This window comes from Dietzia aurantiaca, assembly GCF_021033825.1.
In the GTDB taxonomy this organism is placed as follows: domain Bacteria; phylum Actinomycetota; class Actinomycetes; order Mycobacteriales; family Mycobacteriaceae; genus Dietzia; species Dietzia aurantiaca.
In genome coordinates this window covers 1-205,252 of the sequence record NZ_JAIFXZ010000005.1, presented here as the reverse complement: position 1 = coordinate 205,252, position 205,252 = coordinate 1, and the positions used below count along the sequence as shown (strand labels likewise).

Here is a 205,252-nt window from a genome sequence, read left to right as displayed (position 1 = left end):
CGAGGTCAGTCTCGCAGCGATCGCGATGTCCCGGGCGTGGACCGCGGACTATCGTCGAGCCATGTCCACCAGTGAGCCAGGAGGGTGGCAGCTCGGGGGAAGCGTAGGTCGTCAGATAGTGCTCAAGGGCTGAGCGGTGGACCAGCGTGTCCTCTCCTGAATCGGGGGATCCGCGAAGACGGTCGTCGCAGGTGGATCGAATGATCTGCAGGAGGCCAGCATGCCGGCCGCGGTGGTGAAAGTGTGCCGCATCCATGTACCAGTGCGGGTCGTTGTAGGTGTTAGACATGTGGTCGGTCATCGCTGCGCGGACAGCTACTTCGACTCGTTCGAGTGCATCCATGACCAATAACCGCAGCGCTCTGTCGAAGACGTAAAGATCGAGCACATCATCGAACGTCGTGCCCTCACTGAAGAGATGGTCTGGTCCGTCTTGCTGGAAGGGGATCGTATACGGCGACAACCGGTAGTAGCCGATGTGTTGTAGGTAGCGTTCTGCCCTGGCCGGCTCGGGGATGTGCAGCCCGCGGTCGGAAAGACGATTGACGAGTTCATCCAACTGCAGCGGTGGTTTGCCGTACGTCAGTAGGCCTCGTGGTCGTAGCGATCGAGGCATCGGCATTCCTCCCTGTCTGGGACAAAGAAAATCCCCCAAGTGCGCATCGTTGAGAGGCGTGGGGGATGTGGTGATTGCACCATAGCATCCGGCGGCGCTGCCTTGTAGGCGATGGCCAATGCACGATCGAATGGTCTGGTAGGTCCGAGAGTGCGAGGTGCGGCCAAGGCGGCCCCTCTGGGGTACACCCGTGCGGGACGCTTGGAGGAGCGGTATTCCTGCTGTGTCGCTGGGCGCGTTTGGGGTTTACTCGACAAGTGCCATTGGGTCCCTAGCGGGTGAAGCGCGTCCGCTGGCTGCCAGGGACTGTGCGACAAACACCAGAGCCCAGGTGCATTCAGGCTGCCCTGCCCGACAAGGTGCCGAGCCCAGCCTCTACACCGCAGTTGCGGCTGAAAGTGAGCATTTTCAGGCAATTCTCAGCAGTCCCAAGCATTTCCTTCAAAACGGCCCCAGAATCCCAGAATCCCCAGATTTCGTCCCAGAATCCCAACTTTCGCCTTGCGCGGCAGCTACAACCCCCGCGCCATGTCCACAAACCTCGAGTAGTGCAGCTGGTGCGCCACCGTGATCGTGGACGTGGGACCACCACGGTGCTTACCCAGAATCAGGTCGGCCTCGCCGGCCCGCGGGTCGTCGCGCTCGGTGGAGTCCGGGCGGTGCAGCAGCATGACGATGTCGGCGTCCTGCTCCAGCGAGCCGGACTCACGGAGGTCGGAGACCTGGGGCCGCTTGTCCGTACGCTGCTCGGGGCCACGGTTCAGCTGGGAGATGGCGATCAAGGGCACGTCGATCTCCTTGGCCAGCAGCTTGAGCTGACGCGAGAACTCCGAGACCTCCTGCTGCCGCGACTCGACCTTCTTGCCCGAGGACATCAGCTGCAGGTAGTCCACCACGATCAGCCGCAGGTCGTGCTTCTGCTTGAGCCGCCGCGCCTTGGCCCGGATCTCCATCATGGTGAGGTTGGGCGAGTCGTCGATGTACAGCGGCGCCTCGGAGATCTCGCCCATCCGCCGCGCCATCCGCGTCCAGTCCTCGTCGCTCATGGTGCCTGACTTCATATCGGACAACTTCACGCGGGCCTCCGCGCTCATGAGGCGCATGACGATCTCGGTCTTACTCATCTCCAGCGAGAACATGACCGAGGCCAGCCCGTTCTTGATGGAGCACGACCGCATGATGTCCAGACCGATGGTCGAGTTGTGCGTGGGGATCCCGGTGGGGCCGGCGAGGTACAGGTGGTCCGCCGCCGCCACCTCGATGCACCGGACCGGTACGCTCTCCGCGCTGCGTACATCGGTGATGACGCGGGTGCCGCGGCCCGAGTCGGGATGCTCGGGGATCACGATCCCGAAGTCGCACACCAGCATCAGGGTGTCGAGCGACTTGGTGGTGACCACCTGTTCGGTGCCGCCCATCTCGATACGCCACTCGTGCTCGGCATCGGCCACGATCTCCGCGCCGTCGCTGAAACGCACTGTGAAACAGGGGCGGTCCTGCCACACCTCAGTCACGCCGGTGACCTCGGTCGGCGTGCCGTCGACCCCCAGGACCCGATCGCCCACCGCGACGTCGCCCATCGTGGTCTCGCCGTCCGGCGTGGGTAGGACCGTGTCGAGAGCGAGCGCCTTACCGACGCCGGGTCGCGCGGCGATGATGATCATCTGCCCGCCGTGTAGACCGTTGGTGATGGAGTCCAGATCGGCGAAGCCGGTGGGCACGCCCTTGCTCAACCCGCCGGCGGTGTGGATCGCGTCGATCTCGTCCATCGTCGGCTGCAACAGCTCTTCGATGACAACGAAGTCCTCGGTGGTCCGACGCTCCGTCACGTCGAAGATCTCGGCCTGCGCCCGGTCCACGACCTCGGCCACGTCGGCCCCCTCGGAGCCGGAGTAGCCGTACTGCACGATCCGCGTGCCGGCATCGACGAGCCTGCGCAGCACCGCCTTCTCCGAGACGATCTGGGCGTAGTAGCCGGCATTGGCCGCCGTGGGCACCGTCGAGATGAGGGTGTGGAGGTAGGGCGCCCCGCCGGCTCGCCGTAGATCGCCGCGACGCTCCAGCTCCGCGGCCACCGTCACCGCGTCCGCGGGCTCGCCCCGCGCGTAGAGGTCCAGGATCACGTCGTAGACCGCCTGGTGCGCCGGCTTGTAGAAGTCGTTCGGCTGGATCTCCTCCACCACATCAGCGATGGCGTCCTTACTCAGCAGCATGCCGCCGAGCACCGACTGTTCGGCGGTCAGGTCCTGCGGCGGGGTCCGCCCGAACTCTCCGCCACCGCCACCGTCCTCGGGAGGCGGTGGCATATCGCCGGGATCGTCGTATCCCCCCTGCGCCATGACCGCTCCTCTCCGCTGTAGTGCTGATGTTGACGCCGTGCGTGGTCGTACCACCGCTGCCGTCCGGGACACCGGTGCGCCCTCGCGACTCCTCCACTGTAGGGCACCGCTACGACACGCCCGGCTCACATCCCACTAGGTTATCCACAGGCTTTTCCACAATCGCGAGTGTGGGGTTGTGGAGAACTGTGGATGGGCGTGAGTTATGCAGGAGCGATCTGGGGCTTGTTGTGGATAACCAGTGGAAATCGCAGGTCAATTGGCATAAACCTGCAGGTCACCGGTATCGCCGCAGGTAGAGCGCCCGGTGGATTACTTCCGATACCACGTCACGATTGGGGACACAATGGATAACGAAAGATGAACCCGGGCAATCGTCCAGCCGACAAATCCGTAGCTTTCCTACCGAGTTATCCACAGGACGTCCACAGCCCTTGCGCGCCTGTCAAAGTACGAGGGCCCCGGCCGTCGTGGTGACGGCCGGGGCCCTCGGGCCTGGTCAGATCGATCAGGCGGGGACGACCTCCACCGCGACGCGCGCGGTGGTCTCGTGACCCAGGTCGACGACGACACTGTGCGCGCCGGTCGACTTGATGTGCTCCTTGGGCATGTGCACCGAGCGCTTGTCGAGCGCGGGGCCGCCGGCGGCCTTCACGGCCGAGGCGACATCGCCCGCGGTGACCGAGCCGAACAGCTTGCCGGTGTCGGAGGTCTTGACAGCGACCTTCACGTCGGCAAGCGACTCGAGCTTCTGCTTGAGCTCGTTGGCGTGGTCCGAGTCGCGCACCTCACGGGCCTCCTGGGCCCGCTTGATGGACTCGATCTGGCGCTCGGCGCCCGGGGTGGCCACGATGGCCAGCCCGCGCGGGAGCAGGAAGTTACGACCGTATCCGCCCTTGACCTCGACGATGTCGCCCGGAGCACCGAGCTTGTCGACGTCGGCGGTGAGGATCAGCTTCATGATCCGTCTACCTTTCTTCCCTCCGACGATCCGACCCTGGCCGGGTTGTCGCGAGGTCATGTCTCATGCTTATGGGGTGGGGCGGGAAGTGCCCCTGGGAATCGACCCGATCTAAAACGGGGGCTCGTCTTCCATGCCGCCGAAGCCACCGGATCCGCCGGCCTGCGGGGCGCTGCCCCACGGGTCGTCGTTCTGCGGGCGTCCCTGGCCTCCGCCATAGCCGCCCTGCGACTGGCCTCCACCGAAACCACCCTGCGGCTGGCCTCCGCCCTGGAAGCTGCCACCCTGGCCGCCCCCACCCTGGAAACCGCCACCCTGGCCGCCTTCGCGGGGGGTGCGGGTCACCTTGGCGGTGGCGTACTTCAGCGACGGACCGACCTCGTCGACCTCAACCTCGTAGACGGTGCGCTTCTCGCCCTCACGCGTCTCGTACGACCGCTGCCGGAGCCGGCCGTTGACGATGACGCGCATGCCCTTCTGCAGCGACTCCGCGACGTTCTCCGCAGCCTGCCGCCAGACATTGCAGGTGAGGAACAGGCCTTCGCCGTCCTCCCACTGGTTGGTCTGTGAATTGAAACGACGCGGCGTCGAGGCGATCCGGAAGTTCGCGACCGCAGCACCCGACGGCGTGAACCGCAGCTCGGGGTCCGCGACGATGTTTCCTACGACCGTGATCGGGGTATCGCCCTGTGCCATGCGCTTCTCCTCCATGTAGAAGACCTGCGTGTGAAGTCCTGAGGTGGATGGTGGTCGAGGCCGACCGACCGCGCCCAGATTACCGGGCCGGTCGGACAGTCAGACTCACTTGTCGGCGCGCAGCACCTTGGTGCGGAGCACGTTCTCGTTCAGACCGAGCTGACGGTCGAGCTCCTTGACCGCGTCCGGGCTGGACTTGAGCTGCACGACGGCGTAGATGCCCTCGGACTGCTTGTTGATCTCGTAGGCGAAGCGGCGCTTGCCCCAGACATCGACCTTGTCGACCGAACCGCCCTCTTGCCGGATCACGTTCAGGAACGTATCCAGCGACGGCGCCACGGTGCGCTCGTCGAGACTCGGATCGAGGATGACCATTACTTCGTATTGACGCACGGGACCTCATCACCTCCTGTGGACTACAGATTCGGCCACGGTGTCTCCGTGGCAGGAGGGTCGTTGCGTCAGCAACCGTTCAAGGCTACCCCGTGCGGTACCGAGCGGCGAAATCACGTTACCGCTGGCAGCGCGGACGTGGGTGCGGGTGGGCGCCCGGGGAGGCTAGATGGCCATGGTCAGTGCCTGCGTCACCGGGATCACGGTGAGGAACAGGAACGCGGCGACGGTCCAGCCGATCCACACCGGCTGCCGCCAGCCCGCCCGGTAACCGCCGGCGGCGGTGACCATGCAGATGAATCCGATGAGGATGAAGGAGAACATCCAGATCATTTCGCTTGTGGTCATCGGTCGGCGTTCTCCTTCTGGGGCGTCTGCCCGGGGGTGATCGGGGCGGCCGGATCCGAGCCGGCCCCGGGTGGTGTCGCGACGGGGCGATCGGTCGGGTCCGCGAGCACTCCGGCCAGCGGATCCGTCCCGTCCGGGTCGTCCCGGTGGCTCCGCCGGACCACGTCGAGGTCCGGGCGGTAGATCTCGGTGATCACCACCGCGCAGACCGCCACCACGAGCAGGCCGCGCACCAGGACGAGCACGTGGAACAGCTCGGGATCGATCCCCCGGTTGGCCACCCCGTGGAAGTACGACATGTGGGCGACCCACAGCAGGGCGTCGAACGCCATCCACGGCAGCAACAGCTTCACGCGCGGCACGGCGAGCACCGCCAGCGGGATCAACCACAGCGAGTACTGCGGGCTCCACACCTTGTTGGTGAGCAGGAAGATCGCCACGATGAGGAACGCCAGCTGCGCGACGCGCGGCGTGGTGGCCGCGGTCAGTCCGATCACGAGTACCGCGACGCAGCCGAGCGCGAACAGCACCAGCGAGACGGTGTTCAGGGTCGCGGGCGCCTCGCCGACGGCGCGGCCCGCATCGAAGCCCGCCCAGCCGGTGAGCCCCTGGATCACGGCGTAGATGCTCTCGGGGTTCGCGGGCCGGTCCGAGTTGAGGCGGAAGAACTCTCGCCAGCCCTGCGGGAACGGGATCAGGATCGGCAGGTTGACCGCCAGCCAGGCGACCACCGCGGCGGCGAGCGCCTTGGCCAGCTCGACGAACCGTCGTCGCCGGATCGCCACCACGAGCAGGGCGCCGAACAGGAAGAGCGGATACAGCTTGGCCGCCACGCCCAGTCCCAGCACGACGCCGGCCCAGACGGGACGGCGGCGCGCCCACAGGAGCAGCGCGACGGAGGCCAGTGCGACGGCCATGATGTCGTAGTTGGTGAACGCCTGGAAGATCACGAGCGGGCTGGCCGCCATGAGCAGCGTGTCCCAGGGCCGGCGCCCGGCCGATCGGTAGGTCGCCCACACGGCGACCATCCACATGATGGCCAGCAGCACCGCGCCCAGGACGAAGTACTTCACCACCTCGATGGGCCCACCGGGGAAGACCGCCTGCCACGCCTGCGCGCCCTGCGCGGTGACGTACTGGAACAGCCCCGAGATCACGGGGTACTCCATGAAGCGGACCTCGCCGGAATCGGTCGTCCACGTGTACTTGTACGGGAACGCCCCCGCGCTCAGGCCCTCCGCGGAGTACAGCGGCAGCGGGTCGGCGTAGCAGGCCTTGTAGTACTGACGGCCGTCCCACATGAGCCCGGGCTGCGACCCGTCGGTGGGGTGGGAGGTCTCCAGGCAGGCGGCCTTCGAGAAGAAGCCGAATGCCAGGAAGATCACGGCGAAGAGCATGACCACGCGCAGCGGCGTCCAGAAGCGCTGGCGGCCGACCGCGGCGTGTCGGCCCACCGGCCCGCCCCACGCGTCGAGAACAGTGGCCGCCGGGCCGTCACCGGGGCGGACGCGCTCCTGCGGGGACAGCGAACGGAGGTCCTCGTCGAGCGGCAGCGGAGAGAGGCGACCGTTGCTCAGCACGGCCACACTCTAGTCCACGGCGCGGGCGTCAGGCCTCGCCGCCGCCCGCGGCACCGCCGCCTCCGCCGGCGTTGCCACCGCCGCCGGTGTCACCGCCGGTGTCCGCCCCGCCGCCGCCCGGAACCGGGGTGGCTCCGGGCTGCGCCGGGGCCGGCTGACCGCCACCGGCGCCGGGGATCACGATCTCGGGAAGACCCGGGACCTGGATCGTCAGCGGGGGCGCCGCGGGGGCGGGTGGCTGCGGGGTGGGCTCGTCCGGGATGACAGGCGCGGGCTGGGTCTGCGTGGCCGTGGCCCCGCCGCCACCGGCCGAGCTGGAGCCCGAGGACTCCCAGGAGGGTGCGCCCGCCTGGCCGCCGATCATGCCGGGTGTGGGGAACTGCTCCCAGTCGCTGCCCGACAGCGCGCCGTCCATCACGGACTTCCAGATGTCGGCGGGCAGCCCGGAGCCGTACATGGTGCCGCCGTAGGCGTTGAACAGCGGCTTGTTGTCGTCCGTACCCACCCAGACCGCCGTGGCGATGGAGGGGGTGTAACCGACGAACCAGGCGTCCTTGTTGTAGCCGGTGTCCCCCAGCTGCGTGGTTCCGGACTTGGCGGCCGAAGGCCGCCCGCCGGCCAGCGTGTGCCCGTTGGAGTAGGCGGCGATCGGCCCCATCGCGGAGGTCAGGTTGTTGGCCACGTCGGCGTCGATGACCTCCTCGCCCTCCGGTGAGGTGTTGTCGAGCAAGACCTCGCCCTCGGCGGTCTCGACCCGCTCGATGAAGTGGGCCGGCCGGTAGACGCCCTCGTCGGCGAAGGTGGCCAACGCGTTGGCCATGTCGCGGACGCGGATCGGGTACTGGCCCAGGATGATGCCGTCGTACGGGTCGCTGCCCTGCTCGGTCAGCGTCTCCCACTCCAGGCCGGGGATCTGTTTGGCGACACCGGCGCGGTGCGCGATCTCGCGGGTGTCGTTGGCGCCGTTGTCGAGCATCCGCTGGAGGCGGATGAACGAGGTGTTGAGCGACATCTTGAGGGCCTGCGCCACCGAGCACGAGCCACAGGACTGGCCGCCCACGTTGGTGACGGTGACGTTGCCGGTGGTGACGGGCGCCGAGGACACCGTGGTCCCCAGACCGATGCCCTGCTCGAGGGCGGCGGCCACGCCGAAGATCTTGAAGACCGAGCCGGTCTGGAGCGGGGCATTGGCGTAGTCCCAGCCCTCGGCCTCGTCGCCGCCGTAGTAACCGATCACGCCGCCGGTGCGGGGGTTGACCGAGACCACGGCGGTGCGGGTGTCCGAGTTCTCGCCCTGCATGTTGTTGCGGACGCCGTCGAGGACGGACTCCTGCGTCTGGCGATCGATCGTGGTGACGATCTTCAGACCGCGGGTGTTGAGCATCTGCTCGTCGATACCGGCCATCGCCAGCTCGGCCAGGACCTGCCGACGGATCGGGCCGTTGCTCGGGTCGCCGACGTTCTGCTCGATGGTCTGCGGATCCTGCACGACCTGCGGGAACACGGCGCCCGCGCGCTGCTGCGCGTCGATGGCGCCCATGTCGCGCATGCCGTCCATGACGTAGTTCCAGCGCCCCTCCGAGGCGGCGGCGTTGTTGAGCGGGTCCAGCGCGGACGGCGACTGGATGACGCCGGCCAGCAGGGCTCCCTCCTCGACTGTGAGGTTCTCGACGGGCTTGTTGAAGTAGGCGTTGGAGGCGGCGGCGATGCCGTAGGCGCCGCGGCCGAAGTAGATGGTGTTGAGGTAGGCCTCGAGGATCTGGTCCTTGGACCACTCCTGCGTCATCTTGGCCGCGATGATGATCTCTTTGGCCTTGCGCTCGTAGGTGACCTCGTCGCCGACCATCGTGTTCTTGACGTACTGCTGGGTGATGGTGGAGCCACCGCCCGCGGTGGACTCGCCGGTGACCTGCCCGATCACCGCGCGGCCGATGCCGGTGGGGTCGTAGCCCTCGTTGGTGTAGAAACTGCGGTCCTCGGCGGCGATCACCGCGTTGCGCACATGCACGGGGATCATGTCGATGTTGACTAGCGTGCGATTGCCCTCCGGCGGCACGATGCGGCCGATGAGCGTGGTGCCGTCGCTCTCGTAGATCTCGGAGATCTGATTGGTGGCGACGCTGCCGGGGCGCGGCACGTCGGTGCGGGAGTAGGCCACCCCCACGATCACCGCCGGGATGACCAGGACGACGACGACGAGGAGGATCAGAGTCGTCCAGACAGGGTGACGACGGGCCCAGCCGCGCCGCGCGGAATCGTCGTGATCCCCGTCAGCGCTGCGGTCCTTCTGATCACTTCGCGACATCATCTATCCTCCTGCGAGCAGGTCCGACCCGTCCGGGCGACCCCCGGTGGCGGTGCTCTGGCCTCCATTGTGTACGACAAACGGCTCATCGAAGAACCGTCGCACGTCACAGGACATTCCCGAGGGGTCGACGAAAGCTGTCACGCGGCGACTCGTCGAATCGGGACTCAGGGGCGGCGGCGCAACTCCCGGGCTGCCCGGCGGGTCCGCCTCCCCGTACCCTCCGGCAGGCCCACCTCGTACGAGAGCACCAGGTGATTCCACGAGCAACTACGGCACACCTCCACCACGTGGACGGTGAACTGGTCGTGGGTCAGGGCCAGTTGCTCGATCTCCTCGTCGCTGCGGGCCGATCCCGAGGAGGAGCCGAGGTCGTCGCCGAACACCCACGACACCTCCGTGAGGTTCTCCTTGCGGCACACCGGACAGACGGTCTCGGTGGTCTCGCCGTGGAATCCGGCCGCCCGCTGGAGGTACACGTCCGCGTCGCACACCTCGCGCAGCGACAGCCCGCCCGCCTGCAGTTCGGCCAGCACGCCCCGTCGGCGCAGCGCGAAGTCCACCACCCGTCGACGCCGGAGCGCCGCACGGCCGGCGGGATCCTCCGTCCCCGGCACGGGGCCGGGTCGCGGGTCGCGGAAGTCGGCCTGGTCCACGAGGTCAGCCTACGACCCCGGGCCCGGGCCCGGCACGGACCGGCCGAACGCCCCGCCCCGCCCCGGTCATCCGACACGTCGAGGCGATGCCGCCGCGGGCTATATCGGTCCGATACATCAGAGGGTGTAGCATCGACCGTCGTCGCAGGCGGACACCCGCAGGCGAGAACACGAAAGGAGGAGACGCGTGCTCGAACTCGCCATTCTGGGCCTGCTCGACGAGCGGCCGATGCACGGCTACGAGCTGCGCAAGCGACTGTCCGAGATGCTCGGCACGGTCCGCACCGTCTCCTTCGGTTCGTTGTATCCGACCCTGCGCCGCCTCCAGCAGCAGGGCGACATCGTCGAGGACGCCTCGGCCGCCACGGTCACCCGCCCACCCGCCACCGCGCGGCGCGGGCGCAAGACGTACCGCATCACCACGCGGGGCAAGGACTCGCTGGCAGCGCTACTCGACGAGCCCGGCACGGCGTCGTTCACCGACGACGGCTTCGGGGTGCACCTGGCCTTCTTCGACCGCACGCCCGGACCCGCCCGGGTGCGCCTGCTCGAGGGCCGGCGCCGGGTGTTGGAGGAACGCCGCGAGGGCCAGCGCGACGCCGCCGCACGCACCGGCCCCACCGAACTGCGCTACGCCCGGCAGCTCACCCTGCTCGGACTCGAGACCAGCGAACGCGAGCTGCGGTGGATCAACGAACTCATCCAGACAGAGAACCCATCACAAGGAGAACCCCAATGACCGACCAGAAGGTGCGCGTCGCGATCGTCGGCGTCGGCAACTGCGCGTCCTCGCTCGTGCAGGGCGTGGAGTACTACAAGGACGCGGCGGTCGACTCGACCGTCCCCGGCCTCATGCACGTCAAGTTCGGCGACTACCACGTCAACGACGTCGAGTTCGTCGCCGCGTTCGACGTGGACGGCAAGAAGGTCGGCATGGACCTCGCGGAGGCCATCCTCGCCTCCGAGAACAACACCATGAAGCTCTGCGACGTGCCGCCCACCGGCGTGTCCGTCCAGCGCGGCCCGACCCTCGACGGCCTGGGCAAGTACTACCGCGAGACCATCGAGGAGTCCCCCGCCGAGGCAGTCGACGTGGTGCAGGCGCTCAAGGACGCCCGCGTCGACGTGGTGGTGTCCTACCTGCCCGTGGGGTCCGAGGAGGCCGACAAGTTCTACGCGCAGTGCTGCATCGACGCCGATGTCGCCTTCGTCAACGCCCTGCCCGTGTTCATCGCCTCGGACCCCGAGTGGGCCGAGAAGTTCCGCGCCGCGGGCGTCCCGATCGTCGGTGACGACATCAAGTCGCAGGTCGGCGCCACCATCACCCATCGCGTGATGGCGAAGCTGTTCGAGGACCGCGGCGTCGCGCTGGACCGCACCTACCAGCTCAACGTCGGCGGCAACATGGACTTCAAGAACATGCTCGAGCGCGAGCGTCTCGAGTCCAAGAAGGTCTCCAAGACCCAGGCCGTGACCTCCAACCTCGAGGGATCCCTCAAGGGCAAGATCCACGACCGCAACGTGCACATCGGCCCGTCAGACCACGTCGAGTGGCTGGACGACCGCAAGTGGGCGTACGTTCGTCTCGAGGGACGCGCCTTCGGTGACGCTCCGCTCAACCTCGAGTACAAGCTCGAGGTGTGGGACTCCCCCAACTCGGCCGGCATCATCATCGACGCCGTCCGCGCGGCCAAGATCGCCAAGGACCGCGGCATCGGCGGGCCGATCCTGCCCGCCTCGGCCTACCTGATGAAGTCGCCGCCGGAGCAGATGCCGGACGACAAGGCCCGCGCCGAGCTCGAGGCCTTCATCATCGGGGCCTGACCCGCGAGAGAAATCGGAACACATGAACCACATCGCGACGAACCGCCAGCCCACCACCACGGGACGTCGCCGTGTCCCGGCCGTCATCGCACTCGCGGTGGCGGCCGGGCTCGCGCTCGCCGCCTGCTCCGCCGACCCTGTGGATGACCCGGACACCTCGCCGACGGGGTCGACGACGACGGTGTCGTCGTCGTCCTCCCCCACCACCTCGACCCCTGCGGCGACGGCCGATCCCGTCTCGGCGCCGGCCACCACCACGACCCCCGCGCCCGCCCCGGCCCCCGCGCCCGAGCTGCCCGCCAACGTCGTGAGCACCGGCGGGCCCTGCCACATGGTGGGCGAGGTCGCCCAGGCCGAGGACGGCTCGCCGCTGTTCTGCACCGAGGACCCCCTCGCCGGGCCGCTGTGGCAGCCCGCGGACGGAGCCGAGGCAGGCATCGGGCAGGCGAAGCCCGGCGGCCCGTGCTCGCAGGAGGGCATCGCGGTGGCCGGGCCCGAGGGCACCATCCTCACCTGCGCCCTCACCGGCGGCGGCGACGTGCCCGGCGGGCTGTACTGGCAGTAGGCGCCGAGACCCGTCGGCGCGTGCGCGGGCCCGTGCCGTCCGGTTGCGGCACCGCGGGGGTCGGGATTGACTCGTGGCCTCACCCGCGATCCGACCGGAGGCGAGATGGCCGCACCATTACGCAGCACCATTCCCCTGCAGGTGAACGACGGTGTCTATGCGCCGCAGGAGGACTCCTGGCTGCTGAGCGGCGTGCTCGAGGCCAGCGGACTGGCCGAGGGGCGGCGTGTCCTCGACATCTGCACCGGCAGCGGGGTACTCGCACTCGAGGCCGCCAGGCTGGGGGCCCGGGAGGTCCTCGCTTTTGACCTGTGTCCCGCCGCCGTGGAGTGCGCCTCCGGCAACGCGGCGGCCAGCGGGCTCCCCGTCGAGGTCCGGCTCGGCACGCTGCAGGACGCGGCGCAGCACGGGCCTTTCGACCTCGTGGTGACCAACCCGCCCTACGTGCCGTCGACGCTGCCGCCGGCCGGGACCGGACCCGACCGCGCGTGGGACGCCGGCGCCGACGGCCGGGTGGTGCTCGACGAACTCTGCGCCCTCGCGCCGCGGCTGATCGCCCCCGGGGGCGCCCTGATGCTCGTCCAGTCGGAGTTCTCCGCGCCCCGGCAGACCGTGCAGATGCTCACCGACTCGGGATTCATCGCCCACACCGCGGCCCGCCAGATGATCGACTTCGGCCCGGTGATGACCGCGCGGGCCGACGAGCTCGAGGCGTCCGGCCTGCTCGAGCCCGGACGACGGACGGAGGAGCTGGTGGTGATCCGTGCCCACCGCCTCTGACCGCGAGCCCCGGGTCGTCCGCGTGGTGCCGGGGGGGCCCGTCCTCGTGGAGGGCCCCGTGGAGATCGTCACCCCGGACGGCGAATGCGTGAGCTCGGACCGCTTCATGGTGGCGGTCTGCGCGTGCCGACGCAGCCGGAACTACCCGCTGTGCGACACCAGTCACCGCAAGAAGGTCCGGCCCACGGACGACGACTGAGCGTTGGTCAGGCGGCGGTCAGGGATCGGTCGGGCCACGGCCGGTCGGCGGTCGCGTTTTCACGGGCCGCGGTCAGGCGGCGGCTCGCGTCCAGCCTGGCTCAGGCCAGCAGCGACGATTCCCTGCGCCGCCACGCCGCGACCAACCGGTCACCCGCGAGGTCGTCGAGATACGCGAGTGACCGCATCCCGAACACCACGTCGGGAGCCAGCTCGGGCTCCCGACGGAGCAGGTCCCCGATCACGTCATGCCGCATGACCTGCTCGTGCACGGCGTCGGCCTCGACGTGCTCGGCGTAGAAGTGCACGCACTCCTCGGGCGCCTCCAGGCGCCGCAACCCCGCGACGAACCGGGCCGACCCGGGCGACGAGGTGATCTCGATGGCCGCGAAATGCCCGAGCGTCGCACCCCGCCTCGAGCGGTGCAGGCCGAGCAGCGACATGAGATTGACGGTCGCCAGCGTCTCGGCGGGCACCCGGTCGAGATACGCGAGATAGGTCGGATCCAGGTCCGCGGCCGTCATGAGGTCCGCCCACAGCTGCTGGTGCACGCGATCGCCGCGCCCACCGCCGTACTCGTCGAACTCCACGGCGACGAATGCCGCCTTGGCCTGACCCTGGATCCGCGGGATCGCCCAGGCGTGGGGATCGCCCTCCTTGAGGTGGTAGAGCGAACGGTGGGCGAAGTACTCCCGCATCTGGTCCCAGGTGCCCTCGTCCTTCAGGAACCAGGACGGCCCCGTCCCTGAGGTGGTCTCCACGGACAACGCGTCCATCTCGGCGACCGGATCGTCACCCGGTTCGACGTTGTCGCGGAGATTCGCGAGGAAGCGCGCCTCCAGCACGGCACGCAGCCGCAGCAGCTCCGGGTCCCACTCCAGCCCGGCGTCCACGCCGGCGAAACCCCGGTAGTGCAGTTCGTAGAGCGTCTGCAGGGCGAGTTGGAGATCCCGACCCATCGGGTCGACATCAGAGGACACCGTCGGCAGCGCGGAGGTGTCGCCGGAGGACAGCGCCGCGACGACGGCGTCGGACAGCTCGCCGCAGGCTGTCGGCAACGTCGGGGCGGAGACGGTCATGGTGGTCATGGCCCCTTGTCTACCCCCTCCGCCGGTCGTCCTCCACCGCGTCGCGACCGCCGTCGCGGCCCCGGCCGTCGTCGTCGCTCCCGCCGTCACCGTCGTCGTGTTCGCGCTCGATCCGCTCCTGCTCCTGCTGTTCGCGTCGGTCGGAGTCGCGCTTGGCGTAGTTGTCGAACATCTTGCGTCGCTCATGCCACCTCAGGCTGTAGGTGGCCTCGCGGACGGACTCCTCATTGTCGAAGTTCGAGCCGAGCGCGCCGGCGAACGCGCCGAGGCAACTGGAGAGCCAGGCGAGGTGGACGTAGTCCATCAGCCGCACGGGCCGGCCGAGCTGGTTCTGCAGGTAGTCGGCGTCCATCACCGCCAGCGCGAGCAGGAACATGGCCAACAACAGTCCGAGGTACATGATGCCCACGCCGGTCCCGACCGTGAGCACGGTGGCGGCGTTGTCCATCCGCCGGTTGCCCGGCGTGATCTCGTCGTCGGCCGAGTTCCACAGACCGTTGCGCAGGATGAGCCAGGTCATGAGTGTGAGAACACCCAACACGCTGATGAGGAGCAGGCGGAGCGGGTGCAGTTCCACCGCGAGAGAGGCGATGCTGCCGTAGAAGATGCCGAAGGCACCGGAGCCCGCACCGGCCACGACGACGCCGGACAGCGCCGTCATCATGCGCGCGGGCCTGTTGTTGAGCACCATCCCCCCGAGCAGGCGCACCTCGGAACCGAGGCCGCGCTGTTCGGAGGGCGGGAGGTCATCGGTGCCGGGCGCGCCCAGCCCGTCCCGGTGGATACCGGAACTCACCAGCCGCAGGGCGAGCTTCCGCAGCTTCGACCGCACCCGGAACGCGCCGAGCACCGGCATGCTCACCAGCGCCGCGGCGGTGGAGCCGCTGACGTCGTAGAGCAGGGGGATCCCCTGCGGTCGCGTGGGGAGATCGGTCAGGTACAGCACAAAGTCCCAGTTGTGTTCCTGCAGCAGCCGGGGCGCGTGCTCGGTGAGACGGATCTCGCCGTCCGGCCCGAGCGGGAGGGTCTCCTGGCTGGACTCCACCCGCCACTGGCCACCGAGCTCGCGGGTCAGGTCGTCGGCGAGGTCGTCCGCGATCGCCGCCGCCACCCTGCTGGGCATTCCCGGATCGGCCATGAGGCCGACGGTTGCGAAGCGCTCCTCCCCGCTGGCCCGCCCGCCCTTCGCCGCGGCGGCCGCCTGTTCGCCCAGGGACGGCGACCCGGCCATCTCCGCCCCGCCGGTCATCTCTTCCCCGTCAGTCGGTCTGTGATCGTCCACCCCCTCCATCATGCTGCGGATTTCCGACAACGGAACCGGTAGCGGGTGGATGATCGGCCGAACGGTTGCGGTGATCGGCGCGTCTGGCGTTACATGGGCGGTGGTCGATAAGTCCGGAGGTGTCAGTGTCGCCGCAAGAGCCCCACTCCCAGCCCCAGCCGGGGCGTCCGTCCCGGCCGACGCTGGCGCGGCGGGGCGCCCCGCAGAACTGGCCCGTCTGGCGCCAGCTCACCGGCGGCGACCTCCTCGGGCGCGGCGCGGCCACCCGGTCCCGACGCCACCTCGAGATCACTCCGCGTACCGCCACCGCCGACGCGGTGGTCAAGAGCGTGTGTCCGTTCTGTGCAGTCGGCTGCGCGCAGAACGTCTACGTCAAGGACGGGCGGGTCATCCAGATCGAGGGCGACGACGACAGCCCCGTCTCCCGCGGCCGCCTCTGCCCCAAGGGGTCGGCGAGCAAGCAGCTCGTGACCAATCCCGACCGGATCAGCTCCGTGCTGCACCGCAAGCCGTATGCCACCGAGTGGGAGGAACTCGACCTCGACACCGCGCTGGAGATGGTCGCGGACCGCGTGCTCGACTCCCGTGAGCGGTTCTGGGAGGAGACCGACGCGAACGGCGACACCGTCCGGCGGACCCGCGGTGTCGCCAGCCTCGGCGGGGCGACGCTGGACAACGAGGAAAACTACCTCATGAAGAAGCTCTACACGGCGCTCGGCGCCATCGAGGTGGAGAACCAGGCCCGCATTTGACACTCCTCCACCGTTCCCGGTCTGGGAACCTCATTCGGGCGTGGTGGTGCCACGAACTACCAGCAGGATCTCGCGAACTCCGACTGCATAGTCATCCAGGGTTCCAACATGGCCGAGGCCCATCCCGTCGGCTTCCAGTGGGTGATGGAGGCCCAGCGTCGGGGCGCCACGGTGATCCACGTCGACCCCCGGTTCACGCGGACCAGCGCCAAGGCCGACCTGCACGTCCCGATCCGCGCAGGCGCCGACATCGCGTTCCTCGGCGGGCTCATCAACTACGTCCTCACCCACGACGCGTGGTTCCACGAGTACGTGGTGGCGTACACGAACGCGCCGATGCTCATCGACGAGGAGTTCCTCGACACCGAGGACCTGGCCGGGGTGTTCTCCGGTTTCGATGACGAGGGCAACCAGTACGAGGTCGACTCGTGGCAGTACGAGGGCGCGCGCGACCAGCGACCGCACGAGAGCGGCGGCGCCGACGACGGGACCGAGCAGAATCCCACCGAGGTAGCGGGATCCGGTGGCGCCCGGGCGTCCTCGACCACCGCCGCCCCGCCGCGGGACGACACGTTGCAGGATCCCCGCTGCGTCTTCCAGATCCTCAAGCGGCACTTCAGTCGGTACACGCCGGAGATGGTGGAGCGCACCTGCGGTGTGTCCGCCGACGACTTCCTCCGTGTGGCCCGGGCGTTGGCGGAGAATTCCGGCCGCGACCGCACCTCGGCGTTCTGTTACGCGGTCGGCTGGACCCAGCACACGGTCGGCGTGCAGTACATCCGCACCGCGTCGATCCTCCAGCTACTCCTGGGCAATATCGGGCGGCCCGGGGGCGGGATCATGGCGCTGCGCGGGCACGCCAGCATCCAGGGCTCCACCGACATCCCGACCCTGTACGACCTGCTACCCGGCTATCTGCCGACTCCCAACGCCTCGCACCACCACGACCTCGACTCCTACGTGGGCACCGATGCGGAGGCCAAGGGCTTCTGGGGCAACATGCGGTCGTACACCGTGAGTCTGCTCAAGGCGTGGTGGGGCGACGCGGCGACGGCGGAGAACGACTACTGCTTCGGCCACCTGCCGCGCCTCACCGGCAAACACGACTCGACCTCGACGGTGCAGCGACAGATCGACGAGGGCGGTGGCGGCTACTTCCTCGTCGGCGAGAACCCGGCCGTGGGTACGGCCAACGGCCGGATGCAGCGCGCCGGCCTGGCGAATCTCGACTGGCTCGTGGTGCGAGACCTGGTGATGATCGAGAGCGCCGACTTCTGGAAGTCCGGCCCCGAGATCGAGACTGGCGAGATGCGCACCGAGGACATCGGTACCGAGGTCTTCTTCTTCCCCGCCGCCAACCACGTGGAGAAGAAGGGCTCGTTCACCAATACCCAGCGCATGCTGCAGTGGCGCCACCAGGCGGTCGAGCCGCCCGGGGACGCCCGCAGCGAGTTGTGGTTCTACTTCCACCTGGGCCGCATCCTCAAGGAGCGGCTGGCCGACTCCACCGACCCGCGTGACCGGGCCCTGCAGGACCTCACGTGGGACTACCCCATGGAGCACGGCACCGACGAGCCCGACGCCGAGTCGGTCCTGGCCGAGATCAACGGCCGCCGCGCCGACGGCGAGCCGCTGTCGACGTACACCCAGCTCGCCGACGACGGCTCCACCGCCTGCGGCTGCTGGATCTACTGCGGCGTGTACGCCGACGGCGTCAACCAGGCCGCGCGGCGCAAGCCGCGGCACGAACAGAACGAGTTGGCCCTGGAGTGGGGCTGGGCGTGGCCGGCCAACCGGCGGATCCTCTACAACCGTGCCTCCGCCGACCCCGAGGGTCGGCCGTGGAGCGAGCGCAAGGCGCTGCTGCGGTGGGACCCGGATGCCGGCGACGGCGCCGGCCGATGGGTCGGCGACGACGTGCCCGACTTCGAGGCGGGCAAGGCGCCCGACTACGAGCCGCCGGAAGGCGCGGTCGCGGAGGCTGCCATAGGCGGCGCCGAGCCGTTCATCATGCAGGACGACGGTCGCGGCTGGCTCTACGCACCCCGGGGCCTGGCGGACGGGCCGATGCCCGCGCACTACGAGCCGCCCGAGTCACCGACCCGCAACCCGATCTACCCCGAGCAGAACTCCAACCCCGCCGGGCATTCTCGGCCCGGCCCGTACAACATGACCCAACCGGGCCACGGCGAGCCGGGCAGCGAGGTGTTCCCCTACGTCTTCGGGACCTACCGCCTCACCGAACACCACACGGCCGGGGCGATGAGCCGAACGCTGCCGTACCTGTCCGAACTGCAGCCGGAGTTCTTCTGCGAGGTCAGCCCCGAGCTGGCCGCCGAGCGGGGCCTGGAGAACGGCGGCTGGGCCACCATCGTCACCTCACGCTCCGCGATCGAGGCGCGGGTGCTGGTGACGCGCCGGATGCGGCCACTCCTCATCGACGGCGCCACGCTCCACCAGATCGGCCTGCCCTACCACTGGGGCGGCAACGGCGTGAGCATCGGCGACCCGGCCAACGACCTACTGCCGCAGAACCTCGACCCCAACGTGTCGATCCCGGCGACCAAGGCCACGAGTTGTGACATCGTCGCGGGACGACGTCCGCGCGGCTCCGCGCTCCTCGAGTTCGTCGAGGGTTATCGTCGCCGAGCGGGAATCCGCACCGAACCGGGAACGGAGAGCTGATCCATGTCCGCCTTCCTGTCCGACCTCGGACGGTCCTTCTTCGGTGACGTCTACCCCGCCGTCGACGGCGGCTACGAGGACCCGCCGCCGCGCAAGGGCTTCTTCACCGACACCTCGGTGTGCATCGGCTGCAAGGCCTGCGAGGTGGCGTGCAAGGAGTGGAACCTCATCCCCGAGGACGGCCTCGAGCTCACCGGGAACTCGTACGACAACACCGGCTCACTCGGCTCGTCCACGTGGCGGCACGTGGCGTTCATCGAGCAGGAGGTGCCGGCCCGCCTGGCCGCGGCGAGCCCGGTTCCCGATACCGGGGTCGGCGCCGGGCTCGGGGCCGCGCCTCCGGTCGACCTGGGCCTGCCCACGTCGACCCTGCCCGGAGAGACGGAAGACGCTGGGGACGCCACCGACTTCCGGTGGCTCATGGAGTCGGACGTGTGCAAGCACTGCACGCACGCGGCGTGCCTCGACGTGTGTCCGACCGGCGCGCTCGCGCACACCGAGTTCGGCACCGTCGTGGTGCAGAACGACATCTGCAACGGCTGCGGCTACTGCGTCTCCGCCTGCCCGTACGGGGTCATCGAGCGACGCCCCGGCCCCGCGGGCGACCCCGCCGTGGGGATCGCCCAGAAGTGCACCCTCTGCTACGACCGGCTCACCGAGGGCATGACCCCCGCCTGCGCCAAGGCCTGCCCCACCGACTCTATCCAGTTCGGTGACCTCGACGAACTACGCGAGCGGGCCGTCGGGCGTCTGGACCAGCTCGTCGAGGCCGGGGAGCCCCGCGCCCAGCTGTACGGTCACGACGCCCGCAACGGCGTCGGCGGCACCGGGGCGTTCTTCCTGCTCCTCGACGACCCCGAGGTATACGGTCTGCCGCCGGATCCCGTGGTGACCACGCGTCACGCCCCGGCGATGTGGCGACAGGCCGCGCTCGCCGCCGCGACACTGCTCGGCGGCGCGGTGGTCGCCTTCGCCACCGGGGGACGACCCCGATGACCGACTCTGAACAGCGTTCGCGTACCCGCCGGCGTCGCCGCGGGGGGCGCGAGCAGCTCATGGTGCCGGAGGCGGAGTTCCAGTCCTACTACGGCAAGCCCATCGTCAAGGCCCCGCCGTGGGAGGCCGACATCCCCGCCTACCTGTTCCTCGGCGGCCTCGCGGCGGGGTCCTCGCTGCTCGCCGCGGGAGCGGATCTCGCCGGCCTCCCCGCGCAGCGGCGTTCCGCGCGGGTGGTGGCTCTGGGCGGCATCACGGCCAGCCTGTACTTTCTCGTCAACGACCTGGGACGCCCGGAGCGCTTCCACCACATGCTGCGGGTGTTCAAGCCGACCTCGCCGATGAGCGTGGGGACCTGGATCCTGTCCGCCTACGGGCCGTTCGTCGGCATCGCCCTCGGCCGCGAGGTCGTCCCCCTGCTCCCCCGACGTCTCGCCAGGGTGCTGCCGATCGGCCTCATCGACCGCGCGTCCAAGCCGGCCGGGATCGTCGCCGCCGCCATCGCACCGGCCGTCGCCTCCTACACGGCGGTCCTGCTCACCGACACCGCCGTGCCGAGCTGGCACGAGGCCCGCCACGAGCTGCCCTTCGTCTTTGTCGGCAGTGCCGCCGCCGCGTCCGGGGGCGTCGGCATACTCCTCAACCCGCTGCACGAGACCGGGCCCGCGCGCCGCCTCGCCGTCGGCGGTGCCGTGCTGGAGCTCGGCGCCGAGCAGTTCATGCAGCGCTCGATGGGGATCACCGCGGAGCCACTCCACCAGGGCCGGGCCGGCAGATACCACGCCGCCGCCCGCGCGCTCACCTTCGTCGGAGCGGTCGGCGCGGTCCTCGGCAGGCGCAGCCGCGTGGCCTCGGCCATCTCCGGTCTCGCACTGGCGGCCGGCTCCGCGTCCACCCGGTGGGCCGTGTTCCACGCCGGCATGGAGTCGACCAAGGACCCGAAGTACACCGTCGTGCCGCAGCGACAGCGCCGCGACGCCCGGGGCGGTGGCGAAGCGTTCGATGAGGTCTAGTCCACGACGTGCCCGTCGTCGCCGACCCGACGGCTGAGACCCTCCTCGGCGAGCTTCTCGAGTAGGGGCATCACGACGCGACGCGAGGTGCCCAGGTGTGTGCGGGCGGTGCTCGGCGTGAACGGCTGGGGCAGGCGCCGTAGCTCGGCGACCGCGGCCTCCGTGGCGTCCGGCCCCAGCCACACGCCCGGCCCGATCCGGCTGAGCAGGCCCGCACGCACGCACGCAGCCAGCTCCCGGGTGCCCAGGCCGAGTCCGGCGAGCTCGTCGGCGCTCGGGGCGTCGAACGGCCGCGCCCCGAACCGCTCGGTCAGCCCGGAGACCGCGGTCCGGACGCGCTCCGGCAGCCCCGGCCCGCAGCCAGGGGTGACGACGCGGCCGCCGTCCGCCCGCAGCCCGGACGCGGCAGGATGCGCGAGCACCACCGTCAGCAGCCGCGCGTCGGGAAGGTCGAGGGCACGGCGGGCCGCCTCGGTGGGCACCCCGGGGTCGAGCGGATCGCGGCGGTCGTGGTCCTCGACCGCGGCGACGAGTCGCTCCACCAGGCCGGGGAGCGCGTCGCGATCGAGGAGCCAGCCGCCGGTCTCGTCGGCCGCCGGCACGTCGGCGACGCCGAACGCCCGCAGGTCGTCGACATGTGCGACGCCGCGTCGCCGCAGCTCGGACCTCAGATCGGGTTCCTCGGGGGTGGCGGCGAGCACCTCCGCCCGGCGCCGGGCCGCTCCGCGTCGGCTCAGCTCCGGAGGCGCGGGATCGAGGACGACCGCACCCGCCGGGATTCGCTCGGCGCCGGGCTCGCGCAGGATCAGCCGGTCGCCCACCCGCAGCGGCAGCGGCTCGGCGAGCGCGAGTCGTGCGTGTCGCGCGTCCAGCGGGCGGACGTGCGCGGTCACGGCCGCGGAGCCGCAGTGCACCGTCACCTGCCCGGGCAGGTCGGCGGTGTCTGCGCCGGGGTCCACGCGCACGTCCGGGGTGGACGACGGACGCCACCGGCCGGGCGTGACCAGGACGGTCCCACGGGGCACGTCGTCAGCGGCCACGCCGCGTAGATTGACGGCCACCCGCGCCACCGCCGTGACCTCGTCGCGCGCCTCTCCCAGCGCCTGCAGGCCGCGCACCGCGACGCGCGGCCCCCCGGGCCCGACCTCCAGGGTGTCGCCGGTGTGCACCGTTCCGGCTGGCAGGGTGCCGGTGACGACGGTCCCGGAGCCTCCGATGGTGAACGACCGGTCCACCCACAGACGGACGTCCGCCTCCCGGTCGGGCTCGGGCAGTGCGGCGCCCAGGCGGACCAGTTCGGCACGCAACTCGTCGAGGCCGGCGCCCGCGACCGCGGAGACGCACACCGCCGGGATGTCGGCCAGCGGAGTGCCGGCCATCGCGGCGCGCGCCTCGGCCAGCGCGAGTTCGGGGTCCAGGAGGTCGCTGCGGGTGACGACGAGGACGCCGTGTCGTACCCCCAGCGCCACGAGAGCGTCGAGGTGCTCGGCGGACTGCGGCATCCAGCCGTCGTCGGCGGCCACCACGAAGAGCACCGCCGGCACCGGGCCGATCCCGGCGAGCATGTTCGGCATGAACCGGCGGTGGCCGGGGACGTCGACGAACGCGACGGTCCTCCCGTCGTCGAGCGTGGCGGAGACGTACCCGAGGTCGATGGTCAGCCCGCGCCGCCGCTCCTCCGCCCAGCGGTCCGGATTCTCACCGGTGAGGGCCCGCAGCAGGGTCGACTTGCCGTGGTCCACGTGGCCGGCGGTCGCCACCACGAACATCAGACGTGCTCCCGGGCCGCGATCACCAGTCGGAGCAGTTCGGGATCGTCCGAGGTGGGCAGCGCCCGGAGATCGAGCAGGCACCGGCCCTCGGTGACGCGCCCGAGTACGGCGGGTCGTCCCGCGCGCAGGGCGTCGGCGAAGCGTTCCGGCAGGGCCACCGCCGCGCTCGGCAGGTCGACGCCCGGCGCGCCCCCGCCCCCGACCGCCGCGACCGAGCGGACGGCCTCGGCCGGCACCCCGGCGGAGGTGAGGTCGTCGGCGAGGCGCCGTGCCCGCCCGAGCAGGTCGCCGGCGTCGGCCTCGAGCCCTTCGGTGACCGGCGGGCGGGGTCCGCGGAGCGTGGCCTCGAGCGCGGCGAGCGTGAGCTTGTCCACGCGCAGGGCCCGGGCGAGCGGATGACGGCGCAGCCGGTGCACGAGGTCGGCATCCCCGCCCAGGATCCCGGCCTGCGGTCCGCCGAGGAGCTTGTCGCCGCTGGAGGTCACCAGGTCGGCACCCGCGGCGAGCATCGTCGTCATATCGGGCTCGTCGGGGAGCACCGGGTGCGGGGCGAGCAGGCCGGAACCGATGTCCACCACCAGGGGCACGCCGCGGCCGGCGAGCTGCGCGGCCGGCACGACCGAGGTGAAGCCGCTGACCAGGAAGTTCGAGGGGTGCACCTTGAGCACGAAGGCCGTGGTCTCGTCGATCGCGGCGAGGTAGTCCTCGAGGCGGACGCGGTTGGTGGTGCCCACCTCCTGCAGCCGGGTGCCGGTGGACTCGAGCAGCTCGGGCAGGCGGAAGCCGTCGCCGATCTCGATCATCTCCCCGCGCGAGATCACCACCGTGCGCCCCGGGCCGCCCAGCGCGGTGACGGCGAGGGCGAGCGCCGCCGCACCATTGTTGACGACGTGGACGTCGCCCGCGGTCGGTACCGCGTCACGCAGGGCGTCCAGCGCACCCCGGCCCCGGCGACCCCGCCGTCCGGTGGCCAGGTCCAGCTCGACGTCGTTGGTGCCGGCGGCCTCGCCGAGCGCGCGTACCGCGGCCGCCGACAGGGGCGCCCGGCCGAGGTTGGTGTGCAGCAATACCCCGGTCGCGTTGAGGACGCGGGTGAGCGAGACCGGCGCCGTCGGCAGCGCTGCCAGCACGGCGTCGACGATCTCGTCCGCGGGCAGATCGCCGGCACGTGCCCGGCCCTGGGCGTCCCGGATCCGTGCCTTGACCATCTCGCGGCCCAGCCCGGCGAGAGAGTCGGCCAGGCGCGGGTCGCGGAGCACGGCATCGGTGGAGGGCACGCGCCGACGGGAATCGCCGGTCGTGGACTGCTCGGTGATGGCCCGCTCCTCTTCCCCGGCCCCGCCGACCGGGGCCGCCCACTCGAGGTGGCCGGGTCGGGGACGGGCGAGGACTGTTGGCGGAGGCGGACGGGAATCGAACCCGCCTGACCGAGATACTCGGCCACGTCGGTTTTGAAGACCGCGGGGACCACCAGGTACCCGGACGCCTCCCTCACGAACGAGTAAGCACCATGGCCGACACGTGAGTCAACCGCGCCACGCGCTGGCGGTGCATCCGGCGGCGCACCCCCGTCGCGGTCACTAGGGTCTGGCCCATGACCTCCTCCCCCGCCCCCGCCCGTCTCACCTCGTACGCCCACGGTGGCGGTTGCGCGTGCAAGATCCCGCCCGGCGCGCTCGAGTCGGTGGTGGCCGGGCTCGTCGGCGCGCCCGTCCGTGACCCGGCGGCCGAGCTCGTCGTGGGTCTGGACGACGGCGACGACGCGGCCGCCGTGCGGATCGCCGGCGGTCAGGCCGTGATCAGCACCGCCGACTTCTTCACGCCCGTCGTCGACGACCCCTACGACTGGGGGCGGATCGCGGCGGCCAACGCCCTGTCCGATGTGTACGCGATGGGCGGCACGCCGATCGTGGCGATCAACCTGCTGTGTTGGCCGATGGACGTGCTGCCGTACGAGATGGCCGGCGAGGTGCTGCGCGGGGCCCAGGACGTCGCCGGGAGCGCGGGCTGCCATGTGGCCGGCGGTCACAGCGTGGACGACCCCGAGCCCAAGTACGGCATGGCCGTCACAGGGATCGCCGACCCCGACCGTCTGCTGCGCAACGACGCCGGCCGAGCCGGTGTGCCGTTGTCGCTGACCAAACCGCTGGGGATCGGAGTGCTCAACAGCCGGCACAAGAACACCGGCGCGGTGAGCGAGGAGGCGATCGCGACCATGACCTGCCTCAACGACGTCGCCGCCCGCGACGCCCTGGCCGCCGGGATCGGCTGCGCGACCGACGTCACCGGCTTCGGGCTGCTCGGTCACCTGTTCAAGATGGCCCGCGCCAGCGGCGTCTCGGCCGTGATCGACTCGGCGGCGGTGCCGTATCTGGACGGAGCGCGGCAGGCGCTGGCCGACGGGTTCGTCAGCGGCGGGACGCGGCGCAACCTCGACTGGGTCCGCCCACATCTCGCCTCGGACGTCGGCGAGGACGAGCTGCTCCTGCTCGCCGACGCCCAGACCTCTGGGGGTCTGCTGGTGGCCGGAGAGGTCCCTGGCGCACCGGTGATCGGCGAGCTGGTGTCGGCCGCGGACGCGACCGTCACAGTGCGGTGAGCCAGGGCTAGGGCTAGTGCTAGGGATCGGACCCGGGATCGCTCGCCGCGTCCGCCATCCAGTGCCCGGTGTGGGTGTCGAGGTAGAACCGGGCCTGCGACAGTAGTTCCGCGAGCGGCGCGGCCCCGTCGAGCGAGATCCCCGCCTCGTCCGGCTCCAGTGGCTCGAGGGCCTCGAACTGCGACCGGACCAGCGACGCAGGGAAGAAGTGGTCGCGCCGCCCCGCGAGCCGCGCCCGCGCGAGCTCCTCGGTCACCACCAGGTGGATGAACGCCACCGCGGCGTCGGTACGGAGGACGTCCCGGTAGCTTCTCGCGAGGGCGGAGCAGGCGATCACCGTGGGGTCGGCGCGCTCCCGGATCACGGCGTTGAGCTTGCGCAGCCACGGCTCCCGGTCGGTCTCGTCGAGCCCGGCCCCGCCCCGCATCTTGGCGATCGATGCGGCGCTGTGGAAATCATCCCCGTCGAGGAAGAGTCCGCCGACCTCCTCCGCGAGCCGCCGCGCGAACGTCGTCTTGCCGCAGCCGCTCACCCCGAACACGACGATGGTCACGGCGGGCGCCCTCCCGTGCCGCGGACGAAGGCTCAGTCCTCGCCCGCGCCGCGGTCCAGGCGGGCGAAGGCGTCGAACAGCCGGGCGCCCGGCGCGAGCGCCGACTCGTCGAGCATGAAGCCCGGGTGGTGCAGGTCGGTTTCCGCCGACTTCCCGTCCCACACGCCGTACCGCAGATACACGCCGGGGATCTCCTCGGTGTACCAGGCGAAGTCCTCGCCACCACTGGACTGGTCGGCGGTGCCCACACCGTCCTCCCCGAGCACCCGGCGCACCGCCTCGGTGGCCAGGTCCGCGCAGTCGGCGTCGTTGACCACCGGCGGGACACCCTGCGTGTACTCGAGCTCGACGCGGATGCCGTAGGGCGCGGCGAGATCCTCGACGGCCTCCCGCACGAGGTCCTCGACCGTCGCCCACACGTCCCGGTCCGCGCTGCGCAGCGTGCCCAGCAGCTCGGCATGGTCGGGGATCACGTTCGGGGCGTCACCGCCGGCGTGCAGGGCGCCCCAGGTGAGCACGGTGCCCGAGCGCGGGTCGAGACGACGGTCGAGGACCGCGGTGAGCCCGGTGGCGAGCTCGGCGGTCGAGAAGACGGTGTCCTGGGTCTCGTGCGGCCGCGCCGTGTGACCACCGTCGGACTCGAGCCGGATCCGGACCTTGGCGTTGGAGGAGGTGATCGGCCCGGCCGTCACGCCCACCTCGCCCACCTTCCGGTGCGGATCGCAGTGCAGGGCGAGGATGCGGTCCACGCCCTTGACCACACCTTCCTCCACGCATTCCTTGGCGCCGCCCGGCATGGTCTCCTCTGCCGGCTGGAAGATCAGCCGCACGGGCCGGGGCGGCGGGTCGGCGACCAACAGTTCGGCCGCGCCGAGCAGCATCGCGGTGTGGGCGTCGTGGCCGCAGGTGTGCGCGACCCCCTCCGTACGTGAGGCGAAGTCCAGGCCGCTCTCCTCGTCCATGGGCAGCGCGTCGATGTCCGCGCGCAGCGCCACCACGTCCTTCGCGGTGGCGCCCTTCGCGGCGGGCACGTCGCACCACAGCCCGGTGCCGAGGTCGAACCGGCGGGGTTTCAGTCCCATCTTCTCGAGCTCGCCCGCGATGAAGTCGGTCGTACGCTCCTCCTCGTAGGACAGCTCGGGATGGGTGTGGATGTGACGCCGCCACTGCGCGAGCCGGTCCTGGAAACCGCCCTCAGCGTGCGGGTCGTTCTTCTCCGTCGACTTGCGCCCGAACATCGAACACCTCCTGGCAGAACTGGACCACCCGGTCGCCGAGCAACTGACGGTTGGCCAATTTCACGAACTCATGACCTTCGTCCTCGAACAACAACACGTCCACCGGTACGCCGCGCGAGCGCAGCTCCTCGACCGCCTGCTCGGTCTCGCTGACCGGCACATTCGTGTCGTGCGCACCGTGGACGAACAACATCGGAACGGTGATCCGGTAGTACCTGCGTAGCGGCGAGGCCTCGCGCAGCAATTCCCGTTCCTGGAGCGGGTTCCCGTACTTGGGATGGGCGGCCGCCGCAATCCACGGCTCGGTGTCGCGGTAGAAGGTCTGCAGGTCGCTCATCCCACAGGCGGCGATCCCCCCGCACCAACGACCCGCGTGCCTGACCAGGGTCGCGTTGACCAGGTAGCCGCCGTAGGACCGGCCCGAGACCACCACCCGGTCCGGGTCGGCGATCTCCTCGTCGACGAGGTGCAGCAACGCGTCCTCGACGTCGTCGATCCCCGCGAAGCGGCCGTACCGGTCGTCGGCGTGGCCGAACGACCGGCCGCCGCCGGTGGAGCCCCGGACGTTCGGCTTGAAGTAGTTGACGCCCTCGTCGAGCATCCGCCGGGCGATGTCGTCATATCCCGGACGGGACTGACCCTCCGGGCCACCGTGCAGGTGCACCACCGTCGGCGCGGGCCCGCTCTCCGGATCGGCCCGGTACAGCCACCCGCTCAGCTCGAGCCCGTCGCGTGCGGTGAACCGCAGCAGCTCCGGGCCGGGGTCGGGCTGCGCGGGCGACTCCCCGATCCAGCGACGACGACGCACGTCGTAGATCACCACGTGCGGTGGCTGGTCGAGACTCTCCACGGTGACGGCGAGCAGTCGGCCGTCCGCCGTGAGCGTGGGCGCCGAGGCCACCACCTCCGGTAGCTGGGGCCGGGCGATCACCCGGGGCCGGCGACGCGACAGGTCGAGGATCTCGATCTCGGACAGTCCCCCGTGGACATTCCACAGCAGTGCGGCCGTGCGCCGGTCGTAGCTCACCTCCACGCGGTCGAGGTCGGCGTCCGCGCGATAGGCGATCGGCCACGAGGTGGTCCCCGACTCATCGGCCCGCACCTCCAGCAACCCCACGCGATCGGACGAGTGGTCGCTACGGACGACCATGCGCATGGGCCGGTCGTCGCCGCCGGCGTCGAGCACCTCTCCGGCGTCGGTGGTGGACCCGGTGTCCGTGGGCAACAGGGGCCACCACCGGCCGTCCGGCATGATCCGCAGCAGCTCGCGATGCCCGCGGGCGCCCACCCGGAACAGGGCGGCGCCGTCCCGTGAGTGCTTGAGCGCCCCGCCCATCCGGCGGTCGATGACAGTGATCTCCCCGGTCTCCGGGTCCACGAGCCGGCCCTCGGCCTGGCCCTCGGCGTCGAAGGCCGTCACCGCCAGCAGACGTCCGTCCCAGCAGACGATCTGCTCGGTGGCGTCACCCGGGGCGTTCAAGGCGTACGCACTCTGGTCGTCCGGATCGGTGGTGACGAGCCAGATGCGCTCACGCTCACCACCGTCAGGGGCCACCTCGCACGCCAGCCACCGGCCGTCCGGCGAGTAGGCGACCCTGCGGACCGGCCCCTCCACGGGCAGCACCACGTCTCGTTCGGGCCCCGCGCCCTTGAGGCCGTCCGGGCCCAGCGGTCGCTGCACCGCCCGCGGATAGCCGGTGCGTTCGGTGACCACACAGGCCAGCAGCGACCCGTCCGGGGACAGACACGGGGAACTGGTGTGCCGGAGTTCGCCCGGCCCCCCGGCCGCGTCATCCGGCGGGCCCGCCTGCTCGCGGGAGCCCGTCTCCTCGGTGACCTCGGTGACGTCCGGGTTCTCGGTCGTGTCGACCGTGTCAGTCGTGTCGACGGTGTCGGTCGTATGGACGGTGTCGGTCATGTCGATGGTGTCGGGTTCAGGCACGGTGAATCCAGGTGTCCTTTCCACCGCCTCCACTCGAGGCGTTGACCACCATCGTGCCCGCCGGGGCCACTCGTGTCATGGCCACCGGAGGGGCCGACGCGTGGATCTCGCCGGTCGGCCCGTTGCGCAGCATGACGAACGCGCGCATGTCCACGTGCCGCCGCTGCAGGTCGCGCCCGTCGAACGTCGGCAGAGTCGACAGCGCCTGCACCTCCTGCGCCACGAACCGCTCGCCGTGGCGCCGCAATTCGGCCCGTCGCTCGTCCAACTCCCGCGGCGAGCACTCCGGGCCCACCGTGATGTCGGAGCCGCCGTAGCCGTCGATCGGTTTGACCACCAGCTCGTCCAGCCGGTCCAGAACCTGCTCCAACTGCGGCGGGTCCGCACACAGGAACGTGTCGACCTGGCCGATCAGCGGCTTCTCGCCCAGGTAGAAGTCGATGATCGACGGCACCAGCGCGTAGATCGCCTTGTCGTCCGCCGCCCCGTTGCCGGGGGCGTTGACCATCGCGACGGTGCCGTCCGAGATCGCGCCGAGCAGCCCGCGCCGCAGGACCGTCCCGTCCGCGCCCGAGGAGGAGAGAAGTGCCTCTTCGTCCATCCGGACGTAGAGGACGTCAACGCCGATGCGCTCGTCGTCGTTGTCGTCGTCGACCCTCCACAGTCGTCCGTCGTCACCGACCAGATCCCGCGGGGTCACCACCGCACCGCCCACGGCCTCGGCCGCGTGGATCAGGTCGTGCGCGATGAGCTCGTCGGGCGCCACCACCACGGCGATCGACGGGTCCCCCACACCCTCGGGCGCCGCGGCCTGGAGAGTCTCCCGCAGCATGCCCAGCCCCTCGGCCGGGTCGTGGATCTCCCCGCGCGCACCGAACTCCGGGTACGCCTCGAGGATGCGCTCACGCAGCGTCACCGCCATGGCCAACCCGCCCGGCATCCGCAGATTGTCCTCCAGGACCACCCACTCGCCCGAGCCCGTCGACACCAGGTCCACACCGCTCACCGCCGCACGCATCGTCCCCGCCGGCACGGCCCGGCCCGTCTTCCGGTAACCCGGGGCGCGATCCAGCGCGTCCTGCGGCACGATCCCGGCGCTGACGATCTCACCGTCGCCGTAGATGTCCCGCAGGAACATCTCCAGCGCCCGGCCGCGCTGCTCGATCCCCGCCGAGATCCGCCCCCACTGATCGGCCGGCACGATCCGCGGCACCGGGTCCAACGGGAACACCTGCGGCTCCGGCTCGCCGTACACCTTGAGCGTCACGCCGCGGTCCCGGAGCTCCTCGTCGACCTGCTTCTTGCGCTCGCGGACCGTCGCCGCGCCCAGGTCCGAGACGGCCTTGAGCACGTCCACGTACTGCGGCCGCGGGGCGCCGTCCTCGGTGATCGCCTCGTCGTGGACCTCCTCCGTCACCGCCTCGCCCAGCGGGGAGTACGCGTCGAGCATCGAGCGCATCCCGCCGTCGTCGGCCGTGGCGCGCGGCCTGATCCTGCCCACCGTCTCGGCGAGCAGCACCGCGACCACGTCGGCGCGGCGACCCCTGCGGCGGTGCGCCGCGCGCTGCCGGGCGGCCGACGAGCCCGCCCCCAGCACGCCGTCGACCAGGTCGTCGACGAGGCCGCGCTCGCCGGTCGCGTCGAGCTGGCCGGACAGCGACTCCACCAGCGCCACGCACACGTCCCCCGCTGGCAGCGGCTGACCCGTTCCCGGATCCACGAGGTCGCCCTCGAGCCCGGACCGGGCCGCGCGCCAGAACGCGGCCGCGAGCACGGCCGGGGTGGGGTCGACCCAGGCGTTCTCGGGCTCGGCGAGCACCCGGTCCACCAACGCCCGGAACAGGGCCGCCACCAGCACGATCGTGTCCACGGTGCTGCACGAGTCGCACAGCCGCAGCTCCACCCCGGATCCGTCGGCGGACGGACGGATATCCGCGTCGATCAGGCCGCGGTCGGCCACCACGCCCGTGGCGACCAGCGCGTCCTCCGACTCCAGCACGCCGCCCGCGGTGTCCGTGCGGAACGCCGACACGTGCGCGGGCGACCACCGGGCCTCGAACGACCGCACCGAGGCGTACCCCGAGTCGCTTCCGTCCGCCCGGAACGGCGATCCCGCGGCCAGCGCCAGCAACGCCGGCGCGTGCGGGACCACCCGGCGGGCCACGAACTGCGCCTCGTCGGCGTCCGCGACCTCGACCGTAACCACGAAGCGCGCCGAGGCGCGGGTGCGGAACTCGTGGCCGGGAGCGGTCCCCGGCTCATCGGGATCCGGGGCCAGCTCCACTCCCGGTGAGCCGAGCGCACCCGCGGCGACGATGCCCGTACGCAGGCCGTTCGCCACCTCCGCCAGCTGCGTCCGCCGCTCGCGGATCGCCGCACCGAGATCCTCGAGCGTGGCGTGCCCGCCGCAGTCGCTGGCCACCAACGCCCCGTGGCGGGCAGCGCGTACCCGATCATCACCGGCCTCGGCGATCACCTCCGCCGCACGCCGTGCCGGCAACTTCGTCCGCAGGTCGACCAGATGCAGCTCTTCCTCGACCATGATCCGTCGCGATCCGTCTGTCATGGCGCCGACGGTAGGACAGCATCCGCGGGTCCGCACCCGCACGGCCGGCGGGCAGGGGTTCGCGTGCCGGCGAGCGCGTTTCGACGGGCCTGGCGCGCGCGGTTCAGCGAGCCTGGCGGCCGGGGTCAGCTCATCGGCGGGGCCTGCGGGTCAGCGGGCCTTCCAGACCGGGGCCCGCTTCTCGGCGAACGCGCGCGGCCCCTCGGCGGCGTCCTCGGAGGTCATGACGTTGATCATCTCGGTGTCGCTGATGCGCCACTTCTCGACCTCGCCCGGCCGGGCACCGTCCCGGATCCCCAGCGCTACCCGCTTGCTCGCCTGCACGGCCAGCGGGGCGTTGGTGGCGATCACCTCGGCCAGCTCGAGTGCGGCATCGAGCAGCTGGTCGGCGGGGACGACGCGGTTGATCAGGTGCAACTCATGCGCCCGCGCGGCCGTGATCGGCTCACCGGTGAGCATCATCTCCATCGCCACGCGGTGCGGCAGCTGCTCCGGCAGCCGGAACGCGCCACCGGCCGCCGCGACGAGGCCACGCTTGACCTCGGGCAGCCCGAACTTCGCGCGATCGGCGGCCACGATCAGGTCACTGGCCAGCGCGATCTCGCAACCCCCGCCCAGGGCCGTGCCGTTGACGGCCGCGATGATCGGGACGGACACGTAGTGCTGCATCATCCCGGCGAACCCCCACTGGCGGTTCTCGGCGGGGAAGATGTCCTCGCCACGGGAGATCGCCTTGAGGTCCGCGCCCGCACAGAACGACTGCTCACCGGCGCCGGTCAGCACCACGACGCGGAGCTCGGGATCGGTGTCGGCCTCGTGCAGCGCGTTGCCCAGCAGAGTGCTCACCTCGCCGTTCACGGCGTTGCGGGCCTCGGGGCGGTCGATCGTGACGAGCAGGACGTTGCCGCGGCGCTCACTGCGGACGGCGGGGCGGGTCTCGGTATCGGTCATGCGCCCAGTCTGACCCGAGGCGGCTCCGGTCCGCAGGGGCTCGTGCGATTCCGCGGCATTGCCGGCTGTGGCCGGACGCAGCCGGAGGCAGCCGGACGCGTCAGCGGCGGCCGGACGCCGGGCGGTCTGCCAGCACAACCGACCCCGGATACGCTGCCTCGCTGACTTACGATGCCCCTTTGCTCACTTTCGACCCACTTGCGCTGCGAGAATGGTGCATTCCAGGCGCATAAGTCACAGACCCAGCGCATCTGCCGTGAGATGCACTGGCCCCCTGCCGGCCAGGCCTGCCAGCCAAGCCGAAGCCACAGCTCCAGCCGAGCCGAGCCGAGCCGAGCCGGGCCTGACCCCACCGAGCCGAGCCCCGTGACGATCACCCCCGACGGGGATTCTCGCGGCCGTTTCGGATATATTTGATTTCAACTATCGGCTTCGCGCCCTCGACGGTGCTTCTCTCCTGAAAAGAGGTGGCGGACTTGACCCCCACTCGACTCGCACAACGTCCCCAGCTCTCGGAGGAGGTCGCCGACCACGTCCGGACCCGGATCATGAGTGGCGAGGTGCGGCCGGGCGACTTCATCCGGCTCGACGAGACCGCCGCCGGCCTCGGCGTGAGCGTGACCCCTGTCCGCGAGGCGCTGCTCACCCTACGCGGCGAGGGCCTGGTGGACCTGGTCCCCCGCCGCGGCTACCTGGTTTCGCCCATGAGCCGGCAGGACATCGAGGACATCTTCTGGCTGCAGGCCGAGCTGTCGAAGCGCATCATCGATCGGGCGATTCTCCGCTACGAGGCCGAGACCCTCGAGCACCACTCCCATCTCATCGACGACTTCGAGGCCGCATCCGCCGCCGGGGACACCGACGGGGTCGTTCGCGCGCAGTACGCGATCCACCGCTCGATCAACCGGGTCTCCTGCTCGGACAAGCTCTCCCGTTTCCTCGGCAATGCCGCCCGCTACATGCCGTACCGCCTCTACGCCCAGGACCCGGAGTGGCGGGCCAACGCGCTCGAGGACAACCGCCGGATGCTCGAGGCGCTGCGCGCGGGAGACGTCGACGCGGCCCACGCCGTGGTGGATGACGAGTTCTCCGCCGGCGCCCAGCTCCTCGTCGAGCACCTCGACAGGGCCGGTGTCTGGGACGAAGCCCGCGAGCCGGAGGCCGCCGCGCAGGCCTGAGGCCGGGCCGCCCGAGCTGGTGGCGGACCCGAGGCGGGCGGGCGAACCTCGTCGTCGATCTCTCCACCTCGACCAGCCGCCGGCATCACACCAGGGATCGGCCCGTCCGCAGCCGCCACCGCAGGTCGAGGATGAGCAGCCGGTAGCTGATCGTCCGGATCGACTCCGGCAGCATGGAGTTGAGCCAGGCCGTCACGGCGAGGAACGTCTCGAACCGCCGCTGGTCCCGCGGGCTCCACGGAAGGCCGATCGCGTCGCGGAACTCGCGGTGCAGGAAGCCGGAGGTCACCCACTTGTTGATCCGCCCGAACAGGGCGTTGGCGGGCTGGGGCAGCATCCGCAGCTCCGACAGCCCGATCAGGTGCCTGCGGACCGGCTCGTCGAAACGGATCCGGTCCAGGCCCTCGCGCCAGTAGCCGTCGAACTCGGCGCGGGTGGCCGGCCACTGCTCCGGGCGCACCTGCAGGGTCGTGCCCAGGGTCTGGGCCGAGGCGTAGAAGTCCTCCCGGTCCGAGTCGTCCATCGGGCCGTGCAGCCATTCGAAGACGTCCTCGAACCCGATGTAGAGGCAGGCCGCGACCCACATCTGCAGCTTGGGGTCCATCGCGCTGTACCTGACCCGACTCTCGGGAGTGGAGTGCACGAGGCGGTGCACGCGGTCGACGGCCTCCCGGTACAGGCGCTTGTCCTCGTCGGTGCCGAGCGTGGCCACCGCCAGGTACTGGAACGTGGTCCGCGCCCGCTTGAAGGGCCGCTTGTACACGTTGCCGGTGTCCACACGGCTCTCGCGCACGCCCCAGCCCACCTCGGGCCAGGACAGCTGCATGATCACGTTGGCCACACCACTGGCGGCGCCGAGCGAATCGATCGCATCGGTGATCTGCGGCGGCCGCGCCCGGGTGACCGGCGGCGCGGGGTTGCGGTGCAGCTCGTCGAGCATGGGAGGTTCTCCTTCTGGGTCTGGCCCGCCCGTCCGGCGGGTGCGTGGATCGTGACGGCCCGCAGTGCCGCGGGTCAGGCGAGCTGGGCGTCCTCGAGCAGCCACCGGTCGCCGTCGCGGACGACGGTCACGACCATGCGACTGGAGTCGACCCGCCCGTCGGGGACGGTGACGTTGGTGACCTCCTGGTCGAGGAACACCAGGACGACGGCGGTGTCTCCGTCGAGGCTCTCCACCGCGGCGTGGGTGACGGTCCCTGTCGAGGTGCCCTCACCGCTGGCCAGCAGTTCGCGTAGCCCCTCGGAGACCTCGCGGTAGCGGTCCGCGAAGCCCGGGGTCGCCTCGGCCACGACCGCATCGAGGTTCTGGTCGACGTCGGTGTGGTCGTAGGTGGCCAGCTGGATCACCAGCCGTGTGGCGTCATCCGCGGCGGACTGACGCAGCGCGTCCTGCCGCTGGTCCTGCCAGAGCAGATAACCGAGCACACCGACCGCGACCAGCAGCACGACGATCACCAGTCCCGCGATCGCCCGACCCGCGCGGGGCTTCGTCCTCGTGTTCTCCGGGCCCGCGGCCTCGTTGTCAACCGCCATTGCTCTGCAGTCCTTCCATCATCGTCGCCCAGTACGCGGCGATCTCCTTGCCGGTGGGGATGATCGCCGGGTCCTCGGCCATGTCCGGTCCGATCCGGGTGCCGGGTTCGGTCGCCCCGGCCAGACCCTCGTCGTTCGGTCGGGGCGCCGCCCGCGACCCGCGCTGTTCGAGGTCCTCGGCGGGCGGGCAGTACAGCCGCAGGTTCGGCTCCCGCCATGACTCGTCGTGGATATCGCGCGGCTCATACGGGTAGACGCACACCGGCCCCTGGGTGGCGACCAGCTGGAAGTCGGCCCGGCCGTCGCGCACCGTGCCCGCGAGCGCCCGCAGGCCGCGCTCGCCCTGCGTCAGTCCGGCCTCCCAGGCCGGCCCGCGATCGCGGAACACCGGAGTCACAACCAGGGTGTTGGCCAGCAGGCCGGCAGCGTTCTCCCGATTGGCGTCCAGCAGTTGCTGCGCCCGCAGCATCGCCTCGGGCGAGCGGTCGAGAAGGTGGACGAGGGTGTCCTCGCGACGGGCCAGCTGCCCCGTCACGTCCCGGGCCACCGTCGCGGCCCCCGAGATCGGGGCGTCCCGCTCGGCGAGTGCACGCACGGTGACCAACCCGTCGTCGACGAGCCCCCGCAGGGTCGGGGCGGTGTCGGCGAGCATCGCGGTCAGGGTCGCGGTGTCCTCGATGATCGCCCCGAGTCGATCACCGTTGCCCTCGAGCGCCTCGGCATTGCTGTCACCGATCGTGGCCAGGGACTCCGGATCGAGCGCCAGCAGGGAGGTCTCGATGTCCGCGATGAGATTCTCCAGCTTCGCCGGCTGATCCTCCGGCCGGACAAGCAGCGTATCCCCGTCCTGCAGGTACGGCCCGGCGTCGTCGGCCGGGCGCACGTCGAGCCGGTTGTCACCGAGCGCGGTGCTCGTGACGACCCGCGCAGGCGAATCGACCGGGATCTGCGTCCCGTCGAGGATGCGCAGCCGGAGCTCGACCCCACCCGAACCGTCCAGGATCGCGTCCTGGATCACGCCCACGTCCACGCCGCGATACGTGACCCGCACGCCTGGCCCCATCCCGCGGGCATCCTCCATGTGCGCCACCACCCGGAAACCGCGAGAGACGTCCGCGTCCTCGGTGATGTAGCGGACGCCGAAGGCGATCGCGACGACGGAGATGATCGCGAAGAGCACCGCCTGCGCGGCGATATGGCGGTTCACGGGGTGCCTCCCATGCGGGCCTCGCCACCGGTGCCGAGTGAATCCAGCGAGCCGGGAAGGTCGAGGGCACCGTCGAACATCATGTGGTCGCCGCGAATCGCCTCGTCGAACAGGACGACGAAACGCTGCAGCGCGTCCAGCGTCGGGGCCACCTCCCCGCCGAAACCCTCCATGTCCTGCAGGAGGAGGTTCAGGGTGGACAGCGAGGGAGCGATCCGTCCGTCGGTACCCGTGGTGAACTCCTCGACCTGCACCGTCAGCGCGGCGGTGGTGTCCATGAGCGCGAGGATCGTCTCGCGGCTGGCCGCGGCCTCGGAGACGAGGTCAGCCGAGACCTGCATGCCGCGGTCGATGAGGTCCCGCCGGGCCGCCAGCGCGGAGTTGACCCGGTCGAGAGCGACGATCGTGCGATCGATGTCGTCGCGGTGTAGTTCGTAGAGTTCGAGCGCGCGGTCGCCCCGGTCGCGGATACGGGCGATCTCGTCGCCGCGCCCGTCGAGCGCGATCGTGAGCTCCTCCATCACCGTGCCCAGCTGGTCGATACCGCTGCCGTTGAGCAGCAGGCCGAGCGACGCCAGGCTCGACTCCAGGTCGGGCCCCACGCCGGTGCGGGCGAGCGGGAGGAGCCGGGTGTCCTCGAGGAGCTCCGTCGACCGGTCGCCCCGCGGCGGCGTGAGCGCGATGAACGGGCTACCCAGGGCGGTGGGCAGGCGGATCTCGGCGAACACATCTGCCGGCACGCCGGAGTCGCCCTCGAGCCGCACGCCGATCACGGCATCGGAGCCGTCGGCGTCGACGGAACGGACGCGCCCGACGAGGCTCTCCCCGTAGCGGACCTCGGCGCCGGGGGCGAGCCGGTCGGCCCGCTCGAAACGCATCTCTACGTCTGCAGAGTCGCTGCCGGTGTCCATGCCCAGTGGCCACGCCTGGAGCGAGAGCCGCGGCGAGTTGAGGGCGATCACCGTCGCCGCCACGAGCAGCAACACCCCCACGAGCACGACGACCCCGCGCACCAGGTGCGGTCCGGTCCTGGTCTCACGCATGCTCATCCACCCCCCGTGATCCGTTCGAATGCGCCGACCAGCCCGATCGGATCGCTCTGTTCCACGGGAAACATCAGCGGGTTGGTCAGCCCGGCGCCGGTGCAGAGCGGCAGCGGTTCGCGGGCACACAGCTCGCGGCCGCGCGCGAAGTGCGTGATGTTGGACGAGACGTTGAGCCGGATCCGGGCGCGACCGTCCGTCCCGACGCCCATCGCGAGGTTCTCCATCATGACCGGGTACAGGTCGAGGAACTCGGCGAAGTCCTCGCGGTGCTCGGCGTACATCGCGGTGACCTCACGGGTCGCGTCGGTGGTGGCGGTGATGTCCTCGCCGCGCTCGGCGACGATCGTGTCCAGCTGGTCGAGGATCACGCGCAGATCGTCGGCCGGGGCGGCCACGTCGATCTGGTCCTGCCGGATCTGTCGGCCGAGGTCGTCGAGTCCCAGGACGAGGTCCCGCATGGTCTGGTCGCGCCCCCCGGCGGCGTCCATGAGCACGGCGAGTTCGGTGATGATCGCGTCGAGGTCCTCGGCGCGGTCGCCGCCCACGGCCGAGACCGTGGACAGGTTCCGGATCGCCCGGTTCAGGGTGCGGCCGCGCCCGTCGAGCGCCTCGGCGCCCCGGTCGAGGCCCTCGGCCATCTCCTCGGCGCCGGGCGCGAACGCCGAACTCAGCGTGTCGAGGCTGGAGACGAACTCGTCGAAGTCGAGCGGGGCACGGGTGCGGTCCGCCGGGATGGTGCCGCCCTCCCCGAACGTGGGCCCGCCCTGGTACGCCGGGGTCAGCTCGACGAACCGGTCCGCGATGACCGCCGGGTTCATGACCAGCGCGCCGACGTCCTCGGGCAGCTCGGTGCCGGGGTCGAGCGTGAGGTGGACGCGCACGACGTCGCCCATCGGTTCGACCTTCTCGACCAGCCCCACCTCGACGCCGACGATGCGCACCTGGGAGCCGACGTAGACGCCGTCGGCCGAGGCGAAGTCCGCCGAGAGGCGGACGCGATCGTCGGTGCGCGCACCGGACAGGAGGTAGATGAGGACGACGACGGCGACGACGACGACCGTCAGCACGGTAAGGACTCGTGTACGTGTCAGTTGCATCCGTCCATCACCCCCAGTGCACAGAGCGCGGAGTCCGGGATCGGCCCGGTGGGCGTCGCGACGTCGGTCCACGGGCCGTTTCCGGACGCGTCGGTGACGGCGCGGAGGCCGGGCGGCATGCGAGTGAGGACCTCGTCCATCACCTCGATGTTGCGCTGATAGGTCTCACTGATCGAGCGCATGTTCACCAGCAGCTGGTTCACGTCGTCGGACTCCTCCTCGAGCAGTGCGCTGACCCGGACGGCCAGCTCCTCCAGCGAGGCGACCATCGCGCTGAGGGCCTCGCGGCGCTGGGTGAGCACGGTGACCAGCACGAGCGACTGGTCGGTGAGTGCGTTGATGCTCTGCTCCTGGGACACCAGCACCCCGGTGAGTTCGCGGGTCGTGGCGATCACCCGGGACATGCGGTCGTCGTCGCGAGCCATCAGGCCGAGCGCGGCGGAGATGTCGTCGATCGCCTCGCCGGTCGCCTCGGCGTCCTGGGGCAGGATGCTGTCCAGGTTGTCGATGAGTGCGCTCACCGCGTCGACGTCGATCCCGTCGGCGAGCTCGGTCACCGCGCCGCCCATGTCATCGATCATGTAGGGCGATGTGGTCCGGGCGACCCCGATGCGCCTGTCCGACCCCAGGTCGCCACCGCCGGCGGGGACCACCTCGAGGAAACGGTTGCCGAGAATCGACTTGAGGCCGACCGTCGCGGTGCTGGCCTCGCCGAGGTCCTGCCCGCGGTCGAGGCGGAACCCCACCACGGCCAGGCCGCCGTCGGTCGACAGCGAGTCCACCCGGCCGCTCGGCACCCCGGCCACCAGGACCGGGTCGCCGGCCCGGAGGCCACCGGCGTTGTGGAACTCGGCCGAGTAGTACTCGGTGCGCAATACGTACCAGAGACGGGGAAGCGCCATACTGGCCGCGAACAGGGCGATGACCAGCAGAATCGACGCGGCACCGACCAGCACGGTGTTCCCACGACGCTCGTGGCGCGGGTCGCGGAACAGATCCAGCAGGCTCTCCCGGACGAGGGTGAGGGGTCTCATCGGCAGGCCTCCGAGTTCCGGTAGCCGAACAGGCTGGCCTCCCAGTCGCCCTGCTTCACCGTGAAGTTGCACATGTAGAGCGAGAGGAACCCGCCCTTCTGACCGATGGTGTTGACCTCGCGGGCGAACACCGGGGCCTGCCGCAGCGCGGCATCGAACGCGGGGGAGTGGGGGATCCAGCCATCAGTGGTGTGGCGGGCCGCCTCGATGCTCGCCCGCAGGTCGGCGTCGGTCTCGTCCAGCATCGCGGCGAGCGTCGCCACGGAGCTGCCGCCGCGGTCGAGGAGTAGCGCCAGCTCCCGGCCGTCCCCGTCGGCGAGAGCGCCGGCGACCGTGTCGAGGCCGCGGATGAGGTCCTGCAGGTCCGCCCCTCGGTCGACGAGCGTGGAATTGAGCTCCTCGATGTTGTCGGCCAGACGGACGTACACGTCTTCGCGGCCCACGATGTCCCGGCTCAGCAGCGCGAGCCGCGCGAGTAGGACGTCCATCGCCCCGGGCTCGCCCTGGAACGCGGCCACGACTGTGGTCGACAGGGTGTTGACCTCCTCCGGGCTCACCGCCTCGAACAGCGGCTTGAACCCGTTGACCAGCGCGGTCAGATCCACCGGGTCAGTGGTCGCGGACAACGGGATCACGGAGTCCTCGGCGAGCTCGGCCGCGCCGCCCACCGCCGGCGCCCCGTCCGCGGTGGGGTCCAGCGACAGGTACCGGATCCCCAGCATGTCGCCGTAACGGACCGACGCCTGTGCACCGTCGGTGACCGGGTGCGAGCGCTCGACCTCGAAGTCGACCACCGCGATCACCTCGCCGTCCGGCCCGATCTCGCGCTTGACGCCCAGCACCTGACCCACGCGCACGCCGGCCACCGTGACCTCCGAGCCGTCGCCCAGGCCACCGACGTCGGTGAACTCAGCGCTGTAGGAGCGGGCGCCCCAGCCCACGGGAACGCGCAGCGTGTTGACCACGAGAATGGTGCACAGCACACCGATCAGGCAGTAGGCGAACAGTTTCAGGGCGGGCCACAGGCCCTTGCGTGAGGTCATCGGATCGCCACCTCGGCCCCCCGGACGAGAGGGCCCAGCATCGTCCACGCGGCGGCCGCCGGGTCCGCGGCCGGATCGGCGGGCGGCGGCACCGGCGTGCCGGGCTCCGTCGCCGCGGCTGCCTGGAGTTCGCGGAGGACCTCGCGCTCGCCGGCGGCGTTGACCGTGAGCCCGGGATCGTGCTCGGTCGTGGGCGCGCCGGTACACGTCGACCCGGCCAGGCCGGGGTGGCGAGGGCAGTCCTGCGGGCCGTAGGGCATCGGGTCGGCGAACGACGGCACGGCGGTGATGTTGAACCGCCCGGTGGAGAACGCGGCCGCGCCGGCCTCGCCCATCGGCCGCATCGCGTAGAGGGTGTTGATCACCCCGTGTGGATTGCGTGCGGTGTGGTCGAACACCACCCCGGTGTCGCTCACGAGCCGGATCGCACCGGGGACGGTCCGGTCCGCCATGACCGCGCCCGACCCGGCGGCCGCGAGCCCGGCGTCGAGTAGTCGGCGCAGCGAACCCGGCCGGTCGAGGACGATCTGCGACAACCGCGTGGCCTCCTGCAGTGTCTCGAGGATCTGCGGCGTCGCGCCGGCCAGGTCCTCGGCGAGTGCGGCCAGTGCGGGCGAGGCCGCGGCGGCGTTCTCCAGCGCCGGCGCCAGTTCGGCACCGGCACGGTCAGCGTCCTCGATTGTGCGACCCAGCATCTCGCCGCGGCCGTCCAGCGCGCGGGCGAGCGCGGTGAGCGTGATCTGCATCTTCTCCGGCTCGATCGCGACCAGCAGGTCGCTCGCGCGGGTGAACACGTCGTAGAGCAGCACCGCCTCATCGGAACCGTCGGCCGGGATCTGCTCGCCGTCGGTCACCGTGGCGCCGGTCGAGAAGGCTCGCGGGGTGGCGCCTTCCGGCACCGGAGGCGACACCAGATCCAGCCGGATGTCCCCGAACAGCGTCCGCGGCACGGCCCGCACCAGCACGTTCGAGGGAATGCGGTCGGCGAATTCGTCGCCGATGAGCATCTCGATGCGGGTGCCGGGCTCGGCGACGTCGTCGTCATAATTCTTGTCGTTGGCTGCAGCGCCTCCGCCGGCGGCCCGGCCGTCGACGAGGGCACCGCCCCTGGCCCCCTCCGACGCCCGGACGTCGCCCACCTTCACTCCCAGGTGGTAGACCGGCGCGTTCACCGCGATCCGGCCCGCGTCGGCCGGCAGCACCGACCACACTCTGGTCCCGGTGTCGAACATCCCCGCCCCGCGGCCCACGAGCAGGACCCCGACCACCACCGCCACGATCGTGAACACCACGCCGCGCAGGATCAACGTCCTCTGCGGGGTCGGCCCCGCCACACGCCGCCTCACGTGATCCCCAGCGCCGGCACCTCGGGCACCAGGCCCCAGAGCGCGAAGGTCAGGACGATGTCGAGGAAGCCGATCGCCAGGATGGACGTCCGCAGCGCCCGTCCCGCCGCGCGGCCGACCCCCTCCGGACCGCCGGTGGCGTAGTAGCCGTAGCTGCAGTGCACCAGCACGATCACCGCCGCGAACACCACCGCCTTGACGAGCGAATAGAGCACGTCCTCGGGGCCGAGCGTGATGCTGAAGAAGTGGTCGTACGTGCCGGCCGAGCCGCCGTTGACATAGACGACCACCACCCGGGTGGCGATGTAGGTGGCGACCAGGCCGATCGCGTACAGCGGCACGATGCAGATCATCGTGGCGATCAGGCGCGTGCCCGCCAGATACGGGATCGTGGGCACGGACATGGAGTCGAGCGCGTCGATCTCATCCGAGATCCGCATAGAGCCGAGTCTCGCGGTGAAGCCCGTGCCGACCTTCGCCGCGAGCGCGATCGAGGCCACCACCGGCGCGAGCTCGCGCGTGTTGGCCATCGCCGAGAGCATCCCCGACAGGGTGGTCATGCCGATCAGGTCGAGGCCGCGGTAGGTCTCGACGCCGACCATGATCGCCGCGACCGCCGACATCGCCAGCACGATCCCCACCGTGCCGCCGCCGGCGACCAGCGACTTGGAACCGAAGCCCACGTCCACGACCTCGCGGACGACCTGACCGCGGTAGCGTACGAGCGCCGTGGGCAGGGACACCAGGACCTTGCCCGCAAACGTCACATGCCGGCCGACCTCGGCCATCGCCGTGCCGACACGGCCCACGCGCCCGGCCACGCGCGTCGCGCGTGCACGCTGCCACGCCGTGGTCTGCGCTACCCCGAATCCCCCCATGGCCCCCGCGCCCCTCTAGTACTTTCCGACCGAGGGCACCACGAGACCGTAGACCGCGGAGAAGACCGTGTTGATGACGAAGACAGTGACGAACGCCAACACGACCGTCTCGTTGACCGCGTCCGCGACACCACTCGAGCCCCCGCTCGCGTGCAGCCCCTTGAACGTGGCGATGAGTGCGGAGACGATCGCGAAGGCGATCGACTTGACCATCGCCATCCACAGATCGGACGGTCGGCCATACGCGCTCAACGTCTGTAGGAACGCGCCGGCCGACTCCCCCTGGCCGTACACCTGGTAGATCAGGCAGGCGACCACGCCCATGGCGGTGACCAACGCACACATCACCACCGCCACCAGGATCGTGGCGATCACCCGCGGCACGACCAGCCGCTCCACCACGTCGAGTCCCATGACCTCCATCGCCTCGACCTCCTCGCGGATGGTCCGCGACCCCAGGTCCGCGCAGATCGCCGAACCCCCGACCCCGGCGAGCATGAGCGCACACACCAGAGCCGAGGCCTGGCCCACCACCACGAACGCCACCACGGCCCCCGCATAACCGGCCGCCCCCAGTCGGCCGGCCATCTCCCCCACCGACACCGCGACGAGCACGCCCACCGGCAGCATGAGCAGCAGTGCCGGGATCGAGCAGACGCGCGCGATGAACAGTGCCTGGTCACGGGTCTCGGTCAACGAGAGCCGTCCGCGCGCCACCGTCTTCACGCACTCCAGCAGCGTGAACACCGAGAACCCGACGAGCGAGCCGACCTGGCCTGACAGGTCGGTGACCGGGCCGCGGCCGGTGGGCAGGTGGAAGGTCATGGGTCTACGACCGGATCAGACGCCGACGGTGCCGTGATCGGACCGGAGCGTGCCCTTGACGACCTTGCCGCTGGCGTTGCGGGGCAGCTCGTCGATGACCACCAGGTGCTTGGGGAGCTTGAAGCCGGCGAGCTTGTCGCGCAGCCACTCGGTGAGCTCCTCCAGGCGCAGGTCCGGGCCCTCCGAGTCGTTGAGCGCGACCACCGCGACCGGGACCTCGCCCCACTTGTCGTCCTTGCGGCCGATCACGGCGACCTCACGGATGCGCTCGTGGCCGGCGATGACGTTCTCCACCTCGGCGCAGTAGATGTTCTCGCCGCCGGAGATCAGCATGTCCTTCTTGCGGTCCACCACGTAGACGAAGCCCTCGGGATCCATGCGGACCAGGTCGCCGGAGTGGAACCAGCCGCCGTCGAAGGCCTCGGCGGTCTCGGCCGGCTTGTTCCAGTAGCCGGACATGGTGGTGGGGCCGCGGTAGACGATCTCCCCGACCTCGCCGGGGGCGACGGGCTCACCGAAGCCGTCTACGACCCGGGCCTGGATCGTGGGGATGACCTTGCCGACGGAGCCGAGTTTGCGGATCGCGTCGTCGCCGTCGAGGGCGCAGGTGATGGGGCTCATCTCGGTCTGGCCGAAGACAGCGCAGTTGAGGGCGTCCGGGAACGTCTCCGACATCGCGCGCAGGATCGTGTCGGTCGACGGCGCGGCGCCCCAGGAGATGTTGCGCAGGACCAGGTTCCTCGGGCGGGCCTGCTGCTCGGCGCAGACGGCCTGCCACTGCACCGGCACCAGGAAGATGCTGGTGATCTGCTCCGCCTCGAGTGTGTCGAGGAGTGCGGCCGGGTCGAACGCCTGCAGCGGGTGGATCACGGTGGTCCCGCCGAGCTGGAGGCTCGGGGCGATCGAGCCGAGCGCCGCGATGTGGAACATCGGGGCGGCGCACAGCGCCCGCCCCTCCTCGTCGAAGAGGCGGAACACGCGGATGCAGGTGAGCGCCTGGGCCGTCATGTTCTCGTAGGAGAGCATCGCGCCCTTGGGTCGGCCCGTGGTGCCGGAGGTGTACATGATCAGCGAGGTCGCGTCCTCGGGGACGTCGACCGGCTCGTGGGGCGCGCCCTCCTCGGCGATCGCGTCCGCGTAGGTGGTCTGGGCGTCCACACCGCGCTCGCCCCCGATCACGATGTGCTCACCCGGCTCCTCGCCCTGGGCGCGGATGGCGCCGACCAGCGGGGCGAGCATGGCGTCGGTGACGACGACCTTCGGCGTGCAGTCGCTGACCAGGTAGGCGAGCTCGCCCGGGGTGAGCCGGAAGTTCACCGGCACCGCGATGGCGCCGAGTTCGTTGATGCCCAGAACCGCCTCGATGAACTCGGGGTTGTTGAGCGTGATGAGCATGACCCGGTCGCCCTTGCCGACCCCGCGTCGCGCGAGCGCGTCGGCGAAGCGACCGCTGCGCTCGTCCAGCTGCTTCCACGTGGTGGTCTGGCCCATGAACCGCAGGGCCTCCCCGTCGGGGTTCATCTCGGCGTGGGTGCCCACCCACGTGTTCCAGGTGTTGCGCCGGGCGGCGTGGAGGTCCGCGATGGGGTCCGTGGCGGTGGTCATGGTCTCGGCCTTTCGTCGGTGCGGTGGGAGGACGGAACGGTCGTGCGGTCAGGAGAAGTCGGGGCGTCGTTTCTCGAGGATCGAGGAGACGCCCTCGGCGAAGTCGGCGGACACCAGCAGCTCGCACTGGCCCTCGTGCTCGCGGGCCAGTGCGGCGTCGAGTTCGGCCAGGGTCGCGCCGGTAACGGAGCGCTTGGTCAGCTCCAGGGCGCGGCGCGGGCCGCGGGCCAGGCGGCGGGCGACCTTGGTGGCCGCGGCGCGCAGGTCCGCGGCGGGCAGCACCTCGACGGCCAGCCCGACGTCTTTCGCCTCCGCCGCCGACACGGCGTCGCCGCGCAGGAGCATCCGGGAGGCGACCGCCCGGCCGACCGCCGCCGGCAGGAGCACGCTCGCACCGCCGTCGGGCATGAGGCCGATGTTGGTGAACGCCAGTAGCAGGTAGGCGTCGTCCGCCATGAGCATCAGGTCCGAGGCCAACGCGAGTGAGACCCCGACGCCGGCCGCCGGGCCGTTGACCGCCGCGATCACCGGCACCGGCGCGGTCAGCACCGCCCGCACGAGTGCGGCGGCACTGTCCATGGTCACCTCGGGCGTGGGGGCGTCGGCGCCGGCCTCCTTGATGGCCTGCAGATCGGCGCCGGTGGTGAAGGCGGCGCCCTCGCCGGCCAGCAGGAGGACCCGGGTGCCCGGGTCGGTGCCGTGCCGGGCGACGAGTTCGGTCAGCGCACACACGGTGGGATGGTCGAGGGCGTTCATGCGGTCGGGCCGATTGATGCTGATGGTGACCACGCCCAGGTCGTCCCGCTCGACCTTGACGGCGTCGTGTCCGGTGACGGTCATCGCGCTGCCTCCGTGGCCTCGACCATCCCGGCCAGGCGGGAGGTGATGATCTCCTCGGCCTCGCACATCATGCGGTCGACGAGTTCGGCCGCGGTGGGGATGTCGTCGATCAGGCCCTGGCATTGGCCGGCGGTCCAGATACCGGCGTCGAGATCGCCGTCCTCGAAGACCTTGCGGCCGCGGGCGCCGGCCACCAGGTGCTGGATGTCGGCGAACTCCGCCCCCTCGGCCTCCTTGGCCACGACCTCCGCGGAGATCGCGTTGGCCGCCACTCGTGCGGTGTTGCGCAGCGTGCGGAAGATGAGTTTGGTGTCGAGCTCGGTGTTGGCGACGATCTGTTGTTTGACCGCCTCGTCGACCGGGGACTCGGCGGTGCACATGAACCGGGTGCCCATGTTGGCGCCGTCCGCGCCCAGGGCCAGCGCCGCGACCATCCCCCGGGCGTCGGCGATACCGCCGGAGGCCAGGATCGGGATGGTCAGCTTGGCCGCGGCGGCCGGGATGAGGACCAGGCCCGGCACGTCGTCCTCGCCGGGGTGGCCGGCGCACTCGAAACCGTCGATCGACACCACGTCCACGCCGAGCTGCTCGGCCTTGACCGCGTGCCGCACCGAGGTGCACTTGTGGATCACCTTGATGCCGGCCTCGTGGAACACCGGCAGGTGGTCCTTCGGATTGGATCCGGCGGTCTCGACGATCTTCACGCCCGATTCCACGATCGCCTGCCGGTACTCGGCGTAGGGCGGCGGAGTGATCGCGGGCAGGATCGTCAGGTTCACGCCGAACGGCTGGTCGGTCATCTCCCGGCACCGGTCGATCTCGCGAACCAGGTCCTCCGGGGTGGGTTGCGTGAGGCCGGTGATGATGCCCAGCGCGCCGGCGTTGGACACCGCGGCCGCGAGCTCGGCGCGGCCGACCCACATCATCCCGCCCTGGACAATCGGATGACGGACCCCGAACTCCTCGGTGAAGCGGGTGCGGATCACGGCTGGACCTCCTCGTACGTGCCGCCGGAGGCGGCTGTGGAGCGCAGCGAGGCGGGCGGGGTGAACCGCTCGCCGTACTTCGCGGTGAGTTCCTCGGCGCGGGCCACGAATCCGGTCAGGCCACCGGGGTACTGGTCCATGTAGCGGGCGACGCCACCGGTCCAGCCGGGGAAGCCGATGCCGAGGATCGAGCCGACGTTGGCGTCGGTCGTGGTCTCGAGCACGCCCTCGTCCAGGCACTTGACGGTCTCGATCGCCTCGGCGAACAGCATGCGGTCGATCGCGTCCTGCAGCGGGATCTCGACGTCGCCGCCGAACGCCTCGGCCAGACCTGGCCACAGTCCGGCGCGCTTGCCGTCGGAGTACTCGTAGAACCCGGCGCCAGACGAGCGGCCCTTGCGGTCGTACTCGTCGATCATCCGGTCGAGCACCTGGTCGGCCGGGTGGGCCGGAAGCGGGGTGCCCTCGGCCTCGGCGGCCTGCCGGGTCTCGTCCCGGATCTTGCGGGGCAGGGTCAGGGTGAGCTCGTCCATCAGGGCCAGGACGGGTGCCGGGTAGCCGGCCTGCGAGGAGGCCTGCTCGATGGTCGAGGCGGGAACACCCTCGGCCAGCAGCGCCATGCCCTCGTTGGTGAAGGTACCGATCACGCGGGAGGTGAAGAAGCCACGCGAGTCGTTGACGACGATCGGGGTCTTGGAGATCGCGGCGACCAGGGCCAGGGCCCGCCCGAGGGTGTCCTCGGAAGTCTCGGCGCCCTTGATGATCTCGACCAGCGGCATCTTGTCGACGGGTGAGAAGAAGTGCAGTCCGATGAAGTCGGCCGGCCGGTCCACGCCCTTCGCGAGCAGGGTGATGGGCAGGGTCGAGGTGTTCGAGCACAGGAGTGCGTCCGGTGCGATGTGCGGTGCGATCTCCGCGAACACCTGCTCCTTGACCTTCGGGTCCTCGAACACGGCCTCGATCACGGCCTGGGCACCGGCAGCGTCCGCGGGATCGATCGTGGGCGTGATGCGGGCCAGCAGGGCGTCGCCCTTGGCCTGCGCGTTCTCCCGGGCCTGGCCCTCGGCGGCGCGGGAGACCGTCTTGGCCACGAGCTTCTCGGAGTAGCCCCTACCGCGCTCGGCGGCGGACTGGTCGATGTCCTTGAGGACCACCTCCATACCGGCCTTGGCGCAGACGTAGGCGATCGCCGCGCCCATCATGCCCGCGCCCAACACCACGACCTTGTCGATGGGAGCACGGTCGGCGGAGCCGTATTTCTTGGCCAGGCCGCCTGCCTTCTGCAGGTCGAAGAAGAACGCCCGGATCATGTTCTTGGCCGTCTGCCCGGTGGCCAGCTCGGCGAAGTAGCGGGCCTCGACCGTGGATGCGGTGTCGAAATCCAGCCCGGCACCCTCGACGGCCGCCGACATGATGGCCACCGGCGCGGGGTACGGCGCGCCCTTCAGTTGCTTGCGCAGCATCGCGGGGAAGGCGGGCAGGTTGGCCGCGAGCGCCGGGCTGGACGGGGTGCCGCCGGGCATGCGGTAACCCTTGCGGTCCCAGGGCTGGGTTGCGGCCTCCGCATTGTCTGCGTTGGCGGCGATCCACGCCTTGGCTGCCGGCACCAGATCCGCGGGGCCCGCGACGAGCTCGTCGACCAGGCCCATCTCCAGGGCCTGGCCGGGCCGCATGCGCTTGCCCTCCAGCAGCACCCCCATGAGCGCATTGGCCACGCCCAACATGCGGACAGTGCGGACGATCCCGCCGCCGCCGCCGGGCAGCAGGCCCAGGCCCACCTCGGGCAGGCCGAGCTGCACGGCCGGGGAGTCCACGACGATGCGTCGGTGCGCGGCCAGCGCGATCTCCAGGCCCCCGCCCAACGCGGCGCCGTTGATGGCGGCCACGACCGGCTTGCCCAGGGTCTCCAGGCGCCGCAGGGGGGCCTTGGCCCGCCCGACGGTTTCGATCGCCGCGTCCGCGCCGCCTGAGGGGATGGACAGGATGTCGCCGAGGTCGCCCCCGGCGAAGAAGGTCTTCTTGGCCGAGGTCAGCACGACCCCGGTGATGTCGTCGGACTCGGACTCGAGCCGGTCGACGGCGGCCTCCATGGAGGCCAGGTAGTCGGCGTTCATGGTGTTGGCGCTCTGGCCCGGGTCGTCCATGGTCAGGACGACGACGCCATCGGCGTCGCGCTCATACTGGATGGTGTTGGTGAAATCGCTGCTCATGAGAGGGTTTCTCGTCCTTGTCAGGTATGCGGCCGGCGCGGGATCTAGAGACGTTCGATGACGGTGGCGATGCCCATACCGGCGCCCACACACAGCGTGGCCAGGGCGTAACGGGCATCGCGGCGTTCGAGCTCGTCCAGCGCGGTGCCCAGGATCATCGCGCCGGTGGCGCCGAGCGGGTGGCCCATGGCGATCGCCCCGCCGTTGACGTTGATCTTCTCCATCGGCACATCGAGGTCCTTGGCGAACTTCATCGGGACCGCCGCGAACGCCTCGTTGACCTCGAACAGGTCGATGTCGCCGATCGTCAGACCCGCCTTGGCCAGCGCCTTGCGCGCGGCCGGCGTCGGTCCGGTCAGCATGATGGTCGGCTCCGAGCCGATCACGGCCGCCGAGACGATACGGGCGCGCGGGGTCAGGCCGTTGCGCTCACCGGCGGCGGCGTTGCCTATCAGCATCGCCGTGGCGCCGTCGACGATTCCCGACGAGTTACCTGCGTGGTGGACGTGGTCGATCCTCTCGACCGCGTGGTACTTCTGCAGCGCCACGGCGTCGAACCCCGCCTGCTCACCGAGCGCGGCGAACGAGGGCTTCAGGGACGCCAGGTCGTCCGCGGTGGTGCCGCGGCGGATGTGCTCGTCATGATCGAGCATGACCTGACCGGCCAGGTCCACCACGGGGACCACCGAGCGGGCGAAGCGGCCGTCGTCCCAGGCCGCGGAGGCGAGCTCCTGCGAGCGGGCGGCGAACTCGTCCACGTCACGGCGACCGAAGCCCTCGATCGTGGCGATCAGGTCGGCGCCGATGCCCTGCGGCACGAACGACGTGGAGTAGTTGACGCGCGGGTTCTGCGCCCACGCGCCACCGTCCGAGCCCATCGGTACGCGCGACATCGACTCGACGCCGCCGGCGATGACCAGGTCCTCCCAACCGGCGCGGACCTTCTGCGCGGCCAGGTTGACCGCCTCAAGCCCGGACGCGCAGAAGCGGTTCTCCTGGACGCCGGCGACGGTCTCCGGCAGCCCGGCGGCGATCGCCGCGATCCGCGGCAGCACCGCTCCCTGCTCGCCGACCGGGCCGACGATGCCCATGACCACGTCCTCGATCTGCGCGGGATCAAGGCTGGAGTTGCGCTCCACCACCGACTGCAGCACGCCGACCGCGAGATCGATCGGCGCGACACTGTGGAGCGAACCGCTGGACTTGCCCCGTCCGCGGGGCGTGCGCACCGCGTCGTAGATGAAGGCCTCGGGCACTGACATGGGTGGGAGTTCCCTTCCGCGTTTGCTTGTGGAATTCGCCGTCGCCGGAGTGACGGCTACGTAGATTCGATCACATATATCTGTGAATTGGGGTTTACTATGGCCACTGTAGCCGCTGTTGTCAAGATCACACCCCGCTTCCGACCAACCCGAGAGCCGAGCCTTCGTGACCTCCTCGCCCACGCATCCCGAGACGCCGATCGCGTCGCTCTGCGCGCCCGAAGTGGGCTCCCGACGTGCGGATATAGCGCTGGTGGCCGCCGACGAGTTCACCCGTCGCGGGTATCACTCCACGCGGGTCGAGCACATCGCCGAGCGCCTCGCGGTCACTCCCGGCGCGCTCTACCGACACGTGCCGGGGAAGTACGAGATGTTCCGCGATGCCGTCGCCACCCTGGCCCTGGCGCTCGAGGCGGCCTCCGAGTCCACGGTCGCCGCAGCCGTATCCGGCCACGACACGCCACCGACCCTCGAGGAGATGGTCGCGTCCATCACGCGCACCACGCTGGGCCACCGGTCGCGGGCGGCGCTGTATCGCTGGCAGGGGCGCTACCTCACGCCCGGGGATCGCGCCGCGGTGCTCGAGGTCGACGCCCGCGTCCGGTGCCGGCTCGCCGACGCCGTTCGGGGACGACGACGAGACGGCCACCCGGCCGGCGCGAACTCGGCAGCTGCGGCGATCCTCTCGTGTATCGCCTCGCTCGGCCACCATCGAATCGAGTTGACCGACGCCGACTCGGTCGCGCTCATGACCTCGATCGCCGATGACCTCGCGACGGTTGCCCCGCCTCGCCGCCCCGGCGGCGCCACCGGCACCGAGACCGCCGGCAGCAGCGGGAGCAGCGGCAGCAGCGGCAGCAGCGGCAGCAGCGGCAGCAGCGGCAGCAGCGGTCTGCGCTCCGGCAACGACGTCAGCAGCAGCGGCGGGAGCAGCGGTCTGCGCTCCGGCGGCGGTGGTGTTCCTCGTCTTCGCGGGGGCGCGGCGACCCGCGAAGGTGCCATCACCGCCGCGATCGCCAGGTTCCATTCGTCGGGCTACGACAGTGTGTCGATGGAGTCGATCGGCGCCGATGTCGGCGTCGCCGCGTCCGCGCTCTACCGACATTTCCCCGGTAAGTCGGCGCTGTTGACCGCTGCCGTGGACCGGACCGCCACGCTGGTGGAGGGGCTGTTGGACAGTCACGCCGCGATGAACAGTGCCGAGACCGGCCCCGCCGACGCCCTCACCGACATGCTGGACGCGTACGTGTCGATCGCGTTCTCCCACGGGCCCGACCTGATGCTCTACCACTCGGAACTGGGGGCGATCGACGCCGAGGACCGCCATCGACTGCGCCGCTCCCAACGTCGGCAGCTCGACCGGTGGGCGCGGCTCGTCCGCGACGCGGGGACGCCCGGTAGCAGCGACCCGGCGGATGCGAGTGACGACGCGACGGCCCGCGTGCGGGTCCACGCCGCCCTCGCGGTGGTTCTCGACGGCGGCCAGGGAACCGGTTTCGACCCGGCTGCCGCACCACGATTCGGTCAACTCGCCGGAACCGTGCTCCTCCCCCGTTGATCACCCACGCCGAACTCCTGACCGTCGCAACGAGAAGAGGGTTCCGCACACCATTCTCTCGGAAGTCGTGTGCGGAACGCTCTTGTCGATGTGACCGCCGGGCCGGCAGCCGGGGCGGCGGACGGGGCGGCTCCGGGCCACAGCCTGCTTCTCATCGGCAGCGGCGTGCCACGCCGGCCGACGGGCGGTCAGGCGAGGGGCGAGACGGCCCCGCGCGAGTAGCGGGTGATCTGCCGGCGGATCCGACGGTAGCCGCGACGCTCGAGGGCATTCCGCACCTTCGGCGACACCAGCGCGGCCCCGTGGGCGGCCAGGTTGGCCGGGATGAGCAGCGCCGGATACCACGGCACGGCCGGTCTCTGCCCCAGCTCACGCATCCCGGCGGGGCCGTTGAGGTAGGTCGCCGTGGCCCGGTGGCGGGCCACGTCCAGCCGCCGGCGAAGCGTCGGCAGATGCGGGAAGTCCGTGTGCCCGTACGAGTCCAGCAGTGCCCGGCCCAGGATCACCGAGTTCTGGTCGGGCGGCGGGGACGTGCGCAGGAAGTGGTACATGTCCCGCAGCGCGCGCCGGGGAGTGTCATGCAGGAAGTCCTCATCAACCCCCATCACCCACCCCATCCAGCGCCACAGGTGCATGACCGCGCGGGCGTCGGACGGCGTGTGCGGGATGCCCAGCACGAGCGTGCCCAACAGGAACGTGGCCGAGAACAGACCGTTGGTGGCCGCCATGTCGGCCTGGTTGATGGGCTGGCCCTTGGCCGCGACGTCCCATCCCTTGTCGAGCATCGCCCGGTTGACCCGCGCGTGCATGAGGCGCACATGCACGGTGGTCTCCCAGCCGGGACTGCCCGGCCGCCAGCCGTCGGGCGCGGCGACCGCGTGCCACCAGGCCATGGTCTCTGCGACCCGCTTCGCGGTGCCCTCCCCCGTGAGGCGCCCCGTCGAGGCGAGCACCTCGGTGGTCGCCGCCGGCCGGTAGCCGCCCAGCAGGGCCAGGTCGCCCAGCACGTACTGACCGGTCAGCCCGGCACGGAGGCAGACCCGGGCCCCCCGGTCGGCGAGCTCGGGGTCCAGCCAGTCGGGCAGCTCAGTGACCGCGCGCACGAAGACCGTGACCTCGTCCGGCTCCCCCGCCGGCGCCGCCTCGCCGGATACCGCCGCGTCCAGAGCCGCCCGCACCCGGGCCATCGTGGTGTCACCACGGGAGATCGACTCGAGCACCACATCGGCCACCGGGTCCCCTGAGCCCAGCGCCTCGGCGATCCGGGCCCGCTCGGCCGGCGTGGGCCCCGATCGCACGTCGGCGAACGGCCGGAGCAGCAGCGCCGCCCGGGCGCCCCACCGCTCGTCGGCGGCAAACCGGTCCGGAGCACCGACCGGCCGGGCCGGCGCCGCGTCCGTGGTCACGCCACCTCCCCCTCGGGCGCTCCTCCCCCGGATCCGCCGGCCGCGGCCACCCCGTGGGGGACCGGGCACCCGCCGCCCGCCATCCGATCCCGGGGCGTGATGGGGTGCGCCCCGAGGTCCGCGGGCCGGTATCCGGTCGGGTAACCGGGATAGGTCCGGTTCTCCGTGCCCTCCGTGCCGTACGCCTTACGACGGACCGGGAACCAGCGGATGATGCGCGACCGCAGGCGGATCGCCGAGTAGGCGGCTCCACGTACGCGCGGCGCCGGTGCCGGGAAGCCGAAGGCCCGCGCCATGTCGTCGTCGATGAGCGACTGCACGACCTTGCGGACCAGAGGCCGCATCGACTGCGGGTACCACGCGCACATGAGGTCGAGCGTGTAGTTGCCGATCTCGTTGTTGGTGTCCGCGTAGCGGAACACCCGGGCCTCGTAGGCGTCCCGCCAGCGCCGGAACTCGCCCATGTCCTCCGGGATGTCGGTGATGTTCATCCGCTGCCCCACCCCGCGGTAGAAGTGGAACGCGGCCAGCCGCTCGTTTGGGTGCAGCCGGCGCCAGCCGTTAGCGTCGATCCACTCGAGCGGCTCGTAGATGAACGTCGACAGTACGTACAGCATGTCGTCGTTCGTGATGTCGTACATCGCGTGCTGCCGGTTGATCACCCGCAGCGACTCCTTGCCGCGCGTCGAATCGACACCGTGCTCCACGAGTTCGGCCATGAGCAGCGCCGTGTCGTCGTACCGCTGCTGCGGAGCGTCCCGGAAGTTGCCCGCCCCGGCCAGCACCGCCGAGACCGACGGCACGCAGTACGTGCGGTACAGCGCCAGCTCGAGCGCCCGCTGGTAATCCCACGGGAACTCGTACGCGGCGGTGATGCGGTGGATCTCCGCCGCGTCCGTCACCGGGTCGAGCGACGCGATGAGATCGCGCCAGTACCAGCGGCCCGGCTTGAACGGCACGGTGGCCGTGAGCGGATGCGCCCTGTCCGCGTCGGGGACCATGTCCACCGGGATCGGACCGAACACCCCGGGGACCGTCTGCTGCCGGGTGTCGGACGACGACAGCGACGGCTTCGTCGTCGTCGACACATCCCCGGTCGTACCTGGCGTGGTCGCGGTCATGCCTGGATCACATCTTTCCCTGGACGTTGGTGAGCATCCACTTGACGATCTTGATGTCCCGCGGCTTGCGGGTCATCGTCATGAGATTGAGCGGGGCGGCGAACTTCTCGACCGTGATCGAGCGCGGGCGGGAGAACTCCCGCAACCCGTCGGCGCCGTGGATCCGGCCGAAGCCCGACTCGCCCGAGCCCCCGAACGGCAGGGCCGCGATGCCGGCGAACGCGAGGAACGAGTTGATCGAGACCATGCCGGCATCGACCTTCTCCGCGAGTGCGAGTCCACGCTTGCGGTCCTTGGTGAAGATCGCGCTGCCCAGTCCGTAGTTGACGGCGTTGGCCTTCTCGACGCCCTCCTCCAGGTCGCGCACCTTGTTGATGGTCACGGTCGGGCCGAAGGTCTCCTCGGTGATCGCGGTCGAATCCTCCGGCACGTCGACCAGCACGACCGGCTCGACGATCCGGTCGCCCACCGACTCCTCGCCACCGACCACGGCCCTGCCGCCGCGGGCGATCGCGTCCTTGACGTGGCGGCGGATGATGTCGACCTGCGAGGGCATGGTCATGGGACCGTAGCTCGAGCTGATCGAGGTGCCGGGCGACAGTGCGCGGACCTTCGCGGCGAACTTGTGGACGAACGCCTCGTGGACGTCCTCGTGCACGTAGATCCGCTCGACGCCGGCGCAGGTCTGGCCCGCGTTGCCCATGGCGCCGAAGACGGTCTGATCCACAGCGGCATCGAGATTCGCGTCCTTGTCGATGAGCACCGCGTCCTTGCCGCCGCCCTCGATGACGACCGGGGTGAGGGTCTCGGCGCACGCGGCCATGACCTTGCGGCCCGTCGCCGCGGAACCGGTGAAGGCCAGTTTGTCGACACCGGCCCTGCACAGCGCGGCGCCGGTCGAGCCGTCACCGGTGATGGTCTGGATGAGCGGCTGGGAGGCGCCGAGCGAATCCCAGACCTCGGCGAGCCACACCCCGACACCCGGTGTGAACTCGCTGGGCTTGAACACGACCGCGTTACCGGCGGCCATGGCGTAGGACAGCGTGCCCATCGGGGTGAAGACCGGGTAGTTCCACGGGCCGATCGCCCCCACCACCCCGAACGGCTGGTACTCGACGTACGCGGACTGGTTGCTCATGAGCAGGCCGGCCGAGACGGAGCGACGACGAAGGACCTTGTTGGCGTTCTTGGCGGCCCACTCCAGGTGGCCGACCGCGAGCAACACCTCGAGGGTCGCGTCCTCGTCCGGCTTACCGGTCTCGGCGGAGATCAGCGCCGCCAGCTCGGCCGCGCGGGAGGAGATCGCACGCTTGTACTCCAGCAACCATTCTCGCCGACCACGCGGCCCCTGCGTCGCCCACCACGCGGCGGCGGCGCGGGCTCGCTCCACGGCGAGGGCGACCTCCTCCGGGCCGGCGATCGGGTACTCCGCGAGGACCGTGCCGTCGCGGGGGTCCAGGCTGGCGAAGGTGGGGCCGGTCTTGCTCGGCTCGGTGGTGGTCATCGGAGGCCTCCCGTTTCAGATCACATATATTTGATGTAGCGTACGGTGATACCGGCCACAGTAGTCGACTGCGACCGTTCCCGACACCCCTACAGCAAGGAAAGAGGCTCGACGTGTTCGACATCCTCACCGAAGAGCAGCGTGACTTCGCCAAGTCGATCGACGACTTCTGTGCCCGCGAGGTCGGCAGCGTCGAGAAGCGTGCCGAGCTGACCATGGAGGGTGGCACCCACTCTCCCGAGATCTACGCCAAGATGGCCGAACTCGGCTGGCTCGGCCTGACCATCCCCGAGGAGTACGGCGGCTCCGCCGCCGGCGCGGTCGAACTCTGCCTCCTCCTCGAGCACTCGCTCAAGGGCCTGGCCCCCATCGGCGGCATCGGCCCCACCCTGATCACCGCCGCCGCCTACGAGAAGTTCGGCAACGAAGAACAGCGCAAGCGCGCCCTCGAGCTCACCGTGGGCGGCGGCACCCTGTCGATCTCGATGTCCGAGCCCGGCGCCGGCTCCGACGTGGCCGCGCTGCGCTGCAAGGCCGAGCGCGACGGCGACGAGTGGGTGATCAACGGCCAGAAGACCTGGTGCTCCAACGCCCACTTCGCCGACCGCATTCTGCTGGTCGCCCGCACCGACTCGTCGGGCAGGAAGCACGAGGGAATCACGATGTTCGACGTGCCGGCCGACATCGAGGGCCTGCAGATCACCGGCATCGACACCATGGGCGGCAAGGAGGTCAACGACCTATACTTCACCGACGTCCGCCTGCCCGCCGACGCGGTGGTCGGCGAGGTCGGCGGCGGCTGGCAGCAGCTCATGACCGGCCTCAACACCGAGCGCCTCATCCTGGCCGCCATGCAACTCGGCGTTGCCCAGCGCGCGTTCGACGACTGCCTGAACTTCATCAAGGAGCGCGAGCAGTTCGGCCGACCCGTCGGCTCCTTCCAGGTGATCCGCCACCGCATGGCCGACCTGGCCACCGAGATCGAGGCCACCCGCCTGCTCGTCTACGCGGTGGCCAGGAAGGTCGACGAGTCGGACCCCGACGCCCTCTTCCCGCGCGAGGCGTCCATGGTCAAGCTCAAGGCCACCGAGCTGAGCAAGCGGGTCACCCTCGAGTGCATGCAGTCGATGGGCGGCTACGGCTATGCCACCGAGTACGGCATGGAGCGTCTCGTCCGCCAGGCCGTGGTCTCGCCGATCTACGGCGGCACCAACGAGGTCCAGCGCGACATCATCGGAAAGACGTACGGACTGTGAGCGCGGCCGAGCTCACCGAGATCCGCTCCCTCGAGACCGTCCCGTCCGAGCGGGTCTCCGCCCTGTGGGACGCCCTCGAGCCGGCCCGCGTCGAGGACATCGCCGGTAGCCGCTGGCGCGGCACGGGCCTGGACACCGGGCACCAGATGTTCAGCATGCTCGGCCAGATGCGCTGGTGGGGAAAGGACTTCACCGACGCGCGCAAGGTCGACCCCATTCTCGTGACCGACGACTCCGGGGACGTCGTTCCCGATACGTCGGCGACGGGCGGCGGCGGGGCCTCTCTGTGGGAGGTCTCGTTCCGCGGACGGCCGACCGCCTCCATGGTGTACGACCGGCTGCCGGTGATCGACCACTTCGTCGTCGTCGACACCGACGCCTCCGGGCTACCCACCACCCTCCTGGCCGTGATGAACGGGCGCGGCACCGTCTCCGACGGGGAGCACTTCTGGTTTGTCCTCGACCGCGAGGGCTGAACCCGGGGCGCGTGGTGCGGAGCACGGATGCGCGCTCCGCCCACCGCCCGCACAATGGGCCCATGAGCGCCACCGCCGAACGCCCGGTCCGCATCGCCGTCCAGCTCCAGCCGCAGCACGCCCCCGACTATCGTCTGCTGCGCGACGCCGTCCGCAGGTCCGAGGACGCGGGCGTGGACGTGGTGTTCAACTGGGACCACTTCTACCCGCTGTACGGCGACCCCGACGGCGCCCACTTCGAGTGCTGGACCATGCTCGCCGCCTGGGCGGAGCAGACCGAGCGGGTCGAGATCGGCGCCCTGGTGACCTGCAACAGCTACCGCAATCCCGACCTGCTCGCCGACATGGCCCGCACCGTCGACCACATCTCGGGCGGGCGGCTCATCCTCGGGCTGGGCGGTGGATGGTTCGAACGCGACTACACCGAGTACGGGTACGAGTTCGGCACGAAGGGCTCGCGGCTGGACGCGCTCGGCGACTCGCTGGAGCGCATCGAGAACCGGCTGGCCAGGCTGACCCCCGCGCCCACACGCGACATCCCGGTCCTGCTCGGCGGCGGCGGGGAGCGCAAGACGCTCCGGCACGTCGCGCGGCACGCCGACATCTGGCACTCGTTCGTGGACGTGGAGACCTACCGCCACAAGTCCGCGGTGCTCGCCGCGCACTGCGCTGACGTGGACCGCGACCCGGCCGAGATCGAACGCTCGACCGAGATCGGCGGTGCCGAGTCGCCGGATGCGGCGCGGCGGGCGGCGGAGGCGCTGCATGCTGAGGGCATCACGTTGTTCACCGTGGGCGTCGACGGGCCCGACTACCCGCTCGAGCTGGTCGAGTCACTGGTGGCCTGGCGCGACGGGCGCTGAGGCGGACGCTGAAGAACGCTCCTGCGGGCTCGCCCCCCGGGGAGGGCGCCCGACGGCCAGGGCTCAGGTGCCCTTGACTGCGCGGTCCGCCCGACGCCACGCGCGGAAGTTGAGCCACGACAGGACGAGCATCAGCACGAGCACGAACGAGGCCGGAGCTGACGGCCTTCCGGTGACGATCAGCCCGACGGCGTTGACCACCGCCAGCACGGTGAAGAAGCCGACGAACCCGCCGAGCACCTCCAGCCGCTGACGGGTGCCCAGCGCGTCCGATCCGGAACGGGCCACCGCCGGGTCAGCTCTTCAGGCCGCCGGCGGTGAGACCGGAGACGATGCGCCGCTGGAAGATCAACACCATGATCACCAGCGGGACGGTCACCAGGGCGCCGGCCGCCATGATCGCCGCGTACGGCTGGGTGAACGGGTCGTTGCCCGCGAAGCGGGCGATCGCCACGGTCACCGGCTCGGTCGACTGGTTCGACAGCTGGCTCGACAGCATGAACTCGTTCCACGTCATGATGAACGCGAGGATCGCCGTGGTGAACAGGGCCGGCGCGGCCAGCGGCAGGATGATCTTGACGAACGCCTGCCCACGGGTGGCGCCGTCGACGCGCGCTGCCTCCTCGAGCTCCCACGGCAGGTCGTTGAAGAACGACGTGAGCGTGTAGATCGTGAGCGGGAGCGCGAACGAGATGTTGGGGATGATCATCGCCTGGTAGCTGCCGATCCAGCCGATATCGGTGAACAGCTGGAACAGCGGGGTCACCAGGGCGACGCCCGGGAACATCGACGCCGCGAGAATCACGCCGGTCACCATGAACTTGCCGCGGAAATCCACGCGGGCCAGCGCGTAGGCGGCGAACACGCCGAAGGTGATCGCCGCCGCCGTGGTGACGACACTGATGAAGACCGAGTTGCCGATCGCCGCCAGGAAATCGTTGCCACCGCTCGTGTCGAGCGCCTGCTTGAAGTTGTCGAGCGTCAGGTGCGTCGGCAGCGGGTTCTGCGAGAACGTGTGCACATTGTCCCGGAATGCGGTGACGACCATCCAATAGAACGGCGCGAGACCCCAGACCAGGATGAACAGGGCACCCAGGTAGGTGCGGACCTGCGGCCAGAGCGGTGGCCTGGGCGCTTTGAGAGCCGGGCGGGCGGAGTCGGGTCGACCGCCGGGTCGGGATCCCGGACCGGAACCGGCCGGGGCGGTGGGTGCGCTCACCGGATCTCCTCCTTCTTGCCGGTGCGGTCTTCGACCACGTTCGCCCCGAGCCACTTCACCATGACGAACGCCACCGCGAAGATGAGCAGGAATACCAACGTGGACAGCGCGGACGCACTGTTGAATGCGCCGGTTCTCATCTGGTTGACCACGAGCTGCGAGATGGTGGCGGTGGGCGAGCTCGAGTTGGCGCTGATGAGGATCACCGGCAGGTCGTACATGCGCAGCGCATCGAGGGTGCGGAACAGGACCGCCACCATGAGCGCCGGCCGGACCAGCGGCAGGGTGATCCTGGTGAACTGCTGCCACTTGGAGGCGCCGTCCACGCGGGCCGCCTCGTAGACGTCGCGGGGGATCATCTGCAGGCCGGCGAGGATGAGCAGCGCCATGAACGGCGTCGTCTTCCACACGTCGGCGACGATCACGGCGACCTTCGAGTAGAAGGGGTCGGTGGTCCAGGCGATGTCGCGGCCGAGAATCGAGTTGACGATCCCGTTGGGCGAGAAGATGAACGCCCACAGCTTGGCGGTGACCGCGGTGGGGATGGCCCAGGGCACCAGCACCGCGGCCCGCAACAGGGCGCGGCCCCAGATGTTGCGACCCATGACCACGGCCATCCAGAAGCCGAGCGCCGTCTCGATCGACACGGTCACCACGGTGAACATCGCCGTGTTGCGCATGGCGGGCCAGAAGTCGGTGGCGATGTTGCCGGGGGCACACGGGACGGAGTTGCCACTGTTGCTGGTGCACGTCTGGGTGAGCCAGTAGATGTAGTGCTGGAGGGTGCCGAACGTCCCCGCCTCGAACTTGCCGGTCGCGGGATTGAGACCGGCATCGCCGACGAACGACAGATAGACGGCCCGCACGATCGGGTAGCCGATGATGACGGCGAGGATGACCAGCGGCGGCCCGACCATCCACAGTGGGCGCCAGTCGAACTTCTTCTTGACGAGCGCCGGCGGCTCGGCCGCCTTCCGCTCAACGCCTGGCGGGGAGGCCGGGGCCGTCGGGGCCTCCGGTCGCTGGGCTGTCATCGGCCCTCCTGGATTCGGTGGTGCGAGGAGTGGTGCGGCACAAGGTGCGGCTGTGGCGCCTGGAACTCGGTGCGGGAGCCGACGCCCCGGACGACGAACCGGCCGGCACACGGGATCGTATACCCGCGCACCGGCCGGTCGACGGCGGTACGGCGATGAGTCCGGGAGTTCGAAGGTCTCCCGCTCACCTCAGCCGCGGATTCTCAGTTCCCGGCCTGTTGGATGGCCGCGGCCATATCGGTCGTTGCCTGGTCGACGGACTTCTCGTCCTTGAGTGCTGCGTGGGTGTTGTCCTGCACCGCCTTGGACACCGCCGGGTAGAACGGGGTCACGGGGCGGGGCTTGGCGTTCTCCAGCGCGACCTTCAGCGCAGTCATGTACGGGAACTCGGCCTGCAGGTCCGCATTGTCATAGATCGAGGCCAGGACCGGCGGGAACGAGGCCTGGGCGAAGCCCATCTGGACCTCTTCGCTGATGATGTACTGGACGAAGTCCACAGCGGTGGCCTTGTTCTCCGAGAAGACGCTGATGGCGTTGTTGTAGCCACCCAGGGTGGAGGCACCTGCGCCGTCCGGGCCCAGGATCGGCGCGACGTCGAAGTTCTCGGCGACCTCGGGCTGCCCCTCGGTCAGGGCCTTGTCGTACATGTACGGCCAGTTGTAGGAGTACATGGTCTCGCCGGCGAGGAAGCCGAGAGCGGTCTCCTCCTCGGAGAAGGAGTCGGTCTTCTTGGCGATCACGTCGGACTGGTAGCCGTCGACGAGGGCCTGGAGTCCGGCGCGCGACTGCTCGGACTCGACCTCGGGGGTCGCACCGTCCTCGCCCACGATGGCGCCACCCCAGCTGTTGATGAACTGGCTGGCGGCCACCGTGGTCTGCTCGCCGAGATTGAGCGGCATCTGGAGGCAGTCGACGTTGGCCTCGAACGCAGCGATGCACGAGTCGACCAGCGCCTGCCAGTTGGCCGGGGCCTCGGGCTGCATGTCGGTGCGGTAGTACAGCAGCTGCGCGTTGGTGTTCTGCGGGACCGCGTAGAGCGTGCCGTTGTAGGTGGCCGACTCGACGGCGGCCGGGAGGAGGCCGGAGGTGTCGACGGCGGTGTCGCCCTCGATCGGCTGGATCCAGTCGTTCGCCGCGAAGTGGGCGGTGTCGGTGATGTCCAGGGCGAACACGTCGTACTCGCCGCTCTTGGCCTGGAGGGACTGGACCAGCGTGTCACGCTGACCGTCCTGGTCACCGGGGAGCTCGTGGAGGGTGACCTCCTCGTCGGGGTGCTCGGCGTTCCACTGCTCGATGAACGGCTTCAGTGTCTCGACGTCGTTCTTACCCATCGCGAACTTGATGGGGCCGCGCGACTCGACACCGGCGGTGGTGTCCTCGCTCGCCGACGTGTCGCCGCCGTCGTCGCTCGAGCATGCGGTCACGGAGAGCGCGACGATCGAGGCGATCGCGGCACCCTTGAAAATCCTGCCGAATCCGGCCATGAATCCAACTCCTGTCATCGACCCGTGCGAGGACGACCAGTGGCCGCACTCACAATGTCTTCAGGAACCCTATCCCAGCACCGCCCGCGCCTCGCCCCGCTTGTCACACCCGCATCAGGTCGCTACCTAAACGTGACCTTCGGCGCAACGGCGAGCCGAGCGAGTTAGGTTAGGCTCACCATATGTCTACCAGAAGGATCAAGCCCGGCGCCGCCGTCACCGTCCCCGTCACCCTCACCGCCCGAGAACTGATCAGCCCGTCCTTCGTGCGGCTGACCGTGACCGGCGAGGCCCTGGCCGACTACCGCCCCATGGGCGCGGACCAGTGGTTCCGCCTGTTCCTGCCGACCGAGGGCGCCGGCGGGTCCGCCGAACCGAAGACGCTGCCGGACATGAGCATCCGCAGCATGGCCGCCTACACGCTCACCCCGCCCTCGCGTCGGCCGCTCATCCGCAACTACACGACCGCCGGGTACCGACCCGCCGACCCGGCAGCGGGACGGGCCACCGCCGAGCTCGACTTCGACGTGTATGTGGACGACTCCCACTCCGGCCCGGGCCTGACCTGGGCGCGCGATGCGGCGATCGGCTCCCCTGCCGCGATCCTCGACGAGGGACGCCTCTACGCACCGCCGGCCGGGTCCACGGCCGAACTACTGGTCGGCGACGAATCCGCCCTGCCCGCGATCGCCGGCATCCTGGACCAGGCCCCGCCGGCCCTGAGCGGGCTCGTCGTCGTCGAGGTCAGAGACCCCCGCGACATCCGCGACCTCCCCCGACCCGCGGGGGTCGAGGTCGTGTGGAAACAACGGGGCGACGACGACGAGCACGGCGCCCGCGCGACCGATGAGGTCCGGCGGCGCGGTGTCCCGGTCGACCTCACATATGCCTACCTCGCCGGCCCGTCGTCCATGGTGACCGGCCTCCGCCGGTTCCTGGTCAGGGAATGCGGCGTCGCCAAGGACATCGTGACGTTCACCGGCTACTGGCGGTGACACCGGAGAACGCCCTCAGCCCATCCGCGCGGTGAGACCCCTGCGCAGCTGATACTCAGCGCAGGCGGTCACCCGTCTCGGCGTCGAAGAACCGAACCTGCCCCTCGTGCGCGGCCAGGCGGATGTCCTCGCCCTTGCGCGGGTGGTCGGTCGACTCGGCGCGATAGACGAGCGGGTGCCCGTCGGGCGTCGAGCAGTGCAGGAAGCTGTCCGCGCCGAGCTCCTCGACCAGGTCGACGACGGCGTGCATTCCCTCCCCGCCCCGCGCGGCCAGGCGCAGATGCTCGGGCCGCACGCCGATGGTGACCTTGCCGACCGCGCCGGCCGGGGCGGGGACGCGCATGCCGTCGAGTTCGACGGTCCCGTCGACCACCGGCGCGTCGAAGAGGTTCATCGCCGGCGAACCGATGAAGCCGGCCACGAACGCGTTGATCGGATTTTCGTATAGCTCGCGGGGTGCGGCGACCTGTTGGAGACGCCCGTCGCGCAGGACCGCCACCCGGTCGCCCATCGTCATGGCCTCGACCTGGTCGTGGGTCACGTAGATCATCGTCGTGTGGAGTTCGCGTTGCAGCTTGGCGATCTGGGCACGCGTGGCCACACGCAGTTTGGCGTCGAGGTTGGACAGCGGCTCGTCCATGAGGAACACCTGCGGGCTCCGCACGATCGCCCGGCCCATCGCCACACGCTGACGCTGGCCGCCCGAGAGTTCCTTGGGCTTGCGGTTCAGGTAGGGCACCAGGTCGAGCATCTCCGCGGCCCTGTCGACCCGCTCGGTGATCTCGGCCTTGGACTTCTTGGCCAGCTTCAGGGCGAAGCCCATGTTCTCGCGGACCGTGTAGTGCGGGTAGAGGGCGTAGTTCTGGAACACCATCGCGATGTCCCGGTCCTTGGGCTCGAGTCCGGTGACGTCCTTGCCGCCGATGGTGATCGTGCCCTGCGTGACCGGCTCCAGGCCGGCGAGCGAACGCAGGATGGTGGACTTGCCGCACCCCGACGGGCCGACGAGGACTAGGAACTCGCCCTCCCCGATGTGCAGGTCCAGCTCGTCGACACTGGGGCGGGTCGCCCCGGGATAGACGATGGACACGTTCTCGAAACTGACTCCGGACACGTTGCGTCACTTTCCCTTCACCGGCAGGAACGTGCCGGACGATCCGAGATTGAGGGTGAACACAGGTGACTGTAGCGACCGAGCGGAGAGTTCACCCGCACTGCGCCCGTAGTTCATCCGGACGTGGCCGCCTCTCTCCCGGCTGGTCGTCCGCCCTTCCTACGGTCACAGGGTTCGCTCAGCCGCAAACGTCTTCAGGGAGAAATGATGTCGATCCGCCGCCTGCTGCCGCTCACCACCTCGGGAGGTGCTGCGCCCGGGATCTCGAACCGCCAGCACATCACCTGTGTCTACAAGTGTGGTGACCAGTGCGCCGCGCCGGTTCCCAACACCACGGGCAACCCGTACTTCGGGGACATCGCCACCGAGATCAGCCGCCGCGGCGCCCTGAAGGCCGCCGGCGTGGTGGCGCTCGCCGTGGGCGCCACGCAGGTGATGCCCGGCGTGGCGGCGGCCCAGGGTTCGGCCGCCGGCTCGCTCGGCGACACGGGATCGCTCGGCGGCAACGGCATCGACACCACCTTCACCCCGGTCTCCCCCAACACCGACGACGCCGTGACCGTCCCGGCGGGGTACTCGAGTGACGTGGTGATCCGCTGGGGCGACCCCGTGATCGCGGGCGCACCCGAGTTCGACTTCGAGAACCAGACCGCCGCCGCGCAGGCCCGGCAGTACGGCTTCAACTGCGATCTCGCCGTGATGTTCCCCATGGATGACCGCGACGAGCGCTTCCTGTTCACCGTGAACCACGAGTACACGACCGAACCCTCGATGTTCCGCGGCTACGACCCGGAGAATCCGACCCGCGAGCAGGTCGAGATCGCCTGGGCCGCGCACGGCATGTCCGTGGTGGAACTGGCCAGCCGCCCGGACGACGGCGGACTCGACCCCGTCCTGGGTTCCTACAACCGCCGCATCACCGCGCTGACCCCGTTCGAACTGCGCGGCCCCGCCGTCGGCCCGCTGACCCGGACCAACGCCGACCCTACCGGCACCCGCGTGCTGGGCACACTGAACAACTGCGCCGGCGGCCACACCCCGTGGGGCACCGTGCTGTCCGGCGAGGAGAACTTCAACCAGTACTTCGGCACCGCCGGCACCATCACCGACACCACGAGGCTCGAGCAGCTGCGTCGCTACGGTATCGCCGCCGAGACGTCCGGCCGGAAGTGGGAGAACTTCGACGACCGCTTCGATCTGGCCAAGGAGCCGAACGAGGTGAACCGCTTCGGCTACGTGGTCGAGGTCGACCCGTGGAACCCGACCTCGACCCCGGTCAAGCACTCCGCCATGGGCAGGTTCAAGCACGAGGGCGCCAGCATCCACGTGACCCCCGGCGGCACCGTGGTGGCCTACTCCGGCGACGACGAGCGGTTCGACTATCTCTACAAGTTCGTCTCGAGCCGCAAGATCACCCCGGGCCAGACCGCCACCGCGCGCGCCGAGAACATGAAGATCCTCGACGAGGGCACGCTCTACGTGGCCACCTTCTCCGGCAACTCCCCGGCCGCCGAGATCGACGGCACCGGCGCCCTGCCCGCCGACGGCCGGTTCGACGGCTCCGGCACCTGGATCCCGCTGATGACGGTCACCGCCGACGGCACGGCCGTCTCGCATGTGGACGGCATGACCCCCGAGCAGGTCGCGGTGCACACCCGCATGGCCGGCGACGCGGTGGGCGCCACCAAGATGGACCGTCCCGAGGACGTCGAGCCGAGCCCGACCACCGGCAAGGTCTACATGGCGCTGACCAACAACTCGCAGCGCGGCACCGCTGGCAAGGCCGCCGCCGACGAGGCCAACCCGCGGCACAACAACAAGCACGGCCAGGTCGTGGAGATCACCGACGACCACGCGGGCACCACCTTCGGCTGGAACCTGCTGCTCGTCTGCGGCGACCCGATGGAGGCCGACACCTACTTCGGCGGCTTCGACAAGTCCAAGGTCAGCCCGATCTCCTGCCCGGACAACGTGGCGTTCGGCCCGGACGGCGGCCTGTGGGTCTCCACCGACGGCAATGCACTCGGCTTCAACGACGGCCTCTACTCCGTCGCCACGTCAGGTCCGAACCGCGGCGAGACCAAGCTGTTCCTCACCGTGCCGATCGGCGCCGAGACGTGCGGCCCGCTGGTCTTCGAGAACCGCGCGATCGTCAACGTCCAGCACCCGGGCGAGAAGGACGGCTCCTCGATCGAGAACCCGGCCTCGCACTGGCCCGACGGCGGCGCCTCGCAGCCGCGGCCCTCGACCGTGGTGGCGTGGAAGAACGGCTTCGGCGGCGGAGCCGGGTCACTGGGCGGCCTGCTGCCGGCGGGCCTGCTGGGCTCCTGACCGACCCCGCGCCTCCCGCGCACGAAGTGACGCCCCGCTTCCTCCCGAGGAGGCGGGGCGTCGGTCATCTACCCGGCCCGGGCTTGCGCGCCCGGAATGCGCCCATACGCTGGGGTTACGCGTCCGGAATGAAGCAAAGCCGACGCGTAACCCCGCCGGTTATGAGCAAAGAGGACGCGCAGGCGCGGGTTACCGGGCGGGGGCGAGCTCGCGGTCGCGGGCCAGGCCGCGCTCGACAGTGGCCGCGATCGATGCGGCGACGCCCTCCGGATCGTCGGACATCGGCACGTGCCCGTCGGCGGACGTCTCGATCCGCGCCCGCGGGAACAGCCGCGCCGCGAGCCGCCGCTGCGCCGCGGGGAGCACGAGGTCGAGCCGGCCCCAGCGGATGGTCAACGGCACGTCCTCGTCGACGGGCGCGGTGAACACGAACGCGCGCCGGTCGGCCCGGTCGAGCACGGTGTTGGTGATGATCGCCTCGCCGTCGATCGCCGCTGCCTCGGCCGGGTAGCGCCACGGCCGCGCGCAGAAGGCACCCATCATCACCGCGCGCCCCGCCGCCCGCTGCGACACCGCGGGGATGTGTCGACCGAGCTTGGCGGCGACGCGCTGCAGGCTGTGGAACACAGTGATCGTGTAGCGCCAGTCGGCGTCAGATCTGAAGAATCCCGCAGGTGAGAGGGCCGTGGCGCTGTGCGCGTGCCCACGGGCCGCCATCTCCAGCGCGAGGAAGCCGCCGAGGGAGTTACCGGCGAAGTGCGCGCGCTCGCCGGGCGGGACGATGTCCTCCAGCAGGGTGGTGAGCTGGTCGACCATGTACTCCAGCGGGTCGCCCTCGGTCGGCAGGTCCGGGGAGAGGCCGTGGCTCGGCAGGTCCACCATCACGAGCCGGTACCGGTCCTCCAGCAGCGGGACGACGGGGTCCCAGGCGTGCCCACGGTGGCAGACCCCGTGGATGAGAACGACGGTCGGTCCCGTGCCCGTGACGCGGTGATACAGATCCATTCGTCAAGTATCACCCGGGAGGCCGGGGTGATGCCCCATGACGGCAAAAAATCATGTTTACATTCCGGTCGACGGGGCTTCGGGGGAAGCCGGTGTCGAGGGGGCTGGTGTAGATGGAGACGACGACGAGAGAGCCCGTAGCCACCACGGGCGGTGAGCCTCAGGCCTCCTCGGGAACCGCCGGGGCGGACGGGGAAACGTCGGCCGCGGACCCGGCGCCACAGGCCGCGCACGACGGCCCGGCACTCGAGCTGGCGACTCTGTTCCGGCCCATCATGCTGCGCCTGGACCTGCTGGTCCGGCGACAGAACACCCAGTACGAGTTGAGCCGGGCCCAGACCTCGATCCTGCACACGCTCGCCAATCACGGGCCGCTGCGCATGTCCTACCTGGCCCGCCTGGAGAACGTCCGCGTCCCCACCACCAGCAACTCGGTGAGCGTGATCGAGTCGATGGGCTACGTCACGCGGATCCCGGACGAGGCGGATCGTCGCGGCGTCAGCGTCGCGCTGACCGACCTGGGCCGGGACCGCATCAAGCAGGTCCTCATGGACCGGGACCGCGACTTCGCCGAACAGCTGTCCCGCCTGTCCCCGGAGCATCGCGCCGTGCTCGCCGACGCCGTCCCCGCCCTCACTTCCCTGCTCGACGCCTTCGACGCCGACTAGCCTCGGCGGCATGAGCACTGTCCTCGTCACCGGCGCCTCGCGCGGCATCGGGGCCGCCACCGCCCGCGCCCTGTCCGAATCGCACGACCTCGTCCTGGTGGGACGCGACACCGACGCTCTGAACGCGGTCGCCGACGACTGCCGGTCGGCCAGGGTCGTGACCGCCGACCTGACCTCCGCCGACGGACCCGCACTGGCCGCGGCCGGGATCGACACCCTCGACGGGCTCGTCCATTGCGCGGGCATCGCCGAGCTGGGCCGGATCGCCGACACCGAGGCCGACCAGTGGCGCCGCGCCTACGAGGTCAATGTGGTCGCGGTCCTCGAGCTGACGCGGGCCCTCCTCCCGTCGCTGAGTACGGCGCGGGGCCACGTCGTCGTCGTCAACTCCGGCGCGGGGTACACCGCCAAGGCCGGCTGGGGCTCCTACGCCGCCTCCAAGTTCGCCCTGCGCGCCTTCTCCGACGTGCTCCGTCACGAGGAACCGGACCTGCGCGTCACGTCCGTCCACCCCGGGCGCGTCGACACCGACATGCAGCGCGCGATCGTCGCCGACGAGGGCGGCACCTACGACCCGGGCGCGTTCCTCACCCCCGAGTCGGTGGCCGCGGCGATCCGGCACGCGTTGGAGGCGACACCCGACGCGCACCCCACCGAGGTCGTCCTGCGGCCCCGCCCGCACTGACCCGACGCTGACGCGACACCCATCCGCAACCGAGGCGGCGCCCACGGAAAGGTCCCCCGTTCCGGCTGCCGAAGTCCCGCGCGTGTCGTACCGTCATCACCATCATGACCAGCCCGGACAGCCCTCTGCGCGTCACCGTGATCGGTGCGGGGGTCGTCGGCTGCTACCTCGGCGGCCGGCTCGCCCGCCACGCCGACGTGACCCTCGTCGGGCGCGCGCACGTGCTCGATCCGATCCGCGCTGTGGGGCTGACGGTGGAGTCCGGCGACGGTCAAGGCGACCGTCTCCATCTGCCGCCCGACTCGCTCACGCTGACCGAGTCCCCCGAGGCGGTTCGGCGCTCCGACGTGATCCTGGTGACCACCAAGGCCGCGCAGACCGGGGAGGCCACCGCGGCGTTCCTGCCGTTCCTGCGGCCCGGTTCGCTGATCGTGGGGCTGCAGAACGGGCTGCACTCGGCCGACCGGATCCGTGACGACGTGGACGTGGTGCCCGTGATCGCGGGCACCGTGCCGTTCAACGTGGCGCGGACCGGGCCCACGACCTACCGGCGCACCTCGCGCGGGGAGATCCGGATCGCCGACCATGCGGCCGCGGCGCCGCTGCTGGAGGTGTTCGCCACCGCCGGCCTGCCCGCGCGCCCCACCGACGACATCCAGGCCGTCCTGCACGGCAAGGTGCTGCTCAACATGAACAACGCCGTGCAGGCCCTATCGGGGTTGCCGCTGCGCACCGAGCTTCTCAACCGGGAATTCCGACGATGCGTGGCGCTGTGCCAGGCGGAGGCCAGCCGGGTGTTCACCGCGGCCGGCGTGGTGCCGCGGGTTCCGCTCCCGGTCCCGGCCGGGATGCTGCCGACGATCATGCGGCTGCCGACGCCTGCGTTCCGCCGGCTGGCGCGCGCCGTGATCCGCATCGATCCCGACGGGACCTCGTCGATGCACTACGACCTCGAGCGGGGTCGGCCCACCGAGATCGGGATCCTGCAGGGCGAGGTGGTGCGGATGGGTCGGCGGCTCGGCGTGGAGGCGCCGGCCTGTGCCCGCATCGTCGAATTGGTGCACGAAGCCGAGAGGGCCGGCCCCGACAGGCGGCAGTGGACCGGCCGCCAGCTGCTGGCGGAACTGCAGGGCGCCCGTAGGCGCGCGCACCGCCTGTCGCGGGCCCGGGAGACCGGCGGCGGAATCTAGCCCCGCACGCTCCGCGTGCGCGTCGGCCGACCGGATCGAGCGGCCGGCGGGCAGCTCTCAGTCGTCGTAGCCGAGCGAGAACGCCGCCTCGAGATCGTGCTTGGACTGGGTCCGGAACGCGATGTGGGTCTCCGTGTCCAGCACGCCCGGGACCTTGTTGAGGCGGTCCGACACGACGTCCGCGATCTCCTCGTTGCGACGCGCGCGGACCAGCACGATCAGGTCGATGGTCCCGGTGACCGAGTAGACCTCGGACACACCGTCGATCTCGGCGATGGCGGAGGCCACCTCGGGGATCCGCGCCGTCTCGGCGTGGACGAAGACGATTGCGGTAATCATGCAGTCCAGGCTAGTCGAGCGGGCGGATCGCGCACGGGGGAGCCGTCAGCTCATGTTCTCCGGGGTCCAGTAGGCGCGCATGGACACGACCTTGCCCTGCTCGTCGTGGGTCATCAGGTCCCACACGTTGATGGTGGCCTTGGAGCCCTCGCCGAAGTGCGTGGTGATCTCGAAGTTGAACAGCAGGTCGTTGCCGCAGGCCCGGGCCTCGAGCACCCGGCCGTCGATCTTCAGTGCCACCACGGAGGCGTAGAACTCGCGGATCGCGGCGGCGCCCTCGTGGACGGTGCCGCCGCCGACCGGGTCCTCGACGGTGGCGTTCTCGGCGTAGAGCGCCATGACTGCCTCGAGGTCGCCGGCGGTGAGTGCGGCGATGTAGGAGTCGGCGGTGGCGCGGATCTGTTCGGGGGTGACGCTCACGGTGGGTGCCCTTTCGATGATGACGACGACGAAGTGCCCCTCAGCCTAGAACGTGTTCTCGTTACGTGGGTTCGTACAGCTCGGACGACAGCCGACCATCGTGTGACTTGCGACACTCCCGCCCCGTGCCTACCCTCCTCTCACCACCTGTAGCAGAGCCAGTCGGCGCGGCCCCGGTTCACCGGGCCGGGGAGCGGGGTACGCATGTCCACTCAGAACACCGCCGGGCCGCGGCCCGGTGAGGAGTCGTTCCACACCGGCCGGGTGGTGATCATCTCCCTGGTCGCGGCGCTGGGAGGCTTCCTGTTCGGCTTCGACACCGCGGTCATCAACGGCGCCGTCGACGCCGTGCAGGAGAGCTTCGGGATGGGGGCGGGGCTGACCGGGTTCGCCGTCTCCTCGGCGTTGCTCGGGTGTATCGCCGGCGCATTCCTCGCGGGCCGTCTCGCCGACCGGTGGGGACGCACCCGGGTGATGGTCCTGGCGTCGGTGCTGTTCACCGTGAGCGCGCTGGGGTCGGGCCTGGCCGTGAGCCCGTGGGACCTCATCGTCTGGCGGGTCATCGGCGGCCTGGGCGTCGGCGCGGCGTCGGTGATCGCGCCCGCGTACATCGCGGAGGTCGCCCCGCCGGCGATCCGCGGCCGGCTCGGTTCGCTGCAGCAGTTGGCGATCGTCTCCGGCATCTTCGTGGCCCTGCTCTCGGACGCGTGGCTGGCCGGGGTGGCCGGGGGCGCGATCGAGCAGCTGTGGCTCGGCGCGGCGGCGTGGCGGTGGATGTTCTGGGCCGAGCTCATCCCGGCGGTGGCGTACGGGGTGCTGGCGCTGACCATCCCGGAGTCGCCGCGCTATCTGGTGGGCCGGGGGCAGCTGGACCGCGCGAAGGCCGTGCTGCGTTCTCTCCAGGACGGCGGGGTCGACGACCGGATCCGGGAGATCCGCGGCACCCTGCGCGAGGATCGCAAGCGCACGTGGCGCGACCTCGTCACCCCGGGCGGGAGGAACCTGCTGCCCATCGTGTGGATCGGCATCGTGCTGTCGGTCTTCCAGCAGGCCGTGGGCATCAACGTGATCTTCTACTACTCCACGTCGCTGTGGCAGTCGGTCGGGTTCACGGAGGCGGATGCGCTCACGCAGACGGTCATCACGTCGGTCACGAACATCGTCGTGACGGTGGTGGCTATCGCGCTCATCGACCGGATCGGGCGGCGGCGACTGCTCATGATCGGCTCGGTGGGCATGACGGTGTCGCTGGCGTTGATGGCCGCGATGTTCAGTCAGGCCACCATGGCCCCGGGCGCGGACGGCGAGCTCGCCCCGCAGCTCGGCGACGTCCAGGGCCTGATCGCGCTGATCGCGGCCAACTGGTTCGTGGTGTTCTTCGGGATTTCGTGGGGCCCGGCGGTGTGGGTGCTGCTCGGCGAGATGTTCAACAATCGCATCCGCACCACCGCGTTGGGGCTGGCCGCGGCTGCGCAGTGGGCCGCGAACTTCGCCGTCTCGACGGCCTTCCCACCGATGGCCGAGCTCAGTCTCACGTTCACCTACGGCTTCTACGCGGTGGCGGCGCTGCTGTCGCTGCTGTTCGTGGCCAGGTTCATCCCGGAGACCAACGGCCGGTCGCTGGAGGACATCGAGTAGCCAGGCCTCGCACCCGCGCGCGTGCGGCGCGAGGTCACCGTGCTTGACGCCGCGCGGCAGACCGGTGCCGCTGAACGGCGTCGTGATTGCCACACCGGGCGCTGCAGTACGCCCGCCTGCCGTTGCGGCTGGTATCGACGAAAACTTCTGGGCATCCCGCGCGGGCGCAGGCCCCGAGACGCCCGCCCTCGGATTCGACGGTGAAGATCGCCAGGCCACCGGCGGTGATCGCGGTGACACGTGCCACCACGTCGTCGTGGTCAGACGCGAAGTGCAGGTGCGGCTTGTGCCCGTCGTGGGTACTCAGCGTCATCCGCTGAGTCGCGGCCTCGAGCAGGGCGTTGATCGCCTCGCACCTGCCCTTCACGTCCTCGGCTGCGAACGGCGCTCTCAACCGGGCCGCCCACTCGCCCAGTCGCCGGGATGCCTCGACGGAGAGGTCGGGCCTGCGCACGCCGTGCCCGCGCAGCACCGCGGCGGCGGACCCGTGGTCCCATCCCCGTCCGGCGAGTGAGGCGAGCTCCGCGGCGAGCGACGGGCCGACCATATTGCCATGGTTGAACTGCACTGACCCATTGCATCACAGTCGAGGAGCGAGGAGAACCGACCGCATACCCGCAAATCCTTCACGACAGAACGGAGCTCGCTGCCATGTACGCAGAGGGTCATCATCACGAATGGCACACCGATTCGGCCCACCCGACCAGCGAGGGGATGGTCGTGTACGAGTCCTGCCACTGCGGGGCACACCGGGTCCTCTGCGGAACCGTGCCTATCACGCAGGCGGGTCAGGCGGCGTCGTCGGGCGTCCGAACCACGCAGTACAGGTCGGTTCGCAGCTCCGCCGGGTCCATGTCGGGTGACGGCTCGGTCACGTAGGCCTCCCAGAACGGGATGCCCGGCGCCCATCCCATCGCCCCGAGCTCGCCCAGGAACTCACCCCAGGCCCGCCCGAGCCCGTCGAACCCGCCGAGGTGGCTGGTCACCGCGACGTCGGCGGCGGGCAGGACCGAGGCGACCACGCGGAGGCCGTCGACCTCCACGAGCTCGGAGTCGATCTGGGCGAGCAGCGGACCGTCCAGCGGGAACCCGATCTCCACGTCGGCCACGGCGTCGGCGCCGTCGGTCAGTCGTGTGTACAGCGCGAACGCCGGACCCGCCGGGGTGAGTCCGCGCGCGAACGCGGCGGGGAACGCCGTGCCGAACACCGCGTCGAACAGGCCGGCGATGGTGGCCATGGGCACGTCGGCGGCGCGCACGACGGCCGTCGGCACGGCCGGGGCGCGCAGGAGCCGGATGCCGTCGACGGGCTCGTCGCCCAACCGCGGGTAACCGTGGGGCGCGTCCTCGCGGGCGGCGGGGCCCTCCGGGGCCGCGGGTGAACCGTCGTGTGACGGAGTGGATGACGACGACGACATGGTGTGCCTTCCTCTGTGGGGCGATGCCGCTCCCCAGTGTGCTCTCGCGCCGTGTCGGAGGGAGGGAATACCGATCATCGGGAGATCGCGATGTGCCCGGGCCGGGTGCGGTGGCGGCTCGCGAGGAGGACACTTGAAGACATGTCGATGTTCCGCCTCCGCACCCCCGACCGCACGATCGACCTCGGTGAATTCGACAATGCTCAGGAAGCGCTCGAGTCCGCCGCCGACCGCCAACGCGAGGACCGCCCCTCCGACGGTGTCCTGGAGGTGGAGGTGAGCGGTGAATGGCATCCGGTCGACACCGAGGGCGATATCTCGTGACGGGGCCGAGTGGGGATCCGTCCTCCGGCCAGGGGTCGGTCACGCAGTGCGCGACGTGCGGTGTCGAGCGTTCCGCGCCGCTGCCGGAGGTGTGCCCGATCTGCGCTGACGAGCGCCAGTTCGTGCCGTCGGACGGTCAACGGTGGACCACGCCCGAGCAGTCGCGGGCGGGTGGCGCGGCGATCGAGTTCGTCGAACGCGAACCGGACGTCATCATGCTCGTGCAAAAGAACTGCCCCGGGATCGGCCAGAAGCCCGCGCTCATCCGCACGGATCGCGGCAACATCCTGGTGGAGGTGCCCAATGTCATCACCGACGAGGCCGTGGCGGCGGTCCGCGGCTGGGGCGGGCTTGCGGCGATCATCGCCTCGCATCCGCACATGTACGGGGTGCAGTCGATGTGGTCGGAGGCGTTCGACGACTGTCCGGTCTACGTCTCCGCGGCCGATGAGCAGTGGCTGGGACTGCGGCCGCGCAACACCGTGGTGTGGGGCGGTCAGAACGACGGGACGGTCGGTGGTGATGGCTCGGTGGCCCCGGACCGGGATGCCGAGATCGACCTACTTCCCGGGGTGCGCGCGTCCCAGCCGGGTGGACACTTCCCGGGCAGCGCGGTCGTGCACTGGACCGCTCCCGACGGCGAGGGCGTGCTGTTCACCGGGGACACGATCGGCACAGTCGCCGATCCCGCCTGGGTGACGTTCATGCGCTCGTTCCCCAACTGGATGCCGCTGTCCGCGGCGGTGGTCCGACGGATCGCCGACCACGTGGGCCGCTACGACTTCGACCGGATCTACGGCAATTTCGGCGGCTGTGTCCCGCGCGACGCCCGGGCCGTGGTCCTGCGGTCGGCCGAGCGCTACGCCGCCTGGGTCGACGGCGAGTACGACCACCTCACCTGAGCTGCACTTACCGGGGGCGCCGGTTGTCGCGTTCCGCCAGTCGGCGGACCTGCTCGAGCCGCCGGTCCCACCCGTCCGCCACGGTTCCGAGGAGGTCCGAGATCTCGCGGATGCGGCCGGGGTGTACTGCGTGGACCTGTCGTCGCCCTTCGGCCCTGGCGAGGACCATGTCGGCGTCCGCCAGTATCCGAAGATGCTTGGCGACGGCCTGGCGGCTGATCCCCAGGTCGCGCGCCACCGCACCGGCGTCGTCCGGTTGATCGGCCAACCGCACGATGATCTGCCTGCGGGTCCGATCGCCGAGCGCCGTGAAGACGTCGTCGGCGTTGGGAGCGAGAAGGCCGGCGAGAGCAGCAACCGGCGCGGCCGACCCTGCATCCTGGCGGGCTGACACTCCACTCACACCCGAGCCTCGGCCCGATCCCGTGCGAGCCCGAGCTCGATCACCCAGCCCTCGGAGTTCTCCTCGAATCGTCGACGCCGGACGACCGCCTCGTCGTGGAGTCCGGCGAACCCCGTCTCGCGGACGGTCAGCAGAACACCGGTGCCGTCGGGTTCGACGGTGAACTCGACTGTGTTCACGGGGCCACCGGCGGCGATCTCGCCCGCTTGCCCGCACAGCCACTCGAACACCGCACGGTGCGGCGGTTCGAGTGTCACGGTGCGGAGGCTGAACTCGCCGTGGACGGGATCGACCACCCGCGCGATGTCGCCGTCGGTGGTGATCTCGTGTTCAGCCCAGGAGCCCTCGTTGATGAACCACCCGGGCTCGGCGATGATCTCCCAGACCGCCCGGGCGGAGGCCTCGATGTGGATGCTGCGGCGGATCTCGTCCGGCACGTCGTCGGTGGTCATCTGTGCGTCTGGCTCGGTCATGTCACGCACCTCCCGAGGAAAATAGTCGCATGCCGAAGGCGCTACTGCAACCCTTTGGTTGCAGTAACTGTCGACTTCCGCGACCTCCGGACATGTACACGCCTTCAACACGTTCAAGAAACGTGTGCACGAAACCGCGATTCGTGTACACGTTCACCGGCTGCTATAGGGACTTTGCGGTCTCCCCCTCCGCGAAGCTCCAGAGGCGTTCGGCGAGCGCCGGGTCCGACGCCTCGGCGCTTCGACCGATGAGCGTCGGCATCCCGCGCAGGTGTCGCATCGCGTCCGGGCCGGTGTAGCTGCACGGCGGCAATGGCCGGGTCGCGGCGTACATCGTGGTGAGCGCAGCCTGGGCCGCGGGCTGGGCGAACACCGAGCACACGCTGGTGATCACCCTGTCGAGCACGGGGTTGCCGGTGGCATTGGAGATGCCCGTGGCAGCCCACCCCGGGTGCGTGAGCTGCACGTCCACCCCGGCGGCGCCGGCCTCGGCCCGCCCGTCCCGCAGGCGCTGGTCCAGCGCGAGCCCCCACAACATGTCCCCGAGCTTGGACTGGGCATAGCTACTCGCGGGGGTCCAACTGCGGCGGCGGAAGTGCGGGTCGTCGAAATCGAACGACGCCGCCTTGTGTGCGTTCGAGCCCACGATCACCACCCGCCGCTGCACGAGCGGGAGCACGAGGTCGGTGAACAGGAACGGTCCCAGGACATTGACCCCGAGAAGCATCTCGAACCCGTCAGCGGTCTCGCGGCGGCGCGGCGTGATGGCCCCGGCGTTGTTGACCAACACGTCGATCCGCTCCGGTCCGAACTCCTCGCCGCCGTGAACATCGCCGTTGCGGCCGACCTCGTCGTCGTCGCCCCTGCCGCCCAGCAGCTCGGTGGCCGCGCGCCGCACGCTCGCCAGTGACTCGAGGTCCAGCTCGACCACCAGGGAGGACCCGGGCAGCGCGGCGGACACCTCACGCCCGCGCGCGGTGTCGCGGACGGCGAGGATCACCCGGGCGCCGTGCCGGGATGCGGACCGCGCGGTCTCGAGGCCGACCCCGCTGGTCGCGCCGGTGATCAGCCACGTCTGGCCGGACAGGTCTGGGATGTCGATGCTCTTGGCAGGCACGCGCCCACGATACGTAGCGCGGCGTGCCGATAGGCTCGTATCCGTGTGGTCCCGCCTGAACCGCCTCTTCGACGCCGAGGACCCGTGGATCCGTCCGCTACCTCCCGGTTACCTCCGCGCCGACATCACTCTCGCCGTGGTGATGTTCGCGTGCTCGGCGCTGGGCATCGAGATCCTCCGCAGCATGGGTGTCCTCGACGCCGAGACCGCGCCCATCTGGGCGCAGTACCTGTCGATGGCGACCGCGGCAGCGGTCCTCGCGATCCGGCGGCGTTTCCCGCTGACCACCGGGATCGTGGCGACACTACATCTGTTGATTCTGGGTAGCGTCATGCCGCTCGTCATGGGCCAGCTGTCCCAACAGGTGCTCTACTTCGTTGCGGTCTACTCGTGCGTGGCCTGGGCGAGGGACCGCCGTGCGCTGGTGGGGGTCGCGGCCGGCATCGCGGCGGCATTGGGCGTCTGGATGGCCTGGTACCTGGCTCTGGGCTCGGGCATGCAGCAGATCCTCGACGCGGTGTCGGAGACCGACCAGGCTGGCGGCCTATTCCCTGCCGTGCCGTCCTATCTCGTCTACACCGCCCTGATCAACGTCGTGTACTTCGGCGGCGCCGCCGCGCTCGGCATCAGCGCGTGGCGGTCGGCGCACCGCCAGTTCGCGCTCCAGGAGCAGGCGCGGACCATCGAGCGCCAAGCCGAGGCCCTGCGTGATGCCGCGGTCACCGAGGAGCGGCTGCGTATCGCGCGCGAGCTCCATGACGTGGTGGCCCACCACATCGCAGCGATCGGGGTCCAAGCCGCCGCCGCGCGCCGGGTGATGGATCGCAACCCGGAGGCCGCCGCCGAGGCACTGCGCACGATCGAGGGTTCGTCGCGGTCGGCGGTCGGCGAGATGCGCGCGCTCCTGGGCGCCCTGCGCTCAGAGGAGGCCGCCCCCGTCCCGGCGGCGGACACCGGGTCGCGCACCGCCGGCCACGGCCTCGACGAGCTGGCCGCACTGGTGGTCTCCCACGACACCGCCGGCTTCGCGACCAGCTATGACATTGCCGTCGACCCTACCCATCCGATCACCGAGGTCCCACCGCTGACCGGCTCGTCGCTATACCGCACGGTGCAGGAGGCGCTGGCCAACGTCCGCCGGCACTCCACCGCGACCCGCGCGAGCGTGGTCCTGCGCACCGGCGAGCGCCCCGACCACACCCCCTACGTGGAGGTCGAGATCCTCGACGAGGGCCGGCCGCGCCCCGGCACCTCCGGCAGCGGCCTGGGCCTGCTCGGGATGCGCGAGCGCGTCCGCTCCCACCATGGCGAGTGCCAGATCGGCCCCCGAGTGACCGGGGGTTACCGCGTGCGGGTCCGCCTACCGTACGGCGCCGGAGATGAGGAGGAGCGATGACGACGACGACACCATCACCGCCACCTCCCCCACCCGGGAATGACGGCAATGGCCCGGAGTCCGACCAGGCCAACCCCGGGGTATTGCGGGTGCTCGTGGTGGACGATCAGCCGCTGATGCGATCCGGGTTCTCAATGATGCTCAGCGCGGAGGACGACATCGAGGTGATCGGCGACGCCGCCGACGGTTCGGCCGCGATCGAGGCGTGCCGCGAACTCCGACCCGACGTGGTGCTCATGGACGTGCAGATGCCCGGGATGGACGGCATCGAGGCGACCACCCGGATCGTGGCCGAGGGACTGGCACGCGTGCTCATCCTCACGACCTTCGACCGCGACGACTACCTCTTCGACGCCCTCCGCGCCGGCGCCGGCGGCTTCCTGCTCAAGAACTCCGACCCCGATGACCTGGTGGACGGCATCCGGGCCGTCGCCCACGGGCACGCCCTGCTCGCACCCGAGGTGACCCGCCGGGTGATCGAGAAGATGACCGCCTCGCCGGCTGATTCCGGCGACGCAGGTCTCCGCGATGTTGCCGGTGAAGGCATCGCGGGCGACGGCCTCGCCGTCGACACCCCGGCCGCGTCCTCCCCCACGCTCGACGCGCTGACCGCGCGCGAACGCGAGGTCCTGCGGCACGTCGCGCGGGGACTGTCCAACGCGGAGATCGCCGCCGAACTCGTGGTGGGCGAGGCGACCGTCAAGTCCCACGTCTCGGCGTGCCTGTCCAAACTGCACCTTCGCGACCGTGTGCAGGCCGTGGTCCTGGCGTACGAGGCCGGACTCGTCCGTCCCGGCGACTGACCGTCCCGCGTCGTTTGGAGCCGAGCCGTCAGTTCGGTCAGCAAACTCACTGGGTGACGGCCAAGAATGGCTGCCGGAGCGACGGCTCTCCGCCTTGAGGATGAGACGGGCTCGGCTGCGCCCCTGCGTATTTCCCCCTCACGACTGATCCACTTCGCCGCGCCGCGCCATAACGTCATGGGTGTCATCAGGACAATCGACCGGCGGCCTCAGAAGGGACGGCTGGTCAGGGAAGGACACCATGCTCCGCATCGACGGACTGACCAGACGCTTCGGCGACACCGTCGCAGTGAACGACGTCGAATTCATGGTTCCACGTGGAACCATGACCGGCTTCGTGGGCGGCAACGGCGCCGGCAAGACCACCACCATGCGCATGATCATGGGCGTCCTGCAGCCCACCGCCGGTCGCGTGCTGTGGAACGGCCACGAGGCCACCGTCGCCGACCGCCGCACGTTCGGCTACATGCCCGAGGAGCGTGGGCTCTATCCCAAGCAGGCGATCCTCGACCAGCTGGTCTACCTGGGCCGGCTCCAGGGCCGCTCCGCCGCCGACGCCCGCCGCACCGCCACGGACCTGCTCGACCGGTTCGGCCTGGGCGAGCGGCTGAACGACAAGCTCGAGTCGCTCTCGCTGGGCAACCAGCAGCGTGTGCAGATCGCGGCTGCCGTGATCGGCGGACCCGAACTGCTCGTGCTCGATGAGCCGTTCTCCGGTCTGGACCCGGTGGCCGTGGACTCGATGGTCGACCTGCTGCGCGAGCACACCACCCGCGGCGTGCCCGTGCTGTTCTCCTCCCACCAGCTCGATCTGGTCGAGCGACTCTGCGATCAGCTCGTGGTGCTCTCGCGCGGCCGCGTCGTCGCCCAGGGCACCGTCGAGGATCTTCGTCGGCGCGGGCGTGTCCTTCACCGCCTGGTGGTGGTCGGCGACGCCGGCTGGGTGCGCGATCTGCCCGGCGTCCACGTGGTGGACGTCGACGGCCCCACCGCCCTGCTCGACCTCAGCGGCGGCGGCAGCCCCGCCGGCACCGACGCCGTCCTGCGCGAGGCCATGGCCCGCGGCAGCGTCCGCGAGTTCGCCGAGGTCGTCCCCACCCTGTCCGATATCTACCGTGAGGTGACGGTATGACCACCACCGACCAGTTCCCTTTCCCGTCCGATACGGCCACCGACAGCGGCGCCGGCGCTGGTGTCGGCACCGGCGCTGCGGCCCCCGAGACGCAGTCGGCGTGGCGGATCGTCGCCGGCCGCGAGATCATGGTCAAGCTTCGGGACAAGAACTTCATCATCTCCACGCTGACCACGCTCGCGATCATGGTGGTCGCGTTCGCGGTGTCGTTTTTCGTCGGTGGCCAGACCGAGTCCAAGACACTCGCGGTGGCCTCCCCCGAGGCGGTGGCGGTCGCCGAGCAGGCGACCACCGACGAGGGCGCTGCGATGTCCGGGCCGTTCGCCCCCGGGGACCTCGAGGTCACCATCAGCGAATACCCGGACGTCGCCGCTGCCGAACAGGCCGTGAGCGAGGGTGACGCCGACGCCGCCCTGATCGGTGCGCCCGGTGAGTGGACCCTCGTCGGCACCGACTCCGTCGACAGCTCGCTGGCCGGGTTGATCGGCGCCACCGTGGCCGCCGACGCCCTGGAGACCAACGCGGCCGCTGCCGGCACCACGGTCGGCGACCTCACCGCCGGCTCCGAGGTGGGCGAGCGGCTCCTCGACCCCGACGGCGCCGCCGACGAGGGCGTGCAGTTCATCGCCGGATTCGTCTTTGTGTTCCTGTTCTACCTAGCCGCGATCCTGTTCGGCTACGCGATCGCCAACAGCGTGGTGGAGGAGAAGCAGTCGCGGATCGTGGAGATCCTCGCCGCCGCCATCCCGCTGCGGCAGTTGCTTGTGGGCAAGGTCGTGGGCGCCACTGTGCTCGCGATGGGGCAGATGGTGCTGTTCGTCGGCATCGGCCTGATAGGCCTGTCCTTCACCGAGTACACCGCGCTGCTGCCGGCGATGGCCGGGGCCGCCGCCTGGTACCTGGCCCTGTTCGTGATCGGGTTCGTGGCGCTGGCCTGTCTGTTCGCCGTGGCCGGGGCGCTAGCCACCCGCGCCGAGGACGTGCAGTCCACCTCCTCCCCCGTGCTGACGCTCATCATGATCGCCACCTTCGGCGGGCTGTTCGTCTCCGGCACCTGGCAGGTCGTGGCCTCGTACATCCCGATCATGTCGACCGTCACCATGCCGATCCGCCTCGTCGAGGGCACCGCAGCCTGGTGGGAGCCGATCGTCGCGATGATCGTCTCGCTCGTGGCCGCCGCCCTGGTGATCGGCGTGGCCGAGCGGATCTACCGCCGCTCGATCATGCAGACCGGCCGCAAGCTCACCTACCGCGAGGCGCTCAAGCTGAGTGACTGAGTGAATGAGACGAGCTCCCGTCCCGGGCGGATGAGCACGAGGCCGGCCGTCGGTGGATCTTCCGCCGGCGGTCGGCCCATGTTCGAGGCGATCAGGGATGTACTGACCGGGACTCGCTCGATCGGCCGGCGTCTAAGTGCGCCACGTCGCTCAGTCGCAGGGGCGTGAACGTCCCCTCGGTGTGCGCCGAGAGCACCCGAGTGGTGAAGCAGGCGTGGTCGCCCCCGTCGTCGAGCATCGCGATTCTCTCGGCCACCATCCGGTTGGAGCAGTCCCTGAGCAGCGGCAGGCCGTGCTCGTCGGTGTCCGTCACGCGTCCGTCGGCACCGCGACCCGCGAACTTGTCCGAGTTGAACTTGTCGGTCGTCTCCCCCGTCCGGGTCCCGAACCACTCGGCGACCGCGAGATCGGCTTCGGTGAGGAAATGGACCGCAAAATGCGTGGCACGCAGCCCGGTCCGGTAGGTGTGATTGGCCTTAGACAGCCACAGGCAATAGTGCTCGGCGGAGATACTCGACTGCGCATGGAAACCGACGAGGCATCCCGCCGGCTCGTTCTCCGCGACCGTGGTGACCACGATCATCGCCGGATCCGCTGACGCCATCAGCCGGCCGAAGGCGTCCGTGCTCATCGGTCTGACCTCTCGCCAGCCGCCGTCTGGTCAGGCACCGCCTCATACCGGAGGAAGATCGTGCCGTCCTCGGCCATGACGCCCTTCAGGTTGAACCTGGCGATGCCAGTTCCGGGAGGTGTCACGGACACGGGCAACGGGTCGCCGCCCATCATCGGGGAGATGGACAGCAGCAGCTCGTCGAGCCTGTCGGCCGCGACTAGCTCACCCAGCCAGGTGGGGCCGCCCTCGCAGAGTACGACACCGTGCCCGCGGCCGGAGAGCACACGCATGGCTTGCTCTGGATCCACACGCTCGTCGCCGGCCAGGATGACCTCGGCGAACTCCGCAACCTCTGCGCGGCGCCCCGCATCGGCCCCCGCACAGGTGACGACCACCGTCGGGGCGTGCTCGGGAGCATCGGCGAACACGCTGGCCGCCCCGTCCAGATTCAGGCTCCTGCTGACCACGGCGACCGGCGGAGTGGCCGGCTTGCCCAACTCCCGCCTCCGGGCCTGCGCGTCCTCGGACAGCCGCACCGGCCCATATCCTTCGCGCCGTACCGTCTCGGCCCCGACCAGAACGACGTCGGCGATCTGCCGCATGCTGCGGAACAACGCCTGGTCCGGCCGGGTGGACAGGGCACCGACCCTGCCGCCGACCGCGGCCGTGCCGTCCAACCCCGCGACCATGTGCCCGGCGACCCAACATTCGTGCCGAGGCGAGGAGCGATCCACCTCCAGATACGGGGCCAGCGGGTCGGGGACATCTGCGCCGATCTCGAGAACGTGCATGGCGGCGATCCTAGGTTCCGTCAACTACGCCGGACACCGGTCGATTCCGGGCCGGACGCCAGAAGGCTGTGAGCGGAATTAACGACGGACTACACTCCGCTTATGGACTCCCTCACATTCCGCCGCGCCCGGAAGCTGCTCGGTTCTTCTGCGGCTGCTGTTGTCGTCGTCGCCTCTCTCACCTTCCCCGCGGCGGCCGCACCGGCGGCCTCGCCCAACCCTGCGCCCACGTGGTCCGGCATGGACACCCGCCAGTGGACCGCGCCGATCCCCGCGCCCGGCGGCGTGGCCGCCACCACGCCGCTCGACCCCGCGCTCTCGCTGCCGCAGGCCGGGCGGTCGGTGCGGCAGGTCTACGGCACCATCGACCAGCACGGGCAGCCCGCCGTCTCCACCTCCGCGGTGTTCCTCCCGCACGGCGAGGCACCCGCCGGCGGCTGGCCCGTCGTGGCGTGGGCCCACGGCACCACCGGCCTCGGTGACGACTGCGCGCCCTCCACCCAGCCGCGCTCCGAGCGCGACGCCGAGTACCTCGGGCACTGGCTCGACCAGGGCTACGCCGTGGTGGCCTCCGACTACGTGGGACTGGGCACGCCGGGCCTGCTCAGTTACCTCAACGGGCCGGCCACCGGACAGGCGATCGTCGACTCCGTGATCGCCGCGCGAAGCTCCGACCTCCCTCTCTCGCCGACGTGGGCACTGGTCGGGCAGTCGCAGGGCGCCGGCGCCGCGCTCAACACCGCGGTCCGAGCGACAGAGCTCGGCGCACCTGCCGGACTGGACTACCGCGGTGTCGTGGCCACCGGCGCACCGGCCAACATCGAGCACATCTTCCAGTGGGGCGGGCCGGGCTTCCCGCCTGTCAACCTGCCCACCGGTCTCAACCTGTACGCGTTCTACATTCTCGCGGGGTTCCGCGACCAGCACCCCGAGCTGGACATCAACTCGCTGCTCACCCCAGCGGGCCGAGACGTGGTCGACTCGGCCGAAACCCTCTGCTACCAGGCGATGCGCGACAAGGTCGGCGGCTTCCAGATCTCGCAGGCGCTCCAGCGCCCGCTCAAGGACATCCCCGACGTGTTCGGCAAGCTGCAGCGCTACATGGGCACCCCGGCCGTCGGCTATGACCGGCCCGTGTTCCTCGGCCAGGGGCTGCTTGATCTCGATGTCCCGGCGCCCTCGGCCCTGTCGCTCGCGGCCGAGATGACGTTGAACCGCCAGCCACTCGAACTGCGCGTCTACCCCGACCAGGACCACAGCGGCACCGTCTACGCCGCGACGCCCGACGCCACCGCATTCCTCGCGCGCGTCATGGGCTGATCTTCCCCGGCATCCGGGAGGTGAACTGCAGTGGCGCGGTCCGAAACAGACGTCCAATTGGGCCCGGCCGCGCCGCTGCGGGTAGGTGCACGGCTGACATGTCACGGATGTGACAGGAATCATAATTGTTACGTACTTGTCACCTGAGGATTTTCTAGTAATGTCCACGACATCGCCGCGCGGGGATGTTTCAGGGACTCCCCGCGCGGCTGACTTCATTTCGGAGCCTTTCCTCAGGCCCGATGCCGGGTCGCCGGGCGGCTCAGCTCATCCCGCAGTCACCTAGAACGTGTTCTAGTACTCTGGAAGGCATGAGCGCCCTCGACTTCGAGTCCACCAGCAAGACCATCACCGCCGGCCGCTTCGAGCTGCACTACCACGAGGCGGGCGAGAACAGCGTCGCCGAGCCCGAGAACTCGGTGCCTGTCCTGTTCCTCCACGGGTCCGGCCCCGGCGTCACCGCCTGGTCGAACTTCGCCGGCAACTTCCCGGTCTTCGCCGAGCGTTTCCACACCATCCTGCTGGACATGCCCGGCTTCGGGAAGAGCGGCGACCTGGAGTGGGAGAAGGCGTACCCGAAGATCGCGGCGGAGGCCGTCGACGCGTTCTGCGAGGCCAAGGGCATCGAGAAGGTCGACATCGTGGGCAACTCGATGGGCGGCAACGTCGCCTGCGAGGCCGCGCTCGCCTACCCGGACCGCGTCCGCAAGATGGCGCTCATGGGACCCGGCGGACTCGCCGCACCGCTGTTCACCCCGGAGCCCAGCGAGGGCTCGCGCCGCCTGTTCGAGTTCCTCGCCGAGCCGACCGACGAGAAGATGGCCGCCTGGGTCGACACGATGGTCGGCAACAAGAAGGTCGTCTCCGACGAACTCATCCGCGCCCGCACCGAGGCCGCCACCGCGCCCGGTGCCGTGGAGCGCATGTACTCGATCTTCGGCTCGATCCTCAAGCCCGAGAACGCCTACACCCCGCTGTACGCGCGCGCCGCGCAGATCCGCCAGGAGACCCTGCTCATCTGGGGCCGCGATGACCGCATGCTCCCCTACGAGCAGGCCCATTTCGCATTCCGCCAGCTGCCCAAGGCCGAGCTGCACTCGTTCTCCCGCTGTGGCCACTGGGCCATGATCGAGCAGAAGGACAAGTTCGAGCGCCTGGTGATCGACTTCTTCACCCACTGAGCCGGGAGGACGCGGGCACTCCGCCACGCCCTCTCGCGGGATCCGCTACCCCGCCCGTCGGGCACCCTCGGCGAGTGGTCTCAGATCGCGTTTCCACCGGTCGGGCTCTTGGGCGAACGTGAGCGGCAGTGACCAGGCGGCGGGGGCGCCGGGCGCCGCAGGCGTTAGCCTCACTCCCATGAGCCAGACGCCCAACAGCGGCCAGCCCGAGCAGCCCGCCGAACCTGGCCAGCCTGCCGCCCCCGTGCACGCGCCCGTCGATCCGCAGACCGGCGAGGACCTGTCCTGGAAGCAGACCCCCGTGGCGCTGGTCCTGCTCGACCGCCCGGCGCCCGACCACCGCGAGGTGGGTGAGCTGCTCGCGGAGATCTTCGAGGGCGCCTACAGGGTCGAGCCCGGCACCGACGAGGACCCGGCCACCGCGGTCCACGTCGAGGACGCCACCGTGATCGTCTCCACGGTCGATTCGCCCGTCCCCGACGGCGAGGCCTCCCGCTACACCGCTGACCTGGCGATGTGGAACGGGCAAGAGGGCGTGGTGGACACGCACCGTTCGCAGCTCGTGGTGGCGGCGTTCCGGTGGGGACCACCGGGCGACGACGGCGAGCCCACCGCTCCCGAGTACATGGACCCACGCTTGGAGACACTGCGCTGTGAGTTGGCGGTCGCGAACGTCGCCGCAGCACTGACCGCGCTGCCGGGCTCGGTGGCCGTGACCGTGGGCGGCGCGGCGACGACCCTGCCCGCCGGCCCCTACCGCGAGCTCGTGACCGCGAACCCCGTCCCCGCCCCGGCGCTCGTCGGGATCCGCGCGGGGATGCAGTCCGAGTCGACCTCGTGCGCGTACACGACGGGCCTGGGCAGGTTCGGGCGGATGGATCTCGAGCGGCTGGACGTGGCCGCTCCCCCGGCGGCGGTCTACGGCCAGATGTGCGACATCGTGGCGTTCGCGCTAGCCAGCGGCACGATCTTCCTACCCGGTCAGGCCCTCGAGGTGGGCGGACCCGAGCCGCTGGTCGCCACGGCTGCGGTCTCGCCGTTCACGGGCCAGGAGGCCCTGCGGCTGGGGCCCGGCGCGCCGACCGAATAGGACGGTCGAGCAGGCCCATCGAGCAGGCCGGCCCGCGCGAGCCCGCGGGTTGAAAGCCTCCAAGGCTCCTACGGGCGGCAATGCCCGGTGCGCTCCACCACCAACTGGGTGGTGGCGGCCAGCTGGAAGGGCCGCACGACCGGTTCGATCCGGCTCGTCAGTCGCTCCTTCTTGAGCTTGGCGATCACGCTGCGCACCAGCTCCGGCAGCGGGTTGCCGGCGTGGTCGACCAGCGGGTAGATCCGGACCTCCGGGGCCACGCGCGCCATCTCGACGATCGCCGCCACGTGGTCGGCCGTGTCGAGTCTGTCCGCATAGGTGAACAGCAGGTGCGAGCAGAGCACGAGGTCGGCGGAGTCATCGGCCAGCGGCAGTCCTGGGAGCGCGCCGGCGATGTAGCGCTCGGGGGCGACGGCCATGTGGTCGAGCATCTGCTCGGCGGCCCTGCGCCGGATCTCCTCGTGGCCCGCCAACCCGCCGCGGACGTCCCAGTCGTACTGGACCTCCCGGCGCTGCAGGTGCGACACCGCACGGTCCACGTCCTCATGGATCCGGGCGCGCAGTTCGTCCGCCCCGCGGGCGTACTGCGGGTCCACTGCGACCGCGTCGCCTCCGGCCGCGCAGATCTCCGCCACCGCGCTGGCGGCGCCGCCGGGGCAGTCCACGATCCGTCGCCGCAGATCGACCTCGTCCAGGCCGAACATGTCCACGTACTCGCCCAGCGAACGGGCGCTGACGAGGACGTCCGCGTCGCGAAGCGTCGGCGGGTGGATGGTGCGGGGACTTGCGGTCACCTGAGATCTCTCCTGAAGTTGGGCGGCCCGACTGTTGTCGTGGCCACGGGTCGCGACGAGATGGACCCGGGTTCCGGCGCGGGCCGGCCCTCCTGGAGTGAATGCGCGGCCCACCCGTCCCCCGGCGGGCCCGTCGCAGTGCTCGTTGCTACGCCGAGGCGCAGCGGGCGGCGCGGGTCCACACGGGCTCGCGTCGCCAACACATCAGTACGTTTTTCGGCACGGAACAACCGTAGCAGTGACCTACGACACCGGCCACCCGAAGTTCACGGCGCTGACGCGACCGGGGCGCGTGTCAGGGCCGCCGCTCAACGCCGCGGCATTGTGGTGCCACACAGCGCCGCCGCTCAGGGCAGGTTGTGGTGGTACGCCTGCTCCTGCGTCAGTGAGGCGATGCGCCAGCCCCCGGCCGTGCGGACGAAGCCCAGCACGTACCAGAGGCCGTAGAAGAACACCTTCTGGTCCTTCTCCGTGGTGGGCTTCAGCGCCATGGGGTTGAAACACATGCAGCGGCCGGAGGCGGAGTCCCCGTCCAGCTCCACGGCCAGGTTGCCCATGAGGTGCTGCGTCGCGGCGAAGATCGGCAGCATCTCGGCCAGCCAGGCGCGGATCGCCGGGTAGGCGTCGTCGGGCCCGCCGGACGCCACGAAGCTCACCCGCGCGTCCGGCGTGAACACGCGGTCCAGCCCGTCGAAGTCACGCGAATCGATGCAGGTCGCGTAGCGGGTCATGAGGTCCTGCAGGTCCCAGCGGTCGGATAGCTCGACCAGTGTTCGGCTCATGCGCCCTACGCTAACGTGGCCTGCATGGACTACGAGGTGGAAGCCCGCGCCCGCGCGGCGATCGAGCAGCTCAAGCATCGCTACTGGCGGGCCTGCGACGCCAAGGATCCCGAGGGCTTCCGTTCGTGCTTCGTGGCCTCCGGTGGCGTCCTGGACTTCGGCCCCCTCGGGCGGACCGACCCCGACACGATGGCGGGGATCTTCCGGAAGATCGCCCTGGCGACCGCGGAGGACGGCGGCCCGAGGATCCTCGACATGCACCACGGTTTCATGCCCTCCATAGATGTAGCGGCCTCCGCGGACGGCGGCGAGCCGACTCGCGCCACCGGCACCTGGACCCTGCAGTTCCGACAGGTCGACCGCGACAAGGGCACCGAGACCCAGTCCACCGGCGAGTACTCGGACGTCTACGTGGTCGAGGACGGCCGCTGGGTCATGGCCGAGTGCCTGTTCACCCCGGGCTGGTCCGTCACGCGCGAACTCACCGGGGCCACCGTGACCTACCCCGAGGTCGACACGGTCCCGGGAGCCGCCACCGCCGGAGCCGACTCATGACCGGCAGCACCTCGACCGCCCCCGTCGCGCTGGTCACCGGCGGCAGCCGCGGCGTCGGCAAGGGCGTGGCCACCGCTCTCGCCGCCGCCGGCTGGACCGTCTACGTCACCGGACGCTCCGCCGAGCGCCTGCAGCCGACCGTCGACACCGCCTCCGACGCCCCCGGCGAGATCCGGGCCATGGAATGCAACCACGGGCGGGATGAGGAGATCGTCGTCGTCGTCGAGAAGATCGCCGCCGACGCCGGCCGCCTGGACCTCCTGGTCAACAACGTCTGGACCAACCCCAAGGGCTTCATGGGGTTCGACGGCAAGTTCTGGGAGCGGCCCACCGACGACTGGGACGCACTCATGGGCATCGGCCTGCGCGCCCACTACGTCGCCTCCTGCGAGGCCGCCAAGGTGATGGTGCCGCAGGGTTCGGGCCTGATCGTCAACATCTCCTCGTTCGGCTCGCGCGCGCCGTTCCACACCGTCCTCTACGGCATGAGCAAGACCGCCCTGGACAAGATGGCCTCCGACATGGCGCACGATCTGGCCGGTACGGGAGTCTCCACGCTCTCGCTGTGGCTCGGCCTCATCCGCACGGAGCTCATCCTGTCGCTGGGAATGGACGACTTCAACGGCTTCCCGCTCGACCGCGCGGAGGACCCGACGTTCGTCGGTCGCGTCATCGCCGCCCTCGCCGAGGACCCCGAGCTCGCGTCGATGAGCGGGGCCACGGTCGTCACCGCCGAGTACGGGCGCAAGCACGGGATCAGGAACGACGACGACGCCGTGCCCCTCTCCCACCGGGGAGCCTTCGGCGGGGGCCCGCTGTTCCCGCCGGTCACCGATGAGCAGCTGGGTCTCGAGACCGTCGACGAGGTCGCCGCGGCGGGCGGCCACAACGGGTTCGCCGGAGAGTAGCCGTGAGCGCCAAGGAATTCGACGAGGTCGAGGATCCGCTCGAACGGCTGGAGCGGAACGAGCGGCAGGGCACCCTGGCATTCCGCTTCTTCCTGGTGTCGACTGTCGTGGTGGTGGCGGTGGCGGCGCTGGTCATCACGCTCGTCGGCGGGATCCGGGACGAGTGCGGCGGCGCCGACGGGCTGTGTCTCACTGCGGGCCGCATCGAGGTGGTGGCGATCCCAACGCTGGTGTCGCTGCTGCTGTCGGTGTTCTCGGCGTGGAAGACCTACCAGGTGTGGTCGCGGCACATCCGCTGGCGGCCGTGGCTGTTCGCGACCTACGCCATGTGGATGCTCACGACCGCGTGCCTGCTGCTCACCTCGTCGGTGGCGTTCGTCGAGGTCGGCTGATCCGTCGGGCCGGAGCCCGCGTCGTCGAGATCAGGGGACGATGTTGACCATCTTGCCGGGCACCACGATGACCTTCTTCGGCGCCGCGCCACCGAGGTTCTCCTGCACCTTCGCATCGGCCAGCGCGGCGGTCTCGACGTCGGCCGGCGAGGCGTCCGCGGGGACGGTGATGCGCGAGCGCACCTTGCCCTTGATCTGAACCGGATACTCCACCGAGTCCTCGACCAGGTACGACTGGTCGTGCTCGGGGAAGGGGCCGTGCGCCAGGGAGCCGGTGTGCCCGAGCCGCAACCAGAGTTCCTCGGCGAGGTGCGGGGCGACGGGCGCGGCCATCAGCACCAGCGGCTCCACCACGGAGCGCGGAGCGCCCGGGCCGGCGGTCGGGTAGGCCTTGGTGAGGGTGTTGACGTACTCGATGAGCTTGGCGATCGCGGTGTTGTCGCGTAGCCCGGCGTAGTCGTCGCGGACCCCGGCGATGGTCTTGTGCAGGGCCTTGAGCACGTCCTCGGTCGGCTCGGCGTCGGTGACGCGGGCCTGCCCGGTGCTCTCCTCGATCGCCACCCGCCACAGCCGCTGCAGGAACCGGTGCGCGCCCACGACGTCCTTGGTGGCCCAGGGGCGGGAGGTGTCGAGCGGGCCCATGGACATCTCGTAGACGCGCAGGGTGTCGGCGCCGTAGGTGTCGCAGATCTCGTCCGGGGAGACGGCGTTCTTGAGGGACTTGCCCATCTTGCCGTATTCCTGGAACACCTCGGGGGCCTCGGGCGAGGCGTCGAGGTAGAACTTCCCGTCCCGCTCCACCACATCGGCGGCCGGAACGTAGACGCCGCGGGCGTCGGTGTAGGCGAAGGCCTGGATGTAGCCCTGGTTGAACAGGCGACGATAGGGCTCCTCGCTGGTCACGTGGCCCAGGTCGAAGAGCACCTTGTGCCAGAAGCGCGAGTAGAGCAGGTGCAGCACGGCGTGCTCGACTCCACCGACGTAGAGGTCCACGCCACCGGGGTCCTCGGGGCCGTGGATATCGGGGCGCGGCCCGGTCCAGTAGCGCTCGTTCTCCAGCGAGCACAGCTCCTCGGAGTTGGTGGGGTCGATGTAGCGCAGCTGGTACCAGCTGGAGCCGGCCCAGTTGGGCATGACGTTGGCGTCGCGGGTGTAGGTCTGCAGCCCATCCCCCAGGTCCAGCTCGACGGTCATCCAGTCGGTGGCCTTGGCCAGCGGCGGGGACGGCACCGAGTCGGCGTCATCCGGGTCGAAGGAGACGGGCTGGTAGTCCTCGACCTCGGGCAGCTCGACGGGCAGCAGCTCGTCGGGCAGGGCGTGGGGGACGCCCTCGGAGTCGTAGACCACCGGGAACGGCTCGCCCCAGTAGCGCTGACGCGCGAACAGCCAGTCGCGGAGCTTGTATTGGACGGTGCCCTCGCCGGTCCCCTGGCCCTCGAGCCAGGCGATGGTGGCGGCCTTGGCCTCGTCGACGCCCAGTCCGTCGAGCGCCAGGCCCTCGTCGTTGGCGGAACTCACGGCCACGCCGTCGCCGGAGTACGCCTCGGCCTGCACGTCGATCCGGGAGCCGTCGGCCGGCGCGACGACCTGCACGATCGGCAGCCCGAACGCGGCGGCGAACTCGTGGTCGCGCGCGTCGTGCCCGGGCACGGCCATGATCGCGCCGGTGCCGTAGCCCATGAGGACGTAATCGGCCACGAACACCGGGACCTGCTCGCCGTTGACCGGGTTGACGGCGTAGGCACCGGTGAACACGCCGGTCTTGTCCTTGTTCTCCTGACGTTCCAGGTCGGATTTGCGGGCGGCCTGTCGGCGGTACTCCTGCACCGCCTCCACGGGTGAGGAGTGCCCTCCGGTCCAGCGCGGGTCGAGCTCGGCGGCTACCGCGGCTCCGGCCGGCGCCTCGGGCCAGAACGGCCCGGCCAGCTCGTCGACCAGGGGATGCTCGGGCGAGAGCACCATGTAGGTCGCGCCGAACAGGGTGTCGGGGCGGGTGGTGAACACCTCGATGGACTGGTCGGCCACGGCGAAGCGGACGCGGGCGCCCTGCGAGCGGCCGATCCAGTTGCGCTGCATGGACTTGACCTTGTCGGTCCAGTCGAGCCGGTCCAGGTCGTCGACCAGCCGGTCGGCATAGGCGGTGATCCGCATCATCCACTGCGAGAGGTTCTTACGGAAGACGGGGAAGTTGCCGCGCTCGGATCGGCCCTCGGCGGTGACCTCCTCGTTGGCCAGCACGGTGCCCAGCCCCGGGCACCAGTTGACCATCGAATCGGAGAGGTAGACGAGCCGGTGGGCGTCGAGGACCTTCTCCTGCTCGGCCGGGCTCAGGTCGTCCCACGCGCGGTCGGCGAACCCGGAGGGCAGCGGGCGGGAGCCGGAGACGAACTGCTCGCGCAGCGCGGCGATGGGGCGGGCGCGGCCGGTGCGGGTGGCGTGCTCGCCTCCGTCGGTGGTGCGGGCCGGCGCCTCGGGGTCGTACCAGGAGCCGTGGATCTGCAGGAAGATCCACTGGGTCCAGCGGTAGAAGTCGGTGTCGGTGGTGGCGAACACGCGGCGGCGGTCGTGGCCCAGTCCGAGGCGGCCGAGCTGTCGCTCCATGTTGGCGATGTTGGCCTCGGTGGTGACGCGCGGGTGCTGGCCGGTCTGCACAGCGTACTGCTCGGCGGGCAGGCCGAAGGCGTCGTAGCCGAGCGTGTGCAGCACGTTGGTGCCGAGCATGCGGTTGTAGCGCGCGAACACGTCGGTGGCGATGTACCCCAGCGGGTGGCCGACGTGCAGGCCCGCGCCCGAGGGGTACGGGAACATGTCCTGGACGAACAGCTTGTCCTCCGGCAGGGCGGAGCCGTCGGTCGCGGCGAGCGGCCCGACGGGATTGGGCGCCTCGAAGGTGCCACGCTGCGCCCATTCGGCCTGCCAGCGCGACTCGATCGCGCCGGCGAGTGCCGCTCCGTAGCGGTGGGTCGGCCCGGTCTCGGACTGATCGCCGGTGACGGTCTGGTCGCTGCTGCTCACGTTGTCTGCTCTCCCTGGTCTCGCCGGTGCCCACACGCAGGCCGTGTCCAGCCTAAACCCTGGGCCGGGCCGGGCCACGTCAGCGTGGAGCGCGGGTGGCGGTCGGCCGACGAGAAGAGAGTTCCGCACGCGTTTCCCGGGAGGAAAGCGTGCGGAACCCTCTGATCGATGGGAGGCAGGAGGGGCGAGTGGGAGAACCGCAGGTCAGGCCCTGGCGGCGCGGCGGCCGGCGATCAGCGCGTCGAGGCTGAAGCGGCCGGGGCCGACCAGGCCGAACACAGCCGTGCCGAGGCCGATCACGGCGACGAGCTCCCAGCCACCGTCAGCGGCGTAGATGCCGGCGGCCTGGTGGACGTAGAAGTAGGCGCCGACCATGACGACGACGACCAGGACCGCCACGAGCTGGGTCAGCAATCCCAGGACGAGCAGGATGCCGCCGACCAGCTCGACCGTGCCGGCGAACGCGGCCGCGACCTGGGCGGCGGGGACGCCCATCGACTCGAAGAAGGCGCCGGTGCCCGCGACGCCGTTGCTGAACAGCTTCTGGCCGCCGTGCACGATCAGCACCGCGCCGAGCAGGACGCGGGCCAGCAGCAGGCCGATGCCAAGGACGGTCGCGGGTACCGGTACGAGGGTGCTCGAGGTCTCGAGGGCAGCGGGGCGAGTAGCGGTGGTGGTCACTGTGGTTCCTTCCGTCGGGTTCTCCGGTCTGTTCCGGAGCAACGCCGTTGTGGCGGCCCGCGCGGGTCGGCGAGCCATACATGATACGTCACACAGTTCTACTGATCGGCTACGTGGCATGTCAACTAAGGGCTACTATGGACCAATGACTGAACAGGTGAATTGGCTCAACGACGAGGAGACGGCCCTCTGGCGCACCTACCTCGCTCTTGAAGGTCGCCTCCACCTGGAGATCCAGCGCGACCTCAAGATGTCCTCCGACCTGACCGAGCCCGAGTTCGAGGTCCTGGTCCATCTCAGCGAGGCCGACGGGCCGCTCCGCATGACCGCCCTCGCCGATGCCCTGCAGTGGGAGCGCAGCCGCGTCTCCCATCAGGTGACCCGGATGGCCAAGCGGGGGCTCGTGCAGCGCACGAGCTGCCCCGAGGACGGGCGCGGCGCGTTCGTCTCCACCACCGACGAGGGCATGCGCGAGATCGAGCAGGCCGCGCCGGACCACGTGCGAACCGTGCGGCGGGTCTTCCTGGATCGATTGGACGACGACGACAAGCGCGAACTCGGTCGGATCCTCGCACTGGTCGAGGGCAGCGGCGGGGGTCCGCAGCAGGCTGACGCGACTCGGACTTCCGCGGCCGCGGGCGTACCCTCTAAGACGTGAACGCAGTGCTCGTGGTGGTCGTGGTGCTCCTCGCGGGGCTCGCCCTCCTGGTCGGGGGCACCGGCCTTCTCGCGCTGACCGGCAAGCTGCCCGGCAACGGCGTGCTGGGGGTCCGCACCCCGGAGACCCGGCGCTCGCTGGAGGCGTGGACGCTGGCCAACCGGGCCGCCGCGCCCGCGTTCCTCGGCTCGGGCCTGACGCTCCTGCTCGGAACGCTCGCCCTGGGACTGATCGGCGGCTGGATCGGCGTGCTCGTCGTCGTCGTCGCCCTCGTGGTCTCCCTCGCCCTGCTCAACGTGGCCGGCATGGCCGGGGCACGCGCGGCGGCCATCTGGCAGGCCGACCACGGCGACGGGGGCGGATGCGGTTGCGGCCCCGAGGGCTGCGGCGGTCACTCCGGCACGTCGGAGGCCGGGGGCTGCTCCTCGGCCGGCGAGTCGGACGGCCCCGGCGACTCCGGCTCGGGTGGCTGCGCCCCCGCCACGGCCGAAGGCGCGGAGCGCGGCGCCGACCCGGCGGACGACTGCGGCGTGACCGGCGGCTGCGGATCGTGCGCCCTGCAGGGCATGTGCGAAACGGAGACCGCCGGCCGCTGAGGCCCGCCTTCCGCCCCACCTCGATCAGTCACCACCCAACAACCCACCCACACCCCCGGTTGCACGACACGCCTTCCCTGTCGCAAGACACCCGGTGCGTTTTCTCGCACTGAGAACACACGTTCCGTCTGGCAATCACACGGCGGTGTCTTGCAACCGAGGGTGGGCGCCGCGCTGGCGCCAGCACCCCTCCGGTGGCCGCCACCAGCGCGCGCTCATACGGTGTGAATCCTCACCGCCCCAGACCGTGAAGGAGTTCGCTATGGCCCAGAACGACGTCGTTGACATCCTCACCGCCGACCACCGCGAGATGATCGGTCTCCTCGAACTGATCGAGGAGACCACCGACCCCGCCGAACGGCGCGCGCTCGCCGATGCCGCGACCGCCGAGATCGTGCGGCACTCCGTCGCCGAGGAGCTGTTCGTCTACCCCGTCTACACGCGGGAGGTCACCGACGGCGCGGACGAGGTCGAGCACGACAAGGAGGAGCACCAGGAGCTCGAGGAGACGCTCGTCAAGCTCGAGGGCGTCGACTCGGAGGACGCCGACTTCCTGCGCCTGGTCCGCGAGCTCAAGGGCCAGCTCGACCACCACGTCGACGACGAGGAGTCCGACCAGTTCCCCAAGCTGCGGCGGGCCGTGTCCGCCGAGGAGCTGGTGGATCTGGGCCGCAAGGTGGAGGCGGCCAAGAAGGTCGCGCCGACCCGGCCGCACCCCGACTCGCCCCACTCCGAGTTGTTCCACATGACGGTGGGCCTGGGCGTCGGGATGGTCGACCGGCTGCGGGATGCGCTGAGCGGTCGCATCGAGAACACCTGAGTGCGCGGTCGTGGGGCGCCCGCGCTGTAAAATCCCCGCATGAGCGCTGAGTTCTCGATCACCCGCACCGCCGTCCTCGACGCCCCCGCCCCGGCGGTGTTCGCCCAGCTCGAGGACTTCCGCAAATGGCGGAACTGGTCCTTCTGGGAGAAGACCGACCCCTCCATGGAGCGGACGTTCACCGGCGCCGAGCGGGGCGTCGGGGCGCGCTACGCGTGGAAGGGCAACGCCAAGGCCGGCGCGGGATCCATGGAGATCACCGGGGCAGCGGCGGGGCGGCAGGTCCTGATCGAGCTCCGGTTCCTCAAGCCGTTCAAGGCCACCAACCCCACGGTGATCACGCTCGAGCCGCTCGGGCCCGAGCGCACCGAGGTCACGTGGCAGATGACGGGGACCCGCGGCCCGGTGATGCGGGCGTTGACGCGCCTGGTGAAGGTGGACGACGTGTTGGCGCAGCAGATCGACGAGGGGCTCGAGGCGCTGGGGCGCGCGGCCGCCGCGGAGGGCTAGACGGGCCCGGCCCGGGCCCGGGCCCCGAACTCCCCCGGGCCTCCGCCCGGCGCGGAAACTCAGCCCAGCGCCTGCACCAGCACCGCGGCGAGCCCACACGCGGAGATCACGATGATCATCGCCACCAGGCCCACGTTGTAGAGCGCCTGCGTCTGCTGGACCTCACCGGCACGGACGAAACGGCCCACGCGCCGCTCATGCCCGCGCTGCACCCGGAGCAACGCGAGCAGCGGGACCACCGTGAGCAGGGAGAACACCGACGCCCACAGCCACGAGAGCTCGCCCACCAGCTTGGCCACGAGAGTGATGTTGACCCCCACCACGGCCCAGGTGCGGGCCCACGACAAGCTCGTGCGCTCGGCCTGTAGGCCCGCATCCGGCGGGACCGCCGTGGGCGAGATACCGATCACCCGCGGGCGCCGGCGCGGCTGTGGCCGGGGGTCGGTCATGCGAACGTGCCGCTGAGGATCGCGACGATGAGGACCACGGCTCCGATCGAGATCCCCAGCGCCAACAGGATCGACGCCTGGGGCATGGGCAACGGCTGCTTGTGCCGCATGGCGAACTCGATCCGGATCCAGCGCCGGAAGGCCACGATCGCCAGCACCGCTGCCAGCACCAACAGGATGCAGGCGAGCGGGGTGCGGATGATTTCCGGGATCTCGTCGCCGGCGAACGCCTCGAGGGCCACCGCGCCGGCGGTCAGCCCGAGGCTCGTGCGGATCCAGGCCAGGAACGTGCGCTCGTTCGCGAGCGTGAACCGTGGATCCGGCTCCTGACCATCTCTCAGTGCTCTGGGCCGCCAGCCCGACCCACCATCGCCCGTCATGGGTCCGAGCCTATCGGGCGGACCGAACCGGCCGCCCTACCCGGCCTCGGGCGAGCGACGACGGTGGGCGCCGAAGTGATGGAATGGACGGATGGAGATTCTACGCCGGCTGAGGATCGAGCCGTTCATCGTGGCGATTCTGGCCGCGGTCGTCGTCGCTGCTTTCCTCCCCGCGACCGGCGGCGCCGCCACGACGCTGGGCTGGGTCACGACCATCGGCATCGCCGTGTTGTTCTTCCTCTACGGCGCCCGGCTCGAGCCGCGGGAGCTGCGCGCGGGCCTGCGCCACTGGCGGCTGCACTCGGTGGTGCTCGTGGCGACGTTCGTGGCGTTCCCGCTGCTCGGCCTGCTCGGCCAGTGGATGCTGACCCCCGTGCTCGGCGCGTCTCTGGCCGCCGGCTTCCTCTTCACGACGCTGGTGCCCTCGACCGTGCAGTCGTCGATCACGTTCGTGGCCATCGCGCGCGGGCATGTCAGCGCCGCGGTGGTGTCGGCATCGGTATCGAATCTGCTGGGCGTGTTCCTCACGCCGCTGCTGGTGTTCGCGCTCATGACCACCGACGGCTCGGTGAAGATCACATGGGATTCGGTCGGCACGATCGCCCTGCAGCTGCTGCTGCCGTTCGTGCTGGGCCAGATCTTTCGGGACCGCATCCTGCCGATCACCAACAAGATCAAGCGTCTGGCCCTGTTCGACAAGACCGTGATCGTGCTCGTGGTCTACGCCGCGTTCTCCGAGGGCGTCGTTGAGGGGATCTGGACGATGGTCGGCGTGCCCCAGCTGGCGGCCCTGGTGGTCGCGTGTTGCGTCCTGCTGGCGGTGGTCCTGGGATTGACGGAGCTCGTCTCCCGAGCGCTCGGTTTCGAGGAACGCGACAAGCGCGTGGTGCAGTTCTGCGGCTCCAAGAAGTCCCTGGCCACGGGCCTGCCGATGGCGGCGGTGTTGTTCGTGGGCCAGCCGCTCGGCCTGCTGGTGCTGCCGCTGATGATCTTCCACCAGATCCAGCTCATCGTCTGCGCGTGGCTGGCGGGCCGCTACGGCCGCGCCGAGGAGACCCCGGCCGCGCCAGCCGCCTCCTGAGCCCTACCCCGGCAACCCCATCATCATGGACGTCTCCACGACCTTGTCCGGGTCGCCGAGCCGTGGGCCGAGGATCACCAGGACGGCGAACACGAGCGCTGCCGTCAACGCGAGTCCGATCCACACCGCGTAGAGGCGCCGGCCGGCCAGGCGGGCGATCGTCGCGCCCACGAGGGCGCCGAGGACGTTGAACATCAGGTCGGAGACGTCCGAATGGCCCAGGGCGAAGACGTACTGGAGGGTCTCGACGGTGCCGCTGGTCAGCGCTCCGACGACGACGACGAGAGCCGTCGCCCGCCGGTGATGCTCCAGCACGATGAACAGCAGGACTCCGAGCGGGATGAAGAAGGCCATATTGCCCAGGTAGTCGAACAGCGGCCCGAACCAGGTCGTCGAGTTCCGATAGAGGGCGAACGGCTCCCATTCCATCGAGCGGTTCCGTTGGGCCTCGGGTCGCCACAGCATGCCGATCACGAAGAAGGCCTTGAGCATGGTCAGTGCCGCCACCACGGCCCCGTAGGCGACCAGCGCCACTGCAGCCCATGCTCTGACCCGGGCACTCGTCGGTTGCGTCACGTGCACAGTCTTACCAGGTGATCGCGCCGATTCCACGCTCGCGTAGTGTTGTTGTACATTTGTACGCGTACGTTTGTACAGCAACGTGAGGAGCACCTGTGACGAGCGCCGGACGCACCCGCGATCCCGAGCAGCGGATCCACGACATCGGACGCGCCGCGGCGGAGTTGATCGCCGAGGCCGGCGTCAGCGCACTGACCCACCGCGCGGTCGCCGCCCGCGCCGGCGTCGCCGTGGGGACCACCACCAGGTACTTCGCCACGATCGACGACTTACGTCGGCACGCGCTCGAGTACCTGGCCGCATCGGTCGAGAGTGATCTGGACGAGATCCGGCGCGACCTCGCTGGCACCCCAGACCCGATCGCCTACCTGGCCACCGCCACGGCCGCCGGCTTCGAGGACCGGGGCGCCGTGCTCGCCGAATGCTCCCTCGCCTACGCGGGACTGTTCGAAGCGGACCTGCGCGAGCTGAGCCTGCGCTGGTTCACCGGACTGACCGAGATCCTGTCCCCCTACTTCGGGAAGGTCCGCTCGGAAGTGCTGGCCATGTGCCTGGACGGGGCCGGTATCAACACCGCGCTCACCGGCACCGCGCCCACAATCGCCCGACTCGAGGCCGTCATCCGGGCGATCTCGACCATGCCCGACGAGGACACCACCGCATGAGCGACACCACTACACCCGCCCGGAGTGAGCTGCGGGCCGACCCGCACATCGTGGGCTCGTACGATCCGGCGCGCCGCTGGCTCGGTCTGGTCACGCTGACGTTCTCACTGCTGGCCATCACCACGGACATGACGATCCTCAACGTGGCGATCCCGCAGATGTCGGCGGACCTACAGCCCACCGCCTCCCAGCAGCTGTGGATCATCGACGTGTACTCGCTGGTCATGGCCGGCCTGCTCATCTCCATGTCGTCGATCGCCGACCGCTGGGGCCGCAAGCGCATGCTCATGCTGGGTTACGCCCTCATCGCGCTCGCCTCGGTCCTCGTACTCTTCGCGCACTCCCCCGGCTTCGTGATCGCGCTGCGCGTCCTCCTTGGTATCGGCGCGGCCATGGTCATGCCGTCCACCCTGTCGCTGCTGCGTGTGACATTCACCGACACCCGCGAGCGCGCGACAGCCCTGGCCGTGTGGGCCGCGGTCGCCGGCATCGGTGCGGCCGTCGGACCGTTGCTGGGCGGCTTCCTCCTGGAGACGTTCCACTGGCAGTCCGCGTTCCTGGTCAGCGTGCCGATGATGGTCATCGCGTTTATCAGCGCCATCTTCACCGTTCCCGAGTCCCGCGTGCCCGAGCCCGGGCCGTGGGACCCCTTCGCCGCCGCTCTCACGCTCGTCGGCATGTCGACCACCATCTGGGCCATCAAGAAGTTCAGCGAAGAGGCCTCGATGACCTACCTCCCGGCGTGGATCGCCTTCGTCGTGGGAGTAGTTGCCCTGGGCTGGTTCGTCCGGCGCTGCCTGCGATCAACGTCTCCTCTGCTCGATGTGACGATGTTCCGGCACCGCATCTTCTCCGCGGGTGTGCTGGCCGCGCTCATCGCGAGCTTCTCCATGTCCGCCGGGCTGCTATTGCTCGCGCAGTGGTTGCAGCTTGTCAACGGCGCGTCCGCGTTCGAGTCCGGTCTCCAACTCATGCCGCTGGCACTGGCCGCCGCTGTGACCTCGCTCCTGGCACCCGTCGCCTCGGAGCGGATCGGGATGCGCGCCACGATCTTCCTGGCGCTCTTCGTCGCCGGCGCCGGCATGCTCTTCCTGGGCATCCGGGGCGAGGACCTGGAGCTGACTTCAGTGTTCATCGCACTCGCCCTGATCGGGGCAGGAATCGGCGCGCTGGCCCTGGCCTCCTCGATGATCATGGGCGGCGTCCCGCGTTCCAAGGCCGGCAACGCCGCCGCCATGGAGGACACCTCGTACGAGTTCGGTGCCGTCCTCGGTATCGCCTTGCTGGGTTCGTTGGCCTCGTTCCTCTACCGGCGGAACCTCGGCACCCCGGCCGAGGCGCTGATGCTGGGCGAGGAGGCCACGGAAGCGGCCCGCGACTCCCTTGGCGGGGCCATGGCTGTGGCAGACGCCGCGCAGCTGCCAGACCTGGCCACACGAGCCGGCGAGGCCTTCACCTCCGGCTTGGGTATGGCAGGGCTGATCGGCGGGCTCATCCTGCTGGTGTTCGCGTTCGTGGTGTTCTACCTGACCCCGAAGGGCACGATGCTCGCCGACCTGGAGCACTAAACGCGGCCCCGACCGAGTGATATCGGTCACATCATACAGCCGCGAAAGTTTACTCTTATGTTAATGCTGATATGCCAACAGTAGCGCAGCACTTACCGCCACCTGTGTAGATAAATATATTCTGCGGAACTCTCTGTCAGAGCAGTTCTGGCCCATTTCGCGGCGGCGCTTCGTTTAGCGGTCGAAACCATTGAGCGCCAACCGGGCAAACCTTAACGTTCTCGCCGCACGAGCTGATCAGGCCGTGTGGCGGCAGGGTCTAAGACAAGCCCAGGCGTCACAGCCGAACTTGATGCGGATCGCATCAGCACATCGCATAGGGGAGTCCCGTGGAAGATTTCTACTTCGGAAGTATCTCGAACCCGATCTGGGTGATGGCCAACGCCGCGCTCGCCGGCGTGATCAATATGATTCCCGGAGCTCAGGCCGCTTCTACCGATCTGCAGCACGACGCCTACGACGCCTGGGCCCAGGCGGGGATCGCCCCGCATCATCTCGATGTGGTCAAGAACAACGCGATGGCTTACGGCTGGTGGTGAAGTGACGAGCCTTGGCAGTAGAACGGGAAAGAAGCTAATCATCCCTTTCGCCGCCGGGGCACTATCCCTCACCGGGATCACCGGTGGAGCCATGGCTGCCCATATCACGATGGATTCAAAGGCGCATTCAGGCGCTTCCATCAAGCCAGCCAGCGTCGCCGTCCAGGACGGGCTCGTTTTTCGAGAACCCGTCCTACCGGCTACATCCACAGAAGCAGTCCTGACGACATCCACATCAATTGCTGCGATCCCGTCCACTGCCCCCAGGGAAGAGCGCGAGTCGGTGCGTCCTCGCTCACGGAGTGTGTCCATACCGCCTCCACCGGCGCAGGTCCGAGCTCCAGTTCCAGTCCCAATTCCAGCGGTTGCGCCACCGATCGCTGCCGCGCCACCGGCACCACCTGCGGCCCCTTCGCCGCGTATCGAGTTGAACCTGCCCGAGGTGAATCCTCGTCCCCAGGTCCAACCCGGACAACTTCACTTCGGTTAGTCAAGTAGCCACCTAACAACTAGGAGTAGCAATAATGGGCATTGTCGAAGGTCTCGTCTTACTGGGTGGACTCATTCTTGGCCCTGCGGCGGGCGCGGCTGCCGCATTCGGTGTGACACCGGTGATGGTCGGCGGTTTCGCAGCCGGTGCGGGTGCCGCTGGACTCGCGGGGGGCGCAGGAGTCGCGGCTTCTGTTTCCAACCCATTTGTCATCGAGGGCGTTGAAAACGCTGCAGTCAGCGGACACAACGACTTTGCTTCCGGCTCGGCCAATGTGCTCAACGGACTCCAGCTCCCGGGAATCGCGGAGTTCCACTTCAACTGATCGCCGCGCTCACCCCGCTCGGGGCGTTCGTGACCGTCCGCTGCCGAGCCCTCCCGCGCCGTACGTCTTGGGCGCGGGAGGGTTCGGTGTTTGAATAGCGCGATGACCAGCGTGACCTACCTGCAGCAGACCGCCGCCGACCAGCTCCGGCCCGCTGCCCCTGCAGATCTCACGATCAGCCGCGTCTTCCCCGCCGACCCCGCGCTCAACGCCCGGATGTACCGGGAGATCGGCGCCGACTGGAACTGGATCGACCGCCTCGAGTGGTCAGACGGGCACTGGGCGTCATACGCCTCGGACCCGTGCATCAGCACCCTCCGGGCCGCCGTCGACGGTGAGGTCGCCGGATTCGCCGAACTGCGTATGAGCCCCTGCGACCCGGCCGTCGACTCCTTCGCCACGGGCGCGAATGAGAGTACGGACGACGGGGTCGACGTGGAGATCGTCTACTTCGGCATACTCCCCGAGTTCGCCGGCCATGGCCTGGGTGGATGGTTCCTGTCCGAGGTCTGCCGCATCGCCTGGAACGTGCCGGGTTGCCGCCGGGTGTGGCTGCACACGTGTGATGACGACTCCCCTGCCGCGATCCCCAACTACAAGGCGCGCGGCTTCGTGGAGTACGCCCGCGAGAGCTCCGGTTGCGCCGCCTGTAGCGTCTGACTCACTGCTCGGGCAGCCGAACCAGCGAACGACCACTCATCCGTGAGATGAGGCGTTCCGACATGGCTCCGAACGTCTGCAGCTCGTCGTCGTCGAGCCCCTCGAACAGCCACTCCGCCAGGGCGACGCGCGCCGACACCACCTCATCCACGATCCGACGCGACTCGACGGTGAGATCGATCAGGCGAACCCGCCGGTCCTCCGGCGACATGGTGCGCTCCACATGTCCGCTCGCCTCCAAACCGTCCACGAGCGCGGTCACCTGGCGCGGGGAACAGTCCAGGTAGGCGGCCAATTCGACCTGCTTGCACTGACCCTGCAGGCCCAGGACGAACAGCAGCTCCAGGCGCGGCACGGTGAGCCCGTAGTTCGCGGCCGCGCGCTCGATCGAGCCGGACATCTCCTCCGACAGCATCAGAGCGCGGTCGAGAATCTCACTCGCAGATAGTGCCACGTGTATATAGTTACCACTATTCACGGTTTCAGTCCCGTCGGACCCGGCGGGCTACGAGGCGCAGGAGACACCATGGACGTGACCATCCCCGCGGGGTTCGACTTCACCGATCCCGAGCTCTTCGAGAAGCGGCTCCCGCACGACGAGTGGCGCCAGCTGCGCCAGTCCGAGCCGATCCGACGCGTCGACAAGCCACGCGGCATCGACGGATTCGACGACGACCACTACTGGCTGGCCACCAAGCACGCGGATGTCAAGGAGATCTCCCGCGTCACGGGAGAGACCTTCTCCGCCGGCGAGAACACCATGATCCCGCGCTTCGCCGAGGGCACCGACCGCTCGATCATCGAGGCCCAGCGCGAGATGCTGGTCAACGAGGACGGTGAAATCCACAAGAAGCACCGCCGGATCATCTCGCGCGGCTTCACCCCGCGCGGAGTGGCCGGCATGCGCGACGAACTCTCCGAGCGCGCGCGCAAGATCGTCACCGAGGCCGCCGAGAACAACGCCGACGACTTCGTGACGGCCGTCGCCTCCGAGCTGCCGCTCCAGGCGATCGCCGACCTGCTGGGCGTGCCGCAGGAGGACCGCCACAAGATCTTCGAGTGGTCCAACACCATGACCAGCTACGACGCGCCCGGCGGCATGGACCTCGCCGCCGTGGCGTCCATGCAGCTCATCGAGTACTTCCACACGATGGCCGTGGACCGCGCCGAGAACCCGCAGGACGACATCGTCTCCAAGCTCGTCCAGGCCGACATCGACGGTGAGCACCTCTCGCCCGAGGAGTTCGGCTGGTTCGTCACCCTGCTGGCCGTGGCCGGCAACGAGACCACCCGCAACGCCACCACCCACGGCATGGTCGCGATGCTCGAGAACCCTGACCAGTGGGAATTGTTCAAGGCCGAGCGCCCGGAGACGGCCTACGACGAGATCCTGCGGTGGGCCTCGCCGATCACCCAGTTCCAGCGCACCGCCATGGAGGACGTGGAGATCGGGGGAGTGGCCATCCCCAAGGGAGACCGCGTACTGCTCTGCTACGGCTCAGCGAACTTCGACGAGGAGGTGTTCGAGGACCCGTTCACCTTCAACATCCTGCGCGACCCGAACCCGCACGTGACCTTCGGTGGCCAGGGCCCGCACTACTGCATCGGCGCCAACCTGGCGAAGATGCAGCTGGAGCTGATCTTCAACGCGATCGCCGACCACCTGCCGGACCTCACCTCGCTCGGCGACCCCAAACGGCTTCGCTCGGGGTGGCTCAACGGACTCACCGAGTGGAAGGTCGATCTGGGTAGTTGTCCCGTCGCGAGCTGAGGCGGGAGCTGGCACGCAGCTCAGGCCAGCCAGGCCTGCAGCAGCATGAACGTCGCGGTACCGACCACGATGCTGATAGCAGCGCGTCGAAATGCCAAGTGCACGCCGAGGGTGAGTGCCAGCGCGGCTGCAGCCGGCACCCACGATCCGAACTCGGTCGTGGTGTCGCGCAGCGTGTAGACCACCAGCACCACCATCACGCCTGCGGGCATGGTGCGGCCCAGGTAGCGGACCACCTGCGAGTCCCGAAGCCGGGTCAAGGCTACGAACGGAGCCGCACGCAGAGCGACCGTCACCAGGAACATCACGCCGAGTCCGGCCAGCAGGTAGCCGGTCGGTGGCACCGGGGCGCTCACGCCGCCTCCTGCCCGGATCGTGTTGCCCACGCGAACCGAACCAGGAGCAGCACCACGTAGGCCACGAGCCCGACCAGCAGCATCTGGTCGGGAGCGAGCCACGCCGCTACCAGACCGCAGAGCAGCGCGATCACCGGCGCGGGCAGATCGCCGGAAGCGCGCCACGCGTCCACGGCGAGGACTGCGAACAGTGCGGTCAACGCGAACTGCAGCCCGTCCAGCCCGGGCGGCAGCGCGGCACCGATCAGCCCACCGACAATTCCCGGCAGTACCCACAGCGACTGACACGTGACCGCGATGGTCATCGTGCGCGCGCCGGTCATCTCGCTGTGCCGCTTGGTCGCGGTGATCGCGTACACCTCGTCGGTCAACGCGTATACGGCGTACAGGCGAGCCAGGCGCGATCGGACCGACTCGATGGGAAAGCCGAGCCCGTAGAAGACGTGCCGGAAATTCACCAGGAACGCGGCAGCGGCCAGCGAGTACAGGGGAGTGACCGCGGTGAGCAGTCCGATTGCCAGGAACTCCATCGATCCGGCGTAGATCAGGATCGAGAAGACCGGCGCCCACCACCAGTCGAAACCGGCCTGGGTGATGAGGACGCCGAATGCCAGCCCCAGCGGGATCAGGCCGAGGCCCACCGGCGCGGCGTCGACGAGTCCCTTGCGGATCTCTGCGCTGGTGGAGGGGGCGGTCGACACGCCGGGCAGTCTATCCAGCGGCGACTCGCGATCACCCCCGTCAAGGGTCTTCCGTCGGCGGCCGCACCGGCGCACACTTGGTCAATGAGCGCACACGAAGCCGGCTCTCCACCCGTCCCGTCAGTTTGGCACTGTCTGCGGTGCTCGGACTCTCGCCGGGTGATCGGCTGGCTGGTCGAAGCCCTGGGATTCGTCGAGACCGCCTGCCACACCGACGGCGGGAAGATCGTCCATGCCGAACTGCTCTGGCCCGAGGGCGGTGGGGTCATGCTCGGCGATTCCGGCCGCGGCTCCGCTGATCCGCACGCCGCGCCCCCGGGGTCGGGTCTGGCGTACGTGGTGACCGCGGACGCCGACGCCGTCTATGCGCGGGCGAATGCCGCCGGCGCCGAGATCGTCATGGCCATGCACGACACGGACTACGGCGATCACACCTTCTCCGCGCGCGATCCGGAGGGCAACGTGTGGTCGGTGGGGCAGTACCGGGGCGAACCCGCTCCCTGACCACCGGGCGCCGGTCAGTCCCTGCGCTGGTCCGCACGCGGCACGAGCGGGATCGCCACCGCCGCGATCACGGCCGCGCCGGCGAACACCGGCCAGTAACCGAACGCCTCGATCACGGCAGCGATCAGGGGAGTCGCCAGCGACATCGTCACGAACTGTGAGGTGTTCTGCACCCCGAGCGCGCGCCCGGCCCACCGCGGCCCGGCGTACTCGGCCACGGCGGTGAAGGCCAGGCCGTTGTCCGAGACGGACAGGACGGTGGCCACCACACCGAGCGTCACGGCCACCGCACCGGGCGCGCCGAGCGCCTCGGCCACGGCGAGCGCCGCAAGGCCGGCGGTCACCGAGATAGCCACGCCGCGAATGGGTCTCATACGTGACCCGACCCGGTCCGACACGGCTCCGGCCACGATCCGGGCGGCGGCCCCGAGGATCTGGCTCACGGTCACCACGACACCCGCGGACACCGCCGACCACCCGTGCCCGAGCACGAGCCACGCCAGCAGGAACGATTGCAGCATCCCCTGTGGCAACACCAGCAGCACCGAGACGCCGTGCACGCGCTGCAGGTAGTCCGCGCCGCGATAGGGCGAGCGGTCGGCCGTCGCGGTCGCACCACCCGCCGGGGCGGCCGATGCGCCGCCAGGCGACACCCCGGCGGGGTCGAGGTCGGTGGGCACGCGGGACGAAGCCGGGGCGGCAGGCGGGTCGGTGACGACGACGAAGGCCGCCACCGCCGAGACGACCGCCATCGCCAAGGGCATCGCGAACGCCGCCGCCAGGCCGTACGACTGTGCCAGCAGTGGCATGGTCATCGCGGCGATGGCGGCCCCTACCGGTTGCGACATCTGCCGGATGCCCATGGCGAGCCCGCGGCGATGCGGTGGGAACCACCCCACCACCAGACGTCCGCTCGCGGAGTTCCCGGAGGCGGTTGCCGCTCCGCCGAGCAGGAGAAACACCGCCATCGCTCCGAACGAATGGGTGAACAGGAGAGCGGTGAGTGCCGCGGCGGCGGCGACCGAGCCGGAGACCAGCACCACTTTCTCGCCGGCGCGGTCGACGAGCCAGCCCCACGCGATCAGCGCCAACGCCATGCCCACGGACGGCATCGCCACGAGCACGCCGGCCCGGGACAACGACATACCCATGTCCGTGTTGAGGTGGGGGAGCAGGAAGCCGACGCCCACCACGAACGCCGACCCGGACGCGGCGACGAACGTCGCGACCGCCAGGATCAGCCAGGTCCGGGCCGTCACCGGCGCCGCTTCGGTGGTCACGGTCGCGTTCAGTTCACGTCTCCGTCGTCCACGTATGTCGCGTACAGCGGCAGCGGCATGTCCTGACGCCGGAGTACCGCTCCCCACACGTCGACCCGCGCGGGGGCCAGCAGGTCGCTGGGGAGGCTGGGCGCCACGTACCAGTCACCGCGGTCGAGCTCATCCTGCAGCTGTCCCGGTGCCCAGCCGGTGTAGCCTACGAACACGCGCATCCCGTCGATCCGATCGCGCAGCAGGTCGGGGTCGCTGTCCAGGTCCACCACGTGCACCCGGCCCTCGATCTGCTGCAACCCGGGGTTACGCGAGAGGTCGACGCCCGCGGAGAGCACGACCAGCGCGATCCCGGTGTCGGGTTTGACAGGCCCGCCGACGTGGAAGACCGGCGGCGCCGCGCACAGGTCGGCCCACCCGGGCAGGATCGTCTCGACATCGGTCTCGCTGGCCCGGGTGATCACCACGCCGAGCGAGCCGGAATGGTCGTGTTCGATCACGTAGATGATGGCCCGCCGGAAATTGGGGTCGGGCATGTCGGGCGCGGCGATGAGCAGTGATCCGGCCATCGGGTCGCGTTTGTCCAGCGCGTCGTAGAGGCGGTCGCCGAAGAGGCCACCGCCGCCCAGATCGTCCGGTCCCGTGTCCATGCCCCCATGATGCCCCTGCGACCGCGCTCTCACACCCGCGTCCCCTCGAACGGGTTTCGCCGCGGGTTCCTGGATACCGTGAGCGGGTGACCTCCCTGTCCGCCGATCCGGCCGAGCCCTCGGATCCGGTCGAGCCTCCGCGCGGCCGCCTGTCCGCAGCCCTTCGTGAATCCGATGGCCTGGGCCGGCTGTCCACCGCGCGGCTGGCCGCCCTGCTCAGCGAGGGAATCCACCAGGCCGCTCTCGGCGGGGTCGTGCTGTTCAGCCCGGAGGCCGCGACCACGCCGGCCGCGATCGCCGGCGGGTTCGCGGTGATGCTGCTGCCGTACTCGATCGTCGGCCCGTTCGCGGCCGCCGCCCTGGATCGATGGGACCGACGGGTGGTCGTGGCCGTCGCGGCCCTGGTCAGGACCCTGGCGATCGTCGCGACCATCGTCCTCATCGCCGCCGGAGCGGTGCGGACCGGCCCGGGTCTCGCGGCACTGTTCGGGCTCTCGCTGGTCGCGATCGGCCTCGGCCGCCTCATCAACACGGGGATGACCGCGGCCATGCCCAAGGTGGTGCCCGATCGCGTTCTCGCCGCCACCAATTCGGTTCTGGTCACCGCGGGGTCGGTGATCACGGCGGTCGGTGCCGTCGCCGCGTTCGCCGTGCTCGCCGTACTGGGCGCCGGGGACGCCGCCGTGTCGTGGACACTGGCGCCGTCGGTGATCACGGCGCTGGTGGGGGTGTGGGCGATCCTGGCGCTGCCACGCCGCCACCTGGGACCCGACGACGACGAGATCGGCCGACACGACGATGCCCGCACGACCGGCGATGCTGTCCGGGCATTCGGCGGTGGACTTGCCGAGGGCGTCCGGGCGGCGCGGTCCTCGGCGCTCGTGTGGGTGTCGTTGACCGGGGTGACACTCGGCCGGGCCGCGTTCGGTATCACCACGATGCTGGCGATCCTGCTCCTGCGTGACGTGGAATCCGCCGGCGCGGGCGGCGGCCCGGTCATCGCCGGAATGGGCGGCTTCGGACTGATGTCCGCCACAGTGGCGGCCGGAATGGGCGTGGCCGCAGTCGTGGCCCCGTGGGCCATGGCCCGCGCCCGCCGGATCCTTGTCGTGGCCGCCGGGGCCGTTCTGGCCGCGATCGCCCAGGCCGTGGTGGGCCCGACACTGAACCCCACCGCACTCGTGCTCGGCGCGATCGCGATCGGACTGGGGACGCAGGTGGTCAAGCTCGTCGCCGACAACGCGATGCAGACCGACGTGCCCGATACCCGGCGCGGCGGGGTCTTCGCGCTGCAGGATGCGTTGTTCAACTCGGCATTCGTCGTGGGAATGGTCGCGGCGCTGCCATTGGTGCCGGCGGACGGGCGCTCGGTGTCGTTGATGCTGGTCCCGGCGGTGCTGTACGGGGTCTCCGCGTCGATCGCGGTCGTGGTTGCCACGCGCTCAGAGGCCGAGGCCGAGCGATCCGGCGGCCAGCGAGCCACCACCCACTGAGCCGCCCCCGACAGAGCCGCCACCCACCGAACCCACGCCCACCGAACCCACGCCCACGGATCCGCCGCCGACAGACCCTCCACCGACCGAGCCACCGGCATCAGAGCCGCCACCCACCGAGCCCGCACCCGCCGAACCGGCCGCAGCCGAGCCCGCAGCGGCGGAGCCGGCGGCAGCCGACCCGGCCGCGGCGGAACCCGCGACCGCACCGTGGTCGATGCCGCCGAGCGCGCCCGCGTCGATGGAGCCCACCTCGACATGCGGGAGCTCGACGTGGGGCAGCTCGATGTTCGGCAGCTCCAGGGCGGGCGGATCGAAGGGCAGGGCCGCGTCGAGGAGACCGTCGCCGTCGACGTCCGTCACCGACATCCAGCCGTCATCACTGTCCACGGTGATCGAGCCGTCGTCCTCGATGACCGGCTCAGCGGGCTCGGAGACCGTGCCTCCCTGGACCGGCGGCGGGGTGTGGGCCGCAGGGGGCGGGCCCGGCTCGGGCTCGACCACCGGGGGAGCGAACCAGCGGGACGAGTCGCCGATCGCCGCCGATCCACTCTCCACTCCGCCGATCGCATCCGCGAGGAGTGATCCCCAGTCCGGCAGGTGCCCGAGCGACTCGGATCCCGTGACCAGCGCGCCCTCGAAGTCGCCCGCTCCGGCACCGGCGAGTGCGGACCCGGCCGCCATCGACCCTGCTGCCAGCGAGCCGGCCCCCACCGAGCCCAAGCCGACGGACCCGCCGCCCACGGATCCCGCGCCGACCGAGCCGCCGCCGACAGAGCCGCCGCCCAGCGAACCCGCACCGGCAGAGCCGGCCCCGACCGAGCCCGCGGCGAGCGCACCGGCCCCGCCCGCGTAGGCGTTCCACACGCCCTGACCGCCGTCATCGGCATAGACCGCCTGGACCTCGGCGCCGACGTCCGTCACCACCCGATCGGCGATACCGTCGAGATCCGAATCCCACAGGGCATCGTCCGAGTGACCGTCGCCGTCGAAGTCCAACCACAGGGCGTCCGCAGTACCGGTGCCGAGGGTGAAGTCGGGCTCGCTCTGCCACTGCGTCGGCTCACCGACGCCATCTCCGAAGAAGTAATCCATGCCCCGAATCGTGTCGCGGCCGCAGGCTCCGAGCCAGCCCCGTTTCCGGATCTGTGGAATGCGGATCGGTTATCCACAGATGCGCGGCGGCCCTTGACAGACGACCGGGCGGGTCGGGATCGAGAGAAACAGCGCCCGGAGGTCAGCGCGCGACTGCGTGGTCGAGCAGCGCCGACCTGGCGGGATCCCCACCCAGGTCCGGCCGGCCGAGCCGGAACGCCCGGACGCCCATGACGACGAGCAGGATCAGCCCCCAGATCAGGTACGAGTTGCCGATCAGATGCGCGATCGGACCCCAGCCGAGCTCGGCGTCGGCGTGGTTGGGGAACCACCACTGCGGGGTGCTCAGGAAGATCAGAAGTCCACTGATGCCCAACGCCAGCCAGATCCGTTCACCGTTGCGATCGCCACCGTCCCCGGCACTACCGCTGGCCGCACGATCCGCCCACACCAGGGCGAGCACCACCGCCGGCACGGCCCACACCCAGTGGTGGCCCCACGACACCGGCGAGCAGAAGAGCGCCACGGTGCCCACCGCGATCGCCGCCGCGACCTCCTGGCCGGCCCGCAGCAGCCGCCACGCGACCCATGCGATACCGAGCCCGATCACGCACGAGACGAGGAACCAGACCACCGACGCAGCAGTGTCCTCGAGACCGATCCGGTGCACGAATCCGTTGACCGACTGGTTGGACGTGAACGCCAAACCGCCGATCCGGCCCGGATCGCGGATCGCGAACGTCCAGTAGCGGACCGAGTCGTCGGGCGCCAACAGGTGCCCGATGCCGGTGAACGCCAGCGCGGACACGATCGCGGTGGCCAGCCCCCGCCAGTCGCGCCGCAGGAAGAAATAGAGCAGGAAGACCGCCGGCGTGAGCTTGATGGCCATCGCCAGCCCGACCAGCGTGCCTGACCACCAGCGCCCGCGGCCGCGGATCACGTCGACCAGCACCAGTGCCATCAGAAAGACGTTGACCTGACCGAACCCGATGGTCTCGCGCACCGGTCCGAACCACATCGCGACCGCCATTACGGCGAGCGTGATCCACCACAGCTGGGCGACCGGCCGGTCGCAGGTGCGGGTGAGGACCAGTTGCACGACGAACGCCAGCACGATCAGCGTCGCAAGCGTGATGAGCACCGATGCCACGGGCAGCGGCACCAGCGTGAGCAGGGAGAAGATCTGCGCGGACAGCGGGGGATAGGTGAAGGGCAGGTGCGCGCCCTCGGCCAGCTGCGGCAGCTCGCCGTACAGGTCACCACCATCGCGGAAGACCTGCCCGCCGACGCGGTAGACGTCCAGGTCGATGCGGTAGGGCGGGAGTTTCTGCAGGCCCGGGATGCCGAAGGTGTGCACGAAGGTGCCCAGGAGGGCGACGACGACGACGGTCGCCCGCGCCACCATCGACGAGAGGTAGCGGTCGACCGCGTTGCCGATCATTTACGAGTCACCCTTCTGACGGTCGGAGGCATCCGCCCCGCCCGCGTCCGCTCCGCCGTTCTGTTCCGCCCACCAGCGCAGGAGTTCGGCCTCGGCCTCGTCCCGGTCGAGCGGTCCGCGGTCCAGCCGCAGTTCCTTGAGGAACCCCCAGGCGCGGCCGACGTCCGGTCCGGGTCTCAGATCGAGGAGCTTCATGATCTCGTTGCCGTCGAGGTCCGGGCGGACCCTGGCCAGATCCTCCTTCTCCTCGATCTCCGAGATCCGGTTCTCCAGAGAGTCGTAGGTGGCCTGCAGCTTGGCCGCGCGCCGCTTGTTGCGCGTCGTGCAGTCGGCGCGCACGAGCCGGTGCAGGCGGGGCAGCAGATCGCCAGCATCCGAGACGTAGCGCCGCACCGCCGAGTCCGTCCACTGGCCGTCGCCGTAACCGTGGAACCGCAGGTGCAGGAACACCAGGCCGGAGACGTCCTCGACCATCTGCCGCGAGTACTTGAGCGTGCGCATCCGCTTGCGGACCATCTTGGCGCCCACCACCTCGTGGTGATGGAACGTCACGCCGCCGCCCGGCTTGGCCGCGCGGGTGGCCGGCTTTCCTATGTCATGCAGCAGGGCGGCCCAGCGCAAGACCAGGTCCGGACCCTCCGGCTCGAGGTCGATCGCCTGCTTGAGCACGGTCAGCGAATGCCAGTACACGTCCTTGTGCTGCATGTGCTCGTCGCGCTCGAGTTTCATGCCGGGGACCTCGGGCAGTACGTGGTCGGCCAGCCCGGTCTCGCACAGCATGTTGATCCCGTCGACCGGGTAGTCGCCGAGGATCATCTTGTCGAGCTCGACCCGCACCCGCTCGACGGTGATCCTGTCGATCTCCGCCGTCATCTCGGTCATGGCCCGGAAGACGCGTGGCGCGAGGGTGAAGCCCAGCTGGGAGACGAATCGACAGGCCCGCAGCATCCGCAGCGGGTCGTCGGCGAACGACTGCTCCGGGGTGGCCGGGGTGTCGAGCACACCCACCAGGAGGGCGTCCATCCCGCCCAGCGGGTCGACGAACTCGTGTCGCCCGTCGGGGAACAGCCGCACCGCCATGGCGTTCACCGTGAAGTCGCGCCGGACCAGGTCGCCCTCGAGCGTGTCACCGAACACGACCTCGGGATTGCGGCTCACGCCGTCATAAGTATCGGCACGGTAGGTGGTGATCTCGATCTGCTGCTCGATCCCGGACTCGTCCCGCTTCACCGCCGAGAGGGTCCCGAACTCTATGCCGGTGTCCCAGACCGTGTCCGCGTACTCGTCGAGGATCGTGCGGACCACATCCGGACGGGCATCGGTGGTGAAGTCCAGGTCCGTGCCCAGCCGGCCCAGCACCGCGTCCCGTACGCTGCCGCCGACCAGGTACAGGTCGTGCCCGGCCTCACCGAACGCCTTCGCGAGTGGCGACAACACGTCGGCCAGCTCGTTGATCGTGCTCTGGGCACCGGCCAGGAGCCGCAGGCGGCGGGTCTCGAGCTCCTCCGCATTGGTGGGATCCGGCGCAGCACCCGGCCCGTCCTGCAATCCCGAGAACACCGCGGCGTCATGTCGGTCGGAGAGGGCGCGGCGGTCGGGGGAAGGATCTCGGGCTGTCACAGTGCAGACTTTACCGAGTCACCCCGTCAACACCCGTTCCGTGCTCCCCGAGATCTGGCCCGGGTTCCTTGGACCACAGCGGCTCGACCGGCTCGACCTCCGGCGGCCCGCTCAGCAGATGCCGGGACTCCTCGAGGTACCGCAGGTAGGCCGGGTTTCCGAGGAACTGCTGGGCCGCCGCGGCGTCGCGGTAGTGCTGGAAGATCAGCAGCTCGTCAGGATCCGAGTACGAGGCACACAGGACGTAGGCCACATGACCGTCGTTCTCGGTCACCGCCTCCGGCATGTTCCTGCGCCACACCTCGATCAGCTCGTTCCGCCTGCCCGAGATGGCGCGGTGGCGAAGGACCAGGGCGTGCGCCGGGGGAGCGGAACTCATACTTCGGACTCTAGCCGTACTGACCACGGACGTTGCGTCGCCGTTCGCCATGACGAGACGGGATACGACCCCCACGGGGTTGCAACTAGAGTGACGGGTGTGTCTCGTCGTCGTCCTTCTCTCCTCTCCGTTCCCACCACCGTCGCGGTCACCGTGGCGGCGTCCCTCGCCCTGACCGGCGCGGGTCTGCCCGCCGCCGGCGCGCAGTCCGCCCGCGGCGTCGACACCTCGACGGCGCTCGGCTTCACCACCTCCCCGCGCCCCACCGCGGCGCCGCCGGCCGACACCTCCCGGCCGCAGATCCTGCGCGTCCAGCCGATCGAGGGCCGCAAGGTTCTCGCCGACGTGTGGTCGCCGTCCATGAACAAGGCCGTGCCCACCTTCCTGATACTCCCGCCGAACCCCGGGCCGGCGCCGCTCCTGCTCCTGCTCAACGGCGTCGGCGGCGGCGAGGACCACGTCGGCTGGGCCTATCACACGGACTACCAGGACTTCTTCGCCGACAAGCAGGTCCTCGTGGCCAGCCCCGAGGGCGGGCGCTTCAGCCTCTACACCGACTGGCAGCGGCCCGACCCGGTGCTCGGCGTGAACCGGTGGCACACCTTCCTCGACGACGAGCTGCCCGCCGCCCTCGCCGGCGGATACGCCCTGAACGGCACCCGCGGGGTGATCGGCGTGTCCATGTCGGGCGGGCCCGCGCTCACGCTCGCCGCGACCAGCCGGCACCACTACGCGGCGGCCGCCTCTCTCTCCGGGTTCCCGGAGGTCTCCACCCCGTTCGGTCGCGCCGCCACGACCGCGATGGTCGCCCGCGGCGGCGGCAACGTCCTCAACGCGTGGGGCCCGCCCGGCGACCCGGCGTGGGTGACAGGCGATCCGTCCCACGACGTCGAGCGACTCCGCGGCACCGCGCTGTACCTGGCGTCCGCGCCCGGCAACCCCGGCCCCAACGACCATCCCGAGATCGGCTCGGCGACCTTCTCCATAGGCGCCGGGACCGAGCTCGCCTCCGACCTGGGCACCCGCCACATGGCCGACGCGCTGCGGGCGGGCGGCGTGCCGTTCACCTACGACCGATACGACAACGGCGCCCACACGTTCGCCCTGTTCAACCGGGAGCTGCGGGATTCGTGGCGGGTGGTCGGGCCGGCGCTGGGCGCCTGAGATCCCGGCCCGGGCCGCGGCCGAACCGGTGAGCGTATCGGGCCTCCGTGCGCGCGGATGATGCGTTCGTGTGACCCACCGGCCGGGATTGCCGAACCTCAGACCGGGGCCGGTAGCATCGATGGGTGTCCGAAGCCGATCGTCCCTCCGAACCGCGTGCCAACGCGTCGCGGCGGCGCCGTGCCCGTCGGCCCGCAGGTCCGGGAACGGGCGGCGGTAATTCCGCAGCTCAGCGCACTGATCGCGGCTCCGGTTCGGGCGGCGGGGGCCAGCGTGCCCAGCAGGGCGAGAAGAAGAACCCGTCCGCACAGAACGCCGCCGGCAGTTCCGCGCAGCAGTCCGGCAAGGGCGGACAGGCCGGCCAGCCCGGCAAAGGCGCCTCGTCCGGTGCGGGCGCGGACGGCCAGCCCCGCCAGGGGCGGCGGCGTCGGCGCGGCGGTCGGGGCCGTCGCGGTGGCCGCGGTCAGAACCGCCCGCTCGACACCCAGAAGCAGCAGGGTGGCGACAGCACCCATACGGTGAAGTCCGGCGACGGCACCGCGGGCTCGACCTCCCGCCAGACCGGCCGGCACCCCCGCAACTCCAACCGGCCCAAGTCGGGCTCGGGCTCGGGCTCCGTCCAAGCCGCCTCCGCCAGCACCACCCGGTCGGGTCCGCCCGCGCGCTCCGGCGCCAAGGCCGGGGCCAAGCCCGGTGGTAAGAACACCGGCAAGAATCCCCGCGGCGGACGCGGGGGAGGGCGGCACCCGCGCAGCGGCCAGCGCCTGCGCACGGTACTCGAGACCTCGGCCGGCGGCCTCGTCGTGCGCGGCCTCGCGCGGGCCGGAGGCGTCGAGCCCGATCCGGATCTGTCGCTGCTGGAGGTCGCGCTCATCGGTCGGCTCGACCGGCGCGGCCGCATGCTGTGGTCGATGCCCAAGGGGCACATCGAGCCGGACGAGACCGTGGCGGAGACGGCCCGGCGCGAAGTGCTCGAGGAGACGGGCGTTGACGGAACGGTCCTGGCACCGCTGGGCACGATCGACTACTGGTTCGTGGCCGAGGGCCGCCGCATCCACAAGACGGTTCACCACCACCTCATCCGGTTCGACCACGGCGAGCTGTGCGACGAGGACCCTGAGATCACCGAGGTCGCGTGGGTGCCGTTCGAGGACCTCCCGCGGCGGTTGGCCTACCCGGACGAGCGTCGCCTGGTGGAGACCGCGCGGACGCTGCTGCCGGACCTCGCCCGCGCCGAACTCGCCGGCCGGAACCCCGGGGCCGGGGCCGCGCAGGTGGTCGACCCGTCGCGTCGCGCCGACGGACCCGAGCCGGTGCGGCACTCCGGACGCGGCCACGGTAGCCCCGGCGGCGCCCAGAACAACCGCAACAACGCCCGGCACGATGGCGGTGGCGGCGGGCGCCGCGGTAAGCCGCACCCCCGGGCGCCCCGACCGTCCGCGCCCCGCGACGACGCGCCGGAGGAGTCGACGCCGTGACCCGCAGTCCGGGAGCGCGCGTCATCCGGGCGCTCGTCCCGGTGACGCTCAGCGCCGCCCTGGCCGCGGCGCCCCTGTGGGGCGTGTCGCCGATCCCCTCCGCGCAGGCGATCACCCCGGAACAGGCGACGGCCGCTGGCTACATCCCCAACCCGGCCCCCGCGTTCGCGCGCATCGCGATCGACGAGGTCACACCGCGCGTGCTGGCCGACAACACCTCCGGCGGCGGGATGGCGGCCGGTACGGAATCCGGCGTGCCGGTGGTGACGGTGTCCGGCACGGTGACCAACGTCGGTGACACCCCTCTCGAGGCCGTGGACGTGCGGCTCCAGCGTGGCCCCCGCGCCGCCGACGCGTCGGCGGCGCGCGATGCGCTCGTGTGGTCCGAGCCGTCGTTCGGGGTGCGTGGCGAGTTCGTGCGGGTCTCGGAGTCGCTGGCCCCGGGGGAATCGGTGCCGTTCTCCCTGTCCATGCCGGCCAGTGCCGTCCCGGGCGGCACAGACCCCGATCTGCAGCTCACCGAGCCCGGCGTCTATCCGCTTCTGGTCAATCTCAACGGCACACCGCAGGGCGCCGCCCCGGCGCGCCTCGACGACGCCCGCACCCTCCTCCCGGTGCTCGAGGCCCCCCGTCCCTCGGGGCTTTCAGGGATCGACGACGACGACGAGATCGCCCCCGCCCCGCCCGCGGTGACTCCCGGACCGGCCCCCGCGTCGGTCCCGCTGACCATCCTCTGGCCGCTGGCCTCGGCGCCGACCCGGATCGCCGCGGTCCCGGGGGCGGACGGGCCGGACCCGGTGGTGATGCTCACCAACGGTTCGCTGCTCGACGAGCTGTCCGACACGGGCCGGCTCACGGGTCTGGTCCGGGCGGCCGACGAGGCGTTCTCCGGGCCGGGCGGCCAGGAGCTCCGGCGCGCGACCTGCCTGGCGGTGGACCCGGACCTGGTGGGCACCGTGTCGCAGATCGCGGACGGGCGGACGGTACTGATCGACGACGGCAACGGACCCGTCGTGCCCGAGGAGGAGCGGTCCCGCTCGGGCAGGGAGGGCGAGCGCCGTCCCTCGACCCCGGCGGATCCCGGATCCATCGCCGCCGACGCCGGGCGCTGGCTCGACGAGCTGCGGGCGCTCGCGGACGGTGGCTGCGTGGTGGCGCTGCCCGCCGCGCAGGCCGACCTCGAGACGGTCGCGGAGGTCGGCTCGCCCGACCTGACGCGGGCCGCTCTCGACCGCGGGGAGATGATCGAGCGGATCATCGGGGTGGAGCCCCTGCCGAACGTCCTGGTCCCGGCCTCGGGCACGCTCACACCGGACGCGGCCACCGCGCTGACGGGCCAGGGGTCCACCGCGATCGTGGCAGCGGCCTCGACCCGCACCGACACCGGGCTGGTCCCGCCTCCGGGGATGGTCGGCCTTGCCGGGACGCCCGGGGAGCGGGCGTTGACGTACTCGGACACCGTCGGTTCGGCGCTGGCCGCGACCGGCGAGGTGCCGGAGAACCCCCGCTACTCGGATCCCACCACGCGGTACTGGCTGACCGCCGACTCCGCGCAGGCCCGCCTGCAGGACGCTCGCGCCAGCCTGTTGGCGCCGCTCGTGGACGTGGCCGATGCCACCCCGAGCAACGCCGGGTCCCCGGGGGACCGCGCCGCGAACCCCGCCGGGACGCTGGCCGACGCCGCCGGGGCCGCCCCGGCAGCCGGTGAGGATGCGTCGGACACCTCCGAGCCGACGACGTTCGTCCCCGGGACCCCCGCCGCCGAGGCGGTCGAGCAGGGGGTGCTGGCGGTGCCGCCGCAGGTGTGGTCGATCGACCGCGATTCCGCCGGCTCGCTGCTGGAGACGCTCGACGAGCAACTCAGCGCGGGCCGCATGCGCGCGACGCCACTGCCCGACCGGCTGAGCGGGCCGGTCACCGTGCCGGACGGCTCGCTGGCCCCGGACCCGACCGGCGCCACGGACCCCGGCGAGGTGGACCCGTTCGCCCAGGACCCGGGCGGATCGACAGCGCAGCGTCTGACCGCGGCGCTCGACGGGATCGGCACGCTGCGCTCGCTGGTCGACACCTCGGATCCCACCTCCTCGGGTGCCGCCGACCACCTCGATCCCCTCCTGGGCGACGCCCTGCGCGCGATCTCGGCGACGGGCCGGCGGGCCGGGGGAGACGGGGTGACCGTCGAATCCGGGACCGGATCCGCCGCCCGGCTGCGTATCGTGAACCGGCTCGACCGGCTGCGCGACACCATCGACGCCTCGCTCGCCCGCGTGGACCTGCTGCCGCCGGGCAGCGTGTTCACCATGGCCAGCCCCAACAGCCCGCTGCTGCTGGTGATCCGCAACGGACTGCCGTTCCCGGTGCGCGTCGATGTCGACGTCGCCGCGCCGGAGGACCTGCACGTGGACCCCGTGGGCACGGTCCAGCTGCCGACCGCCGGATCGCGGACTCTCCAGGCGCCCACCCAGTCCGATGCCGGCGGGGGCGCCCGCCGCGCCGTGTCCTTCGCCCTCACCACCCCCGACGGCCGGCCGCTGTCGCAGCCGGTGGAGCTGTCGGTGCAGACCGGCGGCTACCCGGTGGCCCAGGGGTTCGCCCTCGCCGCGGCGGCGCTCGCCCTCGTCCTCGGAGGCCGCCGGTACCTGCGCTACCGTCGGGGGATCCTCGATCCCGCGGATGAAGGGCACCGACCGTGAACGACGAGCAGGGTCCCCCCGAGCCCGGACTGCGCAGACCCGACCCTGGCCTCCGGGGCCGGCGGCGCGAGGCGGGCAGCAGTGTGGTGCCGTCGCACCCCCTGGCCCCGCCACCCGTCGCCGACTCGTTCTCCCCGGACGCCTTCTCGGCGCAGCGGATGGCCCCGGCCCGCGAGGCCGCGGATCCCTCCGAACCCCCCGGTGGCGGGATCGGGCGTCGGACGCGCGACTCCTCCGACGCCTCGCTGATGCGGTCCACCGGCTCGATGGCCGTGGCGAACCTCGCCAGCCGCGTCACCGGCTTCGTGCGGATGATCCTCATCCTGACGGTGCTCGGCCCGGCCATCGCCTCGGCGTTCAACACCGCCAACACGCTTCCGAACATGATCACCGAGCTCGTCCTGGGCTCGGTGCTCACCGCCATGTTCATGCCGCTGCTGGCCAGATCCGCCCAGGAGGACCCGGACGGGGGAGTGTCGTTCATCCGACGACTACTCACCGTCACGTCGGTGTTGGCGCTGGTGGTGACGGTGATCGCGGTCGCGTGCGCGCCGCTGCTCACCGAACTCAACCTCGGCGACGGCGAGGTCAACACCTCCCTCGCCACCGCGTTCGCCTTCCTGCTGCTGCCGCAGATCTTCTTCTACGGCGTGTTCTCCGTGATGCTCGCGGTCCTCAACTACAACGGCGTGTTCAAGCCCGGGGCGTGGGCGCCGGTGTGGAACAACCTCGTGGCCATCGCCACGCTCGCCCTGTTCGCGGTGGTCGGCATCGGCATCGACGCGAACGCACCGGTGAACCTGCTCAGCGGGCCCATCCTGCTACTCGGTCTGGGCACCACCCTCGGTGTGGTCATCCAGGCCCTGGTGCTCGTCCCCGCCCTGCGCCGCGCGGGTGTCGACCTGCGCCCCCAGTGGGGCCTGGATCCCCGCATGAAGCAGTTCGGCGGGCACGCCCTGGCCGGCGTCACGTACGTGCTCGTCTCGCAGGTCGGCCTGGTCATGACCAACCGCATCGGGGCGGCCGCGGACGAGGCCGCCATCGCGATCTATCAGACCTACTGGCTCCTGCTCCAGGTGCCGTACGGGATCATCGGCGTCACCCTGCTCACCGCGATCAACCCGCGGCTCGCGGACAACGGCGTGGCCGGCCGCAACGACGCGGTGGTCCGTGACACTTCCCTCGGCACCCGCCTGTCCATGTTCGGCCTGCTGCCGATCATCGCGTTCATGACCGCGTTCGGTCCCGTCGTCGCCACCGGTCTGTTTCGCTACGGCAACTTCGACGCCCAGAATGCAGACATCCTCGGCCTCACCCTGGCCTTCGGCGCGTTCACCCTCATCCCGTACGCGGTGGTCCTGCTGCAGCAACGCGTGTTCTACGCCCGCGAGGACTACTGGACGCCCACGATCATGATCCTGGCGATCACCGTCGTACGCGTGGTGCTGTCGTTGATCGTGCCGATGGTGGCCGACGAGCGCTCCCACGTCGTGGTCGGTCTGGCCCTGGCCAACGGCATCGGCTGGGTCGTGGGCGCGGCGGCGGGCTACATCCTGCTGCGCCGTGGCCTGGGCCCACTGCGGGGCCGCGAGACCCTGCGCTCGGCGGCCTGGACGCTGGGCGCCTCGGTCGCCGGTGCCCTGGTGGCGCTCCTGGTCGACCGGATCCTGCCGATGGACGCCCTCACCGACGCGATGGGCAGCATCGGCTTCGTGATCCGCGCGGGGGTGGCCGGCGTCGTGACACTGCTCGTGACCGGACTGATCCTGTCCCGCTCGCGACTACCCGAGCTCGACACCGTCGCCCCCATCGTGCGCGGACTCGTGGGGCGTCTGCGGCGATAGTCGATTAGGGGGCCGGGCGGTACGTACACTCGGGACGTCATGAGCGGTAGCGGCGGGCGGGCGGCCACGCCAGGCGAGGAGGGCTCCGGGTGGGCGAGAACACAGAGGGTCCGGCGCGCGGCGACGTCCCCACCCCGCCGCGGCTGACGGTCGGGGGACTCGTCGCGGGCGGCCGCTACGAGCTGCTGGAGCGCCACGGCGGGGTGGCTGGTCAGTCGTTCTGGAAGGCGCGGGACAAGCGCCTGGGCCGGACGGTCGCCCTGACGTTCGTCGATCCGCTGCCGGGGGAGACCCCGCCGGGCTCGGCGACCGGTGTGCTGGACCGGACGGTCGCGCTGACCGCCGTCTACTCCGATGGTCTCTCGCGGGTGCTCGACGTGATCCGCGGCCGTGCCGGGGGCATCGTGGTGACCGAGTGGATCCCCGGCACGAGCCTGGCCGCCGCCGTCGCGAACCCTGATCCCGGCTCCGCCGTCGGCGCGGTGTGGGGGCTGTCCGACGCCGCCACGCGCACCGAGGAGGCGAACCTGGCCCTGGGCCTGGACTCCCCGGACCGGGTGCGCCTCACCGAGGACGGGCGCGCCGTCCTGGCCTTCCCCGGCGTGACCCCCGACGTCGACGCACGCAGCGACGTCTGCGGGTTGGGCGCGGTGCTGTACGCACTGCTCACCGGGGCGTGGCCCGTGGAACTTCCGGTGGGTACCGACGCGCACGAGCACGTCGACGGCCGGCCGGAGGCCGCCCCACGGGACGACGACGACGAGCTCGTCGACCCGACAGTCGTCAACCCGGATGTGCCGCCCGAGTCGGCTGTGCTGGCCATGCGCTCGCTCGACGGGTCGACGGTGAGTTCGGCGGCCACCGTACGGTCTATGGTCACCGACCGCACCGGTGGGCCGGTGCGGGCCAACCGCTCCGCGGCCGCCGGCGCCGCAGGTGTCGCCGGAGTCGCCGGAGTCGCCGGAGTCGCGGCTGGTGCGGCTGGTGCGGCCGACGCGGACGCGTATCCCGGGTCCTCGGCGGGTGCCGGGGGAGTGGGCGGGGGCCCGGCGGCGGCCTCGTCGTCGTCCTACACCCCGGGGGCCGGGTCCTCCTCGCCGCAGGATCCGGCCCCGGGTTCGCCCGCGGACACCTCTGAGCGGTCCTGGTCCGACACGGCCGGCGAGCCGGATCCGGACGTGCTGCGGCGCCGCTGGCAGATCATGGCCGGTGCTGGCGCGGTGGCCGTGGTGGCCATCGTGCTGCTGTCGGTCTGGATGCTCGGCGCCCTCGGCAACGACCGGAACAACACGCCGCTCTCACAGCAACTCGACGCGATCGAACGCGCCGCTCAGGCCAGCCGCTCCTCCGAGGCCGCGGCGCCGCCCGCCGAGGACGAGGGGACCGGTGAACCCGGGGCCGACAGCGCCGAGAAGCAGGACGAGGCGTCGTTGAGTCCCCTCTCGGTCACCACCGTCATCTCGTGGCAGCCGGCGTCATCCAACGGCACCGCGGAGAACTCGTCGAGCGCCCCGAACGTGATCGACGGCAATCCCTCGACCTCGTGGTCGACCGACACCTACCGCAACCAGTTCGGCAACTCGGCGTCGTCGTACAAGGCGGGCATCGGCCTGATGTTCACGCTCGACAGCGCCGAGAAGGTGCGGGAGCTCGAGATCTCCGCCGACGAGGACATCCGCTTCGAGATCCGTTCCGCCGAGAGCGCCTCGCCCACCTCCCTCGACGACACCACGCGCCTGGGCTCCGGCCGGGTCGAGAACGGGCAGGCGACCGTGACCATCGAGGACGCCGACGAGACCGAATACCTGCTCCTGTGGATCACCCGACTCGGGACCGTGGGACCGCAGGCGTACCAGGCCGCCGTCAGCGAGGTCGACGTGCTGGGCTGACCGGCGGCGGGGACGTGACCTCCCCATACGCCGCGGCGGCGGAATATCGTGACGCCCGTGAACACTGCCGTCGTCGCCCCTGGTGTGCGCACCACCCGCACCCCACTGGCCGCCGACTCCCCGCTGACCGACGCCGAACTGCTGGACGCCCACGTCGCCGGCGACCCGGACGCGTTCTCCGCCCTCGTCCGCCGACACTACGACTACCTGTGGCGGCTGGCGATCCGGACGTCCTTCAACCGCGATGACGCCGCGGAGGCACTGCAGGAGGCGCTCGTCTCGGCCTATCGCCGCGCCGACTCGTTCCGGCACGCCTGCCCGGTGCAGGGTTGGCTGTACCGGATTGTCGTCAACGCCTGCCTGGACAAGATGCGGGCCCAGCGGCTGCGTACCCACAGCCAGCTCACGCCGGCCCTGCACGAGCAGGTCTCCTTGCGCGACCACTTCCATCAGGATCCGGCCTACGCGATCATCGTGGCCGAGGCACTCTCCGCGTTGCCGGGCGATCAGCGCGACGCCGTCGTCGTCGTCGACATGCTCCGGTGCTCCGTCGCCGAGGCCAGCCATCTCCTCAACATCCCCCCGGGCACCGTCAAGAGCCGCTGCTCCCGGGGGCGCGCCAAGCTCAGCGTGCTCCTCGAGGGTGTCGCGGTCACCCGCTGAGCGCGAGGCGCCGCCGCCCACCTCCTACGTGCCGGCGTCACCAACCGCCCGCGTGCCGGCGCCACGTGCCCGGCACCCCCGGCGGGAACAAGGCGAACGCGCCCGGTGTTATGCCGGGTGGAGTTCAGACGCGGTGATTCTGACTCCGATCGTCTGATCACCGTGCGCCAGACCGCCGCCCCGAAGGAGTCAGAAGAAGCAATGAGCGAGACCATCCACGACGTGATCATCGTCGGATCCGGCCCGGCCGGCTACACCGCCGCCATCTACTCCGCGCGCGCCGAGCTCAAGCCGCTGGTATTCGAGGGTTCGCAGTTCGGTGGCGCGCTCATGACCACGACGGACGTCGAGAACTTCCCCGGTTTCGCCGAGGGCATGATGGGCCCCGACCTCATGATGCAGATGCGCGAGCAGGCCGAGAGGTTCGGCGCCGACCTGCGCATGGAGGACGTGACCGGGATGGACCTGGCCGGCGACGTCAAGATCGTGCGCGTGGGCGAGGACGAGTACCGCACCCGCTCCGTGATCCTCGCGATGGGCGCCGCCGCCCGCTACCTCGGCATCCCGGGGGAGCAGGAGTACCTCGGGCGCGGCGTGAGTTCCTGCGCAACGTGTGACGGCTTCTTCTTCCGCGACAAGCCGATCGTCGTGGTCGGTGGCGGAGACTCCGCGATGGAGGAGGCCACCTTCCTCACCAAGTTCGGCTCGTCGGTGACGATCGTCCACCGTCGTGAGGAGTTCCGCGCCTCCAAGATCATGCTCGAGCGCGCCCGCGAGAACGAGAAGATCGACTTCATCCTCAACGCGGCCGTCGACGAGGTCATCGCCGGCCAGAACGGCTCGGTCGAGAAGCTGCGACTCCGCGACACCGTGACCGGCGAGACCCGTGAGCTGGAGACCGCCGCCATGTTCGTGGCCATCGGTCACGATCCGCGCTCCGAACTGGTCCGCGACCAGGTCGAGATCGACCAGGACGGCTACGTCCTCACCGGCGAGACCACCGTCACCTCCATCCCCGGCGTCTTCGCGTGTGGCGACCTCGTCGACCACCGCTACCGCCAGGCGATCACCGCAGCCGGCTCCGGCTGCTCCGCGTCCATCGACGCCGAGCGCTGGCTCGCCGAGCAGGCCTGACCACCCACCGCATCCCCGAAAGGACCACCACCATGGCCGCCACCCCCAACATCGTCGACGTGACCGAGGCGGACTTCGCCGACTCCGTGCTCACCGCCAGCGGCTCCAAGCCCGTGCTGGTGGACTTCTGGGCGACCTGGTGCCGCCCGTGCACCATGATGGCGCCGGTTCTGGACGAGCTCGCCGGGGCCGAGGCCGACAAGCTGACGGTGGCCAAGGTGGACGTCGAGGCCAACCAGGAGCTGGCCGCCGAGTATCAGATCACCGCCATCCCGGCGATGCTGCTCTTCTCCGGGGGCGAGGTCGTGAAGCGCATCACGGGCGCTAAGTCCAAGTCCGCTCTGCGCACCGAGCTCGGGGACGTTCTCGGGAGCTGATCAGCGCGTCTTTCGCATCTGCGAGCACTTCGGGGCCGCATCGGCCGGGTGTCCCCACCCGACCGGTGCGGCCCCGGCATCTGGGCGCCCGAACCGGTAGGTTCGTCCTGGTACCCATCAGTAGACGTGCAGGAGGACCCCCATGGCGTGGCGACGTGGTGACCGCGGGCCCGAGGTGGCCGCTATCCGGGCCACGCTCGCGGGTATGGGACTGCTGCACAACATCGATTCCGTCGGCCTGACCGAGCCCGAGGCCGGCTCCCTGCTCGCCCGCACGGACGCCGTATTCGACGCCGACCTGGAGACCGCGGTTCTGGCGTTCCAGCAGGCCCGGGGCCTCATCTCCGACGGGATCGTCGGCCCCGCCACCCAGGCCGCGCTCGCCGACGCCAGCCATGTCCTGGGCACCCGCGATCTCAGCTTCATCGTCTCCAAGCCGATGGCCGGGGACGATGTCGCCCAACTCCAGCGGCGGCTCGGTGAGCTCGGGTTCTACGCCGGACTCGTCGACGGCACGTTCGGTGCCCTCACCCACGGGGCGGTCACCGACTTCCAGCGGGACTGTGGGCTGGCCGCGGACGGCGTCGTCGAGGTCGAGACCCTCGACACCCTCGGCCGCTTCTCCACCCTGTTCAAGGGCGGCGACGTGGCATCGCTCGTGGAGAAGGAGCGGGCACGGACCTCCGGACCGATGCTCGCCGGCAAGCGCATCGTCCTCGATCCGGGCCCGAGCGGTTCGGAGAACCCGATCCGGATCGACACCCCCTACGGGACCATCACCGACGCGGAACTGCTGTGGGACATCACCCGGCGGCTATCGGAGCGGATGAACCAGGCGGGCGTCGAGGTGTTCCTCTCCCGTCCCGAGGCGATGATCCCCACCGACCCCGAGCGCGCCGAGATCGCCAACGCCTTCAACGCGGATCTCATCATCTCGCTGCGCCTGGACCGTCATCCGAATCCCGTCGGCAACGGCGTGGCCACGTTCTACTTCGGTAACTCACTCGGCTCCGAGTCGATGCTCGGTGAGGCACTGTCGGGTTTCGTGCAGCGGGAGATCGTGAGCCGCACCAGCCTGCGGGACTGCCGCACGCACGGCCGGAGCTGGCAACTGCTGCGGATGACCCGGATGCCGTCAGTGCAGATCTACCTCGGCTATGCCAATAACGCCGGCGACCTGGAGATCCTCGGGGACCGGGCCGCACAGGACACGATCATCGACTCGATCCTGGTGGGCGTCAAGCGCCTGTACCTCCTCGACGAGGACGATCACACGACCGGGTCGATGTCCGTCGACGACCTCATCAACTACGAGCAGGGCCAGCGGGGCTGACCGGCTCTTGTTCGCCCGAGCTAGCCCGCTCGTCACCGCCCGAGCTAGCCCGCTCGTCACCGCCCGGGCTGACGCGCGCACTACCGGCCTGATTCGCTCGCTCCGTGCGTGAGCGCACAGATCGGTGCCCCGGGCTACCCCGGTGTCCTGCCGCTTCTCTGAACGGCCGTCAGAGGCTCCGAATCATCGCCGAGGCGCCGGAGAGGACTCCGAGCTCTCGGGTGACAATTCCGCGTTCCGCGAAGAGCTTGTCCAACGCGTGCTCGACGTCGGCCTTCCACTGATGCTCACTGTCGATGTCCAGGCGCAGTCGGGGGTAGGTCTCATGGTCGACGACCACGGTGAACCCGTGCTCCACCAGGAAGCTCGCGGGTGGCACGCATGCGTCTGCTCCGCACCCGTCACGTGACGCTTCCGGGTCGGGGTTCTCGTTCGTGACCCCGAAGGCCTCGATCGCCTTGATTCCGCGACTACGTAGGTCCACCACGACGGAATCCAGCAGGGCGGTGAGGACGCCGGCGGGCGCCCCGGACTCGACCGTCATTCCCGCCAGGAGTATGGCGTCGGCGCCTACAGGCCCGGTGGGGAAGCAGGCTGCCCGGGGCACCATTCCCGGCGGCGCGTAGAACACGGCGCCTGCAGCATGGTCCCCCTCGCTCGCGATCTGTCCGCACGCCCCCCATTCGAGACTGACATGGGAGATCCATGCCTCCTTCTCGAACTGCGGATCGCCGGGCGTTGTAGCGGCGTCGACCCCGTCGGTCTGCCAGTAGACACAGCGTCGGCTCCTCGGCCCGAGCTGGTCCACTGCGGCGAGACTGAGTGTGCGGAGGGAGATCATCGCGAGGTTCCGGCCGACCCACCCTCGAGTAATTCCAGGACGCGCTCGAGATCATCTGTGTCGCCCACGTCGATCGTGATCCGCCCCTTCCGGCGACCCATCGAGACGGAGACCGTGGTCTCGAAGCGGTCCGAGAGCCGACCGGCGACGGCCTCCAGCTCCGGATTTCGCTGACGACCCCGGGGCTCCGGACGGGGCTTTCTCTCCGAGCTGTCGCCTTCACGATTGGCGATCGTGACGATCTCCTCGGTGGCCCGGACGGAGAGCCCCTCCGCCACGATACGAGCCGCCAGCTCATCCTGCGCTGCGGCACCGGCCTCGAGCCCGAGCAGGGCACGGGCGTGACCGGCAGAGAGGACGCCGGCTGCGACGCGACGCTGCACGGCGGTGGGGAGCTGGAGAAGCCGGATGCTGTTCGTGATCGCGGGACGTGACCGGCCGATCCTCGAAGCGAGCTCGGACTGCGTCACCTTGAACTCGTCGAGCAGCTGCTGATACGCCGCCGCCTCCTCGAGGGGATTGAGCTGCACCCGGTGGATGTTCTCGAGGAGCGCATCCCGGAGGAGATCTTCATCCTCGGTCTGGCGGACGATAGCGGGGATGGTGGCGAGTTCTGCCCGCTGACTCGCCCGCCAGCGCCGCTCACCCATGATGAGCTGATAGCGACCGTCACCCAGTTCACGGACGACAATCGGCTGAAGCAGCCCGAACTCCTTGACCGAGTGGGACAGCTCGGCGAGCGCTTCCTCGTCAAAGTAGGTGCGCGGCTGCTTGGGGTTCGGCTCGATGGCTGCGGGAGAGATCTCGCGGTACACCGCACCCGGATCGACGAGCTCCGCTGTTTCACGTGAAACGTTCGGCTCGGTTCCTGCATCGGTGGCAGAGCCCCGCTGCTCTGTCTTCGCCGCCGACTCACCACGAGCAGGTAACCCGCCTGCAGAACGCGGACGCGGGGGAGTGGTGCGCGGGCCGCCCGACCGCGGTCCGAGGATGAGGTCCGCGGCGTCGTCGCCAAGCCTGGGGCCCTCGTCCGGACCGGTGGGGATGAGCGCGGCAAGACCACGCCCAAGTCCGCCCTTACGCTGCTGACTCATCGGCCATCCTCCACGTTGGTCTCGCCGTCATTCGCCGAAGCGACCATAGCGCCGCGCTCAGCGTCAGGGTCCGCTGTCTGATCCACGTTGCCCCCGAGTGCTGGATCCCGGCCATTGAGCTCTCTCGCCGCGTCGAGATACGCGAGCGCTCCACGCGAACCGGCGTCGTACTGGAGGATGGTCATTCCGAAGCCTGGGGCCTCCGACACCTTGACGCTGCGTGGGATCACGGTTTTGAGAACCCGGTCTCCGAAGTGGTTTCGAACCTCACCGGCAACCTGCTCCGCGAGCTTGGTGCGGCCGTCGTACATCGTCAGCATGATGGTGGAAATGTCGAGGCTCGGGTTGAGATGTTGCTGGATCAGCTCTACGTTCCGAAGCAACTGACCGACGCCCTCGAGTGCGTAGTACTCACACTGGATAGGAATCAGTACCTCGTGGGCGGCGACCATCGCGTTGACAGTCAACAACCCGAGCGACGGGGGGCAGTCGATGAAGACGTAGTCGATCCCCAGCGACGCCAGGTCGTCCTTGTCCAAGACCTCGGCAAGGCGACGCTCACGGTAATCGAGACCGACCAGCTCGATCTCCGAGCCCGCCAGGTCGATCGTGGCCGGAATGCAGAAGAGCCGTTCCGCGTGGGGACTCTTCTGCATCAAGTCCTCCGCAGCCTGTTCCCACATGAGGAGCTCGTAGCTGGACGGAGTCCCCTCACGGTGATCTACGGCCAGTGCCGTACTCGCGTTGCCCTGTGGATCCATATCGATCACCAGGACCCCCAGGCCGCGCATCGCGAGAGCCGCCGCGAGATTGACGGTCGAGGTGGTCTTACCTACCCCGCCCTTCTGGTTGGCGATGGTGATGATCCTGGTCTCGGTCGGGCGCGGCAACGCAGGCGCGTCCCCGCGGAGCACCTCGCTCGCCTGCCTCGCGGCGGCGAAGATCGGGGTCTCGTGGTCGGACATCCGTCACCTTTCAAATCACTCGATCAGCTGGTGGTCTTCACGGTCGGTCGACCGCGCCGTGTCCCACCCGACTCGGCAAGCCCAGTGTTTCACGTGAAACCGACATTGTCCGGGTGGCAGAGTTCAATCGGTCCATGGTCCAACGCGGCTGCGCCCAACTCACCGTCGACGCTTGGCAGAGCCGCGCGAGCGCGCGCCCCGGCCCCCCATCCTAGTCCCCAGTGTGGCGATAACCAGCCTCGTCTCTTCCGCATCCGGCGCCGAGACCACCTCGACCCGAGTGTTAGTGAAGCCCAAACGCGCCAGCGCGACTCGGTCCCGTTCGATCTCCTCCACAGCCGATGATCCCTTGAGCGCAACCATCTGGCCACCCACTCTGAGAAGCGGGGCAGACCAACCGGCGAGCTTGGCCAGCGGGGCAACTGCACGAGACGTCACGACGTCCGCCTCTCCCGCCTCAGCGATGACCGCCTTATCCTCCGCCCTGCCACGGATCACCCGGACGTCGATCCCGAGGCTGTCGATGATCTCCTCCAAGAAAGTGACCCTCCGCAATAGCGGCTCGACGAGCGTCATCTGAAGATCCGGCCGGGCCAGTGCGAGAGGAATGCCGGGCAGTCCGGCACCGCTACCGATGTCGACCACCGACTCACCGTCGGCCAGCTGGCACGCGGCGGCCGCACTGTTGAGTACGTGTCGATCCCACAGCCGTGGCCGTTCACGTGGACCCATCAGCCCCCGTTCGAGCCCGGCGGTGGAGAGGAAGTCCACGTACTGCTGCGCCTGACCCGACCTCTCGCCGAACACCGTCTCGACGCCGGGGGGCGGTGGCGGGGTCGCGGCGTCATCGCCGGGCCCATTCGCTCCGAGGCTGTCACGTGACGGTTCAACACCTGTGTGTTCGGTCATGGTCGATACGCCTCACAATCGGGTCGGGGGAGTGGTGTTTCACGTGAAACTCCACAGGGAATTACACAGCTGTGACTAACGGCCGGGCCCGCACCACAGTGCTGGACACCGGCCAACTAGCTCAGGGGTGCGGATGTCACCCCGCACCCCTGGAACGCCATCGTCGATCGCTACGCCGGAAGAACGACAACCCGGCGATTCGGCTCGACACCGGTTGAATCGGAGGAGACACCCTCGATCTCGGCGATCGCATCATGGATGATCTTCCGCTCGAACGGACTCATCGGCTCCATCTCCTCGGCATCACCGGCCTCGAGAACACGGTGCGCCACCGCGCGGCCGGCTTCGGAGAGCGCCTCCCGCTTGTTCGCGCGCCAGCCTGCGATATCCAGCATCAGCCGGCTCCGGTCGCCGAGCTCCTGTTGCACGGCGAGCCGCGTCATCTCCTGAAGAGCATCGAGCACAGCGCCATCCGTCCCGACGAGAGAGTCGAGATCCTCGCCGCCATCGATACTCACCATGGCGCGATCACCCTCGACGTCCAGATCGATGTCCCCATCAAAGTCCAGAATGTCGAGGAACTGTTCAAGGTAGTCACCGGCGACCTCGCCCTCCTCGACCAAACGCTCCTCGGACACCTCGATGTTTCTCTTCGACATGGACCTGCCTCCGTCGTGAACGCCGATCGCCGCACATGCTCCGAGCGGCGAGTACCTACCCCAAGTATGGGACAAGGTCCCGGATGCCGGGGCATCGGGGACCTTGTCCGTGTGCGCAGTCCGTTCGGGTCAGCGCTTCTTCTTCTTTTTCTTGCTCTTCGGTTTGGAGCCGGAGGCCTTCTGAGCGGGCCTGCTGCGTTGCCCACCCGGAGCGTGCGGCTTCTGGCCGGGACGGGGTTTGGCCCCCGGCGTCGGTGCCGCGCCCACAGGCGCCGCCTCCCCGTCGGCTGCGGAAGGCACGCCGCCATCCACCTCGATCGTGGAGGTCGCGCCCTCCTGACCACGCGGCGCCGACCCCTGGGCGGACCCGGCCGCACGGGCGTTCTTGGCCTTGACCGGCTTGACACCGACCTTCGGCGCGAGCGATTTCTGCTCCTCGCGACGCTGCAGCGCAGCGGCGTCATCCTCCTTGGCCATCTTCTCGTACAGGTAGTACTGCTGCGCGAGGGTCCACAGGTTGTTGGTGACCATGTAGACGAGGATCGCCATCGGCCAGAATGCACCGGTCACCAGAATGCCGATGGGGAACGCCCACAGCATCAGCTGGTTCATGATCTTGGCTTGTGGATTGGCGGCGGCCTGCGGCGACTGGTGGGACAGGGACACGCGCGCGTTCAAGTGAGTGGTCACCGCTGAGACGACCATCAGCGGGATGGCCACGAGGAGGATGTTCCAGCGGGCGAAGTCCAGCATCGCCCCCGGCTCCACGAAAGCCTGGAACTGCTCGACCGGCTGCGAGATGAAAGACGACAGCGGCGCGCCGAACAGACGCGCGTCGAGGAAGCTCTGCACCCCATCCGCACTGAAGACGTAGTTGCCGGTGTTACGGGTTTCCTCGGCCGTCATCCCCAGCGCGTTGAACTGGGTGCCCATCCGGTTGAACGACCGCAGCACGTGGAACAGCCCGAGGAACACGGGGATCTGGATGAACATCGGCAGGCAACCGAGAAGCGGGTTGAACCCTTCGGACTTCTGCAGCTTGCGGGTCTCGACGGCCAGCTTCTCGCGGTCGTTCTTGTACCGCTTCTGCAGCTCCTTCATCCTGGGCTGCATCTCCTGCATCTTGCGGGAGAAGCGGATCTGCTTGGCCGCCGGCCAGAACAGCATGATCCGCAGCGTGACGACGAGGAAGATCACCGACAGCGCCCAGATGATGCCGTTGGAATCGGCGTTGTTCACCCACGGCAGGAGTCCGCCGAGGAACGCGAAGATCTTGTGCCAGAACCAGAGGATCCCGGAGATCGGGTAATAGACCAGAGGGTCCGTGATGAACGACATGGGTGGGAAGTCCTAGCTACGTTCGGAAGAAGTGGGATGCTCGGGAGGCTCGGAACCGGGATCGGGCGCGCGCGGCTCGGGAACAGGATCCCAGCCGCCCGGGGTCCACGGGCCACAACGAAGGATGCGCCAGACCGAAAGCCAGGTACCGTACCAGGCACCGTGGACCCGGACCGCCTCCACCGCATAGCTGCTGCAGGACGGCACGAACCGACAGCTCGGGGGCGTCAGCGGTGAGATGCCCTTCTGGTAGAAGTCCAGCATCCACAGAAGGACCCGGGCAACGGGTCCGGGGCGGGGCCCGGCCATCACCGCGAGCCTCTCGCCCGGGCGGACGCCGTCTCCAGGCCGGAGCGAAGATCGCGTACGAGATCCTCGTGCGTCGCAGTGGCCGATGCCGGGTTGGCCCGGATGACGACCATGAGATCGGGCTCGAGCCCGTCGATGAGATCGGCCGCGATATGACGAAGCCGCCGGCTGACGCGGTGACGGGTCACCGAGTCGCCGACGGCCTTACTCACGACGAGCCCGAAACGGGGACCGCCCACGCGGATCTCCGAGGAGTCCACGTGGGCGTGTACGACCATGGTCCGGCGGCCCTTCCTGGCACCCCGACGCACCACCGTCGCGAAATCAGCGGAACGGTGGAGCCGGTGCCGCCCGGGGAGCACCCGCCGACCCGGCCGGAATCAGGCCGTCAGCGCGGAACGGCCCTTGCGACGGCGAGCCGCGACGATGCCGCGACCGGCACGGGTCCGCATACGCAGACGGAAGCCGTGCACCTTGGCACGACGACGGTTGTTCGGCTGGAAGGTCCGCTTGCCCTTGGCCATGGTTGGCTCCTCACATTGATGTCGGCGCCGAAACCGGCACGCGATCGAGTTCGAGACGTCGTCGACGCACCGATGACGGCGGCACCACGACGCGCCGCACGCCCTTCAGGCGCGCGACAGACTGTTCAAGATTACGCGCAGTAGCCGCTCGGCACCAAACCGAGTGATCACATTCGTCTCTCCCGTACCACTTTGCAGGCCATCGCGACACGCCAACGGCGATGATGCTTGACTTCCGGTCTCCACTTGATCTTGAGGGTTGCCCAGTCGTTCACGGTGTTGTTACCGTCGTTCATCATCGAGCCCTACAGGGCCGCGCAACCGAGAACCCAGGCGTCCCAGATCCACCCGACCCGGTCGTCGACGAATCACAACCCCCAGACCTCCAGGGGAGAGGTCTGTTTACCCACAGCTGTGGACAACCGTGTGGATATCCCAGTGGACCTGGGATCACGCCTGTGGATAGAGTGTGGTTCCCGCACGAGAAGGACGACAGTCCGCCGGACCCTACGATCATCGACACCAAACGAGAGGAGACCGCTCACCGTGTCTCCTGAGCTCGAACACGTGTGGAGCGCCGTTCTCGACAGACTGACGGATCCGGACCTCGCGAGCGACGACAACCCGGCCCTGTCCCGCCAACAACAGGCCTGGCTCCGGCTGGTGCAGCCCATCGCCGTGGTCAACGGGTTCGCGATGCTCGCGGCACCATCGGCATTCGCGCGCGACAACATCGAGTCCGTGCTGCGTGGCCCCATCACCCGAGCGCTCAGCTCGCAGTTGGGCGAACCCGTCGATCTCGCGGTGAAGGTGGACACGTCGCTCGCCGGCGCCCAGCAGCCGACGGATGACGCGGGCGAGCCGGACATCGATGTGGACGAGATCCACCGCCCCGAGCCTCAGGACGAGGAGACCCCCTCGGCGCCGCGACCCGCCCGTATGACCGAGGAGCAGATCGCCGCCGAGCGGTTGCTCCACGGGAGCGATCGCGACGAGGCGCTGTCCGCCGCGACCGCTCCGGGACTCAACGAGCGGTACACCTTCAGCGCGTTCGTCCAGGGCAACTCCAACCGCTTCGCCCGCGCGGCGGCCCTGGCCGTGGCCGAAGCACCGGCCCGCGCCTACAACCCGCTGTTCATCTGGGGCGAATCCGGGCTGGGCAAGACCCACCTACTCCACGCGATCGGTCATTACTCCCTGCGGATGTACTCCGAACAGAAGGTCAAGTACGTCTCGACCGAGGAATTCACGAACGATTTCATCAACTCCGTCCGTGACGGCCGCCAGAACATGTTCAAGAAGCGGTACCGCGAAGCGGACATCCTCCTGGTGGACGACATCCAGTTCCTGATCGGCAAGGAGCAGGTGCAAGAGGAGTTCTTCCACACCTTCAACACGATCCACAACGCCCAGAAGCAGATCGTGATCTCCTCGGACCGCCCGCCCAAGCAGCTGCAACCTCTCGAGGACCGGCTGCGCACGCGGTTCGAGTGGGGTCTGATCACCGACATCCAGCCACCCGAGCTCGAGACGCGGATCGCGATTCTCGACAAGAAGGCCAAATCCGAGGGCTACGAGGTTCCCCGCGACGTTCTCGAGCTGATCGCGACGCGTGTCCAACGCAATATCCGCGAGCTCGAGGGCGCGCTGATCCGTGTCGTCGCGTTCGCCTCTCTCAACGGTCACGAGATCGACGTCCCGCTCGCCGAGGTCGTCCTGCGTGATGTCGTCTCGGACGACGACTCGCTCCAGATCTCGGCCGCGACGATCATGGCGGTGACCGCGGAGTTCTTCTCGACGAGCATCGACGAGCTGTGCGGATCGTCCAAGACGCGGTCCCTGTCACGGGCGCGTCAGATCGCGATGTACCTGTGCCGGGAGCTCACCGACCTGTCGCTGCCCAAGATCGGCGTGACGTTCGGCGGCAAGGACCACACCACCGTCATGTACGCCCAGCGCAAGATCCTCAAGGAGATCAAGGACGATCGGCGTACCTACGACCAGATCCAGGAACTGACCGCTCGCATCCGCGAACGCTCCCGCGCGATGTGAAGAAGTTTTTTCGCTAACCTCGACGGCACATGCTCCGCGCGGGGTGGCCCGCGCCCGTTCTTTCACCCGAGGGGGGAAGGGGTGTCAGGGCCGTGATCTCGGGCTCCGCGACTCCCCGGCACCAATGGTCATGGCCGATCGTCCAGAAGTTCAGACCGCATCGCCGGCTGTCGCCGCGATCACGATGGTGGGTCTGGGTCAGAATCTCCTGACCGGGCTCGCCCGCGTCCCGTTCGTCCGACCGTGGCAGGGCCCGGGGAACATCGTCGACAATCTGGGCCAGTCCGTGACCCGCCAGACCATCCGGTCGTTCATGGGCTACTCACTCGGACTCCCGATCGAGGAGTTCCGGTCCATGGAGCAGGTGATCGACGGGATCTGTTCCGTCGTCCTGCCACCGTATGTCCGCGGGATCGACGGCGTGACGATCACCCGGGAGGTCATCGGGGGGGTCCCCGGCCTGTGGTGCCGCCGCAGCGCCGGCAAGAACTCACGGGAGCAGGTCGACGGCACCATCCTCTACCTGCACGGCGGTGGCTACATCGGAACCTCGCCCATGATGTACGCGGCCTTCGCCTCGGCCACCGCCAAGCGGACCGGCTGCGACGTCTTCATCGCCGACTACCGCATGGCCCCGGAGTTCCCGTTCCCCGCCGGCGTCCTCGATGCCGCGAGCGTGTACGAGGCGCTCCTGGAGCAGGGGATCAAGCCCGAGAACCTCATCATCGCCGGGGACTCCGGCGGCGGCGGACTGGCAGCCTCCCTGATCTCGCACCTGAACGTGTCCGGCATGCCCGTGCCGGCGGCACTGGCCCTGTTCTCCCCGGAGACCGATCTCGAACTGGACCAGCCGTCCGTCTCCGACAACGCGCGGTACGACATCCTGCCGTGGAACGTGCCCACGGCCCCCTATCTCCAGGGAATCGCCCCGGGTGATCCTCTGGTCTCCACCGTCAACGCGGCGCTGAGCCCCGACTGGTTCCCGCCCACCTTCGTCACCTCGGGCGGGAACGAGATGTTCCGGGACGGGATCCGGGAGCTCGTGGCCCATCTGCGGGACGCGGACATCGAGGTCCACCCGATCGAGGCCGAGGGCATGTTCCACGTCTTCCCGATCCTCATGCCGTGGCTCGAGGTGTCCCGCCGGGTCTTCGAGGAACTGGACGAATTCGTCGACTCGCACGTCCGGTCACGGCGGTATATCGACATCGGCAGCGACGAGGACTGACTCACCCGCGCCCCGGATCACGCATTCTTGACCACCAACCACACCTTTCACAGCTGTGGACAAAGCTGTGGGATCTTGTGGACCAACGGTGGACAAGGGGTGGACCGACTCTTGTGATTCCACCGCGGCTCCGAACCAAATCACAAGAATCAACGGACGCGTCCACACCACGAAATCGCGCCGGACCTGTAATGACAAGTCTCGGCTCACAATTTCACAGGACCTACTACTACCTCTTATCTCTTTAGATAGTTCTTGTTAGAAGTAGGGATGTGGAACGGCGAGTCCGCTTGACCGGGTTACACCCCTTCCGTGTGACCCGTGTCGGTGCGAGCGGTTACTCTCATGGAGACGTCTCGCCGCCCGGCGACGGGACGCGCCGCACGACCGCCCTACAAGACCACTCGTCCAGATACCCGAAGCGGTGTCAGCCCTGCCTGAAAGAGGTCATCGATGGAGATCACGGATCCGACGTTCCGCGTCACCCGCGAGGACTTCGCGGATTCCGTGGCCTGGGTGGCGCGCACACTGCCGTCACGCCCGTCGGTTCCGATCCTCGGCGGGGTGCTGCTCGAAGCCGATTCGGGACTGACCATCTCGGGGTTCGACTACGAGACGTCGGCCCAGGTCTCGGTCCCGGCCGAGGTCTCCGAGCCGGGTAGCACGCTCGTCTCCGGTCGACTGCTGGCCGACATCGCGCGGGCGCTCCCGGATCGCCCTGTCGAGGTGACCGTGACCGCGCAGAAGATGTACATCACCTGCGGGTCCGCCAAGTTCACGCTGCCGACCATGCCGGTCGAGGACTACCCGCAGCTGCCGACCATGCCGGAGGTCACCGGTTCGGCGCAGGTGGACGCGTTCTCCGAAGCGGTCTCGCAGGTCGTCGTCGCGGCCGGCAAGGACGACACGCTGCCGATGCTGACCGGTATCCGGATGGAGATCGAGGGTCCGCGGGTCACGCTCATCGCCACCGACCGCTTCCGCCTCGCCATCCGCGAGTTCGAGTGGGAGCCGGCGCGCGATGACGTGGCGGTGGAGGTGCTCATCCCGGCAAAGGCGCTCTCCGAGGTCACGCGTTCCGCTGGTTCCGGCGGCCGCGTCGACCTGAGCCTGGGGGCCGGGTCCGAGGTGGGCGCCGAGGGAATCCTGGGTGTCCTGGTCTCGGGCCAGCGCACCACCACCCGCCTGCTCGACGCGGAGTTCCCCAAGGTCCGTCAGCTTCTGCCGCCGCAGCACAACTCGATCGCGGTGGTCGAGGTCGACGCCCTGATCCAGGCCATCAAGCGTGTCGCCCTGGTGGCGGACCGCGGTGTCCAGGTCCGGCTGGCGTTCAGCGAAGGTGAACTCGCGCTCTCCGCCGGTGGTGACGACGCCGCGCAGGCCAACGAGACGCTCCCGGTCGACTTCGTCGGGGAGCCGCTGACCATCGCCTTCAACCCGGGATACCTGCTCGACGGTCTGGGCAGCGTCCACTCCTCGCGCGTGGCGTTCGGGTTCACCCAGGCCAGCCGGCCGGCCGTTCTGCGCCCCGCGCCCGAGACGCTCCCGGAGCCCGACGCGGAAGGCGCGATCGCCCCTGTCGACTCGAACCACACCTACCTCCTCATGCCCGTGCGCCTGCCGGGCTGACGTCAGCCGCGAGCCGGCATGCACCTGCGTCATCTGAGACTTCTGGATTTCCGCTCCTGGCCATTGCTCGAGCTCGAGTTGGAGCCGGGGGTGACCACCCTCATCGGGCGCAACGGACACGGCAAGACGAACGTCCTCGAGGCGATCGGCGTCCTGGCCACCCTGCGTTCGCACCGGGTCGCCGCCGACGCGCCGATGATCAGGACGGGAGCGGAGACCGCCCTCGTCGGGGCACTGGCCCACAACGCCGGACGCGAGCTCACCGTCGAGCTCGCGCTCAATTCGGGCAAGGCCAACCGTGCGCGGCTGAACACGTCGCCGTGCCGGCGGCTCGGTGACATCCTCGGCGTGGTCCGGTCCGTGCTGTTCGCACCGGAGGACCTCGCGCTGGTCCGGGGCGAGCCCGCCGAACGTCGGAGGCTGCTCGACGAGCTGATGTCCCAGCGTCGGCCCGCACTCGGCGGCGATCTCGCGGACTACGCCTCGGTGCTCCGCCAGCGCACGGCTCTTCTCAAGTCGGCGTCGAGCGCACTTCGCCGGAGCCGACCGGAGGAATCCGCCGCCGCCCTGGACACCCTCGACGTCTGGGACGGCCGTCTGGCGGGTCTGGGGGCGCGGATCGTCGCCGGGCGAGTGACTCTCCTCGAGCAGCTGCGTCCCCTCGTCGTCGACGCCTATCGGACCCTCGCGCCGGAGTCCCGCCCGGCCGCCCTCGACTACCGGTTCCGGGTCGCGTCTCCCCCCGCGGAGTCGGAGCTGACCGATCCCGAGTTCGTCGAGGCGCTCCTGCTGAGCGAACTCGGGCGGCGCCGCCGTGAGGAGATCGAGCGCGGCCAGTCACTCGTCGGACCGCATCGGGACGACCTGACCCTGGCCCTCGGCGAGGAGCCGGCGAAGGGCTTCGCGAGCCATGGCGAGACATGGTCGTTCGCGCTCGCGCTGCGCCTCGGATCGCTCGAACTGTTCCGTGCCGACGGCATCGAACCGGTTCTCCTGCTCGACGACGTGTTCGCCGAACTCGACCGTCACCGCCGCGCCGCACTGGCCGATGTGGCGGCCGGCGTGGAGCAGGTTCTCATCACCGCGGCGGTCGGTGAGGACGTGCCGAGCGGGCTACGCGGGGCGCGTCATGACGTCGTGATGACGGGCGAGGGAGCCGATCGTCACTCCGGGATGACACTGTCACGACGGCGGGACGACGACGTGGGTGACCCGGGCGGCGGCCGGGAAGATGACGTGGGCGGCCCGGGCAGCGGCGGGGATGACGACGACGACGGCGACAGCCGCGACACCGATACCGGAAGTGGGGTTTCGCTGTGACGAACAAGCCGGGTGGGGATTCGGTAACACCGTCTGACCCGCCACAACGTGGTTATGACATCGCCAAGCAGGCGCTCGAGGAGGCACGGGCCCGGGCGCGTGCCGAGGGAAAGCAGGTCGGTCGCGGCCGCTCCGCCCCGGTGGGCTCCGGGCGACGTCTGCGCAAGCGCGGGTGGACCGGGTCCGGCGCCGACCCGTGGGATCCGCAGCCCCTCGGCAAGCTCTTCGGTCAGATCGCCAAGAAGCGCGGCTGGGACGACAAGGTCACGACCGGCCGGCTCTTCGCGGAGTGGGGGCGCATCGTCGGCGAGGACGTCTCGGCGCACGCGACGCCCGACCGGTTGGAGGAGGGGATCCTCTACGTCCGGGCCTCGAGCACGGCGTGGGCCACGCAGCTGCGGCTGATGTCCGCGGACATCCTGCGCAAGATCGCGGCCGCGATGGGGCCGGGGCACGTGCGCCGGCTCAAGATCGAAGGACCGGAGAAACCGAGCTGGCGCAAGGGGCCGTTGCACGTGTCCGGACGCGGTCCGCGCGACACGTACGGATAGGCCGCCGGGCGTGCCTGTGGGCCGTCCCGCGGTTCCCGCAGGTAGACTGGCACGGTCCCAGACCCGACGAGACGCGAGGAGTTCGCACGTGGCGGACGCCAAGAGCAAGAGCCCCAGTGAATACGGTGCATCCTCGATCACCGTCCTCGAGGGGCTCGAGGCCGTCCGGATGCGTCCGGGCATGTACATCGGCTCGACCGGCCCCCGGGGTCTGCACCACCTGATCTGGGAGGTCGTCGACAACTCGATCGACGAGGCCATGGCGGGCTACGCGAGCGGCGTCCAGGTCACGCTGCTCGAGGACGGCGGAGTCGAGGTCATCGACGACGGCCGCGGCATCCCCGTGGAGATGCACGAACAGGGCATGCCGACCGTCCAGGTGGTCATGACCCAGCTGCACGCGGGCGGCAAGTTCGACTCGGACTCCTACGCGGTCTCCGGCGGACTGCACGGTGTCGGCATCTCGGTGGTCAACGCGTTGTCGACGCGCGTCGAGGTGCAGATCAAGCGCGACGGGCGGCTGTGGCTCCAGGACTTCGATATGGCGGTGCCGGCCGAGCTCGTCGACGCCGGCCCGGCGGAGGGAACCGGAACGCGGACCCGTTTCTGGGCGGATCCCTCGATCTTCGAGACCACCGAGTACGACTTCGACCTGGTGGCCCGCCGCCTCCAGGAGATGGCGTTCCTCAACAAGGGCCTGACCATCACGCTCATCGACCGGCGCGCCCGTGCGCAGCAGGCGGCGGAACTCGACGCCATCGCGGACAGCGAGGGCGCCGGGGGCGACTCGGGCCCGGGCTCGGATGAGGCGTCGGATGTCGAGAACGCGGTCGACGCGGAGAAGGCGTTCACCGAGGGCGCCGAGGCGGCTGCTGCGGGCGAGGCGGAGGTCGAGGCCGAGTCGGCCAAGGTCCGCGAGCGCAAGCGCACCTTCCACTACCCGGACGGGCTGAAGGACTACGTCACCGCGATCAACAAGTCCAAGACGTCGATCCACCCGACGATCCTCTACTTCGAGGGCAAGGGCACCGGCCACGAGGTCGAGGTCGCGATGCAGTGGAACTCCGGCTACTCGGAGTCGGTCCACACGTTCGCCAACACCATCAACACCCACGAGGGCGGCACCCACGAGGAGGGCTTCCGCGCGGCGCTGACCTCACTGGTCAACAAGTACGCTCGCGACAAGAAGCTGCTGAAGGAGAAGGACCCCAACCTCACGGGTGACGACATCCGTGAGGGCCTGGCCGCGGTGCTGTCCGCCAAGATCGCCGACCCGCAGTTCGAGGGGCAGACCAAGACCAAGCTCGGCAACACCGAGGTCAAGGGTTTCGTGCAGCGTCAGGTCGCCGAGCACGTGGGGCACTGGTTCGAGGCCAACCCGGCGGAGGCCAAGACGATCGTCAACAAGGCGATCGCCTCGAGTCAGGCCCGCGTCGCCGCGCGCAAGGCCCGCGAGATGGTGCGTCGCAAGTCCGCCACCGACATCGGCGGCCTGCCCGGCAAGCTCGCCGACTGCCGCTCCAAGGATCCGTCCAAGTCCGAGCTGTACATCGTGGAGGGCGACTCCGCCGGCGGCTCGGCCAAGTCGGGCCGGGACTCGATGTTCCAGGCGATCCTGCCGCTGCGCGGAAAGATCATCAACGTCGAGAAGTCGCGGATCGACAAGGTCCTCAAGAACGCCGAGGTCCAGGCCATCATCACGGCCCTGGGCACCGGCATCCACGAGGAATTCGACATCGAGAAGCTGCGCTATCACAAGATCGTGCTCATGGCCGATGCCGACGTCGACGGCCAGCACATCGCGACGCTGCTGCTCACGCTGATCTTCCGGTTCATGAAGCCGCTCGTCGAGAACGGCCACGTCTACCTGGCGCGGCCGCCGCTGTACAAGCTCAAGTGGGGCAAGGGCGAGCCGGACTTCGCCTACTCGGACCGCGAGCGCGACGAGCTGCTCAAGATCGGTCTCGAGAACAAGCGCAAGATCAACGTCGACGACGGCATCCAGCGCTACAAGGGTCTGGGCGAGATGAACCCCAAGGAGCTGTGGGAGACCACCATGGATCCGACGGTGCGCACGCTGAGCCTGGTCACGCTCGACGACGCGGCCGCCGCGGACGAGCTGTTCTCGATTCTCATGGGCGAGGACGTGGACGCGCGACGCAGCTTCATCACCCGCAACGCCCGCGACGTCCGCTTCCTGGACGTCTGACGCCGCGACCCCCGGTCAGGGCCACCGTGTCGACGTGGCCTGATCCGGGGTGGGAGTCAGAAGGCGCCGCAGTCGTTCGGGGCGGGGAGCCCGGCGAGCCGGTCATGGACGAACTGCAGCGCCAACGGGAAGTTGGTCACCGCCGCGGCGGCGTGGGTGACCCCCGCGACCGGCGGCGTCGTCTCGTGATGCAAGTGCACGGTCGCACCCTGCGCACACCAGTCGCGACCCAACTGCTCGACCTGGCCGAGGGGGATGATGTCGTCATTGACCCCGCCCGCCAGCATTACCGGTACCGAGGGCACCGCATTGCCGATGCGCTGGTGATCGAGTACGGCCAGCGCAGCCGGCTCCTCACGGATGACCTCGCCCAGGCGGTGCCCGGTGGACGTCCACTCGTCGGTGGTCCGGCCCGCGTAGGTCGACCGCAGATCGAGGGTGCACAACCCGGAGATGTCGTCCAGTGCCGCCCGGCCGCCGTCGTTGATGTTGCGCTCGATCACGTCGCGCAGCGACGGGTAGCGGTCCACCATCCCGTTGATCGCGAATCCGATCGCGCCGGTGAGGGTGGAGCCGTCGATATGATCGAGTACCGCGAGCAGGTCCGCCGGCGGCGCCGAGGCGTACGCGGCCCGCAGATCGACGTCCGGGGCGTAGTCCGGCGCGAGTTCGGCGGCCGCGGCCGAAGCACCGCCGCCCTGGGAGTGACCCCAGAACACCACGGGCGCCTCGCCCGCCAGGGATCGCGCCGCGCGGGCGCCGTCGAGCATGGCGTGCGCCTGTTCGACACGGTCGGAGTACGTGTGGACCCCCGGCGTGCCGAGACCGATGTAGTCGATGACCATCACCCGGAACCCCTGGGACGCGAGTGCGAGGGCGAACGCCTCCTCGTATGACGGGACGGCGCCGCCGGTCTGCGGGTTGACGCTCACCGCGGACTCGATGTTCCGGGATGGCGCACATGCATCGCCCTGCCCCTGGGTCCCCGGCCCGATCACCACCGTCGGCCGCGGCCCGGCGCCCGTCCACGGGCCGGTGGAGTCGTACAGCGCCGCCGAGGTCGCGACGGGCGCGCCGTGGACGTCGGCGGTCTGGTAGATCAGCCGCTGCGCGACGGCCGGCAGTGGCGAGGCCAGCGGAGGGAGCCCGGGGACATCGACGGTCAGCGGCAACGAGGTGGGCTCAGTGCGCAGCACCGTGCCGGGGTCGGCTGCGGGAAGTCCGGAGGTGTCGTAGAGACCGCCGGGCTGATCGAACTGCTCTCCGGGCGTGGCCGCGGTCGCTGCCGGCGTTGTCGTCGTCATCACGGCGGGCAACGCCGCCACGCACAGGGCGAGGGACGCCGCCACGGTGACCCCCGCGCGGCGCCGGCGGCGGACCGGATTCGAGTGCTGGCTCATGCCCGGATGCTAGGACCGTCAACACCGCGCGGCAGGAGATCGAGGATATAGAGGACAGTGCCGCGTGCCCGTACGTGCTGTTTCCGCAGGACCTATAGACTGGACCGGTCGAAGTGACGCTTCCATGCGCCGCTTCGGAAGCGAGACGAAGAGGAGCCCATGACGGACACCACGCTGCCGCCCGAAGCCGGGGGACACGACCGCATCGAGCCGGTCGACATCCAGGCCGAGATGCAGAGAAGCTACATCGACTACTCGATGAGCGTCATCGTCGGGCGCGCGTTGCCGGACGTGCGGGACGGCCTCAAGCCCGTGCACCGCCGCATCCTCTACGCGATGTGGGACAACGGCTACCGCCCGGACCGCAGTTACGTGAAGTCGGCCAAGCCGGTCGCCGACACGATGGGTAACTTCCACCCGCACGGCGACTCGGCGATCTACGACACGCTGGTGCGCCTCGCCCAGCCGTGGGCGATGCGTTATCCGATGGTCGACGGCCAGGGCAACTTCGGTTCCCGCGGCAACGACGGCGCAGCCGCCATGCGTTACACCGAGTGCAAGATGACCCCGCTCGCCATGGAGATGGTGCGGGACATCGAGAAGAACACGGTCGACTTCCAGCCGAACTACGACGGCAAGACGCAGGAACCCGTGGTCCTGCCGTCCCGTGTTCCGAGCCTGTTGATCAACGGCTCGAGCGGTATCGCCGTGGGTATGGCCACCAAGATGCCGCCGCACAACCTGCGCGAGGTCGCGGAAGCGGTCTACTGGGTGCTCGAGCATCCTGACGCCACCGAGGAGGAGTCGCTCGAGGCGTGCATGGCGCGCATCAAGGGCCCGGACTTCCCGACCGCCGGGTTCATCGTGGGTGACCAGGGGATCAAGGACGCCTACCGCACCGGACGCGGCTCGATCCGCATGCGGGGCAAGACCTCCATCGAGGAGGAGGGCAGCCGCACGGTCATCGTGATCACCGAGCTGCCGTACGAGGTCAACCCGGACAACATGATCCTGTCGATCGCGGAGCAGCTGCGCGACGGCAAGATCGCCGGCATCTCCAAGATCGACGACGAGTCCTCGGACCGCGTCGGCCTGCGCATCGTCATCACGCTCAAGCGGGACGCCGTCGCGAAGGTCGTCCTCAACAACCTGTACAAGCATTCGCAGCTGCAGACGTCGTTCGGCGCCAACATGCTCTCGATCGTCGAGGGTGTCCCGCGGACCCTGCCCATCGACCAGCTGGTGCGCCTGTACGTCACGCACCAGATCGAAGTGATCGTCCGCCGCACCCAGTACCTGCTGGACGAGGCCGAGAAGCGGGCCCACATCCTGCGCGGTCTGGTCAAGGCACTCGACGCGCTGGACGAGGTCATCGCCCTGATCCGCCGGTCCGAGACCGTCGACATCGCGCGCCAGGGCCTCAAGGACCTCCTGGACATCGACGACGACCAGGCGCAGGCGATCCTCGACATGCAGCTGCGCCGCCTCGCGGCGCTCGAGCGGCAGAAGATCATCGACCAGCTCGCGTCCATCGAGCTCGAGATCGCGGACTACAAGGACATCCTCGCCCGGCCCGAGCGCCAGCGCGCGATCGTCGGCGACGAGCTCCGCGAGATCGTCGAGAAGTACGGCGACGACCGCCGGACGGTCATCATCCCGGCCGACGGCGACGTGCGCGACGAGGACCTCATCGCCCGCGAGGACGTGGTGGTCACGATCACCGAGACCGGGTACGCCAAGCGGACCCGCACCGACCTGTACCGCGCCCAGAAGCGCGGCGGCAAGGGCGTGCGCGGTGCTGAGCTGAAGCAGGACGACATCGTCCGCCACTTCTTCGTCTCCTCGACGCACGACTGGCTGCTGTTCTTCACCACCAAGGGCCGCGTCTACCGGATCAAGGCGTACGAGCTGCCCGAGGCCAACCGCACCGCGCGCGGCCAGCACGTGGCCAACCTGCTGGCGTTCCAGCCGGAGGAGCGGATCGCCAGCGTCATCCGGATCAGGGGCTACCAGGACGCTCCGTACCTGGTCCTGTCCACGCGGAACGGTCTGGTCAAGAAGTCGCGTCTCGAGGACTATGACTCCCCGCGCTCGGGAGGCCTCATCGCCGTCAACCTGCGTGATGGCGACGAGCTCGTCGGCGCGGCGCTCGCCGGCCCCGACGACGACCTGCTGCTGGTCTCGGAGAAGGGCCAGTCGATCCGCTTCCACGCCAACGACGACACGCTGCGCCCGATGGGCCGCGCCACGTCCGGTGTCATGGGCATGCGGTTCAACGACGGCGATGCGCTGCTGAGCATGTCCGTCGTGCGGGCCGACACCTCGGACCAGGAGAAGTACTTCCTCCTGGTGGCCACCGAGCGCGGCTACTCCAAGCGCACCGCGCTGAACGAGTACACGGCGCAGGGGCGCGGCGGCAAGGGCGTGCTCACGCTCATGTTCGATCCCAAGCGCGGCAAGCTCGTCGGTGCGACGATCGTGGAGCTGCAGGACGAGCTGTACGCCATCACCTCCAGCGGTGGCGTGATCCGTACGTTCGCCAAGCAGGTCCGCAAGGCGGGTCGCCAGACCAAGGGCGTGCGCCTGATGAACCTGGCCGAGGGCGACGCGTTGCTGGCCATCGCCCGTAACGCCGACGAGCCCGACGAAGAGGACCGGTCCGAGGCCGAGTCCGTCGAGGAGGCGTAAGCCATGACCGAGCCGACCGATCCGGCCGCCAGCGGCCCCACACCGAAGGGGTCCGCCCCGGCGCCCGGTTACGGTGCCTCGGGGGGTACCTCTGCCACCGCGTCATCGGCCGGGTCGACGGCCTCGACTCCGGCGGCTTCGTCGTCGTCGGCCCCGTCATCGGACGCACCGGCGGCCGCCCCGACCGATACGACCCCGAGCAGTGCGGAAACCACCCGGTTCCCCGCAGCCACGCAGCACCGCGCCGAGGGCGGGTTCGGCGGGGTCTCCACGGCTCCCTCCGGGGGCGCCGCCGGACGCGCCGCGCCGATCATCTCGCCGACGGACCGCCGCGGCCCGCTCGAGTCGGTCCTGGTGCTGCGCAGGATCGATCCGTGGTCCGCGTTCACCACGGTTCTGGGCCTGATGTTCGCGCTCTACCTCGTGTGGATGGTCGCGATCGGCGTGACGTACCTGCTGCTGTCCGGCATGGGCGTCTGGGATCGCCTCGGTGGGCTGCTGTCCGGTGTCGCGGGCGACGAGTCGGCGTCGGTCATCGGGCCGTCGACGATTTTCCTCTACAGCGGTGGAGTCGGCCTGCTCAACGTGCTGCTGCTGTCGATCCTGTGCACGCTGGCCGTGTTCATCTACAACCTCGCCGCCGGCCTGACCGGGGGAGGCGTGCAGGTGACGCTCGCCGACCGGCGGAACTGACCGTCGCGGATCGCGACGGTACCGCCGGAACGATGCAGGTCGGCGGCCGATTTGGGGTAATGCGAGCGCGTCGGGTAGATTAATCCATCGGTACGAGGGCCTATAGCTCAGGTGGTTAGAGCGCCAAACTGATAATTTGGAGGTCGGAGGTTCAAGTCCTCCTAGGCCCACTCCGACAGGCAGACGCCGGATCCGCAAAGCCGGGTCCGGCGTTTATGCTTGGAGGTACGCATCGGCCACCTCGCCGATGTGCGGGGCCTTAGCTCAGTTGGTAGAGCGCTGCCTTTGCAAGGCAGATGTCAGGGGTTCGAATCCCCTAGGCTCCACTGAAGTCAGACGTGTCGCCCATGTCCCATGCCAGGCACACAGTTCGCACGCCGCCCCCTTCCGGCGGAGAGGCAGACCGTGGAAACGACCCCTCGACCCTCGTGGCGCCCCTTCGTCCTGATCGCCCTCGTGGTGACCGTGGCGCTGGCCTCCAGCGCGACCCCCACCCCGCTCTACGTCGACTATCAACAGGCGTGGGGCACCAGCGGCACCATGATCACGGTCGTCTACGCCGTGTACGCCCTGGCCGTGCTGATCCCGCTGCTGTTTCTCGGCAGGCTCTCCGACGCGGTAGGACGCCGGCCGGTCATCCTCACCGGGCTCGTACTGCTGGCGGTGAGCATGGCGGTTCTCGCCGTCGCGCCGAACGTGGGCTGGCTCATCGCGGCCCGTATCACACAGGGCGTGTCGGTCGGGCTGATCACCGGCCCCGCCGCGGCAGCGCTGATCGAGCTCCACCCACGCCGTGATTCCCGGATCGGCGCCCTCACCAGCAGCTCCACCACGAACTTCGGCATCGCCGGCGGCGTTCTCCTCTCGGGCGCGGTGGCCACGGCGTCGTCGTCGCCCCTGACCCTCCCGTACCAGGTGATCGCGGCGGCGACCCTGGCCCTGCTCGCCGCGGTCTCGGCGTTCGTGCCGGAGACCGCCGGCGGTTCCTCGACCGTGCGCGAGGCGTTGCGGCTGCGGCCGCCGACCGTGCCGGCGCGGATGCGGTCGACGTTCGCGCTGGCGGCGATCTGCGTGATCGTCTCGTGGTCGGTCGGGGGCGTGTTCCTGGGGCTCGGCGGGGCCATCGCCCGCGACCTGCTGGGCCGATCCGACTACCTGGTCACCGGACTGGTCGTGGCGGCGCTCCAGGGCGCCGCGGGCGTCGCGCAGTTGGTGTGGAACCTGCGCGCGGGGCCGGACCAGTGGCGGCGCGGCATGACCGTCGGGGTGGCGCTGCTGCTGCCGGGGCTCGTCGTGGCCTCGCTCTCGCTGGAGTGGCGCACGGTGCCGGTATTCCTGCTCGCGGCCCTTCTCACCGGACTGGGGATGGGCCTGCTGTTCCTCATCGGCACCACGCTCGTGGCGCAGAGCGCTCCCGCCGAGGCCCGGGGGCAGGTGTTCGCCGCGCTGTACCTCGTGGCGTACACCGCGCTCGGGGTGCCCGCCGTGCTCGCGGCGCTGGCCGCAGAGCAGATCGGACTGATCCCGGCGTATCACCTGCTGGCGGCGATCGTCGGTGCGACCGGTCTCGTGGCACTGGCGGTGGTGGCCGTACGAGGTCGCGGGTGCTGACGCTACTGCGCGACGGGGGCCGCGGAGGCGCGTCGCAGGAAGGCGGCTCCGAGGAAGCCCAGGGCGAGGAACGCCGCGGCCACGAGCATCGCCCAGCGGCTGGCGTCGGCGAACCCGTGGGCCAGCGCGTCCACGGCCGCGGCCGTGTGGTCCCCGAGCGGGCTGGCGTCACCGTGGTCGCGGAGCACACCGATGGTGCTGCCGGCGGACTGACGAGTCGACTCCGCGAGCTGGTCGGCCGGGCCGCCGGCCAGGCCCGCGTTCTCGAGGGCCGCGGGAAGCGTCCGCGCCAACGAGATGGACAGGGCGGCGCCCGCGAAGGCGGTGCCGAGCGCCGAGCCGATCTGCCGGACCGTGCTCTGCGTGGCCGAGCCCTGCCCGGAGATGGCCACCGGCACGTCACGGAGTACCGTCCCCGTGAGCTGGGCGGAGGCCAGGCCCAGGCCCAGGCCGTACACGGTCAGCGGGATCGCGACCAGCCAGGCGTGGGTGTCGTCGCGGATGAGCAGCACGAGGGCCAGGACACCGATCAATTCCAGTCCCAGCCCGATGAGCACGGTCCCCGGGGAGCCGAACCTGGCGGCCAGATGACGGGCCGAGGCACCGGACAGGAACGCGCCGAACGCCATCGCGGCCAGCACCAGGCCCGCGCTGATCACCTCGAGACCGAGCACGTTGACGAGGTAGAGCGGCAGGATGAACAGGAGGGCGAACTCGCCGACGGCCACCGTGCCGGCGGTGAGGTTGCCCCACGAGAAGGTCCGGAGGGAGAACAGCGACAGGTCCAGTAGGGCGGACCGGTGGACCTTCTCGCGGTGGCGTTCCCACAGGACGAACAGTGTCAGGGCAACCGCGGCTATCGCGAGGGCGATCGGGGTCGCCGAGACGGGGGCGCCGGCCGGCCACGTGAGGCCGAACAGGGACAGATCGGCCTTCGGCGTCCACCAGCCCAGGTCGGGGCCCTCGATCACGGCGAACACCAGGGCGCCGAACCCGATCGCGCTGAGCAGTGCGCCGTCGACGTCCACTCCGGGGCGGGTCTTCTCCCCGCGCGTCTCGGGGACCGTGACGATCACCGCGACGAACAGAATCGCGCCCAGCGGGAGGTTGACGAGGAAGATCCAGTGCCACGAGGCCCACTGGGTCAGCGCGCCGCCGAGCAGCGGCCCGATCGCCGCGGCGCCGGAGATCACCGCCCCCCACACCCCGAACGCCGCGGCCCGGTACCGGCCGCGGAACAGTGTGTTCACCGACGAGAGGGTGGCGGGCATGATGAACGCCGCGCCGACCGCCTGCACCGCGCGGGCGGCGAGTAGCGGGCCCGCCGACGAGGCGGCCGCCGCCAGCAGGCTGCCGCCGACGAACACCACGATGCCGGCCAGGACGAGGCGCCGCCTACCGAGCCGGTCGGCGAGGGTGCCCGTCGAGAGCAGGAGGGCGGCGAGCAGGACGGCATAGAGGCTGTTGACCCACTGCGCGTCGGTCAGGTCGAGGTTCAGGTCGAGGATGATCGTGGGCAGTGCCACGCCGACGATCGTGCCATCCAGCACGATCAGTCCGAGGGCGATCGAGAGCATGGCCAGCCCGGCCCAGTCTCGGCGCGAGGGGGCGGCTACGTCCGCGACGTCATCCGGGCGCGTCGATTCGGGGGTGATCGCGCCGTCCCCGCCAGGGGCATGCTTGGTCATGACCTCATCTCATCATGTAGACAACGCGTTCACATCGTGAAAGAGGAGGATGCGTGCCTCAATCGAAAGGTTGAGGCCCCGGGGCGGGGCGGCAGGGCTGGTCGAGCCGGGCCGTCAGTTGCTCAGCGACTGGGCCGCGGCCACCATCCCGACGGCGGCCAGTCCGGTACGCAGCCGGTCCGAGGCCATCAGTGCGGCGATCCGCGGCCGGGTGATCTGCTCCTGCGCGATGCTCGCGTGCAGCGGCACCACACCGGCGGTGATGACCGGGCCGGCGAGGCTGCTCGCGCAGGCCACCGCCGTGGCGACCCGCCCGGTGCGCTCCCCGGACCGCACGGACCCGTACGTCGCCCAGACGGCCGCACCCAACGAGGTGGCATAGAGTGTCAGCGCGACCGGCGCGATGCGTCGGGCGTGGTCGGACTGCCGTTCCGCGATGCCGTGCGTGGTGCCGTCGAACAGCTGGGGGTACACCACGGAGCTGACGATGGACTGGAACCCGAGCGTGATGGCCGAGGTGGTGAGCAGTGCGAGGCGGCCCGCACGCAGGGCCGGATCGGACGCGGGCCGACGACGCTTCATGCCCGCCAGGCTACCCCTCCCGTGACCGTGCCAGGAGCTGACGGCCCTCGCCGTCGTCGGTCACCGCGCGTGCGGTGCGCAGCACGACCCGCCATCCGCGGTCGGGCTCGTCCACCGGGCCGCGACGCTCGAGCTCCCACCTGCTGGCGGTGACCCGCAGCACCGTGTAGCGGCCCGGTCGCGAGGACCGCACGACGAGCTGGGTGTATCCGGTGGCCACGGCACGGTCGCCGCTGAGCAGCACCACCGGCAGGCTCGGGACATGCCCGCAGCCGTGGGCGATCAGTCCCTGGTGGGCCTCGCCGTTGACCATCTCCCTGAGGCCGTCGTGGCCGTCCAGGCGGCCGGTGTCGACGTCGTACACGCCGTCGGAGGTCCACAGTTCGGCTACGCCCTCGGCGTCGCCGGAGTCGACGCGGGGTGAGTAGGAGCCGAGGATCCGCAGGATCGCCAGCTCGTCCTCGGCGGCGGCCAGGCGGCCTTCGGTCTGGTCGATCCGGGCCTCGACGGAGGCGAGCCGAGCGTCGAGGGCATCCAGGCCGGGGGTGTCGGAGGGAGAAGTCATGTCTTCCATATTAAAGCGCCGTCTCAATCGGTGAACACGTTATAGTTTTCCCCATGACGGACACTAATTCGGACACCAGTCCATCGATCGTCACGGCCGATGTCGTGGTGGTGGGGATGGGGATCGCCGGAGCGTGCGCGGCCATCGAGGCGGCGGAGACCGGCTCGACGGTGATCGTGCTGGAGGGCGCCTCCGGGCCGGGCGGCTCGTCCGCGCAGTCCGGCGGCGAGGTCTACCTGGGCGGCGGCACCGCCACCCAGCAGGCGCTGGGCATCTCCGACACGGTGGAGGACATGCGCGCGTTCCTCGCCGCGGCGCTCGGCCCGAACGCCGACGAGGCCAAGATCGAGGCCTACTGCACCGGCGCCGTCGAGCACCACGACTGGCTCGTGGCGCACGGCGCGGTGTTCAACCACAAGCTGTGGGACACCCCCACCTGGATGCCGGGCGACGACTCGGGACTGATGTGGATGGGTGAGCGCGCCGAGCCGTACGCCTCGGTCGCGAAGCCCGCCGCGCGCGGCCACCGCCCGCCCGGCCCCAACTTCGCCGGCAACCTCCTCATGGACGCGCTCGTGGCCACCGCCGAGAAGGCCGGGGTCACCCTCCAGTGCGACATCAAGGCCCGTTCGCTGATCGTTTCCGGCGACAAGGTGGTGGGCGTGCGCGCCACCGAGTTCGGTGTGGAGCGCGAGTACCGCGCCACCCGTGGCGTCGTGCTGGCCACCGGCGGTTTTGTGGACAACGAGCGAATGATCGAGCAGTGGGCGCCCCAGCAGTTGGGCAAGGACGCGGTCTCCGACGGCCGTGACGACGGCTCGGGGATCGAGATGGGCATGGAGATCGGCGCCGCGGTGCGCCGTATGCACCAGACCGAGACCGCGATGCTCATCATTCCGCGCCTGGTCGTGGGCGCGATGCTCGTCGACGGCGACGGCCAGCGCTTCATCAACGAGGAGGTCTACCCGGGCCTGTACTGCCACGCCGCCGTACATCATCGCCGGCCGCCGGTCTGGGTGATCATCGACGAGAAGGGCATCGAGGACGTCCCCGAGTCCGAGCTGTGGGGGATGCAGCCCATGCACGCCGCGGAGACCATCGAGGAGCTGGCCGCGGACTGCGGCCTGCCCGCCGACGCGCTGGCCGACCAGCTCCGCCGCTACAACGCCGGCGCCGAGCGCGGCGAGGATCCGCAGTTCGGTAAGAGCGCGGGCTGGATGCGGCCGCTCGAGCCGCCGTTCGGCGCGTACCCCACCGGCGCCGGCGGTCCGGACAGCTTCAACGGCCTGCCGCTCAAGGCGCAGGGCTTCACGCTCGGCGGCCTGCACACCGATCTGGACGCGCGGGTGCTCGACCGCGCCGGCGAGCCGATCCCGGGCCTGTTCGCGGCCGGTCGCTGCACGCACGGCCTGCACGGCGACGGTTACATCTCGGGTACGTCGCTGGGCGACGGCTCGTTCTTCGGCCGCCGCGCCGGTCGCGGGGCGGCCGCGTGCTCGTGAACGAGGTCGACGGGGGCGCGGCGGGCGTGGCCGCCCCGGGTGGAGCCCCGACGCCCGGCGCCGTGCGCAGGGCACGCCCCGAGGTCGACCTGGGCCCCCTGGATCCGGCGCGTGGTGCCGGGGCGCCCGTGGATCGTGCCGACGACGACGAGGCCGGCCTCTTCGCCCTGGTCGAGCAGGTGCGTCGGATCCGTGCCCTGACCACCGGCGGGATCTTCGACACCGACCTGGGTCCCCTCACCGAGCGACTCCGCGGGGTGGCCGACGAGTTGGAGGCCGCGTCGGCGACACCGCAGCACAGGTTGGAGACCATGTGGTCGAACCGCCGCTACATGACCAACTGCCCGGTGGTCGGACGCGCGAACCTGCTCGCCCTGCCGGCGGAGTACGAACTCCTCGAGGACGGCACGCTGCGCGCCGAGCTGACCCTCGGAATCGAGTATCAGGGCCCGCCCGGCCGCGTGCACGGCGGAATCGTCTCGCTGCTGTTCGACGCGGTCCTGGGTCGGGCGAACCATCACGCGGGCACCACCGGGATGACCATGTACCTGGACATCGACTACCGGGGCGCCACCCCGCTCCTTGAGCCCATCGTGGTGACCGGCCGGCCCGTGCGAGTGGAGGGCCGTAAGGTGTGGGCGCAGGGGGCGATCCACGCGGGCGACCGTCTGTGCGCCACCGCGGAGGGGCTGTTCGTGAGGCCCGAGGGCTGGGTTCGGGACGGCGGACACTGACCGCCCGAGTAGATTCGGTCGCGTGACCGCCAGAGACGACGCCGAACAGAACCAGGTCGGCACGGCCGATCCCGCCGCCGCGAGCAGTGAGGGGATACCGCTCCTGCCCCGGGACGAGACCCCCTCCGGGTCCACGGAGCTCGCTCGCGAACTGCGGCGTCTCCGCGGCCTGGTCGCGGGTTCGGTGTACGAGGATGTCCATGACGTGGTCCGGACGGTCCGTGAGCTGGCCGATCATCTGGAGGCTGTGGGGAAGCCGGTCCGTCCGAAGGATTACGGAACTTGGGGCACGCCCGAGCACATCGGTGCCAACCCGGCGATCGGTCAGCGCAACCCGGTCTCACCGCCGCTGGAGCCCGTGGTGTTCCCCGACGCGACCGTGCGCGCCGACCTGGAGCTCGGCATCGAGTACCAGGGCCCTCCGGGCTGCGTGCACGGCGGGATCGTGGCGCTGCTGTTCGACGAGATGCTCGGGCTGGCCAACGCCGCGTCCAAGAGCGTCGGTATGACCGCGCACCTGCGTATCACCTACTCCTCGCCCACGCCGCTCTACGCGCCGCTGCGGTTCGAGGCCCGGCAGAACCGAGTGGAGGGCCGGAAGATCTGGGCAAGCGCGACCCTGCACGCCGGTGACACGCTGTGCGCCAGCGCCGAGGGCCTGTTCGTCGAGCCCCGAGGCATCCGGGACGACGAGCGCAGCCGACCCATCGAGGGCTGACTGCACGCGCGCCGGCCTGCGCGTGTGCCGGCCTGCGCGACACCTGACCCCCGCCGTCGTAAGCGTGTTCCGCACAGGCCCTCTCGGCTGATATGGGCGGAACCCGCTTATCGACGGGGGCGCGGGGTGGCTACTCCCCGCGCAGCGCCTTCATGCGCTTGTGGGCGCCGGCCACGATGCGACCGCGGTTGACGCCGGAGGAGAACTCGACGCCCTTCTCGTTGCCCTCGCCACCGCAGACGTGGACCGGGCCGTTTCCGATGGAGGCGATGACCTCGTCGGCCACCTCGTGCGGCTCGCTCACGGTCATTCCGGGCAGGTCCATGTCCAGGCCCGCGCGGATCATGGCGGGAGTGCGGGTGACGCCGAGGATGACCTCGACGACATCGACACCGTGCTCACGCATCTCGAGCCAGAGGCCCTCGACGAAGACGCGGCTGAAGGCCTTGGCGGCGGAGTAGATGCTCATGTCGGCGTGACCGAGGTAGCCGGCCATGGAGCCCATCACCACGATGCCGCCCTTGCCGCGGGCCTTCAGTCCGGGGCCGAAGCGGCGGATGATCTGCATCGGCGAGGAGATGTTGAGGTCGATGACCTTCTGCACCTGTGCCATGTCGGACTCGACGAACTCGGCACCGTAGGTGTTGGCGCCGGCGTTGAGTACGAGCAGGCCCAGATCTAGGCCCTCGCAGGCGGCGGCGATCTTGTCGGTCGAGTCGGCCTCGGTCAGGTCCGCGGAGACGACACGGCACTCGACACCCTTGGCGCGGACGGCCTCGGCGGTCTCCTCGAGGGCTGCGAGCTTGCGGGCGACCAGGACGGAGGAGACGCCCTGATCGGCGAGGCGGAACGCGATCTCGGCGCCCACGCCCTCGCTACCGCCAACGACAAGGGCCCACGGGCCGTAGGTAGATGGATCGAAAGTCTTCGGATTGACAGGTGTCGACATACTCTCAGAGTATGACGACTGACAGCGATCGGCCAGGTTTCGGTGGAGTACCCCTGCCGGGGTTGAAGGCGGACGAGGTGTTCTCGTTCGACGAGGCGCGCAAGCTCCTGGGGGATTCGTTCGATCCGCTCCCCGTTCCGGCCCTCCCACCAGCGGATCCCGAACTCGACCGGGTCGTGTCCGAGCTGCGCAGGCTGCGGGAGGCCACCGCAGGGCTCGCCCACTCCGAGGTCGAGCTCGGCGACATCGCTGATCGTCTCGCCGAGGTGGCCGACCTGCTCGAACCGCGCGTGCCCAGCCCTGCCGATCGGCTCGCGAACATGTGGACGGGCGCCGGTACCCGTCGTTCGAACCCGGTGTCCGGGCCGGAGAACCCGCTCGCGCCGCCCGTGGACTTCGTGGGCTGCGACGACGGCTCGGTCACGGCGACGGTCACGCTCGGTCCCGTCTACCAGGGTCCCCCCGGTTGCGTGCACGGTGGCATGAGCGCGCTGATCATCGACCACATGATGGGGCTGGCCAACCACTGGGGCGGCCGCTTCGGCATGACCGCCCACTACGAGCTCGACTACCGGTCGCCGACGCCGCTGCTGGTGCCGCTGACCTTCCGGTGCTGGGTGCACGAGACCGAGGGTCGCAAGACGTGGACGCACGGCACGATCCACGCCGGTGACCGACTGTGTGTGGAGGCTCGTGGCCTGTTCCTCGAGGCCAGCGTGCCGGTGCCCGGCCAGCCGGGATCCCGCTCGACCGTCGCTGACGGCAGCGAGTAGGCCTCAGGCCTGCAGGTCCAGGTGGACGACCTCCCGCAGGTAGGGCGCGATCACCTCGGTCAGGCCGCTGGCGAGCTGGTCGGGATCCTCGGGCGGCAGCGAGATGAAGCTGATGCCGATGCGCGCGATGATCGAGGCGGCGAGCCTCGCCTGCTCGGGCGCGATCTGCATCCAGCTCTGGGACAGCGCCGGGGTCAGGACCTCGGTGGCCCGCTCGATGAGCGGGCCCGCCTCGGTGGTGATGATCCGCAGCAACTCCGGCTTGATGTCGCCGGTGAGCAGCGCACGGATGAGGGGATCGCGGCTGCTGGAGAGCAGGAAGCCGTTGATCCCCTCGCTCAGCGCCGTCTCGATCTCACCCGGGTTGCGGTTGATCGAGTCGCGGATCTCCCCGGCGAACCGCTCCGACAGCTGGAGCGCGTAGGCCTGCGCCAGCCCCTGCCTGTTGCCGAATGTGCTGTAGAGGGTCTGGCGGCTCAGACCGGCGGCCTTGGCCACGTCCGACATGGTCACGGCCGACCAGTCGCGATTCTCCAATAGGCCGTGCATCGCGTCGAACACCGTGGAACGTAACGACCGACGCTCCGGGCGGTCCCCGGCGGGGGAGCGGCTGGCAGTGGTCGAGCGGTGACGCGGCATGGTGACCATTGTTCCCGATGCGCGCGCGTCGCGTGGGCGGGGACCGTGTGACGAACAGAACTACTAGGCGACGGGCCGGAAGTCGATCTTGTCGCGGACCCCGCAGTCCGAGCAGCTCCACGAGTCGGGGATGGCGGACCAGGGGGTGCCTGGCGGGAAGCCCTCGCGGGGCAGGCCGGCAGCCTCCGAGTAGTGGTTTCCGCAGTTGGGGCAGACGTACTCTCCGGTCGCGGAGTGCTGGTCCCCGGCGATGTCGGCGTCCACGATGACCTGCTCCGCGGCCGAGGCCTCGGCGTTGCCACGGTCCGTGGCGGACGCGGCCGGCGCGACCGTCGAACCCTCGGCGGGGGTGGCGGCGTGGCGGGCGAGGATCTTGTCCCGCTTGGACGGCTGGATGTTGGCGCGGGTGATGTCGCCGTCATAGTGCGCGAGGACGCGCTTGTCCATGACCCTGCGCCACAGCGGCGGGATGTACGCCACGACCATCATCGCCGCGTAACCGGACGGCAGCTGCGGGGCCTCGTGGAAGCTGCGCAACACCTGGTAGCGGCGCATCGGGTTGGCGTGATGATCGGAGTGACGCTGCAGGTGGTAGAGGAAGATGTTCGTGACCAGGTGGTCGGAGTTCCACGAGTGCTCGGGGCGGCAGCGCTGATAGCGGCTGGCCGAGGTCTTCTGGCGCAGCAGCCCGTAGTGCTCGAGGTAGTTGACGACCTCCAGCAACGAGAAGCCGAAGACCGCCTGCACGAGCAGCCACGGGGCCACCTGCCAGCCGAACACCGCGATGAGCGCGCCGTACAGCACGACGGTCATGAGCCAGGCGTTGAGATTGTCGTTACGGAGGGTCCACGGGCCCTTGCCCATGCGGCCCAGCCGCTCCTTCTCGAGCGCCCACGCGGACCGCGCCGAACCCACGACGCTGCGCGGCAGGAAGGTCCAGAACGACTCGCCGAATCGCGAGCTGGCGGGATCCTCGGGGGTGGCGACGCGAGCGTGGTGTCCGCGGTTGTGCTCGATGAAGAAGTGACCGTAGCCGGTGGTGGCGAGCGCGATCTTGGACAGCCACTTCTCGCTGCCGGAGATCTTGTGGCCGAGCTCGTGCGCGGTGTTGATACCGATGCCGCCGGTGATCGCGACCGTCCACGCCACGCCGATCGACGCGGCGATGCCGAGCCCGCCGTCGTACCCGAGCCACGACAGGTCGTCGGCGCTCCACAGGTAGCAGGCCAGGATCAGCGCGCCGTACTGGAAGGGGAGGTACAGGTAGGTGCACCAGCGGTAGTACGGGTCGGCCTCGAGCCGCTCCATCACCTCGTCAGGCGGGTTCTCGCCGTCGACTCCGACGCGATAGTCACCCCACGGCACGGCCACGTAGACGAGGAACGGCAGCAGGTACCACGCGATGGTGGCCGCCACGCCCCAGCCGAGCGCGTTGAAGCCGGCCACCAGCGGTAGCGAGAGGAACAGCCCGGCGGCGGGGATGAGGCCGAGCAGCCACAGGTACCGCTTGGCATCGGTCCACGCGTACGGCTCCACCGCGGCGTCGTCGTGGTGCGCGTGGCCGTGCGCGTCGTTGTGTGTGTGGCCGTGGGGACCAGCGCTCTGGTCGTCATGACGGTCGGCGCCGTCCCCTCCGGCGGGTCGGATGTACTCGGTGCTCGACATGGCTGACGACCTTCCCCAGACTCACGACGGTGTGGCATACGCCACTCTGATGCCTCAACTTTAGACAAATTGCCGGGCGATGTCTAGACACACAAGGGTTCTTTGTCCAAAGAGTTCTCGCGGTATGACGACGACGAGGGCCTCGGCCACCCGCGCGAGCCGGAATATCTGAACCGCTGACCTGGTTGTACGTGCAGGTCGTCGGATCAGTCATCCGACCCGGAAGGAGTGGTCCGACGTGACGATGCAACAAGCAGCGATGCGCACTCTGATGCGGGCCGAGAACAACAACATCAAGCTCGACCGGAGCGTCTTCACGAGGGAGAACTTCCGCAGAATCGGTCAGTTCGCCCGGCCGCACACCAGGCTGATCGTCGTCTTCCTGGTGCTCTCGGTCTTCGGGGCCTCGCTCGCGGTCCTCACCCCGCTGCTCGCGGGACGCGTGGTGACCGCGATCGTGGACCACCAGTCGGTCCGGATTGTGATCGGCCTCGCGGTGGCGATCGCAGCAATCGGCGTGATCGAGGCCGTGACCTCGGTGTTCACGCGGCTGTGGTCGGCGCGGATCGGTGAGGGCTTGATCCTGGATCTGCGGCGCTCGGTCTTCGACCACGTGCAGACCATGCCGATCGCCTTCTTCATGCGCACCCGCACCGGCGCCCTGGTCAGTCGCCTGAACAACGACGTCATGGGCGCACAGCGCGCGTTCTCCGACACGCTGTCCGGCGTCGTGTCCAACCTCGTCCAGCTGGTGCTGACGCTCATCGTGATGGCCGGCATCAACTGGCAGCTCACGGTCCTGTCCGTACTGCTGTTGCCGATCTTCCTGTTCCCGGCCCGGTACGTCGGACGTCGCCTGGCCACACTGCGTCGCGAGGCCGCGGACCTCAACGCGTCGATGAACGACCAGATGACCGAGCGTTTCAACGCCGGCGGTGCCACCCTGGTCAAGCTGTTCGGCCGGCCTCACGCCGAGTCGGCGGAGTTCGCCGCTCGCGCCGGGCGCGTCCGCGGTATCGGGGTGCGCACCGCGCTGCTCATGAGTGTGTTCATGAACTCGCTGACCCTCGTCTCCACGCTCGCGCTGGCGCTGGTCTACGGCCTGGGCGGCTGGTTCGCACTCAACGGCGGCCTGGACGCCGGCTCGGTCGTGGCACTGGCGCTGCTGCTCACCCGGCTCTACGGTCCGCTCACCGCACTGGCCAACGCGCCCATGGACATCGTCACTGCGATCGTCAGCTTCGAGCGCGTCTTCGAGGTGCTGGACCTGAAGCCACTGCTGTCCGACGCCCCCGACGCCGTGGACGTCCCCGGGGGGCCGGCCACCATCGAGTTCGACGACGTCCGCTTCTCCTACCCCTCCGCGGACAAGGTCTCACTGGCCTCGCTCGAGGAGGTCGCCGTCCTGGACTCCCGCGGCGGCCAGGAGGTGCTCCACGGGATCTCCTTCCGCGCCGAGCCCGGCCAGATGGTGGCCCTCGTCGGCTCCTCCGGGGCGGGCAAATCCACCATCGCCTCGCTGCTGCCGCGGCTCTATGACGTGGATTCCGGCGCGGTCCGGGTGTCCGGTCTGGACGTGCGAGAGGTCACCTCGTCGTCGTTGCGTCGAGCGGTGGGCATGGTCACCCAGGACGGCCACCTCTTCCACGACACGATCCGCGCCAACCTCGCGTTCGCGCGCCCGGAGGTCACCGACGACGTGGTCTGGGACGCGCTGCGGCGCGCGCGACTCGAGGACCTCGTCCGCGCGCTCCCCGACGGCCTGGACACGGTGATCGGCGATCGCGGTTACCGGCTGTCCGGCGGCGAGCGGCAGCGCCTGACCATCGCCCGGCTGCTCCTGGCTGCGCCGGCGGTGGTGGTGCTCGACGAGGCCACGAGCGCGCTCGACTCGACCAACGAGTCCGCGGTGCAGGAGGCGCTCGGCGAGGCCATGGTGGACCGCACCTCGCTGGTGATCGCGCACCGGCTGTCCACCGTGCGGGCCGCCGACCGGATCCTCGTGCTGGAGGCCGGTCGCGTGGTGGAGTCCGGCACTCACGCCGAACTCCTCGCCGCGGGTGGCCGCTACACCGAGCTCTACGAGACCCAGTTCGCCGACCAGGAATAGGCCGCGCGGCTACCCGGTGGCCAGGGCGGCCACGGTGGTGTGGACCCGGCTCGTGTCGGCCTCGGTCCAGCCCTCGGGGCTCAGGATCGCCGCCCACATCTGCGCCGCGTCCGGACCGAACGTGTGGCCGTGTCCGGCCGGCACATCCGCGGAGAACACCATATCCAGTGTGACCTGCCAGAACGTCACGAAGGGGATCCACCGCACACCCGGATCGAGGTCCGGGCCGAGGGGCTCGCGCAGCCAATCCGGACGCTGGAGGACCAGGCTGGGCGACCACCAGGTGATGGGATCCGACGCGTGCTGCCAGTAGACGACCCGCGGTGTGGACCACGGGGCGCCGCCCAGGTCCAGGTCCGCGCCGGAGGCGGCGAAGCGTACATGCTCACCGTGATCGATCACCGGTAGTCGTTCCGGGGAGCCCGGGTCGCGATGCGCGGTGATGTGCGCCCACTGCGTCGAGAAGTTGGGTGTACCCACCCACAGTGCCCCGTCGGTGCGGGCGATCATATCCTGTGCTCCGCTGAACGCCGCCTGCCCGCCGAACGAGCCGAGACTCTCGCCGAACACCACCAGCTTCGGTCGATCGGACGCCGGGCGCTCGTTGATCGCCCGCTCCACCGCCTCGAACAGGGCCCGACCGGCGACCTGCGGCGACTCACGATCCGCCAGGAAGGACAGCGGGCTCGGGAGGAACGAGTACTGCATCGCGGCGATCGCCGAGTCCCCGCCGGCCGTGTACTCGAGCGCCGTGGCCACGCGGGCATTGACCCAGCCTCGCCCGGTCGTGGTGGCCACCGCCACGACCTCCCGGTCCAAACCGCCGGTGCGCTCGAGCTCGTCGACCACCAACGCGGCCGCCTCCTCGATGTCCGTGGTGGCCTGGTGTCCGGCATAGACCCGGATCGGGGTCACCGCCGGCCTACCCGTCACCTCGGCGATCTGCTCGGCGCTCGGGCCGCCCGCGACGAACGTGCGGCCCTCCCTGCCGAGGCTCTCCCAGGCCTGGAACGACGCCGGCGACCCCGAACGCTCGGGTATCGAGGGTTGGACGACACCCTCAGCCGTTCCCTGGTCGGCCGCCGCCGCAGACCTGTCGGCGGTGCTGATGATCCCCCTGTGGAGGACCCCGTTGATCGACACGGACGCGAGGACTCCGAGCAGGACCACGGCGAGGAGCCGGGCCACCCGGACGGGTACGAAGCGAGAGCCCAGGCGGGTGAGCGCGGCGGCGCCCCGGCGGAACGCCCGTGCGGCGGCGAGGATGGCGATGGCCACCACCACGGCGAGCGGGAGGATCAGCAGATAGTCGGCTCGATCGATACGCTCGACGCCGGCCAGGTCGCGGGTGATCTGTTGCCACCATGAGCCCAGGACGAGAAACGTCGGCACCGCGACCGCCGTGAGCACCGCGAGGGCCCACCAGCCGGCCCGTCGGACACGATCCGGTAGGCGCGGTGAGAAGCCGCACAGACGAACGATCCAGGCGACGAGGCAGCCGAGGCCGTATCCGGTGGCGAGGCTGATGCCGGTCGCTACGGCCTGGAGGAACCAGGCCCGCGGGAGCAATGAGGGCGTCATCGACCAGACGAAGAACAGCAGCGCCGACGTCAGGCCCGCGGGATGGAACGAGCTCGCGAATCCGCGGAGGCGAGCTGCGTGTGAGGTGGTGGCCATGGTGTGTCCCGCTCGTGAGGGGCCGCGGCGATGTCCCCGGCGCAGGTGGGCAGCGTATTACCGGTACGGGCAGCAGAGGAGGCGACGAGAGCGTCCGACCCTCAGCCGGTCGACGGCTTCGGGTGGGACGCTCTCGCGGCGGTCTGGTGAGGAGGCTCGAGAACGTCAGCTCTCCAGGTGCAGGCCCAGCTCACGCGCGGCCAGCGCCGCGTACTTCGAGGTCTGCTCGAATGCTGACTCGAGCGGGTTGACGTCGTTCATGTCGGCGATCTCGGCCCAACGCTCGGCCACGACCTCGGGGGTGCGGGCTCCGTCGGGTAGGTAGACGCCGCGCGACTCGACCATCTGGGAGACGGCGAACACGCCGGCGCCGGCGCCGAGGATCGTCTTGGTGGGGGCGTCGTCGCTGACCATGAACAGGGCACCGGGGGCGATGGTCTCCGGGCCCATGATGTCCAGCACGCGCTGCGGCAGCAGGTCCTCGGTCATCCGGGTGGCGGCGGTCGGGGCGATCGAATTGACCTTGATGTTCTTCTTGGCGCCCTCGATGGCGAGCACGTTCATCAGACCGACCAGACCGGACTTTGCGGCCGCGTAGTTGGACTGGCCGAAGTTGCCGTAGATGCCGGAGGTGGAGGTGGTCATGAGGATGCGGCCGTACCCGGCCTCGGCCATGTGCGGCCACACGGCCCTGGTGCAGTTGACCGAACCCATGAGGTGGACCTCGACGACCTTGCGGAAGTCGGCGGACTCCATCTTGGCGAAGGACTTGTCGCGCAGGATGCCCGCGTTGTTGATGAGGACGTCGATGCGGCCCCAGGTGTCCATGACGGTGGCGACCATCTGCTGGACGGCGGCCTCGTCAGTGATGTCGCTGCCGTCGACGATCGCCTCGCCGCCGGCGGCGGTGATCTCGTTGACGACCAGCTGGGCGGGGGAGGAGTCGCCGGCACCGCCGTGAACGTCGCCGCCGAGATCGTTGACGACGACCTTGGCGCCACGTTCGGCCAGGGCGAGGGCGTAGGCGCGGCCGAGGCCGCCGCCGGCACCGGTGATGATCGCGACGCGGTCGGTGAAGTCGATCGATGTCATGAAGTGCTCCTGTTCGGGTGGGTCGTCTGGTGTGGGTCGACGGTGACGAGCGGACGGTTCGCCATGTTGGCGGGGGGGTCAGCCCAGTTCGCCGCGGACGTAGGACTGGTAGGCGGGTAGATCGAGGAAGCCGTGGCCGGACAGGCCGATCACGATGGACGGGCCGGTGCCGGCCTCCCCGGTGTGCTCGCGGGCCTTGGCGAGCGCGCCGGCGATGGCGTGGGTCGACTCGGGCGCGGGCACGACGCCTTCCGCCTTGGCGAACTCGACGCCCGCCTCGAACGCAACGTTCTGCTCCACCGCCATCGAGTCGATCAGCCCCAGGTGCTTGACGTGGCTGACCAGCGGCGCCATGCCGTGGTAGCGCAGGCCACCGGAATGGATGGGGTCCGGCACGAAGTCCTGACCGAGGGTGTACATCTTCATCAGGGGCGTCAGCCCGGCCACATCGCCGTGGTCATAGCGGAACTCGCCCTCGGTGAGCGACGGGCAGGCGGAGGGCTCGACGGCGATGATCTCGGTCGTGGCCCCGGCCAGGTTCTCCCGGATGAAGGGGAACGCGAGGCCGGCCAGGTTGGAGCCGCCGCCGGCGCAACCGTAGATGTAGTCCGGCGCGCCCTCGCCGAACATCGCGAGCTGCTTGATGGCCTCCTCACCTATCACGGTCTGGTGCAGGCACACGTGATTGAGCACGGAGCCCAGCGAGTAGCGGGCCTCCGGGTCCCCGGCCGCGACCTCGACGGCCTCCGACACGGCCATACCGAGCGAACCCGGGGTCTCGGGGTCCTTGGCGAGCATGGCGCGCCCGGACTCGGTGAGATCTGACGGGCTCGGGTGTACCGAGGCACCGAAGGTCTCCATGAGCATGCGGCGGTACGGCTTGGACTCGAACGAGGCCTTGACCTGCCACACCTCGACCTCGATCCCGAAGGCCTGGCCGGCGAACGCGAGCGAGGCGCCCCACTGCCCGGCCCCGGTCTCCGTGGTGAGCTTGGTGATTCCCTCGGCGGCGTTGTAATAGGCCTGCGCGACAGCGGTGTTGGGCTTGTGCGAGCCGACCGGGCTCGTGCCCTCGTACTTGTAGTAGATCCGGGCGGACGTGCCCAGCGCCTTCTCGAGCCGGCGGGCCCGGATCAGCGGCGCGGGGCGCCACAGCCGGTAGATCTCCTGGACGGCCTCGGGGATCTCGACGTACCGCTCGCCGGTGACCTCCTGCTCGATGAGCGCCATGGGGAACAGTGGCGCGAGATCCTCCGGCCCCAACGGCTCCGTGGTACCGGGGTGCAGGTGGGGAGCCATCGGCTCCGGGAGATCCGCCTGGATGTTGTACCAGTGGGTCGGCATCTCGCTCTCGGGCAGAAGTGCCTTGACCAGCGAACCTGCGGAGGCGTCAGACGTCATGTGTGGTCCTCGGATGGAGTGGGAGGGGTGATCTACACCTCATCCTAAGAGGTCACGCCGCATCGGAACGTGGGGGATCCGCCCATCGAGGTATTCGGGCCCGGATCGCACGAAGCCGAACTGCTCGTACCACGGCTGCAGGTGCGCCTGTGCGCCGATCTCGACGGGCTGGCCGCCGCACAGGTCGAGTCCCATCCGGATGAGCCGCGCGGCCACGCCGCGGCCGCGCCATTGTGGAGCCGTACACACCCGGCCCAGATGCATGACCTCGCCGGTGCCGTAGATGCGCAGGGTGGCCGCGAGCTCCGACCGCTCCCGGCCGGGGACCCGCGCCAGCAGGTGAGTGGTCGCCGGATCCGCGTCAACCTCGTCGATCTCGGCATAGGGGCAGTCCTGCTCCGCCACGAAGACGTCCACGCGCAGCTTGTACAGCGCGTGGACGTCCAGCGGTTCCAGCTGGTCGAGCGCCGAGGCCGCTACCCGCAGCTCGGGAGTCTCGGCCGACGGTGGTGCCTCGCTCACTCGTCCTCGGACGGCTGGGGAGCCGATCCGGCGGCGGGGCCGGGTATCGGGCTTCCGGCAGCCGGTGAGGTGTCGGCCTGCTGATCGGCCGGGCCCTCCGGATCCGCCGCGTCGATCGACACGTCCTCCCCGGTCGCGGGCTCCGCGGGGTCGCCGGCGGCCTCGGCGGGCTGCGGTGCGGATCCGGCGGCGGGGCCGGGCGCAGCGCTGCCAGCCGCGGGGGACTGGGCGGGGGTCGGGGCCGGCGTGGGCGTGGGCGCAGCGGAGGGAGCACCCGGGTCGCGCAGGAAGTAGGCGGTCGCGCCCGCGATGGCGGCGCCGCCGGCGAGTCCGGCGATCCACAGCGGGGCGAATCGGCGCAGTGGGCTCCGCTTCTGCGGCGGCGCCGCCAGGACGGACGTCTTCTCGCGCAGCGTGTCGGCGTGCTGCTTGGCGTCCGCCGCCAGCTCGCCCAGGAGTTCGGCCTGCTCGGCGCGACGGTCCCGCACCACCTGGAGGCCCCGGCTGGCGCCGAAGAGGGCGAGGCCGACGGGACCCCGGGTGGCGGCCACCGCGGCCTCGCCGAGGAAACGGGGATCCTTCAGGTCGAATGCCTTACGTGCGGCGGTACCGGCCAGCTTCAGGTCCTTCTCGGCCTGCTTGACGGCCCGACGTTCGGCAGCGCGATCGCTTCGTTTGCTCATATGACGATGGTGGCACAGCAGTCCGACACCGACCACCAGTATCAGGAGGCGAAGGCCTGCTCACCGCGAACGTGGGGCTCTCATCGCGTCTCCGGCGGTGAGCGTCTGCGCTGCGTGGCAGGATGGGGAGCGTGAGCATCGCAACGCAGAAGGCAACCATCCGCACCAACCGTGGCGACATCGTCGTCGAGCTGTTCGGCAACCATGCCCCGGAGACCGTCGGCAACTTCGTCGGCCTGGCCGACGGGTCCAAGGAGTACGCGCAGGCCAACGCCAAGGGCGAGAAGACCGGTCCGTTCTACGACGGCTCGATCTTCCACCGCGTCATCTCCGGTTTCATGATCCAGGGCGGCGACCCGACCGGCACCGGCCGTGGCGGCCCGGGCTACCAGTTCAAGGACGAGTTCCACCCCGAGCTCCAGTTCAACGAGCCCTACCTGCTGGCCATGGCCAACGCCGGGCCGGGCACCAACGGTTCGCAGTTCTTCATCACCGTGGGCCAGACCCCGCACCTGAACAACCGTCACACCATCTTCGGCAAGGTCACCGACGACGCCTCGCGGAAGGTCGTCGACGAGATCGCGGCCACCCGCACGGGCGCGATGGACCGCCCGACCGAGGACGTCGTGATCGAGTCGATCGAGATCTCCTGACTGACCACCGCGGTCAGGCGGCGGCGCGGGAACCGGTTCGACCGGGCCCGCGCCGCCGTCGTATCCGCAGGGCCCTGCAGCACCCGAGCGACCGGACATCATGAGCACCCAGACCCGCCGCGGCGGCGCCATCGCACGCTTCTTCCGTCTCCAGCCCGTCACCGCGTGGCTGATCACCGCGAACCTCGCCGTCTATCTCGCGACCGTGGCCCAGTCGCGCAGCTTCATGAACAACCACCATTCGGCGTTGTTCGATGCCACCGCGCTCTTCCCGCCCGTGGTGGTGGTCCGGGACGAGTGGTGGCGGCTGCTCACCTCCGCGTTCCAGCACTTCGGGCCCATGCACCTGCTTCTGAACATGTACATGCTGTGGATCCTGGGCTACGGCATCGAGCGCAGTATCGGACATCTCCGGTTTCTGGCGCTCTACCTGATCTCGGCGATCGGTGGCTCCGTCGCCGTCCTACATTTCAGCCCGGTCGCCCTCACCGCGGGCGCGTCCGGCGCGATCTTCGGCCTCATGGGCGCCTACGCGATCGTCGCGATGTCCATGAAGCTGGACGTCAAGGGGGTCGCGGTCCTGCTGGCCCTCAACATCGGCATCAGCATCGTCGTCCCCGGGATCTCACTCGCTGCCCACCTCGGGGGTCTGGTCGTGGGCGCGATCGCCGCGCTGGCCCTGGTGGTTCTGCCCCGCCTGCTGCCCTCCCGCACCGGCCGTGCGGGGCGTGAGGTCGCCTCGTGGACCGGCTACCTCGTGGTGGCCGTGTTGCTGGGCGTCGTGGCGTGGTTCTCCGCACAGGCCCTGCTCTCCGAACTCGCGGGGGCCGCCCTGTCGGGCCTCTGACCCCTGGCGTCGACTCCGCGGCGTCGGCTCTCGTCACTCGTCGGTGGGTCGGCCGCGGAAACCGAGGCCGGTCAGGGTCTCCACCACATCCCGGGGATCCGTGCCCAGATCCAGACGAGTGAACACGTCGAGCTGCTCGCGCCCACGGTCATCCACATACTCCAGGCGCATGAGGTGCTGCCGCGCACCCCACCGGGCCACTCCCAGCGATCTCACCTCCACGACCTCCTCCCTGGGGACGAAGATCGTGCCGCTCAGCTTCCTGACCGCGAGCGAGCCGTCCACGACTTCCAGGCGGGGCCGACGCAGCAGCTGTGAGACCGCGGTGGGGATGAGAATCAGTGCGGCCAAGCCCGTGAGCAGGAGCGCAAGGGGATCCTGACGCAGGAGACCCACCAGCACCAAGCCGAAGCCGATAACGATCTGAACGCCCGGCCACAGCACGCCCGGAGACCACGATGCGACCTTCGGCCCGGCGTCTGACGCGTCTCCACCACTCATGCCGCCCATCCTCCCTTATCCACAGGCTCTATCCACACTGTGGATGAATAACACGGGTGGAGTTCGAGTGCTGTTCGACCAGACGAGCGTCCGACCTGCGGCGGGGTCGTCGTCGTCGCCCTTTTCTTGTAATCCACAGTGTGGAGGGAGTTATCCACAGCGTGTGAGGGCTGAGAAATTCGCAGGTCAACAGGCGGAACATCCACGTGAAGGCCTGTTGACCTGCATAAATGGTGGTAGGAGGTAAAAATGCAGGTCACCCCCCGCGTATCGCGGGGGGTGACCTGTGGATGAAGCTGTGGATAAAAAAGCGGGGCGTCAGCGCCAGTTCATCGTCATGAGCAGGCCCACAACCGCCAGACCGAAGCCGATCGCGAAGTTCTGCCACGTCTCCAGAGCCATCATGAACGGGATCTGCTCACCGGCGAGGTAGTAGACCACCAGCCACGCCAGGCCGATGATCATCAGTCCGAGCATCACGACGAGGTACCAGCGCGGCGTCGGCGAGCCCTTGACCTTGACGGGCGTGCGGCTGACGGCGGCCTCGGTGTACTCGGTCTTCGACCGTACCTTTGACTTGGGCATTTCAGTCCTCGAACTGCTGGGGGATGTCTGGCGATACCCTACCAAGCCGCGCCCGGGACGTTCACCTCATCGGGGCGCAGTACGCTGCATCTATGCGCATCCTCGTCGTCGACAACTACGACAGCTTCGTCTACAACCTCGTCCAGTACCTGGGGCAGTTGGGCGCGGCGTGTGAGGTGTGGAGGAACGACGACGAGAGATTCTCCGGCCCGGACGGAGTCAACGATCCGTCGGTCCTTCGGGACGTCGCGGTGCGGTTCGACGGCGTTCTGCTCAGCCCCGGGCCCGGCACGCCTGACCGCGCGGGCGTCACGATCCCGCTCATCGAAGTCAGTGGGCGGGCCGGAGTTCCCGTGCTCGGCGTCTGCCTGGGTCACCAGGCGATCGGCGCGGCCTTCGGCGCGACCGTCGACCGGGCCGCCGAGCTGATGCACGGCAAGACCAGCCAGGTCACCCATGACGATTCAGCTGTGCTCGCGGGGCTCCCCAGCCCGTTCACCGCCACTCGCTACCACTCGTTGACCGTCCTGCCGGAAACGCTTCCGGACGAGCTCATCGCCACGGCCTGGACGGAGTCGGGGTTGCTCATGGGTATGCGACACCGGGATCTGCCGATCCACGGCGTGCAGTTCCATCCGGAGTCGGTGATGAGCGACGGCGGCCACAGGATGCTCGCCAACTGGCTGGGGATATGTGGGGAGCGGCCGTCGGAGACGCTCGTGACGCGCCTCGAGGCCGAACTCGACCGCACCCGCGGCGCCGCCCTGGCCTGAGCTGCGCACCCCCGGCCGGCCCGGGCCGGGGCGAGCCGGGGCGAGCCGAGAGCGGCAGGCCACCGCCCATCCGTGCGGTGGGCGGGGCCGGCTCAGCCGGGCCCGGGGACCAGGCCGAAGCGGATGACGCGGACCACGACCTGGTCGTTCACGCCCGCCTCACCCACCGGGGGCTGCTGGGAGTAGATCTGGCCGACCCGGCCTAGATCGGGATCGTTCTGGGGAAGCTCCACCAGCTGGCCACGGCCGCCGCGCCATCCGGCCTGCTCGAGCTTGGCCAGCGCCTCGTCGACTCTGTCGCCGACGATATTCGGCATCTCGAACCGGTTGCCGGCGGACACCTGCACGGTGATGGTCGCGCCCTTGAGCTGGGTCTGGCCGGCCGAGGTCGACTGCTCGACGACCTGGCCCTCGGGGGCGGTGCCGTCGACGCGTCGGGTGTCCACCCGGAAGCCGGCGGACTCGAGAGTCGCCCTGGCGGTGTTCGCGTTCTGACCCACGACGTCGGGGACCTGCACCTCTTCCGGCCCAGACCCGACGGTCAGCCGGACGGGCCGGTCTGAGGGGACCTGCGAGCCCGGCGACGGGTCGGTGTCGACGACCTTGTCCTGGTCCTCGATCGTCGACGGCCGGGCCTCGTTCTCCGGAACCACCTGGAAGCCGGCCTCTTCGAGGGCCCGGCGGGCGTCGACCGGGGACATCCCCATGACGTTCGGCACGGACAGGATCGGCTTACCGGTGGACACCACCAGCGTGATCTCCGAGCCGACCGCCAGCCGCTTGCCGGCGATGGGATCCGACGAGATCACATGACCCACGGGGATCTGCGGATCGGTCTGTGGGATCTGTACCGGCTCCAGTCCGAGAGCGGTGAGCTCATCGACGACCTCCTCCACGGGCCGCTGTGCGACCTCGGGGATGGAGACCTCCTGTTGCTGACGCGAGAAACCCGGGCCTCCGTCGCCGGTCGCCCAGATCGACACCCCCGCGATCACGCCCAGGACGAGCAGTGCGGACAGCGCGATGATGACGGCGCGCGGACGCCTACTCTCCCCGTGCCCGGAGCCCCGGTTACCGGAGGAGGGCGCCGCGGTCGCCGCCGCCGCGACCCCGGCGCCGCCCGCCGCCGCGCCGCTACCGGTCGTCCCGCCGAGATCGTGCGCCTCGGTCAGGGCCTCGGACGGCGACGACCAGTCCGAACGCCCGGAACCGAAACCGGCACCGGTGAAGCCGTGCGGTGCGTCGGGCCGCTGGTCGTCGTCGAGGTCGTCGTCGGACAGGACCAGCGGCGCGGACGGTCGACCGCCCGACAGCACGGCGAGCAGATCCGAGCGCATCTCTCCGGCCGAGGCGTACCGGTTCTCCGGGTTCTTGGCCATCGCCTGCATGATCACCGCGTCGACGTATCGACTGACCTGCGGGTTCACCGAGGACGGCGGCTGGGGGGTCTCGCGCACGTGCTGGTAGGCCACGGCGACCGGGGACTCACCCGTGAAGGGCGGCTCGCCGGTCACCATCTCGTAGAGCACACAGCCCGCCGAGTACAGATCCGAGCGGGCGTCGACGGTTTCCCCGCGGGCCTGCTCCGGGCTCAGGTACTGGGCGGTGCCCAGGACCGAGGACGTCTTGGTGAGTGTCGAGGTGGCGTCGCTGACCGCGCGCGCGATCCCGAAGTCCATGACCTTCACCGCGCCGTCGCGGGAGATCATGATGTTCGCGGGCTTGACGTCCCGGTGGATGATGCCCTTCTTGTGCGAGAAGTCCAGCGCCCCGCAGACATCGGCCATGACGCCCAGGGATCGGTCGATGTCCATCGCGCCGTCCATCTTGACGATGTCCCGCAGGGTGTCGCCCTCGACGATCTCCATCACGATGTACGGCAGGGCGCCGTCGGCCGTCGGCTCCTCGCCCTGGTCGTAGATCGCGACGATCGAGGGATGGTTGAGCGACGCCGAATTCTGGGCCTCGCGCCGGAACCGCTGATAGAAGCTCTCGTCGCGGGCGAGCTCGGGTCGCATGATCTTCACGGCGACGTCCCGGCCGAGGACGGTGTCGCGGCCGCGGCGGACCTCGGACATGCCGCCGAAGCCGAGGGCGTCACCGATCTCGTAGCGCCCGGCGAGGATCGAAGGAGTGGTCATCCGCGCTCTCCTCCGCCTTGTCCGCCTGCGCCCGGAACGCTCTGTCCCTGCTGGCCCTGACCCTGCTGGCCCTGTCCCTGACCGGGCTGCGGCACCAGCGAGTTGAACTCCGAGGTGATCGAGTCGAGCATGTCGTTCAGGTCCGGTGGCGCCGGCACGTCGGAGGTCGTCGGGCTCGGCTCGGGCGTCGGCGAGGGTGACGGCGTGGGTGTGGGCTGCTGGGTGGGTTCCTGCGTGGTGGTGACGGTGACCGGCGGGGACGTCGGCGTGGTGGGGGTGGTGGTGGAGCCACCGAACAGTCCGCCCGGGCCGAAGACGCCCGCGCTGGACAGGGCGACCACCGCGGCGACGGCGATAGCCGCCACCAGGAGGAACACGACGAGGAACCAGCCCACGCACCCGCTGTTCGACTGGCGCTTCGGCGCCCGGGTGGTGGCCGGCGGCGCGGCGGCCCGCTGCGTGGACGTCTGTGCGGCCCCGGGGCGGGCGCCCGCCTGCGGTGGACGCTGCCCCCGGGCGGTGCCGGGATAGCCGGCGGCCCCGGGCTGCATCTGCGTGAACTGCCGGGTGGGCGTGGGCCCCTGCTGCTGAGTCGGCGGGTGGCCGCCCGGGCCGTCGGGTAGGACGGTGGTCGCCGCGGTGTCGCCGGCCAGGTACCCGGCGGCCGCGCCCGCGGCACCCGCGGCCCCGGCAACACCTGCCGCGGTGATGAACGCACTCGCCGGCCTGGGGTCCCGGCCGGCCCGCACGTCGGAGATGGCGTCGGCGAAGGCACCGCCGTCAGGATAACGGCGGGCGGGGTCCTTGGCCATGGCCTCGGCGAGGACCCGGCGGACGGGTTCGGGCACGGAGTCCGGCAACGGCTCGGGGGTGTCGCGGACGTGCATCATCGCGATGGTCACAGGGGAATCGGCCACGAACGGCCGCCGCCCGGCCAGGCATTCGTAGCCCACCACCCCGAGTGAGTACACGTCGCCGGCCGGGGAGGTGTGGTGGCCCATCGCCTGCTCGGGCGAGATGTACTGGGCCGTGCCCACGACCATGCCGGTCTGGGTGACGGCCGAGGCGCCCATCGACTTGGCGATCCCGAAGTCGGTGAGTTTCACCTGCCCGGCCGGCGTGATGAGGATGTTGCCGGGCTTGACGTCGCGATGGACCAGGCCGATCGCGTGCGCGGCGTTGAGGGCCCGGCCGGTCTGCTCGAGCATGTCCAGGGTGTGCCGCAGCGGCAGCCTGCCCTCGCGGGCCAACACGTCCGACAGCGGCTCGCCCACGACGAGCTCCATGACCAGGTAGGACAGCGGGCTGCCGGAGGCGGGGTCCTCGACCTGGCCGTAGTCGTAGACCGTCGCGATCCCCGGATGCGAGATCCGCGCCGTGACCTTGGCCTCGGAGCGGAACCGTTCCACGAACTCGGGGTCGGAGGAGAACTCGGGCTTGAGGATCTTCACCGCGACCCGCCGGTCGAGTACGGCGTCGTCGGCTTCCCACACCTGGCCCATGCCGCCGGTGGCGATCAGCCGCAGTAGTCGATAGCGGCTTGACAGCACCGCACCGGAGTTCAAGCTCACGGCGTACCCCCCATCAACGCGCCCAGGACCTCGCGACCGATGGGTGCGGCGTAGGTCGCGCCGACAGTGTCGCGGGTGATGCCCGGGCCCGACTCGAGCGCCACCGCGACGGCGATGTCCTGCCCGGGCACGAACGCGATGTACCAGGTGTAGGGGATCGACTCGGAGGAGTCGGCGCCGTGCTCGGCGGTGCCGGTCTTGGAGGCGATGGGGACCCCGGGCAGCCCGCCGCCGGCGTGTGCCTCGGCGCCCACCATCAGCTCGGTCATGGTGGCGGCCTGCTCGTCGGTGAGGGCGCGGCCGGCGTCGCGGGGGGTGAAGCCCTCGATCACCGACAGGTCTGGCGCGGTGAGGGCCTTGATGAGCTGCGGCTGCATCCGCACGCCACCGTTGGAGACGGTCGCGGCGACCATCGCGTTCTGCAGGGTCGTCATGCGGACGTCGCTCTGCCCGATGGAGCTCATCGCCAACTGGGCGGCGTCTTCCATCTCGCCGAGACCGGACGGCGCGACGGGGAGTCCGAAGTTCTCGGGAGCGGTGCCGTCGACGCCGAATCGGGCGGACATGTCGGTGAAGGCCTCGTCGCCGATGTCCTGGCTGAGCTCGACGAACGGCACATTGCAGGACAGCTCGAACGCGGTGCGCAGGGTGACGGTCCCGCCGCCGCAGGTCTGGCCCGCGTAGTTCTGCAGGTAGGTGGAGGTGCCGGGGAGCAGGGTGCGGTCGGCACCGGAGACCGGGGTCTCGGGGCCGATGCCCTGCTCGAGGGCGGCGGCGGTGGTGATGACCTTCATGGTCGAGCCGGGCGGGAGCGACTGCTGGGTGGCGTGGTTGAGCAGCGGACGATCGGGGCTCTCCTCGATACGCTGCATGGCGTCCGTGCGCACGGCCTGGTCCTGGCTGGACAGCTCGCCTGGGTCGTAGGACGGGCTCGAGACCAGGGACAGCACCTCGCCGGTCGAGGGCCGCACGGCGGCGACCGAGCCGACGAAGGGCCCCTGCCCGGCGCCTCGCTGGAGGGCCTGGAAGGCGACCTCCTGGGCCGCTGGGTCGAGGGTCAGTTCGACGTTGCCGCCCTGCGGGGTGCGGCCGGAGATGAGCCCGGTGATGCGCTGGGACAACAGCCGCGGGTCGGAGCCGTTGAGGAACGCGTCCTGGGAATGCTCGATACCGGCGGTGGCGTACTGCAGCGAGTAGTAGCCGACCGTGGGCCCGAACGAGTACGGGGCGGTGGGGTAGGTGCGCTCGAACTCGAAGCGCCCCTCCGAGGGCAGCGACATGGCCAGCACGCGCCCGCCCGCGGTGATCTGCCCCCGCTGCCGCGAGTACTCGTCGAGGAGCATGCGCGTGTTGCGGGAGTCGGCGCGCAGTTCGTCGGCACGGAAGACCTGCACCCAGGTGAGCTGGAGGAGAAGCGCCACGACCATGACCATGGCGGCGACGGCAACTCTGCGGATAGCGGTGTTCATACGGCGCTCACCCGTTCCTGCGGTCGGACGCGCGGCCCGGTGACAGCCGCGGCGCGCGCATCATGCCGGTGGCGGCATCGGCCAGTGCCGGGGCCTGGCGCGGGGTGGGCAGGGGACGACGGGCGTCGTTGGACAGCCGCAACAGGACCGCGAGCAGCGCATAGTTGGCGAGCAGACTCGACCCGCCGTACGCCATGAACGGCAGCGTCAGACCGGTCAGCGGGATGAGGGTGGACACGCCTCCCACCACCACGAACACCTGGATCACGACGGTGAACGCCAGGCCCACGGCCACGAGCTTGCCGAAGCTGTCGCGGATGGTCAGCCCCACGCGGATCCCGCGCAGCACGAGGATCAGGTACACCAGCAACACGGCGGTCAGGCCGATCAGGCCCAGCTCCTCCCCGACGGTGGAGGTGATGAAGTCGGTGTTCGCGAACGGCACCTGGTCGGGCCGCCCGTTGCCGAGCCCGGTACCACCCATCCCGCCGGACGCGAGCCCGAACAGCGCCTGTGAGCTCTGGTAACCGCCGGTGTCGAAGTAGGCGAACGGGTCCTGCCAGATCTGGAACCGCACCCGCACGTGCCCGAACAGGGCGTACGCGAGCACACCGCCGATCGCCACCAGCACCACGCCGATGAGCAGCCAGCTCACGCGCTCGGTGGCCACGTACAGCATCGTCAGCACGGTGGCGAAGATGAGCAGCGCCATGCCGAGGTCGGTGTTGAACACCAGTACGCCCAGCGACAGGAACCAGGCCACGATGATCGGGCCGAGGTCCCGCGCACGCGGCAGGTCCACGCCGAGCACTCGTTTGCCGGCGGTGGTGAACAGCTCCCGCTTCTCCACGAGGATGGAGGCGAAGAACACGATGAGCAGGATCTTGGCGAACTCGCCGGGCTGGATGGTGAAGCCGGGCAGGATGATCCAGTTCTTGGCGCCGTTGATCTCGGAGAACCGGGCGGGCAGCACCGCGGGGATCGCCAGCAGCAGCAGTCCCGCGAAGCCCGTGGTGTAGCCGTACCGGGCCAGCACGCGGTGGTCGCGCAGGAAGAAGAGCACGCCGGCCATGACGGCGAGCCCGATGAACGTCCACAGCAGCTGGCGGGTGACGTCCATGCCGGGCGGGTCGCTGCCGTTCGCGACCGCGCGTGACGCGTAGGCGAGGTCGAGCCGGTAGATGAGGACCAGCCCCAGCCCGTTGAGCAGCGCGACCCCGGGCAACAGGACGGGATCGGCGTAGGGGGCCAGCCAGCGGATGAGCAGGTGCGCGCCGCCGGTCAGTCCGAGGAACGCGAGCGTGATCCACAGCAGCGCGAGCGAGAGCTCCTGCTCCTGGGCGAGCTGGACGATGAGCAGTGAGAAGCCGACGATCACCGTGGCGGCGATCAGCAGGACGAGTTCCTTGCCGCGGCGCGGCCGGTCGGGGATCGCCTGCCCGCGCGGGTTGGTTGCGGGACCGGTCATGGTCAGCTCACCGCCCGGCAGTTCTCCCCGGGGACCTGCGGTGGGGCGGGACGCGCCGTGGGAGACGGCTCGCCGCCGTCCTCGCCGGGTGCGGGGTCGGCCGGCTCGGCGGTGGGATCGTCGGCGCCGCGCGGGGGAGTGTCGGCACCGGGCTCGGGATCGGCGGGATCGGGGGTCGGGGAGGGCGACGACGACGGCGCGTCGCCGGCGCCGCCCTCACCCCCGCGGATCTCCTCCTCCTCGGGCTCACAGGGGGGGAGGAGATTGTCCTGAGCGAGTCGGAGGACCTGGGAGTTGGCCTCGGACAGGCTGCCCGAGGGCATGCCGGCGCGGACGGTCTCCCGGGCGGGCTCACGGAGGTCACCGAGGGTGAACACGTCGCAGCCGGAGGGGATCGAATCCGGCTCGTGCATCGTCAGCGTGCCCTCTGGGGTCAGGCATGCGACACGGCTGACGGAGGACAGGGCGATCCCGAACACGTCTCCGGAGATGCCCCGCTTGACCACGACCTGGCTCTCCTGATCGGTGACGAAGTAGTTGCTGCGCACCAGCAGCGTCGAGACGCCCACGATCCCGGCGATCACCACGAGTACCCCGACCACGCTCAGAGCGAATCGCCAGCGGCTGCCGCGGGGCGGGTCGGCGTCGGCCTCGTCGTCGTCGGACTCGGACCCGGCAGGCCCGGCGCTTCCGGACTGCCCGCCCGAACGTCCGTCGCCGGCGCCGTCGGCGCTGTCACCGTCGGCGCCCTCGCCGTTCCGGGAGGCGACCCGGGAGCGTGAGAACGCGGCGGCCTTGCCGGCCGCGGTGGCGGAGTAGGGGTCGGCGGCGGGGTCCACGACGCCCGGCTCGTCCGAGGAGGCGGCACCCACGACCACCGGGATGACGGGGGTGTCGCGGGCGGACTCGACCACGTCGGCCACCACGACGGTGATGTTGTCCGGCCCGCCCGAGCGCAGCGCCAGCTGCACCAGACGGTCGGCGGCTTCGTCGACGGAGCCGGCGGCGAGGGTCTCCGAGATCGTCGCGGTGCTCACCGGGTCGGACAGGCCGTCCGAGCACAGCAGGTAGCGGTCGCCGATCCGCGCCTCGCGCGTGACCACGGTCGGCTCGACCGGTTCGCCGGTGAGCGCCTTGAGGATCAGTGAGCGGCGCGGATGTGAGTGGGCCTCGTCCTCCGACAGCTCACCGCGGTCGACCAGCGACTGCACGAATGTGTCGTCTTTGGTGATCTGCGACAGCTCGCCGTCGCGCAGCAGGTAGGCGCGCGAATCACCGACGTGGATCAGGCCCATGCGGCGGCCGTCGAACAGGAGCGCCGTGGCCGTGCAGCCCATGCCGTCGGTCTCGGGGTGGGCGTCGACGTGTGCGGCGATCGCGCTGTTGCCGATGGTGAGGGCCCTGCTCAGGGTGCCGGTGAGGTCCTGGCCGGGCTCGTCCTCGTCCAGCTTGGCCAGGGCCGCCACCACGAACTGGCTGGCGATCTCGCCGGCGGCGTGGCCACCCATCCCGTCGGCGAGCGCGAGGAGCCGGGGACCGGCGTAGGCCGAGTCCTCGTTGTTCTCCCGCACCATCCCCAGATGGGACCGCGCCGTGTAGACGAGTGCGGGCGTCACGCGCGTAGCTCGATCACGGTCTTGCCGATCCGGATCGGCGTCCCGGCCTCCACCTTGACCGGGGTGGTGACCCTCGATCTGTCCAGATAGGTCCCGTTTGTCGACCCGAGGTCCTCGAGGAACCAGTCAGGGCCGTGTGGAGACAATCTGGCGTGTTGGTTCGACGCGTAGTCGTCATCGATCACCAGCGTGCACGAGTCGGCCCGGCCCAACAGGACCGGTTGCTCGGACAGCGTGATGCGGGTGCCCGCCAGGGCGCCCTGCGTGACCACCAGGTGCCGGATCGTCTTGGAGCCGCGGCTGAGGAAGCCCCCCGTGCGCTCACCGCGACCGCCCGAGCGCATGCCCACATTGCCGAACACGTCGGTCCTGAGCGCGCGCAGCGTCAGATAGATGAACAGCCACAGCAAGACCAGCAGAAGGCCACGCGAAAGCTGCAGAACGAGTCCCTGCATCGCTGTTGTCCTCCCCTCGCCGGTCTGTCACCTCTACCAACGTGTCATCGTCCCCCGGGGTTCCGGGGGACATTCCGCTGTAGTGGAGGCTAGTCGAACCGTACGACGATCTCCGAGTGCCCGACGCGGATCACATCCCCGTCGGCCAATTGCCAATCCTGCACGGGTCCACCGTTGACCGTGGTGCCGTTGGTCGAACCGAGGTCGGTCAGGAGTGCCTCGCGGCCGTCGAACCGGATGTCCGCGTGCTGCCGCGACACACCGGTGTCCGGCAGGCGGAACGCCGCATCCTGACCGCGGCCGAGCAGGTTGGAACCCCGCTGCAGGCGGAAGGTGCGGCCGGAGCCGTCCTCGAGGTGCAGCGTCACCGTCAGCGATGATCGGCCCTGGGTGATCCGGGTCGGGGCGTCGGACGGGCCGCCCCAGCCGGCGCCCTGGTCGGGCTGCCGTGCCGAGACGGGATAGTTGGACGCGGGTGCCTGCATGTCGTTGCTCTCCTTGCTCGCCCACGACGAATCGGACGCGGGCGACGACGGCGCCGGGTGATCCGGGGCCGGAGCCGGCGCGGCGGCCGAGATGTGGAACGGAACGGCATCGGGATCCACGATCCCGTCGATGCGCATCTGTCCGGTGTGGAGATCATCACGCTCGACGAATGTCACGGCCACCGGACCGTACGTCTCCCAGCCCTGCTCGCCGATGTGGTCCGAGAGGTGGCGGGAGAAGGTCTTGACGGCCAGCGCCTCGTCCTCGGTGAACGACGCGTAATCGGACCGGGCCAGGGTGATGGTGTAGCTGTTGGACACCAGCAGATGTCCGTCGACCACCTTGAGGGAGGCCTCCGCCTGCTTGCGTAGCTGGGCCTCCACCTCGGCCGCGACCACCCTGCCGCCGAAGAGACGGGCGAACGCGTCGCCCACAGCGCCCTGCAGGGTCCGTTCGAACTTGCCGACTATGCCCACGTCGCGCCTCCTCTCTCTCCACATGTCGTGGCCTCTCGGGCACGACCGGTCGGGCCGCCCTCGGCGGCATCCGGTCGATCATAGAGGCGGAGGCCGCTCTAAGCACGCGCCAGAGTTGCGACTACTCGTTCGGTGATTCCCCGCGCGGAGCCGCTTACCAGCCCCCACCTGCTGATTAGTAGTGATCGGACAGGCCGTGTTACCGTATTCGAGCGTTACTCGGGCGAGTGGCGGAATGGCAGACGCGCTGGCTTCAGGTGCCAGTGTCCTTCGGGACGTGGGGGTTCAAGTCCCCCTTCGCCCACAGTCAGTCGAGATGTCCCGGATCAGATGATCCGGGACATTACTCATTTGCCCGGCTCGCTGTCTGGCAGGTTGTGCTCCGTCACTCCTGGGGTGCCGCCGCTACACCGGTTTCTGCACGCCGTGCTCGATCGGCACGAGCGAACGCAGCTGGGTGACGTGCCGCGGCTCGAGTTCCTCCACGGATCCGACCTGCAGCAGCTTCATGGTGCGCCGCACCTCGGAGGACAGGATCTCGATGGCCCGGTCCACGCCCTCGCGGCCCCCGGCCATGAGGCCGTAGAGGTAGGCCCTGCCGACGAGGGTGAACGAGGCGCCCATCGCGATGGCGGCGACGATGTCGGCGCCGTGCATGATGCCGGTGTCGATGATGATGTCCACGTCGTCCCCGACTGCCTTCCTGACCTCCGGGAGCAGGTGAAACGGCACCGGCGCGGTGTCGAGCTGACGACCACCGTGGTTGGACAGGATGATGGCGTCCACACCCAGGTCCACGAGCTTTCGGGCGTCCTCGACGTTCTGGACCCCCTTGATGGCGAGCTTCCCGGGCCACATCCGGCGGATCTCCGCGAGGTCGTCGAAGTCGATCGACGGGTCCATCGCGCTGTCGAGCAACTGACCGACCGTGCCGCCGGTGGTCGTGAGCGAGGCGAACTCCAACTTCGGCGTGGTGAGGAAGTCCCACCACCACCAGGGCCGCGGGATGGCGTCGAGGATCGTCTTGGCGGTGAGCTGCGGCGGGATGGAGAATCCGTTGCGGGCGTCCCGCATGCGGTTGCCGGCGATCGGGGTGTCGACGGTGAAGAGCAGGGTGTCGAAGCCGGCCGCGGCCGCGCGGTCGACCAGGCCGTAGGAGATGTCGCGGTCCTTCATCACGTAAAGCTGGTACCAGAGGCGACCGTCCGGCGCGGTGGCGCGGACGTCCTCAATCGACGTGGTCCCCAGGGTGGAGAGGGAGAACGGGATACCGGCAGCGGCCGCCGACCCGGCTCCGGCGATCTCGCCCTCGGTCTGCATGAGCCGGGTGAACCCGATCGGCGCGATGCCGAACGGCAGAGCGGACGGACTCCCGAGAATCGTCGTGGTGGTGTCGAGGTCCGAGACGTCGGTGAGCACGCCCGGATGGAGTTCGACGTCTTCGAACGCCTTCCGTGCGCGAGTGAGGGAGATCTCCCGGTCCGCCGAGCCGTCGGTGTAGTCGAACGCCGCGGCGGGAGTACGCCGCTTGGCGATCGCGCGGAGATCCGGAATCGACTGCGCGCGGGACAGGCGGTTGGCCCGGAAATCCAGACTCGGCTTGCGGAACTGCATGAGTTCGAAGATCTCGCTCGGCTTCGGTACCTGACGCTTGACCATGACGATCGGCCGCCTTTCGTCGTTCGTTCCCGCACATCTCGTGCCGTACGTCACACGGTAGGGGTCATCGAGCTGGTGGGCGACCGTGGCCGGATCGATCTTTGCCGCAAACAAGCCGACCCCCTCACCGCATGCGCGTTGGCAGCTCACGGGAGGGGGTCGACAGGGGCGCCCGGCGTCAGAAGAAGTTCATCCCGGAGGAGATGAGGGCGGGCCCCTCGCTGACGATGCTGCCCGTGGTGTTCTGGGCGTCCCCCACGACGATCGTGCGCATGACCGGGACGGTGTCGGTGGCGCAGTAGGTGACCAGCGAGTGCACTCCGTCCGCGATGCCGTCGGCCGAGAGCGTCACCGGGCGGGTCAGTACGGGCAGCGCCACCGGCGAGCCGGTGTCGGTGCGCAGGACGGTGGTCCGCTCGCCGGAGAGCACGTCCGAGATGTTGCCCAGATCGACGAGGTTCTTGATGTGGTCGATGACTCCGTCGGCCCGGCCGCGCTCGGCCACCACGGCGACGCAGCCGTCGACGGGGGTGGTGAGGTCGGTGAGCCCGACCTTGAAGGTGACAGACACCGAGTTGCCGTCGACGGTGTTGCTGACGGTCGCGGCGGACGCGACGCCGGCGGCGCCGACGGTGAGGGCTGCCGAAGCGGCGAGAGCTGCGGCGACGCGGGTGGCGGTTCGGGTGAGGGACATGGGGATCTCCTGTCGAGGGGGGAGGGCGGTCGCGGTCCGTCGGTCGACGGACCGTCGTGTGTGGGGTGGTCGCGCGGGGTCGACCGGTGGTCAGCTGCCCAGCGATCCGAGGGATCCCGAGCTACCGGCGCCGATCGCGAGCGAGGCGACCAGCCCGACAAACGCGAGTGAGCCGGTGGTCGGTTCGTCCGCGCCGGGGTCCGGGCCGGTGCCGGGATCGCCGTCGTCGACCACGGTGAGGGTCTCGATCGCCTCGCTCGGGGAGTGAACGTCGGGATCCGCCGGGACGAACTGGGCCCGGACCGTGTAGCTGCCGCGCCCACCGGCGACGTGGGTCAGGGTGGCCACGCCGTCGACCAGCGGGACGAGGTGGTCCTCGCCGTTGATGGTGAAACGGATTGCGCCCTCGGCGTCGGCGGGGGTCACCTCGGCGGTGAGGGTGATCTCCTCGCCGGCCTCCGCGTCCGGGGCGGCGAGGGACACGCTGGTGTCCTCGGCCACGACCTCGCCCTCCACGGTGACGGTGGTCCGGCCGGTGCCGGGTGCGTACCGGGCGGTGTCGGCGGGGGAGAAGGTGGCGACGACGACGACGTCTCCTGCCGCCGGGAAAGTGTGCGTGAGCGTGGCCGAGCCGTCGATCACGTCCACGGTGAACTCGCGTCCGCTGCCGCCGGTCTCGTCGCCACCGAGGCTGTCGTCAGCGTTGTCGTCGTCGAACCTGAACGTGACGGCCCCGGCCGCGCCGGAGGGGGTGACGGTCGCGGTGAGGGTGGTCTCCTCGCCGACCCGGGCCGGTTCGGCACCCGCGGTGACCCTGACCTGCGTCGACTCGGCCTCGACGTCCACGTCGCGGGTGTCGCTGCTGCCGGTGTACCGCTGCGGGTCGGCCGGGATGAACGTCGCGGTGATGACGCCGGCCCCGGCGGCCGGAGCGGTGAACGTGGCGACGGCCTCTCCGCCGGTCACGTCGACGGTCTGGCTCTGGTCGGGCTGGTTCTGGTCGACGAAGTCGAAGCGCACCTGCCCGTCGGCGCCGGCGGGCGTGATCCGCGCGGTGGCGGTCACCTCCCCACCGGCGGTGACCTGCACCGGGTCGAGACTCAGCGCGGTCTGCGTGGTCTCGGTCTCGACGTGCACGGTCATCTGGCCGGTGCTGCCGGTGTATCGACCGGTGTCCGTGGGCGTGAAGGTGGCGTCCACGACGTGGTCGCCGGCGATGGCGAAGGTGTGGTCGAAGGTGGCGATACCGTCGGTGACCTGCGCGGGAAAGGTCTGCTCGTCGATCGTGAAGAGGACCGTCCCGACCGCGTCGGCGGGGGTGACGGTCGCGGTGAGGGTGGTCTCCTCGTCCGGCCGTACCGGGTCGGTGTCGACGGTGACCACCGTTTCGGTGGCCTCGGCTTGCACGTCGACCGACTGACTATCGGTGCTCTCGGTGTACCGGTCGGGGTTCGCGGGGACGAACGTCGCGGTGACGGTGAGCAGCCCGGCCGCCTCGGTGGGGAGCTCGGCGGAGGCGGTGCCGTCCGCGCCGACGGGCACGCTCACGGTGTCCTCCCCGGCGGTGAACTCGACGGTGCCCGCCGCGCCGGCCGGGGTGACCGCGGCCGAAGCCAGGACGGTTCCGCCAGCGGTGACCTCGAGCGAGTTCAGCGTGAGGTCGGTCTGCGTGGTCTCGGCGGTGACGTCGACGGTCTGGCTGTCGCTGCTGCCGGTGTAGCGCTCCGGGTTGGCCGGGAGGAACGTGGCGGTGACGGTGCCCGTCCCGGCGGATTGCGCCGTGAAGGTGGCGGTGGCCTCGCCCCCCGTGACCGGTACGGTCCGGGTCTGGTCGGCGTAGTCGAAGCGGACCCGGCCGTCGGCGTCGGCCGGGGTGATCTGCGCGGTGGCACTGATCTCGCCGCCCGCGGTGACCTCGATGGGATCGAGTGTGAGTGCGGTCTGCGTGGCTTCACTCTCGACGTTCACTGTCACCTGGTCGGAGCTGGTGAGGTAGCGGTCAGTGTCGGTGGGGGAGAAGTCGGCGACGACGACGTGCTGGCCGGCGGCGAGGAAGGTGTGCTCGAGTGTGGCGATGCCGCCCGAGACGGTCGCGGGGAAGGACTGCCCGTCGATGGTGAAGCTGATGGTCCCCGCCGCGGTCTCCGGGGTGATGGCCGCGGTCAGCGTCGTCACCTGACCGGCCTGGACAGGGTCCGCGTCGACCTTGACTTCAGTGGAGGTCGAGGTCTGCTCGTACACGTAGACGGTCTGGCTGTCCGAGCTGCTGGTGTAGCGCTGCGGGTCGGCCGGGATGAAGGTCGCGGTGACCGTCATCTCGCCCGTCGAATCGGCCGGGAGCTCTACGGATGCTGAGCCGTCGGCGCCCACAGGAACGCGGACGGGATCGCCGCCGGCGGAGAACTCGATCTCGCCTTCCGCGCCGACCGGGCTTACGCTGGCCGAGGCCTGAACGGTGCCGCCGGTCAGCACCTCGACCGGGTCGAGCGACAGGTTGGTTTGTGTGGCTTCGGTCCGGATGTTGACCGTCCCATCGCGCGACGAGCCGGACCATTGGTTGGAGTTTCCGGGGACGTAGGTGGCTGTGACCGACTTTGAGCCTGTGGTGGAGAAGGACGTCGTGGTGGTCGCGACCCCGTTGACCAAAGTCGCCGTGCGGGTCTGACCGTCGACGGTGAATCGCACGGTGCCCGTAGGGGTGTTGGTGCCGTGGTTGGCGGTCACTCGCGTGGACAGGGTGACGTCCTCCCCGACTCGTCCGGTGCCTGGGCTGACGGTGACGGCCTGAGTCGTGGTTGCGACGGCGGGCAGGGTGTAGCGGATGATGTCGTTGACGCCCGCCCATTTGCGACTCGTTCGGTTCTTGTCCAGTTCAGCGCCGAATTGGAATTGCTGACCGCCCATCGCGTTGTTCGGGATCGACAGGCGAAGCCAAAAGTTCCGCGACTCGCATTTGAGGCCCAGTAGGGGCATGTCTGTCACTTCGCCGATCCACCAACTGGCGTTCCGATCATTGTGGACGTTGGTGATGTTGCCACCTGAGGAGACGAGCCCCCATCCTGACGGTGCTCGTATGCCAGCCTGGTACAGCACGGTGGCGGTATCCCAGAAACCGCACTTGTTCTGTCGAGGCGAGACTCCGATCTGCAAGTGCCCACCGGGTAGTGGTGTGCTCTGGGAGCCGTTGACTGCCAAGGTGACGTCAAAATCGCCGTCAATAGTTCTCGAGCTTGTCTGGGCAGATGCGGCAGGAGTTAGTCCTAGCATGAGGGCCAACGCCGAGACTATGCCGACCGCGATGCGTGCCAATCGCAAAGTCATCGCCGCGGTGCGCGGGTGGGCTGGACGGACGTCGACTGACATAGAAGAACTCCATCAGGGGTTGCGGGGTAGATCTCAAAGGGATCTGGACGCGTGCCGACAGCGTGTTCTTGGCCAGAAGAAGTCGACGGCGAATCGAGGGGAACTGATGCCCATAGTAATGAAATCGAGATTTAAGTAAAGCACTATTTTGTTGCCGGATCATGGATCGGCGAGACGGGCGAGAGTGCACGGTTCCCTGTGGGGGACGGGAATGTTCGGGACGAGCGGATTGCGCTGCGAATCCCGAAACCGCCAGAGAGACAGGCAGATGTACTGCCGGTTGACGGCATTTGGCAACCAGGTCAATGCCACGATAACGGCGAGCGATACATCATCGCGTGACCCGAACGAGAACCTCAGCTCCCTTGCGCGACTGAGAATCACCTATATAGTTTCGCATAGTAACTCGACAAGCGCCCAGCCCCTCTGGGCATACCCTCCGAGCATTCGAGGAATTCATGCGCCGCGTACTCGCGTGGTTTTCCGCTGCCGTCGTCACTCTCGGCGTAGCCACGGTCCCGTCGGTGGCCTCCGCTCAGACGACCCGGTCAACCACCTCGTTCGACACCACTTGCTACATCGCCGCGCCCAGCGTCGGCGGTCTGGGCGGGCCAATGGATATCACGCCTCAGAACCCGGTGCGGATCCACGTGACCGCCCCGGAGGCTGTGGACGTCGGGGACCGGTTCGACGTGACCTTCGAGATCGACCCGATCAACGTCTCACTCGAGAGTTTGCCGGGTGCCATCAGTCTCAAGCAGGCATCGAGACTCAAGCTCGACCTGCAGCGGCCCGCGGGAACGAAGCTGATCAGGTCCAGTTTCAGCGGCGGAAATATCCCGATCGCCAACGCGCAGGTCATCACCGTGAACGAAGGCGGCACACCCGACCCTAACGGGAATGTGTTGCGGCTGACAGACAGCGGTCATAACACCATCGGCAACGGTGGGAATGTCTCGCAGAGCAACCACCAGGGCCTCGGGATGAATCTGGCGGGTGCAAACTCTCTGGATTTCGAGTTCCCGCGCGTCACGCTGACCTTCGAGGCGGAGCGTGCAGGCAATGCGGACATCGGTGTCCGTACACAGGGCCAGGCGGCCGGGTATGGGCCCAACGCGGCGAGCTTCCTGACACTCCTTGCTTCCGCCAGCGTCCCGCTCCTCGGAACTCAGTGGGTCCCGGGCTACTGCAGTCCGCGCGGTTCGGCCACCGCGCCCATCGACCAGGGCGCCGCGTCGATGAAGTCGATCGAGATCGTGGGTTTGCCCACGTCGTCCACGCTCACAGGCCCGGAGAACGTCTACCTGCGCACCCCGGCCGAGTTCGTGGCTACCGTCGACCCCCGTATCGCCGGTGAGGTCGCGTTTGTCAGCGGAGCGCAGCGCGTGACGGTCCCCGTGAACACCGGCACCGGTGAGGCACGGGCCCAGCTCACGTTCACCGAGCAGCCTTCCGGGCCGGTCCGGGCGATCTTCACCCCGTCTGACACCCGGTACGCGACTGCGGTGTCCGAACTTCCGATCACGGTCGAGCGGCTGGCCACGGAAATGACACTCTCCGCGCCGGAGTCCACTAACGCCAACACCCGCACGGCAATCTCCGCCGCCCTCCCGGCTGTCGCCCGCGGCACCGTCGTCTTCCGCGGAGGTGGACAGGAGCGGGCGGTGGACGTCCGCGACGGCCGGGCTACGACCAGCCTCACGTTCACCGAGGTCGGCAGCACCGAGGTTGAGGCGGTCTTCACACCGTCGGCCACCTCGCCGTACGCCTCGGCCACGGCGTCGGCCTCGATCCTGGTGGAGGAGAGCACCGACACCACGCTGATCCTCAACGGGCTCGACGCCCCCGGCTACGTCGCCGAACCGGTGATGCTGGAAGCGGTTGTCAACCCGGCTGAGGGAACGGAGAACCCGCAGGGCCGAGTCGAGTTCGTGGCCGGTTCACAGACCCAGATTGTCGACGTGGCGGACGGCCGCGCCGCCGCCGAGTTCAGCTTCGGCCGCGCCGGCGACGTGCCGGTCTCGGCGACCTTCCACCCGACCGGGTCGGAGCAGAACCGCGCCGAGGACTCCGGAACCTTGCAGGTCATCGACGCTGCCGCCACTGATTCGCAGCTGATCGGACCAACGCAGACTCGTCCCGGGGTGGCCACGCCGTACCGGATCGTCGTAACCCCGGCGGGTGCCGAGGGCACCGCGGACGTCCGCATCGACGGCCGCGTCGTGGCCACCGATGTGGCGATCGTCGACGGCGAGGGAGTTCTCGACCTGACCTTTCCCCCGGCCGTCGCCACGGACCGTCAGGTGACGGTGGACTTCACGCCTGCTGATCCCCGGGTTCATCGCCCGCACAGTTCGGTGCACACGATCAGCGTGGCGGCGGGGGCCGTCGACGAGGACGCTCTCGAACTCACCGTGACCGGGCCCGAGGGCCCCGTGAAGGTGGGGCAGTCGGCCGAATTTCGCGTGACGGTCGCACCACAGGGCGAGCTGACCTCGGCCGATTCGCTCAACGGCTACCTCACGGTCACCAATAACGGCGAGCCGGTCTTGGGCGCCGACGGTCAGCCCGTGCGCGTCGCGGTCACCCGCGGGGTCGCCGACGTGGACGTCACCTGGACCAGCAGCTACCCACAGTCCAAGTTCCTCCAGTTCACCTACCACTCCGCGGACGGCACCGAGCGTGCTGTCGGTGGCGTAACCGTCGCCGTGACGGGCGAAGGAACCGACGACGACGGCGTCATCGTGGGCCCGGGCGCCGGCGGCAGCTCGCTGGACCTCGGATCTCTGACCGGCGGCGGCGCCGGCTCCCTCGACGCGAGCAGCCTCACCGGCTCGCTCGGCGGCTGACGGCCAGGAAAAGGACTCAACAATCATGCTTCGTAAACTCCTCGCCGCTTTGGCGGCCCTTGCCCTGATCGTGGGCCTCGCGCCTGCCGCTCACGCCCAAACGGGGCAGACCCGAATCGACGACATCCGATTTAACGTCGCTATAGATGTCGGGCAGAGCAATCTGCGTCCCGGCGGGCATGTGCGCTTCAATATCAGTGCCACTAATACCCGCGGGGGAGCGCCCCTTATTAATAACCGGGTTGTCAACACATATGGACTGACCGTGCCAGCAGGATTCACGCTGCGAGGTAGCGGGGGAACTGACTTTATCGAGGTCGGAAATCACGACCAGGGGCCGACGTATTGGGGTGGCAAGCCCCGAAACTTTACTTACCAAACTCTAGCGCCTGGTGCATCGCGATCGGGATGGCTCTCACTCAACATTCCCTCAAATGCGGATGGCGGAACTAATTTTCAGTTTGGTGTACGTGCTCACTTGGGTCTTGGCGGGAGTTGGAAACCGACCGCTGACAACGTCGTCGGCTTCACCCTGGGGGCAGTCGGAACCAACACGTCTGTGTCCGCTAACCCGGCCACCGTCGAGGAAGGCACCGCCACCACGCTCACCGCGGATGTCGGGGCGGTTCACGGCAGCAACGGGGTCACTGCCGGCGATGTCAGGTTCGAAGTAGATGGCGTCTTGCTCGGTGTGGTGCCGGTCGGCTCCAACGGCCGCGCCAGCATCCCGTACACCGCGCCGCTGCTCGACAACCGCGACCCGGTCACCCAGACAGTCCGGGCTCGCTACCTGGGAGATGCCCCGAGGTTCGCGGCTTCCGACTGGACAACGAACACGGTGCGGATCGATCCCGAGCCCAAGTCGGAGGTCACCAGCACAGTCGGCCTGACCGCCACCCGCGGGCTCGTTGAAAACGGACAACTGCCGGTCACCCTCGACGTGGCCGTCGACACCAGCAGCGGAACGGATCTGCCGGAGGGGACCGAGGTCGAGATTCTGCGCGACGGCGTCGTCGTCGACACCATCGCCGTCAACGGCGTCACGGCGACCTACACCGACCACCTCGACGCGGACGTCGCGGAGGAGACCGTCTACCGCTACACCGCGCGACTCCTCGAGTCGGAGACCTACGACACCATCTACCGCGGGGCCGAGTCCGACCCGGTCGACGTGACGCTGGCCGCCGAGACGACCCCCGAGGTCACCGTGGCCGTGGATCCGGCCTCCGTCCTGGTCGGGCGCGCAGTGGACGTGACCGCCGCCATGACCGCCGGAGGTGAACCGCTGCCCGCGGGCGCCGAGGTGATCATCCGCGCCAACGGCCGCGACATCGGCACCGTCACCACCGACGACGACGGCTCGGCGACCCTCGCCGACCACGTCTTCACCACCCCTGGCGACAAGACGATCGAGGCGGTCTTCGAGGGTGCACTGATCGACGGCATGTACTACCTGCCTGTGACCTCTGCTCCGGCCACCCTCACGGTGGAGTCGCTGCCCGAGGTCGACTCCGGCACCACCATCGAGCTGCAGACCGAGGCGACCGCAGGCGACGAGGTCACCATCACCGCGACCGTTTCCCGTCTCGACGGCCGAGAGCTCTCCGACGCCGGCACCGACGACCTCGGCTCGGTGTGGTTCTTCTCGGACGGCGAGGCGATCGGCTCGGCACCGGTCACGATCGACCGTGACACCGGCGAGGCGAGCGCGGTGTTCACGCACCGGTTCGCCGAGCGGGGTGAGTACCGCATGACCGCGGACTACTCCGGCGCCTCGGGCAGCGACGAGGTGATCGCCCCGTCCGAGACGGCCTCCGCCACCGTGGTGACGGTGACGACATCGGAGATCGTCATCGAGGAGCCCGGGCCGCCTGAGCCGGACCCGATCATGGTCGGATCGCTCGACCTCGGCAGTGTTACGGATGCGCTCGGAGAAGAGGGCCTGAGCAGCCTCACCGGCATGTTCGGAGGGAACTGACAGGCCAGCGAGCATCGCGCGAACAGTAGGCGGCCCGTCTCCAGCAGGAGGCGGGCCGCTTCCGTCATCCGGTCCCGCCGGCGGCGGTAGCGTAGCGCCCATGCCCTCACCCTCGAACCCTCTCGGCCGCGCCCGCCAGAACGTCATCTACCGAGCGGGGATCTCCGGGATCACGCCGAAGGTGCCGACCGAGGCGGGCCGCCTGGAGGCCGCGGCGAGGCGTTCGCTGCTGCGGCGCCCGGGCGGCCGCCGGGCGTGGGCGTACATCTACGGCGGCGCGGGCTCGGGCGCCACGATGGACGCCAACCGCGAGGCGTTTGACCGCCGCCGGATCGTCCCTCGGATGCTGCGGGACACCTCCGAGCGTGACCTCTCGGTGGAACTGTTCGGCCGACGGCTGCCCGCACCGGTCCTGGTCGCCCCGATCGGCGCGGCCGGGCTCATCACCCGCGACGCCGACCTCGACGTGGGAGCGGCGGCCTCGGAGCGTGGCCTGCCCTACATCCTGTCCTCGCAGGGTTCCTCGCCGATGGAGGCGACTGCCGCCGCGATGGACGAAGCGTCGTCTACGGGCTCCGCCTCCCGGTGGTTCCAGCTGTACTGGAGCAAGGACGAGGCGCTGGTCGACAGCTTCATCGCCCGCGCGGAGGCCATCGATGCCGGCGCCCTGGTGGTGACGCTGGATACGACGCTGCTGGGGTGGCGTCCGTGGGACCTCGACCTGGGCTCGCTGCCGTTCACGCGTGGGGTCGGCATCGCCCAGTACACCTCGGATCCGCGGTTCGCCGAGCTCGTCGCCGAGCGGGTGGCCGCCGACGTGGAGGACGAACCGGTGACGGTGACGCCGCAGGCGGTGCGGACGATGCTAGAGATGGCCCGGAACCGCCCGGGCCGGCTCCTCGACAACCTCCGCGCCCCCGAGACCCGCGCCGCGGTCCAGACCTTCCTCGACACGTTCTCCAACCCCGCGCTCAGTTGGGATCACCTCGCCACGCTGCGCGAGCGGACGCGACTGCCGATCGTGCTCAAGGGCGTCCTGCACCCGGACGACGCACAGCGCGCGTTTGATACCGGCGTCGACGCGGTCATGGTCTCCAATCACGGAGGGCGGCAGGTCGACGGGTCCATCGGCACCCTCGACGCACTGGTCCGGATCCGCGAGGCGGTCGGTTCCGAGCCCACCGTTCTGCTCGACTCGGGCATACGCGGTGGCGCGGACGTCATCAAGGCGATGGCCTGCGGCGCCGACGCCGTCACCCTGGGCCGACCGCACCTCTACGGACTCGCCATCGCGGGACGGCGCGGAGTCGGTGAGGTCCTCGACAACCTGCTCGCCGAGATCGACCTGACGCTGTCCCTGAGCGGCATGAGTTCGTGGGACGAGATCGATGGGTCGCTTCTGAGCTGAGGCGTTCCTCACGTTCCTGTGGGATGTCTCACAGATTGGCCCGGCCAGGCTGTACCGGGTCGAATCGGTGCGACGATGTCCCGTAGGCTCAGCCGGAAGTTCTCCCGGCAGTCAAGGCGGCACCCCCGTCTGCTCCCGGGGGAGACGCCGCCACGGCGGACGAGGTACGGGCCACCCTTTTACCCTGCACCGCCTCGTGAGCTCCGATCGGTCGATCGTTGACTGGAGCGCTCGGGCCCGAGCACGTCTCGGGACCCGGGAGAAAAATAGATACGTCTCGCAGAGATGAACGTCGGAGCCGGTGCGCAGCACCGGCTCGTTCACAACGCTGTCAAAGGAAACCCTAATGGCCTCGAGCCTTGAAGAGATCCCAGATATGACCCCGGACACTGACGTCCGGGATGCCGCGGAGGCCCCCTCGGTGATCGGTGTGGTCGCGGAGGTCAATCCTGCGGAGAACCGCGTCGCGGCCACCCCCGCGACCGTGGCCAAGCTGATCGGCCTGGGGTACCGGGTCGTCGTGGAGTCCGGTGCCGGCACGCGCGCCGAGTTCGCCGACGCCTCCTATATCGAGTCCGGTGCGGAGCTGGTCGACGGTGACACGGCCTGGTCGAGCGATGTCGTGATGAAGGTCGCCGTCCCCACCGAGGTCGAGGTCGGACGACTTCGTTCCGGCGCGACGCTGGTGAGCCTTCTGGCCCCCGCGCAGAACGAGCGTCTGCTCACCCTGCTGACCGAGCGTGGCGTGACCGCGCTGGCCATGGATGCGGTGCCGCGTATCTCGCGTGCCCAGTCGATGGACGTGCTGTCGTCGATGGCCAACATCGCCGGCTACCGTGCCGTGATCGAGGCCGCCCACCACTTCGGCCGTTTCTTCACCGGCCAGGTCACCGCCGCGGGCAAGGTCCCGCCGGCCAAGGTCCTCGTCGCGGGTGCCGGTGTCGCCGGCCTGGCTGCCATCGGTGCGGCCTCGAGCCTCGGCGCGATCGTGCGTGCGACCGACCCGCGGCCCGAGGTCGCGGATCAGGTCAAGTCGATCGGTGGCGAGTACCTGCCGGTCGAGGTTCCGGACGAGGAGAAAGAGGTCTCCTCCGACGGCTATGCCAAGGCCACCAGTGAGGCCTACGACCGCGCCGCCGCCGATCTGTACACGACGCAGGCCGCGGACGTGGACATCATCATCACCACGGCCCTGATCCCGGGCCGGGCGGCCCCGCGCCTGATCACCGCCGCGGATGTGGCCTCGATGAAGCGTGGATCGGTCATCGTCGACATGGCCGCTGCCCAGGGCGGGAACGTCGAGGGCAGTGTCGCCGACGAGGTCGTGGTGACCGAGAACGGCGTCACGATCATCGGTTACACCGACCTGGCGGGGCGTCTGCCGGCGCAGGCTTCGCAGCTGTACGGCACGAACCTGGTCAACCTGACCAAGCTCGTTACTCCGGAGAAGGACGGCGTCTGGGCGCTGGACATGGAGGACGTCGTCCAGCGCGGCGTCACTGTCACCAAGGGTGGCGAGCTCATGTGGCCGCCGCCCCCCGTGCAGGTCAGCGCCGCCCCGGCCCCTGCGGCTGCGGCGACGCCCGCAGAGGCTGCCGAAGAGAAGAAGAAGATGTCGTCGGGCGCCAAGATGGGCCTGATCGGCCTGGGCATGGCGCTGCTGCTGGTGCTGATCGCGATCGCCCCGGGCGATATGCCGCAGCACATCACGGTGTTCGTGCTGGCGATCGTGATCGGCTACTACGTCATCGGCAACGTGCACCACGCGTTGCACACCCCGCTGATGTCGGTCACCAACGCGATCTCCGGCGTGATCGTCGTCGGCGCCCTTTTGCAGGTGGGCATCGACAATTCCGTCGGCCTGGCCCTGGCCGCCATCGCGATCCTCGTCGCGTCCATCAACGTCTTCGGCGGTTTCGCCGTGACCCGTCGCATGCTCGGCATGTTCTCGAAGGGAGCCTGAGACCATGTCACTCGTGACCGCCGCCAACGCGGCCTACCTCGTCGCAGCGCTGCTGTTCATTCTGTCCCTGGCAGGCCTGTCCAAGCATGAGACCGCCCGTCGCGGACTGACCTTCGGTATCGCCGGCATGGCCATCGCCCTGGTGGCCACCGTCGTCCTGGTCCTCGATCACCAGCCCGCCACGATCGGCATCGCCCTCATGGCCGTCGCCGTTATCGTCGGTGCCGGGATCGGCCTGATGCGCGCGCGCAGCGTGCAGATGACCGAGATGCCCGAGCTCATCGCTCTCCTGCATTCGTTCGTCGGTCTGGCCGCCGTGCTGGTGGGCTGGAACGGTTACCTCGAGCCCGAGCTCCACGGTGAGCTGACCGGATCCTTGCTGGGCATCCACCACGCCGAGGTGTTCATCGGTGTGTTCATCGGCGCCGTGACCTTCACCGGCTCGATCGTGGCCTACCTCAAGCTCTCGGCCAAGATGAAGTCCGCGCCGCTGGTGCTGCCCGGTAAGAACCTGATCAACGCCGGAATCATCGTGGCGTTCATCGTGCTGACGGTGTGGTTCGTGATCACGCCGGCGCTGTGGATGCTCGTCGTCGTCACCATCCTCGCCCTGGCGCTGGGCTGGCACCTGGTGGCCTCCATCGGCGGCGGCGACATGCCCGTCGTGGTGTCGATGCTCAACTCGTACTCCGGCTGGGCGGCAGCGGCCACCGGCTTCCTGCTCGGCAACGACCTGCTGATCGTGACCGGCGCGCTCGTCGGCTCCTCGGGTGCCTACCTGTCCTACATCATGTGCAAGGCGATGAACCGCTCGTTCTTCTCCGTCATCATGGGTGGCTTCGGTATCGAGGCCTCCTCCGGTGAGGGCAAGGACCACGGCGAGCACACCGAGATCGATGTGGCCGGCGCGGCCGAGATGCTCGCGAATGCGAACTCGGTGATCATCGCGCCGGGCTACGGCATGGCCGTGGCCCAGGCCCAGTACCCCGTGGCCGACCTGACCCGCACCCTGCGGGACCGCGGCGTGGACGTGCGCTTCGCCGTCCACCCGGTCGCCGGTCGTCTGCCCGGGCACATGAACGTGCTGCTGGCCGAGGCCAAGGTGCCGTATGACATCGTGCTCGAGCTCGACGAGATCAACGACGACTTCGCCGATACCGACGTCGTGCTGGTCATCGGCGCCAACGACACGGTCAACCCCGACGCCGCCGAGGACCCGGGCAGCCCGATCGCCGGCATGCCCGTGCTGCACGTGTGGGAGGCCTCGAACGTCATCGTGTTCAAGCGCTCCATGGCCGCCGGTTACGCCGGTGTCCAGAACCCGCTGTTCTTCCGCGACAACACCGACATGCTGTTCGGTGACGCCAAGGACCGCGTCGGCGACATCCTGACCGCCGTCAAGGAGCAGCAGGGCGCGAACGCCTGACGCTCGCGTGCGCGGCGCGACCGATTGGCGCGTGAGCTCCCGCCGGTCTCATCGATAAGAGGGTTTCGACCACATCGTGCGAGTAGATGTGGTCGAAACCCTCTTGTCGATGGTGGGGGTCACCGCGCTTATCGCGTCGGCGCGGACCCCGGAGCGCCATCCGCCTGACCGTTCCGGGCAGAGCCCGACCGAGGCGGCGTCAGGGCCGCGTGGCTGGCACCCCGGTTGCCGTGACGGCCGCGCTGTTGGGCGCCGGCGCGGCCGCATCGCGCTTGCGCCGCACGTAGATCTGCTTGCGCACCCGCGCCACGACCTGGCCGTTGTCGTCGGTCAGGTCGGTGCTGAACCACCGCAGTACCTTCTGGCCGCCGGCGGCCGCGTCGCGGATCTCGGCAACGTGCTCGGCGGTTACCTCGAACTCCGCGTGGACAGCAGTGCGCCCGGGGGAGACGAAGTCGATCTCACCGGCGACGTCCCACACCACGTACTCCGATCCCAGGCGTCGCATCAGCAGGAACATCCAGAACGGGTCGGACATGGAGAACAGTGAGCCGCCGAACGCCGTGCCGACGTAGTTGGTGTTCCACGGCCGGCGGTTCAGCCGCACGCGAGCCCGGCTGAAGTCCGGGGCGATGTGCTCGACGCGGACGCCCGCCGCAAGATAGGGCGGCCAGAGGCTCATCCCGATCTGCATCCCCCGCGCAGAGGACAGTGCCCGCTTGATGGGTCCGACCTGCTGTGACATGCCTACTCCGTTCCCTTGGGGCAGATCGATGGGTCCGCCCTGTCGCATCTTTACTATGGCATAGAGCATAGTGCGTAGAATGCAGTGCATGCCCACAGGGAGATCGAGTACGCCGGAGGCCGGGCGGGGGCGTCGAGGTGCGACGCGCGAGAAGATGATCCGCACCGCCGCGGTCTTGTTGCGGGAGAACGGGGTGGCGGGGACGACCATCGACAAGGTCCTGGCGGCCAGCGGCGCGCCTCGGGGGTCCGTGTACCACCACTTTCCCGGCGGACGCGCGCAACTGCTGTCGGAGGCGGTCGAGCTCGCGACAGAATCGATCATCGAGCTCGCCGGGGCGGCGGGGGAGGGCGATCCGGCTGTCGCGCTGGACGCATTCGTCGCGCTCTGGCGCGAACAGTTGCTCGCGAGCGACTACCGCGCGGGATGTCCGGTGCTCGCCGTGGTGGTGGACGCCGATCCGGCGCTGCCCGAGCTGACCGAGCAGGCGGGGGAGGCGTTTGGGCGGTGGCAGTCGGTGTTGGCGCGGATGTTGGGGGAGAGAGGTATGACGACGACGTCGGCGGATCGCCTCGCCCTGCAGTCGCTGTGCATTCTCGAAGGGGCGGTGGCCGTGTCGCGGGCGCGTCGGGAGATCAGCCCGCTCGATGAGGCCGCGCAGGCCATCCGGGCGCTGTACGAGGCCGAAGTGGATCGCGCCGGGGTCACCTCCTGACCGGAGCGGCGAGTTTCACGTGGAACTCGGCGGTCCGGGGCGGTGTAGTGCGGGCAGCAATTCCTGCTCGGCCAGCTCGAGGAACGGGCCTTGGTCCGCGGCCACGTGGTGGAGGTAGATCTCGTCGACGCCCAGGTCCTCGTACCGGCGCAGTCGCGAGACCAGCTCGGGCACCGAGTCGGTGACGATCACGCCCTCGGCGATCTTGTCGTCGGGGACGTAGCGCCCGGCCGCGTCGAACTGCTTCGGCGTGGCGAGGTCGGCGGGGAGCGGATCGTCGAGCGCATGGTTCTGCCACTGCTCACGCGCGATACCACGGGCCTCCTCGAGCGTGGGCGCTATCGACAGGTGGATCTGCACCGCCGTCGGCCCGCTCCCGCCGGCGTCGCGGTACGCCCGCAGCACCCGGTCGGTCTCGTCGAGTCCCTGGTTGATCGTGATGAGGCCGTCCGCCCAGCCGGCCGCGCGCTCGGCGGTGGCCGGCGTGAGCGCGGGTCCGAGGAGAGCCGGCGGCGACTCCGGCAGGGAGTAGATCCGGGCGCGGTCCACCTCCACGAGGCCGTGATGGGTGACCTCCTCGCCGCGGTGGAGCCGACGGATCACATCCACGCACTCCTCGAGCCGAGCCTGGCGGGCCGGTTTGTCGACCCACTTGTCGCCTGTGATGTGCTCGTTCATGTTCTGCCCGGTGCCCAGGGCCAGCCAGAAGCGGCCCGGGAACATCTGCGCCAGCGTGGCCGCGGCCTGGGCGACCACCGCGGGGTGGTAGCGCTGGCCGGGGGCGCACACCGTGCCGAACCGCAGCCCGGTGGTGGCCAGCGCGGCCCCGAGCCACGCCCACGAGAACCCGGATTCGCCCTGCGCCGCGGACCACGGCGCGAAGTGGTCCGAGCACATCGCCATCCGGAATCCCGCGCGCTCCGCCCGCTGCACGTCCTCGAGAAGTTGCCCGGGAGAGATCTGCTCGTGGGAGGCGTGGAACCCGTAGTCAGTCATTGGCCAGCCTCCTCCGCGGTGCGGAGCGCGTCGGCGGCCCGGACGAGCCCCATGTGGCTGAACGCCTGCGGGAAGTTGCCCGCCATCCGCCCGGATTCCGGGTCGTACTCCTCGGCGAGCAGGCCCAGGTCGCCCGCGCACGCCAGGACCGTGTCCATGAGCGCTGCGGCATCGGCCACCCGCCCGCTGCCGGCGTACTGCTCGACCAGCCAGAAGGTGCACATCACGAACGGGTACTCGCCGCCCTCGAGCCCGTCGATGCCGGTATCGGTGCGATAGCGGAAGACGAAGCCCTCGTCGGTGACCAGATCCTGTTCGATCCGCTCGACGGTGCGCAGCATCCGCGGGTCGTCGTATGCCAGGTACCCGGTGTGCGGTAACTGCAGGAGCGAGGCGTCGACCTCGGTGTTGTCATAGGTCTGGGTGTAGATGCCCAGTTCGCGGTTGTAGCCGTGCGCATCGATTTCGGTGGCCAGGCGCTCGCGCAGTTCGCGCCACCTGGCGACGGGCCCGGTGTAGCCGTACTCCTCCACGGCGCGGACGCCCCGATCGAAGGCCGCCCACAGCATGGTGCGGCCGTGGGTGAAATGGTGGGTGCCCCCGCGCATCTCCCACACGCCGTGGTCCTCGCGGTCGACGTTGGTCTCGGCGTAGCGCAGCAGACCCTTCTGCAGGCCCCACGTGTAGTCGTCGTCCTCCACCCCGGCGGCCCGGAGCTCGTGCAGGGCGATCATCACCTCGCCCACCACGTCGGCCTGGTACTGCTCGGCGGCCGCGTTGCCCACCCGCACGGGTCGGGATCCTTCGTACCCCGCGAGGTGGTCCAGTTCGCGTTCGATCAGCTCGCGCTCGCCGCCGAGCCCGTACATGATCCGAACGTCCTCCACGTCGCCGGCGACCGCCCGCAGCAGCCAGTCCCGCCAGAGTTTGGCGCCCTTGGTGAGCCCGTGGGAGGCGGCCACCTCGAGCGTGAACGCGGCGTCGCGCAGCCAGGTGAAGCGGTAGTCCCAGTTGCGGGTGCCGCCGAAGTGCTCGGGCAGTGACGTGGTGGGTGCGGCGATGATCCCGCCGGTCTCGTGATGGGTCAGGGCCCGCAGCACCAGGAGGGAACGCACCACGTGCTCGCGGTGCCGGCCGCTGACCTGCAGCTGGTCCGACCACCGTTCCCAGAACTCGACGGTGGACCTAAGCGTCTCGTCGGTGTCCGGGTGTGGGGGCGGGTCCTGGTAGGAGGGGAACCACGACATGTCCCAGTCGAGCACCTCGCCGGCGGTCAGCGAGAACCGGCCCACGAGCCGGTCGGCCCGGCAGCCGGTCCGGGTGTCCTCCTCCTCGTCCGGCCAGTGAAGCTCCGGCCCGGTGACGATCAACCCGTCCGGGCCGGCGATGGCCAGCAGGGCCCGTTCGCCGCCGTCGTCCAGGTCGACAGCGCGCGTCCATGGGGTGGCCCGGGCGTAGTCGAAGCGCATGCGCAGGTCGTGCTCGATGTCCACCTCGCCGTCGTCGCACTCCACCCGTCGCACCAGGTCGCCGCTGCCGGCGGCGCGGGGCAGGAAGTCGGTCACCCGCACCGTGCCGCCCGGGGCGCGCCACGTGGTCTCCAGGACGAACGTGCCGGGGAGGTACCGGCGCCCGGTCACCTCACCGTCGACCGCGGTGAGCGACCACCGTCCGTCCTCGGCGTTGCCGAGTAGGGCCGAGAACACGGACGGGGAGTCGAAACGGGGCAGACACAGCCAGTCGATGCTGCCGTCGCGGGAGACGAGCGCGGCGGTGTTCAGGTCCGACAGCAGCGCGTACTGCTCGAGCGGCGTGGACACCGGCTGCTAGAAGATCGGCTTGCCGCCGGTCACACCGAGCACGGTGCCGGAGACGTAGCTGGCGTCGGAGGGCGAGGCGAGGAACACGTAGGCGCCCGCGCACTCGCCGGGCTGGCCGGCCCGCCCCAGCGGGGTGTCGCCGCCGAACTTCTCGAGCTTCTCGCCGTCCTGGGTGGCTGGCTGCAGCGGCGTCCAGATGGGTCCGGGCGCCACCGCGTTGACGCGGATGCCCCGCTCGCCCAGCTCGTTGGCGAGGTTCACGGTGAGGTTGTTCAGGGCGGCCTTGGTGGAGGCGTAGTCCAGCAGCGGCGGGGCCGGCTGGTAGGCCTGGATGGACGTGGTGTTGATGATCGAGGAGCCCTCGCCGAGGAACTCGAGGGCCTCCTGGCTGGCCCAGAAGGTGGCGTAGAGGTTGGTCTTCATGACCCGGTCGAGGTTCTCGGTATCCAGCGTCTCGAGGCCGGCGCCGCGCGCGTGCTGGTAGCCGGCATTGTTGACCAGCACGTCCAGCCCGCCGAGCTGAGCGGCGGCGTCGCGGACCATCTTCCGGCACTCCTGTTCGTCCCGGACGTCGGCGGGCAGCAGGACTGACTTGCGACCGGCCTTCTCCACCCACGCCGCGGTCTCCTCGGCGTCGGGCTGTTCGACCGGCAGGTAGCCGATCGCCACGTCCGCACCCTCGCGGGCGAACGCGATGGCGGCAGCGCGGCCGATCCCCGAGTCGCCGCCGGTGATGAGCGCGCGCAGCCCCTCGAGCCGTCCGGAACCGCGGTAGCTCTGTTCACCGTGGTCCGGCTGCGGTCTCATCTCGCCGGTCAGGCCGGGGGGCTCCTGCTCCTGCGCGGGGAAACCGCCCTCTGCGTTGGTCAGTTCTCTGGCATTCCGTGCGATATCGCTCGTGGTGCTCATGTCCCGACCGTAGGGAAGGATCAGGCGTGGCCCCACCGGTCGGCGTCCGCGGTGGTCGATGTCGCGGGACTGACAACGACGACGACGCCGTGCGTTCCGCGGCGGTTCGGTCAGCTGTGGCCCGGGCCCCCGCTCACTCCTGGTGCAGCGCGTCCGTGCACCGCAGCCGAAGCTTCTCCAGTTACTCGCCCTGCTCCCGGGCGCGGGTGGCCAGTTCCTCGAGGGTGGCCCGGGGGAGTCGCGGGTCGGCCAGAGTCACTGAGGCCTGATCACAGAAGCGAGAATCCTGCCGGTAGTCCAGATCGACCAGTGAGGGCCAGCACCATCTTTATGCGGTCGGACGGGGACGCAATGTCGGTGAGAAGTCCCACACAGTAGGCCGCGGCCTCGGTGTGTGCATGTGGGACCGGCTGCTGAGATGCCGACGCGAGGTCGATTCCGTGGACGGTCAGTTCGAATGCACGGGTGGGGAGGTAGTCCATGAGTGTCATCGTCCCGACAGGGGTGGCGACCAGTGCATTATCGGGGCTGGCATCGACCACGGCGGTCACGCGTTGAGCGATGTCGAGCGCGGAGTTGATCGGATTCTCTCCCAGCGCGGCCCCGGCGTCCCGGCCCCGCGCGATGACCTCGGTAGGGTCGGCGAGCCCGCCAGTAGCGGCGGCGTGAAAGTACGCCGCCGGGCTTGCCAGGTCCGGTGCTGACGTGCCGGCCGAAGACCGGAGATAGGACTCGGTGGTGAGAAATGCCCGGGTGGTGTGACCGAGGAGAGCCCGTAGGTCCCAGTCACCCAATCCGGGACGCGTGAGATCGGTGGAGCGGAGGCCTTCGGTGACATGGGTGAATCCCTCGGCCGCCAGATCGAACCACGTTCGATGCATCATCGGGCAAGTCTTCCTGCCGCATATCGTGGTAGTCAATGCTCACAGCGCTATCGGGAGGCCATCTCCGCGCGCTCGACAGTTTCACCGCGCCAGCAGCCCCTTGGCGCGGTTCGGTCAGCTGTGGCCGGGCCCCCGCTCAGTCCTGGTGCAGCGCGTCCGTGCACCGCAGCCGGAGTTTCTCCAGTTGCTCGCCCTGCTCCCGGGCGCGGGTGGCCAGTTCCTCGAGGGTGGCCCGGGGGAGTCGCGGATCGGCGATGTCGATCAGCGACTTCCACCCGAGTTCCTTGCCGGTCACGGCCAGCGTCAGCGCCTCGAGCTCCAGCAGATCACTGAGCGGGGACCGCTCGGCGAGCCGCTGGTTGGGCTTGAGCTGACCGACCTTCTCCGCCGCGCGGGCGGGCAGGTCCTTGAAGGTGGAGGGCGAGGTGCCTACCAGGGTCATCAGGTCTTCGAGGGACCGCTTGTCCTCCTCTGTCTGGTTCCCGAGCCGGGAGACCACCTCGCGGACGTGTGCGTCGTCGTGACTCTCGGCGACGCGACGGAACAGGTCGACACCCGCGGCCGCCCCGGCGTGGTGGTCCTGCATGTACGTGTGCAGCATCTCGGTGGCCATGCCGTGACGGTACGACCGTCACAGGCGCCGTCAACCGGTGCGGGCGGGATTTCTGATGCGGGCTGCGCCGCCGGCGAGTCCTGATTTGGCGGCGATGGTGGCCTCGTACCTTCGGGTACACCCATGCGGGGCGATTCGGGATCCGCCATCGTCGCTGTGCCACAGGGTGGTTTATAGAGTTATGAAACGCCGTCACTTCGGGTCTAGTGTGTACTGATACAGATTGCGGGCGGGAGGGTCTTCTGGTGGCTGATCGGATCGGGACGTTGTTGAGCCGTTCGGGTGACGGTGGCGAGGAGGTGCTCATCGTCAGCTCGCGGGAGCGTGCGGACTCGGTTCCGTCGCCGGGACGAGCTGGACTGGTCAATCCGGGTGGAGTCGACGGACTCGGAGAACATCATTGAGCGGAACCCGAAGCGAAAGCCGAAGCCGGCTCCGAAGCCGGCACGCCAGTCCTCACGTCCTCGTGGACAGCGGGTGGCGTACGTGCGGGTGTCGGCTGCCGATCAGAATGTGGCGCGTCAGCTCGAGGCGGTGGGGGAGTGCGATCAGGTCTATGTCGAGAAGCAGTCCGCACGCTCTCGCGCGGACCGGGTGAAGCTCGCCGAGTGCATCAGGTACCTCCGAGACGGTGACGAGCTGGTTGTTGCCTCGATGGACCGCCTCGCTCGATCTCTGGTCGATTTGAAGCAGATCGTGGGCGAGATCACCGCGAAGGGTGCGAGTGTGGAGTTCGTCCACGAGCGGGCCACCTATTCCGCTGGTGCTCAAGATCCTCGCGCCGATCTGATGCTCTCGCTACTCGGGGCGTTCGCCGAGTTCGAGCGAGCCATCATTCGGGAACGCCAGGCCGAGGGCATCGCCATCGCCAAGGCAAAGGGCAAGTACAAGGGACGCAAACGCGTCCTGACCGACGAGCAGGTCGCCAAAGCCCACGCACGCGTCGAGGCGGGGGAGGGGCCGTCGGCGATCGCCCGAGATCTCGGAGTGGGTCGTTCAACCCTGTACAGGGCACTCCAGCGCTACGCTGCGAATATCGAAGCGTGACTCCGTTTGCGCTGTTTAAGACTCTGCCGACCGGGGCGGTTGATAGTTGAGGTGTTGGCCAGAGATGAGGAGTACCTGGTGCATGGGGATCATGCTGAACGGGGCACCTACTTCGCATGGTCGCCAAAAGTAGTGCTGACTGTGCAGCGCTTTCCCCTTTGTCACTGAAGGCAGACAGGTATGACCGCGAACCACAATCCGATTCCTGCTATAGACCTCACGCGCGCGCCCCTTCGGAGAGATGGCCGCCGAACGTCTTGTCGCCGCGGTCTCAGCTCATGGTGATCTAGCCGAAGACCACTACCTTGAGCTAAAGGGGCCACCAGATCTCGGTTCAAAGACCGCTATAGCCAAGGTGGCAAAGTTCATCCTTGGTGCCGCCAACCGGTTGCCTGCCCGTGCCGCCGAAGCCTTCGGAGGGTACGCCGTCATGATCGTCGGTATTACCGAAAATGGCGTCGAGGGTGTGCCTCCGATGGAAAAACTTGAGCTTTCGAAGGTGATCCAGCGATACCTCGGTGCGGCTGGTCCCCGGTGGGACATCGTGCGTGTCCCGCTGCAGGACACGCCCAATCAGGTTCTGATCTTTATCGTTGACCCTCCACAGAAGGGGCAACCCCCCTTCGCTTGCCGAGCCAATGGTGAAGGCCTCCAAGACGGCCGCATCTACTTCCGGGGAGATGGGGAAACGCGTGAAGCGACCGCCGACGAGCTAGATCTCTTGCTGGCGCGCGGAGCTGCAAACTCGCCGGCGCCGGTCGACCTCGAGGTCGCTGTCAAAGGCGCAGTCGTACCTCTCACTGTTGACGAGGCCACCCTGAACGAGCTGGTTGAGAAGGTGCGCCGACGCTTGCTCGATGCACTCCCGGTGCCGGAGCCTAAGGAGCCCTGGGAAACTGGTTTGGCAGCAGGGGCTGCCAGCTACTTGAGCGCAGCAATGGGTTCCGCTTCCCTGTCGCGACTGCGGGCAGATCAATCAGCCGTAAATCGGATTGCGGGTATAGCCGCTACCGAGGACCCGGAGAGCCGTTCCGAAGACGAGTACAGAGCCGAAATCGATGCCTGGGGGGAGCGCTTTCGCCGAGCTTGGGCAGATGCCGTAGAGCTGTTCGCCGCGCACTCTCTGCCTGCGATCGAAGTAGCAGTAGTCAATAAGACCCAGACGTTTCTGCACGACGTTGAAGTGAAGATCCATCTCGACGAACCTGTTCTGGTTGTGGAAGCTCTGGGAGATGAAGACCGGCCGGGGTGGGACGACCTGCAGCTACCCTCTCCGCCTCGGAAATGGGGACCTGTCAAGCGAGAACTCCGTTTCGGTCCGGCGTACTCAGCTGACCTCGTCAACCCATCGTCGTTCGTGACCGATCCTTACTCGCCTTCCGACGTTGAATGGACGACGTCTGAGACGGTCAGCGCCGAGGTCGCCGTGGGGGATCTCCGGCCGAAGGCCACGTTCCAGACCTGCGACGGTGACGTCGTCCTTCTCGTGAAGGGCCATGCTCCTGAACAAATTCGAGGGACTTGGACCGCAACCGTGCGCGGATACAACGAGGTGTTCACGGGCGAAGTGGTGTTGAAGACCGCCGAGCGCACCTATCTCACGGGTTTGGTTCGAGAGTTCTTCGACCTGGGGAAAGTTAGTCGACGGTCGACTGGCGGATAGGGATCTGTCGCAGATGACCGAGTTCAACGCGACTCGCTTGCGCGACATGTCTGCCAGACGACCTGCCTGGGGCGGAGTCTTCCAGTCAAGCCGCTTTCGGTTCGTCGTAATAGAGGATCGTCAAACACGACTCTGGTGTGTTGCCCTCCCAGTGGTGGCTGGGAGGGCAACACTACGGAGTTCTAGATTTGCGTGACGTGCACGCCGGGGCGACGTTCGGACCAGGGCATTGCAGTCTCGAGCTGCGATGCCAGCTGCAGCAGCATTGATTCTGAGCACATTGGCCCGGCGAGCTGCATTCCGATGGGGAGGCCGGCGCGAGATTGGGCCAAGGGCAGGCTGATTGCCGGTGTTCCGGTCGTGTTGAACAGCGGGGTGAAGGAGAATGCTTCGAAAATCCGCCGTGTCCAGCCGAGGGCATCGAGGTTGGCGTCTGCGTCCAGGTTGAACCGCCCCAGGTTTCCCGCCGCTCCTATGTGGGTTGAAGCTCTCGGTTGAGAGCGGCGTAGTAGCTCTGCTCGA

186 protein-coding genes and 4 tRNA genes are annotated in these 205,252 nt (G+C 69.7%); 82 read left to right on the top strand and 108 right to left on the bottom strand.

The window, feature by feature from the left end; genetic code table 11:
• The 9 genes from K3888_RS08295 to K3888_RS08255 form a co-directional block, all read right to left on the bottom strand.
• A partial coding sequence (locus K3888_RS08295; RefSeq protein ID WP_230929776.1) for an Abi family protein occupies positions 1–559 on the bottom strand: 559 nt, incomplete at its 3' end.
• 569 nt (positions 560–1,128) lie between these two features.
• A complete protein-coding gene (gene dnaB, locus K3888_RS08290) occupies positions 1,129–2,829 on the bottom strand; it encodes a replicative DNA helicase (RefSeq protein ID WP_372459550.1) in 1,701 nt (566 codons plus the stop codon).
• Positions 2,830–3,463: 634 nt separating this feature from the next.
• Positions 3,464–3,916 (bottom strand): 50S ribosomal protein L9, encoded by a 453-nt coding sequence (gene rplI / locus K3888_RS08285; RefSeq protein WP_230929775.1) that lies wholly within the window; start codon positions 3,914–3,916, stop codon positions 3,464–3,466.
• A 111-nt stretch (positions 3,917–4,027) separates the two neighbouring features.
• Positions 4,028–4,612: a single-stranded DNA-binding protein gene (locus tag K3888_RS08280; protein WP_230929774.1), complete on the bottom strand. Its 585-nt coding sequence runs from the start codon at positions 4,610–4,612 to the stop codon at positions 4,028–4,030.
• A 105-nt stretch (positions 4,613–4,717) separates the two neighbouring features.
• The gene (gene rpsF / locus K3888_RS08275; RefSeq protein ID WP_230929773.1) at positions 4,718–5,005 is read right to left on the bottom strand and encodes a 30S ribosomal protein S6; all 288 of its coding nucleotides are present in this window, start codon (positions 5,003–5,005) and stop codon (positions 4,718–4,720) included.
• A 165-nt stretch (positions 5,006–5,170) separates the two neighbouring features.
• Entirely contained in the window at positions 5,171–5,353 is a 183-nt protein-coding gene (locus K3888_RS08270) for a hypothetical protein (RefSeq protein ID WP_230929772.1), read from the bottom strand.
• Positions 5,350–6,939, bottom strand: coding sequence for a glycosyltransferase family 87 protein (locus tag K3888_RS08265; protein ID WP_372459548.1), 1,590 nt, complete (start codon positions 6,937–6,939; stop codon positions 5,350–5,352). The genes K3888_RS08270 and K3888_RS08265 overlap by 4 nt, the downstream gene beginning before the upstream one ends.
• Before the next feature lie 22 nt (positions 6,940–6,961).
• Positions 6,962–9,238 (bottom strand): transglycosylase domain-containing protein, encoded by a 2,277-nt coding sequence (locus K3888_RS08260; protein ID WP_230929770.1) that lies wholly within the window; start codon positions 9,236–9,238, stop codon positions 6,962–6,964.
• Between the two features lie 167 nt (positions 9,239–9,405).
• The gene (locus K3888_RS08255; RefSeq protein WP_230929790.1) at positions 9,406–9,855 is read right to left on the bottom strand and encodes a DUF5318 family protein; all 450 of its coding nucleotides are present in this window, start codon (positions 9,853–9,855) and stop codon (positions 9,406–9,408) included.
• 226 nt (positions 9,856–10,081) lie between these two features.
• Between K3888_RS08255 and K3888_RS08250 the strand changes: the two genes are divergently transcribed.
• The 5 genes from K3888_RS08250 (at position 10,082) to K3888_RS08230 (ending at position 13,262) form a co-directional block, all read left to right on the top strand.
• Positions 10,082–10,633, top strand: a complete 552-nt coding sequence (locus K3888_RS08250) for a PadR family transcriptional regulator (RefSeq protein WP_230929769.1) — start codon at positions 10,082–10,084, stop codon at positions 10,631–10,633.
• On the top strand, positions 10,630–11,718 hold the full coding sequence (locus K3888_RS08245; protein ID WP_230929768.1) for an inositol-3-phosphate synthase: 1,089 nt from the start codon (positions 10,630–10,632) through the stop codon (positions 11,716–11,718). The genes K3888_RS08250 and K3888_RS08245 overlap by 4 nt, the downstream gene beginning before the upstream one ends.
• 22 nt (positions 11,719–11,740) lie before the next feature.
• Complete coding sequence (locus K3888_RS08240; protein ID WP_230929767.1) at positions 11,741–12,283, top strand: hypothetical protein; 543 nt, start codon at positions 11,741–11,743, stop codon at positions 12,281–12,283.
• A 105-nt stretch (positions 12,284–12,388) separates the two neighbouring features.
• The gene (locus K3888_RS08235) at positions 12,389–13,063 is read left to right on the top strand and encodes a HemK2/MTQ2 family protein methyltransferase (protein ID WP_230929766.1); all 675 of its coding nucleotides are present in this window, start codon (positions 12,389–12,391) and stop codon (positions 13,061–13,063) included.
• Entirely contained in the window at positions 13,047–13,262 is a 216-nt protein-coding gene (locus tag K3888_RS08230) for a CDGSH iron-sulfur domain-containing protein (RefSeq protein ID WP_230929765.1), read from the top strand. The genes K3888_RS08235 and K3888_RS08230 overlap by 17 nt, the downstream gene beginning before the upstream one ends.
• Positions 13,263–13,362: 100 nt before the next feature.
• On the opposite strand, the gene K3888_RS08225 is transcribed toward K3888_RS08230, so the two are convergent.
• Positions 13,363–14,349, bottom strand: a complete 987-nt coding sequence (locus tag K3888_RS08225; protein ID WP_230929764.1) for an iron-containing redox enzyme family protein — start codon at positions 14,347–14,349, stop codon at positions 13,363–13,365.
• Between the two features lie 10 nt (positions 14,350–14,359).
• Complete coding sequence (locus K3888_RS08220) at positions 14,360–15,631, bottom strand: hypothetical protein (RefSeq protein ID WP_230929763.1); 1,272 nt, start codon at positions 15,629–15,631, stop codon at positions 14,360–14,362.
• Between the two features lie 182 nt (positions 15,632–15,813).
• Here K3888_RS08220 and fdh point away from each other — a divergent pair, with 182 nt between their 5' ends.
• The 3 genes from fdh to nrfD are packed head-to-tail and all read left to right on the top strand — an operon-like array spanning position 15,814 to position 21,077.
• On the top strand, positions 15,814–19,068 hold the full coding sequence (gene fdh / locus K3888_RS08215; protein WP_230929789.1) for a formate dehydrogenase: 3,255 nt from the start codon (positions 15,814–15,816) through the stop codon (positions 19,066–19,068).
• Between the two features lie 3 nt (positions 19,069–19,071).
• The gene (locus K3888_RS08210) at positions 19,072–20,064 is read left to right on the top strand and encodes a 4Fe-4S dicluster domain-containing protein (RefSeq protein ID WP_230929762.1); all 993 of its coding nucleotides are present in this window, start codon (positions 19,072–19,074) and stop codon (positions 20,062–20,064) included.
• A complete protein-coding gene (nrfD, locus tag K3888_RS08205; protein ID WP_230929761.1) occupies positions 20,061–21,077 on the top strand; it encodes an NrfD/PsrC family molybdoenzyme membrane anchor subunit in 1,017 nt (338 codons plus the stop codon). The genes K3888_RS08210 and nrfD overlap by 4 nt, the downstream gene beginning before the upstream one ends.
• On the opposite strand, the gene selB is transcribed toward nrfD, so the two are convergent.
• The 3 genes from selB to K3888_RS08190 all read right to left on the bottom strand — a co-directional run bounded on the left by selB (position 21,074) and on the right by K3888_RS08190 (position 24,339).
• A complete protein-coding gene (gene selB / locus K3888_RS08200; RefSeq protein ID WP_230929760.1) occupies positions 21,074–22,846 on the bottom strand; it encodes a selenocysteine-specific translation elongation factor in 1,773 nt (590 codons plus the stop codon). The two genes, nrfD and selB, sit on opposite strands and share 4 nt — an antisense overlap.
• Positions 22,846–24,126, bottom strand: a complete 1,281-nt coding sequence (gene selA / locus K3888_RS08195; protein WP_230929759.1) for an L-seryl-tRNA(Sec) selenium transferase — start codon at positions 24,124–24,126, stop codon at positions 22,846–22,848. The genes selB and selA overlap by 1 nt, the downstream gene beginning before the upstream one ends.
• A 117-nt stretch (positions 24,127–24,243) precedes the next feature.
• A tRNA-Sec gene (locus K3888_RS08190) sits at positions 24,244–24,339 on the bottom strand.
• A gap of 104 nt (positions 24,340–24,443) precedes the next feature.
• Here K3888_RS08190 and selD point away from each other — a divergent pair.
• Complete coding sequence (gene selD, locus K3888_RS08185) at positions 24,444–25,448, top strand: selenide, water dikinase SelD (RefSeq protein WP_230929758.1); 1,005 nt, start codon at positions 24,444–24,446, stop codon at positions 25,446–25,448.
• Positions 25,449–25,467: 19 nt separating this feature from the next.
• Here selD and K3888_RS08180 read toward each other — a convergent pair whose 3' ends face one another.
• The 5 genes from K3888_RS08180 to K3888_RS08160 form a co-directional block, all read right to left on the bottom strand.
• On the bottom strand, positions 25,468–26,001 hold the full coding sequence (locus K3888_RS08180; RefSeq protein WP_230929757.1) for a gluconokinase: 534 nt from the start codon (positions 25,999–26,001) through the stop codon (positions 25,468–25,470).
• A 32-nt stretch (positions 26,002–26,033) separates the two neighbouring features.
• Positions 26,034–27,239 carry a M20 family metallopeptidase gene (locus tag K3888_RS08175; protein ID WP_230929756.1) on the bottom strand — a complete coding sequence of 402 codons (1,206 nt, stop codon included), beginning with the start codon at positions 27,237–27,239 and terminating at the stop codon, positions 26,034–26,036.
• Entirely contained in the window at positions 27,196–29,157 is a 1,962-nt protein-coding gene (locus K3888_RS08170) for a S9 family peptidase (protein ID WP_230929788.1), read from the bottom strand. The genes K3888_RS08175 and K3888_RS08170 overlap by 44 nt, the downstream gene beginning before the upstream one ends.
• Positions 29,158–29,173: 16 nt before the next feature.
• A complete protein-coding gene (locus tag K3888_RS08165; RefSeq protein WP_230929755.1) occupies positions 29,174–31,747 on the bottom strand; it encodes a carboxylate--amine ligase/circularly permuted type 2 ATP-grasp protein in 2,574 nt (857 codons plus the stop codon).
• 150 nt (positions 31,748–31,897) lie between these two features.
• Positions 31,898–32,698 (bottom strand): crotonase/enoyl-CoA hydratase family protein, encoded by an 801-nt coding sequence (locus K3888_RS08160; protein WP_230929754.1) that lies wholly within the window; start codon positions 32,696–32,698, stop codon positions 31,898–31,900.
• A 467-nt stretch (positions 32,699–33,165) separates the two neighbouring features.
• On the opposite strand from K3888_RS08160, the gene K3888_RS08155 reads away from it, so the two are divergent.
• Complete coding sequence (locus K3888_RS08155) at positions 33,166–33,876, top strand: GntR family transcriptional regulator (protein ID WP_230929753.1); 711 nt, start codon at positions 33,166–33,168, stop codon at positions 33,874–33,876.
• Between the two features lie 85 nt (positions 33,877–33,961).
• On the opposite strand, the gene K3888_RS08150 is transcribed toward K3888_RS08155, so the two are convergent.
• The 15 genes from K3888_RS08150 to K3888_RS08080 form a co-directional block, all read right to left on the bottom strand.
• Positions 33,962–34,816: an oxygenase MpaB family protein gene (locus K3888_RS08150; RefSeq protein ID WP_230929752.1), complete on the bottom strand. Its 855-nt coding sequence runs from the start codon at positions 34,814–34,816 to the stop codon at positions 33,962–33,964.
• 74 nt (positions 34,817–34,890) lie between these two features.
• The gene (locus K3888_RS08145; protein ID WP_230929751.1) at positions 34,891–35,409 is read right to left on the bottom strand and encodes an Rv1363c family protein; all 519 of its coding nucleotides are present in this window, start codon (positions 35,407–35,409) and stop codon (positions 34,891–34,893) included.
• Positions 35,399–36,616 (bottom strand): MlaD family protein, encoded by a 1,218-nt coding sequence (locus K3888_RS08140; protein ID WP_230929750.1) that lies wholly within the window; start codon positions 36,614–36,616, stop codon positions 35,399–35,401. The genes K3888_RS08145 and K3888_RS08140 overlap by 11 nt, the downstream gene beginning before the upstream one ends.
• On the bottom strand, positions 36,613–37,659 hold the full coding sequence (locus tag K3888_RS08135) for an MlaD family protein (protein WP_230929749.1): 1,047 nt from the start codon (positions 37,657–37,659) through the stop codon (positions 36,613–36,615). The genes K3888_RS08140 and K3888_RS08135 overlap by 4 nt, the downstream gene beginning before the upstream one ends.
• A 2-nt stretch (positions 37,660–37,661) precedes the next feature.
• A complete protein-coding gene (locus K3888_RS08130) occupies positions 37,662–38,759 on the bottom strand; it encodes an MCE family protein (protein WP_230929748.1) in 1,098 nt (365 codons plus the stop codon).
• A complete protein-coding gene (locus K3888_RS08125) occupies positions 38,750–39,793 on the bottom strand; it encodes an MCE family protein (protein WP_230929747.1) in 1,044 nt (347 codons plus the stop codon). Before K3888_RS08125 ends, K3888_RS08130 begins: the two co-directional genes overlap by 10 nt.
• A complete protein-coding gene (locus tag K3888_RS08120; RefSeq protein ID WP_230929746.1) occupies positions 39,790–40,836 on the bottom strand; it encodes an MlaD family protein in 1,047 nt (348 codons plus the stop codon). The genes K3888_RS08125 and K3888_RS08120 overlap by 4 nt, the downstream gene beginning before the upstream one ends.
• Positions 40,833–42,128, bottom strand: a complete 1,296-nt coding sequence (locus K3888_RS08115) for an MCE family protein (protein WP_230929745.1) — start codon at positions 42,126–42,128, stop codon at positions 40,833–40,835. The genes K3888_RS08120 and K3888_RS08115 overlap by 4 nt, the downstream gene beginning before the upstream one ends.
• A 50-nt stretch (positions 42,129–42,178) precedes the next feature.
• Positions 42,179–43,060: an MlaE family ABC transporter permease gene (locus K3888_RS08110; RefSeq protein WP_372459547.1), complete on the bottom strand. Its 882-nt coding sequence runs from the start codon at positions 43,058–43,060 to the stop codon at positions 42,179–42,181.
• 15 nt (positions 43,061–43,075) lie between these two features.
• Entirely contained in the window at positions 43,076–43,885 is an 810-nt protein-coding gene (locus tag K3888_RS08105) for an MlaE family ABC transporter permease (RefSeq protein ID WP_230929744.1), read from the bottom strand.
• A gap of 15 nt (positions 43,886–43,900) precedes the next feature.
• Positions 43,901–45,490, bottom strand: coding sequence for a fatty-acid--CoA ligase FadD5 (fadD5, locus tag K3888_RS08100; protein WP_230929743.1), 1,590 nt, complete (start codon positions 45,488–45,490; stop codon positions 43,901–43,903).
• A 48-nt stretch (positions 45,491–45,538) separates the two neighbouring features.
• A complete protein-coding gene (locus tag K3888_RS08095; RefSeq protein WP_230929742.1) occupies positions 45,539–46,330 on the bottom strand; it encodes an enoyl-CoA hydratase in 792 nt (263 codons plus the stop codon).
• Complete coding sequence (locus K3888_RS08090; RefSeq protein ID WP_308281937.1) at positions 46,327–47,313, bottom strand: NAD(P)H-dependent flavin oxidoreductase; 987 nt, start codon at positions 47,311–47,313, stop codon at positions 46,327–46,329. The genes K3888_RS08095 and K3888_RS08090 overlap by 4 nt, the downstream gene beginning before the upstream one ends.
• Positions 47,313–49,526, bottom strand: a complete 2,214-nt coding sequence (locus K3888_RS08085; RefSeq protein ID WP_230929741.1) for a 3-hydroxyacyl-CoA dehydrogenase NAD-binding domain-containing protein — start codon at positions 49,524–49,526, stop codon at positions 47,313–47,315. The genes K3888_RS08090 and K3888_RS08085 overlap by 1 nt, the downstream gene beginning before the upstream one ends.
• A gap of 44 nt (positions 49,527–49,570) precedes the next feature.
• Positions 49,571–50,788, bottom strand: a complete 1,218-nt coding sequence (locus K3888_RS08080) for an acetyl-CoA C-acetyltransferase (protein ID WP_230929740.1) — start codon at positions 50,786–50,788, stop codon at positions 49,571–49,573.
• A 166-nt stretch (positions 50,789–50,954) separates the two neighbouring features.
• Here K3888_RS08080 and K3888_RS08075 point away from each other — a divergent pair, with 166 nt between their 5' ends.
• Positions 50,955–52,346 (top strand): TetR/AcrR family transcriptional regulator, encoded by a 1,392-nt coding sequence (locus tag K3888_RS08075; protein ID WP_230929739.1) that lies wholly within the window; start codon positions 50,955–50,957, stop codon positions 52,344–52,346.
• Positions 52,347–52,534: 188 nt separating this feature from the next.
• Here the strand turns inward: K3888_RS08075 and K3888_RS08070 are convergent, their stop codons facing one another.
• The 3 genes from K3888_RS08070 to K3888_RS08060 are packed head-to-tail and all read right to left on the bottom strand — an operon-like array spanning position 52,535 to position 56,377.
• Entirely contained in the window at positions 52,535–53,752 is a 1,218-nt protein-coding gene (locus tag K3888_RS08070) for an oxygenase MpaB family protein (protein ID WP_308281931.1), read from the bottom strand.
• Entirely contained in the window at positions 53,749–54,873 is a 1,125-nt protein-coding gene (locus K3888_RS08065) for an oxygenase MpaB family protein (RefSeq protein WP_230929737.1), read from the bottom strand. The genes K3888_RS08070 and K3888_RS08065 overlap by 4 nt, the downstream gene beginning before the upstream one ends.
• Before the next feature lie 7 nt (positions 54,874–54,880).
• Positions 54,881–56,377, bottom strand: a complete 1,497-nt coding sequence (locus K3888_RS08060; RefSeq protein ID WP_230929736.1) for an aldehyde dehydrogenase family protein — start codon at positions 56,375–56,377, stop codon at positions 54,881–54,883.
• A gap of 113 nt (positions 56,378–56,490) precedes the next feature.
• On the opposite strand from K3888_RS08060, the gene K3888_RS08055 reads away from it, so the two are divergent.
• From K3888_RS08055 to K3888_RS08045, 3 genes are all read left to right on the top strand, one after another.
• On the top strand, positions 56,491–57,633 hold the full coding sequence (locus tag K3888_RS08055; protein ID WP_230929735.1) for an acyl-CoA dehydrogenase family protein: 1,143 nt from the start codon (positions 56,491–56,493) through the stop codon (positions 57,631–57,633).
• Positions 57,630–58,109, top strand: a complete 480-nt coding sequence (locus K3888_RS08050; RefSeq protein ID WP_230929734.1) for a GXWXG domain-containing protein — start codon at positions 57,630–57,632, stop codon at positions 58,107–58,109. Before K3888_RS08055 ends, K3888_RS08050 begins: the two co-directional genes overlap by 4 nt.
• A 62-nt stretch (positions 58,110–58,171) precedes the next feature.
• The gene (locus K3888_RS08045; RefSeq protein ID WP_230929733.1) at positions 58,172–58,972 is read left to right on the top strand and encodes an LLM class F420-dependent oxidoreductase; all 801 of its coding nucleotides are present in this window, start codon (positions 58,172–58,174) and stop codon (positions 58,970–58,972) included.
• Between the two features lie 63 nt (positions 58,973–59,035).
• Here K3888_RS08045 and K3888_RS08040 read toward each other — a convergent pair whose 3' ends face one another.
• The 4 genes from K3888_RS08040 to K3888_RS08025 all read right to left on the bottom strand — a co-directional run bounded on the left by K3888_RS08040 (position 59,036) and on the right by K3888_RS08025 (position 62,709).
• Entirely contained in the window at positions 59,036–59,260 is a 225-nt protein-coding gene (locus K3888_RS08040) for a hypothetical protein (RefSeq protein ID WP_230929732.1), read from the bottom strand.
• A gap of 7 nt (positions 59,261–59,267) precedes the next feature.
• Entirely contained in the window at positions 59,268–60,068 is an 801-nt protein-coding gene (locus K3888_RS08035) for a carbohydrate ABC transporter permease (protein WP_230929785.1), read from the bottom strand.
• Positions 60,069–60,187: 119 nt separating this feature from the next.
• Positions 60,188–61,225: a carbohydrate ABC transporter permease gene (locus tag K3888_RS08030; protein ID WP_372459546.1), complete on the bottom strand. Its 1,038-nt coding sequence runs from the start codon at positions 61,223–61,225 to the stop codon at positions 60,188–60,190.
• 203 nt (positions 61,226–61,428) lie between these two features.
• Positions 61,429–62,709 (bottom strand): ABC transporter substrate-binding protein, encoded by a 1,281-nt coding sequence (locus K3888_RS08025; RefSeq protein WP_230929731.1) that lies wholly within the window; start codon positions 62,707–62,709, stop codon positions 61,429–61,431.
• A 182-nt stretch (positions 62,710–62,891) separates the two neighbouring features.
• Between K3888_RS08025 and K3888_RS08020 the strand changes: the two genes are divergently transcribed.
• Positions 62,892–63,704 (top strand): siderophore-interacting protein, encoded by an 813-nt coding sequence (locus tag K3888_RS08020; RefSeq protein WP_230929730.1) that lies wholly within the window; start codon positions 62,892–62,894, stop codon positions 63,702–63,704.
• A 55-nt stretch (positions 63,705–63,759) separates the two neighbouring features.
• On the opposite strand, the gene K3888_RS08015 is transcribed toward K3888_RS08020, so the two are convergent.
• The gene (locus K3888_RS08015) at positions 63,760–64,818 is read right to left on the bottom strand and encodes an ABC transporter ATP-binding protein (RefSeq protein ID WP_230929729.1); all 1,059 of its coding nucleotides are present in this window, start codon (positions 64,816–64,818) and stop codon (positions 63,760–63,762) included.
• Positions 64,819–65,025: 207 nt separating this feature from the next.
• On the opposite strand from K3888_RS08015, the gene K3888_RS08010 reads away from it, so the two are divergent.
• Complete coding sequence (locus K3888_RS08010; protein WP_230929728.1) at positions 65,026–67,149, top strand: PhoX family protein; 2,124 nt, start codon at positions 65,026–65,028, stop codon at positions 67,147–67,149.
• A gap of 189 nt (positions 67,150–67,338) precedes the next feature.
• On the opposite strand, the gene K3888_RS08005 is transcribed toward K3888_RS08010, so the two are convergent.
• Complete coding sequence (locus K3888_RS08005; RefSeq protein ID WP_230929727.1) at positions 67,339–68,154, bottom strand: alpha/beta fold hydrolase; 816 nt, start codon at positions 68,152–68,154, stop codon at positions 67,339–67,341.
• A gap of 113 nt (positions 68,155–68,267) precedes the next feature.
• On the opposite strand from K3888_RS08005, the gene K3888_RS08000 reads away from it, so the two are divergent.
• The 3 genes from K3888_RS08000 (at position 68,268) to K3888_RS07990 (ending at position 70,697) form a co-directional block, all read left to right on the top strand.
• Positions 68,268–68,822: a MarR family winged helix-turn-helix transcriptional regulator gene (locus tag K3888_RS08000; protein WP_230929726.1), complete on the top strand. Its 555-nt coding sequence runs from the start codon at positions 68,268–68,270 to the stop codon at positions 68,820–68,822.
• A 10-nt stretch (positions 68,823–68,832) separates the two neighbouring features.
• Positions 68,833–69,507 (top strand): SDR family oxidoreductase, encoded by a 675-nt coding sequence (locus tag K3888_RS07995; protein WP_230929725.1) that lies wholly within the window; start codon positions 68,833–68,835, stop codon positions 69,505–69,507.
• 104 nt (positions 69,508–69,611) lie between these two features.
• The gene (locus K3888_RS07990; protein WP_230929724.1) at positions 69,612–70,697 is read left to right on the top strand and encodes a 2-dehydropantoate 2-reductase; all 1,086 of its coding nucleotides are present in this window, start codon (positions 69,612–69,614) and stop codon (positions 70,695–70,697) included.
• Between the two features lie 57 nt (positions 70,698–70,754).
• On the opposite strand, the gene K3888_RS07985 is transcribed toward K3888_RS07990, so the two are convergent.
• Both K3888_RS07985 and K3888_RS07980 read right to left on the bottom strand, forming a co-directional pair.
• A complete protein-coding gene (locus tag K3888_RS07985) occupies positions 70,755–71,036 on the bottom strand; it encodes an Lrp/AsnC family transcriptional regulator (RefSeq protein WP_230929723.1) in 282 nt (93 codons plus the stop codon).
• Between the two features lie 45 nt (positions 71,037–71,081).
• On the bottom strand, positions 71,082–71,456 hold the full coding sequence (locus K3888_RS07980; RefSeq protein ID WP_230929722.1) for a nuclear transport factor 2 family protein: 375 nt from the start codon (positions 71,454–71,456) through the stop codon (positions 71,082–71,084).
• A gap of 204 nt (positions 71,457–71,660) precedes the next feature.
• On the opposite strand from K3888_RS07980, the gene K3888_RS07975 reads away from it, so the two are divergent.
• Entirely contained in the window at positions 71,661–73,094 is a 1,434-nt protein-coding gene (locus tag K3888_RS07975) for a sugar porter family MFS transporter (protein ID WP_230929721.1), read from the top strand.
• 34 nt (positions 73,095–73,128) lie between these two features.
• Here the strand turns inward: K3888_RS07975 and K3888_RS07970 are convergent, their stop codons facing one another.
• Entirely contained in the window at positions 73,129–73,662 is a 534-nt protein-coding gene (locus K3888_RS07970; RefSeq protein WP_230929720.1) for a CGNR zinc finger domain-containing protein, read from the bottom strand.
• 220 nt (positions 73,663–73,882) lie between these two features.
• Positions 73,883–74,512, bottom strand: coding sequence for a GyrI-like domain-containing protein (locus tag K3888_RS07965; protein WP_230929719.1), 630 nt, complete (start codon positions 74,510–74,512; stop codon positions 73,883–73,885).
• Between the two features lie 141 nt (positions 74,513–74,653).
• Here K3888_RS07965 and K3888_RS07960 point away from each other — a divergent pair, with 141 nt between their 5' ends.
• On the top strand, positions 74,654–74,836 hold the full coding sequence (locus K3888_RS07960; RefSeq protein WP_230929718.1) for a hypothetical protein: 183 nt from the start codon (positions 74,654–74,656) through the stop codon (positions 74,834–74,836).
• A complete protein-coding gene (locus tag K3888_RS07955) occupies positions 74,833–75,738 on the top strand; it encodes an MBL fold metallo-hydrolase (protein ID WP_230929717.1) in 906 nt (301 codons plus the stop codon). The genes K3888_RS07960 and K3888_RS07955 overlap by 4 nt, the downstream gene beginning before the upstream one ends.
• A gap of 7 nt (positions 75,739–75,745) precedes the next feature.
• Here K3888_RS07955 and K3888_RS07950 read toward each other — a convergent pair whose 3' ends face one another.
• The 3 genes from K3888_RS07950 to K3888_RS07940 form a co-directional block, all read right to left on the bottom strand.
• Complete coding sequence (locus K3888_RS07950; protein ID WP_230929716.1) at positions 75,746–76,141, bottom strand: ArsR/SmtB family transcription factor; 396 nt, start codon at positions 76,139–76,141, stop codon at positions 75,746–75,748.
• A complete protein-coding gene (locus K3888_RS07945; RefSeq protein ID WP_230929715.1) occupies positions 76,138–76,614 on the bottom strand; it encodes an SRPBCC domain-containing protein in 477 nt (158 codons plus the stop codon). Before K3888_RS07945 ends, K3888_RS07950 begins: the two co-directional genes overlap by 4 nt.
• 163 nt (positions 76,615–76,777) lie before the next feature.
• Positions 76,778–77,731 (bottom strand): SDR family NAD(P)-dependent oxidoreductase, encoded by a 954-nt coding sequence (locus K3888_RS07940; RefSeq protein WP_230929714.1) that lies wholly within the window; start codon positions 77,729–77,731, stop codon positions 76,778–76,780.
• A 43-nt stretch (positions 77,732–77,774) separates the two neighbouring features.
• Here K3888_RS07940 and K3888_RS07935 point away from each other — a divergent pair, with 43 nt between their 5' ends.
• The 4 genes from K3888_RS07935 to K3888_RS07920 all read left to right on the top strand — a co-directional run bounded on the left by K3888_RS07935 (position 77,775) and on the right by K3888_RS07920 (position 82,339).
• A complete protein-coding gene (locus tag K3888_RS07935) occupies positions 77,775–79,127 on the top strand; it encodes a sensor histidine kinase (protein WP_230929713.1) in 1,353 nt (450 codons plus the stop codon).
• Between the two features lie 116 nt (positions 79,128–79,243).
• Positions 79,244–79,930 carry a response regulator gene (locus tag K3888_RS07930; protein ID WP_230929783.1) on the top strand — a complete coding sequence of 229 codons (687 nt, stop codon included), beginning with the start codon at positions 79,244–79,246 and terminating at the stop codon, positions 79,928–79,930.
• 241 nt (positions 79,931–80,171) lie between these two features.
• On the top strand, positions 80,172–81,062 hold the full coding sequence (locus K3888_RS07925) for an ABC transporter ATP-binding protein (protein WP_230929712.1): 891 nt from the start codon (positions 80,172–80,174) through the stop codon (positions 81,060–81,062).
• A complete protein-coding gene (locus K3888_RS07920) occupies positions 81,059–82,339 on the top strand; it encodes an ABC transporter permease (RefSeq protein ID WP_230929711.1) in 1,281 nt (426 codons plus the stop codon). Before K3888_RS07925 ends, K3888_RS07920 begins: the two co-directional genes overlap by 4 nt.
• Positions 82,340–82,430: 91 nt before the next feature.
• Here the strand turns inward: K3888_RS07920 and K3888_RS07915 are convergent, their stop codons facing one another.
• Both K3888_RS07915 and K3888_RS07910 read right to left on the bottom strand, forming a co-directional pair.
• Complete coding sequence (locus K3888_RS07915; protein WP_230929710.1) at positions 82,431–82,970, bottom strand: flavin reductase family protein; 540 nt, start codon at positions 82,968–82,970, stop codon at positions 82,431–82,433.
• Complete coding sequence (locus K3888_RS07910; protein WP_230929709.1) at positions 82,967–83,743, bottom strand: pyrimidine reductase family protein; 777 nt, start codon at positions 83,741–83,743, stop codon at positions 82,967–82,969. Before K3888_RS07910 ends, K3888_RS07915 begins: the two co-directional genes overlap by 4 nt.
• Before the next feature lie 102 nt (positions 83,744–83,845).
• Between K3888_RS07910 and K3888_RS07905 the strand changes: the two genes are divergently transcribed.
• The 3 genes from K3888_RS07905 (at position 83,846) to K3888_RS07895 (ending at position 87,334) form a co-directional block, all read left to right on the top strand.
• Positions 83,846–85,063, top strand: a complete 1,218-nt coding sequence (locus K3888_RS07905) for a lipase family protein (RefSeq protein WP_230929708.1) — start codon at positions 83,846–83,848, stop codon at positions 85,061–85,063.
• 311 nt (positions 85,064–85,374) lie between these two features.
• Positions 85,375–86,244 (top strand): alpha/beta fold hydrolase, encoded by an 870-nt coding sequence (locus K3888_RS07900; RefSeq protein WP_230929707.1) that lies wholly within the window; start codon positions 85,375–85,377, stop codon positions 86,242–86,244.
• Positions 86,245–86,422: 178 nt separating this feature from the next.
• A complete protein-coding gene (locus K3888_RS07895; protein WP_230929706.1) occupies positions 86,423–87,334 on the top strand; it encodes a hypothetical protein in 912 nt (303 codons plus the stop codon).
• Positions 87,335–87,402: 68 nt separating this feature from the next.
• Here K3888_RS07895 and K3888_RS07890 read toward each other — a convergent pair whose 3' ends face one another.
• Both K3888_RS07890 and K3888_RS07885 read right to left on the bottom strand, forming a co-directional pair.
• Positions 87,403–88,128 (bottom strand): class I SAM-dependent methyltransferase, encoded by a 726-nt coding sequence (locus tag K3888_RS07890; RefSeq protein WP_230929705.1) that lies wholly within the window; start codon positions 88,126–88,128, stop codon positions 87,403–87,405.
• A gap of 347 nt (positions 88,129–88,475) precedes the next feature.
• The gene (locus K3888_RS07885) at positions 88,476–88,910 is read right to left on the bottom strand and encodes a nuclear transport factor 2 family protein (protein ID WP_230929704.1); all 435 of its coding nucleotides are present in this window, start codon (positions 88,908–88,910) and stop codon (positions 88,476–88,478) included.
• A 24-nt stretch (positions 88,911–88,934) separates the two neighbouring features.
• On the opposite strand from K3888_RS07885, the gene K3888_RS07880 reads away from it, so the two are divergent.
• From K3888_RS07880 to K3888_RS07870, 3 genes are read left to right on the top strand one after another with little or no spacing between them, the layout of a single operon-like run.
• The gene (locus tag K3888_RS07880; protein WP_230929703.1) at positions 88,935–89,465 is read left to right on the top strand and encodes a nuclear transport factor 2 family protein; all 531 of its coding nucleotides are present in this window, start codon (positions 88,935–88,937) and stop codon (positions 89,463–89,465) included.
• The gene (locus tag K3888_RS07875; protein ID WP_230929702.1) at positions 89,462–90,373 is read left to right on the top strand and encodes an SDR family NAD(P)-dependent oxidoreductase; all 912 of its coding nucleotides are present in this window, start codon (positions 89,462–89,464) and stop codon (positions 90,371–90,373) included. Before K3888_RS07880 ends, K3888_RS07875 begins: the two co-directional genes overlap by 4 nt.
• Positions 90,374–90,375: 2 nt before the next feature.
• The gene (locus tag K3888_RS07870) at positions 90,376–90,765 is read left to right on the top strand and encodes a hypothetical protein (protein WP_230929701.1); all 390 of its coding nucleotides are present in this window, start codon (positions 90,376–90,378) and stop codon (positions 90,763–90,765) included.
• A 30-nt stretch (positions 90,766–90,795) separates the two neighbouring features.
• Here the strand turns inward: K3888_RS07870 and K3888_RS07865 are convergent, their stop codons facing one another.
• The gene (locus tag K3888_RS07865) at positions 90,796–93,780 is read right to left on the bottom strand and encodes a leucine--tRNA ligase (protein WP_230929700.1); all 2,985 of its coding nucleotides are present in this window, start codon (positions 93,778–93,780) and stop codon (positions 90,796–90,798) included.
• A gap of 204 nt (positions 93,781–93,984) precedes the next feature.
• Positions 93,985–94,461 carry a DoxX family protein gene (locus tag K3888_RS07860; protein WP_230929699.1) on the bottom strand — a complete coding sequence of 159 codons (477 nt, stop codon included), beginning with the start codon at positions 94,459–94,461 and terminating at the stop codon, positions 93,985–93,987.
• A gap of 145 nt (positions 94,462–94,606) precedes the next feature.
• Here K3888_RS07860 and K3888_RS07855 point away from each other — a divergent pair, with 145 nt between their 5' ends.
• The 4 genes from K3888_RS07855 to K3888_RS07840 all read left to right on the top strand — a co-directional run bounded on the left by K3888_RS07855 (position 94,607) and on the right by K3888_RS07840 (position 97,045).
• Positions 94,607–95,119, top strand: a complete 513-nt coding sequence (locus tag K3888_RS07855) for a MarR family winged helix-turn-helix transcriptional regulator (RefSeq protein WP_230929698.1) — start codon at positions 94,607–94,609, stop codon at positions 95,117–95,119.
• A complete protein-coding gene (locus tag K3888_RS07850) occupies positions 95,116–95,715 on the top strand; it encodes an SdpI family protein (RefSeq protein WP_230929697.1) in 600 nt (199 codons plus the stop codon). Before K3888_RS07855 ends, K3888_RS07850 begins: the two co-directional genes overlap by 4 nt.
• 262 nt (positions 95,716–95,977) lie before the next feature.
• On the top strand, positions 95,978–96,535 hold the full coding sequence (locus K3888_RS07845) for a hemerythrin domain-containing protein (RefSeq protein WP_230929696.1): 558 nt from the start codon (positions 95,978–95,980) through the stop codon (positions 96,533–96,535).
• A 39-nt stretch (positions 96,536–96,574) separates the two neighbouring features.
• Positions 96,575–97,045, top strand: coding sequence for an SRPBCC family protein (locus K3888_RS07840; RefSeq protein ID WP_230929695.1), 471 nt, complete (start codon positions 96,575–96,577; stop codon positions 97,043–97,045).
• A gap of 59 nt (positions 97,046–97,104) precedes the next feature.
• Here K3888_RS07840 and K3888_RS07835 read toward each other — a convergent pair whose 3' ends face one another.
• Together K3888_RS07835 and K3888_RS07830 are read right to left on the bottom strand one after the other, a co-directional pair.
• Positions 97,105–97,494 carry a hypothetical protein gene (locus tag K3888_RS07835; protein WP_230929694.1) on the bottom strand — a complete coding sequence of 130 codons (390 nt, stop codon included), beginning with the start codon at positions 97,492–97,494 and terminating at the stop codon, positions 97,105–97,107.
• A complete protein-coding gene (locus K3888_RS07830) occupies positions 97,491–97,874 on the bottom strand; it encodes a YidH family protein (protein WP_230929693.1) in 384 nt (127 codons plus the stop codon). The genes K3888_RS07835 and K3888_RS07830 overlap by 4 nt, the downstream gene beginning before the upstream one ends.
• A 91-nt stretch (positions 97,875–97,965) precedes the next feature.
• Between K3888_RS07830 and K3888_RS07825 the strand changes: the two genes are divergently transcribed.
• On the top strand, positions 97,966–98,955 hold the full coding sequence (locus K3888_RS07825) for a bile acid:sodium symporter family protein (protein WP_230929692.1): 990 nt from the start codon (positions 97,966–97,968) through the stop codon (positions 98,953–98,955).
• Positions 98,956–98,958: 3 nt separating this feature from the next.
• Here the strand turns inward: K3888_RS07825 and K3888_RS07820 are convergent, their stop codons facing one another.
• Positions 98,959–99,531, bottom strand: coding sequence for a VanZ family protein (locus tag K3888_RS07820; protein ID WP_230929691.1), 573 nt, complete (start codon positions 99,529–99,531; stop codon positions 98,959–98,961).
• 98 nt (positions 99,532–99,629) lie between these two features.
• On the opposite strand from K3888_RS07820, the gene K3888_RS07815 reads away from it, so the two are divergent.
• The 5 genes from K3888_RS07815 (at position 99,630) to K3888_RS07795 (ending at position 103,781) form a co-directional block, all read left to right on the top strand.
• Complete coding sequence (locus tag K3888_RS07815; protein WP_230929690.1) at positions 99,630–100,199, top strand: TetR/AcrR family transcriptional regulator; 570 nt, start codon at positions 99,630–99,632, stop codon at positions 100,197–100,199.
• Positions 100,196–101,767 carry an MFS transporter gene (locus K3888_RS07810; protein WP_230929689.1) on the top strand — a complete coding sequence of 524 codons (1,572 nt, stop codon included), beginning with the start codon at positions 100,196–100,198 and terminating at the stop codon, positions 101,765–101,767. Before K3888_RS07815 ends, K3888_RS07810 begins: the two co-directional genes overlap by 4 nt.
• A 329-nt stretch (positions 101,768–102,096) precedes the next feature.
• Positions 102,097–102,306, top strand: coding sequence for a hypothetical protein (locus K3888_RS07805; RefSeq protein WP_230929688.1), 210 nt, complete (start codon positions 102,097–102,099; stop codon positions 102,304–102,306).
• 524 nt (positions 102,307–102,830) lie between these two features.
• The gene (locus K3888_RS07800) at positions 102,831–103,121 is read left to right on the top strand and encodes a hypothetical protein (RefSeq protein WP_230929687.1); all 291 of its coding nucleotides are present in this window, start codon (positions 102,831–102,833) and stop codon (positions 103,119–103,121) included.
• A gap of 102 nt (positions 103,122–103,223) precedes the next feature.
• The gene (locus K3888_RS07795; protein WP_230929686.1) at positions 103,224–103,781 is read left to right on the top strand and encodes a GNAT family N-acetyltransferase; all 558 of its coding nucleotides are present in this window, start codon (positions 103,224–103,226) and stop codon (positions 103,779–103,781) included.
• 1 nt (position 103,782) lies between these two features.
• On the opposite strand, the gene K3888_RS07790 is transcribed toward K3888_RS07795, so the two are convergent.
• Positions 103,783–104,235: a MarR family winged helix-turn-helix transcriptional regulator gene (locus K3888_RS07790; protein WP_230929685.1), complete on the bottom strand. Its 453-nt coding sequence runs from the start codon at positions 104,233–104,235 to the stop codon at positions 103,783–103,785.
• A 72-nt stretch (positions 104,236–104,307) separates the two neighbouring features.
• On the opposite strand from K3888_RS07790, the gene K3888_RS07785 reads away from it, so the two are divergent.
• Positions 104,308–105,552, top strand: a complete 1,245-nt coding sequence (locus tag K3888_RS07785; RefSeq protein ID WP_230929684.1) for a cytochrome P450 — start codon at positions 104,308–104,310, stop codon at positions 105,550–105,552.
• Between the two features lie 20 nt (positions 105,553–105,572).
• On the opposite strand, the gene K3888_RS07780 is transcribed toward K3888_RS07785, so the two are convergent.
• Entirely contained in the window at positions 105,573–105,908 is a 336-nt protein-coding gene (locus K3888_RS07780) for a branched-chain amino acid transporter permease (protein ID WP_230929683.1), read from the bottom strand.
• Positions 105,905–106,609: an AzlC family ABC transporter permease gene (locus K3888_RS07775; RefSeq protein WP_230929682.1), complete on the bottom strand. Its 705-nt coding sequence runs from the start codon at positions 106,607–106,609 to the stop codon at positions 105,905–105,907. Before K3888_RS07775 ends, K3888_RS07780 begins: the two co-directional genes overlap by 4 nt.
• Positions 106,610–106,693: 84 nt before the next feature.
• On the opposite strand from K3888_RS07775, the gene K3888_RS07770 reads away from it, so the two are divergent.
• On the top strand, positions 106,694–107,113 hold the full coding sequence (locus K3888_RS07770) for a VOC family protein (protein ID WP_230929681.1): 420 nt from the start codon (positions 106,694–106,696) through the stop codon (positions 107,111–107,113).
• A gap of 14 nt (positions 107,114–107,127) precedes the next feature.
• On the opposite strand, the gene K3888_RS07765 is transcribed toward K3888_RS07770, so the two are convergent.
• Together K3888_RS07765 and K3888_RS07760 are read right to left on the bottom strand one after the other, a co-directional pair.
• On the bottom strand, positions 107,128–108,393 hold the full coding sequence (locus tag K3888_RS07765; RefSeq protein ID WP_230929680.1) for an MFS transporter: 1,266 nt from the start codon (positions 108,391–108,393) through the stop codon (positions 107,128–107,130).
• An 8-nt stretch (positions 108,394–108,401) separates the two neighbouring features.
• Positions 108,402–109,034: a YqgE/AlgH family protein gene (locus K3888_RS07760; RefSeq protein WP_230929679.1), complete on the bottom strand. Its 633-nt coding sequence runs from the start codon at positions 109,032–109,034 to the stop codon at positions 108,402–108,404.
• An 86-nt stretch (positions 109,035–109,120) separates the two neighbouring features.
• Between K3888_RS07760 and K3888_RS07755 the strand changes: the two genes are divergently transcribed.
• Positions 109,121–110,527 carry an MFS transporter gene (locus K3888_RS07755; RefSeq protein ID WP_230929678.1) on the top strand — a complete coding sequence of 469 codons (1,407 nt, stop codon included), beginning with the start codon at positions 109,121–109,123 and terminating at the stop codon, positions 110,525–110,527.
• Here the strand turns inward: K3888_RS07755 and K3888_RS07750 are convergent.
• The 4 genes from K3888_RS07750 to K3888_RS07735 form a co-directional block, all read right to left on the bottom strand.
• Positions 110,477–111,622 carry a hypothetical protein gene (locus K3888_RS07750; RefSeq protein ID WP_230929677.1) on the bottom strand — a complete coding sequence of 382 codons (1,146 nt, stop codon included), beginning with the start codon at positions 111,620–111,622 and terminating at the stop codon, positions 110,477–110,479. The genes K3888_RS07755 and K3888_RS07750 overlap by 51 nt on opposite strands.
• Before the next feature lie 142 nt (positions 111,623–111,764).
• A complete protein-coding gene (locus K3888_RS07745) occupies positions 111,765–113,063 on the bottom strand; it encodes a glycosyltransferase 87 family protein (protein WP_230929676.1) in 1,299 nt (432 codons plus the stop codon).
• A complete protein-coding gene (locus K3888_RS07740; RefSeq protein WP_269074948.1) occupies positions 113,064–114,611 on the bottom strand; it encodes a CCA tRNA nucleotidyltransferase in 1,548 nt (515 codons plus the stop codon).
• 82 nt (positions 114,612–114,693) lie between these two features.
• Entirely contained in the window at positions 114,694–115,062 is a 369-nt protein-coding gene (locus K3888_RS07735) for a putative quinol monooxygenase (RefSeq protein WP_230929675.1), read from the bottom strand.
• 99 nt (positions 115,063–115,161) lie between these two features.
• On the opposite strand from K3888_RS07735, the gene K3888_RS07730 reads away from it, so the two are divergent.
• From K3888_RS07730 to K3888_RS07690, 9 genes are all read left to right on the top strand, one after another.
• Positions 115,162–116,226: an alpha/beta hydrolase gene (locus K3888_RS07730; RefSeq protein ID WP_230929674.1), complete on the top strand. Its 1,065-nt coding sequence runs from the start codon at positions 115,162–115,164 to the stop codon at positions 116,224–116,226.
• A gap of 125 nt (positions 116,227–116,351) precedes the next feature.
• Positions 116,352–117,704, top strand: coding sequence for an NUDIX hydrolase (locus tag K3888_RS17835; protein ID WP_230929673.1), 1,353 nt, complete (start codon positions 116,352–116,354; stop codon positions 117,702–117,704).
• Entirely contained in the window at positions 117,701–120,397 is a 2,697-nt protein-coding gene (locus K3888_RS07720; RefSeq protein ID WP_230929672.1) for a hypothetical protein, read from the top strand. The genes K3888_RS17835 and K3888_RS07720 overlap by 4 nt, the downstream gene beginning before the upstream one ends.
• Positions 120,394–122,241, top strand: a complete 1,848-nt coding sequence (murJ, locus tag K3888_RS07715; protein WP_230929671.1) for a murein biosynthesis integral membrane protein MurJ — start codon at positions 120,394–120,396, stop codon at positions 122,239–122,241. Before K3888_RS07720 ends, murJ begins: the two co-directional genes overlap by 4 nt.
• Before the next feature lie 89 nt (positions 122,242–122,330).
• Complete coding sequence (locus K3888_RS07710; protein ID WP_230929670.1) at positions 122,331–124,130, top strand: protein kinase family protein; 1,800 nt, start codon at positions 122,331–122,333, stop codon at positions 124,128–124,130.
• A 48-nt stretch (positions 124,131–124,178) separates the two neighbouring features.
• Positions 124,179–124,793, top strand: a complete 615-nt coding sequence (sigM, locus tag K3888_RS07705; protein WP_372459545.1) for an RNA polymerase sigma factor SigM — start codon at positions 124,179–124,181, stop codon at positions 124,791–124,793.
• A 201-nt stretch (positions 124,794–124,994) separates the two neighbouring features.
• A complete protein-coding gene (gene trxB, locus K3888_RS07700; RefSeq protein WP_230929668.1) occupies positions 124,995–125,927 on the top strand; it encodes a thioredoxin-disulfide reductase in 933 nt (310 codons plus the stop codon).
• 32 nt (positions 125,928–125,959) lie between these two features.
• Complete coding sequence (gene trxA / locus K3888_RS07695; RefSeq protein WP_230929667.1) at positions 125,960–126,304, top strand: thioredoxin; 345 nt, start codon at positions 125,960–125,962, stop codon at positions 126,302–126,304.
• A gap of 142 nt (positions 126,305–126,446) precedes the next feature.
• Positions 126,447–127,637, top strand: a complete 1,191-nt coding sequence (locus K3888_RS07690; RefSeq protein WP_230929666.1) for an N-acetylmuramoyl-L-alanine amidase — start codon at positions 126,447–126,449, stop codon at positions 127,635–127,637.
• A 169-nt stretch (positions 127,638–127,806) separates the two neighbouring features.
• Here K3888_RS07690 and K3888_RS07685 read toward each other — a convergent pair whose 3' ends face one another.
• The 9 genes from K3888_RS07685 to rpmH form a co-directional block, all read right to left on the bottom strand.
• A complete protein-coding gene (locus tag K3888_RS07685) occupies positions 127,807–128,478 on the bottom strand; it encodes a hypothetical protein (protein WP_230929665.1) in 672 nt (223 codons plus the stop codon).
• The gene (locus K3888_RS07680) at positions 128,475–129,572 is read right to left on the bottom strand and encodes a ParB/RepB/Spo0J family partition protein (protein ID WP_230929664.1); all 1,098 of its coding nucleotides are present in this window, start codon (positions 129,570–129,572) and stop codon (positions 128,475–128,477) included. The genes K3888_RS07685 and K3888_RS07680 overlap by 4 nt, the downstream gene beginning before the upstream one ends.
• The gene (locus tag K3888_RS07675) at positions 129,569–130,537 is read right to left on the bottom strand and encodes a ParA family protein (RefSeq protein WP_230929663.1); all 969 of its coding nucleotides are present in this window, start codon (positions 130,535–130,537) and stop codon (positions 129,569–129,571) included. The genes K3888_RS07680 and K3888_RS07675 overlap by 4 nt, the downstream gene beginning before the upstream one ends.
• Before the next feature lie 159 nt (positions 130,538–130,696).
• The gene (gene rsmG, locus K3888_RS07670) at positions 130,697–131,446 is read right to left on the bottom strand and encodes a 16S rRNA (guanine(527)-N(7))-methyltransferase RsmG (protein ID WP_230929662.1); all 750 of its coding nucleotides are present in this window, start codon (positions 131,444–131,446) and stop codon (positions 130,697–130,699) included.
• 170 nt (positions 131,447–131,616) lie between these two features.
• The gene (locus K3888_RS07665) at positions 131,617–132,105 is read right to left on the bottom strand and encodes a Jag family protein (protein WP_230929661.1); all 489 of its coding nucleotides are present in this window, start codon (positions 132,103–132,105) and stop codon (positions 131,617–131,619) included.
• 129 nt (positions 132,106–132,234) lie between these two features.
• The gene (yidC, locus tag K3888_RS07660) at positions 132,235–133,443 is read right to left on the bottom strand and encodes a membrane protein insertase YidC (protein ID WP_230929660.1); all 1,209 of its coding nucleotides are present in this window, start codon (positions 133,441–133,443) and stop codon (positions 132,235–132,237) included.
• A gap of 12 nt (positions 133,444–133,455) precedes the next feature.
• Positions 133,456–133,752: a membrane protein insertion efficiency factor YidD gene (gene yidD, locus K3888_RS07655; RefSeq protein WP_269074931.1), complete on the bottom strand. Its 297-nt coding sequence runs from the start codon at positions 133,750–133,752 to the stop codon at positions 133,456–133,458.
• Positions 133,752–134,114 (bottom strand): ribonuclease P protein component, encoded by a 363-nt coding sequence (gene rnpA / locus K3888_RS07650; protein WP_230929659.1) that lies wholly within the window; start codon positions 134,112–134,114, stop codon positions 133,752–133,754. The genes yidD and rnpA overlap by 1 nt, the downstream gene beginning before the upstream one ends.
• An 18-nt stretch (positions 134,115–134,132) precedes the next feature.
• Positions 134,133–134,276 carry a 50S ribosomal protein L34 gene (gene rpmH, locus K3888_RS07645; RefSeq protein ID WP_230929658.1) on the bottom strand — a complete coding sequence of 48 codons (144 nt, stop codon included), beginning with the start codon at positions 134,274–134,276 and terminating at the stop codon, positions 134,133–134,135.
• Positions 134,277–134,822: 546 nt separating this feature from the next.
• On the opposite strand from rpmH, the gene dnaA reads away from it, so the two are divergent.
• The 6 genes from dnaA to gyrB all read left to right on the top strand — a co-directional run bounded on the left by dnaA (position 134,823) and on the right by gyrB (position 143,265).
• Complete coding sequence (dnaA, locus tag K3888_RS07640) at positions 134,823–136,328, top strand: chromosomal replication initiator protein DnaA (RefSeq protein ID WP_372459544.1); 1,506 nt, start codon at positions 134,823–134,825, stop codon at positions 136,326–136,328.
• Between the two features lie 124 nt (positions 136,329–136,452).
• Positions 136,453–137,556, top strand: a complete 1,104-nt coding sequence (locus K3888_RS07635) for an alpha/beta hydrolase (RefSeq protein ID WP_230929657.1) — start codon at positions 136,453–136,455, stop codon at positions 137,554–137,556.
• Positions 137,557–138,009: 453 nt separating this feature from the next.
• Positions 138,010–139,185 carry a DNA polymerase III subunit beta gene (gene dnaN / locus K3888_RS07630; protein WP_230929656.1) on the top strand — a complete coding sequence of 392 codons (1,176 nt, stop codon included), beginning with the start codon at positions 138,010–138,012 and terminating at the stop codon, positions 139,183–139,185.
• Positions 139,186–139,203: 18 nt separating this feature from the next.
• Positions 139,204–140,505 (top strand): DNA replication/repair protein RecF, encoded by a 1,302-nt coding sequence (gene recF / locus K3888_RS07625; RefSeq protein WP_230929655.1) that lies wholly within the window; start codon positions 139,204–139,206, stop codon positions 140,503–140,505.
• A complete protein-coding gene (locus tag K3888_RS07620) occupies positions 140,502–141,056 on the top strand; it encodes a DciA family protein (protein ID WP_230929654.1) in 555 nt (184 codons plus the stop codon). Before recF ends, K3888_RS07620 begins: the two co-directional genes overlap by 4 nt.
• An 88-nt stretch (positions 141,057–141,144) precedes the next feature.
• Complete coding sequence (gene gyrB, locus K3888_RS07615) at positions 141,145–143,265, top strand: DNA topoisomerase (ATP-hydrolyzing) subunit B (RefSeq protein ID WP_230929653.1); 2,121 nt, start codon at positions 141,145–141,147, stop codon at positions 143,263–143,265.
• A gap of 56 nt (positions 143,266–143,321) precedes the next feature.
• Here gyrB and K3888_RS07610 read toward each other — a convergent pair whose 3' ends face one another.
• A complete protein-coding gene (locus K3888_RS07610; RefSeq protein ID WP_230929652.1) occupies positions 143,322–144,665 on the bottom strand; it encodes an alpha/beta fold hydrolase in 1,344 nt (447 codons plus the stop codon).
• Positions 144,666–144,824: 159 nt separating this feature from the next.
• On the opposite strand from K3888_RS07610, the gene gyrA reads away from it, so the two are divergent.
• The 5 genes from gyrA to K3888_RS07585 all read left to right on the top strand — a co-directional run bounded on the left by gyrA (position 144,825) and on the right by K3888_RS07585 (position 149,657).
• Positions 144,825–147,353: a DNA gyrase subunit A gene (gene gyrA, locus K3888_RS07605; protein ID WP_230929651.1), complete on the top strand. Its 2,529-nt coding sequence runs from the start codon at positions 144,825–144,827 to the stop codon at positions 147,351–147,353.
• 3 nt (positions 147,354–147,356) lie between these two features.
• On the top strand, positions 147,357–148,046 hold the full coding sequence (locus tag K3888_RS07600) for a DUF3566 domain-containing protein (protein WP_230929650.1): 690 nt from the start codon (positions 147,357–147,359) through the stop codon (positions 148,044–148,046).
• Positions 148,047–148,142: 96 nt separating this feature from the next.
• Positions 148,143–148,216: transfer RNA gene (locus K3888_RS07595), tRNA-Ile, on the top strand.
• A gap of 83 nt (positions 148,217–148,299) precedes the next feature.
• Positions 148,300–148,372 (top strand) — tRNA-Ala (locus tag K3888_RS07590).
• A 79-nt stretch (positions 148,373–148,451) separates the two neighbouring features.
• Complete coding sequence (locus K3888_RS07585; protein WP_230929649.1) at positions 148,452–149,657, top strand: MFS transporter; 1,206 nt, start codon at positions 148,452–148,454, stop codon at positions 149,655–149,657.
• Between the two features lie 2 nt (positions 149,658–149,659).
• On the opposite strand, the gene K3888_RS07580 is transcribed toward K3888_RS07585, so the two are convergent.
• From K3888_RS07580 to K3888_RS07570, 3 genes are all read right to left on the bottom strand, one after another.
• Positions 149,660–151,345: an MFS transporter gene (locus K3888_RS07580; RefSeq protein WP_230929648.1), complete on the bottom strand. Its 1,686-nt coding sequence runs from the start codon at positions 151,343–151,345 to the stop codon at positions 149,660–149,662.
• Between the two features lie 114 nt (positions 151,346–151,459).
• Positions 151,460–151,927 (bottom strand): hypothetical protein, encoded by a 468-nt coding sequence (locus K3888_RS07575; RefSeq protein ID WP_230929647.1) that lies wholly within the window; start codon positions 151,925–151,927, stop codon positions 151,460–151,462.
• A gap of 10 nt (positions 151,928–151,937) precedes the next feature.
• The gene (locus K3888_RS07570) at positions 151,938–152,492 is read right to left on the bottom strand and encodes a nuclear transport factor 2 family protein (protein WP_230929646.1); all 555 of its coding nucleotides are present in this window, start codon (positions 152,490–152,492) and stop codon (positions 151,938–151,940) included.
• A 53-nt stretch (positions 152,493–152,545) separates the two neighbouring features.
• Here K3888_RS07570 and K3888_RS07565 point away from each other — a divergent pair, with 53 nt between their 5' ends.
• From K3888_RS07565 to K3888_RS17830, 3 genes are read left to right on the top strand one after another with little or no spacing between them, the layout of a single operon-like run.
• On the top strand, positions 152,546–153,994 hold the full coding sequence (locus tag K3888_RS07565) for an FAD-dependent oxidoreductase (RefSeq protein ID WP_230929645.1): 1,449 nt from the start codon (positions 152,546–152,548) through the stop codon (positions 153,992–153,994).
• Positions 153,985–154,728, top strand: coding sequence for a PaaI family thioesterase (locus K3888_RS07560; protein WP_230929644.1), 744 nt, complete (start codon positions 153,985–153,987; stop codon positions 154,726–154,728). The genes K3888_RS07565 and K3888_RS07560 overlap by 10 nt, the downstream gene beginning before the upstream one ends.
• 22 nt (positions 154,729–154,750) lie before the next feature.
• Complete coding sequence (locus K3888_RS17830; RefSeq protein ID WP_230929643.1) at positions 154,751–155,446, top strand: PaaI family thioesterase; 696 nt, start codon at positions 154,751–154,753, stop codon at positions 155,444–155,446.
• Positions 155,447–155,576: 130 nt separating this feature from the next.
• Here the strand turns inward: K3888_RS17830 and K3888_RS07550 are convergent, their stop codons facing one another.
• The gene (locus K3888_RS07550; RefSeq protein WP_230929642.1) at positions 155,577–156,395 is read right to left on the bottom strand and encodes an SDR family NAD(P)-dependent oxidoreductase; all 819 of its coding nucleotides are present in this window, start codon (positions 156,393–156,395) and stop codon (positions 155,577–155,579) included.
• A gap of 11 nt (positions 156,396–156,406) precedes the next feature.
• On the opposite strand from K3888_RS07550, the gene K3888_RS07545 reads away from it, so the two are divergent.
• On the top strand, positions 156,407–157,168 hold the full coding sequence (locus K3888_RS07545; protein WP_230929641.1) for a PaaI family thioesterase: 762 nt from the start codon (positions 156,407–156,409) through the stop codon (positions 157,166–157,168).
• A gap of 3 nt (positions 157,169–157,171) precedes the next feature.
• Here K3888_RS07545 and K3888_RS07540 read toward each other — a convergent pair whose 3' ends face one another.
• Together K3888_RS07540 and K3888_RS07535 are read right to left on the bottom strand one after the other, a co-directional pair.
• The gene (locus K3888_RS07540; protein ID WP_230929640.1) at positions 157,172–157,807 is read right to left on the bottom strand and encodes a TetR/AcrR family transcriptional regulator; all 636 of its coding nucleotides are present in this window, start codon (positions 157,805–157,807) and stop codon (positions 157,172–157,174) included.
• A gap of 63 nt (positions 157,808–157,870) precedes the next feature.
• Complete coding sequence (locus tag K3888_RS07535; RefSeq protein ID WP_230929639.1) at positions 157,871–159,472, bottom strand: fatty acid desaturase; 1,602 nt, start codon at positions 159,470–159,472, stop codon at positions 157,871–157,873.
• 244 nt (positions 159,473–159,716) lie between these two features.
• Here K3888_RS07535 and K3888_RS07530 point away from each other — a divergent pair, with 244 nt between their 5' ends.
• Positions 159,717–161,582, top strand: coding sequence for an ABC transporter ATP-binding protein (locus K3888_RS07530; RefSeq protein ID WP_372459549.1), 1,866 nt, complete (start codon positions 159,717–159,719; stop codon positions 161,580–161,582).
• 9 nt (positions 161,583–161,591) lie between these two features.
• On the opposite strand, the gene K3888_RS07525 is transcribed toward K3888_RS07530, so the two are convergent.
• The 5 genes from K3888_RS07525 to K3888_RS07505 form a co-directional block, all read right to left on the bottom strand.
• A complete protein-coding gene (locus K3888_RS07525) occupies positions 161,592–163,259 on the bottom strand; it encodes an alpha/beta hydrolase (protein ID WP_230929638.1) in 1,668 nt (555 codons plus the stop codon).
• 165 nt (positions 163,260–163,424) lie between these two features.
• Positions 163,425–164,351 (bottom strand): SDR family oxidoreductase, encoded by a 927-nt coding sequence (locus K3888_RS07520; RefSeq protein ID WP_230929637.1) that lies wholly within the window; start codon positions 164,349–164,351, stop codon positions 163,425–163,427.
• 78 nt (positions 164,352–164,429) lie between these two features.
• Positions 164,430–165,752: a TrpB-like pyridoxal phosphate-dependent enzyme gene (locus K3888_RS07515; protein WP_230929636.1), complete on the bottom strand. Its 1,323-nt coding sequence runs from the start codon at positions 165,750–165,752 to the stop codon at positions 164,430–164,432.
• 39 nt (positions 165,753–165,791) lie between these two features.
• Positions 165,792–166,274: a GNAT family N-acetyltransferase gene (locus K3888_RS07510; protein WP_230929635.1), complete on the bottom strand. Its 483-nt coding sequence runs from the start codon at positions 166,272–166,274 to the stop codon at positions 165,792–165,794.
• A complete protein-coding gene (locus tag K3888_RS07505) occupies positions 166,271–166,957 on the bottom strand; it encodes a hypothetical protein (RefSeq protein WP_230929634.1) in 687 nt (228 codons plus the stop codon). Before K3888_RS07505 ends, K3888_RS07510 begins: the two co-directional genes overlap by 4 nt.
• A gap of 122 nt (positions 166,958–167,079) precedes the next feature.
• On the opposite strand from K3888_RS07505, the gene K3888_RS07500 reads away from it, so the two are divergent.
• Entirely contained in the window at positions 167,080–167,610 is a 531-nt protein-coding gene (locus K3888_RS07500; RefSeq protein WP_230929633.1) for a peptidylprolyl isomerase, read from the top strand.
• A 100-nt stretch (positions 167,611–167,710) separates the two neighbouring features.
• Positions 167,711–168,457, top strand: a complete 747-nt coding sequence (locus tag K3888_RS07495; protein WP_230929632.1) for a rhomboid family intramembrane serine protease — start codon at positions 167,711–167,713, stop codon at positions 168,455–168,457.
• A 33-nt stretch (positions 168,458–168,490) separates the two neighbouring features.
• Here the strand turns inward: K3888_RS07495 and K3888_RS07490 are convergent, their stop codons facing one another.
• A complete protein-coding gene (locus K3888_RS07490) occupies positions 168,491–168,958 on the bottom strand; it encodes a PH domain-containing protein (protein ID WP_230929631.1) in 468 nt (155 codons plus the stop codon).
• 318 nt (positions 168,959–169,276) lie between these two features.
• Positions 169,277–169,543: a cell division protein CrgA gene (gene crgA / locus K3888_RS07485; RefSeq protein WP_230929630.1), complete on the bottom strand. Its 267-nt coding sequence runs from the start codon at positions 169,541–169,543 to the stop codon at positions 169,277–169,279.
• A gap of 92 nt (positions 169,544–169,635) precedes the next feature.
• Between crgA and K3888_RS07480 the strand changes: the two genes are divergently transcribed.
• Complete coding sequence (locus K3888_RS07480; RefSeq protein WP_230929629.1) at positions 169,636–170,316, top strand: aminodeoxychorismate/anthranilate synthase component II; 681 nt, start codon at positions 169,636–169,638, stop codon at positions 170,314–170,316.
• A 92-nt stretch (positions 170,317–170,408) separates the two neighbouring features.
• On the opposite strand, the gene pknB is transcribed toward K3888_RS07480, so the two are convergent.
• From pknB to K3888_RS07445, 7 genes are all read right to left on the bottom strand, one after another.
• Positions 170,409–172,457, bottom strand: coding sequence for a Stk1 family PASTA domain-containing Ser/Thr kinase (pknB, locus tag K3888_RS07475; protein WP_230929628.1), 2,049 nt, complete (start codon positions 172,455–172,457; stop codon positions 170,409–170,411).
• Complete coding sequence (locus K3888_RS07470; RefSeq protein ID WP_230929627.1) at positions 172,454–174,028, bottom strand: serine/threonine-protein kinase; 1,575 nt, start codon at positions 174,026–174,028, stop codon at positions 172,454–172,456. Before K3888_RS07470 ends, pknB begins: the two co-directional genes overlap by 4 nt.
• The gene (locus K3888_RS07465; protein WP_230929626.1) at positions 174,025–175,497 is read right to left on the bottom strand and encodes a penicillin-binding transpeptidase domain-containing protein; all 1,473 of its coding nucleotides are present in this window, start codon (positions 175,495–175,497) and stop codon (positions 174,025–174,027) included. Before K3888_RS07465 ends, K3888_RS07470 begins: the two co-directional genes overlap by 4 nt.
• 7 nt (positions 175,498–175,504) lie before the next feature.
• On the bottom strand, positions 175,505–176,965 hold the full coding sequence (locus K3888_RS07460; RefSeq protein WP_230929625.1) for an FtsW/RodA/SpoVE family cell cycle protein: 1,461 nt from the start codon (positions 176,963–176,965) through the stop codon (positions 175,505–175,507).
• A gap of 2 nt (positions 176,966–176,967) precedes the next feature.
• Complete coding sequence (locus K3888_RS07455; protein WP_230929624.1) at positions 176,968–178,581, bottom strand: PP2C family protein-serine/threonine phosphatase; 1,614 nt, start codon at positions 178,579–178,581, stop codon at positions 176,968–176,970.
• Positions 178,578–179,036, bottom strand: coding sequence for an FHA domain-containing protein FhaB/FipA (locus K3888_RS07450; RefSeq protein WP_230929623.1), 459 nt, complete (start codon positions 179,034–179,036; stop codon positions 178,578–178,580). Before K3888_RS07450 ends, K3888_RS07455 begins: the two co-directional genes overlap by 4 nt.
• An 89-nt stretch (positions 179,037–179,125) precedes the next feature.
• Complete coding sequence (locus K3888_RS07445) at positions 179,126–179,998, bottom strand: FHA domain-containing protein (RefSeq protein ID WP_230929622.1); 873 nt, start codon at positions 179,996–179,998, stop codon at positions 179,126–179,128.
• 221 nt (positions 179,999–180,219) lie between these two features.
• On the opposite strand from K3888_RS07445, the gene K3888_RS07440 reads away from it, so the two are divergent.
• Positions 180,220–180,302: transfer RNA gene (locus K3888_RS07440), tRNA-Leu, on the top strand.
• A gap of 101 nt (positions 180,303–180,403) precedes the next feature.
• On the opposite strand, the gene K3888_RS07435 is transcribed toward K3888_RS07440, so the two are convergent.
• The 3 genes from K3888_RS07435 to K3888_RS07425 all read right to left on the bottom strand — a co-directional run bounded on the left by K3888_RS07435 (position 180,404) and on the right by K3888_RS07425 (position 185,324).
• Positions 180,404–181,657 carry an alpha-hydroxy acid oxidase gene (locus K3888_RS07435; RefSeq protein ID WP_230929778.1) on the bottom strand — a complete coding sequence of 418 codons (1,254 nt, stop codon included), beginning with the start codon at positions 181,655–181,657 and terminating at the stop codon, positions 180,404–180,406.
• 178 nt (positions 181,658–181,835) lie between these two features.
• Positions 181,836–182,351 (bottom strand): hypothetical protein, encoded by a 516-nt coding sequence (locus K3888_RS07430; RefSeq protein ID WP_230929621.1) that lies wholly within the window; start codon positions 182,349–182,351, stop codon positions 181,836–181,838.
• A 90-nt stretch (positions 182,352–182,441) separates the two neighbouring features.
• Positions 182,442–185,324 carry an Ig-like domain-containing protein gene (locus K3888_RS07425; protein ID WP_230929777.1) on the bottom strand — a complete coding sequence of 961 codons (2,883 nt, stop codon included), beginning with the start codon at positions 185,322–185,324 and terminating at the stop codon, positions 182,442–182,444.
• Positions 185,325–186,328: 1,004 nt separating this feature from the next.
• On the opposite strand from K3888_RS07425, the gene K3888_RS07420 reads away from it, so the two are divergent.
• From K3888_RS07420 to pntB, 5 genes are all read left to right on the top strand, one after another.
• Positions 186,329–188,563, top strand: coding sequence for a hypothetical protein (locus K3888_RS07420; protein ID WP_230929620.1), 2,235 nt, complete (start codon positions 186,329–186,331; stop codon positions 188,561–188,563).
• A gap of 559 nt (positions 188,564–189,122) precedes the next feature.
• Complete coding sequence (locus K3888_RS07415) at positions 189,123–190,541, top strand: Ig-like domain-containing protein (RefSeq protein ID WP_230929619.1); 1,419 nt, start codon at positions 189,123–189,125, stop codon at positions 190,539–190,541.
• A 100-nt stretch (positions 190,542–190,641) separates the two neighbouring features.
• Positions 190,642–191,949 (top strand): alpha-hydroxy-acid oxidizing protein, encoded by a 1,308-nt coding sequence (locus K3888_RS07410; RefSeq protein ID WP_230929618.1) that lies wholly within the window; start codon positions 190,642–190,644, stop codon positions 191,947–191,949.
• Positions 191,950–192,325: 376 nt separating this feature from the next.
• The gene (locus K3888_RS07405) at positions 192,326–193,912 is read left to right on the top strand and encodes a Re/Si-specific NAD(P)(+) transhydrogenase subunit alpha (protein WP_230929617.1); all 1,587 of its coding nucleotides are present in this window, start codon (positions 192,326–192,328) and stop codon (positions 193,910–193,912) included.
• 4 nt (positions 193,913–193,916) lie between these two features.
• Complete coding sequence (gene pntB / locus K3888_RS07400; RefSeq protein WP_230929616.1) at positions 193,917–195,338, top strand: Re/Si-specific NAD(P)(+) transhydrogenase subunit beta; 1,422 nt, start codon at positions 193,917–193,919, stop codon at positions 195,336–195,338.
• A 199-nt stretch (positions 195,339–195,537) separates the two neighbouring features.
• Here the strand turns inward: pntB and K3888_RS07395 are convergent, their stop codons facing one another.
• Complete coding sequence (locus K3888_RS07395) at positions 195,538–196,083, bottom strand: DUF4442 domain-containing protein (RefSeq protein WP_230929615.1); 546 nt, start codon at positions 196,081–196,083, stop codon at positions 195,538–195,540.
• Positions 196,084–196,171: 88 nt separating this feature from the next.
• Here K3888_RS07395 and K3888_RS07390 point away from each other — a divergent pair, with 88 nt between their 5' ends.
• Positions 196,172–196,798, top strand: a complete 627-nt coding sequence (locus K3888_RS07390) for a TetR/AcrR family transcriptional regulator (RefSeq protein WP_230929614.1) — start codon at positions 196,172–196,174, stop codon at positions 196,796–196,798.
• A 15-nt stretch (positions 196,799–196,813) separates the two neighbouring features.
• On the opposite strand, the gene K3888_RS07385 is transcribed toward K3888_RS07390, so the two are convergent.
• The 5 genes from K3888_RS07385 to K3888_RS07365 form a co-directional block, all read right to left on the bottom strand.
• Positions 196,814–197,794, bottom strand: a complete 981-nt coding sequence (locus K3888_RS07385) for a TIGR03885 family FMN-dependent LLM class oxidoreductase (RefSeq protein ID WP_230929613.1) — start codon at positions 197,792–197,794, stop codon at positions 196,814–196,816.
• Positions 197,791–199,614: a glycoside hydrolase family 15 protein gene (locus K3888_RS07380; RefSeq protein WP_230929612.1), complete on the bottom strand. Its 1,824-nt coding sequence runs from the start codon at positions 199,612–199,614 to the stop codon at positions 197,791–197,793. Before K3888_RS07380 ends, K3888_RS07385 begins: the two co-directional genes overlap by 4 nt.
• A gap of 6 nt (positions 199,615–199,620) precedes the next feature.
• Entirely contained in the window at positions 199,621–200,523 is a 903-nt protein-coding gene (locus K3888_RS07375; RefSeq protein ID WP_230929611.1) for an SDR family oxidoreductase, read from the bottom strand.
• 269 nt (positions 200,524–200,792) lie between these two features.
• Positions 200,793–201,407, bottom strand: a complete 615-nt coding sequence (locus K3888_RS07370; RefSeq protein WP_230929610.1) for a maleylpyruvate isomerase N-terminal domain-containing protein — start codon at positions 201,405–201,407, stop codon at positions 200,793–200,795.
• Between the two features lie 136 nt (positions 201,408–201,543).
• Positions 201,544–202,020, bottom strand: a complete 477-nt coding sequence (locus tag K3888_RS07365; protein WP_230929609.1) for a hypothetical protein — start codon at positions 202,018–202,020, stop codon at positions 201,544–201,546.
• Between the two features lie 477 nt (positions 202,021–202,497).
• Between K3888_RS07365 and K3888_RS07360 the strand changes: the two genes are divergently transcribed.
• Both K3888_RS07360 and K3888_RS07355 read left to right on the top strand, forming a co-directional pair.
• The gene (locus K3888_RS07360) at positions 202,498–203,067 is read left to right on the top strand and encodes a recombinase family protein (RefSeq protein WP_372459543.1); all 570 of its coding nucleotides are present in this window, start codon (positions 202,498–202,500) and stop codon (positions 203,065–203,067) included.
• A 241-nt stretch (positions 203,068–203,308) separates the two neighbouring features.
• The gene (locus K3888_RS07355; RefSeq protein ID WP_230929608.1) at positions 203,309–204,730 is read left to right on the top strand and encodes a hypothetical protein; all 1,422 of its coding nucleotides are present in this window, start codon (positions 203,309–203,311) and stop codon (positions 204,728–204,730) included.
• A gap of 182 nt (positions 204,731–204,912) precedes the next feature.
• On the opposite strand, the gene K3888_RS07350 is transcribed toward K3888_RS07355, so the two are convergent.
• On the bottom strand, positions 204,913–205,252 hold a 340-nt coding region (locus tag K3888_RS07350; RefSeq protein ID WP_269074928.1), incomplete at its 5' end, for an amidase family protein.

Coding starts and splice junctions, on each gene's coding strand:
- dnaB (WP_372459550.1), bottom strand. CDS start 2,829: ATGCTGCTGAGTAAGGACGCCATCGCTGATGTGGTGGAGGAGATCCAG.
- rplI (WP_230929775.1), bottom strand. CDS start 3,916: ATGAAGCTGATCCTCACCGCCGACGTCGACAAGCTCGGTGCTCCGGGC.
- K3888_RS08280 (WP_230929774.1), bottom strand. CDS start 4,612: ATGGCACAGGGCGATACCCCGATCACGGTCGTAGGAAACATCGTCGCG.
- K3888_RS08270 (WP_230929772.1), bottom strand. CDS start 5,353: ATGACCACAAGCGAAATGATCTGGATGTTCTCCTTCATCCTCATCGGA.
- K3888_RS08260 (WP_230929770.1), bottom strand. CDS start 9,238: ATGTCGCGAAGTGATCAGAAGGACCGCAGCGCTGACGGGGATCACGAC.
- K3888_RS08245 (WP_230929768.1), top strand. CDS start 10,630: ATGACCGACCAGAAGGTGCGCGTCGCGATCGTCGGCGTCGGCAACTGC.
- K3888_RS08240 (WP_230929767.1), top strand. CDS start 11,741: ATGAACCACATCGCGACGAACCGCCAGCCCACCACCACGGGACGTCGC.
- K3888_RS08235 (WP_230929766.1), top strand. CDS start 12,389: ATGGCCGCACCATTACGCAGCACCATTCCCCTGCAGGTGAACGACGGT.
- K3888_RS08225 (WP_230929764.1), bottom strand. CDS start 14,349: ATGACCACCATGACCGTCTCCGCCCCGACGTTGCCGACAGCCTGCGGC.
- K3888_RS08210 (WP_230929762.1), top strand. CDS start 19,072: ATGTCCGCCTTCCTGTCCGACCTCGGACGGTCCTTCTTCGGTGACGTC.
- nrfD (WP_230929761.1), top strand. CDS start 20,061: ATGACCGACTCTGAACAGCGTTCGCGTACCCGCCGGCGTCGCCGCGGG.
- selB (WP_230929760.1), bottom strand. CDS start 22,846: ATGTTCGTGGTGGCGACCGCCGGCCACGTGGACCACGGCAAGTCGACC.
- selD (WP_230929758.1), top strand. CDS start 24,444: ATGACCTCCTCCCCCGCCCCCGCCCGTCTCACCTCGTACGCCCACGGT.
- K3888_RS08175 (WP_230929756.1), bottom strand. CDS start 27,239: ATGTTCGGGCGCAAGTCGACGGAGAAGAACGACCCGCACGCTGAGGGC.
- K3888_RS08170 (WP_230929788.1), bottom strand. CDS start 29,157: ATGACCGACACCGTCCATACGACCGACACCGTCGACACGACTGACACG.
- K3888_RS08165 (WP_230929755.1), bottom strand. CDS start 31,747: ATGACAGACGGATCGCGACGGATCATGGTCGAGGAAGAGCTGCATCTG.
- K3888_RS08160 (WP_230929754.1), bottom strand. CDS start 32,698: ATGACCGATACCGAGACCCGCCCCGCCGTCCGCAGTGAGCGCCGCGGC.
- K3888_RS08150 (WP_230929752.1), bottom strand. CDS start 34,816: ATGCTCGACGAGCTGCACCGCAACCCCGCGCCGCCGGTCACCCGGGCG.
- K3888_RS08145 (WP_230929751.1), bottom strand. CDS start 35,409: ATGGCGGTTGACAACGAGGCCGCGGGCCCGGAGAACACGAGGACGAAG.
- K3888_RS08135 (WP_230929749.1), bottom strand. CDS start 37,659: ATGCGTGAGACCAGGACCGGACCGCACCTGGTGCGCGGGGTCGTCGTG.
- K3888_RS08130 (WP_230929748.1), bottom strand. CDS start 38,759: ATGCAACTGACACGTACACGAGTCCTTACCGTGCTGACGGTCGTCGTC.
- K3888_RS08125 (WP_230929747.1), bottom strand. CDS start 39,793: ATGAGACCCCTCACCCTCGTCCGGGAGAGCCTGCTGGATCTGTTCCGC.
- K3888_RS08120 (WP_230929746.1), bottom strand. CDS start 40,836: ATGACCTCACGCAAGGGCCTGTGGCCCGCCCTGAAACTGTTCGCCTAC.
- K3888_RS08110 (WP_372459547.1), bottom strand. CDS start 43,060: ATGGGGGGATTCGGGGTAGCGCAGACCACGGCGTGGCAGCGTGCACGC.
- K3888_RS08105 (WP_230929744.1), bottom strand. CDS start 43,885: ATGACCTTCCACCTGCCCACCGGCCGCGGCCCGGTCACCGACCTGTCA.
- fadD5 (WP_230929743.1), bottom strand. CDS start 45,490: ATGACCACCGCCACGGACCCCATCGCGGACCTCCACGCCGCCCGGCGC.
- K3888_RS08095 (WP_230929742.1), bottom strand. CDS start 46,330: ATGACCGTCACCGGACACGACGCCGTCAAGGTCGAGCGGGACGACCTG.
- K3888_RS08085 (WP_230929741.1), bottom strand. CDS start 49,526: ATGAGCAGCGATTTCACCAACACCATCCAGTATGAGCGCGACGCCGAT.
- K3888_RS08080 (WP_230929740.1), bottom strand. CDS start 50,788: ATGTCAGTGCCCGAGGCCTTCATCTACGACGCGGTGCGCACGCCCCGC.
- K3888_RS08065 (WP_230929737.1), bottom strand. CDS start 54,873: ATGACCGCGACCACGCCAGGTACGACCGGGGATGTGTCGACGACGACG.
- K3888_RS08060 (WP_230929736.1), bottom strand. CDS start 56,377: ATGACCACCACCGAGCCGAGCAAGACCGGCCCCACCTTCGCCAGCCTG.
- K3888_RS08045 (WP_230929733.1), top strand. CDS start 58,172: ATGAGCGCCACCGCCGAACGCCCGGTCCGCATCGCCGTCCAGCTCCAG.
- K3888_RS08030 (WP_372459546.1), bottom strand. CDS start 61,225: ATGACAGCCCAGCGACCGGAGGCCCCGACGGCCCCGGCCTCCCCGCCA.
- K3888_RS08025 (WP_230929731.1), bottom strand. CDS start 62,709: ATGGCCGGATTCGGCAGGATTTTCAAGGGTGCCGCGATCGCCTCGATC.
- K3888_RS08020 (WP_230929730.1), top strand. CDS start 62,892: ATGTCTACCAGAAGGATCAAGCCCGGCGCCGCCGTCACCGTCCCCGTC.
- K3888_RS08010 (WP_230929728.1), top strand. CDS start 65,026: ATGTCGATCCGCCGCCTGCTGCCGCTCACCACCTCGGGAGGTGCTGCG.
- K3888_RS08005 (WP_230929727.1), bottom strand. CDS start 68,154: ATGGATCTGTATCACCGCGTCACGGGCACGGGACCGACCGTCGTTCTC.
- K3888_RS08000 (WP_230929726.1), top strand. CDS start 68,268: ATGGAGACGACGACGAGAGAGCCCGTAGCCACCACGGGCGGTGAGCCT.
- K3888_RS07995 (WP_230929725.1), top strand. CDS start 68,833: ATGAGCACTGTCCTCGTCACCGGCGCCTCGCGCGGCATCGGGGCCGCC.
- K3888_RS07990 (WP_230929724.1), top strand. CDS start 69,612: ATGACCAGCCCGGACAGCCCTCTGCGCGTCACCGTGATCGGTGCGGGG.
- K3888_RS07985 (WP_230929723.1), bottom strand. CDS start 71,036: ATGATTACCGCAATCGTCTTCGTCCACGCCGAGACGGCGCGGATCCCC.
- K3888_RS07975 (WP_230929721.1), top strand. CDS start 71,661: ATGTCCACTCAGAACACCGCCGGGCCGCGGCCCGGTGAGGAGTCGTTC.
- K3888_RS07965 (WP_230929719.1), bottom strand. CDS start 74,512: ATGTCGTCGTCGTCATCCACTCCGTCACACGACGGTTCACCCGCGGCC.
- K3888_RS07960 (WP_230929718.1), top strand. CDS start 74,654: ATGTCGATGTTCCGCCTCCGCACCCCCGACCGCACGATCGACCTCGGT.
- K3888_RS07945 (WP_230929715.1), bottom strand. CDS start 76,614: ATGACCGAGCCAGACGCACAGATGACCACCGACGACGTGCCGGACGAG.
- K3888_RS07930 (WP_230929783.1), top strand. CDS start 79,244: ATGCGATCCGGGTTCTCAATGATGCTCAGCGCGGAGGACGACATCGAG.
- K3888_RS07925 (WP_230929712.1), top strand. CDS start 80,172: ATGCTCCGCATCGACGGACTGACCAGACGCTTCGGCGACACCGTCGCA.
- K3888_RS07920 (WP_230929711.1), top strand. CDS start 81,059: ATGACCACCACCGACCAGTTCCCTTTCCCGTCCGATACGGCCACCGAC.
- K3888_RS07915 (WP_230929710.1), bottom strand. CDS start 82,970: ATGAGCACGGACGCCTTCGGCCGGCTGATGGCGTCAGCGGATCCGGCG.
- K3888_RS07910 (WP_230929709.1), bottom strand. CDS start 83,743: ATGCACGTTCTCGAGATCGGCGCAGATGTCCCCGACCCGCTGGCCCCG.
- K3888_RS07905 (WP_230929708.1), top strand. CDS start 83,846: ATGGACTCCCTCACATTCCGCCGCGCCCGGAAGCTGCTCGGTTCTTCT.
- K3888_RS07900 (WP_230929707.1), top strand. CDS start 85,375: ATGAGCGCCCTCGACTTCGAGTCCACCAGCAAGACCATCACCGCCGGC.
- K3888_RS07895 (WP_230929706.1), top strand. CDS start 86,423: ATGAGCCAGACGCCCAACAGCGGCCAGCCCGAGCAGCCCGCCGAACCT.
- K3888_RS07885 (WP_230929704.1), bottom strand. CDS start 88,910: ATGAGCCGAACACTGGTCGAGCTATCCGACCGCTGGGACCTGCAGGAC.
- K3888_RS07880 (WP_230929703.1), top strand. CDS start 88,935: ATGGACTACGAGGTGGAAGCCCGCGCCCGCGCGGCGATCGAGCAGCTC.
- K3888_RS07875 (WP_230929702.1), top strand. CDS start 89,462: ATGACCGGCAGCACCTCGACCGCCCCCGTCGCGCTGGTCACCGGCGGC.
- K3888_RS07855 (WP_230929698.1), top strand. CDS start 94,607: ATGACTGAACAGGTGAATTGGCTCAACGACGAGGAGACGGCCCTCTGG.
- K3888_RS07845 (WP_230929696.1), top strand. CDS start 95,978: ATGGCCCAGAACGACGTCGTTGACATCCTCACCGCCGACCACCGCGAG.
- K3888_RS07840 (WP_230929695.1), top strand. CDS start 96,575: ATGAGCGCTGAGTTCTCGATCACCCGCACCGCCGTCCTCGACGCCCCC.
- K3888_RS07835 (WP_230929694.1), bottom strand. CDS start 97,494: ATGACCGACCCCCGGCCACAGCCGCGCCGGCGCCCGCGGGTGATCGGT.
- K3888_RS07830 (WP_230929693.1), bottom strand. CDS start 97,874: ATGACGGGCGATGGTGGGTCGGGCTGGCGGCCCAGAGCACTGAGAGAT.
- K3888_RS07825 (WP_230929692.1), top strand. CDS start 97,966: ATGGAGATTCTACGCCGGCTGAGGATCGAGCCGTTCATCGTGGCGATT.
- K3888_RS07810 (WP_230929689.1), top strand. CDS start 100,196: ATGAGCGACACCACTACACCCGCCCGGAGTGAGCTGCGGGCCGACCCG.
- K3888_RS07800 (WP_230929687.1), top strand. CDS start 102,831: ATGGGCATTGTCGAAGGTCTCGTCTTACTGGGTGGACTCATTCTTGGC.
- K3888_RS07795 (WP_230929686.1), top strand. CDS start 103,224: ATGACCAGCGTGACCTACCTGCAGCAGACCGCCGCCGACCAGCTCCGG.
- K3888_RS07785 (WP_230929684.1), top strand. CDS start 104,308: ATGGACGTGACCATCCCCGCGGGGTTCGACTTCACCGATCCCGAGCTC.
- K3888_RS07770 (WP_230929681.1), top strand. CDS start 106,694: ATGAGCGCACACGAAGCCGGCTCTCCACCCGTCCCGTCAGTTTGGCAC.
- K3888_RS07760 (WP_230929679.1), bottom strand. CDS start 109,034: ATGGACACGGGACCGGACGATCTGGGCGGCGGTGGCCTCTTCGGCGAC.
- K3888_RS07750 (WP_230929677.1), bottom strand. CDS start 111,622: ATGGATTACTTCTTCGGAGATGGCGTCGGTGAGCCGACGCAGTGGCAG.
- K3888_RS07745 (WP_230929676.1), bottom strand. CDS start 113,063: ATGATCGGCAACGCGGTCGACCGCTACCTCTCGTCGATGGTGGCGCGG.
- K3888_RS07735 (WP_230929675.1), bottom strand. CDS start 115,062: ATGAGTTCCGCTCCCCCGGCGCACGCCCTGGTCCTTCGCCACCGCGCC.
- trxB (WP_230929668.1), top strand. CDS start 124,995: ATGAGCGAGACCATCCACGACGTGATCATCGTCGGATCCGGCCCGGCC.
- trxA (WP_230929667.1), top strand. CDS start 125,960: ATGGCCGCCACCCCCAACATCGTCGACGTGACCGAGGCGGACTTCGCC.
- K3888_RS07690 (WP_230929666.1), top strand. CDS start 126,447: ATGGCGTGGCGACGTGGTGACCGCGGGCCCGAGGTGGCCGCTATCCGG.
- K3888_RS07685 (WP_230929665.1), bottom strand. CDS start 128,478: ATGATCTCCCTCCGCACACTCAGTCTCGCCGCAGTGGACCAGCTCGGG.
- K3888_RS07680 (WP_230929664.1), bottom strand. CDS start 129,572: ATGAGTCAGCAGCGTAAGGGCGGACTTGGGCGTGGTCTTGCCGCGCTC.
- K3888_RS07675 (WP_230929663.1), bottom strand. CDS start 130,537: ATGTCCGACCACGAGACCCCGATCTTCGCCGCCGCGAGGCAGGCGAGC.
- rsmG (WP_230929662.1), bottom strand. CDS start 131,446: ATGACCGAACACACAGGTGTTGAACCGTCACGTGACAGCCTCGGAGCG.
- K3888_RS07665 (WP_230929661.1), bottom strand. CDS start 132,105: ATGTCGAAGAGAAACATCGAGGTGTCCGAGGAGCGTTTGGTCGAGGAG.
- yidC (WP_230929660.1), bottom strand. CDS start 133,443: ATGTCGTTCATCACGGACCCTCTGGTCTATTACCCGATCTCCGGGATC.
- yidD (WP_269074931.1), bottom strand. CDS start 133,752: ATGGCCGGGCCCCGCCCCGGACCCGTTGCCCGGGTCCTTCTGTGGATG.
- rpmH (WP_230929658.1), bottom strand. CDS start 134,276: ATGGCCAAGGGCAAGCGGACCTTCCAGCCGAACAACCGTCGTCGTGCC.
- K3888_RS07635 (WP_230929657.1), top strand. CDS start 136,453: ATGGTCATGGCCGATCGTCCAGAAGTTCAGACCGCATCGCCGGCTGTC.
- dnaN (WP_230929656.1), top strand. CDS start 138,010: ATGGAGATCACGGATCCGACGTTCCGCGTCACCCGCGAGGACTTCGCG.
- recF (WP_230929655.1), top strand. CDS start 139,204: ATGCACCTGCGTCATCTGAGACTTCTGGATTTCCGCTCCTGGCCATTG.
- K3888_RS07610 (WP_230929652.1), bottom strand. CDS start 144,665: ATGAGCCAGCACTCGAATCCGGTCCGCCGCCGGCGCCGCGCGGGGGTC.
- gyrA (WP_230929651.1), top strand. CDS start 144,825: ATGACGGACACCACGCTGCCGCCCGAAGCCGGGGGACACGACCGCATC.
- K3888_RS07600 (WP_230929650.1), top strand. CDS start 147,357: ATGACCGAGCCGACCGATCCGGCCGCCAGCGGCCCCACACCGAAGGGG.
- K3888_RS07580 (WP_230929648.1), bottom strand. CDS start 151,345: ATGACCAAGCATGCCCCTGGCGGGGACGGCGCGATCACCCCCGAATCG.
- K3888_RS07575 (WP_230929647.1), bottom strand. CDS start 151,927: ATGAAGCGTCGTCGGCCCGCGTCCGATCCGGCCCTGCGTGCGGGCCGC.
- K3888_RS07570 (WP_230929646.1), bottom strand. CDS start 152,492: ATGACTTCTCCCTCCGACACCCCCGGCCTGGATGCCCTCGACGCTCGG.
- K3888_RS07565 (WP_230929645.1), top strand. CDS start 152,546: ATGACGGACACTAATTCGGACACCAGTCCATCGATCGTCACGGCCGAT.
- K3888_RS07550 (WP_230929642.1), bottom strand. CDS start 156,395: ATGTCGACACCTGTCAATCCGAAGACTTTCGATCCATCTACCTACGGC.
- K3888_RS07545 (WP_230929641.1), top strand. CDS start 156,407: ATGACGACTGACAGCGATCGGCCAGGTTTCGGTGGAGTACCCCTGCCG.
- K3888_RS07540 (WP_230929640.1), bottom strand. CDS start 157,807: ATGCCGCGTCACCGCTCGACCACTGCCAGCCGCTCCCCCGCCGGGGAC.
- K3888_RS07535 (WP_230929639.1), bottom strand. CDS start 159,472: ATGTCGAGCACCGAGTACATCCGACCCGCCGGAGGGGACGGCGCCGAC.
- K3888_RS07530 (WP_372459549.1), top strand. CDS start 159,717: ATGCAACAAGCAGCGATGCGCACTCTGATGCGGGCCGAGAACAACAAC.
- K3888_RS07525 (WP_230929638.1), bottom strand. CDS start 163,259: ATGGCCACCACCTCACACGCAGCTCGCCTCCGCGGATTCGCGAGCTCG.
- K3888_RS07520 (WP_230929637.1), bottom strand. CDS start 164,351: ATGACATCGATCGACTTCACCGACCGCGTCGCGATCATCACCGGTGCC.
- K3888_RS07515 (WP_230929636.1), bottom strand. CDS start 165,752: ATGACGTCTGACGCCTCCGCAGGTTCGCTGGTCAAGGCACTTCTGCCC.
- K3888_RS07505 (WP_230929634.1), bottom strand. CDS start 166,957: ATGAGCAAACGAAGCGATCGCGCTGCCGAACGTCGGGCCGTCAAGCAG.
- K3888_RS07500 (WP_230929633.1), top strand. CDS start 167,080: ATGGGGAGCGTGAGCATCGCAACGCAGAAGGCAACCATCCGCACCAAC.
- K3888_RS07495 (WP_230929632.1), top strand. CDS start 167,711: ATGAGCACCCAGACCCGCCGCGGCGGCGCCATCGCACGCTTCTTCCGT.
- K3888_RS07490 (WP_230929631.1), bottom strand. CDS start 168,958: ATGAGTGGTGGAGACGCGTCAGACGCCGGGCCGAAGGTCGCATCGTGG.
- crgA (WP_230929630.1), bottom strand. CDS start 169,543: ATGCCCAAGTCAAAGGTACGGTCGAAGACCGAGTACACCGAGGCCGCC.
- K3888_RS07480 (WP_230929629.1), top strand. CDS start 169,636: ATGCGCATCCTCGTCGTCGACAACTACGACAGCTTCGTCTACAACCTC.
- pknB (WP_230929628.1), bottom strand. CDS start 172,457: ATGACCACTCCTTCGATCCTCGCCGGGCGCTACGAGATCGGTGACGCC.
- K3888_RS07465 (WP_230929626.1), bottom strand. CDS start 175,497: ATGAACACCGCTATCCGCAGAGTTGCCGTCGCCGCCATGGTCATGGTC.
- K3888_RS07460 (WP_230929625.1), bottom strand. CDS start 176,965: ATGACCGGTCCCGCAACCAACCCGCGCGGGCAGGCGATCCCCGACCGG.
- K3888_RS07450 (WP_230929623.1), bottom strand. CDS start 179,036: ATGCAGGGACTCGTTCTGCAGCTTTCGCGTGGCCTTCTGCTGGTCTTG.
- K3888_RS07435 (WP_230929778.1), bottom strand. CDS start 181,657: ATGGTCAAGCGTCAGGTACCGAAGCCGAGCGAGATCTTCGAACTCATG.
- K3888_RS07430 (WP_230929621.1), bottom strand. CDS start 182,351: ATGTCCCTCACCCGAACCGCCACCCGCGTCGCCGCAGCTCTCGCCGCT.
- K3888_RS07425 (WP_230929777.1), bottom strand. CDS start 185,324: ATGCCCCTACTGGGCCTCAAATGCGAGTCGCGGAACTTTTGGCTTCGC.
- K3888_RS07420 (WP_230929620.1), top strand. CDS start 186,329: ATGGATATCACGCCTCAGAACCCGGTGCGGATCCACGTGACCGCCCCG.
- K3888_RS07410 (WP_230929618.1), top strand. CDS start 190,642: ATGCCCTCACCCTCGAACCCTCTCGGCCGCGCCCGCCAGAACGTCATC.
- K3888_RS07405 (WP_230929617.1), top strand. CDS start 192,326: ATGACCCCGGACACTGACGTCCGGGATGCCGCGGAGGCCCCCTCGGTG.
- pntB (WP_230929616.1), top strand. CDS start 193,917: ATGTCACTCGTGACCGCCGCCAACGCGGCCTACCTCGTCGCAGCGCTG.
- K3888_RS07395 (WP_230929615.1), bottom strand. CDS start 196,083: ATGTCACAGCAGGTCGGACCCATCAAGCGGGCACTGTCCTCTGCGCGG.
- K3888_RS07390 (WP_230929614.1), top strand. CDS start 196,172: ATGCCCACAGGGAGATCGAGTACGCCGGAGGCCGGGCGGGGGCGTCGA.
- K3888_RS07385 (WP_230929613.1), bottom strand. CDS start 197,794: ATGACTGACTACGGGTTCCACGCCTCCCACGAGCAGATCTCTCCCGGG.
- K3888_RS07375 (WP_230929611.1), bottom strand. CDS start 200,523: ATGAGCACCACGAGCGATATCGCACGGAATGCCAGAGAACTGACCAAC.
- K3888_RS07370 (WP_230929610.1), bottom strand. CDS start 201,407: ATGATGCATCGAACGTGGTTCGATCTGGCGGCCGAGGGATTCACCCAT.
- K3888_RS07365 (WP_230929609.1), bottom strand. CDS start 202,020: ATGGCCACCGAGATGCTGCACACGTACATGCAGGACCACCACGCCGGG.
- K3888_RS07355 (WP_230929608.1), top strand. CDS start 203,309: ATGGCCGCCGAACGTCTTGTCGCCGCGGTCTCAGCTCATGGTGATCTA.